General features: G+C 71.5%; 205 protein-coding genes, 13 pseudogenes and 1 riboswitch (1 of these 219 running past the window's edge). Of the genes and pseudogenes, 106 read left to right on the top strand and 112 right to left on the bottom strand.

From position 1 onward, the window contains the following. The 3 genes in view from KSF81_RS03155 to KSF81_RS03145 are tightly spaced (at most 20 nt apart) and all read left to right on the top strand, a layout consistent with a single transcriptional unit that may run on beyond the window. On the top strand, positions 1-1,209 hold the 3' portion of the coding sequence (locus KSF81_RS03155; RefSeq protein WP_217377701.1) for a thiamine pyrophosphate-dependent enzyme. 471 nt of this gene lie to the left of the window's left edge; only the last 1,209 of its 1,680 coding nucleotides appear in the window; the start codon falls outside the window, past its left edge; its stop codon occupies positions 1,207-1,209. A 20-nt stretch (positions 1,210-1,229) separates the two neighbouring features. Next, positions 1,230-2,318: an Ldh family oxidoreductase gene (locus tag KSF81_RS03150; protein WP_217377700.1), complete on the top strand. Its 1,089-nt coding sequence runs from the start codon at positions 1,230-1,232 to the stop codon at positions 2,316-2,318. Positions 2,319-2,329: 11 nt separating this feature from the next. Then, positions 2,330-3,298: a tripartite tricarboxylate transporter substrate binding protein gene (locus tag KSF81_RS03145; protein WP_217377699.1), complete on the top strand. Its 969-nt coding sequence runs from the start codon at positions 2,330-2,332 to the stop codon at positions 3,296-3,298. Between the two features lie 6 nt (positions 3,299-3,304). Here KSF81_RS03145 and KSF81_RS03140 read toward each other — a convergent pair whose 3' ends face one another. The 6 genes from KSF81_RS03140 to KSF81_RS03115 form a co-directional block, all read right to left on the bottom strand. Beyond that, positions 3,305-4,513 (bottom strand): NAD(P)/FAD-dependent oxidoreductase, encoded by a 1,209-nt coding sequence (locus KSF81_RS03140; RefSeq protein WP_217377698.1) that lies wholly within the window; start codon positions 4,511-4,513, stop codon positions 3,305-3,307. 6 nt (positions 4,514-4,519) lie between these two features. Beyond that, entirely contained in the window at positions 4,520-4,831 is a 312-nt protein-coding gene (locus KSF81_RS03135) for a non-heme iron oxygenase ferredoxin subunit (protein ID WP_217377697.1), read from the bottom strand. Positions 4,832-4,837: 6 nt separating this feature from the next. Beyond that, entirely contained in the window at positions 4,838-5,251 is a 414-nt protein-coding gene (locus KSF81_RS03130) for a Rieske 2Fe-2S domain-containing protein (protein ID WP_217377696.1), read from the bottom strand. 28 nt (positions 5,252-5,279) lie between these two features. Next, complete coding sequence (locus KSF81_RS03125; protein ID WP_217377695.1) at positions 5,280-6,251, bottom strand: tripartite tricarboxylate transporter substrate binding protein; 972 nt, start codon at positions 6,249-6,251, stop codon at positions 5,280-5,282. After that, a complete protein-coding gene (locus KSF81_RS03120; RefSeq protein WP_217377694.1) occupies positions 6,248-7,162 on the bottom strand; it encodes a TauD/TfdA family dioxygenase in 915 nt (304 codons plus the stop codon). Before KSF81_RS03120 ends, KSF81_RS03125 begins: the two co-directional genes overlap by 4 nt. Before the next feature lie 76 nt (positions 7,163-7,238). Next, on the bottom strand, positions 7,239-8,135 hold the full coding sequence (locus tag KSF81_RS03115; protein WP_217377693.1) for an MBL fold metallo-hydrolase: 897 nt from the start codon (positions 8,133-8,135) through the stop codon (positions 7,239-7,241). Between the two features lie 122 nt (positions 8,136-8,257). Between KSF81_RS03115 and KSF81_RS03110 the strand changes: the two genes are divergently transcribed. Then, the gene (locus KSF81_RS03110; RefSeq protein ID WP_217377692.1) at positions 8,258-8,797 is read left to right on the top strand and encodes a hypothetical protein; all 540 of its coding nucleotides are present in this window, start codon (positions 8,258-8,260) and stop codon (positions 8,795-8,797) included. 105 nt (positions 8,798-8,902) lie between these two features. On the opposite strand, the gene KSF81_RS03105 is transcribed toward KSF81_RS03110, so the two are convergent. The 3 genes from KSF81_RS03105 to groES form a co-directional block, all read right to left on the bottom strand. After that, positions 8,903-9,106, bottom strand: coding sequence for a cold-shock protein (locus KSF81_RS03105; protein WP_132285923.1), 204 nt, complete (start codon positions 9,104-9,106; stop codon positions 8,903-8,905). Positions 9,107-9,407: 301 nt separating this feature from the next. Beyond that, positions 9,408-11,054: a chaperonin GroEL gene (gene groL, locus KSF81_RS03100; protein WP_217377691.1), complete on the bottom strand. Its 1,647-nt coding sequence runs from the start codon at positions 11,052-11,054 to the stop codon at positions 9,408-9,410. 41 nt (positions 11,055-11,095) lie between these two features. Continuing rightward, positions 11,096-11,410: a co-chaperone GroES gene (gene groES / locus KSF81_RS03095; protein WP_217377690.1), complete on the bottom strand. Its 315-nt coding sequence runs from the start codon at positions 11,408-11,410 to the stop codon at positions 11,096-11,098. A 304-nt stretch (positions 11,411-11,714) separates the two neighbouring features. On the opposite strand from groES, the gene KSF81_RS28950 reads away from it, so the two are divergent. Then, positions 11,715-11,987 (top strand): usg protein, encoded by a 273-nt coding sequence (locus KSF81_RS28950; RefSeq protein WP_309139459.1) that lies wholly within the window; start codon positions 11,715-11,717, stop codon positions 11,985-11,987. A 75-nt stretch (positions 11,988-12,062) separates the two neighbouring features. Here KSF81_RS28950 and KSF81_RS03085 read toward each other — a convergent pair whose 3' ends face one another. Both KSF81_RS03085 and KSF81_RS03080 read right to left on the bottom strand, forming a co-directional pair. Continuing rightward, positions 12,063-12,635, bottom strand: coding sequence for a VTT domain-containing protein (locus KSF81_RS03085; protein WP_254453339.1), 573 nt, complete (start codon positions 12,633-12,635; stop codon positions 12,063-12,065). A 114-nt stretch (positions 12,636-12,749) separates the two neighbouring features. After that, a pseudogene (locus tag KSF81_RS03080) lies at positions 12,750-13,506 on the bottom strand (glycosyltransferase family 2 protein). 164 nt (positions 13,507-13,670) lie between these two features. On the opposite strand from KSF81_RS03080, the gene KSF81_RS03075 reads away from it, so the two are divergent. The 8 genes from KSF81_RS03075 (at position 13,671) to KSF81_RS03040 (ending at position 29,891) form a co-directional block, all read left to right on the top strand. Next, positions 13,671-14,795, top strand: coding sequence for a COX15/CtaA family protein (locus tag KSF81_RS03075; RefSeq protein ID WP_217377688.1), 1,125 nt, complete (start codon positions 13,671-13,673; stop codon positions 14,793-14,795). Then, entirely contained in the window at positions 14,792-19,354 is a 4,563-nt protein-coding gene (locus KSF81_RS03070; protein ID WP_217377687.1) for a PAS-domain containing protein, read from the top strand. The genes KSF81_RS03075 and KSF81_RS03070 overlap by 4 nt, the downstream gene beginning before the upstream one ends. A 23-nt stretch (positions 19,355-19,377) precedes the next feature. Then, a complete protein-coding gene (gene tldD, locus KSF81_RS03065) occupies positions 19,378-20,814 on the top strand; it encodes a metalloprotease TldD (protein WP_217377686.1) in 1,437 nt (478 codons plus the stop codon). A 173-nt stretch (positions 20,815-20,987) separates the two neighbouring features. After that, entirely contained in the window at positions 20,988-24,509 is a 3,522-nt protein-coding gene (locus KSF81_RS03060) for a S8 family serine peptidase (RefSeq protein WP_217377685.1), read from the top strand. A gap of 45 nt (positions 24,510-24,554) precedes the next feature. Beyond that, a complete protein-coding gene (locus tag KSF81_RS03055) occupies positions 24,555-26,117 on the top strand; it encodes an MBL fold metallo-hydrolase (protein WP_217377684.1) in 1,563 nt (520 codons plus the stop codon). A 176-nt stretch (positions 26,118-26,293) separates the two neighbouring features. Next, on the top strand, positions 26,294-26,746 hold the full coding sequence (locus KSF81_RS03050) for a hypothetical protein (protein ID WP_217377683.1): 453 nt from the start codon (positions 26,294-26,296) through the stop codon (positions 26,744-26,746). Positions 26,747-26,760: 14 nt separating this feature from the next. Then, the gene (locus tag KSF81_RS03045) at positions 26,761-28,173 is read left to right on the top strand and encodes a hypothetical protein (protein ID WP_217377682.1); all 1,413 of its coding nucleotides are present in this window, start codon (positions 26,761-26,763) and stop codon (positions 28,171-28,173) included. Beyond that, a complete protein-coding gene (locus KSF81_RS03040; protein ID WP_217377681.1) occupies positions 28,170-29,891 on the top strand; it encodes a di-heme-cytochrome C peroxidase in 1,722 nt (573 codons plus the stop codon). Before KSF81_RS03045 ends, KSF81_RS03040 begins: the two co-directional genes overlap by 4 nt. 70 nt (positions 29,892-29,961) lie before the next feature. Here the strand turns inward: KSF81_RS03040 and KSF81_RS03035 are convergent, their stop codons facing one another. Together KSF81_RS03035 and KSF81_RS03030 are read right to left on the bottom strand one after the other, a co-directional pair. Then, on the bottom strand, positions 29,962-30,930 hold the full coding sequence (locus KSF81_RS03035; RefSeq protein WP_217377680.1) for a tripartite tricarboxylate transporter substrate binding protein: 969 nt from the start codon (positions 30,928-30,930) through the stop codon (positions 29,962-29,964). A 5-nt stretch (positions 30,931-30,935) separates the two neighbouring features. Further along, the gene (locus KSF81_RS03030; RefSeq protein WP_217377679.1) at positions 30,936-31,691 is read right to left on the bottom strand and encodes a class II aldolase/adducin family protein; all 756 of its coding nucleotides are present in this window, start codon (positions 31,689-31,691) and stop codon (positions 30,936-30,938) included. Between the two features lie 27 nt (positions 31,692-31,718). Here KSF81_RS03030 and KSF81_RS03025 point away from each other — a divergent pair, with 27 nt between their 5' ends. Together KSF81_RS03025 and KSF81_RS03020 are read left to right on the top strand one after the other, a co-directional pair. Beyond that, complete coding sequence (locus KSF81_RS03025) at positions 31,719-32,144, top strand: HU family DNA-binding protein (protein WP_217377678.1); 426 nt, start codon at positions 31,719-31,721, stop codon at positions 32,142-32,144. A gap of 105 nt (positions 32,145-32,249) precedes the next feature. Then, complete coding sequence (locus KSF81_RS03020) at positions 32,250-32,654, top strand: hypothetical protein (RefSeq protein WP_217377677.1); 405 nt, start codon at positions 32,250-32,252, stop codon at positions 32,652-32,654. 60 nt (positions 32,655-32,714) lie between these two features. Here the strand turns inward: KSF81_RS03020 and KSF81_RS03015 are convergent, their stop codons facing one another. The 4 genes from KSF81_RS03015 to KSF81_RS03000 all read right to left on the bottom strand — a co-directional run bounded on the left by KSF81_RS03015 (position 32,715) and on the right by KSF81_RS03000 (position 37,625). Next, complete coding sequence (locus KSF81_RS03015; protein ID WP_217377676.1) at positions 32,715-35,327, bottom strand: glycosyltransferase; 2,613 nt, start codon at positions 35,325-35,327, stop codon at positions 32,715-32,717. Beyond that, complete coding sequence (locus KSF81_RS03010; RefSeq protein ID WP_217377675.1) at positions 35,324-36,052, bottom strand: ABC transporter ATP-binding protein; 729 nt, start codon at positions 36,050-36,052, stop codon at positions 35,324-35,326. Before KSF81_RS03010 ends, KSF81_RS03015 begins: the two co-directional genes overlap by 4 nt. Continuing rightward, the gene (locus tag KSF81_RS03005; protein ID WP_254453338.1) at positions 36,043-36,909 is read right to left on the bottom strand and encodes an ABC transporter permease; all 867 of its coding nucleotides are present in this window, start codon (positions 36,907-36,909) and stop codon (positions 36,043-36,045) included. The genes KSF81_RS03010 and KSF81_RS03005 overlap by 10 nt, the downstream gene beginning before the upstream one ends. A gap of 155 nt (positions 36,910-37,064) precedes the next feature. Then, entirely contained in the window at positions 37,065-37,625 is a 561-nt protein-coding gene (locus KSF81_RS03000) for a glycine zipper 2TM domain-containing protein (protein ID WP_217377674.1), read from the bottom strand. Between the two features lie 368 nt (positions 37,626-37,993). Here KSF81_RS03000 and KSF81_RS02995 point away from each other — a divergent pair, with 368 nt between their 5' ends. The 12 genes from KSF81_RS02995 to KSF81_RS02940 all read left to right on the top strand — a co-directional run bounded on the left by KSF81_RS02995 (position 37,994) and on the right by KSF81_RS02940 (position 50,371). Further along, the gene (locus KSF81_RS02995; RefSeq protein WP_254453337.1) at positions 37,994-39,445 is read left to right on the top strand and encodes a transglycosylase SLT domain-containing protein; all 1,452 of its coding nucleotides are present in this window, start codon (positions 37,994-37,996) and stop codon (positions 39,443-39,445) included. 368 nt (positions 39,446-39,813) lie between these two features. Next, positions 39,814-40,197: a Zn-ribbon domain-containing OB-fold protein gene (locus KSF81_RS02990; protein WP_254453336.1), complete on the top strand. Its 384-nt coding sequence runs from the start codon at positions 39,814-39,816 to the stop codon at positions 40,195-40,197. 10 nt (positions 40,198-40,207) lie between these two features. Further along, entirely contained in the window at positions 40,208-41,362 is a 1,155-nt protein-coding gene (locus KSF81_RS02985; RefSeq protein WP_217377672.1) for a thiolase, read from the top strand. Between the two features lie 24 nt (positions 41,363-41,386). Next, complete coding sequence (locus KSF81_RS02980) at positions 41,387-41,620, top strand: hypothetical protein (protein WP_217377671.1); 234 nt, start codon at positions 41,387-41,389, stop codon at positions 41,618-41,620. A 308-nt stretch (positions 41,621-41,928) separates the two neighbouring features. Beyond that, on the top strand, positions 41,929-44,049 hold the full coding sequence (locus KSF81_RS02975) for an acetate--CoA ligase family protein (RefSeq protein WP_217377670.1): 2,121 nt from the start codon (positions 41,929-41,931) through the stop codon (positions 44,047-44,049). Positions 44,050-44,171: 122 nt separating this feature from the next. Further along, positions 44,172-45,029 (top strand): MaoC family dehydratase, encoded by an 858-nt coding sequence (locus tag KSF81_RS02970; RefSeq protein ID WP_217377669.1) that lies wholly within the window; start codon positions 44,172-44,174, stop codon positions 45,027-45,029. Positions 45,030-45,035: 6 nt separating this feature from the next. Then, complete coding sequence (locus tag KSF81_RS02965; protein ID WP_217377668.1) at positions 45,036-45,602, top strand: hypothetical protein; 567 nt, start codon at positions 45,036-45,038, stop codon at positions 45,600-45,602. A 337-nt stretch (positions 45,603-45,939) separates the two neighbouring features. Further along, a complete protein-coding gene (locus KSF81_RS02960) occupies positions 45,940-46,623 on the top strand; it encodes a 3-oxoacid CoA-transferase subunit A (protein ID WP_217377667.1) in 684 nt (227 codons plus the stop codon). A gap of 41 nt (positions 46,624-46,664) precedes the next feature. After that, on the top strand, positions 46,665-47,309 hold the full coding sequence (locus KSF81_RS02955; RefSeq protein ID WP_217377666.1) for a 3-oxoacid CoA-transferase subunit B: 645 nt from the start codon (positions 46,665-46,667) through the stop codon (positions 47,307-47,309). Between the two features lie 38 nt (positions 47,310-47,347). Next, positions 47,348-48,424: an acyl-CoA dehydrogenase family protein gene (locus tag KSF81_RS02950; RefSeq protein ID WP_217377665.1), complete on the top strand. Its 1,077-nt coding sequence runs from the start codon at positions 47,348-47,350 to the stop codon at positions 48,422-48,424. Further along, positions 48,421-49,197, top strand: a complete 777-nt coding sequence (locus tag KSF81_RS02945; protein WP_217377664.1) for an enoyl-CoA hydratase/isomerase family protein — start codon at positions 48,421-48,423, stop codon at positions 49,195-49,197. The genes KSF81_RS02950 and KSF81_RS02945 overlap by 4 nt, the downstream gene beginning before the upstream one ends. 4 nt (positions 49,198-49,201) lie before the next feature. Next, positions 49,202-50,371, top strand: coding sequence for an acyl-CoA dehydrogenase family protein (locus tag KSF81_RS02940; protein WP_217377663.1), 1,170 nt, complete (start codon positions 49,202-49,204; stop codon positions 50,369-50,371). Positions 50,372-50,393: 22 nt separating this feature from the next. Here KSF81_RS02940 and KSF81_RS02935 read toward each other — a convergent pair whose 3' ends face one another. After that, a complete protein-coding gene (locus KSF81_RS02935) occupies positions 50,394-52,034 on the bottom strand; it encodes a heme peroxidase family protein (RefSeq protein ID WP_217377662.1) in 1,641 nt (546 codons plus the stop codon). 220 nt (positions 52,035-52,254) lie between these two features. On the opposite strand from KSF81_RS02935, the gene KSF81_RS02930 reads away from it, so the two are divergent. Together KSF81_RS02930 and KSF81_RS02925 are read left to right on the top strand one after the other, a co-directional pair. After that, positions 52,255-53,658 (top strand): amidase family protein, encoded by a 1,404-nt coding sequence (locus KSF81_RS02930; RefSeq protein WP_217377661.1) that lies wholly within the window; start codon positions 52,255-52,257, stop codon positions 53,656-53,658. Between the two features lie 29 nt (positions 53,659-53,687). Continuing rightward, on the top strand, positions 53,688-54,029 hold the full coding sequence (locus KSF81_RS02925; RefSeq protein ID WP_217377660.1) for a hypothetical protein: 342 nt from the start codon (positions 53,688-53,690) through the stop codon (positions 54,027-54,029). Positions 54,030-54,140: 111 nt separating this feature from the next. Here the strand turns inward: KSF81_RS02925 and hemA are convergent, their stop codons facing one another. Together hemA and KSF81_RS02915 are read right to left on the bottom strand one after the other, a co-directional pair. Beyond that, positions 54,141-55,367 (bottom strand): 5-aminolevulinate synthase, encoded by a 1,227-nt coding sequence (hemA, locus tag KSF81_RS02920; RefSeq protein ID WP_217377659.1) that lies wholly within the window; start codon positions 55,365-55,367, stop codon positions 54,141-54,143. 158 nt (positions 55,368-55,525) lie between these two features. Further along, positions 55,526-56,434 carry a 3-hydroxyacyl-CoA dehydrogenase NAD-binding domain-containing protein gene (locus KSF81_RS02915; RefSeq protein ID WP_217377658.1) on the bottom strand — a complete coding sequence of 303 codons (909 nt, stop codon included), beginning with the start codon at positions 56,432-56,434 and terminating at the stop codon, positions 55,526-55,528. Between the two features lie 60 nt (positions 56,435-56,494). Here KSF81_RS02915 and KSF81_RS02910 point away from each other — a divergent pair, with 60 nt between their 5' ends. Beyond that, positions 56,495-56,956 (top strand): L-2-amino-thiazoline-4-carboxylic acid hydrolase, encoded by a 462-nt coding sequence (locus tag KSF81_RS02910; RefSeq protein WP_217377657.1) that lies wholly within the window; start codon positions 56,495-56,497, stop codon positions 56,954-56,956. Further along, a complete protein-coding gene (locus tag KSF81_RS02905) occupies positions 56,953-57,771 on the top strand; it encodes a phosphodiesterase (protein ID WP_217377656.1) in 819 nt (272 codons plus the stop codon). Before KSF81_RS02910 ends, KSF81_RS02905 begins: the two co-directional genes overlap by 4 nt. 22 nt (positions 57,772-57,793) lie before the next feature. Here the strand turns inward: KSF81_RS02905 and KSF81_RS02900 are convergent, their stop codons facing one another. Both KSF81_RS02900 and KSF81_RS28945 read right to left on the bottom strand, forming a co-directional pair. Beyond that, positions 57,794-58,747: a hypothetical protein gene (locus tag KSF81_RS02900; RefSeq protein WP_217377655.1), complete on the bottom strand. Its 954-nt coding sequence runs from the start codon at positions 58,745-58,747 to the stop codon at positions 57,794-57,796. A 99-nt stretch (positions 58,748-58,846) separates the two neighbouring features. After that, a complete protein-coding gene (locus KSF81_RS28945) occupies positions 58,847-59,257 on the bottom strand; it encodes a hypothetical protein (protein WP_254453335.1) in 411 nt (136 codons plus the stop codon). Between KSF81_RS28945 and KSF81_RS31825 the strand changes: the two are divergent. The 3 genes and pseudogenes from KSF81_RS31825 to KSF81_RS02890 form a co-directional block, all read left to right on the top strand. Next, a pseudogene (locus KSF81_RS31825) lies at positions 59,139-59,450 on the top strand (Bug family tripartite tricarboxylate transporter substrate binding protein); the annotation flags it as partial. The gene KSF81_RS28945 and the pseudogene KSF81_RS31825 sit on opposite strands and share 119 nt — an antisense overlap. Positions 59,451-59,511: 61 nt before the next feature. Further along, positions 59,512-60,018 carry a tripartite tricarboxylate transporter substrate-binding protein gene (locus tag KSF81_RS28940; protein ID WP_309139458.1) on the top strand — a complete coding sequence of 169 codons (507 nt, stop codon included), beginning with the start codon at positions 59,512-59,514 and terminating at the stop codon, positions 60,016-60,018. A 26-nt stretch (positions 60,019-60,044) separates the two neighbouring features. Next, positions 60,045-61,010, top strand: a complete 966-nt coding sequence (locus KSF81_RS02890) for a tripartite tricarboxylate transporter substrate binding protein (protein WP_217377654.1) — start codon at positions 60,045-60,047, stop codon at positions 61,008-61,010. 59 nt (positions 61,011-61,069) lie between these two features. On the opposite strand, the gene KSF81_RS28935 is transcribed toward KSF81_RS02890, so the two are convergent. Next, positions 61,070-61,510, bottom strand: coding sequence for a hypothetical protein (locus tag KSF81_RS28935; protein WP_254453334.1), 441 nt, complete (start codon positions 61,508-61,510; stop codon positions 61,070-61,072). Between the two features lie 91 nt (positions 61,511-61,601). On the opposite strand from KSF81_RS28935, the gene KSF81_RS28930 reads away from it, so the two are divergent. Next, positions 61,602-62,057 carry an EamA family transporter gene (locus KSF81_RS28930; protein WP_254453333.1) on the top strand — a complete coding sequence of 152 codons (456 nt, stop codon included), beginning with the start codon at positions 61,602-61,604 and terminating at the stop codon, positions 62,055-62,057. Here the strand turns inward: KSF81_RS28930 and KSF81_RS02880 are convergent. The 5 genes from KSF81_RS02880 to KSF81_RS02865 all read right to left on the bottom strand — a co-directional run bounded on the left by KSF81_RS02880 (position 62,054) and on the right by KSF81_RS02865 (position 64,447). After that, the gene (locus KSF81_RS02880) at positions 62,054-62,440 is read right to left on the bottom strand and encodes an acyl-CoA thioesterase (RefSeq protein ID WP_217377653.1); all 387 of its coding nucleotides are present in this window, start codon (positions 62,438-62,440) and stop codon (positions 62,054-62,056) included. The genes KSF81_RS28930 and KSF81_RS02880 overlap by 4 nt on opposite strands. 11 nt (positions 62,441-62,451) lie before the next feature. Continuing rightward, a complete protein-coding gene (locus tag KSF81_RS02875; protein WP_309139457.1) occupies positions 62,452-63,186 on the bottom strand; it encodes an enoyl-CoA hydratase/isomerase family protein in 735 nt (244 codons plus the stop codon). After that, positions 63,183-63,470, bottom strand: coding sequence for an enoyl-CoA hydratase/isomerase family protein (locus tag KSF81_RS31255; protein ID WP_309139456.1), 288 nt, complete (start codon positions 63,468-63,470; stop codon positions 63,183-63,185). The genes KSF81_RS02875 and KSF81_RS31255 overlap by 4 nt, the downstream gene beginning before the upstream one ends. Before the next feature lie 58 nt (positions 63,471-63,528). Next, a complete protein-coding gene (locus tag KSF81_RS02870) occupies positions 63,529-63,855 on the bottom strand; it encodes a hypothetical protein (protein ID WP_217377652.1) in 327 nt (108 codons plus the stop codon). A 241-nt stretch (positions 63,856-64,096) separates the two neighbouring features. Then, the gene (locus tag KSF81_RS02865) at positions 64,097-64,447 is read right to left on the bottom strand and encodes a YqjD family protein (protein WP_217377651.1); all 351 of its coding nucleotides are present in this window, start codon (positions 64,445-64,447) and stop codon (positions 64,097-64,099) included. A gap of 208 nt (positions 64,448-64,655) precedes the next feature. On the opposite strand from KSF81_RS02865, the gene KSF81_RS02860 reads away from it, so the two are divergent. Beyond that, complete coding sequence (locus KSF81_RS02860; RefSeq protein WP_217377650.1) at positions 64,656-65,390, top strand: superoxide dismutase; 735 nt, start codon at positions 64,656-64,658, stop codon at positions 65,388-65,390. Positions 65,391-65,507: 117 nt separating this feature from the next. Beyond that, complete coding sequence (locus KSF81_RS02855) at positions 65,508-66,638, top strand: SDR family oxidoreductase (RefSeq protein WP_217377649.1); 1,131 nt, start codon at positions 65,508-65,510, stop codon at positions 66,636-66,638. Positions 66,639-66,679: 41 nt separating this feature from the next. Here KSF81_RS02855 and KSF81_RS02850 read toward each other — a convergent pair whose 3' ends face one another. The 8 genes from KSF81_RS02850 to KSF81_RS02820 form a co-directional block, all read right to left on the bottom strand. Next, positions 66,680-66,931, bottom strand: a complete 252-nt coding sequence (locus KSF81_RS02850; RefSeq protein ID WP_217377648.1) for a hypothetical protein — start codon at positions 66,929-66,931, stop codon at positions 66,680-66,682. 206 nt (positions 66,932-67,137) lie between these two features. Then, on the bottom strand, positions 67,138-67,335 hold the full coding sequence (locus KSF81_RS02845) for a hypothetical protein (RefSeq protein ID WP_217377647.1): 198 nt from the start codon (positions 67,333-67,335) through the stop codon (positions 67,138-67,140). A gap of 37 nt (positions 67,336-67,372) precedes the next feature. Beyond that, positions 67,373-68,968: an ABC transporter substrate-binding protein gene (locus tag KSF81_RS02840; RefSeq protein WP_217377646.1), complete on the bottom strand. Its 1,596-nt coding sequence runs from the start codon at positions 68,966-68,968 to the stop codon at positions 67,373-67,375. 14 nt (positions 68,969-68,982) lie between these two features. Further along, positions 68,983-69,579: an AMP-binding enzyme gene (locus KSF81_RS31250; protein ID WP_309139455.1), complete on the bottom strand. Its 597-nt coding sequence runs from the start codon at positions 69,577-69,579 to the stop codon at positions 68,983-68,985. After that, positions 69,545-70,705 (bottom strand): AMP-binding protein, encoded by a 1,161-nt coding sequence (locus KSF81_RS02835; protein ID WP_309139454.1) that lies wholly within the window; start codon positions 70,703-70,705, stop codon positions 69,545-69,547. The genes KSF81_RS31250 and KSF81_RS02835 overlap by 35 nt, the downstream gene beginning before the upstream one ends. A gap of 262 nt (positions 70,706-70,967) precedes the next feature. Next, positions 70,968-71,780 carry a universal stress protein gene (locus tag KSF81_RS02830; protein WP_217377645.1) on the bottom strand — a complete coding sequence of 271 codons (813 nt, stop codon included), beginning with the start codon at positions 71,778-71,780 and terminating at the stop codon, positions 70,968-70,970. Positions 71,781-71,785: 5 nt separating this feature from the next. Further along, complete coding sequence (crcB, locus tag KSF81_RS02825) at positions 71,786-72,193, bottom strand: fluoride efflux transporter CrcB (protein WP_217377644.1); 408 nt, start codon at positions 72,191-72,193, stop codon at positions 71,786-71,788. Between the two features lie 119 nt (positions 72,194-72,312). Continuing rightward, positions 72,313-72,375: riboswitch (Fluoride riboswitch) on the bottom strand. Positions 72,376-72,513: 138 nt separating this feature from the next. Then, entirely contained in the window at positions 72,514-73,092 is a 579-nt protein-coding gene (locus KSF81_RS02820) for a hypothetical protein (RefSeq protein WP_217377643.1), read from the bottom strand. 192 nt (positions 73,093-73,284) lie between these two features. Between KSF81_RS02820 and ilvD the strand changes: the two genes are divergently transcribed. Further along, on the top strand, positions 73,285-75,141 hold the full coding sequence (ilvD, locus tag KSF81_RS02815; RefSeq protein WP_217377642.1) for a dihydroxy-acid dehydratase: 1,857 nt from the start codon (positions 73,285-73,287) through the stop codon (positions 75,139-75,141). Here the strand turns inward: ilvD and KSF81_RS02810 are convergent. From KSF81_RS02810 to KSF81_RS02795, 4 genes are all read right to left on the bottom strand, one after another. Further along, positions 75,138-77,135 (bottom strand): acyl CoA:acetate/3-ketoacid CoA transferase, encoded by a 1,998-nt coding sequence (locus KSF81_RS02810; RefSeq protein ID WP_217377641.1) that lies wholly within the window; start codon positions 77,133-77,135, stop codon positions 75,138-75,140. The two genes, ilvD and KSF81_RS02810, sit on opposite strands and share 4 nt — an antisense overlap. 21 nt (positions 77,136-77,156) lie before the next feature. Further along, positions 77,157-77,987: an ABC transporter substrate-binding protein gene (locus KSF81_RS02805; protein ID WP_217377640.1), complete on the bottom strand. Its 831-nt coding sequence runs from the start codon at positions 77,985-77,987 to the stop codon at positions 77,157-77,159. Positions 77,988-78,000: 13 nt separating this feature from the next. After that, positions 78,001-79,485, bottom strand: a complete 1,485-nt coding sequence (locus KSF81_RS02800; RefSeq protein ID WP_217377639.1) for a GntP family permease — start codon at positions 79,483-79,485, stop codon at positions 78,001-78,003. 190 nt (positions 79,486-79,675) lie between these two features. After that, the gene (locus tag KSF81_RS02795; protein WP_254453332.1) at positions 79,676-80,680 is read right to left on the bottom strand and encodes a tripartite tricarboxylate transporter substrate binding protein; all 1,005 of its coding nucleotides are present in this window, start codon (positions 80,678-80,680) and stop codon (positions 79,676-79,678) included. A gap of 124 nt (positions 80,681-80,804) precedes the next feature. On the opposite strand from KSF81_RS02795, the gene phnC (KSF81_RS02790) reads away from it, so the two are divergent. The 13 genes and pseudogenes from phnC (KSF81_RS02790) (at position 80,805) to KSF81_RS02730 (ending at position 93,393) form a co-directional block, all read left to right on the top strand. Further along, the gene (gene phnC / locus KSF81_RS02790; protein WP_217377638.1) at positions 80,805-81,617 is read left to right on the top strand and encodes a phosphonate ABC transporter ATP-binding protein; all 813 of its coding nucleotides are present in this window, start codon (positions 80,805-80,807) and stop codon (positions 81,615-81,617) included. A 22-nt stretch (positions 81,618-81,639) separates the two neighbouring features. Next, positions 81,640-82,626 (top strand): phosphate/phosphite/phosphonate ABC transporter substrate-binding protein, encoded by a 987-nt coding sequence (gene phnD, locus KSF81_RS02785; RefSeq protein WP_217377637.1) that lies wholly within the window; start codon positions 81,640-81,642, stop codon positions 82,624-82,626. A gap of 83 nt (positions 82,627-82,709) precedes the next feature. Continuing rightward, a complete protein-coding gene (phnC, locus tag KSF81_RS02780; protein ID WP_217377636.1) occupies positions 82,710-83,516 on the top strand; it encodes a phosphonate ABC transporter ATP-binding protein in 807 nt (268 codons plus the stop codon). Further along, positions 83,513-84,540 (top strand): annotated as a pseudogene (gene phnD / locus KSF81_RS31820) (phosphate/phosphite/phosphonate ABC transporter substrate-binding protein). Before phnC (KSF81_RS02780) ends, phnD (KSF81_RS31820) begins: the two are co-directional and overlap by 4 nt. Beyond that, a complete protein-coding gene (phnE, locus tag KSF81_RS02770; RefSeq protein WP_217381536.1) occupies positions 84,537-85,421 on the top strand; it encodes a phosphonate ABC transporter, permease protein PhnE in 885 nt (294 codons plus the stop codon). Before phnD (KSF81_RS31820) ends, phnE (KSF81_RS02770) begins: the two are co-directional and overlap by 4 nt. Then, on the top strand, positions 85,418-86,248 hold the full coding sequence (phnE, locus tag KSF81_RS02765) for a phosphonate ABC transporter, permease protein PhnE (protein WP_217377635.1): 831 nt from the start codon (positions 85,418-85,420) through the stop codon (positions 86,246-86,248). The genes phnE (KSF81_RS02770) and phnE (KSF81_RS02765) overlap by 4 nt, the downstream gene beginning before the upstream one ends. A 69-nt stretch (positions 86,249-86,317) precedes the next feature. Further along, positions 86,318-87,307, top strand: coding sequence for a tripartite tricarboxylate transporter substrate binding protein (locus tag KSF81_RS02760; protein WP_217377634.1), 990 nt, complete (start codon positions 86,318-86,320; stop codon positions 87,305-87,307). Between the two features lie 193 nt (positions 87,308-87,500). Further along, complete coding sequence (locus KSF81_RS02755; RefSeq protein WP_217377633.1) at positions 87,501-87,785, top strand: twin-arginine translocase TatA/TatE family subunit; 285 nt, start codon at positions 87,501-87,503, stop codon at positions 87,783-87,785. A 266-nt stretch (positions 87,786-88,051) separates the two neighbouring features. Beyond that, positions 88,052-89,545: a glycerol kinase GlpK gene (glpK, locus tag KSF81_RS02750; protein ID WP_217381535.1), complete on the top strand. Its 1,494-nt coding sequence runs from the start codon at positions 88,052-88,054 to the stop codon at positions 89,543-89,545. After that, entirely contained in the window at positions 89,542-90,939 is a 1,398-nt protein-coding gene (locus KSF81_RS02745) for an acyclic terpene utilization AtuA family protein (RefSeq protein ID WP_217377632.1), read from the top strand. The genes glpK and KSF81_RS02745 overlap by 4 nt, the downstream gene beginning before the upstream one ends. A 4-nt stretch (positions 90,940-90,943) precedes the next feature. Then, a complete protein-coding gene (locus tag KSF81_RS02740; protein WP_217377631.1) occupies positions 90,944-91,297 on the top strand; it encodes a hypothetical protein in 354 nt (117 codons plus the stop codon). Between the two features lie 36 nt (positions 91,298-91,333). Further along, positions 91,334-92,653 (top strand): family 1 glycosylhydrolase, encoded by a 1,320-nt coding sequence (locus tag KSF81_RS02735; RefSeq protein WP_217377630.1) that lies wholly within the window; start codon positions 91,334-91,336, stop codon positions 92,651-92,653. Then, entirely contained in the window at positions 92,650-93,393 is a 744-nt protein-coding gene (locus KSF81_RS02730; RefSeq protein WP_217377629.1) for an SDR family NAD(P)-dependent oxidoreductase, read from the top strand. The genes KSF81_RS02735 and KSF81_RS02730 overlap by 4 nt, the downstream gene beginning before the upstream one ends. Here the strand turns inward: KSF81_RS02730 and KSF81_RS02725 are convergent. Both KSF81_RS02725 and KSF81_RS02720 read right to left on the bottom strand, forming a co-directional pair. Continuing rightward, complete coding sequence (locus KSF81_RS02725; RefSeq protein ID WP_217377628.1) at positions 93,390-94,334, bottom strand: SMP-30/gluconolactonase/LRE family protein; 945 nt, start codon at positions 94,332-94,334, stop codon at positions 93,390-93,392. The two genes, KSF81_RS02730 and KSF81_RS02725, sit on opposite strands and share 4 nt — an antisense overlap. A gap of 22 nt (positions 94,335-94,356) precedes the next feature. After that, entirely contained in the window at positions 94,357-95,361 is a 1,005-nt protein-coding gene (locus KSF81_RS02720) for an SMP-30/gluconolactonase/LRE family protein (RefSeq protein WP_217377627.1), read from the bottom strand. Between the two features lie 111 nt (positions 95,362-95,472). Here KSF81_RS02720 and KSF81_RS02715 point away from each other — a divergent pair, with 111 nt between their 5' ends. The 8 genes from KSF81_RS02715 to KSF81_RS02680 all read left to right on the top strand — a co-directional run bounded on the left by KSF81_RS02715 (position 95,473) and on the right by KSF81_RS02680 (position 103,182). After that, on the top strand, positions 95,473-97,158 hold the full coding sequence (locus KSF81_RS02715; RefSeq protein ID WP_217377626.1) for an acyl-CoA dehydrogenase family protein: 1,686 nt from the start codon (positions 95,473-95,475) through the stop codon (positions 97,156-97,158). Beyond that, positions 97,155-97,943: a 2-keto-4-pentenoate hydratase gene (locus tag KSF81_RS02710; protein WP_217377625.1), complete on the top strand. Its 789-nt coding sequence runs from the start codon at positions 97,155-97,157 to the stop codon at positions 97,941-97,943. The genes KSF81_RS02715 and KSF81_RS02710 overlap by 4 nt, the downstream gene beginning before the upstream one ends. After that, on the top strand, positions 97,940-98,572 hold the full coding sequence (locus KSF81_RS02705) for a TetR/AcrR family transcriptional regulator (RefSeq protein ID WP_217377624.1): 633 nt from the start codon (positions 97,940-97,942) through the stop codon (positions 98,570-98,572). Before KSF81_RS02710 ends, KSF81_RS02705 begins: the two co-directional genes overlap by 4 nt. Before the next feature lie 54 nt (positions 98,573-98,626). After that, positions 98,627-99,781 carry a Gfo/Idh/MocA family protein gene (locus tag KSF81_RS02700; RefSeq protein ID WP_217377623.1) on the top strand — a complete coding sequence of 385 codons (1,155 nt, stop codon included), beginning with the start codon at positions 98,627-98,629 and terminating at the stop codon, positions 99,779-99,781. Positions 99,782-99,784: 3 nt separating this feature from the next. Then, positions 99,785-100,945, top strand: a complete 1,161-nt coding sequence (locus KSF81_RS02695; RefSeq protein WP_217377622.1) for a dihydrodipicolinate synthase family protein — start codon at positions 99,785-99,787, stop codon at positions 100,943-100,945. Beyond that, positions 100,945-101,763 (top strand): sugar phosphate isomerase/epimerase, encoded by an 819-nt coding sequence (locus tag KSF81_RS02690; protein ID WP_217377621.1) that lies wholly within the window; start codon positions 100,945-100,947, stop codon positions 101,761-101,763. Before KSF81_RS02695 ends, KSF81_RS02690 begins: the two co-directional genes overlap by 1 nt. Continuing rightward, positions 101,757-102,722, top strand: coding sequence for a tripartite tricarboxylate transporter substrate binding protein (locus KSF81_RS02685; RefSeq protein ID WP_217377620.1), 966 nt, complete (start codon positions 101,757-101,759; stop codon positions 102,720-102,722). Before KSF81_RS02690 ends, KSF81_RS02685 begins: the two co-directional genes overlap by 7 nt. A gap of 94 nt (positions 102,723-102,816) precedes the next feature. Further along, positions 102,817-103,182 carry a DUF6481 family protein gene (locus KSF81_RS02680; protein ID WP_217377619.1) on the top strand — a complete coding sequence of 122 codons (366 nt, stop codon included), beginning with the start codon at positions 102,817-102,819 and terminating at the stop codon, positions 103,180-103,182. 6 nt (positions 103,183-103,188) lie between these two features. Here KSF81_RS02680 and KSF81_RS02675 read toward each other — a convergent pair whose 3' ends face one another. Genes KSF81_RS02675 through KSF81_RS02665 form a run of 3 tightly spaced genes read right to left on the bottom strand, consistent with a single transcriptional unit; the run spans position 103,189 to position 104,851 of the window. Then, positions 103,189-103,641, bottom strand: coding sequence for a GNAT family N-acetyltransferase (locus KSF81_RS02675; RefSeq protein WP_217377618.1), 453 nt, complete (start codon positions 103,639-103,641; stop codon positions 103,189-103,191). After that, entirely contained in the window at positions 103,638-104,480 is an 843-nt protein-coding gene (locus tag KSF81_RS02670; protein ID WP_217377617.1) for an alpha/beta fold hydrolase, read from the bottom strand. The genes KSF81_RS02675 and KSF81_RS02670 overlap by 4 nt, the downstream gene beginning before the upstream one ends. Then, positions 104,477-104,851, bottom strand: coding sequence for a hypothetical protein (locus KSF81_RS02665; protein WP_217377616.1), 375 nt, complete (start codon positions 104,849-104,851; stop codon positions 104,477-104,479). The genes KSF81_RS02670 and KSF81_RS02665 overlap by 4 nt, the downstream gene beginning before the upstream one ends. 115 nt (positions 104,852-104,966) lie before the next feature. Here KSF81_RS02665 and KSF81_RS02660 point away from each other — a divergent pair, with 115 nt between their 5' ends. The 5 genes and pseudogenes from KSF81_RS02660 (at position 104,967) to KSF81_RS02645 (ending at position 108,151) form a co-directional block, all read left to right on the top strand. Continuing rightward, positions 104,967-106,397 (top strand): lactate utilization protein B, encoded by a 1,431-nt coding sequence (locus KSF81_RS02660; RefSeq protein WP_217377615.1) that lies wholly within the window; start codon positions 104,967-104,969, stop codon positions 106,395-106,397. A 42-nt stretch (positions 106,398-106,439) separates the two neighbouring features. After that, positions 106,440-107,204 carry an LUD domain-containing protein gene (locus tag KSF81_RS02655; protein WP_217377614.1) on the top strand — a complete coding sequence of 255 codons (765 nt, stop codon included), beginning with the start codon at positions 106,440-106,442 and terminating at the stop codon, positions 107,202-107,204. A 7-nt stretch (positions 107,205-107,211) separates the two neighbouring features. Further along, positions 107,212-107,538: a hypothetical protein gene (locus KSF81_RS28915; protein WP_254454290.1), complete on the top strand. Its 327-nt coding sequence runs from the start codon at positions 107,212-107,214 to the stop codon at positions 107,536-107,538. Positions 107,539-107,551: 13 nt separating this feature from the next. Then, positions 107,552-107,788 (top strand): Smr/MutS family protein, encoded by a 237-nt coding sequence (locus KSF81_RS28910; protein WP_309139453.1) that lies wholly within the window; start codon positions 107,552-107,554, stop codon positions 107,786-107,788. Then, a pseudogene (locus KSF81_RS02645) lies at positions 107,785-108,151 on the top strand (helix-turn-helix domain-containing protein). The gene KSF81_RS28910 and the pseudogene KSF81_RS02645 overlap by 4 nt, the downstream one beginning before the upstream one ends. A gap of 139 nt (positions 108,152-108,290) precedes the next feature. On the opposite strand, the gene KSF81_RS02640 reads toward KSF81_RS02645, so the two are convergent. The 3 genes and pseudogenes from KSF81_RS02640 to KSF81_RS02630 form a co-directional block, all read right to left on the bottom strand. Further along, a complete protein-coding gene (locus KSF81_RS02640; RefSeq protein WP_217377612.1) occupies positions 108,291-108,908 on the bottom strand; it encodes a hypothetical protein in 618 nt (205 codons plus the stop codon). Positions 108,909-109,067: 159 nt separating this feature from the next. Beyond that, a pseudogene (locus tag KSF81_RS02635) lies at positions 109,068-109,677 on the bottom strand (Maf family protein). Beyond that, positions 109,674-110,585 carry a pyruvate, water dikinase regulatory protein gene (locus tag KSF81_RS02630; RefSeq protein ID WP_217381534.1) on the bottom strand — a complete coding sequence of 304 codons (912 nt, stop codon included), beginning with the start codon at positions 110,583-110,585 and terminating at the stop codon, positions 109,674-109,676. The pseudogene KSF81_RS02635 and the gene KSF81_RS02630 overlap by 4 nt, the downstream one beginning before the upstream one ends. Positions 110,586-110,884: 299 nt before the next feature. On the opposite strand from KSF81_RS02630, the gene hemE reads away from it, so the two are divergent. The 6 genes and pseudogenes from hemE to KSF81_RS02600 all read left to right on the top strand — a co-directional run bounded on the left by hemE (position 110,885) and on the right by KSF81_RS02600 (position 116,460). Further along, positions 110,885-111,964 carry a uroporphyrinogen decarboxylase gene (gene hemE / locus KSF81_RS02625; RefSeq protein ID WP_217377611.1) on the top strand — a complete coding sequence of 360 codons (1,080 nt, stop codon included), beginning with the start codon at positions 110,885-110,887 and terminating at the stop codon, positions 111,962-111,964. Between the two features lie 70 nt (positions 111,965-112,034). Then, on the top strand, positions 112,035-113,117 hold the full coding sequence (hemH, locus tag KSF81_RS02620; protein ID WP_254453330.1) for a ferrochelatase: 1,083 nt from the start codon (positions 112,035-112,037) through the stop codon (positions 113,115-113,117). Then, a complete protein-coding gene (locus KSF81_RS02615) occupies positions 113,117-113,779 on the top strand; it encodes an HAD family phosphatase (RefSeq protein WP_217377610.1) in 663 nt (220 codons plus the stop codon). Before hemH ends, KSF81_RS02615 begins: the two co-directional genes overlap by 1 nt. After that, the gene (gene hemJ, locus KSF81_RS02610; protein WP_217377609.1) at positions 113,776-114,228 is read left to right on the top strand and encodes a protoporphyrinogen oxidase HemJ; all 453 of its coding nucleotides are present in this window, start codon (positions 113,776-113,778) and stop codon (positions 114,226-114,228) included. Before KSF81_RS02615 ends, hemJ begins: the two co-directional genes overlap by 4 nt. 305 nt (positions 114,229-114,533) lie before the next feature. Further along, positions 114,534-115,809: pseudogene (gene rho, locus KSF81_RS02605) on the top strand (transcription termination factor Rho). A 78-nt stretch (positions 115,810-115,887) separates the two neighbouring features. Then, a complete protein-coding gene (locus KSF81_RS02600) occupies positions 115,888-116,460 on the top strand; it encodes an HD domain-containing protein (RefSeq protein ID WP_217377608.1) in 573 nt (190 codons plus the stop codon). A 45-nt stretch (positions 116,461-116,505) separates the two neighbouring features. Here the strand turns inward: KSF81_RS02600 and KSF81_RS02595 are convergent, their stop codons facing one another. The 3 genes from KSF81_RS02595 to KSF81_RS02585 are packed head-to-tail and all read right to left on the bottom strand — an operon-like array spanning position 116,506 to position 120,054. Further along, complete coding sequence (locus tag KSF81_RS02595) at positions 116,506-117,477, bottom strand: quinone oxidoreductase (protein WP_217377607.1); 972 nt, start codon at positions 117,475-117,477, stop codon at positions 116,506-116,508. Next, the gene (locus KSF81_RS02590) at positions 117,474-117,977 is read right to left on the bottom strand and encodes a methylated-DNA--[protein]-cysteine S-methyltransferase (RefSeq protein ID WP_217377606.1); all 504 of its coding nucleotides are present in this window, start codon (positions 117,975-117,977) and stop codon (positions 117,474-117,476) included. Before KSF81_RS02590 ends, KSF81_RS02595 begins: the two co-directional genes overlap by 4 nt. Before the next feature lie 37 nt (positions 117,978-118,014). Then, positions 118,015-120,054, bottom strand: coding sequence for a thioredoxin domain-containing protein (locus tag KSF81_RS02585; RefSeq protein ID WP_217377605.1), 2,040 nt, complete (start codon positions 120,052-120,054; stop codon positions 118,015-118,017). Between the two features lie 102 nt (positions 120,055-120,156). On the opposite strand from KSF81_RS02585, the gene KSF81_RS02580 reads away from it, so the two are divergent. The 6 genes and pseudogenes from KSF81_RS02580 to KSF81_RS02555 all read left to right on the top strand — a co-directional run bounded on the left by KSF81_RS02580 (position 120,157) and on the right by KSF81_RS02555 (position 126,064). Further along, positions 120,157-120,534: a (2Fe-2S) ferredoxin domain-containing protein gene (locus KSF81_RS02580; RefSeq protein WP_309139452.1), complete on the top strand. Its 378-nt coding sequence runs from the start codon at positions 120,157-120,159 to the stop codon at positions 120,532-120,534. A gap of 16 nt (positions 120,535-120,550) precedes the next feature. Then, entirely contained in the window at positions 120,551-121,867 is a 1,317-nt protein-coding gene (gene mnmE, locus KSF81_RS02575; RefSeq protein WP_217377604.1) for a tRNA uridine-5-carboxymethylaminomethyl(34) synthesis GTPase MnmE, read from the top strand. 45 nt (positions 121,868-121,912) lie between these two features. Then, entirely contained in the window at positions 121,913-123,784 is a 1,872-nt protein-coding gene (gene mnmG / locus KSF81_RS02570) for a tRNA uridine-5-carboxymethylaminomethyl(34) synthesis enzyme MnmG (RefSeq protein ID WP_217377603.1), read from the top strand. Then, positions 123,781-124,398, top strand: a complete 618-nt coding sequence (gene rsmG / locus KSF81_RS02565; protein ID WP_217377602.1) for a 16S rRNA (guanine(527)-N(7))-methyltransferase RsmG — start codon at positions 123,781-123,783, stop codon at positions 124,396-124,398. Before mnmG ends, rsmG begins: the two co-directional genes overlap by 4 nt. Before the next feature lie 7 nt (positions 124,399-124,405). Continuing rightward, positions 124,406-125,204, top strand: a pseudogene (locus KSF81_RS02560) (ParA family protein). Then, positions 125,201-126,064: a ParB/RepB/Spo0J family partition protein gene (locus tag KSF81_RS02555; protein ID WP_217377601.1), complete on the top strand. Its 864-nt coding sequence runs from the start codon at positions 125,201-125,203 to the stop codon at positions 126,062-126,064. The pseudogene KSF81_RS02560 and the gene KSF81_RS02555 overlap by 4 nt, the downstream one beginning before the upstream one ends. A gap of 7 nt (positions 126,065-126,071) precedes the next feature. Here KSF81_RS02555 and holA read toward each other — a convergent pair whose 3' ends face one another. From holA to leuS, 3 genes are read right to left on the bottom strand one after another with little or no spacing between them, the layout of a single operon-like run. Continuing rightward, on the bottom strand, positions 126,072-127,085 hold the full coding sequence (gene holA / locus KSF81_RS02550; RefSeq protein WP_217377600.1) for a DNA polymerase III subunit delta: 1,014 nt from the start codon (positions 127,083-127,085) through the stop codon (positions 126,072-126,074). 3 nt (positions 127,086-127,088) lie between these two features. Beyond that, positions 127,089-127,655, bottom strand: a complete 567-nt coding sequence (gene lptE / locus KSF81_RS02545) for an LPS assembly lipoprotein LptE (RefSeq protein ID WP_217377599.1) — start codon at positions 127,653-127,655, stop codon at positions 127,089-127,091. Positions 127,656-127,687: 32 nt separating this feature from the next. Further along, on the bottom strand, positions 127,688-130,351 hold the full coding sequence (leuS, locus tag KSF81_RS02540) for a leucine--tRNA ligase (RefSeq protein ID WP_217377598.1): 2,664 nt from the start codon (positions 130,349-130,351) through the stop codon (positions 127,688-127,690). A 209-nt stretch (positions 130,352-130,560) separates the two neighbouring features. Between leuS and KSF81_RS02535 the strand changes: the two genes are divergently transcribed. Continuing rightward, the gene (locus KSF81_RS02535; RefSeq protein ID WP_309139451.1) at positions 130,561-130,983 is read left to right on the top strand and encodes a DUF1489 domain-containing protein; all 423 of its coding nucleotides are present in this window, start codon (positions 130,561-130,563) and stop codon (positions 130,981-130,983) included. 130 nt (positions 130,984-131,113) lie between these two features. Here KSF81_RS02535 and KSF81_RS02530 read toward each other — a convergent pair whose 3' ends face one another. From KSF81_RS02530 to KSF81_RS02505, 6 genes are all read right to left on the bottom strand, one after another. Continuing rightward, positions 131,114-131,440: a hypothetical protein gene (locus tag KSF81_RS02530; protein ID WP_217377596.1), complete on the bottom strand. Its 327-nt coding sequence runs from the start codon at positions 131,438-131,440 to the stop codon at positions 131,114-131,116. After that, on the bottom strand, positions 131,427-132,164 hold the full coding sequence (locus tag KSF81_RS02525) for an AzlC family ABC transporter permease (RefSeq protein WP_217377595.1): 738 nt from the start codon (positions 132,162-132,164) through the stop codon (positions 131,427-131,429). Before KSF81_RS02525 ends, KSF81_RS02530 begins: the two co-directional genes overlap by 14 nt. A 362-nt stretch (positions 132,165-132,526) precedes the next feature. Beyond that, positions 132,527-132,712 carry a hypothetical protein gene (locus KSF81_RS02520; protein WP_217377594.1) on the bottom strand — a complete coding sequence of 62 codons (186 nt, stop codon included), beginning with the start codon at positions 132,710-132,712 and terminating at the stop codon, positions 132,527-132,529. A gap of 130 nt (positions 132,713-132,842) precedes the next feature. Next, positions 132,843-133,382: a DUF3576 domain-containing protein gene (locus tag KSF81_RS02515; protein ID WP_217377593.1), complete on the bottom strand. Its 540-nt coding sequence runs from the start codon at positions 133,380-133,382 to the stop codon at positions 132,843-132,845. A 125-nt stretch (positions 133,383-133,507) separates the two neighbouring features. Then, entirely contained in the window at positions 133,508-134,896 is a 1,389-nt protein-coding gene (locus tag KSF81_RS02510; RefSeq protein ID WP_217377592.1) for a porin, read from the bottom strand. A gap of 185 nt (positions 134,897-135,081) precedes the next feature. Continuing rightward, on the bottom strand, positions 135,082-135,786 hold the full coding sequence (locus KSF81_RS02505) for a thiamine phosphate synthase (protein ID WP_217377591.1): 705 nt from the start codon (positions 135,784-135,786) through the stop codon (positions 135,082-135,084). Positions 135,787-135,905: 119 nt separating this feature from the next. Here KSF81_RS02505 and KSF81_RS02500 point away from each other — a divergent pair, with 119 nt between their 5' ends. After that, positions 135,906-136,586, top strand: coding sequence for a YggS family pyridoxal phosphate-dependent enzyme (locus tag KSF81_RS02500; protein WP_217377590.1), 681 nt, complete (start codon positions 135,906-135,908; stop codon positions 136,584-136,586). A 65-nt stretch (positions 136,587-136,651) separates the two neighbouring features. Here KSF81_RS02500 and KSF81_RS02495 read toward each other — a convergent pair whose 3' ends face one another. Continuing rightward, complete coding sequence (locus KSF81_RS02495; protein ID WP_217377589.1) at positions 136,652-137,161, bottom strand: L,D-transpeptidase; 510 nt, start codon at positions 137,159-137,161, stop codon at positions 136,652-136,654. 10 nt (positions 137,162-137,171) lie between these two features. Then, a complete protein-coding gene (locus KSF81_RS02490; RefSeq protein WP_309139450.1) occupies positions 137,172-138,245 on the bottom strand; it encodes a GTP cyclohydrolase II in 1,074 nt (357 codons plus the stop codon). Between the two features lie 384 nt (positions 138,246-138,629). On the opposite strand from KSF81_RS02490, the gene KSF81_RS02485 reads away from it, so the two are divergent. Then, positions 138,630-139,346, top strand: a complete 717-nt coding sequence (locus tag KSF81_RS02485; RefSeq protein WP_217377588.1) for a response regulator transcription factor — start codon at positions 138,630-138,632, stop codon at positions 139,344-139,346. A 26-nt stretch (positions 139,347-139,372) separates the two neighbouring features. Here the strand turns inward: KSF81_RS02485 and KSF81_RS02480 are convergent, their stop codons facing one another. The 5 genes from KSF81_RS02480 to KSF81_RS02460 form a co-directional block, all read right to left on the bottom strand. Beyond that, positions 139,373-139,969, bottom strand: coding sequence for a malonic semialdehyde reductase (locus KSF81_RS02480; protein WP_217377587.1), 597 nt, complete (start codon positions 139,967-139,969; stop codon positions 139,373-139,375). 197 nt (positions 139,970-140,166) lie between these two features. Further along, positions 140,167-140,739, bottom strand: coding sequence for a NifU family protein (locus tag KSF81_RS02475; protein WP_217377586.1), 573 nt, complete (start codon positions 140,737-140,739; stop codon positions 140,167-140,169). A gap of 110 nt (positions 140,740-140,849) precedes the next feature. Next, positions 140,850-141,365: a universal stress protein gene (locus KSF81_RS02470; protein ID WP_217377585.1), complete on the bottom strand. Its 516-nt coding sequence runs from the start codon at positions 141,363-141,365 to the stop codon at positions 140,850-140,852. After that, positions 141,365-142,093: a TIGR02186 family protein gene (locus KSF81_RS02465; protein WP_217377584.1), complete on the bottom strand. Its 729-nt coding sequence runs from the start codon at positions 142,091-142,093 to the stop codon at positions 141,365-141,367. The genes KSF81_RS02470 and KSF81_RS02465 overlap by 1 nt, the downstream gene beginning before the upstream one ends. A 125-nt stretch (positions 142,094-142,218) precedes the next feature. Next, entirely contained in the window at positions 142,219-143,127 is a 909-nt protein-coding gene (locus KSF81_RS02460; protein ID WP_217377583.1) for a sulfite exporter TauE/SafE family protein, read from the bottom strand. A gap of 309 nt (positions 143,128-143,436) precedes the next feature. Here KSF81_RS02460 and KSF81_RS02455 point away from each other — a divergent pair, with 309 nt between their 5' ends. Beyond that, positions 143,437-144,291 (top strand): hypothetical protein, encoded by an 855-nt coding sequence (locus KSF81_RS02455; protein ID WP_309139449.1) that lies wholly within the window; start codon positions 143,437-143,439, stop codon positions 144,289-144,291. A 30-nt stretch (positions 144,292-144,321) separates the two neighbouring features. On the opposite strand, the gene KSF81_RS02450 is transcribed toward KSF81_RS02455, so the two are convergent. From KSF81_RS02450 to KSF81_RS02410, 9 genes and pseudogenes are all read right to left on the bottom strand, one after another. Next, positions 144,322-145,005 (bottom strand): methyltransferase domain-containing protein, encoded by a 684-nt coding sequence (locus KSF81_RS02450; protein ID WP_309139691.1) that lies wholly within the window; start codon positions 145,003-145,005, stop codon positions 144,322-144,324. Positions 145,006-145,224: 219 nt separating this feature from the next. Beyond that, positions 145,225-146,172 carry an IS481 family transposase gene (locus KSF81_RS02445; RefSeq protein ID WP_217377582.1) on the bottom strand — a complete coding sequence of 316 codons (948 nt, stop codon included), beginning with the start codon at positions 146,170-146,172 and terminating at the stop codon, positions 145,225-145,227. Between the two features lie 189 nt (positions 146,173-146,361). Continuing rightward, the gene (locus tag KSF81_RS02440) at positions 146,362-147,219 is read right to left on the bottom strand and encodes a lipid-binding SYLF domain-containing protein (protein WP_217377581.1); all 858 of its coding nucleotides are present in this window, start codon (positions 147,217-147,219) and stop codon (positions 146,362-146,364) included. A gap of 20 nt (positions 147,220-147,239) precedes the next feature. Beyond that, on the bottom strand, positions 147,240-148,043 hold the full coding sequence (locus tag KSF81_RS02435; RefSeq protein ID WP_217377580.1) for a lipid-binding SYLF domain-containing protein: 804 nt from the start codon (positions 148,041-148,043) through the stop codon (positions 147,240-147,242). Between the two features lie 195 nt (positions 148,044-148,238). Next, positions 148,239-148,877 carry a histidine phosphatase family protein gene (locus tag KSF81_RS02430; protein ID WP_217377579.1) on the bottom strand — a complete coding sequence of 213 codons (639 nt, stop codon included), beginning with the start codon at positions 148,875-148,877 and terminating at the stop codon, positions 148,239-148,241. Positions 148,878-148,978: 101 nt separating this feature from the next. Continuing rightward, the gene (locus KSF81_RS02425; RefSeq protein ID WP_217377578.1) at positions 148,979-149,782 is read right to left on the bottom strand and encodes an ABC transporter permease; all 804 of its coding nucleotides are present in this window, start codon (positions 149,780-149,782) and stop codon (positions 148,979-148,981) included. Further along, positions 149,779-150,547: pseudogene (locus tag KSF81_RS02420) on the bottom strand (ABC transporter ATP-binding protein). The gene KSF81_RS02425 and the pseudogene KSF81_RS02420 overlap by 4 nt, the downstream one beginning before the upstream one ends. A 69-nt stretch (positions 150,548-150,616) precedes the next feature. Next, positions 150,617-151,552: a hypothetical protein gene (locus KSF81_RS02415; protein WP_217377577.1), complete on the bottom strand. Its 936-nt coding sequence runs from the start codon at positions 151,550-151,552 to the stop codon at positions 150,617-150,619. A gap of 297 nt (positions 151,553-151,849) precedes the next feature. Then, on the bottom strand, positions 151,850-153,043 hold the full coding sequence (locus tag KSF81_RS02410) for a hypothetical protein (RefSeq protein ID WP_217377576.1): 1,194 nt from the start codon (positions 153,041-153,043) through the stop codon (positions 151,850-151,852). A gap of 59 nt (positions 153,044-153,102) precedes the next feature. Between KSF81_RS02410 and KSF81_RS02405 the strand changes: the two genes are divergently transcribed. The 3 genes from KSF81_RS02405 to KSF81_RS02390 all read left to right on the top strand — a co-directional run bounded on the left by KSF81_RS02405 (position 153,103) and on the right by KSF81_RS02390 (position 156,529). Continuing rightward, positions 153,103-153,816 (top strand): metallophosphoesterase, encoded by a 714-nt coding sequence (locus tag KSF81_RS02405; RefSeq protein ID WP_217377575.1) that lies wholly within the window; start codon positions 153,103-153,105, stop codon positions 153,814-153,816. Between the two features lie 103 nt (positions 153,817-153,919). Further along, on the top strand, positions 153,920-156,088 hold the full coding sequence (locus KSF81_RS02400) for a PfkB family carbohydrate kinase (RefSeq protein ID WP_254453328.1): 2,169 nt from the start codon (positions 153,920-153,922) through the stop codon (positions 156,086-156,088). Positions 156,089-156,160: 72 nt separating this feature from the next. After that, complete coding sequence (locus KSF81_RS02390) at positions 156,161-156,529, top strand: VOC family protein (RefSeq protein WP_217377573.1); 369 nt, start codon at positions 156,161-156,163, stop codon at positions 156,527-156,529. 10 nt (positions 156,530-156,539) lie between these two features. Here the strand turns inward: KSF81_RS02390 and KSF81_RS02385 are convergent, their stop codons facing one another. Beyond that, positions 156,540-157,649: an enolase C-terminal domain-like protein gene (locus KSF81_RS02385; RefSeq protein ID WP_217377572.1), complete on the bottom strand. Its 1,110-nt coding sequence runs from the start codon at positions 157,647-157,649 to the stop codon at positions 156,540-156,542. A gap of 91 nt (positions 157,650-157,740) precedes the next feature. Here KSF81_RS02385 and glk point away from each other — a divergent pair, with 91 nt between their 5' ends. The 7 genes from glk (at position 157,741) to KSF81_RS02355 (ending at position 164,088) form a co-directional block, all read left to right on the top strand. Next, positions 157,741-158,682 carry a glucokinase gene (glk, locus tag KSF81_RS02380; protein ID WP_217377571.1) on the top strand — a complete coding sequence of 314 codons (942 nt, stop codon included), beginning with the start codon at positions 157,741-157,743 and terminating at the stop codon, positions 158,680-158,682. A gap of 2 nt (positions 158,683-158,684) precedes the next feature. Beyond that, a complete protein-coding gene (locus KSF81_RS02375; protein ID WP_217377570.1) occupies positions 158,685-159,842 on the top strand; it encodes an alpha-hydroxy acid oxidase in 1,158 nt (385 codons plus the stop codon). Positions 159,843-159,915: 73 nt separating this feature from the next. Beyond that, on the top strand, positions 159,916-160,407 hold the full coding sequence (locus tag KSF81_RS02370) for a helix-turn-helix domain-containing protein (protein WP_217377569.1): 492 nt from the start codon (positions 159,916-159,918) through the stop codon (positions 160,405-160,407). Beyond that, the gene (locus KSF81_RS28905) at positions 160,400-161,173 is read left to right on the top strand and encodes an MATE family efflux transporter (RefSeq protein ID WP_254453327.1); all 774 of its coding nucleotides are present in this window, start codon (positions 160,400-160,402) and stop codon (positions 161,171-161,173) included. The genes KSF81_RS02370 and KSF81_RS28905 overlap by 8 nt, the downstream gene beginning before the upstream one ends. Then, a complete protein-coding gene (locus tag KSF81_RS28900; RefSeq protein ID WP_254453326.1) occupies positions 161,143-161,775 on the top strand; it encodes an MATE family efflux transporter in 633 nt (210 codons plus the stop codon). The genes KSF81_RS28905 and KSF81_RS28900 overlap by 31 nt, the downstream gene beginning before the upstream one ends. Positions 161,776-161,892: 117 nt before the next feature. Continuing rightward, positions 161,893-163,005 carry a 2OG-Fe(II) oxygenase gene (locus KSF81_RS02360; RefSeq protein ID WP_217377568.1) on the top strand — a complete coding sequence of 371 codons (1,113 nt, stop codon included), beginning with the start codon at positions 161,893-161,895 and terminating at the stop codon, positions 163,003-163,005. Positions 163,006-163,140: 135 nt separating this feature from the next. Then, the gene (locus KSF81_RS02355) at positions 163,141-164,088 is read left to right on the top strand and encodes a 3-hydroxyacyl-CoA dehydrogenase family protein (protein WP_217377567.1); all 948 of its coding nucleotides are present in this window, start codon (positions 163,141-163,143) and stop codon (positions 164,086-164,088) included. Positions 164,089-164,192: 104 nt separating this feature from the next. Here KSF81_RS02355 and KSF81_RS02350 read toward each other — a convergent pair whose 3' ends face one another. Both KSF81_RS02350 and KSF81_RS31815 read right to left on the bottom strand, forming a co-directional pair. Continuing rightward, positions 164,193-165,119 carry a tetratricopeptide repeat protein gene (locus tag KSF81_RS02350; protein ID WP_217377566.1) on the bottom strand — a complete coding sequence of 309 codons (927 nt, stop codon included), beginning with the start codon at positions 165,117-165,119 and terminating at the stop codon, positions 164,193-164,195. Positions 165,120-165,207: 88 nt separating this feature from the next. Next, positions 165,208-165,723: pseudogene (locus KSF81_RS31815) on the bottom strand (tetratricopeptide repeat protein); the annotation flags it as partial. 1,328 nt (positions 165,724-167,051) lie between these two features. On the opposite strand from KSF81_RS31815, the pseudogene KSF81_RS28895 reads away from it, so the two are divergent. Then, positions 167,052-167,360 (top strand): annotated as a pseudogene (locus KSF81_RS28895) (magnesium transporter); the annotation flags it as partial. A gap of 94 nt (positions 167,361-167,454) precedes the next feature. Further along, positions 167,455-168,039 carry a CorA family divalent cation transporter gene (locus KSF81_RS28890; RefSeq protein ID WP_254453325.1) on the top strand — a complete coding sequence of 195 codons (585 nt, stop codon included), beginning with the start codon at positions 167,455-167,457 and terminating at the stop codon, positions 168,037-168,039. Here the strand turns inward: KSF81_RS28890 and KSF81_RS28885 are convergent. After that, the gene (locus KSF81_RS28885; protein WP_254453324.1) at positions 167,961-168,734 is read right to left on the bottom strand and encodes a hypothetical protein; all 774 of its coding nucleotides are present in this window, start codon (positions 168,732-168,734) and stop codon (positions 167,961-167,963) included. The genes KSF81_RS28890 and KSF81_RS28885 overlap by 79 nt on opposite strands. Positions 168,735-169,122: 388 nt before the next feature. Here KSF81_RS28885 and KSF81_RS28880 point away from each other — a divergent pair, with 388 nt between their 5' ends. The 3 genes from KSF81_RS28880 (at position 169,123) to KSF81_RS02315 (ending at position 171,441) form a co-directional block, all read left to right on the top strand. Beyond that, the gene (locus KSF81_RS28880) at positions 169,123-169,812 is read left to right on the top strand and encodes an acetamidase/formamidase family protein (RefSeq protein WP_309139448.1); all 690 of its coding nucleotides are present in this window, start codon (positions 169,123-169,125) and stop codon (positions 169,810-169,812) included. A gap of 181 nt (positions 169,813-169,993) precedes the next feature. Next, the gene (locus KSF81_RS02320; protein ID WP_217377564.1) at positions 169,994-170,494 is read left to right on the top strand and encodes a GcrA family cell cycle regulator; all 501 of its coding nucleotides are present in this window, start codon (positions 169,994-169,996) and stop codon (positions 170,492-170,494) included. A gap of 80 nt (positions 170,495-170,574) precedes the next feature. Beyond that, positions 170,575-171,441 (top strand): DMT family transporter, encoded by an 867-nt coding sequence (locus KSF81_RS02315; RefSeq protein ID WP_217377563.1) that lies wholly within the window; start codon positions 170,575-170,577, stop codon positions 171,439-171,441. Here the strand turns inward: KSF81_RS02315 and KSF81_RS02310 are convergent, their stop codons facing one another. The 3 genes from KSF81_RS02310 to KSF81_RS02300 all read right to left on the bottom strand — a co-directional run bounded on the left by KSF81_RS02310 (position 171,442) and on the right by KSF81_RS02300 (position 177,427). Continuing rightward, positions 171,442-174,261, bottom strand: a complete 2,820-nt coding sequence (locus KSF81_RS02310; protein ID WP_217377562.1) for a [protein-PII] uridylyltransferase — start codon at positions 174,259-174,261, stop codon at positions 171,442-171,444. Continuing rightward, a complete protein-coding gene (gene mutS / locus KSF81_RS02305) occupies positions 174,258-177,038 on the bottom strand; it encodes a DNA mismatch repair protein MutS (protein ID WP_217377561.1) in 2,781 nt (926 codons plus the stop codon). The genes KSF81_RS02310 and mutS overlap by 4 nt, the downstream gene beginning before the upstream one ends. Before the next feature lie 203 nt (positions 177,039-177,241). Then, positions 177,242-177,427, bottom strand: a complete 186-nt coding sequence (locus KSF81_RS02300) for a hypothetical protein (RefSeq protein WP_217377560.1) — start codon at positions 177,425-177,427, stop codon at positions 177,242-177,244. A 213-nt stretch (positions 177,428-177,640) separates the two neighbouring features. Here KSF81_RS02300 and KSF81_RS02295 point away from each other — a divergent pair, with 213 nt between their 5' ends. From KSF81_RS02295 to KSF81_RS02280, 4 genes are all read left to right on the top strand, one after another. Beyond that, on the top strand, positions 177,641-177,898 hold the full coding sequence (locus KSF81_RS02295) for a hypothetical protein (RefSeq protein WP_217377559.1): 258 nt from the start codon (positions 177,641-177,643) through the stop codon (positions 177,896-177,898). A 269-nt stretch (positions 177,899-178,167) separates the two neighbouring features. After that, positions 178,168-180,468 (top strand): NADP-dependent malic enzyme, encoded by a 2,301-nt coding sequence (locus KSF81_RS02290; RefSeq protein WP_217377558.1) that lies wholly within the window; start codon positions 178,168-178,170, stop codon positions 180,466-180,468. Next, entirely contained in the window at positions 180,465-180,977 is a 513-nt protein-coding gene (locus KSF81_RS02285) for a DUF488 family protein (RefSeq protein WP_217377557.1), read from the top strand. Before KSF81_RS02290 ends, KSF81_RS02285 begins: the two co-directional genes overlap by 4 nt. Next, positions 180,952-181,242, top strand: a complete 291-nt coding sequence (locus KSF81_RS02280; protein ID WP_217377556.1) for a hypothetical protein — start codon at positions 180,952-180,954, stop codon at positions 181,240-181,242. The genes KSF81_RS02285 and KSF81_RS02280 overlap by 26 nt, the downstream gene beginning before the upstream one ends. A 231-nt stretch (positions 181,243-181,473) precedes the next feature. Here the strand turns inward: KSF81_RS02280 and KSF81_RS02275 are convergent, their stop codons facing one another. Further along, on the bottom strand, positions 181,474-182,121 hold the full coding sequence (locus KSF81_RS02275; RefSeq protein WP_309139447.1) for a class I SAM-dependent methyltransferase: 648 nt from the start codon (positions 182,119-182,121) through the stop codon (positions 181,474-181,476). A 139-nt stretch (positions 182,122-182,260) separates the two neighbouring features. On the opposite strand from KSF81_RS02275, the gene KSF81_RS28875 reads away from it, so the two are divergent. Next, positions 182,261-182,527, top strand: coding sequence for a hypothetical protein (locus tag KSF81_RS28875; protein ID WP_254453322.1), 267 nt, complete (start codon positions 182,261-182,263; stop codon positions 182,525-182,527). On the opposite strand, the gene KSF81_RS02270 is transcribed toward KSF81_RS28875, so the two are convergent. The 5 genes from KSF81_RS02270 to KSF81_RS02250 all read right to left on the bottom strand — a co-directional run bounded on the left by KSF81_RS02270 (position 182,524) and on the right by KSF81_RS02250 (position 186,410). After that, positions 182,524-183,504, bottom strand: coding sequence for a tripartite tricarboxylate transporter substrate binding protein (locus KSF81_RS02270; RefSeq protein ID WP_217377555.1), 981 nt, complete (start codon positions 183,502-183,504; stop codon positions 182,524-182,526). The genes KSF81_RS28875 and KSF81_RS02270 overlap by 4 nt on opposite strands. Before the next feature lie 58 nt (positions 183,505-183,562). Then, a complete protein-coding gene (locus KSF81_RS02265) occupies positions 183,563-184,486 on the bottom strand; it encodes an AEC family transporter (protein ID WP_309139446.1) in 924 nt (307 codons plus the stop codon). Between the two features lie 25 nt (positions 184,487-184,511). Then, complete coding sequence (locus KSF81_RS02260) at positions 184,512-185,042, bottom strand: hypothetical protein (protein WP_217377553.1); 531 nt, start codon at positions 185,040-185,042, stop codon at positions 184,512-184,514. Positions 185,043-185,128: 86 nt separating this feature from the next. Beyond that, positions 185,129-185,605: a polymer-forming cytoskeletal protein gene (locus tag KSF81_RS02255; RefSeq protein ID WP_254453321.1), complete on the bottom strand. Its 477-nt coding sequence runs from the start codon at positions 185,603-185,605 to the stop codon at positions 185,129-185,131. Between the two features lie 250 nt (positions 185,606-185,855). Continuing rightward, positions 185,856-186,410, bottom strand: a complete 555-nt coding sequence (locus tag KSF81_RS02250; RefSeq protein WP_309139445.1) for an EI24 domain-containing protein — start codon at positions 186,408-186,410, stop codon at positions 185,856-185,858. A gap of 256 nt (positions 186,411-186,666) precedes the next feature. Here KSF81_RS02250 and KSF81_RS02245 point away from each other — a divergent pair, with 256 nt between their 5' ends. The 3 genes from KSF81_RS02245 (at position 186,667) to typA (ending at position 191,145) form a co-directional block, all read left to right on the top strand. Beyond that, the gene (locus KSF81_RS02245; RefSeq protein WP_217377551.1) at positions 186,667-187,677 is read left to right on the top strand and encodes an adenosine kinase; all 1,011 of its coding nucleotides are present in this window, start codon (positions 186,667-186,669) and stop codon (positions 187,675-187,677) included. A 321-nt stretch (positions 187,678-187,998) separates the two neighbouring features. Beyond that, complete coding sequence (locus KSF81_RS02240; RefSeq protein WP_217377550.1) at positions 187,999-188,913, top strand: hypothetical protein; 915 nt, start codon at positions 187,999-188,001, stop codon at positions 188,911-188,913. Between the two features lie 402 nt (positions 188,914-189,315). After that, entirely contained in the window at positions 189,316-191,145 is a 1,830-nt protein-coding gene (gene typA, locus KSF81_RS02235; protein ID WP_217377549.1) for a translational GTPase TypA, read from the top strand. Positions 191,146-191,224: 79 nt separating this feature from the next. Here the strand turns inward: typA and KSF81_RS02230 are convergent, their stop codons facing one another. Together KSF81_RS02230 and KSF81_RS02225 are read right to left on the bottom strand one after the other, a co-directional pair. Then, positions 191,225-191,806: a transposase gene (locus KSF81_RS02230; protein ID WP_217377548.1), complete on the bottom strand. Its 582-nt coding sequence runs from the start codon at positions 191,804-191,806 to the stop codon at positions 191,225-191,227. Between the two features lie 107 nt (positions 191,807-191,913). Further along, positions 191,914-192,537: a hypothetical protein gene (locus tag KSF81_RS02225; protein ID WP_217377547.1), complete on the bottom strand. Its 624-nt coding sequence runs from the start codon at positions 192,535-192,537 to the stop codon at positions 191,914-191,916. A 307-nt stretch (positions 192,538-192,844) separates the two neighbouring features. On the opposite strand from KSF81_RS02225, the gene KSF81_RS02220 reads away from it, so the two are divergent. Then, positions 192,845-195,286 carry a hypothetical protein gene (locus KSF81_RS02220; RefSeq protein ID WP_217377546.1) on the top strand — a complete coding sequence of 814 codons (2,442 nt, stop codon included), beginning with the start codon at positions 192,845-192,847 and terminating at the stop codon, positions 195,284-195,286. Here KSF81_RS02220 and KSF81_RS02215 read toward each other — a convergent pair. The 13 genes and pseudogenes from KSF81_RS02215 to KSF81_RS02160 all read right to left on the bottom strand — a co-directional run bounded on the left by KSF81_RS02215 (position 195,243) and on the right by KSF81_RS02160 (position 211,297). Next, positions 195,243-196,643, bottom strand: coding sequence for a nitronate monooxygenase family protein (locus KSF81_RS02215; protein WP_217377545.1), 1,401 nt, complete (start codon positions 196,641-196,643; stop codon positions 195,243-195,245). The genes KSF81_RS02220 and KSF81_RS02215 overlap by 44 nt on opposite strands. Positions 196,644-196,771: 128 nt before the next feature. After that, entirely contained in the window at positions 196,772-199,006 is a 2,235-nt protein-coding gene (gene pnp, locus KSF81_RS02210) for a polyribonucleotide nucleotidyltransferase (protein WP_217377544.1), read from the bottom strand. A 437-nt stretch (positions 199,007-199,443) separates the two neighbouring features. Further along, positions 199,444-199,713, bottom strand: a complete 270-nt coding sequence (gene rpsO / locus KSF81_RS02205; protein WP_217377543.1) for a 30S ribosomal protein S15 — start codon at positions 199,711-199,713, stop codon at positions 199,444-199,446. Positions 199,714-199,759: 46 nt separating this feature from the next. Then, positions 199,760-200,725, bottom strand: a complete 966-nt coding sequence (truB, locus tag KSF81_RS02200) for a tRNA pseudouridine(55) synthase TruB (protein ID WP_309139444.1) — start codon at positions 200,723-200,725, stop codon at positions 199,760-199,762. After that, on the bottom strand, positions 200,722-201,141 hold the full coding sequence (gene rbfA, locus KSF81_RS02195; RefSeq protein WP_217377542.1) for a 30S ribosome-binding factor RbfA: 420 nt from the start codon (positions 201,139-201,141) through the stop codon (positions 200,722-200,724). The genes truB and rbfA overlap by 4 nt, the downstream gene beginning before the upstream one ends. 182 nt (positions 201,142-201,323) lie before the next feature. Continuing rightward, positions 201,324-204,068, bottom strand: a complete 2,745-nt coding sequence (infB, locus tag KSF81_RS02190; RefSeq protein ID WP_217377541.1) for a translation initiation factor IF-2 — start codon at positions 204,066-204,068, stop codon at positions 201,324-201,326. A gap of 107 nt (positions 204,069-204,175) precedes the next feature. After that, positions 204,176-204,481, bottom strand: a complete 306-nt coding sequence (locus tag KSF81_RS31245) for a hypothetical protein (protein ID WP_309139757.1) — start codon at positions 204,479-204,481, stop codon at positions 204,176-204,178. Positions 204,482-204,594: 113 nt separating this feature from the next. Further along, positions 204,595-204,687 (bottom strand): annotated as a pseudogene (locus KSF81_RS31240) (DUF448 domain-containing protein); the annotation flags it as partial. A 118-nt stretch (positions 204,688-204,805) separates the two neighbouring features. Beyond that, complete coding sequence (gene nusA / locus KSF81_RS02180) at positions 204,806-206,371, bottom strand: transcription termination factor NusA (RefSeq protein WP_217377540.1); 1,566 nt, start codon at positions 206,369-206,371, stop codon at positions 204,806-204,808. A 4-nt stretch (positions 206,372-206,375) separates the two neighbouring features. Next, complete coding sequence (gene rimP, locus KSF81_RS02175; RefSeq protein ID WP_375293296.1) at positions 206,376-206,927, bottom strand: ribosome maturation factor RimP; 552 nt, start codon at positions 206,925-206,927, stop codon at positions 206,376-206,378. Between the two features lie 389 nt (positions 206,928-207,316). After that, complete coding sequence (locus KSF81_RS02170; RefSeq protein ID WP_217377538.1) at positions 207,317-208,729, bottom strand: hypothetical protein; 1,413 nt, start codon at positions 208,727-208,729, stop codon at positions 207,317-207,319. A gap of 593 nt (positions 208,730-209,322) precedes the next feature. Beyond that, positions 209,323-210,438 (bottom strand): NADH:flavin oxidoreductase/NADH oxidase, encoded by a 1,116-nt coding sequence (locus KSF81_RS02165; protein ID WP_217381527.1) that lies wholly within the window; start codon positions 210,436-210,438, stop codon positions 209,323-209,325. Further along, positions 210,344-211,297, bottom strand: coding sequence for a DUF2272 domain-containing protein (locus tag KSF81_RS02160; RefSeq protein ID WP_254453320.1), 954 nt, complete (start codon positions 211,295-211,297; stop codon positions 210,344-210,346). Before KSF81_RS02160 ends, KSF81_RS02165 begins: the two co-directional genes overlap by 95 nt. Here KSF81_RS02160 and KSF81_RS28870 point away from each other — a divergent pair. Next, a pseudogene (locus tag KSF81_RS28870) lies at positions 211,277-211,849 on the top strand (FAD-dependent oxidoreductase); the annotation flags it as partial. The gene KSF81_RS02160 and the pseudogene KSF81_RS28870 overlap by 21 nt on opposite strands. A gap of 67 nt (positions 211,850-211,916) precedes the next feature. Then, positions 211,917-212,789 carry an FAD-dependent oxidoreductase gene (locus KSF81_RS02145; RefSeq protein WP_217377537.1) on the top strand — a complete coding sequence of 291 codons (873 nt, stop codon included), beginning with the start codon at positions 211,917-211,919 and terminating at the stop codon, positions 212,787-212,789. A 195-nt stretch (positions 212,790-212,984) separates the two neighbouring features. Here the strand turns inward: KSF81_RS02145 and KSF81_RS02140 are convergent, their stop codons facing one another. From KSF81_RS02140 to gorA, 8 genes and pseudogenes are all read right to left on the bottom strand, one after another. Next, the gene (locus KSF81_RS02140) at positions 212,985-213,803 is read right to left on the bottom strand and encodes an RNA methyltransferase (protein WP_375293364.1); all 819 of its coding nucleotides are present in this window, start codon (positions 213,801-213,803) and stop codon (positions 212,985-212,987) included. A gap of 293 nt (positions 213,804-214,096) precedes the next feature. Further along, complete coding sequence (gene cysS / locus KSF81_RS02135) at positions 214,097-215,521, bottom strand: cysteine--tRNA ligase (protein ID WP_217377536.1); 1,425 nt, start codon at positions 215,519-215,521, stop codon at positions 214,097-214,099. A gap of 1 nt (position 215,522) precedes the next feature. Then, entirely contained in the window at positions 215,523-216,857 is a 1,335-nt protein-coding gene (gene gltX / locus KSF81_RS02130) for a glutamate--tRNA ligase (RefSeq protein WP_217377535.1), read from the bottom strand. A gap of 25 nt (positions 216,858-216,882) precedes the next feature. Then, positions 216,883-217,275 (bottom strand): hypothetical protein, encoded by a 393-nt coding sequence (locus KSF81_RS02125; RefSeq protein ID WP_217377534.1) that lies wholly within the window; start codon positions 217,273-217,275, stop codon positions 216,883-216,885. Continuing rightward, positions 217,272-218,933 (bottom strand): NAD+ synthase, encoded by a 1,662-nt coding sequence (locus KSF81_RS02120; protein ID WP_217377533.1) that lies wholly within the window; start codon positions 218,931-218,933, stop codon positions 217,272-217,274. The genes KSF81_RS02125 and KSF81_RS02120 overlap by 4 nt, the downstream gene beginning before the upstream one ends. Positions 218,934-219,028: 95 nt before the next feature. Beyond that, entirely contained in the window at positions 219,029-220,213 is a 1,185-nt protein-coding gene (locus tag KSF81_RS02115) for a nicotinate phosphoribosyltransferase (protein WP_217377532.1), read from the bottom strand. 11 nt (positions 220,214-220,224) lie between these two features. Further along, positions 220,225-221,602, bottom strand: a pseudogene (locus tag KSF81_RS02110) (class II 3-deoxy-7-phosphoheptulonate synthase). A gap of 243 nt (positions 221,603-221,845) precedes the next feature. Beyond that, a complete protein-coding gene (gene gorA, locus KSF81_RS02105; protein WP_217381525.1) occupies positions 221,846-223,222 on the bottom strand; it encodes a glutathione-disulfide reductase in 1,377 nt (458 codons plus the stop codon). Positions 223,223-223,257 lie beyond the last annotated feature (35 nt).

Genomic DNA, 223,257 nt, shown 5'->3' with positions numbered 1-223,257 from the left:
GCGGTGGTGCTGCCGGAGGATATCTTCGACGAACCCACCGATGCGCCCATGTCCAAGCCCCGCCCGCGCGTGCATGGCGGTGCCCGGCCCGAGGACCTCGACCGGCTGGCGGAGATGCTGGCCCGCGCGGAACGCCCGCTGCTCTGGGTGGGCGGCGCGCTCGCCAACGCGGATATGGACACCCTGGCGGCTTTGCAGAAGCTGGCGGAGGACTGGATGCTGCCGGTCTCGCCGACGCATCGCCGGCCGCAATTGTTCAATGCCCTCCACCCGAATTACGGCGGCTACATGGGCATCCGGGTGCCGAAGGACCTGATCTCGGAGATGAAGCGGGCCGACCTGCTGGTCAGCCTCGGCGAGCGCCTGACGGATTCGGTCAGCCAGAGCTACAGCTTCCCCACCGCGCCCGACCCGCAATTGCCGCTGGTGCATGTCTGGCCGGATGCGAATGAGATCGGCCGGGTCTTCAACCCGGAACTCGGCATCGCCGCGGAACCCGCTTCGGTGATCCGGGCGCTGCTGGCGCGCGGCGCGCCGGCCGGGGCGGCGCGGCGGCGGCCTTGGGTGGATAGGCTGCACGCCATCCACCGCCGCCTGATGGAGCCGGTCTGGGAGACGATGCCGGATGGCGTGAACTTCGCCGCGGTCTGCGTCGAGATCGGCAAGCATCTGGCGCCGGATGCGGCCGTGACCTCGGATGCCGGGAATTTCTCCAGCTTCATCCACCGCTATATCGATTTCCGGCCGGGCCAGAATTTCCTCTCCTCCGTGGTGGGCGCCATGGGGTCTGGCGTGCCGATGGCGGTGGCGGCCTCCATCCGGCGGCCAGGGAAACAGGCGGTGGGATTCGTCGGCGATGGCGGCGCGCTGATGAGCGGCAATGAGATCGCCACCGCCATGCAATACGGCACGGCGCCGATCATCATCATTTCCGACAACAAGCGCTACGGCACGATCGGCATGCATCACGAGGTGCGCTACCCGAACCGGCCCTATGAAAGCGCGGTGCGCCTCACCAACCCCGATTTCGCCGCCTGGGCCCGCGTCTTCGGCGCCGAGGGCATCACCATCAATACCGAGGCCGAAATCGAGGAGGGCATCGCCCGCGCCTTCGCAGTGAAGACCCGGCCGGTGGTGGTGCATGTCCATACCTCCGCCGAGCAGATGAGCGCCTGGCGCCGCCGCGGCGCACCACGGGTGCATGGCTGATGCCAGCGGATATACCCTCCATGGCGCGCGTGCCGGCGGAGCTGGTCCGCCGGCAGACCGAGGAAGTGCTGCGCGCCTGGGGCATGCCGGAGGATATGCTGCGCACCACCGCCGAGGTGATGACGGAAACCGACCTGATCGGCGTGGACAGCCACGGCATCTCCATGCTGCCGGGCTATGACGAAAGGCGCCGCGGCGGCCGCATCGACCTCCGCGCCGTGCCTAAGGTGGTGAAGGAAAGCCCGGTCTCGGCGCTGATCGATGCCGGGGCGGGGCTTGGGCATCCGGCCTCGGTCATGGCGATGGAGATGGCCATCGCCAAGTGCCGGGCCTGCGGCATCGCCTCGGTCGGGGTGCGGAACTCGCATCATTTCGGCGCCGCCGGCTATTACGCGAAGCTGGCGGCGGATGCGGGTGTGGTGGGTTTCGTCACCTCCTCCTCCCGCTTCGTCAGCCTGGTGCCGACGCGGGGCGCGGAGCCGGTGCTGGGCACCAACCCCATTGCCATCGCCGCGCCGGCTGCCCGGAATCCGCCGGTGGTGCTGGACATGGCGACCAGCCTCGTCGCCATCAACAAGGTGAAGGTCTATGCGCTGCGCGGCGAGCCCATTCCCGCCGGCTGGGTGGTGGATGGCGAGGGCCGGCCCATGACCGATGCGGCCGAGGCGCTGAAGCAGCTCACGCAACGGCCGGAAGGCGGGCTGGCGCCGGTGGGCGGCGCGGACCAGGTGCTGGGCGGGCACAAGGGCTACGGGTTGTCGCTCTTTGCGCAGATCCTCGGCGGCACGCTGACCGGCGGCAGCTTTTCGCCGGTGCGCAATGCCACGGTTGGGCCGGATGCGCCGGACAATATCGGGCATCTCTTCCTCGCACTGGATCCCGCCTGGTTCCGCGAGAGTGGCGCCTTCGAGACGGATATGGACGCCATCGTCGATACGCTGCACGCCGCGCGCCCGGCCGATCCGGCCAAGCCGGTGCTGGTGGCCGGCGACCCGGAGCGGATCACCCGCAAGGAACGGCTCCGCCTCGGCATTCCCCTGCCGGAGACGCTGCGCGCACAGATCCGCAAGCTGGCCGAGGCGGCCGGCGCCCCCTACCTGCTGGGCTGAGGAGCACGAGGATGAATGCATCGCGCAGGGCGCTGCTGGCCGGCGCCGGGCTGCTGGCCATGCCGGGGCTAACCTGGGCGCAGGCCTGGCCCGAACGCCCGGTGCGCCTCATCGTGCCCTTCGCGCCGGGCGGGCCCACCGACATCCTGGCGCGCGCGCTCGCGGAGCGGCTGTTCGATGCCTGGCATCAGCCGGTAGTGGTGGAGAACCGACCCGGCGCGGGCAGCAGCATCGGCACCGAATATGTCGCGCGGCAGCCGCCGGATGGCTACACCCTGCTGTTCGGCGCGACGGCGCATGTGATGAACCCGCCGCTGCTGCCGCGCCTGCCCTATGACCCCGTGCGGGACTTCACCGCCATCATCAACGCCGCCTTCCACCCCATGGTGCTGGTGGTGCATCCTTCCGTGCCGGTGCGGACAGTGCCGGAATTCCTGGCCCTGGCGAAATCCCGGCCGGGCGGCGTGACCATGGGCTCGGCCGGCATCGGCAATGCCAGCCATCTGGCGACCGCGCTGTTCAGTCAGGTGGCGGGGGTGGAACTGACGCATGTGCCCTTCAATGGCGCGGCGCCGGCGCAGACCGCGATCCTCTCGGGCCAGGTGCAGGCGGGCTTCCTGAACTCGACCGTGGCGGTGCAGCAGATCCGTGCCGGCACCCTGCGCGGCCTGGCGGTGGCGGATGCGCGGCGCTGGCGCGAATTGCCCGATTTGCCGACCCTGCCGGAACTGGGCTTCACGGGCGTGGAGGCGGTGTCCTGGTATGGCATCCTGGCCCCGGCGGGGCTACCAGCGCCGCTGACCGAGCGCCTCTATCGCGACATCCTGGCGGTGCTGCACCAGCCGGCGATGCGGGAGCGGATCATCCGCGCGGGGCTCGACCCGATCGAGGTCGGGCCGGCGGAATTCCAGGCGCAACTCGGCACCGAATTGGCGAAATGGACACGGGTGATCCGCGAAGCCGGCATCAAGCCGGACTGAACGGCGTTACAGGAACTGCCTGAGCGGCACCGTGGGGTCACGCAGCAGGGCGAGGTCCAGCGCCTTGCCAGCGGCGATCAGGCGGCGCAGCGGCGTCGCCTCGCGGCCATTGTTGAGCACCAGGGCGCCGCGCGCGCGGCCCGCCGCATCCACCGATAGGGCGGTGAGGCGCCCACCCTCGGCCGGGCGCTGGACCAGCTCCATCTCCGGCTCCGGCGTGCCGAAGACCTGGAGGTTCCAGTCGAACTGATCGGTCCAGTGCCAGGGAATCTCGTCATAGGGCCGCGCCTCGCCGCAGATGGCGCGGGCCACGGCGGCGGGCTGGTTCTGCGCCACCTGCCAGGCTTCCAGCCGCACGGTGCGGCCGAAGAAGGGATGCGGAAAACGCGCGACCTCGCCGGCCGCATAGACATCCGGCTGCGAGGTGCGGCCGCAGCCATCCGTCAGGATGCCGTCCTGCACCGCCAGCCCGGCCGCCTCGGCCAGCGCGATATTGGCGATGCCGCCGATGCCGATCACGGCGAGATCGGCCTCCACTTCCAGATCGCCCGCCTCCAGCAGCAATCCCTCCGCGCGCGGCGTGATGCGCCGCAGCGCGCAGCCGAGATGCAGCTCCACGCCATGGCCACGATGCAGCGCCGCCGACATCTCGCTGATCGCCGGCGGCACGCAGCGCGCCATCAGCCGGTCCGCGGCTTCCAGCACGACCACCGCGCAGCCGAGTTGGCGTGCCGAGGCCGCGACCTCCAGGCCGATCAGCCCGCCGCCAATGACGGCGAGCCTCGGCTTCGCCACCAGCGCCGCCCGCAACGCCTGGGCATCCTCCAGGGTGCGGAGCAGATGCACGCGCGGGTCATCGGCGCCCGGCACGGGCAGCGGCCGGGCGCGGGCGCCGGTGGCGAGCACCAGGCTGTCATAGCCGATGCGCTCCCCCACCGTTGTCACCACCTGCTTCGCGGCAAGGTCCAATGCCTCGACGCAGGTGCCGGTGCGGAGCGTGATGCGCTTTTCGGCATAGAATTGCGGGCTGCGGACAAACAGGCCATTGCCGGGATCGGTGCCGAGCAGCACCGCCTTGGACAGCGGCGGCCGGTCATAGGGCGGATGCGCCTCTTCGCCCAGCAGCAGGATCTCCGCTTCCGGGTCGAGGTCGCGCAGCGCCTCGGCGCAGCGCCGCCCGGCCTGTCCCGCGCCGACGATCAGGGTGCGCGCCATGCGCCGCTACGGCACCTGCACGAAGACCGCGCCGTTCTCGACCTTCACCGGATAGGTCGCCACATCCACCTCCGCCGGCTCGTTCAGCACCTTGCCGGTGCGGACGTCGAAACAAGCCTGGTGCAGCGGGCATTCCAGCTTGCCCTCCTCGCAGAACCCTTCCGAGAGCAGCGCGAATTCATGGGTGCAGACATCGTTGATCGCGTAGATGCCGTCCTCCAGCTTGACCACGGCGATCTGCACATCACCGACACGGACGCCGAGCGGCGCCTCCAGCGAGAGATCGGCCTCGGACGCGACGCGGTGCCATTCGGACATGGATGTTCAGACCTCGACAAGGATGTAGTCGTTCTCGACCGAGACCGGGAAGATCTCGGCCACGAAGGGCCCCTTGGCCAGCGCCTCGCCGGGCGCCACCGTCACCTGGTAGGTGCGGGCACGGATGCTGTCCGGGTCGCAATAGGACTGGCCGGTACGGATGTCGAATTCCCAGCCATGCCAGGAACACTGCAGCATCTCATGCGGGCGGGAATACTCGTAGGTGCCGGGCTCGCGTGAGCGCACCAGCCCGGTCAGGCGGCCGGCGCAGAGGCTGCCGCCCTCATGCGGGCAGCGGTCGGTGAGGGCGAAGTATTCGCCCTTCACATGGAACAGCGCGATCTGGCGGCCCTTCACCTCCACCAGCTTGCTGCCATTCTCCGGTATCTCGCCCACGGTGGCGACGATGTGGCGGCTCATCCCTGCGGCGTCTCCCTGAAATGCGTTGCTATTCGGGGCGGATATTGGCTTCCCGGATCACCTTGCCCCAGCGCTCGCGCTCGGTGCGGATGACGGTGGCGAGGTCCGCCGGCCCACCGCCCAGCACCCGGGCACCGAGCCCCGCCAGCCGCTGCGCCGTCGCCGGCTGGCGCAGCCAGTCGTTCAGCGCCGCGCCGAGCGCGGTCACCGCCTCCGGCGGCATGCGGGCCGGGCCGAGCAGGCCGAACCAGCCCTCGATCTCCATCCCGCCCAGCCCCACCTCCTTCAGGGTCGGCAGGTCGGGCGCCAGGGCGCTGCGCTGCGGGCTGGTCACCGCCAGGCCGCGCACCTCGCCGCTGCGCGTCATGGGCAGCGTCAGCGCCAGGTTCTCGAACATCAGGTTGATGCGGCCGGTGACGAGGTCGGCCCGCACCGCGCCGCTGCCGCGATAGGGCACATGCACCATGTCGATGCCGGCCAGCCGCTTCAGCAACTCGCCCGAGAGGTGCTGCGCCGTGCCCATGCCGGTGGAGGCGAAATTCAACCGGCCCGGATTGGCCCGTGCATAGGCCAGCAGTTCCGGCACCGTCGTCACCGGCAGGCTCGGATGCACCACCAGCATGTAGGGCGTGGCCGCCACCGGGGCGACCGGTGTGAAATCCGCCAGCGGGTCCCAGGCCAGGTTGGGATAGAGCGCCGGCAGCAACGCATGGGCGCTGGCGCAGAGCAGCAGGGTATGGCCGTCCGGCGCGGCGCGCAGCACGCTTTCGGTGCCGACCACGCCGCCGCCGCCGGCCCGGTTCTCCACCACCACCGGCCGCGGCAGGCGCTCGGCCAGCGCCTCCGCCACCATGCGGGCGACGATATCGGTGGTGCCGCCCGGCACATAGGCGACGACGAGGCGGATGGTCTGGCTGGGCCAGGCCTGCGCCCGGGCGCGGCCGGTGGCGCCGAGCGCCAGCGCGCCGCCCAGCAGGGCGGCGCGGCGCGGCAGGCTCATGACAGCGCCGCCACGGCCTGGATCATCGCCTCGCGGTTCGCCGCCGGCGCGGCTTCCGCCAGCCGCCCTTCCGCCTCGCCCTTGAGGGAGCAGCGCAGCATCAGCCGCGGCTGGGTCTGGTCGAAATCCGGCAGCGCCACATGGCAGGTGCAGCGATTGTCCCAGAGCACGATGTCGCCGACCCGCCAGCGATGGCGGTAGACGAATTCCGGGCTGGTGGCATGTGTGTTCAGGAAGTCCAGCAGCGCCTGGCTCTCCTCCTCGGAGAAGCCGAGGATGGAACTGATGCGCTCCCCCGCCAGCAGCGATTTCCGCCCGGTATCGGGATGGGTGCGCACCATGGGATGCACCACCGGCGGGTTGCGCGCCTTCATGGTGGCGACGATGGTCGGGTCGCGCTGGCCAATGCCCTTCACCAGGGTCACGTCATGCACCGCCTCCAGCCCGTCCACGATGCCGCGCATCTTCGGGCTCAGCGTCTCATAGGCGAGGCTGAGGTTGGCCCACATGGTATCGCCGCCCACCGGCGGCTTCTCCTGGCAGAGCAGCAGCGCGCCCTTGGCCGGGCGCACCGTATAGGAGAGGTCGGTATGCCAGTTGCGCCCGGTATTGCGGGTGCCGGAAGGCTTGCCCAGCCGGTGCTTGTTGGTCACCACCAGGATTTCCGGGTGCCCATCCAGCAGGGTTTCCGGCGCCTGCGAGGCGTGGTCGTCCAGCTCGCCGAAATTGGCGGAGAAGGCGATATGCTGCTCCGGCGTCAGGTTCTGGTCCGGGAAGACCAGCACGACATGCCGCAGCCAGGCCTCATACAGGGCGCGGCGCGTCGCCGCATCCAGCGGCCGGCGCAGGTCGAGGCCGGTGACTTCCGCGCCCATGGCATAGCCGAGCGGGGTGATGGTCGGGGCGGCCATGGGGTTTCCTCCGGGTATTTTCCCGAAGGCTAGTCCCCACCGGCCGGTCCGACAAGAATTGGGCCCGACAAGAATCTCAGGCGGCGTCCGTCGCCATGGCCGTGGCGGGCTCATCGGCCGCCTGCGGCACGTCGCGGCCGCTCCAGATGGACATGGCGACGAATTCCACGGGGTCATGGGTGCAGAACACCGCGACCGGCGCCTCCGGGTCCCGCACCAAGGCCCGCAGCCTGGCCTGGTTGGCGCGGCCGAGCGGCGCGTTCCAGGCCATCATGTATTCATAGGCGGCAGCGCCGGGCGGGCAGGAGGCGCCTTCCCCGGCATGGACCTCGGCACGGTTGAAATAGGTATCGCCGGCATGCAGCACCCAGCCGCGCGGGGTCTCGATCGCCACCCCGGCATGGCCGGCGGTATGGCCGGGCAGCGGCACCAGCAGGATTTCCGGCGGCAGGTTGTCGAGCTGGACCACCGCATCGAAGCCGAACCAGCGGCCGCCGGTGCGTTCGGAATAGGGGTGCCAGCGATGGGTATCGCCCCATTGCACGGGCCGGTAGCGCATGCGATCGAGCAGGCCGCGGCGGCGCCTGGCCGCCACCGTCTCGGGCTCCATCAGGTGCACGCGCGCGGCGGGGAAATCGACCAAGCCGCCGGCATGGTCGAAATCGAGATGCGTCATCACGATGTGCCGCACATCGCGCGGCGAGTGCCCAAGGTGTTTCAATCGCCGCAGCATGGTCCGGTCGGGGTCGAAGCGGAAGCGCAGCAGGCCGGCGTTCAGCGCGGGCAGGCGCGGCCAGGGCCGCAGCATGTCGCGCAGGCCGAGGCCGGTATCCACCAGCACCAGGCCGTCCCGGTCCGTCTCGATCACCAGGCAGTGGCAGGTGAGCCGACCGAAGAGGCCTGGGCTGACGCCATCCATCAGCGCGCCACCGGGCGGGCGCATGGGACCGCAATCGAGATGATGGATGCGCATGGCCGGACCCTCCTGCTGCCGGTGGCAACGGAAAGCCGGCGATGGGGTTGCCGGGGCCGGCTTTCGGAACGGTGGCGGCGGGCAGGCGTTGCCAAGAGCCGAGAGCAGCGGAGCAAGCCGCCATGGCCATCGAAGTCAACAGTGCCGGCTGGACCGGCAACGAACCCGGCACCGCCGCACCGCAGGTCTGCGGCGAGTTCCATGACAAGGCACGCCTGGACGAGGCGATGTCCCGGCTGGAAGGATCATTGTTCCAGCGCGCCGATCTTTCCCTGCGCGTCCCCGGCCAGGAAGACTCGCGCGCCGATTCCACCAGGGAGGAGCCGCAGCGCGAGGATGACGTGCGCAACCTCCGGCAACTCGGCGTCGGCCTCGGCAGCTATGCGGCGGGGGCGGCGGCGGCCGGCGTGGTGATCGCGACCGGCGGCGCGGCGCTGCCCGCGGTGGCCGCGGCCGCGGCAGCGGCCGGCGGCGCTGCGGTGGTGGGCGAGGGTATCGGCCAGGCGGCCGCGCCCGAGAGCGAAGACGCGGCGCACCAAGCCGCGGAGGCCGGCGGTGCGGTGCTGATGGTGCATGCCGATACGCCGGAGAAGCAGGCCAAGGCCGAGGAATTGCTCCGGGCCTGCGGCGCAACCCGGGTCTGGAGGCAGGGCGGGGCATAGCAGGCGGCGCCGGCAGCGAAACCTGCCGGCACTGCGACGGCCAATGCCCATGATCGGATCACGTCAGGCCAGGATCCCGGCCGGGCAGGGCGCCGGCTGCAAGCCTCAGAGCGGCTTGAGGTTGGCGGCGGCGGCCTTGCCGCGTTCCATCACCACGTCGTAGCTGACCTTCTGGTTCTCGTTCAGGCCCTGGAGCCCGGCCTTCTGCACGGCGGTGATATGGACGAAGACGTCCTTGCCGCCATCCTGGGGAACGATGAAGCCGAAGCCCTTCGTCGCGTTGAACCACTTCACGGTGCCGGTCGCCATGCGATGCACCCTCCTCTTGCTTTCGAGGCGCGGGCGCCGATCGCCCGTGCGGAACAACCGGGCTGTGGAACGGCTTGAAGGCGCCCGGGCGATCCGGAGGATGGTCCAGGGAGGCACGGCAAGGCGAGCCAAGACGGTTGGCCCGGAAAGTGGGCGCAGATCGCCCAGGCGAAGTCAATGATTGCGATCCCGCGCCACCCTGCGGCGCGGCGCAACGAGAAAGGGGCGGCCCTTGCAGGCCGCCCCTCCCTTGTTCCGGTCCTTCGGGGAAGGACCGGAAGTCGTCTCGCCGAAGGCGAGCTTAGAAGTCCATGTCGCCCATGCCGCCCATGCCGCCGCCCGGAGGGCCGCCGGCCGGAGCCTTGCGCTCCGGACGCTCGGCCACCATGGCTTCGGTGGTGATCAGCAGGGAGGCCACCGAGGCGGCATCCTGCAGGGCGGTGCGCACGACCTTGGTCGGGTCGATGATGCCGGCCGCCACCAAGTCCTTGAACTCGCCGGTCTGCGCGTCGTAGCCGAACTCGTAGGTGGAGTTCCGCAGCACGTCGCCGGCCACGACCGCACCGTCCTGGCCCGCATTCTCGGCGATCTGCCGCAGCGGCATCTGAATCGCGCGCTTCACGATGTCGATGCCGACCTGCTGGTCGGGGTTGTCGGCCTTGACCTTGCTCAGGTTCTGCGAGGCGCGCACGAGCGCCACGCCGCCACCCGGCACGATGCCTTCCTCGACCGCGGCGCGGGTCGCATGGAGGGCGTCATCGACGCGGTCCTTGCGCTCCTTCACCTCGACCTCGGTGGAGCCGCCGACCCGGATCACCGCCACGCCGCCGGCCAGCTTCGCCAGGCGCTCCTGCAGCTTCTCGCGGTCGTAGTCCGAGGTGGTCTCCTCGATCTGCGCCTTGATCTGCTCGCAACGGCCGGTGATGTCGGACTTCTCGCCCGCACCATCGACGATCGTGGTGTTCTCCTTCTCGATCTTCACCAGCTTGGCGCGACCGAGCATCGCCAGCGTCACGGACTCGAGCTTGATGCCGAGATCCTCGCTGATCACCTGGCCGCCGGTCAGGATCGCGATGTCCTCGAGCATCGCCTTGCGGCGATCGCCGAAGCCCGGCGCCTTCACGGCCGCGACCTTCAGGCCGCCGCGCAGCTTGTTGACGACCAGGGTGGCCAGCGCCTCGCCCTCGACGTCCTCGGCCACGATCACCAGCGGACGGCCGCTCTGCACCACCGCTTCGAGCAGGGGAAGCATGGGCTGGAGGCCCGACAGCTTCTTCTCGAAGATGAGGATGTAGGGGTTCTCCATCTCGACCGTCATCTTCTCCGCATTCGTGATGAAATACGGGGAGACGTAGCCGCGATCGAACTGCATGCCCTCGACGACGTCGAGCTCGGTCTGGATGCTCTTGGCTTCCTCGACCGTGATGACGCCCTCGTTGCCGACCTTCTCCATCGCCTGCGCGATCATCTCGCCGATCTCGGTCTCGCCATTGGCGGAGATCGAGCCGACCTGCGCGACTTCGGCGGAGGTGGAGATCTTGCGGGTCTTGGCCTGCAGCTCGGCGACGACCGAGGCCACGGCCTTGTCGATGCCGCGCTTCAGGTCCATCGGGTTCATGCCGGCGGCCACCGACTTGGAACCCTCACGGACGATCGCCTGCGCCAGCACGGTCGCCGTGGTGGTGCCGTCGCCAGCCGTGTCGTTGGTCTTCGAGGCCACTTCGCGCACCATCTGCGCGCCCATGTTCTCGAACTTGTCGGCCAGCTCGATCTCCTTGGCGACGGTCACGCCGTCCTTGGTGATCCGCGGCGCGCCGAAGCTCTTGTCGAGCACGACGTTGCGACCCTTGGGGCCGAGGGTGACCTTCACCGCATCGGCCAGGATGTCCACGCCGCGCAGCATGCGCTCGCGGGCATTGGCGCCGAATTTGACGTCCTTCGCTGCCATGTCTTGTTACCTCGTTCTGTGTGCTGTTGGGCGGAGCGGTCTCAGGCGGCCTTCTTCGCGGCGGCGCTGCCTTCGAGGATGCCCATGATGTCGGACTCCTTCATGATCAGGAGCTCCTCGCCATCGAGCTTCACCTCGGTGCCCGACCACTTGCCGAACAGGATGCGGTCGCCGGTCTTGACGTCGAGCGCGCGGAGCTCGCCCTTGTCGTTCAGCGTGCCGGAGCCGACGGCGATGACTTCGCCTTCCTGCGGCTTCTCCTTGGCGGTGTCGGGGATGATGATGCCGCCCGCAGTCTTTTCTTCCGCGGTGACGCGGCGAACCAGAACGCGGTCATGCAGGGGACGAAACTTCATGCGGTCCTCTCCTGACTCTTTCCATTGGGTTGACCCGCCCCGGGACGAAGCGCCGCCCGGACCGCCCAGCGGTCCGTTAGCACTCCCCCCGAAGGAGTGCCAGCGATCTAGGCCGCCCGGCCCCGCGCGTCAAGAGAAAGGCAGCACTCGCCGAGTGCGAGTGCCAACGCCCTGTTCTCAAAGGTTTTTCTTGGCAGGCCCCCCTCTCCGTCATGTCATGCTGCCGAAACAGAACCAGGAGATCGGCGGCGCGTCGAGGACAGCAGGGCAGACCAGACAGGCCAAAGGGAAAGGGGCAAACCGCGTGCTTCAGGACATCGAGACCATCGTCCGCATTCCCGACTGGCGGCTCACCACCGCCGAGATCCTCTACCACATGCCGGACCATCCGGGCGTGCTGCAGACCTTCGTGTGGCAGAAGCTCGATTGCGCGCCGGTCTTCCCGGAATTGTCGCGCTTCCTGGAGTTCTGGCGCCGCGAGATCGAGGGGCCGCTGCATTCCGTGCGCGTCGCCTCCTCCGCGCTGATCCGCCCGGCGGAGCTGCGCTACGCCAACGGCCAGTTCACCTTGCATTAGAGCGGATCGCCGCAGGGCGGAACCGCCCGGAGGCGTGAATCCGCTCTGCAAACAACAGGGCGCAGCGGAGGGCGATCAGCCCTCGCCATCCGCTCCCTCCTCCAGCGCCCCTGCCGCGCGGTCCCGCCGCAGCAGCCAGAAGCCGATGCCGACCGAGGCCGCAAACAGCACCGCCGCCAGGCCGAGTTGCCAGGCGCCATCCACCCGCACCCCCTTGCCGAGCAGCGCGAAGACCACCGTCTGCGGCAGATAGCCGAGCGCCGAACCGGCCAGGAAGGGCAGTGCCGCGATGCCGGCCAGCCCCGCCAGCAGGTTCAGCGCCAGGTTGTTGCCCACCGGCAGCAGCCGCAGCGCCAGGGTGGCGCCGAAGGGGCTCTCCGCCAGCACGTCCCGCAACCGCCGCAGCCGGGCGCCGAAGCGCCCCGCCAGCCGCCGCTCCGCCCAGGCGCGGCCGACCAGCCGGGCCCAGAAGAAGGACAGCGCGCAGCCCAGCAATTGTGCCAGCAGCGCCAGCCCGGTGCCGGCCGCCGCGCCGAAGGCATAGCCGCCGAGGAAGGCCACCCCCTGCCGCGGCGCCCCCGCCGCCGTGGCCAAGCCGCCGAGGCCGAGGAACACCGCCTCCCCCCAGCAGTCCCTGGCCGCGCACATGCCGGTCCACCCATTCGGTGCCCGGCGCGGCGCCGAGGCTGCGCAGCAGCACCCCCGCGGCTGCCAGCCCCGCCGCCAGGAGCAGCAGCTTGCCGACCGCCCGCAGGCGCCCGCTCACGCCTCCGGTTCCGCCGCCGGTTCCACGATGGGCCGGCGCCAACGGCGCTGCAGCCAGACCATGCCCACGAGGTCAAACAGGCTCACCGCCAGCCGGTCCAGCGTGCCGTAATTGGAGGTGCCGCGCAGGCGCGGCCGGTGGTTCACCGGCTCGCTCACCACCCGCCCGCCCTGCCGCAGCACCAGGGCCGGCAGGAAGCGGTGCATATGGTCGAAATGCGGCAGGTCGAGGAAGAGCGCGCGCGGGAAGACCTTCAGCCCGCAGCCGGTATCGGGCGTCGCGTCGCCGAGGAGGCGCGCCCGCACCCGGTTGGCGATGCGGCTGGAGCGGCGCTTCACCCAACTGTCGCGCCGGTTCACCCGATGGCCGGCGACCAGGATCGGGCCATCCTCGGCCTCCGCCCGCGCCAGCAGCCGGGGGGATGTCGGCGGGGTCGTTCTGGCCGTCCCCGTCCAGGGTGGCGATCCAGGTGCCGCGCGCCGCCTTCACGCCGGTGACGATGGCGGCGGACTGGCCGCAACTGGCGCGGTGGCGGAAATGCCGCAGCGGCGCGCCCGCCGCCGCAACCTCGCGCAGCACCGCCGGCGTGGCATCGGTTGAGCCATCGTCCACATAGATGATTTCGTGCGGCAGACCGGCCAGCGCCGCCTCAATCTCGGCGATCAGGGGCGCGACATTGGGCGCCTCGTTCCGCACCGGGACGACGACGGAGAGCAGGGGAGAGGCGGCAGGTCCGGCGGCCCGGCCCGCCATGGCGCCGCTGGCCGCAGGCGCCGCATCGGAACGGTCGGGCATTGCGGCGCTGCGGTAGCAGCCCGGCCCGCCTGCCGCAAGCCGGGCGGGGTGGGGCATCGGGCCGGGGCTGGCATGGGCTGCATAAGCGGCGGCGCGGCCCTATACTCGGCGGATGCCCCTCGATGCCCGGCCCGCCACGCCCGCCAGCCGCAATCCCCCCCGATGCAACGCGCAGCCGCCGCGACGCCCGCGCCGTCGCCGCCTGGCTGCTGGCGATCGCCGGGCTGATCTGGGCCATGGTGGTGATCGGCGGCGCCACCCGGCTGACCGGCTCCGGCCTCTCGATTATGGAATGGGCACCGCTGGCCGGCACCCTGCCACCGCTCTCGGAGGCGGAGTGGCGGCGGCTCTACGAACTCTACCAGACCATTCCGCAATATGAGCTGGTCAACCAGGGCTTCGGGCTGGAAGGGTTCAAGGAGATCTTCTGGCTGGAATGGATCCACCGCTTCTGGGGCAGGCTGATCGGGCTGGCCTATGCCGGCGGCCTGGCCTGGTTCTGGCTGCGCGGGCGCATCCCGGCGGGGTTCAAGCCGCGGCTGCTGCTGCTGCTGGCCCTGGGCGGGCTGCAGGGAGCGGTGGGCTGGTTCATGGTCGCCTCCGGCTTCGAGGCGGACCGCACCGCGGTGTCCCCCTATCGGCTGGTGGTGCATCTCGGCCTGGCGCTCGGCCTCTATGCCGCCGTGCTCTGGACCGCGCTGTCGCTGCTGCGGCCGGTGCCGGCGACGCAGCCCGGCCCCGCCCCCGTCATCGCCAGCCTCCGGCGGCAGGTGAAGGCGACCGCCTGGCTGCTGGTGGCGGCCATGCTGGCCGGCGGCTTCGTGGCCGGCATCCGCGCCGGTCTCGCCTACAACAGCTTTCCGCTGATGGAGGGGCGGCTGGTGCCGGAGGGCTATTGGCGGCTCGACCCCTGGTGGCAAAATCTCACCCTCAATATCCCGGCGGTGCAGTTCAACCACCGCCTGCTGGCGACCCTGGCTGGGCTCGCCGCCATCGGCGCCGGGCTGGCCGCCTGGCGCCGCCTGCCGGCGGGGCCGGCGCGACGCGCCTGCCTCGGCCTCGCTGCCGCCTTCGGGCTGCAATATGCGCTGGGGGTGGCGACCTTGCTGCTGGTGGTGCCGGCCTGGCTCGGCACCCTGCATCAGGGCTGCGCCGTGCTGGCGCTGACTGCGGCGCTGCTGGCGCTGCACCGGCTGCGCGACCCGGGAAGGGCGGCGGCCTGGCGCACCGCGCCGGGGGCCGCATGACCGGGATCGCCGATGCCGCCGCGGATCATGGCCCGACCGATCACGGCCCGGGGGGCCGCAGCCCGGCCCTGGCCACCGCGGCCCTGGCGGCGCTGCCCTTCGGTGTCCTGATCTACGACCCGGAGCACCGGCTGGCCTATGCCAATGATGCGGCTTGGCGCCACACCGGGATCGACCCGGCGCAGGTGCCGATCGGCACGCCGTTGGCCGAGGTGGTCCGCCTCTTCGCCTTCCGCGGGGTCTATGGGCCCGGCGACCCGGAGGCGCAGGCGGCGCGGCACCTCCGGCTGGACCGCAGCAAGCCGTTCATGCGCCTGCTGCGCCATGCCGATGGCACCTGCCATGAGTTGCACAGCATGCCCCTGTCGGGCGGCGGCTTCTTCAGCATCGCCACCGAGGTCACCGGCCACCTCACCGCCACCGAGGAAGCAACGGCCCTGGCGCGGCGGCTGGAGACGGTGCTGGCGCATCTGCATGGCGGCCTGGCGCTCTATGACACGCAGCAGCGCCTGGTGCTGAACAACCCCGCCTATGAGGACCTGATCGGCCTGCCGCGCGGCACGGTACGGCCGGGCATGGCGCAGGAGGAGGTGCTGCGGGCCCTGGTCCGCCGCGGCGACTTCGCCAATGCCGACCCGGATGAGAGTCTCGAGAACCGCCGTGGCATCGACCGCAGCCGTCCCGCATCCTATCAGCGGGAGCGGCCGAACGGCCAGGTGCTGCGTTTCGAGAGCCAGCCGGTCCCGGAAGGCGGCTACCTGCTGGAAGTGACCGACATCACCGCGGCGAAGCGGGCCGAGGACGAGGCCCGGCGCCGGGCCGCGCTGCTCGATGGCGTGCTGGCCTCGCTGCCGCATGGGGTGGTGGTCTTCGGCCCCGACCAGCGTGTCGCCATGGTCAATGCCGCCTACCACGCCATCATGGCGGGCTCGACCGTGGCGGTGGGCGAGCACCGCGAGGAGATCGCCCGCCGCCGCGCGCTCGCCGGCGAATACGGGCCGGGCGAGCCCGAGGCGCTGATGCGCGAGAACCTGGCGGCGCGCGAAAGCCGGGATGCCGCGCGGCAGCGGGTGCGGCCGGACGGCACGGTGCTCGACATCCGCTACGCGGCGCTGCCGGATGGCGGCAGGGTGCAGGTCACCACCGACATCACCGCGCTGCACCAGGCGCGCGCCCAGGCGACGGCGCGGGCCACGTTGCTGCAGCTGATGCTCGACAACATGCGGCACGGCATCGCGCTGTTCGATGCGGAGCACCGGCTGGTCACCTCGAACGCGCTGGCGGCGCGGCTGATGGGGCTGCCGCAGGACCGCCTGTGGCCCGGCCGCGCCCTCGATGACCTGATCGGCGAGCAATACGCCGCCGGCGAGCTCGGCGGCCCCTCCATCGAGGCCGTGCTGGCACGGACCGCCAATCGCGACCGCAGCAAGCCGATGCACTATACCCGGACCCGGCCGGACGGGACCGTGGTGGAGGTGATCTCCGACCCCACGCCCGACGGCGGCTTCGTCTGCACCTACAGCGACATCACCGCCCGCGCCCGCGCCGAGGCGGAGGCGCGCGAGCAGGCGGGGACCTTGCAGGCGACCATCGACAACCTCCGCCACGGCATCGCCGTCTATGGGCCGGACCGGCGGGTGCGCGTCGCCAATGTGCTGGCCAGCGAATTGGCGGGCCATGCGCCCGGCACCGTCCGGCCGGGCCGCAGCCTGGACGAGATGGTGCTCGGCATGATCCCGGAGGGCGTGCTGGAGCCCGGCCCCGATGCCGAGGCGCTGGTCGGGCGCATCCTCGCCGCCGACCGGTCGCGGCATCAGCGCAATGTCCGCAGGGCCCGTGGCGGCCGCGTGCTGGAGATCCATTCCGATCCGATGCCGGATGGCGGCTTCATCGTCTCCCATATCGACATCACGCCGCTGGCGCTGGCGGAGGCCGAGGCGCAGGCCCGCGCGGCGACGCTGCAGGTGATGCTCGACAACATGCGGCACGGCATCGCGCTCTATGGGCCGGACCGCCGGCTGATCGCCGCGAACCAGCTGTCCGTGGCGCTGAGCGGCGGGCCGGAGCTCGCCGTCAGCCTCGGCACCACCCTCGAGGAGATCGTCGCGACGCAGCTCCGCAGCGGAGTCTTCGGCCAGGGGCCGGAGGCCGAGCGGATAGCGGCGGGGATTCTCGCCTATGACCGCTCCCGGCCCATCCGCTACCAGCGCGTCATGCCGGATGGGCGGATCGTCGAGATCCAGTCCGACCCGACGCCGGATGGTGGCTTCGTCGTCACCTGGAGCGACATCACCGCGCGCGCCGAGGCCGAGCAGGCGGCGCGCTCGCGCGCCACGCTGCTGCAATCCATGCTGGACAATACCCGGCATGGCATCGCACTGCACGGCCCGGACCGGCGGCTGCTGGTGGCCAATACGCTCGCCGCCGAACTCCGCAACCTGCCGCCCGAGGCCATGGCGCCGGGCAGCAGCCTGGATGAGCTGGTGCAGCGGCAATTGGAACTCGGCACCCTCGGCGAGGGGCCCGAGGCGGTGGCCGCGGCGGCCGAGATGATCGGCTTCGACCGCAGCCTTCCCTATCGCGCCCAGCGGACCATGCCGGATGGGCGGATCATGGAGATCGCCTCCGATCCGACGCCGGATGGCGGCTTCGTCATCACCCACAGCGATGTCACCGAGCTGGTGGCGGCGAAGGCGGAAGCCTCGGCACGCGCCGCGCTGCTGGAAGTGATGCTCGACAACATGCGCCACGGCATCGCGCTGTTCGACCACCGCGGCCGCCTGGTCGCGGCGAACGAGTTGGCGGCGCGCTTCACCAATCTTGGCAGCACCGCGCTCATGGCCGGCCAGAGCATGGACGACATGGTGGCGCGGCAACTGGCGGAAGGCGAGATCGATGCCGCCGCGGTGGCGGCGGCGGCGGTGGCCGATCGCTCGAAGCCCTTCCGCTATGTCCGCACCCGGCCGGATGGCACGGTGCTCGAGGTGATCTCGGACCCGACGCCGGATGGCGGTTACGTCGTCACCTTCAGCGACGTGACGGCGCTGACCCGGCTGGAGGCGGAGGCGCGCTCGCGCGCCGCCATCCTGCAGGTGATGCTGGACAATATCCGCCACGGCCTCTGCTATTACGGCCCGGACCGCCGGGTGATCGCGGCGAACGCGCTGGCCGCGGAGCTTGGCGGCCACGATCCGGCCGCCCTGGTGCCCGGCCGGCTGCTGGACGACCTGATCGCGGAGCAACTGCGGAACGGCGCGGTGGCCGGCGACGCGGAGGCGGTGGCGGACGCGGCGCTGCGGATGGACCGCAGCAGGCCCGCCCGCTACACCCGCCCGAGCGCCGATGGCAGGATCGTGGAGGTCAGTTCCGACCCCACGCCGGATGGCGGCTTCGTCGTCACCATGGCCGACATCACCCCACTCGCCCGGGCGGAGGCGGAGGCGCAGCGCCGCGCCGGCATCCAGCAGGCGATGCTGGACAATATCCGCCACGGCATCGCGCTGTTCGATGCGGAGGGGCGGGTGGTGGCGGCGAACCCGGTCTTCCGCCAGCTTCTCGACCTGCCGGCGGAAGTGCTGGCGCCGGGCCATCCCTATACGGACTTCGTGGACCTGCTGGCGGTGCGCGGCGAATACGGGCCAGGCGAGGAAGGGCTGGCCGTCGCGGCCGCCATCAAGGGGCGCGACCGCAACCTCACCGTGCGGTCGGTGCGCCGCCGGCCCAATGGCCGCGTGCTGGAGGTGGTCTCCGACCCCACCCCCGATGGCGGCTGGGTGCTGACCTATACCGATGTCACCGAGGACCGCCGCGTCCGCGCCGAGCTGGAGCGCGCCAAGGAGGCGGCGGAGGCGGCGAATCGCGCCAAGTCGCGCTTCCTCGCCACCATGAGCCATGAATTGCGGACGCCGCTGAATGCGGTGATCGGCTTCTCCGAAGCCTTCCTGGCCGACCCCGATCCGGTCCGCGGGCTGGACTATGTGCGCTCCATCCATGAGGCCGGGCGGCATCTGCTGGCGCTGATCGACGACATCCTGGACGTGACGCGCGCGGAGACCACCGGCTTCCAGATCTCGGAGGGCGAGGTGGACATGGTGGCGCTGGCGGAAGGCGCCGTGCGGGTGATGCGCGCTACCGCGGCCATGGCGCAGGTAGCGGTCTCGGCGCGGCTGCCACCGGCGCTGCCGCTGGTGCGGGCGGATGCTGTGCGGCTGCGCCAGGTGCTGCTGAACCTGCTGGCCAATGCGGTGAAATTCACCCCGGCCGGCGGCGCCGTGACGCTTTCCGCCGAAGTCGAGCCGCCGGGCGACCTGGTGCTGCGGGTCGCCGATACCGGCATCGGCATGCCGCCGGAGGATATTCCGCGCGCCTTCGAGCCTTTCACCCAGCTCGACAACTCCCTATCTCGTCGCTTCCAGGGATCGGGGCTCGGCCTCTATCTGTCGCGGGCGCTGGCCGAGGCGCAGGGGGCGGAGCTGACGCTGGAGAGCGCCCCCGGGGCCGGAACCACCGCGGTGCTGCGGATTCCGAAATCCCGCCTGATCCTGCCTGCCACCGCCTGACCCCTTCGCCGGAGAGCCCCCCGATGCCGCTCGACACCCCGCTTTCCGTCACCGACCGCCTGTTCTTCGCGGAATTGGACCAGGCCGCCGCCGAGGCCCGCCTGCGCCAGGCGCTGGCGGGCGCCGAGGACGGCGAGCTGTTCCTGGAATACCGCGAAAGCGAGGGCATCTCACTGGATGACGGTCGCATCCGCAGCGCCAGCTTCGATGCCACCCGCGGCTTCGGCCTGCGCGCCGTGGCCGGAGAGGCGGCGGGCTATGCCCATTCCGGCGAACTCTCCGAAGCCGCGCTCGAGCGCGCGGCAGCCACCGTGGGGGCGGTGCGGCAGGGCCGTTCCGGCACGCTGGACGTGGCGCCGCAGGCCACCAATGCGCGGCTCTATGCCGAGGCGAATCCGCTGGCGCTGATGGATTTCGCCGCCAAGACCAGCCTGCTCGCGGAGATCGACGCCTTCGCCCGCGGCCGCGACCCGCGGGTGCGGCAGGTGATGGCCTCGCTCTCCGGGGAATGGCAGGCGGTGCAGATCCTGCGGGCGGATGGCACGCGGGTGGCCGACCTCCGGCCGCTGGTGCGGCTGAACGTCTCGGTGGTGGTCGAGCAGAACGGGCGGCGGGAGACCGGCAGCCATGGCATGGGCGGGCGCTTCGCCTATGGCCGCATCGTCGCGGCGGAGAGCTGGCAGGCGGCGGTGGAGGAGGCGCTGCGCCAGGCGCTGGTGAACCTCGACAGCGTGCCGGCGCCGGCCGGCGAGATGGAGGTGGTGCTCGGCCCCGGCTGGCCCGGCATCCTGCTGCATGAGGCGATCGGGCATGGGCTGGAGGGCGACTTCAACCGCAAGAAGACCAGCGCCTTCGCCGGGCTGCTGGGCCAGCGGATCGCCGCGCCCGGGGTGACGGTGGTGGATGACGGCACCATGCCGGACCGGCGCGGCTCCCTCACCGTGGATGACGAGGGCACGCCCTCCAACCGCACCGTGCTGATCGAGGATGGCGTGCTGGTGGGCTTCCTGCAGGACCGGCAGAATGCCCGGCTGATGGGCGTGCGGCCCACCGGCAATGGCCGCCGGCAGAGCTTCGCCCATAGCCCGATGCCGCGCATGACCAACACCGTGATGCTGGCCGGGCAGCATGCCCCGGAGGAGGTGCTGCGCAGCGTGAAGCGCGGCCTCTACGCGGTGAATTTCGGTGGCGGGCAGGTGGACATCACCTCGGGCAAATTCGTGTTCAGCGCCAGCGAGGCCTATCTGATCGAGGATGGGAAGCTCGGCGCCCCGGTGAAGGGCGCGACCCTGATCGGTAACGGGCCTGATGCGCTGACCAAGGTGACGATGGTCGGCAACGACATGGCGCTCGACCCCGGCATCGGCACCTGCGGCAAGCAGGGCCAGGGCGTGCCGGTGGGGGTGGGGCAGCCGACCCTGAAGCTGGCAGGGCTGACGGTGGGCGGGACGGCGGTATAGGGCGCGCCCCGACCGGCAGCACCCCGGCGTTCCGTCGCCGCCGTTGAAGAAACCCCGGCGCGAGGCATAGGATCGCCCCGGCGAAGCGGCCCACCGCGGCTCGCGGCGTCGCCCTTCGCGCGAAGGCAGGGGGGTCGCATGCCGGCTCCCGCGCAGCGGCACGGGAGGATCGCTTGGCCAAGCAGCCCATCCTGCTCAAGCTGGCCCAATCCGGGGGCGCTGCCGGCCAGCAGATCGCCGCCGCGCCGGGCACCGGCTTCCGCAAGCTCTTCGATGTGCCGGCCTCGCCCGGCCCTGGCCGGGGCGCCGCGCCGGCGGTGCCGCAGGCCTGGTACCGGGCGGAGCTGGACCCCGGCGGGATGGACCTGGCGGCACGGGACCCGCTGCCCTGGGACATCGCGCACCAAATGGTCCGGGTCGGCATGCCCGGCATGGCCGCCGCCGTCCTGGCCGCCGAGCCGGACTTCCTGCAGGCCGCCTATCCCGGGCCGCCGGAAGGGGCGCGGCTGGGCCTGGCGGCCGCCCCTCCCGACGAGCCGGCGGAACAGAAGGGAAAGCCCTATGTGCCGGGGACGGGCTTCGCCTGGCACCTCGACGATGCCCATTCCGGGCTCCGGGCCGCCCGGGACTCCCTCAAGGTCACCGAGAGCCCCATCACCATCGTCCATCTCGACACCGGCTGGGACCCTGACCACAAGGCCCGCCCGGCCAATGTCCCCTCCCAGGCCAATTTCGTCGAGGGCGGCAGCGATGCGCGGGACCGGACGCCGGAGCATGGCCTGCTGACCAACCGTGGCCATGGCACCGGGACCATCGGCATCCTGGCCGGCCAGGCGCTGGCCGGCATGCGGCCGGAGGAGGCCACCGGCGTGCTGGGCGGCGCGGCGCCGATGCGCATCGTGCCGGTGCGGATCGCCGATTCGGTCGTGCATTTCTGGACCAGCGCCGTGGCCGAGGGCATCAACCACGCCCGCGCCATCGGCGCCGACGTGGTCTCCATGAGCATGGGGGGGCTGCCCTCCGCCGCCTGGGCGGATGCGGTGAACGCGGCCTATGAGGCCGGCATCGTGGTGGTCTGCGCGGCCGGCAATAATTTCGGCGGCGCGCCCACCGAGCTCATCGTCTATCCCGCCCGCTTCGACCGGGTGATCGCCGCCTGCGGCGCCATGGCGGATGGGCGGCCGTATTTCGACCTGCCGGCGACGGCCATGGCGGGCAATGCCGGGCCGCCGGGCAAGATGCGGACGGCAATGGCGGCCTATACGCCCAACATTCCCTGGGCCCGGCTCGGCGTGCCGGACCTGATCGACCGCGACGGCGGCGGCACCTCCGCCGCGACCCCGCAGATCGCCGCCGCCGCCGCGCTGTGGCTGCACCGGAACGGCGGCCGGATGCCGCGGGACTGGCGCCGTGCCGAGGCGGCGCGCCAGGCCCTGTTCCGCAGCGCCGCCACCAGCCCGGGCGATGCGGCGCAGCTTGGCCAGGGGCTGCTGCGGGCCCGCGCGGCGCTCGACCTGAAGCCGGCCGATCTCGTGCAGGTGCCGCCCGACACGGCGCATTTCGCCTTCCTGCACCTGCTGACCAGCGTCTTCGGCCTGGGGCCGCAGACGGCGCCCGCGGATATGCTGGCGCTGGAGACCACGCAGCTCGCGCTGTTCTCGAAAGCCGCCCAGGCCGCCCTGCCCGACCCCGACCGGCCCGCCGCCGATATCACGCCGGCCGAGCGCGAGCGGTTCTTCGAAGCCCTCCTGGCCGATGGCCATGCATCGGCCACCCTGCGGGCCGCCCTCGGCCAGGCGCTCGGCCGCGCCGGCGCGCCGAAGCGCGGCACCCCGCCACGGGCCGGCGGCGACGCCGTGCCGCCAGTGCCGCCCGGGCCGGCGCCGCTCTCCCGCCCCTCCCAGGGCCGCCGCCTGCTGCCCAAGCCGCCGCCCGCCCGGCGCCTGCGGATCTTCGCCACGGACCCGGGCGACAGCCAGCGGCTGCGGACCGCCTTCGTCAATACCGCGACCGTCAGCATTCCCTGGGAGCAGACCCAGGCCGAGCCCAACCTGCTCAAGCCCGGCCCGGTCGGCGAATACGTCGAGGTGGTGGACATCGACCCCGCCAGCGGCGTCGCCTATGAGCCGGTGGATCTGAACGACACATTCCTGCTGGCCCAGGACGGCCTCTCGCCCGCCGAGGGCAATCCGCAATTCCACCAGCAGATGACCTATGCCGTGGCGATGCGGACCATCAGGCATTTCGAGGTCGCGCTCGGCCGGCGGGTGCTCTGGGCGGACCGGAAATACCGCCCGGGCCTGGAGGAGGACCAGCGCTTCGTCCGCCGGCTGCGGATCTACCCGCATGCGCTGCGGCAGGCGAATGCCTATTACAGCCCGGACCGGGTGGCGCTGCTCTTCGGCTATTTCCCGGCCGCCGGCAGCCGCCGGATCGTCTTCACCTGCCTGTCGCACGACATCGTCGCGCATGAGACCACCCATGCGCTGCTGGATGGCCTGCACCGCCGCTACCAGGAGGCCACCAACCCGGATGTGCTGGCCTTCCACGAGGGCTTCGCCGACCTGGTCGCGATCTTCCAGCACTTCACCTTCCCCGAGCTGCTGCGCTTCGCCATCGCCGAGGCGGGCGGCGACCTGCGCCGCGGCGACCTGCTGGCCGAGCTGGCGCGGGAATTCGGCCATGCCCTCGGGCGCGACAAATCCCTGCGCAGCGCCATCGGCACCAAGCCCGACCCCGCCGACTACGCCACCGCCACCGAGCCGCATGACCGCGGCGCCGTGCTGGTCGCCGCGGTCTTCGACGCCTTCCTGGCGATCCATGCCCGCCGCACCGCCGACCTGCTGCGCATCGCCACCGGCGGCAGCGGCATCCTGGGCGCGGGCGCCATCAGCCCCGACATCGTCAACCGCCTGGCGGAGGAGGCGGCGAAGGCCGCCGGCCACACGCTCACCATCCTGATCCGGGCGCTGGACTACATGCCGCCGGTGGACCCCACCTTCGCCGAATTCCTGCGCGCCCTGATCACCGCCGACAGCGACCTGGTGGCCGATGACCGTTACGGCTACCGCGTCGCCTTCCTGGAAGCCTTCGCCAGCCGCGGCATCCAGCCGAGCTCCATCCGCACGCTCTCGGTCGAGAGCCTGCGCTGGCAGACGCTGGACGACCGGCTGCAGCCGGAGGGCCTGGGCGATTTCCTGCGGGCAGAGATCAGCCTGTCCTGGGACCTGCGCGGCGACCGGCGCGAATCGCACGAGGCGGCGCGGGGCAATGCCAAGCTGCTGCATGCATGGCTGCTGCAACACCTGACCGTCGAGACCGCCTGCGCCCTCGGCCTGGAGTTCCGGCGCACGCCGCCGCCAGGGATCGACCCCTATGACGGCCGGCGCGACAAGGCGGGCCGCCCGGAAATTCGAGGTCCATTCGGTGCGCCCGGCCCGCCGCGCCACGCCCGACGGCGATGTGCGCACCGATGTCATCGCGGTGCTCACCCAGAGCCGCAACCTGCCCGGCGGCGGCAGCATCCGCGGCGGCTGCACCCTGGTGCTGGACCGCCGCGCGGGCATGCCGCCGATCCGCTACGCCGTGGTGAAGCCCGTGCTGCGGCAGTCCGAGGCGGAGGCCATGGCGGCGAACCGTGCCGCCACCGCCGAGCACGGCCTGCGCGCCCAGTATTTCGGGGGTGCCGGCCGTGAGCCCTTCGCCGCGCTGCACAGCCAGTTCTGACGGAGCAGGCCAGCATGCCCAGGAAAGCCGCCCGGAAGACCGACCCTCCCCGGAAGACCAGCCCCGCCCGGAAGACCGGCCCCGCCGCGCCCGAGGTTTTCATCCGGATGTACCGCGTGGGCTTCGGCGACTGCTTCCTGCTGAGCCTGCCACGCCAGGACGCCGCCCCCTTCCGCATGCTGATCGATTGCGGCGTGGCGCAGCGCACCGCGAACGAGGCTGCGCTGATGCAGGAGATCCTGCGGGACGTCATCGCCGAGACCGCGGGCGAGCTCGATGTGCTGGTCGTGACGCATGAGCACTACGACCATGTCTCAGGGCTGCTCGCGGCCGCCGACCTCTTCCTCAGGCCCGGCGAGGCCGCCGATCCGAAGCGGCTCCGCGTGCGCGAGACCTGGTTCGCCTGGACCGAGGACCCGAACGACCCCGATGCCCGGCGGATCGGCCTGACCCGGCGCGAGAAGGTGCAGCGCCTGTCCCGGCTGGCAGCCAGCCTGGGCCGGGACCAGGGCGCCCATGCGCAATCCATCGCCACGCAGGTCGGCGGGCTGATCGGCTTCTTCGGGGCCGCGCCGGGCGAGGACGGCAAGACCCATCTGGCGCTGGAGAATGCCCGCGGCTTCGGCGAGCGCGTCTCCTACCACCGCCCCGGCGAGCCGCCGATCACCCCCGAGGGTGTTCCGGGCGTGCGGATCTGGGTGCTCGGCCCGCCCATTGACGAGGCGGCGCTGCGGGTGCGGGACAACCCGCGCGAGACCTACCGCCTGGCGGCCGAGGCCGACCCGGGCCATGCCTTCTTCCTGGCCGGCGCGCTGGGCAAGGGTGCCCGGCTCGACGGCGACCCGCAGGACGACCCCTATGCGCCCTTCGACCCGGCCTATGCCGCGGCGCTCGACCCGGGCCCGGAGGGGCTGGCCGCCGGCGCCCACGCCATGACCGCCGGCATGAAGGAATTCCTCGAACGGCACTACAGCGGCGCCGCCTACGACGAGACCTCGCCGGACCAGTCCTGGCGCAGGATCGACACCGACTGGCTCGGGGCGGCCGCGGAACTCGCCCTCGATCTCGACAACCGCACCAACAACACCAGCCTGGTGCTGGCGATCGAGCTCGGCCATGGCGGCCCGGTGCTGCTGTTTGCCGCCGACGCGCAGGTGGGCAATTGGCAGTCCTGGAAGGACGCCCTCTGGACCTTGGCGGATGGCGAGACGATGCGCGGCCCCGACCTGCTCCGCCGCACCGTCTTCTACAAGGTCGGCCACCACGGCAGCCAGAACGCGACCCTGAAGGCGGAGGGGCTGGAAGTGATGCCGGACGACCTCGTCGCCTTCATCCCGGTGGATCACGACGCGGCGGTGAGCCACGCCTGGGGCGACAAATTCCCCCTGCCCGGGCTGGAGCAGGCGCTGGCCGGGAAGACCGCGGGGCGGGTGGTCCGCAACGACCGGCCCTTCCCGGAGGCGCTGGGCGGCGAGGCGGCAGCCGGCGCGTTCCGCCGCCGCAAAACGCCGCTGAAGGACCCCAAGGCCGATGCGGGCGCGCTCTACTACGAATGGCGCATGCCGATGCCGCGCTGACCATCCGGGACGCGGCCGCGGCGACGTCCTGCATGCCCCATAATATGTTTGCGCCGCGACTCCATTCCGGCGCAACCTTCCCGGAGAAGGTTGGGCCCGCGCCGCAGGAATTGGCCGTTCTGTCCGCCACGCTCCTGCCTGCCCCGTCGGGACCATGACCCGGAGCGGAGGATGCCATGGGTGTCTTGAGGACCATGGGCAAGATCAATGCCCTGACGGCGATCACGAAGATCATCCCCGGCCATGCGCCGCAACTGCGCCAGAACCTCGAGGCGCTGACGAATGCCAGCGGCGGCAAGATCGCCTCGCTCGGCACCATCCATATCGTCCGCTGGGTGATCTTCGACAACGACACGCGGCTGCTCTTCGCCACCAACTTCAACGGCGATGTCGAGGACTACATGCGCGACTTCGCCGAGCGGGCGCCCGAGGGCATCGACGCCATCTGGGGCCATTGCGAAGGCTATCCGGGCGCGCGCGACTACCCGAAGCTGCGCGACTACATCCTGGGCAGCGCCATCGAGACCACCGGCTACTACTGCGCCTATCCGGAGGCCACGGTGCAGGACATCCTGAAGGCGCTCGACTGGAAGCGGAAATTCGACGGCTTCCTGGATCAGATCGGCTGAGCGGCTTGGCCGGGTTGTCGCCGGCACCCATCGCCGCCCTCGAACTTGACGATATCCAGGGCATGGCGCTGCGGGCCTATCGCTTCCCCTTCGGCCGGCACCACCTGTTTCGCCTGGCCGAGGCCGGCGCGGCACGGGCTTGGCTCGGGCGGATCGCAGGGCAGGTTGCCACGGTCGCCGCCGTGGACCGGGAGCCGGACCATACCCTGAACCTGGCGCTGTCCTGGCAGGGCCTGATGGCGCTCGGCCTGCCGGAGCAAAGCCTCCAGAGCTTCCCGGAGGCGTTCCGGCAAGGCATGGCGGCGCGCGCGGCCCGGCTGGGCGATACCGGCGGGAATGCGCCGGAGCACTGGGACGCGCCCTTCGGCAGCGGCGATGCGCATCTGCTGGCCACCATCTCCGCCGCAACCGCGGAGGCGCGCTCCGGCGCGGCCGAGGCGCTGCTTGCGAGCCTGCCGCCGGCCGGCCTGGACCTGATCGATAGCCTGGACGTCGCCCTGCTGCCCGGGCCGGATGGCCGGCCGGTGCCGGTCGAGCATTTCGGCTATCGCGACGGCATCGGGCAGCCCTCGATCGAGGGCAGCGGCATCGACGCCATCCGCGGCCAGGGCACCGCCGGGGCCGGCGGCGCCTGGCGCCCGCTGAAGCCCGGCGAGTTCGTGCTGGGCCAGCCGGACGAGACGGGGGAGATCGCGGCGGGGCCGCAGCCCGAGGCGCTGGGGCGCAACGGCACCTACCTCGTGCTGCGCAAGCTGCACCAGCATGTCGCCCGCTTCCGCGCCTTCCTGCGGACCTCAGCGGCCGATGCAGCGGAGGAGGAACTGCTCGCGGCGCGGCTGATGGGGCGCTGGCGCAGCGGCACGCCGCTGGCCGTCTCGCCCGGCGGGGATGACCCGGCCGCCGCGGCGGATGCGGCGCGCAACAACGACTTCAGCTATGCGGAGGATCTCAAGGGTGTCGCCTGCCCGCTCGGCGCCCATATCCGGCGGATGAACCCGCGCGCCGGGCTCTCCGGCCCCGCCGGCGCCTCGGTCAACCGGCACCGCGTGCTGCGCCAGGGCCTGCCCTACGGCACCGCCCTGCCGGCCGGCGCCATTGCCGATGACGGTGCCGGGCGGGGCGCCGTCATCATCCTCATCAACGCCGATATCGCCCGGCAATTCGAGTTCGTGCAGAAGGTCTGGACCAATGACGGCGACTTCGCCGGGCTCGGCGGCGAGAAGGACCCGATCATCGGCGCCAATGACGGGACGGGCAGCTTCACTATCCCGCGCAGCGGCCAGCCGCGGCGGCGCATTCCGTCGCTGCCAGCCTTCGTGAGCACCCGGGGCGGGGAATACTTCTTCCTGCCCGGCATCCGCGCCCTGCACCACCTGGCCTCGGCCGGACCGCCGATGCCGCACCCGACACCGGAGGCACCACCGTGAGGAAACCGACAAGGAAAGCGGCCGCGGCGCTGCTCCTGGCTGGCGCGGCATTCGGCTGCGCCCAATTGCCGGACTACCGGCCGGTCGAGAGCGTCACCACCCTCAACCAGAACTGGACCGAGGCCCAGCGGCAGTGGTTCTACCACACCTCGCAGGGCACCAAGCTGATGCCGCATCGCTGGTTCCTGGCGCTGGAGCAGCCCGAACTCAGCCTCTTCGGCGCCGGCCGCTTCGCCGCCCCGGAATACCTGGCCCGCTTCGGCTTCATCCCCGACCCGGTTTCGGCGGAGAATCCGGACGGCTTGCCCGTCGGCTTCGCACGGGATGATTTCGGCCAGAAGGAGGGCACCACCGAGCGCGAGACGGTCGTCGGCCTGAGCTGCGCCGCCTGCCACACGGGTCAGGTCGAGTATGGCCGGCGCGGCATCCGCATCGATGGCGGACCGGCCATGATCGATACCGCCGCCTTCCAGGATCAGCTCGGGCGGGCCCTGTTCCTGACCTTCGAATCCGAGCCGCGCTTCGCGCGCTTCGCCGGGCGCGTGCTTGGCACCCCCGAGGCCCCCGATACGCCGGAGGCGCGGGCCCAGCTTCGCCAGCGGCTCGGGGTCGCGCTCGATGCGGGCCTCTCCGAGGCATCGCAGGCGCGGAGCCGGGCGCTCTATCCTGTGGCCGAGGGGGCCGGGCGGCTCGATGCGCTTGGCCGGGGCGGCAATTTCGTCTTCGGCACGCTGCTCCAGGACCCGCGGAATTTCGCCGTGGCGGATGGGCCGGTGAGCTTCCCGGCGCTCTGGGACGCACCCTGGTTCGACTGGGTGCAGTACAACGGCGCCATTCGCCAGCCCATGGGGCGCAATGTCGCCGAGGCGATGGGGGTGCGGTCGATCGCCAAGCTGTCCGGCCCGCCGGAGGCGCTCTACCGGTCTTCCGTGCGACTCCAGAACATCCATGCGATGGAGCAGCAACTGGCAGGCCCGGCGCCCGGCGCCGGGCTGCGCTCGCCGGCCTGGCCGGAGGAGATCCTGGGGGCGATCGACCGCGCCGCGGCCGAGCGCGGCAGGGCGCATTACCAGCGCCTCTGCGCCGGCTGCCATCAGGGGAGCTGGACACCCACCACCGCCGGCGCAGGGCCCGTGGCCGAGCCACCGCGCAGCTACCTGCGCCTCGCCATGATCCCGCTCGCGGAGATCGGGACCGATCCCAAGGCGGCCGCGAATTTCGCCGCGCGCAGGGCCTATCTCAGCCGGACCGACACCACCCAGGTTTCGGCAGCCGAGGGACTGCAACGGGTGACCACCAACGTGATCCAGCGCTGGTACGAGGACAACGACATACCGCCCGAGAAGCGGCGCGAGATGGATGGCTACCGCGCCAATGACTGGCGCGCCCCGATCGCCTATCGCGCCCGCCCACTCAACGGGATCTGGGCGACGGCGCCATACCTGCACAACGGCTCGGTGCCCAGCCTCTATCAGATGCTGCTGCCCGCCGAGCGCCGCGACGCGGTCTTCTTCACCGGCAGCCGTCAATTCGACCCGAAGGCCGTCGGCTTCGCCACCGCGCCCTTCACGGGCGGCTTCCGCTTCGACACCGCGATCCCCGGGAATTCCAACCGCGGCCATGAATTCCGCAACGCGCCGCGCGGCGGCGGCGTCATCGGCCCGGAACTGACGGACCAGGAGCGCTGGGATCTGATCGAATACCTGAAGACGCTCTGAGCCGCCCAGTGGACCGATCCTGGCGCCCGGGAACCAGGCGCCAGGTGAATCGGCCCACCAGCCCGCGAAGCTACTCGGGCTGGATTCCGAGCCTGAGCGCCAGGCTGCGCCAGCGCGCCGTGTCCTCGGCGATGGTGCGCGCAAAAGCATCGGCCGTGCCGGCGATGGGCGTGACATCCTTGGCGGCAAGCTCGGCGCGGCCCTCCGGCGTGCCGGTGAAGTGCCGCGCCACCGCCTGCTGGATGCGGTCGACCACCACGCGCGGCGTGCCGGCCGGCGCCACCAGCCCGTACCAGAAGGGCGCATCGAAGCCGTCGATGCCAAGCTGCGCGAAGGTCGGCACCTCGGGCAGGATGGCCGATGGCGTGGTGACGCCGAAGGCGCGCAACTGCCCGTCCCGCACCAGCCCGGCCGAGCCTGTCGGGTTGTCCAGCAGCACGGCGACCGTGCCGTTCAGCAGATCCGGATAGACCTGGGCCGAACCACGATAGGGCACGTGGTTCATGCGCGTATTGGTCAGCAGCTCGAACTGGCGCGTCAGCAGATAGCCGAGCGTCGTGGACCCGACCGAGGCATAGTCGATCTGCCCGGGATGGGCGCGGACATGGTCCAGGAATTCGGCGAGCGTCGCACCCTGGGCCTTGGGCCCTCCCACCAGGATATACGGGGTGACGCCGATCTGCGTGATGGGCGCGAAGGAGATGACGGGGTCGTAGGGCACGTTGCGCAGCAGCACCACGGCGGCGGGATGCGTGCTGCTGGTCGCGATGCCGATGGTGGTGCCGTCCGGCGCCGCCTTCGCCACGGCGTCGGTGCCGATGGTGCCGCCGGCCCCGGGGCGGTTCTCCGCCACCACGGGTTGGCCGAGCGCCTCCTGCAGGCGGGTGGCGACGATGCGCGCCACCACATCCGTCCCGCCGCCGGGCGGGAAGGGCACGACCATGCGGATCGGGCGCGTGGGCGACCAGCCGCCGGCCGGGGCCTGCGCGGCGGCCGGCAGCGCGGCGAGCAGGCCAAGGGCGAGAAGCAACCTCCGCATGATCTTCAGCCCCGCCGCTTCAGCAGGGTCGGGTAGACCACGGCATCGCCGCGCGCCATCATCCAGGCCATGTCCTCCGGCGACAGGTATTCGGGCGTGGTGCCGCGCCCGGCCGCGAGGGTTTCGGCGATGATGTTCCGCTTCACCTCGCTCACCAGGACATTGGTGCGGTGATACGCCTCGCTGACGCTGCGGCCGAGCACCGTGAAGCCGTGGCGGCGCATGATGATGCAGTTGGTGTCCTGGATGAAGTCCTTGATCGGCCCGACATCCTCCTCGACATTCAGGCTGGCCGGCAGGTAGGCGGCCGGCTTCTGCATCAGGTAGCTGAAGGTGAGCGAGGTGCTGCGGATCTCCTGGAACCCGGCGGCGAGGAAGGCGATCGTCTCGTCGTGGTGCAGGTGGATGACGCAGTTCACATCCGGGCGCAGCCGCAGGATCTCGCGGTTCATCTGATGGCCGACCGTCGTCGCGCGCTCGCCATGCAGGATGCGGCCATAGGGGATGTCGGTGATCACCAGGTCCGCGGCCTCCACCTCCTCGAGGCTGACCCCCTGCGGCTTGGCGTAGCAGATGCCGTGCTCGTATCCGGGATGCGCCACGCGGATCGCCATGCCCCCCAGGGTGGACTGCACATAGCCGCGCGCCGTCATCATGCGGGCATACTTCACATAGGTTTCGCCCATGCTGCGGTCGAAGGCGATGCCGGGATCGGGGGTGTACTCGTTCACGCGGTACCGGGGTTCGGAATTGCCGTCCATGGCGCTGCTCTCCGCGATGAGGGCGGGATGCTGCACCGCACCTGTGCCGCGCGCAATCCGCTTCCGACGACGGATGCCGAGGCGCCGAGGGCGGAAACGCGGTCCACAATCCGCTTGCCCAGGCCCTTGTCCGGTTGTAGCCAATCCGCCGCTTCAACCAGGGAGAGCAAGGCTGTGAACCAAAGCGACCTCATCGATCATGTGGCCAGGGCAACCGGAATGACGAAGGCCGATGCGGGCAGGGCGGTCGAAGCCGTGCTTGGCGGGATTGCCGACGAGGTTGCCGCGGGCAAGGAGGTGCGCCTGAACGGCTTCGGCATTTTCAGTGTCGCCGAGCGCGCCGCGCGCGAAGGCCGCAACCCGCAGACCGGCCAGACGATTCAGATCGCGGCCTCCAAGGCGGCCAAATTCTCTCCCGCCAAGGCTCTCAAGGACCGCCTCAACCCTGGCTGACCACCGCGACGCGCAGCGCAGCCCTGCGAAGGGAGAACGGTGACCAGCATGTCCCAGTCGGAAGCGGCGCGCAGCGAGGCGGCACCGGAAGCAGGGGGCCGCTTCGTGGTGACCCTGCAGGGTTCGCCATCCATGGCCGGCGTCGTCGAAGGGATAGAGGGGATCAAGGAGTTCCTGCTCCGGATCCTGTGGAGGAATCCTGGCGGCGCCCTCCTCGACGAGGTCGCGGCCGTCCTCAGCTCGCTCGAGGACCCGCGGGCCTGGGCGGTCCACGGCCCCGGTGACGGCCGGCCGTATTGGCACTGGTGGATGGGCTACGAGGGTGGCTCGATCACGGTGCAGCGGCTCACCGAGGAACTGCCGCCGCACCCCGAGGCGCCTGGCCTTCGCGCCGCCCTCTCCGAAGCCGTCGCCGCCCTGGCCGATTGCGTCCAGGATCTGCAAAACCTGGCTGGAACAGGCCAGGAGGACTATGTCTTCACAAGGCGCCAGGCCGAGCCCCGGGACTGACGCCAGCGGACCGGCCGATACGCCAGAGGCGTGCCTGCGGCACCTTGCGGACTTCAGCCGTCAGGCCAGCGAGGGCTGCCGCTCCAGGCTGCCGCCGGCCAGCCGGGGCCGGGGCTCCGGCCAGGACTGCGGCGGGACGGCCGCGAGCAGGTCCCGCGCCAGATCGGTCCGGCCGATGGCGATTGCCCGCTGCGCCAGTTCCACCAGGGCCTCCGCCTCCCGTCGCCGCCGTCCCGCCGCCATCGCCGCGCTCTCCGCCGCCAGATCGGCCGGTGGCAGGCCGAGCAGCGGCCGGTAGGCGGCGAAGATGTGGCGGTGGTCGTAGTCCTCCGCCAGCCGCCGCCCCGCGGCGCCGAGCGCCGCGCGCCGCGCCGGATCGGCCAGCAGCGCTCGCAGCACCGCCGGGTAGCGGGCCGGGTCGTCCTCCACCAGGCAATCCTCGCCGGGCGTCACCGCCAGGCCCCGGAAGGCGATGCTGGTGCCGAGCACCGGCTTGCCCGCCCCCAGCGCCTCCACGGTCTTGAGCGAACTGCCCGTGCCCGAGGGCACCGGGATCAGCACCAGCCCCGCCAATTGGTACAATAGCCCGAGCACCGCCTGGTCCACCTTGCCCAGCGCCAGGAGGTTGCCCAGGCGGCCCGGCGGGGCGCAGCCGCCGGCGATGACGAAGCCGGCCTCCGGCACCGCCCGGGCGAGGTCGCGGATCCGCTCCACCGCCTCCAGGTTCGGCCGGAAATGGCTGCCCACGAAAAGCGCGAAGGGCCCCGCCGGCAGCCGGATGCCATAGAGCTCCCGCAGCAGCGCCGCCGCATCGCCCGGCAGCACCAGCCCGGCCCGGGCCAGGTCCACCGGGTTGGCGATCACGCTGGTGGCCACCCCCTGCGCCCGGAAATGCGCCGCGTCGCCCGGGGCGACGCAGACCGCGTGGTCCGCCCGCCGCATCGCTGCCGTCTCCAGCGCCGCCGTGGCCCACCGCAGCAGGGCGGAGGCAGTGACCTGCTCGGCCAGGACATCATGGTCGGTGAGGATGCAGGGCTTGCCCTGGGCGCGGCAGGCGGCCTGCACGATGCGGCCCCAGAAGCTGTATTCCAGCAGCACCACATCGGCCCAGCGCACCATCTCCCGCACCCGGCGGCGGAAGCCTCGGTCGGCCAGCCGTTCCAGATGATACCAGAGCAGCAGTTCCTGGCCCCAGCCGGCGCGCCCGACCAGCGGCCGCAGGGCCAGGCGGAAGGCCCGGCGCTGCAGTTCCTGCCGCACCCGCAGCGGCGCCGATTCCACCAGGACATTGCCGCGCTGCCGCGGCGGCTCCCGGCCGGATTGCAGCACCCTGACCGCCGCCACCTCGGGCGCGATCGCATCCAGCACCAGGTTGCAGCGCAGGCTGGCCCCGCCCCGGCCTTCCAGGAAATCCGGCCAGGGATAGAACATGGCGATGCGGCGCGGCGGGGTGGCGTGTGCCGCGGGGCCTGGCGCCGGCGGCGCCATGGCCTGGCGGATCAGCGCCGCGCCGCTGTGTCGCGCCAGGCATTCCGCCCGCCCCGCCGCCGCGGCCGCCGCCAGCCGCGGATAGTCCCGCGCCGCGAGGCGGATGGCGGCGGCCAGCAGCGCCGGGTCGCGATCCTCGACCAGCACGCCGGCGCCATGCCGTGCCAGCTCGTCGCTCATCCAGGTATCGGCGGTGGCGATCACCGGCTTGCCGGCGGCCACCGCCTCCAGGAAGACGCCGGAGGTGCGCGCCTCGTAGATGCTGCGCCAATAGGGCACCAGCACCACATCGGCGGCCAGGAGTTGCGCCTCGTAGTCCGCCGCGTCCAGCGCCTGGTGCAGCAGCGTGACGCCGGGCGGGGCGGTGGCGGCGAAGGTCTCGATGGCGCGCGCCACATCGGGCGCGGCGTCATTCGCCTGGAGCACGAATTCCAGCCCGGCGGGTGCCGGTTCCGCCTGCAACAGCCCGATCGCCTCCAGGATCTCCAGGAAGCCCTTCTCGTCCCGCGCATTGCCGAGGCTGGCGAAGCGCAGCGGCGCGGCGCTGTCCGGCGGCCGTGCCGTGGCGGGGCCCGGCGGATGCGGGATGGGGAAGACCTCGACCGGCAGGCTGGTCAGCCGGCCGAGCTGCGCCGCCAGCCGGGCGCTGTCCGTCGCCAGCCGCAGCCGCCGCCCCGCCGCCACTTCGCCCTCCAGCCTCCGAAAGGCGCGGGCGGCCAGGCGGTTCTCGTAGAATTCCGCCTGGTAGCGCAGCAGCAGGATGACGCTGAGGTCGCTGCCGGCCGGCAGGCCGCGCAGGAAGCCGGCCCAGCCCAGCAGGTGCTTGGCGGTGATCATGTGGCCGAAGAGGATGGAGCCCGGCGGCAGCCCTTGCGGCCCGATCCCGGCTTCCAGGTCCTGCCGGAAGTCGCGGTTGCAGGCCAGCAGGTCGAGGATGCGGCCAGGCAGGCCGGGCAGCCGCGCCGCGAGCGGGTGGCGGCCCCAGATGTCGCGCCGGAAGCAGCGCCGCACGGGGATGGCGCCGGCCACCGCCTCCGTCACCGCTTGGTGCGCCAGCACCCTGGCCCGGAAGCCGGCCGCCTCCGCCGCCTCGGCCACCGCCTGGTCATAGGCGAAGTGGTGGCCGACGAAATCCTTCAGCGAGGGATCGACGATGCAGAATTCCGGCCGCGGGCGCTCGCTCAACCGCCGAGCACCTCCGCCACCGGCCCGTCGGCCACGATCCGCCCGGCATCGAGCCGGATGGCGCGGGTGCACCACTGGCGCACGATCTCCATGCTGTGGGTGGCCAGCACCAGGATGTCGGCATCCGAGACCAGCCGCTCCAGCCGCTCCGTGGCGCGGGTCATGAATTCGGCGTCGCCGGCCAGGAACCACTCGTCCATCAGCAGCACCTCCGGCGCGATGACGGTGGCCATGGCGAAGGAGAGCCGCACCTGCATGCCGGCCGAATAGGTGCGCACCGGCACGTCCAGGAACTCGCCGAGGCCGCTGAACTGCCCGACCTCCTCGGCCATGACGAGGCCCTCCTCCTCCGTCATGCCGCGGAACAGGGCGCGCAGCATGATGTTCTCGCGCCCCGTGGATTCCTGGTCCATGCCGGCCGAGGGATCGATCAGGGAGCCGATGCTGCCCTGCACCTCCAGCCGCCCGGCCACCGGCTCATAGACCCCGGCCAGGGTGCGCAGCAGCGTGGTCTTGCCGGCGCCGTTATGCCCGACCAGCGCCACCCGCTCGCCGCGGCCGATGCTGAAATCGAGGTCGCGCAGCGCCGCCACCACCACGCGGTTGCTGTCGTCCTGCTTGAGGCGCAGCGGCGTCTTGGCCAGCAGCCGCTTCTTCAGGGAGCGTGCGCCGACATGATAGAGCGGGAATTCGATGGCCAGCCCCTCGGCCCGGATCAGCGGCATCGGCTCAGACCCAAAAGGCGATGCGGCCGCGGAAGCGGACGAAGAAGGCGAAGGCCGCGGCGCAGGTGAACAGGGTGAAGACGATGGCCGAGAGCCAGACCAGCGGCGACGCGCCGCCCTCGATCAGCGGCCCGCGGATGGTCTCCATGATGGTGTAGAAGGGATTGAGCGGCAGCCATCGCGCCCGCGCGCCCAGCAATTCCCGGCTTCCAGATCACCGGCGACATGAAGAAGGCGAGCTGCACCACATTGGCGACGATCGGCGGGATGTCGCGGAACCGGGCGCAGAGCATGCCGAGGAACAGCGCGATCGCGAAGGCATTCACCGCGAGCAGCGCGAGGCCGGGCAGCGCCAGCAGCGCCTCCGGCCCCGGCATATGGCCGAAGATGAGAAAGATCACCAGGATCAGCGGCAGGCTGTGCGCGGCGATGACGGCGTTGCGGAAGACGCAGCGCAGCGCATGCACCGTATAGGGCAGCGGCACCTGGCGGATGATGCCCTCCGACGAGATCAGGCTGGTGCAGGCATCGCTCACGATCTGCGAGATCATGCCCCAGATGATGAGGCTGACCGCCAGGAAGGGCAGGTAATCGGCCAGCGGCAGCTTGAACAGCGCGGAATAGAGCAGGCCGAGCGCCACCACCATGATGGCGGTGGAGAGCGACAGCCAGAAGGGGCCTAGCACCGAGCCGCGGTAGCGGTTGCGGATATCGAGCCGGGCGAGCGCCGCGGGCAGGCGCCAGCGGCTGAAGCCGGTGGCGAGATCCTCCAGCGCCCGCTCCCGCCGGCGCGGGTTGGCGGCATCGACGAGATATCGGGCGGTGGCCGCCGGCGGCATGATGGGTGGCACGAGCATGGCGGCGCCTATACCGCGCCACCCCAGCCGCCGCCAGCGGGGCGGGCCGCGGCTACGGCGGATGGCGTTCAGGAATGAACGCCACCCGCCGTAGCGGTTTGTTCTTGTAGAGCAGATTCACGCTCCCGGACGTTCACGTCCGTCCGCGATCTGCTCTATTTCTTGCCGGCCGCCGGCATCCCGTAGCCGGGCGCATAGCCCTGGGGCCCCGGGCCCGGCTCCCGGGTGGCGCGGGCGAGGCGGACGCGGTCGCCGAAGGAGACCGCCACCGGCTCGCCCACCTGCAGGGCGAGCTCGTTGCTCTGCACCACGCTGAAATCCGGCCCGCCGCCATCCGGGCGGATGGTGAACTCGACCGCCTGGCCCGAGGTGGCGCTGTTCTCGATCAGCGCGCCGGCGCCGGCGCCGACCAGGCCGCCCACTACGGTCATGGCCGTCCGGGCCCGCCAGTCGCCGCCGACGGTGCTGCCCAGCACGGCGCCGGAAACCCCGCCCACCCCCGCACCGAGCCCGCTCTGGCTGCCGGAGATCGCCACCGGGCGCATGCCGATGATGGTGCCGTAGCGCACCTGCGTGGCGACGCCGATACCGCCCGCGGTGTAGGTGGTGTTGGTATTGGTCGGCGCGCAGCCGGCCAGCCCGGCCCCAAGGGCCAGCGCCAGGGCCGCGATACCGGCCAGGCGAGGCGATCTATGCGCGAAAGACAAAGGCGGCATGGGTGGTCCCCGGTTAAAAAACGACGGGGCGAGCCATAGCAGGAACGGTCCTGGTCTGTCCTCTCGTGGCGGTGTTGCAACAGGCAAGGATCGATTGTCGCAAAATATTGCGACCGCAAGTCGGTCTTGCCTTGCCCCATGACCAGCGTGTAGGGCTATCTGCCTCAGGACGTAACGCGTCCGCCAGGTCTTCGGGGCAAGCCTGGGGTGTCTACCGTGGGGACGGCAGGCATCCACAAGGGGGGGCAGGCTTCGGGAACCCGGTAGTCCCAGACCCGGAGCGATTGGGGATGCCCAAGGGGACACCAGACTCTGCGCAGGCCATGCGTGATCGCCGCCGTTTGCCTCGCGGCATGGCGGCACCAGGGATGCAGCCGGTCACTGCGCTCGCGCTGCTCGCGCTGCTCGCGGCTTGCGGCCAGGGCAACCGGCAGCCATCGACCCATGCCTCAGGCTCGGCCTCCGGTGGCTATGCGCGGCCGGCCAGCTACGATCCGCCCGGTCCCTCCCACGACCCCTGGGGCCCCTGGATCCGCGAGGCCAGCCGCCGATTCGACGTGCCGGAGCGCTGGATCCGCGAGGTGATGCGCCAGGAATCCGGCGGCCGCGCCGGCGCCACCAGCCCGGTCGGTGCCATGGGGCTGATGCAGGTGATGCCCGGCACCTATGCCGAGCTGCGCTCGCGCCACGGGCTCGGCGACGACCCCTACCACCCCTATGACAGCATCATGGCCGGCACCGCCTATCTCCGGCAGATGTACGACCTCTATGGCTCGCCGGCCTTCCTCGCCGCCTATAATGCGGGGCCGCGGCGGCTGGAGGACTATCTCTGGAACAACCGCGGCCTGCCGACCGAAACGCGGAATTACGTCGCCCGCATCGGGCCGCAGGTGATCGCCCACCATCCGAATCGCCGCGTGGCGCCGGAGATCTACGCCGCGGCGGAGATTCCCGTGCGAATCCCGGCCGGGCCCCGGCGCATGGACAGCGCCACCATGCTGGCGCTCAGGGAGCAGCGGGACGCGCAGCAGCCCGGCATCCAACTGGCCCAATTGCCGGCCGGTCCGGTGGTCCGGATGGACCCGATCCCGGATGGCAGCACCTCGCCGGCCTACCAGGCCTCGGCCGCACCGGTGCAGCTCGCCTCGCTGGGCGGTGGCGGCTACGGCGGCGTGGTGCGGATGGACCCGATCCCGGACGGCTCGACCCCGGAAGGCGCCGCCCGGATCGCCGAGGCCGATGGCCACGCAGCGGCCGAAACCTTCTCGCCGGCCCCCATGCCGGCCCCGGTCGCGATGGCCGCGCCCATGCCTTCGCATGCGCCTACCCTGGCGCCGCCGGTGCGCGCCGCCAGCGCCGCGCCGGTTGCGGTGCGCCCGCCGGTGCCGACGCGCCTCGCCTTCACGGCGCCGCCGCCGGCCCGCCCACAGCCGATGCTGGTCGCCAACCTGTCGCCGCCGGTCTCGCGCCAAGTGGTGCCCGCTGCCCGGCCCGGCAGCCTCGGTCTGATCAGCGCGGCCCAGGCCAACCCGCTGCCGGCGGCGCTGCGCCCGGCCCTGGCCAGCACCGGCGCCAGCACCTCCTGGGGTGTGCAGGTCGGCGCCTTCTCCAGCGAGAACCTGGCCCGCAGCGCCGCCAATCCCGCCCGCGGCACGACCGGGGCGGGCAGCCGCGCGGTGGTGCTGCCGCTGCCGCAGGGCCGCAACACGCTCTATCGGGCACGGGTCACCGGGCTTTCGCAAGCCGCCGCCCAGGCGGCCTGCGAGCGGCTGCGCGCCCGCGGCGGCTGCATGCTGCTCTCACCCGACGCACCGGGCTGAGATCGGGCGAGCGCCGGCTCGCGGGAAAGAGGGAAGGCTGGCGCTTACGGTATTGCAGCCAGCCCCGCGGGAATGACGGCCCGTGCTGCGGAGGGCGATGCACCACCCTCTCCGCAGCATTGCGCCGCATCGTCCGCGAGGAAGTCCGGCGGGAGCTGGAGGGCAGGAACCCCGGTGGCCCGGCTATGGCCGAGGCCGAAATCCTGTTCGGCTGCGGGCGGAAATAACCTCCCGACCGGGCCTCGCCGCCCCACAGGACCAGCCTTCCCGCCGCCCCACGCGCAGCCTTGAGGCGGACCGGGCTTGCCCCCGCCCGCCGCCACCGGCAGGCTTCCCCGGACGAGAGCCGACGGGGAAGGAGACGCCGCATGGCCGACACCACGCCGGACCCGATGCCATCGGGCGGGCCGGAGGCGCAGTTCCGCGCCTTCCTGAAGCAGGGGCGGTTCATGCTGCAACGCAGCCGCTCCACCGGCCGGCACGTCTTCTATCCCCGGGTCGCCCTGCCCGGCACCGGCGAAACCGACCTCGACTGGGTCGAGGCCAGCGGCGCCGGCACCGTCCATGCCACCACGGTGAACCGGGGGCGGGAGGGCAACAGCAACATCGCCATCGTCGAATTGGCGGAGGGCCCGCGGATGATGAGCCGGGTGGAGGGCCTGCCGCCCGAGGCGGTGACCATCGGCCTCGCGGTGCGCGCCCGCATCGCCATGGAGGATGGGGCCGAGATCATCCTGTTCGATCCGGCGTAAGGGAGCGACCATGACCCACCCCCTGCGCGGCCGCACCGCCATCATCGGCATCGGCAGTTCCGGTTGCGGCGAGGCGCCGGGCTGGAGCGCCACGGAGCTGATGGCGCAATCCGCCATCCTGGCGCTGGAGGATGCCGGCCTGCCGCTTTCGGTGGTGGATGGCGTCTTCGCCGCCACCGCCAACCACGCCTTTCCCACCATGACGGTGTCCGAGCATCTCGGCCTCAGGCCGCGCTATTTCGATGGCACCAATATCGGCGGCAGCAGCTTCCAGCATCATCTGCTGAGCGCCGCCCTGGCGCTGGAGGCCAATCTCTGCGACGTGGCGCTGATCTGCTACGGCAGCAACCAGCGCAGCGCCGGCGGCCGCCTGGCGCCGATCAGCGAGCCGCAGCCCTTCGAGGCGCCCTACCGCGCGCGCATGCCGGTTTCCGCCTATGCGCTGGCCGCCTCCCGCCACATGCATGAATTCGGCACCACGCGGGAGATGCTGGCGGAGGTGGCGGTGGCGGCGCGGGCCTGGGCCAATCTCAACCCCGCCGCCTTCCTGCATGGCCAGCCGCTGACGGTGCAGGATGTGCTGGCCTCCCGCATGGTCAGCGATCCGCTCTCGGTGCTGGATTGCTGCCTGGTGACGGATGGCGGCGGCGCCTGCGTGATGGTGCGGGCCGACCGGGCGCGGGATGCGCGCAACCCGCCCGCCTGGCTGCTGGGCGCGGCGGCGGCGAATTGGCACCGGACCATCAGCATGATGCCGGACCTCACCGTGACCGCGGCGGCGGAAAGCGGCCCGCGCGCCTTCGCCATGGCCGGGCTCACGCCCTCCGACATGGACCTGGTGATGCTCTACGACGCCTTCACCATCAACCCGATCCTGTTCCTGGAGGATCTCGGCTTCTGCCCGAAGGGGGAGGGTGGGCGTTTCGTGCAGGGCGGCCGCATCGCCCCGGGCGGCGAACTTGCCGTGAACACCAATGGCGGCGGCCTCTCCTGCGTGCATCCCGGCATGTACGGCATGTTCCTGATCCTGGAAGCGGTGACGCAATTGCGCCGCCAGGCGGGCGCGCGGCAGGTCGAGGACTGCCAGGTGGCGCTGCTGCACGGCAATGGCGGCACCCTGTCGAGCCAAGTCACCGCGCTGCTTGGCACCGACGCGGCGCTATAGGCCACTCCAAAGGAGAGATCTCCGATGCTGATCCCGAAGCCCGAGACAGCCCAGGCAATCGCCGGCCCGCTGCCGGAATCCCCGCCCCTCGCCTGGCCCATGGCGGCGGGCGGGGATGCGGAGGAGGGCGATCAGGAAGACGAGGAGGATGAGGACGACGACGAAGAGGAGGACGAAGGCGAAGAAGACGACGAGGACGACGACGACGAAGATGATGAGGAAGACGACGAGGACGAGGACGACGAAGAGGAGGATTGAAAGGCCCGCCCGTCCCGCGGCATGCCGCCGCGACCCGGTCCCTGGCCATGGCGGCCCATGAACTCGCCGCGAATGCGGTAGAAGGCGGCGCGCGCCGGGTGGGCGGGTGGTGCTGTCCCCGACGCTGCGGGAAGCACCGGCGATGCCGCATCCGCGCTGGGCGGGGGCAGGCGAGCCGCCGGCCGGGGCGCTGGCCCGGAGGGCTGGATCGGTCAGCGCAACGGACCAGGCCAGGGCGGGCGCCCCCCTTGCCCGCCCCCCGCGCCTCCCGCAGGGTGCGGCGCACAAGACCTGAAGGAGACCCGTCCATGCCCGCCGCGTCGCCGGCCCTGGCCAGCTTTGCCTCGCTCGATCCCCTGGTGCGGCCCCGCTCCGTCGCCCTGATCGGCGCCTCCGACGAACCGGCCCGCATCGGAGGCCGACCCATCGCCTATATGAAAAGCCAGGGCTTCCAGGGCACCATCTATCCGGTGAACCCGAAGCGGCCGAGCGTGCAGGGGATCCCCGCCTTCGCCTCGGTCAATGCGCTGCCGGAAGCACCCGATGTCGGCATCATCGCGGTCCCCGGCGAGCTGGCGATCCAGGCGCTGGAGGATCTCGGCGCCAAGGGCTGCCGTGCCGTCATCGTCTTCACCGCCGGCTTCGCGGAAATGGACGAGGCCGGCGCCGCCGCGCAGGACCGCATGACGGCGGTGGCGCGGAAATGGGGCATCCGCATGCTGGGGCCGAATTGCCTCGGCGTCTTCAATGCCTCCATCGCCTATTACGCCACCTTCTCGGCGAGTTTCGAGAAGGGCTGGCCGATCGCCGGGCGGATTGGCATCGCCTCGCAGTCCGGCGCCTATGGCACGCATATCTTCGCGGCGGCGCTGGACCGGCATCTCGGCACCCAGGTCTGCATCACCACCGGCAACGAGGCCGAGGTGGCGCTCGGCGATGTGCTGGGCTGGATGGCGCAGGCGCCGGAAGTGGATGTGATCTGCGCTTACGCTGAAGGAATACGCGAGAGCGAGCGCTTCCTGGCGGCGCTGGACCTGGCGCGGCGCAACCGCAAGCCGATCGTGATGATGAAGGTGGGGCGCAGCCAATTGGGCGGCGCCGCGGCGAAGTCCCACACCGCCTCCATCGCCGGCGACGACACGGTGACGCAGGCGGTGCTCGACGAATTCGGCGTGGTGCGGGCACGCACGACGGAGGAGATGCTGGATATCGCCTATGCCGCCGCCAAGCGCATCTACCCGGCGCGCAATACCCTGGGTGTGCTGACGGTCTCCGGCGGCGCCGGCGTGCTGATCTCGGATGCGGCGGAGGCCGCGGGCGTGGCGATGCCGCCGATGCCGGAGGAAGCGCAGGAGAAGCTGAAGGCCCTGGTGCCCTTCTGCGCGCCGCGCAACCCGGTGGACTGCACCGCGCAGGTGACGAACGACCTGTCGCTGATCGGGAAATTCGCCGACAGCGTGGCGCAGGACGGCGGCTATACCTCCATCCTCGCCTTCTGGTCGCAGACCGCCGCCGGCCGCAGCGTCGGGCCGCGCCTGCAGGAGCAGATGCGGGCGGTGCGTGCCGCCTATCCTGACCGGCTCTGGGTGATGTCCATGCTGGCGCCGAAGAAGGTGCAGGACTACGAGGCGGATGGCTGGCTGGTCTTCGAGGACCCCTCGCGCGCCGTGGTGGCGATCGAGGCCATGGGCCGCTTCGGCGCCGCCTTCGCCAAGGCGGAGGCGCCGCAGAAGAAGGTGCCGCTCCCCAAGGTGACCCTGCCCGCCGCCACCCCCTCCGAGGCGGTGGCCAAGGCGCTGCTGGCCGATGCGGGCGTGCCCGCCGTGCCGGAACATGCGGCCAGCGACAGCGAGGCGGCGGTCGCGGCAGCGGAGCAGATCGGTTATCCGGTCGTGCTGAAGATCCTCTCGCCCGATATCCTGCACAAGAGCGAGATCGGCGGCGTGCTGCTGGACGTGGCGGATGCCGATGCGGTGCGGCACGGCTTCGCCACGCTGCTGGACCGCGCCCGCCACCACGCGCCGGCGGCGCGGATCGAGGGCGTCCTCGTCGCCAAGCAGATCAAGGGCGCGGTGGAGATGGCGCTCGGCGTCTTCCGCGACCCGGTCTTCGGACCGGTGGCGATGGTGGGACTGGGTGGCATCTTCATCGAGGTCCTGAAGGACGTGTCCTTCCGCCGCTGCCCCTTCGGGGAGGCGGAGGCGGAGCGGATGATCCGCTCGCTGAAGGGCTTTCCGTTGCTGGACGGCGCGCGCGGCCGGCCCAAGGCGGACGTGCCGGCGCTGGCGCGCGCGCTCTCGGCGCTCTCCGCCTTCGCGGCCGCCGCCGGGCCGCGCCTGGAGAGCGTGGATGTGAACCCGCTGCTGGTCCTGCCCGAAGGCCAGGGCTGCTACGCGGCCGATGCGGTGGTGGAATTGGCGGCCCGATGACCGAAGGGCCGGATGGCCCGGAGGTCTGAATCGGCCCGCAAGACACAAGGCGGCCCGATGACCGCAGGGCCGCTTGGCCCGGAGGTCTGAATCGGTCCGTTGAAACAGGGGGGGGCGCTGAGATGCCGATCGTCACCGAGAAACTGCTGAATTACCCGATCCCGGAGGTCCGCCAGACGCTGCGCTGGCAGGACACCGCGCTGTATAATTTCTCCATCGGCCTCGGCCAGGACCCGATGGACGAGCGCCAGCTCGATTTCGTCTATGAGCCGCGGCTGAAGGCGATGCCCTCGATGCCGGTGGTGCTCGGCTCACCCGGCTTCTGGTCGCGCAACCCGGATACCGGCATCGACTGGGTGAAGATCGTGCATGGCGAGCAGGGGCTCACGCTGCACAAGCCCCTGCCCGTGGAGGGCGAGATCATCGGCCGCTCCCGCGTCACCGGCCTGGTGGACCGCGGCGAGGGCAAGGGCGCGCTGATGTATTCGGAGCGCGAGGTGGTGGATGCCCGCACCGGCGAAAAGCTGGCGACGCTCTCCAGCACCTCCTTCCTGCGCGGCGATGGCGGTTTCGGCGGCCCCACCGGCCCGGTGAAGCAGCCCCACCCCGAGCCGGAACGGGCGCCGGACCTGACGCTCGACCTCGCGACACGGCCGGAACAGGCGCTGGTCTATCGGTTGAACAGCGACCTCAACCCGCTGCATATCGACCCGGCTGTGGCCAAGGCGGCGGGCTTCCCGCGGCCGATCCTGCACGGGCTCTGCACCTTCGGCACGGTCTGCCACGCCCTGCTGCGCTCGCTGTGTGACTACGACACGGCGCGTTTCGGGCGGATGGACCTGCGCTTCTCCTCGCCGGTCTTCCCGGGCGAGACGATCCGCACCGAGATCTGGAAGGAAGCCGGCGGCGCCGCCTTCCGCGCCCGGGTGGTGGAGCGGGACAAGCTGGTGGTCAGCAACGGGCTGTTCCGCTTCGCCTGAGCGCCCGTGGCGGTGCCGATCGCCTGGCCGATGCTGGAGGCGTCGCGCATCACGCGCGACGCCGCCGAATTCGTCCTGGCCCAGGCCGAGGCCATGCTGAAGGCGCAGCTCGAAGGCGCCGACAAGCTCCAGTCCAGGCTGCTGACCCTCTTGACCCTCGCGGTCACCTTGGGATCGGCCGCGTTATCGGCGGGCGCGGCGGCGCTTGGCCTCTTCGGCAAGTCCGAGGGGCTGGTCCAGCAATGGCCCTGGTTCTTCGCGCCACCCCTGCTGGTGGCAGGCGGGGTCTGGCTGCTCGCCGCCTATACCGCGGCGGTGGCGATCCAGGGCGTGGTCCTGGCCTCGCCCGGCAAGGATCCGAGAAGCCTCTACAACGCCACTTTTCTGGAAGCTGAGCGCACCGAACTCGTACTCTACATGACCCGGGTGGTGGGCGAGGCGATCGAGGAGAACCAGAAGCCCGTGGACGACTTGGCGCGGGCGCTGCGCCTAGCCTCGGCGCGCCTCAGATTCGCACCGCTCTGGGGCGCGGCGATCGCCCTGGCCGCAGCCTTCCCAGCTAATTTCCGCTGAGCGTCAGCCGGCGCGCCGAGCCGACAGGACCTGCCTTGCCTCGTCCCGCGTCATGTTGCGGATCACATGGTCCGGCCGGGCCGGGAGGCTGCCGAGCGAAGGCCGTTGCGGCGCAGGCACCACCGGTTTCGCCGGTGCCGGCTTGGGCGGGGCTGGTGGCGGATTGGGCTTGGCCATCGGAATCTCGACCTCCTGCGGAGGCATATTGTCGTGCCGGGCCGGAATTTCCAACCTGATCCTCGCCGCTGCCCGGGTTGGCCGCAGCCGAATTGCCACCCCCCCTGGACCGCGGCCGCCCCGGAGGGTAGTTCCAAGCTCCCTCGCGGGAGGAGTTGGAATGATCAACAAGATCGTGCAGTCGCTCGCCGATGCCCTGGCCGGCATCAAGGACGGCTCCACCGTTCTCATCGGCGGCTTTGGCTCCGTCGGCCAGCCGGATGTGCTGATCGAGGCGCTGATCGAGCAGGGCGCCAAGGACCTCACCTGCGTTGCCAACAATGCCGGCAGCGGCCATATCGGCCTGGCGCGGCTGATGGAACTCGGGCGGGTGCGGAAGATGATCTGCTCCTTCCCCCGCTCCGCCGGTTCGGTGGTCTTCGAGCAGCTCTACCGTGAGGGGAAGATCGAGCTGGAGATCGTGCCCCAGGGCACCCTGGCGGAACGCATGCGCGCCGCCGGCGCCGGCATCCCCGCCTTCTACACCGCGACCGCCGCCGGCACCCTGCTGGCCCGCGGCAAGGACACGCGGGAATCCGACGGCCGGGAATACGTCATGGAGCGCGCGCTGCGTGGCGATGTGGCGCTGGTGGAAGCCTGGGAGGCCGATCGCTGGGGTAACCTGGTCTATCGGGGCTCGGGGGCCAATTTCAATCCGGTCATGGCCATGGCGGCGGACCTCACCATCGCCCAGGTGCAGCATGTCCGGGAGTTGGGCAGCCTTGATCCGCACCAGATCATGACGCCGGGCGTCTATGTGAACCGGGTGGTCCAGGTGGACCGCGGCGCACCCTGGACGGACTGACGGGTCAGCCTTAGGAATCCTGCGGGAGAAGGAAGCGAAGCATGCCGCAATTCAGCCGCGACCAGATGGCCGCGCGTCTTGCCCAGGATGTGCCGGAGGGTTGGTGCGTCAATCTCGGCATCGGCATCCCGACCATGGTGGCGAACCATGTGCCGCCGGAGCGGGAAGTGATCTTCCAGAGCGAGAACGGCATCATCGGCATGGGCCCAGCGCCCGCGCCGGACAGGGTCGATCCCTGGCTCATCAATGCCGGCAAGCAGGCCATCACCCTGGCGCCCGGCGCCTCCTTCGTTGGCCATGCCGATAGTTTCGCCATGATCCGCGGCGGGCATATCGATCTCTGCGTGCTCGGCGGCTTCGAGGTGGCGGAGAATGGCGACCTCGCCAATTGGGCGACCAGCGAGAACGACACGGCGCCCGCGGTGGGCGGCGCCATGGACCTCGCGGCCGGAGCCAAGCGGCTCTGGGTCATCATGGAGCATACCACCAAGGATGGCCGGCCGAAGCTGGTGGAACGCTGCGGCTATCCGCTGACCGGCCTCGCCTGCGTCAGCCGCGTCTATACCAATCTCGGCGTGATGGATGTGGTGCCCGGCCAGGGCTTCGTGGTGCGCGACCTGGCGCCCGGCGTGAGCTTCGAGGAATTGCAGGCGAAAAGCGGCGCCACCTTGCACCGCCCGAGCTGACCGAAGGGCTGCGACAGCCCCGCCTGGAGGATACGAGAATGAGCGCCGCGCTGGACGAAACCGAACGCGCCGAATCCATCCGCATGATCCGCGACAGCGCCGCCGCCGTGGCGCCGCCCGGCGGCGACCTCAAGCGGGTGCGGTCCTTGCGCTTCCAGGACCCTGGCTTCGATCCCGGCCTGGTCCGCCAGATGGGCGAGATGGGCTGGATCGGCCTCCGGGTGCCGGAGGCGCAGGGCGGCGCCGGGCTCGGCATGGGCGAGATGTGCGCGCTGGCCGAGGAAATGGGCGCGGCGCTGGTGCCGGAGCCGCTGATCCCCTGCGCGCTCTCGGCCGGGTTGCTGGCGGCGCTGGGCGGCGCCGGGCCTTTGGCGCATCTGCTGGCCGGCGAGATGGTGGTGCTGACCGCCTGGCAGGAGCGGGCCGATACGCTGGAGGTGCCCGGCAACCCGGATGCGCCGCGCAAATTCCTGCCCATGGCGGCCGGCGCCGACATGTTCCTGCTGCCGGTGCGGGAGGGCGGGCGGATCGCGCTTTACGAACAGCTTGCCGCCCGCGCCGATGTGACGATCGAACGCACCCAGGATGGCGGCAACCTCGGCACCCTGCGGCCCAATCCCGGCGACGCGAAGCGGCTGGCGGATGACGTGGGCGAGGCGCTGGCGCAGGCGCTGGACGAGGCGGCGCTGGTGACGGGCGCCTATCTGCTCGGCGGCATGGAACGCGCCTTCGCCATGACGCTCGACTACCTGCGGACGCGCAGCCAGTTCGGGAAGATCATCGGCACCTTCCAGGCGCTGCAGCACCGCGCCGCCGACCTGAAGATGCAGATCGCGCTGACCCGCGCGAGCATCGAGGCGGCCGCCGCCACGCTGGATGCCGGTGCCACCGGCGATGCGCGCCGCGCCGCCGTCTCGCGCGCCAAGGCACGGGCGGCGGAGGCCTCCATGCTGGTGACGCGGCAATGCATCCAGTTGCATGGCGGCATCGGCTATACCGACGATTATGATGTCGGCCTCTATCTGCGGAAGGCCATGGTGCTGGCCAACCAATATGGCAGCGCCACGCTGCATCGCCGGCGGTTCATGGCTGTTGCTCCGGAGACCGAGGAATGAGTGAAGCACCCGTGATGCGGCTCATCGAGGAGCGGGACGGCGCCGTGCTGGTGCTGACGCTCGACTATCCGGCGCGGCGCAATGCCTTCGCCATGCCGATCCGGATCGGGCTGATCGCGGCGCTGGAACGGGCGCAGAGCGACAAATCCATCCGCGCCATCGTCATCACCGGCTCGGGCGGGCATTTCTGCTCCGGCGGCGACATCTCCGGCATGGACGTGAAGACGCCGCTGGATGGGCGGGAGCGGATGCGGCTCTCGCACCAGCTCGTCCGCCTGATGGTGATGGGCAGCGTGCCCGTGGTGGCGGCGGTGGAGGGCTTCTGCGTCGGCGCGGGCCTCTCGCTCGCCTGCGCCTGCGACACCATCGTGGCGGCGGAGGATGCGCGGCTGGCCGCCGGCTTCGGCCGGATCGGGCTGATGGCCGATCTCGGCCTGCCGCATACCCTGCCGGTCCGCGTCGGCCAGGGCCGGGCGCGGCAGATCCTGTTCTACCACCAGCAGATGACGGCGACCGAGGCCGAGCGCATCGGGCTGGTGGACCAGGTGGTGCCGAAGGGCCATGCGCTGGCCACCGCCATGGAGAAGGCGCGCTTCCTGGCCGAACAGGCGCCGGCGCCGATGGCGCTGACCAAGCAGATGCTGGGCGAGGGGCTGGACCGCGCGCTGGAGCAGGAGCGGCATTTCCAGGCCACGCTGTTCCTGACGGAGGATTTCGCCGAGGGCCGCGCCGCCTTCCTCGGCAAGCGGCAACCGGAATTCAAAGGGAGCTGATGCGATGAGTGCCGTGACCATTCCCGCGCCGGCCGAACTCGACAGCCTCGACGACGAGGATTTCCGCCTGGTGGTGCGCCGCTTCCTCGCGGAGAACTACCCGGAGGAACTCCGCAACCCGCCGAAGCGCCTGCATTGGAGCGAGAACCAGGGCTGGTATTTCAAGCTCGCCGAGAAGGGCTGGCTCTGCCCGGGCTGGCCGAAGGAGCATGGCGGGCTCGGCCTCTCGCCCACCAAGCAGATCATCCTCACCGAGGAATACGAACGCCACGGCGTGGCCCGCACCAATGACCACGGCATCGTCATGCTCGGGCCGCTGGTGATCAAATACGGCACCGAGGAGCAGAAGCAGCGCTTCCTGCCGAAGATCCTGACGGGCGAGCATATCTGGTGCCAGGGCTATTCCGAGCCCAATGCCGGCAGCGACCTGGCGGCGCTCAGGACCGAAGCGGTGCTGGATGGCGACCATTACGTGGTCAATGGCCAGAAGACCTGGACGACGCTCGCCACCGACGCCAACTGGATCTTCCTGCTCGTCCGCACCGACAAGAATGCGAAGAAGCAGGAGGGCATCTCCTTCCTGCTGGTGGACATGCAGACACCAGGCATCACCGTGCGGCCGATCATCAACCTCGAGATGCATGACGAGTTCTGCGAGGTCTTCTTCGACAATGTCCGCGTGCCGAAGGAAAATCTCGTCGGCCAGCTCAACAAGGGCTGGGACATGGCGAAGGCGCTGCTCGGCTTCGAGCGCATCTTCATCGGCTCCCCCCGCCAATCCGCCTATGCGCTGTCCCGCCTGAAGATCCTGGCCGAGCGCATGGGGGTCTGGGAGGATCTGGAATTCCAGGACCGCTACGCCCGCCTCCGGCTGGAACTTGAGGATCTGAAGGCGCTCTACGGCGTCTATGTGAGCAAGCTGAAGCGCGGCGAGAGCCTCGGCCCGGATGTCTCCATGCTGAAGATCATCCAGACCGAACTCTTCCAGAGCATCACCGACACGATGCTGGAAGTGGGCGGCGAGAATGCCGGACTGCTGGAGCCGATGGAGGGCAACCGCGACCTGAATATCGGTGGGCTGTACATCCAGGCGCGGCCGGCGACGATCTATGGCGGCAGCAACGAGATCCAGCGGAACATCCTGAGCAAGAACGTGCTTGGGTTGCCGGGATAGGGCGCCGCGCCCTCGCCCGGGTTCAGCCGAGGGCGAAGGCCACCAGCCGGTCGAGCGTGAAGCGTTTCGCGCCCTGCGCGATGCCGGGTAGCGGCGCGAAGCCGCGGGCACTGTGCAGGAAGGAGGATTTGTCGCACCAGAGCATCCCGATCAGGGTCTCGGCGACAATCCGGCTGCCGACCGGCCCGAGATGCTGGCCACCGCAGCCGACGGCCGGCTCGTTCGGGTCGTGGGTAACGCCGTAATACTCGGCCTCCCGCAGGATGTAGTACCAGAGCGGCGTGTTGCCGCGGAGCGCGCCATCAGGCCGGTCCAGCCATTCCGCCTTGACCTTGGCCCGCGCGGCGCGCGTCTCGGCGATGGCCTGCTTCACCTCCTCGCCCGCCTTCGTGGCATCGAACAGGCGCGAGCCCGCGTCCCACAGGATATCGTCCGGCAGTGGCGCGATGCCGAGATGCATCGCGACCGCCTGGCCCGAGGGAAGGCGCAGCATCTGGCCGCGTTGCAGGTTGCGGAAGGCCAGGTTGCGCACCCAATCCGGCTTGGCCCCGCGAAACTCCGGCAGGTCCGCCAGCGGGCCGGCCAGCAATGCGTCGATCCGGTAGGAGGGCTGCGGCACCTTGAAGCCCGGCCCTGTTTTCGTGCCAAGCTCGCCATCCAGGAAGTAGCCCCAGTCGATGCCCCAGTGATCGGGCAGGGTGCCGGGGAAGCCGTTCATGTTCTTGCGGGGGTCGGGGTCGCCCGAGAAGGTCGGGATGCGCGGCTGGTCAGCGGCATTGGGATCGGTGGTGAAGACAACCGAGTTCAGCGCATAGCTCGGCCGCACCATGGAATGCCCGAAGCGGAAGGCAGCGCCGGAGAATTCGACCGGCATATAGGCGTAGTGCGCCTTGGCCTGGAGATAGTTGGTCAGGCGCGGCGTGCCGCCCGGGTTCAGCACCTCCGTCACCATGCCGGGTTCGCAGATGCGCTCCAGATAGTCATGCAGCACCACCCATTGGTAGTGCCAGCGGAGGATGGCGGCCGCGGCCTGGAACCGGTCGGGGTCGCGGGTCGGGTCGGCGCCGAAGCTGCGGATCAGCGCATCGTCGCCCACGACCTTGTTGTGGAAGGCGATGAGCGCGCCATGGATCTGCGAGACGATCTTGTTTTCGTCGTTGCGCTTATCGCCGAGCACCGGGATGCCGCTGGGGTCGAGCCGGAACAGGTCATGCCGCGTGCCGGTCCCGGCTCCGCCCGAATCCATCGCGCGGCCGACCCGCAGCCGGAGTCCGTCGTAGAGATAGGGCTGGTCGTCGGGACCGCGTCCATAGACGTTGTCGAGATCGAGCGCCGGTGAGCGGAAATCGACCAGGGCGCTGACATCCACCTCGGAGGCGTTCAGCGGCGTGGGGTCGAAGGTGATGTCGTGGTCCACGAACTGGCCGAAATAGGTGTAGCCGGCGGGGAGCGTGGGATTCTCGTCCACCGGTTCGAGTTCCGTGATCGGCGCCCCGACATCCTCCTTGATCATCGCCTCGGCGATGGCGCGCAGCGCGGCCTCCGGCAGCTTCAGTGCCGGCCTGACCTGCTGCGGATCGAACATCTGGCCAAATCGGCCGAAGGCGACGCCGGGCAGGGCGCCAGCCGCCAGGCCGCGATTGTCACTGCCATGTCCTGCCATGATCCTGTCCTTTCACCCGCCAAGCCAGGCCGAGCGACGCCTGGCCGGGGACGCGACAACCGGCGCGGGTGAGGCTAGTCCTTTGCTCCGGTGCGACTGTGCCTCTCTCGGGAATTTCAACTTTGCCGTGGCCTGAATCCGGCCTCGCGCCAGACGCGGATTGACCCCTCTTCGGCGGCGCGGGACCATGCAGCCGATGCAGCAGGGGAACGCCGCCGACATGACCACGACCGATCTCTGGCGCCTCTCCGCCACCGCCCTCGCCACCCGCATCCGTGCGCGCGATGTCTCCGCCACCGAAGCCGCGCGCGATGCCCTCGCCCGGCTCGATGCGGTGAATCCGCGCATCAATGCCGTGATCGCGCACAACCCCGAGGAAACCCTCGCCGAGGCCGCCGCCGTGGATGCGGCCCTGGCCCGTGGCGAGGACCCCGGGCCGATGGCCGGCGTCCCCGTCACCATCAAGGTGAATGCGGACCAGAAGGGCTGGGCCACCACCAATGGGCTGCGCCTCCAACGCGACCTGATCGCCGAGCAGGACAATCCGGTGGTGGCGAATTTCCGCCGCGCCGGCGCCGTGATCCTCGGCCGCACCAATACGCCCGCCTTCTCGCTGCGTTGGTTCACCAACAACCAGGTGCATGGGCATACGAAGAACCCGCGCGATCCCGGCATAACCCCGGGCGGCTCCTCGGGCGGGGCGGCGGCGGCCACGGCGGCGGGCATCGGCACCATTGGGCATGGCACGGATATCGGCGGTTCCATCCGCTATCCCGCCTATGCCTGCGGCATCCACGGCCTGCGCCCGACCATCGGCCGCATCGCCGCCTTCAACGCCTCCGGCGCGGAACGGGCGATCGGCGCGCAGTTGATGGCGGTCTCCGGCCCCATCGCCCGGACCATGGCGGATATCCGCCTGGGGCTCGCGGCGCTGAGCCAGCCCGATCCGCGCGATCCCTGGTATGTGCCGGCGCCGCTGGAAGGCCCGCCCGCGCCGCAGCGCGCCGCACTCTGCATCGCGCCCGAGGGCATGAAGGTGCAGCCCGAGGTGGAAGCCGCGCTGCGCGACGCCGCCCGCCGCCTGGAGGCCGCCGGCTGGACGGTGGAGGAGGTGTCGGAGACGCCGCCCTTGCAGGAGCCCGCCCATCTCCAGGCCATGCTCTGGCTGGCCGAGACGCGCCGCAACCTCGGCACCGTCATCGCCCGCGAGGCCGACCCGGAGGCCACCGTCATCTATGGCTATATGGAACGGCTCTGCCCCAGCCCGGATCTCGGCGCCTTCCAGGACGCCTTGCAGCGCCGCGCCGGGCTGCTGCGGCAATGGCTGCTGTTCTTCGAGCGCTACCCGGTGCTGCTGATGCCGACCTCCGGCGAATTGCCTTTCCGCGACCAGTCCGACGTGGCGAGCTTCGAGGATTTCCAGCGTATCCTGGCGGCGCAACTGCCGCAGGTGGGCCTGCCGCTGCTGAGCCTGCCGGGCCTGGCCGTCGCCACCGGCCTGGTCGGCCGCGTGCCGGTGGGCGTGCAGCTCGTCGCCGGCCGCTACCGGGAGGACCTGCTGCTGAAGGCCGGCGAGGCGATCGAGGCCGGCGGCGTGCCGCCCGCGCCGATCGACCCGGCCTGAACGGCAGCGGAGCCCGGGGAAGCCGCCACATGCGCCCCTGCCTGCTACTTGCCGCCGCCCTCCTGGCGGGCTGCACCGGCTCCGGTACCCGCGAGTCCTGCGGGCCGCGCGGCGTGCCGCTGGTCAATGCCTCCGGCCTGGTGGTGGAGCAGCTCTATCTCGGCACCGGCACGCCGCCGGCCTGGGGCACGGAGTTGCTCGGCCGGGCCGGGCTGCCGGCCGGCGCCGGCATGACGCTGCCGCTGCCGGGCACCGGCAGCCATGCGCTGCGCGCCGTCTGGGCCAATGGGCGGGCGGTGGAATTGCAGGGGATGGATGGCTGCGCCACCGGGCGCATCACCATCCTGGATGGCGGCCTTCGCGCCGAATAGGTTGCCCGCCTACAGCGGCGTGCCGAATTGATGGTTCGGCACGCCGCTGTAACCTATTGTTTGTAGAGCGGATTCACGCCTCCGGGCGGTTCCGTCCTGCGGCGATCCGCTCTATTCCGCGGCGAACCGCACCCTGGCCGGCAGCACCGCCCGCAGCGCCGCGACCAGCTCGGCGATCATCGCATCCGTATGGAAGGGCGTGGCGCAGAGCCGCAGCCGTTCCGTGCCGCGCGGTACGGTGGGGTAGTTGATCGGCGTGGCATAGAGCCCATGCTCCTGTAGCAGGCGGCGCGCCACCTGCCGGCAGAGTTCGGCCTCGCCCACCGCGACCGGCACGATATGGCTCGGCCCGGGGATGCGCGGCAGGCCGGCCGCGTCCAGCGCCGATTTCAGCGCCGCCGCGCGTTCCGCCAGCCGCTCCCGCCGGGCGGGGTCGCGGCGCAGCAGCCGCACGCTCTCCAGCGCCGCGCCGGCCACCGCGGGGGGTAGGGCGGTGGTGAAGATCAGCCCGCCGGCCACGCTGCGGATATAGTCCACCATATCGGCATCGCCGGCGATGTAGCCGCCCAGCACGCCAAACCCCTTGGCCAGCGTGCCCTCGATCAGGTCCACCTGCTGCGCCACGCCGTCACGCTCGGAAATGCCGCCGCCGGTCGGGCCATAGAGGCCCACGGCATGCACCTCATCGAGATAGGTCAGTGCGCCGTAACGCTCGGCCAGGTCGCAGATGGCGCCGATCGGGGCGATGTCGCCATCCATGGAATAGACGCTCTCGAAGGCGATCAGCTTGGGCGCCTCGGCCGGTGCGGCGGCCAGTTGCGCCTCCAGGTCGTCGAGGTCGTTGTGCCGCCAGATATGCCGCACCGCGCCCTTGGCGCCGCGCATGCCGGCGATCATCGAGGCGTGGTTCTTGGCGTCGCTGAAGACATGGAAGCCCGGCAGCGCCTCCAGCACCGCGGCGATGCCGGCCTCATTGGAGATGTAGCCGCTGCCGAAGAGCAGCGCCGCGCCCTTGCCATGCAGTGCTGCCAGTTCCTCCTCCAGCGCCGCATGCAGGGGCGAGGTGCCGGAGATGTTGCGGGTGCCGCCGGCGCCGGCGCCATGCGCCGCGATGGCCCGGGTCGCCGCCGCCAGCACCGCCGGGTGGGTGCCCATGCCGAGATAGTCGTTGGAGGACCAGACGGTGACCTCGCGCGGCCCCTCCGCCCCATGCCAGCGATAGACCGGGAAGCGGTCCGCCAGCCGTTCCAGCCGGGCGAATTCCCTGTAGCGGCCCTCCTGGCGGAGGCTGGCCAGGCTGTCGCGGCAATGGGCAAGGAAGGCGGCGCGCGTGCTCATCGTCCGGAGGTATAATGGCATGGTCGGCGAAATGCCCCATGAATCAGCCGCAACCCTGTGCCGCGGCGGGGAGATCATGGGCGGAGAATGCCGTAGCGGCATAACCCCGGACATGACCTGGATCAAGAAGGCCCGGCTTTTGCGACCCGGCCTCGACCCTAGCCGGGATGCCGCCGCGGCTGGGGCGCCACCGCCGGTCGTGCCGCCTCCACCTCCGCCTGCAAGGCCAGGAAACGCGCAAAGAAATGCGTCGCGAAGGCGCGGTAGGCGGCGGGGTCGGCCGCGCGCCAGTCATAGAAGCCGAGGCCCGCATCGGCCCCCGTCTCGCCCCGCTGCGGCAGGTCCAGCACGAAGGATGCCGCCTCGCCTCCCTGGTGCAGCAACGGCACCAGCCCGGCCTGGGAGGCGGCATGGGTGCCGAGGCCGGAAAGATCCTTCTGCTCGATCAGCCCGGTCACCGCCATGCGCGGCCCGAGCATCCGCCGCACCACCAGGTCCACCGTGGCGGCATCCACCACGCCCTCCTGGATGAGGTGATAGGCCTCGTTCGCCATGGCGTGCTGCAACCGGTTGATGAGGGCGCCGGGCACCGGCCGGTTGAGCCGCAGCGCCTGCTTGCCGGTGCGGGCCAGCGCGGCCTCCACCGCCCCCAGCATCGCCGGATCGGATTGGCGCACCGCGATCAGCTCGGCATAGGCGAAGGTCTCGGCGGGCTGCATGTAGTGCAGGCCGCAGAAGCGCGCCGGATGCGCCAGTGCATCCGCCAGCTCCTGCAAGGGCAGGACCGAGGTATTGGAGGCGATGATGCAGCGCCCGCCCCAGGCGGCCTCGATGCCGGCCAGGAAATCGCGCTTCAGCGCCAGGTCTTCCGGGATGCTCTCGATCAGCAGGTCGGGCGGCGGCCCCTCCGCCCGGCCGATCCGCCGCACGCCCGCCGGCAGGCCGGGCTTGGGGGCGGCCGGGTCGCGGCTCAGCAACCGGCAGTCGAAGCCGGCGGCGGCGAAGCTGCGCAGGATGCCCATGCCCATCACGCCGCCGCCGGCGACGCAGACGCTGCTGATCTCCATGCGCTTCCCCTCGGTCTGCCTGAGCCGCTACTCTGCCCGTTCCGGGCACGGGAACAAGGCATGACCGACAGCATCCTCGAACAGCGCCGCATCGAGGCCGCCTTTGCCAAGGGCCTGTATGAGGAGATGGCCGCCAGCATCGGCGCCGAGCAGGCCAAGGCGATTCTCACCCGCGCCATCGTGAAGCTGGCGCAATCGGCGGCGGCGGAGATGGCGCAGGAGTCGCCGGAAGGCCCCAGCCTCGCGCATTTCATCTCCCTGCAACCGCGCTGGACGAAGGGCGAGGCGCTGGAGATCGAGGTGGTGCGGGCGGATGCGCGGAATTACGACTTCAACGTCACGCGCTGCCGATATGCCGAGATGTACCGCGGGATGGGGCTGGCGGAGCTCGGCGCCGTGCTGTCCTGCAACCGCGACGGCGCCTTCTGCGAGGGCTACGACCCCAGGCTCAGGCTCACCCGCAGCCAGACCATCATGGGCGGCGCCACGCATTGTGATTTCCGCTACCGTTACGAGGAATGACCCGGGAACCAAGCCTGGCCGCCATGCCGCCCTTCCACTTCCTGCACCTCACCGACCCGCATCTGCCGCCGCCCGGCGGGACGCTGCGCGGGCTGGACCCGGCGCTCGGCCTTGCGGCCGCCATCGCCGACATCGCCCGCCGCCATGGCCCGGAGAGCGCCGCCCCCGCCGGCTTCGCGGTGGTGACCGGCGACCTGGTGCGGGAGGGAGAGCCGGCGGGCTATGCGCGGCTGCGGGAGATGCTGGCCGGCCTGCCCTGCCCCGCGCATCTCCTGCTCGGCAACCACGACAACCGTGCCGCCTTCCGCGCCGCCTTCCCGGAAGCGCCGCTCGACCCGGGCGGCTTCGTGCAGCAGGCGCTGGACAGCCCCGCCGGCCGCTGCCTCATGCTGGACACGCACGCGCCGGGGCGGCCGGAGGGCCGGCTCTGCGCCGCGCGCCTCGACTGGCTGGCGGCGCGGCTGGCGGAGGATGCGGGGCCGGTGCTGCTGTTCCTGCACCACCCGCCGCTGCCCGTCGGCATGCCCGGCATGGACCGGGCGGCGTTGCAGGACACCGCGGCATTCTGGGACGTGCTGGCGCCGCATCGCGCCCGTATCCGGCACCTGTTCCATGGCCATCTGCACCGGCCCATCGCCGGGTCCTGGCGCGGCATCCCGGTTTCCTCGCTGCGCGGCACGGCCTTCGAGGTGGCGCTGGATGCCGCCTCCGACGCCATCGAGGTCACGGCGCAGGAGCCGCCCTGCTACAGCCTGGTCCGGGCGCTGGGGCAGGATCTCGTCGTCCATACCCGGGCGCTGCCGGACGCGACCTGAGGGTGGCGGTGGAACCAGTGGATCAGTTATCGGCTTCCGGCCGGGATGCCATGCCCTCGCGCCTGCTGCCCACGACATAGGCATTCACCGGGTCGATTTGCGCCTGATGCCAGGTCCAGTCCCGGGCGCTCCGCTCTTGCAGGCCCTGGAAATAGGCAGCGTTGTCCACACCCTCGAAATGCTTCTGGTAGGCCAGCAAAGCGGCGACCGACCGGCCATCGTGGAGAAACATCTCGATTTCGGCGCGAAGATCGAGCGGCATCTCGCTAAGGGCCCAGGTCGACATGAGCGCGGAGCCGGGCTGCATGAACTCGGCCACCTCAGCCAAGCTGCGGCAGAGCACGATCGACCCTTCGGTCGCGTAGTCCGCCCGGAGGCCATGCAGCCCGAGATAGTAGCGCTGCAGGGCCAGGATCGGGGGCTGGTCGAAAATCACGTAGCGCCCGGTGAAGCCGAGCCGATTCATCAATCGGCACATGGACCCATAGCCGCCACCGAACTCCACGACGCAATCATGGCTCAGCAGGCTGCGGCCCGTTACGCTTTCATAGTGCCTCAGATTTGTCGCGTGCTGAACCGTGATTGCGTCGGTGCGTGGATCGACCAGAAATGGTGGTGCGCGCCCGTGCTGAGGAACAGCGATCGCCTCGGCCCAGACATTCTTCCAGTCGGGCGACCGCCGCAACTGCCGGTAATTCCTGATCGCATAAGGTGTTGTCCGCGCCACCATGGTGGAACCGATTGGCTGCCAGCGCTTGAAATATCGAGGATCACTGCTCTCGGCGAGAGCCATCAATGCTTCGCATGTCGCCTTCCAGAATGGGAGTTGGTTGCTGGAAGCATCGGCCAAGTGCCGCAGATCCCCCCGCAATTGTTCAGCCAGATCGGCTTCGCGCTGTGTCGGAGGGCGGACGAAAAAATCGCTCAGAGTCGCGGTGACGTCCTCAAGCTTGTGCAGAACCGATTTGTTCAACATGTCAGTCCTTGCCACTCCGGCCAGCCAATCAGGAAACGATCGAACCTCCGTCAGATGCCGCTTGCCTCGCAGGGAGCGCCACCTCGAATCGTTGCAAACCTACTTCAACTCCCCTGGAGCAGCCAAACCGGCAGCCTGGCCTTGGAAGAGCAACCTGCTGCAATCGACCAGCGGCACGCCTTCCGGGATTCGGACAGGCCCCGCCCCGCCCGCCGGACCGAGCTTTCCCTCGCCCCATCCCGGCGGCATGGTGCGCCGCAGGCCATATCTGGAGGAAACCGTGCCCATCGTCACCCGCCGCGCCGCGCTGGCCCTTCCCTTGGCCACCCCCCTCATCACCCGGACCGCCCTCGGCCAGACCTGGCGCCCTACCCAGACCCTGCGGATCGTGGTGCCCGCCGCGCCGGGCGGCACCGCCGATATCAGCGCCCGGCTGCTGGCGCCCTGGCTGCAACAAGTCTTCGGCCAGAATTGCGTGGTGGAGAACCGCTCCGGCGCCGGCGGCACCATCGGCACAGCCGAGGTGGTGCGCACCGCGCCGGACGGGCACACGATGCTGCTCGGCAATATCGGGCCGCAGGCGATCGCGCACTCGCTGTTCCGCAACCTGCCCTACCGGCAGGACAGCCTGCTGCCGGTCTCGGGCACGGTGCGTGGGCCGAATGTGCTGGTGGTGCATCCCTCGGTGCCCGCGAATACGGTGCCGGAGCTGGTGGCCTACCTGAAGGCGAACCCCGGCAAGATCAGCTACGGCTCCCCCCGGCGTGGGCCAGAGCCCGCATCTCACCGGCGTCTGGTTCAACCAGGCGACGGGCACCGAGGCGATCCATGTGCCCTATCGCGGTGCCGGCCCGGCGGCGATCGAGCTGGTGGCGGGCAATATCCAGTACATGTGGGACAACCTCACCAGCGGCATCCAGCAGATCCGCGCCGGCCGGGTGCGCGCCCTGGCGGTCAGCAGCGCCGACCGCAACCCGCAACTGCCCGATGTACCGGCGGCGCGGGAGACGATGCCGGAACTGGCAGGTTTCGACGTGAATACCTGGTTCGGCATCTTCCTGCCCGCCGCCACGCCGCGGCCGGTCGCCGAGGCCATCAACAAGGCCATGCTCGACTGGCAGCAGACCGAGGATGTGAAGCGCCGCTGGGCGGAGATGGGCGGCTTTGCGCTCGGCGGCACGATGGAGGAATTCGCCGCCTTCGTTAACAACGAGGTCGCCAAATGGGGCGCCGTCATCCGCAAGGAGGGGCTGCAGCTCGAAATCGGCTGAACCACGCCAACAGGGAGGAAACAACAATGAAGAACCACTCACGCCGGGCCGCACTGGCCCTGCCGGCGGCGCTCATGGCTGCCCGGGCGCAAGCCCAGCAGGCTCAGCAGGCCGGGGCCTGGCGGCCGGGCCAGCAGGCGCGGATCATCGTGCCGGCGGCACCCGGCGGCACCACCGACATCATGGCCCGGCTCTGCGCCCAGCACCTCCAGGCCCGCTGGGGCACGCCGGTGGTGGTGGAGAATCGCGCCGGCGCCGGCGGCACCATCGGCACGCTGGAGATGGTGCGGGCGCGGCCGGATGGGTTGACCCTGCTTTCCGGCAATATCGGGCCGCAGGCCATCGCCTATTCGCTGTTCCGCAACCTGCCCTACCAGGAGGACCAGATCACGCCGGTGGCGGGCCAGATCCGCGGGCCGAACGTGCTGGTGGTGAATGCCAATACGCCGGTGCGCAACATGGCGGAATTCGCGGCCTGGCTGCGCGCCGACCCCGGCAAGGTCAGCTATGCCTCCACCGGGGTCGGGCAATCGACGCATCTCTCGCCGGTCTGGCTGCTGCAATTGCTGCATGCCGAGGCGATCCACGTGCCCTTCCGCGGCTCCGCCCCGGCGCAGACCGAGCTGCTGGCCGGCAATGTCGGCTTCCTGGTCGACAACCTCACCGGGGTGATCGAGCATATCCGCGGCGGCCGGGTGCGGGCGCTCGCCGTCACCAGCGCCGAGCGGAACAGCCAATTGCCCGAAGTGCCGGCGATGCGCGAAACCCTGCCCGAACTCGCCAGCTATGAGGTGAATACCTGGTTCGGCCTGTTCGGCCAGGGCGCCCTGCCGGCGGAGATCACCCTCGCCTACAATGCCGAGATCAATGCCTGGCTCGACCTGCCCGAGACGAAGCACCGCTTCGAGCAATTGGGCGGCCTGCCACTGCGCGCGACACCCGCCGAATCGCCCGGTTCGTGCAGGCGGAAACCGCGAAGTGGCGCGCCGTGATCCGGAAGGAGGGGTTGCAGCTCGACGCGAGCTGAACCGCGGCGGGCGCCAAGGCCGGGTCAGGCGCATGGCGCCCCTTGGCGCGGCACGGGTGTTGACGCGGCATCGGCGCCACCGCAGCCTCCGCCGCAATGATCCTCTCCCCGATCTGGCTGCCCATCACCCTGGCGGCGGCCCTGTTCCAGTGCTGGCGCACCGCCTTGCAGCAGAAGCTGCGCGGCCAGCTTTCGGTGAATGGCGCGGCGGTGGTGCGCTATCTCTACGGCGTGCCGGTAGGGATGCTGCTGCTCGGCGCCTATCTGCTGGCCTGGGGCGGCGGGCTTCCGGCGCCGAACCTGCCCTTCCTGCTGCTTTGCGCGGCCGGCGGGCTGGGCCAGATCCTCGGCACCAACCTGCTCATCATGGCCTTCGGCCATCGCGGCTTCGCGGTGGGCACGGCCTATGCCAAGACTGAGGCCGTGCAGGGCGCGATCCTGGCACTGGTGCTGCTGGGCGAGCATATCTCGGCGCTGGCCTGGGGCGGCATCGCGCTCGGCGTCTCCGGCGTGTTGTGGCTGTCGCTGGCCGGGCGCGCGCTGACGGCGCGGGGAATTGCTGCGCGCCACGGTGCAGCCGGCGGCGCTCTGCGGCCTGACGGCGGGCTTCTTCTTCGCGCTGACCAGCGTGCTGGTGAAGGCGGCGAACCTGGAATTGCCGGGCGACGACCCGATCCTGCGGGCCTTGGCGACCTTGGTCGCCACCAATATCCTGCAGACCATCATGCAGGGCGGCTGGCTGCTGGCCCGGGAGCCGGAGCAGGTGGGCGCCGTACTGGCGAGTTGGCGGACCTCGGCCCAGGTGGGGGCGCTCTCCGCCTGCGGCTCGGCCTGCTGGTTCACCGGCTTCGCCCTGGCCCCGGTGGCGCTAGTGCGCGCGGTGGGCCAGGTGGAGATCCTCTTCACCCTGCTGTTCAGCCGCTTCTATCTGCGGGAGACGCCCTCGCGCGCCGAGGTCGCGGGCGCGCTGGTGGTGGTGCTCGGCGTGGTGCTGGTGCTGGCGGGGCGTTAGGCGGCCGCGACGGGGCGCGGCCGTCCCGCCTCGTCCAGCGCCACATAGGTGAAGTCGGCGGAGGTCACCTTGATCCGCTCGCCATAGCCCTGGCGCAGCACCCAGGCCTCGATATGCAGGGTGAGGGAGGTGCGGCCGATGCGCGCCAGGTCGGTGTAGCAGCAGACCACGTCGCCCACCTTCACCGGCCGCAGGAAGGCCATGTCCGTTGCGGCGACCGTCACTACGCGCCCACCGGCATGGGTGACGGCGGAGATGCCGCCAGCCACGTCCATCAGCGACATGATCCAGCCGCCGAAGATATCCCCGGCGGGGTTGGTATCGGCCGGCATGGCCAGGGTGCGGACCGCCAGCTCGCCCCGTGGTGCCCCGCCCTTGTCCATGGCGCCCGCTCCTATGCCGCGAACATCGCCCGGATCGCCGCCGGGTCCACATCCTCGAGCCGCGCCGGCGACCAGTTCGGCGCGCCGTCCTTGTCCACCAGCACGCTGCGGACGCCCTCGCGGAAATCCGGGTGGCGGTTCACCACCACGCGGGTGAGCGCCAATTCCATCTCCAGGCATTCATCCAGCGTCGCGCCGGCGCCGCGCCGCAGCAGTTCGAGGGAGACGCAGAGGCTGGTCGGCGACATGCGCCGCAGGATCGCCACCTGTTCGGCGGCCCATGCGGTGCCCTCCGCCTCCAGCGCCTGGATGATGCCGAGCACACTGTCCCGGCTGAAGCAGCGGTCGATGGCAGCGCGGTGCAGTGCGAAACCCGCTTCCGGCAGGGGTTCGGCGAAGCGCGTCACCACCCCCGCATCGCCCGCCAGCAGCGCCTGGCGCAGCGCCGGCAGCCGCTCCCGCAGGACGTAATGGGTGGCGAGGCCGGCATGCACCGCATCGGCGCCGCGCAGCCGCGCCCCGGTCAGCGCCAGCCAGTTGCCGATGGCGCCCGGCAGGCGCGGCAGGTTCCAGGAGGTGCCGACATCCGGAAACAGCGCGATCGCCGTCTCCGGCATGGCCAGCATGGCGTGTTCCGTCACCACCCGCGGCGCGCCGTGGATGGAGACGCCGATGCCGCCGCCCATGCAGACGCCATCGATCAATGAGATCCAGGGCTTGCCGAAATGCGCGATGCCCCGGTTCACCGCATATTCCTCGGCGAAGAAGGCCTCGATCGCGCCGGTGTCGCCGGCGATCGCGATCCCCGGATGCGCCGGACATCGCCGCCGGCGCAGAAGGCCCGGCCGCCGGCGCCTTCCAGCCGCACCAGCCGCACCGCCGCATCCCCGGTCCAGGCATCGAGCGCCGACTGGAAGCCGCGGATCATCTCGATATCGAGGGCGTTCAGGGTCTTCGGCCGGTTCATCAACAGGGTCCCGGCCGCGCCTTCGCGGCGGGCCAGCATGGTCGGCTCTGCGGTGTCGCTCACGCGGCGCTCCTCGGTCGTGTGCTGGGGACAGTTGTCCCGGGAGGGCCGCGTTAGCCCCTCAGCGCCTGGCGATCAACCCAACCACCGCCGCGGTCAGCGCCGCGCCGATCAGCCCCTTCTTGGCGGAGGAACTGCGCAGCAGCGGCGCCATCATGGCGACCCGCGCGGTCTGGTCGCCCACCTGGCGCAGCGCGTCGTCGCGCACCCGCTCCGCCTCCTCCGCGATGGGGTCCACGGCATGGCGCGCCGCCAGCCAGCCCAGCAGCCCGGCCAGCACCAAGTCGACCGCGCCGAGGATCAGCGCCGCCACCACGCCGCCCTGACCCCGGCTCAGCCAGACCAGCGCCGCGACATGCAGCATGATGATCAGCATGAGGCCGAACAAGGGCGGCCCCGGCCGCGAGCCCTGCCTGGATGGCGTAGCCGCGGCCCATCCGCTTCCAGCGCAGCGCTTCCGCCTGTGCGGCGAGTTTCAGCAGGCGGATCAACCGCATGGCGCCTTGGCCTCCGGACTGGAACGCCATCGCTGCCGGCACGGCCGCCTGGCGACCGTGCCGCGATGGAACGCTTGGGAAGGACGATCTCGCGCGGGCCGGCCGAAGCCGGCCGCGTCCCGGTGTTCCGCCCTAGTGGCGGTCGCGTGGATAAACGTAGGTATTGCCGCCCATCAGCCGGCCGATCAGGTAGCCGGCGGCGGCGGCGATGCCGAGGGCGACCAGCGGCCGCTCCCGCACCGTCTCGCTGATGGCATCGGCTTGGTCCTCGATGGTGTCGCGGGCGCGGGTGGCATAGTCCTGCACCGTGTCGGCGGCGCCGGCCAGGGCGGGTGTCACGCGTTCCTGCATCAGACGCTCGACCTGCGCGCGCAGCTTGGCGAGTTCCTCCTTGGCATCGTCGCCGACCCGGTTGGCCGAAGCCTCGGCCTGGTCGCGCAGCTTGCGGGCGTCGTTGGAAAAGTCATTGGCAGCCCCACTCATCATCTCGCTCCTTGCTGGCGGGAAACGTTAGCGGAGGAACGCAGACTGGCCGGCACGGTTCCGCCTTCGCCATGACAGCCGACCGGCGGCCCGAAGGGGAACCGGCTGGGTCCATGCCGGGCATTTGAAGGAGTCCGACATGGACCCGGCCACCGCCTGCCTCATCTGGGCATATAACGACGGAAGAACAGACCAGGCAGGATTCACCATGACACTTGCTCTCCATCGTCGTGCATTGTTGCTGGGCAGTGCGGGCCTCGCCGCCGCCAGCCTGTCGGCCGCGCCCCGCAAGGCCCTGGCCCAGAATGCGCCATCCGGCCCCTTCACCCTGCCGCCGCTGCCCTATGCGGCCGCGGCGAACGAGCCGCATATCGACGCCCGGACCATGGAGATCCACCATGACCGGCACCACGCGGCCTATGTGAACAACCTCAACACCGCCCTGAAGGACCATGCCCAGCTCGCGCAGCAGCCGCTGGAGCAGATCCTGGCGAAGCTCGGCGAGGTGCCGGAGGCGGTGCGGACCGCGGTGCGCAACAATGGCGGCGGCCACGCCAACCATTCCATGTTCTGGGAGGTGATGGGGGGGCGCGGCGGCACGCCCAGCGGCGAATTGGCGCAGGCGATCGACCGTGACCTCGGCGGCATGGACAAGCTGAAGGCCGACTTCAATGCCATAGGTGGCCGGGTCTTCGGCTCCGGCTGGGTCTTCGTCACCGTGGACCGCAGCGGCAAGCTGGCGCTGGCCAGCCGGCCCAACCAGGACACACCCCTGATGGAAGGCGGCCGGGTGCTGCTGGGCAACGATGTCTGGGAGCACGCCTATTACCTGAAATACCAGAATCGCCGCCCCGACTACCTCGCCGCCTGGTGGAATGTGGTGAACTGGGACAAGGTGGCGCAGCGCCATGCGGCCGCCAAAACCGGCACGCTGACGATCTGAGCGGCGGAATCCGGGCAGGGCTCCGGCCCGGCCGGAACGGCGGCTCCGGCCCCACGGCCGGGAACCGTGGCGGTGGGAGGGGGTTCAACTGCAACCCCTCCCCGGCAGGACCGCCCCATGTCGAAGCTCCGGCTGAAGCCGCTCTCGCAACAGGTCGTCGTCATCACCGGCGCCACCTCGGGCATCGGTCTCGCCACCGCCCGGCTGGCCCAGGAACGCGGCGCCAGGACCGTGCTGGTCGCCCGCAACGAAGCCGCGCTGCGGGGAATCGCCGAGGAACTCCGCCGCCGCGGTGGTCAGGCCGAATACGTGGTAGCCGATGTCGCCGACCGCGCGGCGCTGGAAGCCGCCGCCAACCGCGCCGAGGAAGCCTTCGGCGGCTTTGATTCCTGGGTGAACGACGCCGGCACTTCGATCTATGGCGAGATCGAGCGGACCCCCATCGAGGACCAGCGCCGGCTTTTCGAGACGAATTACTGGGGCGTGGTCAACGGCTCCCTGATCGCGGCACGGGCGCTGCGTGGGCGGGGTGGCGCCATCGTCAATCTCGGCAGCATGCTGTCGGACCGCGCCATGATCCTGCAGGGCACCTATTCCGCCACCAAGCACGCCGTGAAAGCCTTCACCGACGCGCTGCGGATGGAGCTGGCGCGGGATGGAGTGCCGATCAGCGTGACGCTCATCAAGCCCTCCAGCATAGAGACGGCCTTCCAGGAACATGGGCGCAACCTGCTGGACAGCCCCGGAATCCGCGTGCCGCCGCCGGCCTATGACCCGCGCCTGGTCGCCCGGGCGATCCTGCATGCCTGCGAGCACCACAAGCGGGAAATCGTGGTGGGCTTCGGCGGCCATGCCATCTCGCTGTTCGGCAACCTCTTCCCGCACACCACCGACCTGCTGATGCAGGGCATCGGCTATGCGGCCCAGACCACGGGAAAGGCACCGCGGCCGGGCCGCGCCGACAACCTGGAGGCCCCGCGCGAGGACGGCACCGAGCACAGCCTGACCCGCCCGGTCGCGCCGCTCCGCAAGACCAGCCTGTTCCTGGAGGCGCAGTTGCATCCCGTGGCGACGGCGGCGGCGCTGGTGGGGCTGGGCGCACTGGCAATGGGCGCCATGGCGGCGCGACGGCTGGGAAGCGGGCGGATCAGCCTCCCCGATCCGCGCCGGACGAGCATCCATCGGCTGGGCTCGGAGGTACGGCGCCTCGGCCACACCGCCCGGCGCCGGGCCGGCGGCTGGCTATAGGGGCCGGGCGGCCTCTGTCCCTGATACCGGGACTTGGTCGGTCAGTCCTCGTCCTCCCTTGCGCCGGCGCCGCGCGGGGCGCGCTCGGCCTGGCCGGCGAAGGCGATCGGCTGCCAGACCAGATGGTTGTCATCCAGCGCCAGCGCCCAGCTCCGCCCCAGGGCGACATCCACCAGGACCACGTTCTCGCCATGCGCCACGACGCTGAAGCGGGAGGATGAACCGCCCGTGCCGCCCTCGGCCCGGCCAAGCCGGGCAGCCCGGCGGGCTTCCCTGTTGTCGCTGTCGCTCATGGGCTCCAATGCCTCCGGTTGCATCCGCCTGGCAGCGCACAACCGGCGCCGCAGGGGCGCGGAGAATGCCCCGGCCGTCCCGGCCGGTCCACCTCTCTCGGGGCTAGAGCATGATACGTTCACCTTCGTTCACGCATCATGCTCCAGGCCTTTGTTTGATCGCGTGATTCATGCTTGTCGGTGCGAGCACCTCAAGCGATCACGCTCTAAAGCCGCGGTGGCATCTCCCGGTTCAGCCGGATGGTGCCGCCGGTCGAGAGCGTGCCCTGCGGCTGCCGCCAGTCGCCCACCGTGCTGTCGGGCACGCCGGAATACTGCCCCCCGGCGCGGAACAGCGGCGCCCCGCCCGAACCCGTGCAGGCGGGCAGCAGAATCAGCAGCAGCAAGGCCAAGGCGCGGTGCATGGGCAGGTCTCCCCCTGCCCATGCAGATGGGGTGCGGCTACTGCATGTCCAGCCGCGTCAGGTCCATGAACCAGGATTGCGGGCTTTGGAAGCCGCGCACTCGCCGTGTCATGGCACGGGGATTGAGGTCGTGCACCACCCAGAGCCAGGGCGGATTGTCCACCAGCCGCTCATGCGCGGTGCGCAGCAACTGCGCGATCTTCACTGGGTCCCGCTCCGTCTCCAGCGCCGCGAAGGCCGCATCGAACTGCTCATCCCGCCAGTGCCCGGTATTGGAGCCGCGCGGGGTGAAATTGGCCGAGAGGAACCAGCGCGCCACGGCGGATGGATCGGAGGAATAGAGGCTGATGTTCAGCGCATCCGCCCCCAGCCATTGCGGCTGGGTCGGCTCGAAGCGAAGGCCGGCGAGCAGGGTGTTCCACTCCACCACCTCGAAACCGACCTCGACGCCGCAATTCTCCTTCAGGCTCTGCTGCAGATACTCGTTCATCGGCAGCGGCTGCATCTGGCCGGAGCCGCTGGTCGAGATGCCGACCTTGATGCGGAGCGGCCGCTGCGCAGTGTAGCCCGCCTCGGCCAGCAGCGCCCGGCCGCGCGCAGGATCCAGCCGATAACGGTTCTGCGGGTTGCCGAAATTCGGGTCGTTCGGCTTGAAGAAGCCGACAGAGGGCTCGGCCGTGCCGCTCAGCAGCGCCACCATGCCCTCGCGGTCGATGCAGTAGTTCAGCGCCTGGCGCACCTTCACGTCCTGCACCGGGCTGCCCTCCTTGCCGGTGGCGAAGACCCAGGGCCAGACATGCGGATAGCTGCCGGTGGTGATCTGGAAGCCGGCGGCGCGCAGCGACGGCACCGCATCCGGCGGCGGCACCTCGATCCAGTCCACCTGGCCGGAGCGCAGCGCGGCGAGGCGGGTATTCGCCTCCGGCATCGGCAGCAGCACCACGCGGTCCAGCTTCGCGCGGCTGGCCGTGTCCCAGTAATTGTCGTTGCGCGAGAGCTCCACCTGCTGCCGCGGCACGAAGCGGGTGATGCGGAAGGGCCCGGTCCCGGCCGCCGGCAGGGTGGCGACGCGGCCCCAGTCCCGCCCCGCCTGTTCCCAGGAATTCGGCGATGCGTAGAGGATATAGAGCGAGAGATAGGGCCAGTAGCTGACCGGCCGCGTGGTCTCCATCTCGATGGTGCGGTCGTCGATCTTGCGGTAGCTGCCCATCACCGGGATGCGGCCGCGCACCAGGGCGCTGCCGGCCGCATCGAATTGCGGGCTGTCGTTCTTGAAGAAGCGGTCGAGGTTCCAGATCACCGCATCGGCATTGAAGGGCGTGCCGTCATGGAACTGCACCCCCTGGCGCAGGTGGAAGCGCCATTTGCGCGGGTCGGCGGCATCCTGCTCCCAGCGTTCGGCAAGCGCCGGGCGCAGCCCCGCCAAGCGATCGTTGTTGGCGAGGTCCCAGCCCAAGAGCGATTCGAAGACCGGATAGCCGAGGAAGCGCATGCCCTCGAAGCCGTTGTTCGGCATGCCGGTGGTGGTCGGCACATCCGCCGCCGTCATGGCGATGCGGAGGACCTTGGGCTGCTGCGCCCCGGCCGGCGCCGTGCCGAAGCCCAAGGCCAACAGGGCTGCGGCGGCAGCCATTCTGCGGAAATGGATCATTCTCGTTCTACCCCCAGACCTGGGAAGCCTAGCGGAACATCGCGGCCAGGCAATGGCCAAGCGAGGGTTTCGCCCGCTACTCCGCCGGCCGGTCCCGGTAGCGGGCCTTCAGCTCCGCCTTCCACAGCTTGCCGGTGGCGGTATGCGGCAGGTTCTCCACGAATTCCCACGGCATCGGGGATCCACCATTTCGCCACCTTGCCCTCGTAATAGCCCAGGATGTCCTCGGCGGTCGGCGTGGTGCCGGGTTTCGGCACCACCAGCAGCAGCGGCCGCTCGTCCCATTTCGCATGCGGCGTGGCGATCACCGCCGCCTCCTGCACCGCGGGGTGGCCCATCACCAGGTTCTCCAGCGTGATGGAGGAGATCCACTCGCCGCCGGATTTGATCACGTCCTTGGCGCGGTCCACGATCTCGATGCAGCCGAGCTCATCCACCGTCACCACGTCGCCGGTGCGGAACCAGCCATCCCCGGTGAAGGCGGGGTCGCCCTTGCGGTTGAAATAGGCGCTGGCGATCCAGGGGCCGCGCACCTCCAGCTCGCCGAAGGCCAGGCCGTCATGCGGGATGGGCTGCTCCGCATTGTCCAGCACCCGGATCTCCACGCCGAACAAGGGGGCGGCCCTGCTTGCGGGCATAGTCGAGGAAGCGGTCGGTGTCCCAATCCGCATTCTCGGGCTTGCGGGCATTGGTGGTGCCGAGCGGGCTGGTCTCCGTCATGCCCCAGGCGTGCAGGATGTCGACGCCGTATTCCTTGCGGAAGCCGGCATTGATCGCCGCCGGCAGCGCCGTGCCACCGACCACCAGCCGCGGCGGGTTGCTGAAGCGCCGGGAGGGGTCGGCCCGCAGCCATTGCAGCAATGCGGTCCAGATGGTGGGCACCCCGGCCGAGAAGGTGACATGCTCCTCCTCGAAGAGGCGGTGCAGGCTGGTGGGGTCGAGCTTCGGGCCGGGCAGCACCAAGCTGGCCCCGGCCATGGCGGCGGCATAGGGGATGCCCCAGGCATTCACATGGAACATCGGCACGACCGGCAGCACCACATCCGCGGCGCCGATGTTGAACACGTCCTTCTGCAGGATCGCCAAGGTGTGGATCACCGTCGAGCGATGGCTGTAGAGCACGCCCTTCGGCTGCCCCGTGGTGCCGGAGGTGTAGCAGAGCGAGGAGGCGGTCCGCTCGTCGAAGACCGGCCAGTCGAATTGCCCGGGCTGGCCGGCGAGCAGCGCCTCCTGCGCCAGGACCTCGACCTTCCCGTGCAGCTTCGACCCTTCCGGCAGCGCCGCCGCCTCGCCCATCAGGATCACGGCGCGGAGACTGGGCGGCAGCCGCTCCGCAATGCCTTCCAGCACCGGCAGCAGGGTCGGGTCGATGAGCAGGTGGGTATCCCCGGCATCGGCCAGGATGAAGGCGATCTGGTCCGGAAAGAGCCGCGGATTCACCGTATGCAGCACCGCGCCCATGCCGGAGACGCCGTAATAGGCCTCCAGGTGCCGGTGCTCGTTCCAGGCCAGGGTGGCGATGCGCTCGCCGGGCTGGACGCCGCGTTGCGTCAGGGCATGCGCGAGTTGCGCGGCACGGGTGGCGATCTCCGGCCAGGTATGGCGCGCCAGCGTGCCATCCGCCCGGGCACTGACGATCCGCGCGCCGCCATGGTTGCGCGCCGCATGCTCCAGGATGGAGGAGATGAGCAGCGGTCGGTCCTGCATCAGGCCCAGCATGGACATGTCTCCCTTCGGGCCGCCTTGGTGGATGGCGGCCCTGTTCTCCGCCCGACTATGAAGCGCGCCGCGCACCACCCGCAAGGACCGCACGGGCCGCGCGGCGCCACCGCCATCAGGGCCACGCGATCAGGGCGCGTGCCGGCGCCGACGGAGCCGTGGCGGGGCGTGGGCGCCCCGATCGCGACGCGGTGGAACAGGGCCCGCATGGCCGCGGCGCCCCACCCAAGCTGGCCGGGCAGGCCGGCCGCATCGCCTTCGTTCAGTGCCGCATCAGCACCGGGATGCCGGTCTCCGCCAGGACATGCCGCGTCACGCCGCCGAGGATGAGTTCGCTGAGCGGGCTATGGGCATAGGCGCCCATCACCAGCAGATCCGCCCCGAGGCCGCGCGCCGCCGCCAGCAGCGCCGCCCCGAAGGTGCCACGCGGGCCGAGGGCCAGGGGATGGATCTCCGCGGATACGCCATGCTCGGCCAGCACCGGCGGCAGCGCCGGCGGGGGCGCGCCCTCCCTCACCCCGGCCAGCACGAAGACCCGCTCCGCGCGCTCCAGCACCGGCATCGCGGCCAACACGGCCTTGACCGCGCGCCGGTCATCCTTCCAGGCGATGGCGACGCGGCGGCCAAGGGTATCCAGGGAATCGGCGGGAACCAGCAGGACCGGGCGGCTGGTCGCGAAGAGGGCGGCGTGCAGCGCCTCCCGGCCGGGCGGCCGGTTCCGGCGCGCCGGCCGCTCCAGCACGAGGAGGTCGGAACGCCGGCCGCGTTCGGCGACGATCCCGCCCGCATCGCCCGCGGTTTCGGCCCAGGCCGCCGCGGGGCCGCCGGCCCGCGCCGCCCAGGCATCGAAGAGGCCGCGGAGGCTGGCAATGCGCTGCCGCTCCCCGACCTCCAGCGCCGCCCTTTCGGCCTCCGTCAGGATCTCCTCGGTCGGCAGGATTGTCGCCTCGGGCGGGCAGCGGACCACCAGCGCCTCGACCGCCGCGCCGAGCAGCAACGCGAGATCGCCGGCGGCACCGAGCACGGCGGCCGCCGCCCGGGGCTGGCCGAGCACGGCCAGGACGTGGCGGGGCATGTCGCTCATCCCTCCTGCCCCGCGGCCTGGGCCAGGTTCAGCGCCGTGGCGGCATAGTGGCCCGCGGCCACGGCCACCAGGCAGAGCAGCACCGAGAGGCCGATATTCCCCAACGCCTGGGCGACCCGGCCGTCGCGCAGCAGGTCCAGCGTTTGCAGGCTGAAGGAGGAGAAGGTGGTGAAGCCGCCGCAGATCCCGACCATGACGAAGACCCGGATATCCGGCGGCACCACCAGGCGCCCGCCGGACGCCGTCAGCACGCCGAAGAAGCCGATGAGCAGGGAACCCAGGATATTGATGAGGATGGTCCCCCAGGGGAAATCCGGCCCGGTGGCGCGGGCCATGGCGAGCGCGAGCCAGTAGCGGCCAACGCCGCCGAGCGCACTGCCGAAGGCGATCCAGGCATAGGTCATGGGCACGGCGTCTCCTCCGGCGCGGTCTCGTCCAGCGCGCGGGACCAGCCGTGGGAAGAAGGAGCGGGGTCGCGACCGGCTCCGTGCCGGTCATGCTCCCGCCCGCCCGGCCCTGGCCGCGCGCAGCAGGAGTCATCAGCCTCTTCGGCGGTTGAAGGGGGGACCCCATCCCCTGCGGGGGGGAGTCTAGAGCAGATCGCCGCAGGGCGGAACCGCCCGGAGGCGTGAAGCTGCTCTGCAAGCAACAGGCTACAGCGGCGTGCCGAACCATCAATTCGGCACGCCGTTGTAGGCAGGCTTTCGCGGACTGCAACGCGCCCTCATCGGGCGTGGAACTCGCCCCTGGCCATGGCGAGGTGGTGCCGCTGGTGATGGGCGCCGGTGGCCAGCACGCCGATGAAGCCGAGGCCCTGGATCACCTGCGCCTCCCGCGGTTCCGCCGCGGTGACGGTCAGCGCCACGCCATCCGGCAGGGCCTCGGTGCGGGCCTGCCAGCCGTCCTGGCCGTCGATCTCCCGCGCATGCGCCGGGACCATGCGGCGGATCGCCTGAAGCGTGCGCCCCTCGCCGGTCACCGCCGCCCGGATGCCGCCCTCCACCCGCTGCACCGCCACGGCGGCGCGCAGCGTCACCTCGTGCATGTCGATGAGGTGCTCGCGCAACGCGTCCAGATTCACCCGGGACCAGTCGGTCCGCGGATCGGCCCGGAGGATGCGGACGATCTCCTGCACCGCGCCGAAGGCATCCTGGCCGGGCATCGAGGGGATCGGCGTGGCCTCGGCCGGGGCCTGCGGCTGGTGGCGGTGGCCGGGGTCATCCACCGGCTGGGCCAGCGCCGTCCCGGCGGCCAGCAGCAGGGTGCCGGAAAGGGCGAGGGCCAGCGTGAGGGGATGTCGCATTGGCGGTCTCCTGTCGCGACCATCCTAATCCCCGGGACGGCCGCCTGCGTGATCGCAATCGTGCCGGCCCGCAGGCACCAAGGGTGGCGGAGGCGGGGCGGAGCCGCTAGACCACCGGAATTGCCCGGCCGGGCCTCCTGCGGGAGGCGCATCCGGGTTCGGACCGAACCGCCCGCACAGGACCCCCCCGGCATGCCCAGCTACCGTTCGCGCACCACCACCCATGGCCGCAACATGGCGGGCGCCCGCGGCCTCTGGCGCGCCACCGGCATGAAGGACGGCGATTTCGGCAAGCCGATCATCGCCGTGGTGAATTCCTTCACCCAATTCGTCCCCGGCCATGTCCACCTGAAGGACCTCGGCCAGCTCGTCGCGCGGGAGATCGAGGCGGCGGGCGGCGTGGCCAAGGAGTTCAACACCATCGCGGTGGATGACGGCATCGCCATGGGCCATGACGGCATGCTCTACAGCCTGCCGTCGCGCGAGCTGATCGCCGACAGCGTGGAATACATGGTCAATGCGCATTGCGCCGATGCCATGGTCTGCATCTCCAATTGCGACAAGATCACGCCGGGCATGCTGATGGCCGCCATGCGGCTGAACATCCCCACCATCTTCGTCTCCGGCGGGCCGATGGAGGCGGGCAAGGTGGTGCATCGCGGCCAGAAGCGCTCGGTCGACCTGATCGACGCCATGGTGGCCGCCGCCGATGCCAGCGTGACGGATGCCGAGGTGCAGGTGATCGAGCGTTCGGCCTGCCCGACCTGCGGCTCCTGCTCCGGCATGTTCACCGCCAATTCCATGAACTGCCTGACCGAGGCGCTGGGCCTGGCGCTGCCGGGCAACGGCACCGTGGTGGCCACCCATGCCGACCGCCGGCGGCTGTTCCTGGAGGCCGGGCGGCGGATCGTCGAGATCACCCGCGCGCATTACGAGACGGAGGACTTTTCCGTGCTGCCGCGCAGCATCGCCACCCCCGCCGCCTTCGGCAATGCCATGACGCTCGACATCGCCATGGGCGGCTCGACCAATACCGTGCTGCACCTGCTGGCCGCGGCGCATGAGGGCGAGGTGCCCTTCACCATGCAGGACATCGACCGGCTGTCGCGCCGCGTGCCGGTGCTCTGCAAGGTGGCGCCCTCGGTCGCCGATGTGCATGTGGAGGATGTGCACCGCGCCGGCGGCATCATGGGCATCCTGGGCGAACTGGACCGCGCCGGGCTGCTGGACACCGCCGTCAGCCGGGTGGATGCGCCGAGCCTCGCCGAGGCGCTGGCCCGCTGGGACGTGCGGCGCACGGTGGACGAGGCGGTGCTGACCTTCTTCCGCGCCGCGCCGGGCGGCGTGCCGAGCATCGAAGCCTTCAGCCAGGACCAGCGCTGGGATGCGCTGGACCTGGACCGCGCCGGGGGCGTGATCCGCGACCGGGAACATGCCTTCTCCGCCGATGGTGGCCTCGCCGTGCTCTATGGCAACCTGGCCGAGGAGGGCTGCATCGTGAAGACCGCCGGGGTCGATGCCTCGATCCTCGCCTTCAGCGGCCCGGCGCGCATCTTCGAGAGCCAGGACGCGGCGGTGGAGGGCATCCTCGGCGGGGCCGTGCAGGCCGGCGACGTGGTGCTGGTGCGCTATGAGGGGCCGCGCGGCGGCCCGGGGATGCAGGAGATGCTCTACCCGACCAGCTACCTGAAGTCGAAGGGCCTTGGGAAGCTCTGCGCCCTGGTGACGGATGGCCGCTTCTCCGGCGGCTCCTCCGGTCTTTCCATCGGGCATCTCTCGCCGGAGGCGGCGGAGGGCGGGTTGATCGGGCTGGCCGAGGATGGCGACCGGGTGGAGATCGACATCCCCGGCCGCAGCATCCGCCTGGCGGTGCCGGAGGCGGAGCTGGCACGCCGCCGCGCCGCCATGGAGGCGCGGGGCGATGCCGCCTGGCAGCCGGCCGCACCCCGCAAGCGGCAGGTCTCGACGGCGCTCAGGGCCTATGGCGCGATGGCGACGAGCGCCGCCCGCGGGGCGGTGCGCGACGTGGCCGCCCTGCGGCGGCGCTAAACCCCTATCGCCCCGGGTGTATCGCCCGGAGCGGTCGCCGGCCGAGCCGGGCGACTCACGCTGGGTCCGGCTGCGCCTGGTGGAAGGCCCGCGCCTCCGCCTGGGTCTCGAAGAGATGCGGCGCGACGGAGCGGGTCAGGGTGCGCGCCAGCTTGTGGCGCAGGAAGGCGCTGGTGGTGTAGCGGCTGACCTGCGTGTAGTGCGCCTCCGATATCTCGGCCACCATGGCGGCATAGGCGCCGGCGACCTCCTCCTCCAGCCGGAAGCCGTCGTAATTCACCACCACGCCGACGCGGCGGCCGATGGCGGTGCAGCGCTCCCCGACCGTGGCGCGGATCGCCGCGATATCGGCGAGGTCGCGCACATGCATCCGCTCGGAAATTCAGGAACAGCAGGTTGCGCCCGGCATCATAGGCGATGCGGTCGGGCAGGCGCAGGTCGAGCAGCCCGGCGCGCAGGTCCATCGCCTCCGGGCGGAAGATGCGGGCATCCATCGGCCGCGGCGCGCGCACCAGCGGCCGGAAGCCCATCTGCGCCAGGATGTCGCGTTCGATATCCACACCGGGCGCGACCTCGGCCAGTTCCAGCCCCTCCGGCACCAGGCGCAGCACGCAACGCTCGGTGACATAGAGCACCTCCCGGCCGCGCTCGGCGGCGAAGGGGCCGCTGAAGGTCACCTGCTGCACCGAGGCGTGGAATTTCTGCGCCCTTCCCTCCTGCAGGATGCGCAATTGCCCGTCCCGCACCTCCACCCGCAGCCCGCCGGCCGTGAAGGTGCCCATGAACACCACCCGCCGGGCATTCTGGCTGATGTTGATGAAGCCGCCGGCGCCCGCCAGCCGGCTGCCGAAGCGGCTGACATTGACATTCCCCGCGGCGCTCGCCTCGGCCATGCCGAGGCAGGCGAGGTCGAGCCCGCCGCCGTCATAGAAGTCGAATTGCTGGTTCTGGTGGATCACCGCCTGGGTATTCACCGCCGCGCCGAAATCGAGGCCGGAGGCGGGCAGGCCGCCGATCACGCCAGGCTCCGCCGTCAGGGTGATGAGGTCGAGGACGCGCTCCTCATTCGCCACCGCGGCCACGCCTTCCGGCATGCCGATGCCGAGATTGACCACGCCGTTCACCGGCAGCTCCATCGCCGCGCGGCGGGCGATGATCTTCCGCTCATCGAGCGGCAGCGCCGCCAGCCCCTCCAGCGGCACGCGCAGCTCGCCCGAGAAGGCCGGCGAGTATTGCGTCCCGTAGGTCTGCGCGTGGTTGGCGGGATCGGCAACCACCACGCAATCCACCAGCACGCCGGGCACCACCACCTGCCGCGGATGCAGCGAGCCCGCGGTCGCGATGCGCTCCACCTGCGCCACGACGATGCCGCCCGAGTTATGCGCGGCCATGGCCATGGCGAGGTTATCGAGCGTCAGCGCCTCGCGCTCCATGGTCAGGTTGCCGTCCGGGTCGGCGGTGGTGGCGCGGAGCAGCGCCACATTGGCGCGCAGCGCGCGGTAGAACAGGAACTCCTCGCCGCCGATCTCGATCAGCCGGACCAGATCCTCCTGCGTGATGGTGTTGATCCGCCCGCCCTCCAGGCGCGGATCCACGAAGGTCCGCAACCCGACACGGGTGATCGTGCCGGGCTTCCCCGCGGCAATGTCGCGGTACATCTGGCTGATGACGCCCTGGGGCAGGTTGTAGCCCTCGATCCGGTTCTCCAGCGCCAGGCGCCCGAGTTTCGGGATCAGCCCCCAATGGCCGCCGACCACGCGCCGCAGCAACCCGTCGGCGGCCAGCCGGTTCAGCCCGCGCTCCCTGCCGTCCCCCTGGCCTGCGGCGAAGAGCAGGGTCAGGCCGCGCGGTGCGCCCTCCGCCGCATGGCGCGCCTGCAAGGCCGCGAGCAGGTCGTCGGGCACGCCGATGCCGACGAAGCCCGAGGTCGCGACCGTGTCGCCATCCTGCACCAGGGCCGCGGCCTCGGCCGCGGAGACGATCTTGTTGCGCATCGCCCGTTCCTCCCGCCCGCCTCAATTCACCCAGGGGATCGCCTCCCGCCGCGCCTGCTCCGGCACCGGGTCCGGGCGCAGGCGGGTATAGCGGGCGAGCAGGCGGTCATAGGTGCCATCCGCCCGAACCTCGTCGAAGCCGCGGCGCCAGCGCGTGATCTCCGCCTCCGGCAGGTCGCGGGATGAGGCGAACCAGATCTCGCTCCGCCGCACCACCTGGCCGATGTTCAGCGTGCCGACATCGCCGCCCACCTCGCGCCAGGCATGCAGCACCATCAGCCGCGGCGCGAGCCAGGCATCGAGCAGCCGGTCCTTCAGGCGCTGGGCATTCATCCATTCCTCGTAGGCCGGCTGGATGCGCGTAAAGCCCCGCTCCCGCAGGAGCTGCTCGGCACCCGAGCGCAGCAGCACGCCCGTCGGGCGCTCCCGCACCCGGTCGAGCGAGGTGGCATCCACGCCGGCGCCGCCCACCAGCACCAGGTCGTCGGTCACGACGTTGAAGACCCAGGCATAGTGCTCCTCGCGTTCGGGTGAGCGCGTAAGTGCCAGGATGCCCATGCCTGGGCGGTTCATCGTCAGTTCCTGGGCCAGCGGCCAGGGCATGAACTCCACCCCGGTCGGGTGGCCGATGCGTCGCGCCACCTCGCGCACGACCTCATAGACCAGGCCCTGCGGCTCGCCGATTTCGGCCACCGTGGGCGGCGGCACGTGGAAGGCATAGGGTGGCAGCTCGCCGGTCACGAGCCGCAGCCGCTGCGGCGGAGCCAAGGGTTGGGATTGCGGCTGCGCCGCCGCAGGCTGGGCCAGGAGGGCGATCAGCGCGGCGACCGCGGCCGCCAGGATGCTGCGCATGGCCCGCCCCCCCTCAGAAGGTGCCAAACAGGCTGAACAGCACCAGCACCGCGACCAGCGCCAGCAGCGGGATCACCACCGAGACCATGCCGATATCGGCATAGCTGTCCCGATGCGTCAGCCCGGTGATGGTCAGCAGGGTGATGACCGCGCCGTTATGCGGCAGCGAGTCGAAGCCGCCGGAGGCCAGCGCCGCGACCCGGTGCAGGATCTGCGGGTTGATGCCCGCCGCCTGCGCCAGCTCCGCATAGGTCGGGCCCAGGGTCTGCAGCGCGATGCTCATGCCGCCCGAGGCCGAGCCGGTGATGCCCGCCAGCACGTTCACCGCGACCGCGAGCGAGATCACCGGATTGCCGCCGCCGACATTCAGCACCGCGTCCTTGATGATGGCGAAGGCCGGCAGCGAGGCAATGGTGGCGCCGTAGCCGACCTCGGAAGCGGTATTGAAGATGGGCAGCAGCGAACCCATCGTGCCCTCGTTCACCGAGCGCTTCACGTCACCGATCGAGCGCCAGGTTGCGGCGAGCAGGAAGGCGATGGCCACCAGCAGCGCCACGATGATGGACCAGATGCCGCGCACCGCGCCGATATTCGTGGAGCCGTATTTCGGCTCGGCCAGGTAGGCGGTGTCCATCAGCGGCACGCCGTAATTCAGGAACAGCCAGTTCACCGCGATCACGATCACCACCGGGGCGAAGGCGACGGCCATGCTCGGCATCGGCCCGGCCTGGCCTTCGGAGACCGGCACGCCGCTCGGTTGCTCCGCGCCGGGCGGCGGCGGAGCCTCGCGCGGCACATCGCCAAGCTGCGCGGCGCCGGCGGTGCCCGGGCGCAGGCCGCCGGGGGCGGCCACGGCCAGATAGCCCTCGCCGGCGCGCTGGGCGGCGCTCGCCCGCCAGTTCAGCCAGGCCATGCCGACGCCGAACATGACGAGCGCCGCGATGCTGCCGAGCCCCGGCGCGGCGAAGGCGTCGGTGCCGAAGAAGGGCGAGGGGATCGCGTTCTGGATCGCCGGCGTGCCCGGCAGCGCCGTCATGGTGAAGGTGAAGCTGCCGAGCGCGATGGCGCCCGGGATCAGCCGCTTGGGCGTGCCGCTCTCGCGGAACAGCGAAGCCGCGATGGGGAAGACGGCGAAGGCCACGACGAAGAGCGACACGCCGCCATAGGTCAGGATGCCGCAGGCCAGCACCACGGCGAGGATCGCCCGCTGCGCGCCGACGCGGCCGACGATCCAATGCGCGATCGCGCGGGCCGAGCCGCTGTCGTCCATCAGCTTGCCGAAGATGGCGCCGAGCAGGAACAGCGGGAAGAACTGGATGAGGTAGCGCCCGAGCGCCCCCATGAAAAGCTGGGTATAGGTGCCGAGCAGCGGCAGGTCGCCCTGCGCCAGCACCGCGAGCAGCGCCAGCAGCGGCGCCAGCACCAGGACATTGATGCCGCGATAGGCAAGATACATCAGCAAAATCAAGGACAGGACGACGCCGGCGAGGCCGATCATGGGCGGACTCCTCCTTTCCGCGGTGCTGGCAGCTCGCGCATGGCCCGCCGGCCCGCGCGCGAGCCGCCGGCTGCACCCGGCCGGCAAAACACGGCCTGGAGCACAAGGCTGCACTGGTCCGCCGGTGCAGCGCAAGCATCCCGCCGAGTCTCCGCCTGTGCCGCGAATCCGCGGGCAGCGGCGGGGCCGGTCAGTCGGGCTTGATCCCCGCGTCGCGGATCAGCTTGCCCCACATCGCGGTCTCCTCCGCCAGGGTGCGGGCGAGGGCCGCCGCGTCGCCGGTTTCCAGCACCACCCCATGCGGCGCCAGGCGGGCGCGCAGCTCCGGGTCCTCGGTGGTCGCGTGGAGCGCGGCGCCGAGCCGCGCCAGCACCGGCGCCGGCGTGCCGGGCGGCGCAAACAGCCCCTGCCAGAACACCGTGTTGAAGCCCGGCAGCGCCTCCGCCACCGGCGGCAGATCGGGCAGCAATGGCAGCCGCTCGGCGGAGGAGATGGCGAGGCCGCGCGTCGCCCCGTCCTGCATTGCCGGCAGCGCCTCCAGCACCGCCGCGAACATCGCCTGGATGCGGCCGGCGCGGAGATCCAGCAGAGCCGGGGCGCCGCCACGATAGGGCACATGCACCACCTCGATCCCGGCACGCTCGACGAACATCGCCTGCGACAGGTGGTTCACCGCGCCGGTGCCGGAACTGCCGAAATTGAGCTTGCCCGGATTGGCCTTCGCCCAGGCGATCAGCTCCGCCGTGCTGCGCACCGGCAGGCTGGGATGCACATGCAGCACGAAGGCGGTGCGGAACACCATGCCGATGGGCACCAGCTCCCGCATCGGCTCCTTCGGCGTCAGGTTGGGTTGCAGCGCCGGGTTGATGGCGAGGGTCGAGGTGCCCATCAGCAGCGTGTAGCCATCCGGCCTCGCCTGGGCCACGGCGGTATTGGCCACCGCGGTCGCCGCCCCGGCGCGGTTCTCCACCACCACGGTCTGGCCCAGCTCGCGCGACATGCGCTCCGCCACCGCGCGGGTGGTGGTGTCGGTCACGCCGCCCGGCGGATAGCCCAGCAGCACCGAGACGGCGCGGCTCGGATAGCCCTCCGCCGTCTGGGCCTGGGCGGCAAGGCCGGGCAGGCCGAGCAGGGGGGGGCATGCAGCAGGATGCGGCGGCGGATCATGGGGTTCCTCCCGGAGTCTTGGCCGCAAACTGGACGCCGGCCGGCGCGGGATCAACCCCGCTGCCAGGCCCAGGCGCAACACGAATGTCGCCAGCCTGTCATCGCCGCGTCATGCCCCGCCGCTATAGCCCGGCCAGCAGCAGGGGAAGGCGATGCTCGAGCTTCAGGGCCTGACGCGCCGGTTCGGTGCCGTGGTGGCGGTGGATGCGGTCAGCCTGGCCATCCCGGCCGGGCAGATGGTGGGGATCATCGGCCGGTCCGGGGCCGGCAAATCCACGCTGCTGCGCATGGTCAACCGCCTGGCCGAGCCCGATGCCGGCCGCATCCTGGCGGATGGCCGCGACGTGACCTCGCTGCGCGGCCGGGCGCTCTGCGACTGGCGCAGCGAATGCGCCATGGTCTTCCAGCAATTCAACCTGGTGCAGCGGCTGGATGTGCTGACCAATGTGCTGCTGGGGCGGCTGAACCGCCGGCCCGGGCATTGGCGGACGCTCACCTCCCTGCTGAAGCTCTTCACCGCCGCGGAGCGCGCCATGGCGCTGGCGGCGCTGGACCGTTTCGGCCTGGTGGAAACGGCCTTGCAGCGCGCCGGCACGCTCTCCGGCGGGCAGCAGCAGCGGGTGGCGATCTGCCGCGCCCTGTTGCAGCAGCCGCGCATCATCCTGGCCGACGAGCCGATCGCCAGCCTCGACCCGCAGAACGCCCGCCTGGTGATGGACGCGCTGCGGCAGGTGCATCGCGAGGAGGCCATGACGGTGCTGGTCAACCTGCACCACCTCGACACTGCCCGCGAATACTGCACCCGCATCATCGCCATGCAGCAGGGCCGCGTGGTCTTCGACGGCGCGCCGTCCGGCCTCACCGCCGCCCGGCTGCGCGACATCTACGGCGTCTCCGAGGCGGGATTCGAGGCTGCTGCCACGCAGCAGCCCGCCACGCGCCGCGCCCTGGCCGCCGCAGCCTGACACCGAACCGGGAGAACCCGCCATGCCGACCCGCCGCCAATTCGCCGGCCTGATCGCCGGCGCCGCCCTCGCGCCCCTCGCCGCCGCCGCGCAGCGCCGCAGCCAGGATGCCGGCATTGCCATGCCCGCCGCCGGCGAGCGTGCCTGGAAAGCACAGGTGCCGCAGCTTCGCATCGGATTGATAGGCGGCGAGAACGAGGCCGACCGGCTGGCGCGCCACGACGACTACAAGCGGCTGCTCGAGGAAACCTTCCGGGTGCCGGTCCGGCTCTTCCCGGCCAGCGACTATGCCGGCGTGCTGCAGGCCTTCAGCGCGAGGCAGATCGAGATGGCGGGGCTCGGCGCCTCCGGCTATGCCGGCGCCTGGTTGGACACCAATGGCGGCATCGAGCCGCTGGTGGTGCCGGAGGAGGCGGATGGCTCCATCGCCTATGTGAGCGTCATGGTCACGCGCGCCGATTCCGGCATCACCGGCATCGAGGGGATGCGCGGCAAGTCGCTGGCCTGGGCCGACCCGAATTCCACCAGCGGCTACCTGATCCCGCGCTTCGCGCTGCGCCGCGCCGGCATCAACCCGGAATCCGGCCAGTATTTCAGCCGCACCGGCTTCGCCGGCGGGCATGAGCAGGGCGTCATCGCGGTGCTGCAACGCCAATACGATGCCGCCGTCACCTGGGCCTCCGGCCAGGGCAGCGCGGAGCAGGGCTTCACCCGCGGCAATCTCAGGGCCATGGTGGAGAAGGGCATGCTGGCCATGCGCGACCTCCGCATCCTCTGGACCAGCGATCCCATCCCGAACGGCCCCACCGCGGTGCGTTCCGAACTGCCGGCGGTCTTCAAGGAGGACATGAAGCTCTTCCACCTGGCCCTGCCGAAAACCCACCCCCAGGTCTATGAGCAGATCGAGCGCGGCGGCGGGACCGGCTACCGCGAGGCGGACCACGGCATGTACCGGATGATCGTCGATCTCAGGCGCGAGGAGGCGGCCGGGCGCCGCCGCCGCTCGTAACCGCCGCGGCCGGGCGGAAGGAATGCATTTGACCTGCCCGGCGCCCGCGTCTGTCATGCCGCCCCGATGGATCAGGGGCTGGAATGCTGGAGATTCAGGGGCTGACGCGCCGGTTCGGCGCCGTGGTGGCGGTGGATGCCGTCAGCCTCGCCGTGCCGGCCGGGCAGATGCTGGGGATCATCGGCCGTTCGGGCGCCGGCAAGTCCACCCTGCTGCGGCTGGTCAACCGCCTGGCCGAACCCTCTGCCGGCCGGGTGCTGTTCGAGGGGCGGGAGATCACCCGGCTGCGCGGCCGGGCGCTGCGGGAATGGCGGCGCGACTGCGCCATGATCTTCCAGCAATTCAACCTGGTGCAGCGGCTGGATGTGCTGACCAATGTGCTGCTGGGGCGGCTTGGCCACCACCGCGGGATCGGCGCCGCCCTCGCGGTGCTGTTCGGCCATTTCACCGCCGCGGAACGGGCCATGGCACTGGCGGCGCTGGACCGTTTTGGCCTGGTGGAAACGGCGCTGCAACGCGCCGGCACGCTCTCCGGCGGGCAGCAGCAGCGTGTCGCGATCTGCCGCGCCCTGTTGCAGCAGCCGCGGCTGATCCTGGCCGACGAGCCGATCGCCAGCCTCGACCCGCGCAATGCCCAACTGGTCATGGAGGCGCTGCGGCAGGTGAACCGGCAGGAGGGCATCACCGTGCTGGTCAACCTGCACCACCTCGACACCGCCCGCGAATACTGCACCCGCATCGTCGCCATGCAGGCGGGACGCGTGGTCTTCGACGGCCTGCCTGCCGAACTGACCGCGGAACGGGTGCGCCGCATCTACGGCATCACCGAGGAGGAATTCGAGGCCGAGGCCCGCGCCCGCGCTGCCCCGTGCGCCGCGGCGATGGCATGATCCCGGCAGGACCCCGGACGGATACCAGCCCCATGCCCCGCCGCCGCAGCCTTCCTGCCCTGCTTGCCGCCGCCCTCGCTTCCCCGGCTTTCGCCCAGCAGGAGGGCCGCCGCCCGCGGCGCAGCCAGGACCCGGATGTTGTCTTCCCCGAAGCCGGGCCACGCGGCTGGGCACGGCAGGTGCCGCAGCTCCGCATCGGCCTTTTGGGCGGCGAGAACGAGGCCGACAGGCTGGGCCGCTTCGACGGCTACCGGAAGCTGCTGGAGGAGACCTTCAGGGTGCCAGCCCGGCTCTATCCCGCCAGCGACTATGCCGGCGTCATCCAGGCTTTCGGCGCGAAGCAGATCGACCTCTCCACCATGAGCCCCTCCGCCTATGCCGGCGCCTGGCTGGACACCCATGGCGGGGTCGAGCCCATCGTCACCACCGAGGAAGCCGACGGCTCCATCAGCTATGTCTCGGTCATGCTGGTGCGGACGGATTCCGGCATCACCGACCTCGCGGGCATGCGCGGCCGCAGCATCGCCTGGTCCGACCCGAATCGGCCTCCGGCTACCTGATCCCGCGCTTCGCGCTGCGCCGCCAGGGTATCAACCCGGAGCAATTCTTCAGCCGCACCGGCTTCGGCGGCGGCAGCGAACAGGCCGTCGTGGCGGTGCTGCAACGGCAATACGATGCCGCCGTCACCTGGGCTTCCGGCCAGGGCGAGGAGGCCCAGGGGTTCAGCCGCGGCGCGCTGCGCGCCATGGTGGAGAAGGGCATGCTGAACATGGCCGATCTCCGCGTCATCTGGCGCAGCGAGCCGATCATCAACGGCCCGCAGGTGCTGCGCACCGAGATGCCGGCGGAGTTCAAGGAAGACATGCGGCTGTTCCACCTGGCCCTGCCCAAATCCTACCCGGAGATCTACCGCCAGATCGAACGTGGCGGCGGCGCCGGCTACCGCGAAGTCACCCATGCCGACTACCAGTTCATGGTGGAGATGCGGCGCGAGGAGGCGGCCGAGCGCCGCCGCCGCCGCTGAGCACGGCCGCCATCGCAGCGGGCGAGGCCGCCTTCCGGGCCGCGCGGGCGCAGCGCCGCCGCGCCACCCTGTTCGGCCTGGCGCTACTGGCGGCCTGCCTGCTGCTCGCCGCCTGGGTGAGCGAGGCCCATCCGGCGACGCTGCTCGCCGGCCTGCCGCGCATCGGCGAATATTTCCACCGCATCCTGCCGACGCTCCGCTGGGAGGCGCTGTTCGCCGGCAGCGAGACCGAGGGCAGCCTGGCCTTCTGGTTCTACCGCCTGGATGCCTGGGCCTGGCTGCTCTTCGAAACCGCCAACATGGCGGCGCTGGCCACCCTGATGGGCGCCGCCGCGGCGCTGCTGCTGGCCTTCCCGGCGGCGCACAACCTCGGCGCCGGCACTCTGGCCTACCAGCTCTCGCGCCGCAGCCTGGAGGCGGCGCGGACGGTGCCGGAGATCGTCTTCGCGCTGATCCTGGTCTGGGCCTTCGGCGTCGGCGCGCTGGCGGGGATCCTGGCGATCGCGCTGCATACCGCCGGCGCGCTCGGCAAGCTCTTTGCCGAGGCCATCGAGAATACCGAGATGGGCGCCTGGGACGGGGTGCGCGCCACCGGCGGCAACTGGGCCGAGGCCTGCCGCTTCGCCATCCTGCCGCAGGCGCTGCCGAACCTGCTGAGCTATGCGCTGCTGCGCTTCGAGGTGAATCTGCGCTCCGCCAGCGTGATCGGCTTCGTCGGCGCCGGCGGCATCGGCGAGGAGCTCTACAAGGTGATCTCCTTCAACTACTACGAGGAGATCAGCGCCATCATCCTGCTGGTGATCCTCGCCGTCGCCGCCATCGACCTGTTTTCCGAAAACCTGCGCCACCGGGTGATCGGCGCGCTCGGAGGCGCGGCGTGACGCCGGCCGAGATCGCCACCTGGCAGGCGCGGCTGCCCGCGGCCTTCGGCGCCGATGCCCGCACCCGCGCCCGGCGGCTCGCGGCCTGGCTGGCTTTCGCGGCCTGGCTCGGGGCCGCGCTCTGGTGGTTCGGCTTCTCGCCGGCGCGGCTCTGGAACGGGCTCTCCGGCCTCGCCACCATCATCCGGCTGATGATCCCGCCCTCGCCGGGCGAGTTCTGGCTCGATATCCTGCGCGGCCTGGCGGAGAGCGTCGCCATGGCCTTCCTCGGCACGACAGTCGCGGCGGTGCTGGCGATCCCGCTCGGCTTCCTCGGTGCCGGGAATGTGGTGACGAACACGCTGGCGCGCTTCTCGCTGCGGCGGGTGCTGGATGGCTTCCGCGGCGTCGACCAGCTGATCTGGGCGCTGGCCTATGTGCGGGCGGTGGGGCTCGGCCCGCTGGCCGGGGTGCTGGCCATCGCCACCGCCGATATCGCGGTGCTGGCCAAGCTCTATGCGGAAGCCATCGAGAATGCGGAACGCCGGCAGATGGAGGGCGTAACCGCGGCCGGCGGCGGCTGGCTGGCCCGGCTGCGCTTCGGCGTGCTGCCGCAGGTGCTGCCCGTCATGCTGGCCCAGGCGCTGTATTTCTTCGAGAGCAACACGCGCTCCGCCGCCATCCTCGGCGTGGTGGGCGCGGGCGGGATCGGCTTGCAGATCGCCGAGCGCATCCGGGTGCGGCACTGGGACGAGGTGGCCTTCATCATCCTGCTGATGATCGTCATGGTCGCCGCCATCGACTGGCTTTCAGGGCGGCTGCGGCGGCGGTTGATCGGCGGGTATTGAACCGGCTGGACGCAGCGCCGGGGGCGTGCTGCAACCAGCCTGTTCCATCGCCTGCCGGAGAACCGCCCGATGTCCCCGCTGAAGCGCCGCGCCCTGCTCGCCCTGCCCGCCCTCGCCGCCCCGGCTGCCTTGCGGGCGCAAGGGTCCGGTGCCGGGGCCGCCTGGCCGGAGCGGCCGGTGCGCGTGGTCATCCCCTTCCCGCCGGGCTCCACCCCCGACATCGCCGGCCGCGCCGTGGCGACGCATTTCGCCCAGGCTTTCGGCCAGCCCTTCCTGCCGGAGAACCGGCCCGGCGCCGGCGGCAATATCGGCACCGATGCGGTGGCCAAGGCGACGGATGGCCATACCATCGGCATCTCGATCAACGGGCCGCTCTCCACCGCCCCTGCGCTCTATCCGAACCTGCCATTCGACCCGAAGCGGGACCTGGCGCCGGTCTCGCTGCTGCTGCGGGGCGCGCAGATGCTGGTGGTGCATCCTTCGGTGCCGGCGCGGGACCTGGCCGGTTTCATCGCGCATGCCAGGGCCAATCCGGGCAAGCTCTCCTTCGGCTCGGTCGGCTCCGGCTCGGGCAGCCATCTGGCCATGGCGGATCTCATGTCCCGCGCCGGGCTCGAGATGCTGCATGTCCCTTATCGCGGCTTCCCGCCGGCGGTGCTGGACCTGGTGGCGGGGCGGATCGATGCGATGTTCATCATCGCCGCCGGCATCCTGCCGCAGCTTCGCGACGACCGGGCGCGGGCCCTGGCGGTGACGGCGGAGGCCCGCATCCCGCAGGCGCCCGCCGTACCGACCCTGGCCGAGGCCGGCGTGCCGGATGCGGCGAGCTATGCCTGGATCGGCCTGGTGGCGCCCGCCGCCACGCCTGCACCGCGGGTGGCGCGGCTGGCGGAGGAGGCGCGGCGGGGCCTCTCGGAGCCGCAGACCCGCGGCGCGCTGGAGGCGGCGGGATTCGAGGTGGTGGCGAGCAGCCCGGCGGAGTTCACGCGGCTGATCGCCGCCGAGACCGAACGCTGGGGCGGGCTGATCGCCCGGCTCGGAATCAAGGCGGAAGCGTAGCGACGCGGCGGAAGACCGGATCGATCCGCCAATGGCCCCGGTATTTCCCGGCCCGGCCCGGTTGTTCCGGCGCCCCTGCCGGGCCATCTGCGGGTTTGCGCCGCCGCGGGCAGGGCACTAGTGTCCGCGCCTGACGAGGCAATCTGGCGGAGTGTCCGCCGGGGCAACAGAACAAGGTTCATCGGGGCGTCACATGGGTTCCTTCAGCATCTGGCATTGGCTCATCGTGCTGCTGGTCGTGCTGCTGCTGTTCGGCAGCGGCAAGATCAGCGGGCTGATGGGCGACCTGGCCAAGGGCATCAAATCCTTCAAGCAGAACATGAAGGAGGACGAGCCGGACGCCTCCATGGCGGAGAGCGTGCCGCCGGCCGCCGGCACCAAGCCGGGCGGCAGCCTCGCCGGCCCCGCCGCCGGGCAGCAGACGCATGCCACCACGGGTGCCACCAGCGGCACCACCACCAGCCGCCCGGCCGCCTGAGCGGCAAGGCGGGGCCACAGGGCGCGCCTCCCTCCGGGATGGCGCGGCCTCGATCATGCCGGTGGAGAGCCGCAGGCCCGGAATCGTGAACCGGCCTGCGGGGTGATCCGGTTGATGCTCCGCCGATACGCATTCCGCGGCAGCAGCATGGCAGGGCAGAACGGGTAGTCCGGGATGCCGTGGCTGGGGACCCGCAGCAGGGCGGCGCCCTGGCGGGGTGGACTGTCGCTTGCCCGCACCCCATCACCCATGGCCTGATCCCCGCCATGCCCCCTTTGCTGCTCGCCCTGGACCAGGGCACCACCTCCACCCGCGCCATCCTCTACGGCCCGGACCTCACCCCGCGCGCCAGCGCCAGCCAGGCATTGCCGCAGCATTTCCCCGGGCCCGGCTTGGTGGAGCACGAGCCGGAGGACATCTGGCAGGGCGCGCTTGCCTGCCTGCGCGGGGCGCTGGCACAGGCCGGCGCCGGGCCGCGCGAGATCGCCGGCCTCGGCATCACCAACCAGCGGGAGACGGTGGTGCTGTGGGACCGCGCCACCGGCCAGGCACTGCACCGCGCCATCGTCTGGCAGGACCGCCGCACCGCCGATGCCTGCGCGGCGCTGCGCGAGGGCGGCCATGAGGCGCTGCTCAGCGCCCGCACCGGGCTGCTGGCGGACCCCTATTTCTCCGCCACCAAGCTCGCCTGGCTGCTGGACCATGTGCCGGGCGCACGGCGACGGGCGGAGCGGGGCGAACTCGCCTTCGGCACGGTGGACAGCTTCCTGCTCTGGCGCCTCACCGGCGGCCGCGTGCATGCGACGGATGCAACCAACGCGGCGCGCACCCTGCTCTTCGATATCCGCCGCGGCGCCTGGGACCCCGACCTGCTGCGGCTGTTCAAGATCCCCGCCGCCCTCCTGCCGGAGGTGCGGGACTGCGCCGCCGAATTCGGCGAAACCGCGCCGGAGCTTCTGGGCGCGCCGGTGCCGATCCGCGGCATGGCCGGGGACCAGCAGGCGGCCAGCATGGGCCAGGCCTGCTTCGCGCCGGGGATGCTGAAATCGACCTATGGCACCGGCTGCTTCGCGCTGCTGAACACCGGCACGGTGCCGGTGGCCTCGCGGAACCGGCTGCTCACCACCATCGCCTGGCAATTGGGCGGGCAGCGCGCCTATGCGCTGGAGGGCGCGATCTTCGTGGCCGGCGCGGCGGTGCAATGGCTGCGCGACGGGCTCGGCCTCATCACGGATGCGGCGGAGACCGGGACGCTGGCGGCGGCGGCCGATCCGGCGCAGGCGGTCTATCTGGTGCCGGGCTTCGTCGGGCTCGGCGCGCCCTGGTGGGATGCCGAGGCGCGCGGCGCCCTGTTTGGCCTGACCCGCGCCACCGGCCGCGCGGAACTGGCGCGGGCGGCGCTGGAATGCGTCGCCTACCAGACCAAGGACCTGCTGGACGCGATGCGCGCCGATTGCCCTGACATGGGCGAGACGGTGCTGCGCGTCGATGGCGGCATGGTCGCCAGCGACTGGACCATGCAATTCCTGGCCGACCTGCTTGGCGCGCCGGTGGACCGGCCGACGGTGCTGGAAACCACGGCGCTCGGCGCCGCCTGGCTGGCGGGGCTGCAATCCGGCCTGTTCCCGCCGCCGGGCGCGGGGGGCGAGGCGCATTGGCGCCTGGAACGCCGCTTCCTGCCCGCCATGGCGCGCGAGGAGGCGGCGCGGCGCCATGCCGGCTGGCTGGAGGCGGTGGCGCGGACAAGGAGCAGGGCATGAGCGACACCTTCCTGGTCGGCAATGGCGCCGGCTTCTCCGGCGACCGGGTGGACGCGCCCATCCCCGTGGTGCGCAGCCTGGTGCGACGCGGCCTGCCCGCGGCGCTGTTCTTCGAGGTGCTGGGGGAACGCACCGTGGCGCTGGCGCAGCTTGAGCGGCGGCGTGACCCGGAGCTGGGCTATGAGCCCATGCTGGAACGCCTGCTGGAACCGGTGCTGGCGGATTGCTTTCGCCACCACATCCCCATCCTCGGTAATTTCGGCGCCGCCAACCCGCCGGCCGCGGCGCGGTTGATCGCTCGCCTGGCGCTGCGCCTCGGCCTGCCGGAGCTGCGCATCGCGGTGGTGGCCGGGGATGACGTGCAGGGCAGCATCGCGCTGGACCAGCTTCCGGTGCATGAGGCGGATGGCAGCATCGACACGCGCGCCGCGCGGCTGGTCGCTGCCAATGCCTATATCGGCGCCGGGCCGCTGGTGGAGGCGCTGCGGGCCGGGGCGGATGTGGTGGTGGCCGGGCGCACCTCGGACCCGGCGCTGGCCATCGCGCCGCTGGTGCATCATTTCGGCTGGAGCTTCACCGATTGGGAAAGGCTCGCGGTCGGCGCCGCCTGCGGGCACCTGCTGGAATGCGGCAGCCAGGTGACGGGCGGGGTGTTCTGGGACCCGGGCTTCAAGGACATCCCGGACCCCGCGAATATCGGCTTCCCGATCGCCGAAGTGACGGCGACGGGCGGCCTCGTCATCACCAAGCCGGAGGATACCGGCGGCATCGTCGACCTGCGCACGGTGAAGGAGCAGTTGCTGTATGAACTGCACGACCCCGCGCATTACATCACGCCCGATGTGGTGCTCGACATCACCGGCTGCACGCTGGAGCAGGTGGGGTCGGACCGCGTGGCGGTGCATGGGCTGCGCGGCAAGCCGGCGCCGGAGACGCTGAAGGTGACGGCCTGCTTCGAGGGAAGCTGGCTCGGCGAGGGCGAGGTTTCGGTAGCCGGACCGAATGCCCTGGCGCGGGCGCGGGCCACGGCGGATGTGCTGCTGCAACGGCTGAAGCGGCGGGGCCTTGGGGTGCGGGCGCGCGTCGACCTGATCGGCGTCGCCAGCGTGCATGACAGCGACGACGGCGCGCTGTGGCGGGCCTATGACGGGCCGGAGCCGCAGGATATCCGCATCCGCCTGGCGGCCGAGGGCGCGGATCGCGACGCGGTGGACCAGGCGGCGCGGGAGGTGCTGGCATTGCTCTGCTGCGGCACCGCCGGCACCGGCGGCGCCCGCTGGCGCCTGACGCCACGCATCCTGACGCGGAGCTACCTGGTGCTGCGGGAACGGGTGCCCACCAGCGTGAGCGTGCGGACCGCAAGGGAGATGTCGTGCGAAGCGCGCGGGAGATGATGGCATGAGCGACGACCTGGTGGAGGTGCCGCTGCATGCGGTGGCGCATGGCCGCGCCGGCGACAAAGGCAATCGCGGCAACATCTCGCTGATCCCCTACCGGCCGGAACTCTATCCCCTGCTGGCGGAGCAGGTGACGGAGGCGCGGGTGCTGGCGCTGTTCCGCCACCGCGGCGCCACCGCCTGCCGCCGCTACGACCTGCCGCTGCTGCAGGCCTTCAACTTCGTGGTGGACGATGTGCTGGAGGGCGGCGTGAATGCCAGCCTCAACCTGGACGGGCATGGCAAGAGCCATTCCTTCCGGTTGCTGGGGCTGACCGTGCGAGTGCCGCGGGCGCTGCTGACGCCGCCGGAATAGCCGCAACGAAACCACGCCTTCCGCGTTGACGCCGGCGTGACCTATTTCATGTTCGCCACCGGCATCGAGAACAGCAACCCGACCATCGAGGGCGGGCGGGTCCGGCGTGATGAGCTGGAGGAATGCGGCCATTATCAGCGCTGGCGCGAGGACTTCGCGCTGGTGCAGGAGATCGGCTGCGGCTTCCTCCGCTATGGCCCGCCGCTGCACCGGACGCTGCTCGGGCCGGGGCGGCATGACTGGGCCTTCGCGGACGAGACCTTTGCGGAATTGCTGCGGCTGCGGATCGTGCCGATCGTCGATCTCTGCCATTTTGGCGTGCCGGACTGGATCGGCAACTTCCAGAACCCGGATTTCCCGGCGCTTTTCGCGGACTACGCCCACGCCTTCGCGCAGCGCTTCCCCTGGCTGCAGCTCTATACCCCGGTGAACGAGATGTACATCACCGCGCTGTTTTCCGCCCGCTATGGCTGGTGGAATGAGCAGCTCTCGTCAGACCAGGGCTTCGTCACCGCGCTGAAGCACGTCGTCAAGGCGAATGTCCTGGCGATGCAGGCCATCCTGGAGGTCCGGCCGGATGCGATCTTCATCCAGAGCGAGTCCACCGAGTATTTTCACGCCAACAGCCCCGCCGCCATCGGCCCGGCGGAGATCCGCAATGCCGAGCGCTTCCTCTCGCTCGACCTGAATTACGGCCAGCGGATCGAGTCCGAGATGTACGACTACCTGCTCGACAACGGCATGACCCGCGACGAATACCGGTTCTTCCTGCAGCACCGGATGAAGCGCTGGTGCGTCATGGGCAATGACTACTACGTGACGAACGAGCACCTGGTCTCGCGGGATGGGCAGACCCGCCCCTCGGGCGAGGTCTTCGGCTATGCCACCATCACCCGCCAATATTACGACCGCTACCGCCTGCCGGTCATGCACACCGAAACCAACCTGCGCGAAGGGCCGAACGGCGACGAGGCCGCGACCTGGCTCTGGAAGCAATGGGCGAATGTGCTGCGGGTGCGCAATGACGGCGTGCCGGTGGTGGGCTTCACCTGGTATTCCCTGACCGATCAGGTGGATTGGGTCCATGCGCTGCGCTTTTGCCACGGCGATGTCGATCCGGTTGGCCTCTACGACATGGACCGCAGGATCAGGCATGTCGGCCGTGCCTACCAGAAACTGATCGCCGATTGGCGGGACGTGCTGCCCGCGCAGAGCCTCTGCCTGCAGGTTCCCGTGCACATGCTGCGCGAGCGCGACGGCTGGCCCCCGGGCGAGGGCCGCGATCCGCCCGACTCCGGTGCCGCCGACCGGCCGCGCGCCGAACCATCCATGCCCGAGGGAGGGTCCACGGTATGACCGCGCGCTTCACGGACCAGGTCGCCATCGTGACCGGCGGCGGCAGCGGCATCGGCCTCGCCACGGTGCTGCGCCTGGCCTCGGAGGGCGCGCGGGTGGTGGCGATCGGCCTCGATCCCGGCCGCACCGAAAGGGCGGCGCAGCAGGCGCGCGGGGCCGGCGCGCCGGAGGCCTGGGGCGCGGTCTGCGACGTGGCCGACGAGGCGACGGTGGAGCGGACGGTGGCGGAGGCGCTGCGCCGCTTCGGGCGGCTGGATGTGGTGGTGAACAATGCCGGCATGATGCTGTTCAAGCCGTTGCAGGACTATACCAGCGCGGACTGGCAGCGCGTGCTGGGCGTCGACCTGATGGGCGCGGTGCATTTCACCCGCCTCGCCTTCCTGCACATGGCGAAGGGCGGCGCCATCGTGAACGTGGCCAGCGTGCATGCGGCAATGACGACGCCGCTGGTCGCGCCCTATGCCGCGGCCAAGGCGGCGGTGCTCTCCCTCACCCGCTCCGCCTCGATCGAGGGGCGCGACAAGGGCATCCGCGCCAATGCGGTGCTGCCGGGCGCGGTGGACACGCCGATGCTGTGGGAGAATCCCAACGTGAAATCCGGCGTGGAGAAGATCGACCCGAAGGATGTCGGCAAGCCGGAGGACATCGCCGCGGCGATCGCCTTCCTCGCCTCGGACGACGCCCGCTTCGTCACGGGCGCCGCCCTCGCCGTGGATGGCGGCAGGCTGGCGAAGCTCTAACCGCCGGGTGCTCCCTGCGTATTGACGTAGAGCGCAAACAGCGATTGCGCCGCCGACATGAACAGCCGGTTCCGGTTGCGGCCGCCGAAGCAGAGATTGGCGCAACGTTCCGGCAGGTGGATATGGCCGATCGGCACGCCGGTGCTGTTGAAGACGCGCACGCCGTCATATTCCGCGGTCATGCCCCAGCCGCACCAGAGGTTGCCGTCCACATCCACGCGGAAGCCGTCCGGCGTCTCCTGCGGCTTGCAGGCGATGAAGACGCGCCGCCTGGAAAGGCGCGCACCGTCCACGTCATAGGCCAGGATGTTGCGCGGCTCGCTGCGGCTCTCGATGACATAGAGGATGCGCTCGTCCGGGCTGAAGGCCAGGCCGTTCGGGTGGTTCACGTCATCCGCCACCAGGGTGATCTCGCCGCTCCCGCCGTCGATGCGGTAGATGTTGGTATGCGGCAATTCCGGGTCGGTCTTGATGCCCTCATAGAAGGCATAGAGGCCGAAGGGCGGGTCGGTGAACCAAATCGAGCCGTCGGACTTCACCACCACGTCGTTCGGGCTGTTCAGCCGCTTGCCCTGGAAGCTCTCGGCCAGCACGGTGATGGCGCCATCCGGTTCGAAGCGCACCACGCGCCGCCCGGCATGTTCGCAGGCGATGATGCGGCCCCGGCGGTCCCGGGTATGCCCGTTGGCGTTGTTCGAGGGCTTGCGCCAGACCGAGACGGCGCCCGTCTCCTCCTCCCACTTGAGAACGCGGTTGTTCGGGATGTCGCTCCAGAGCAGGCAGCGCAGGTCGCCGATCCAGACCGGCCCTTCGCCCCAGCGCGAGCCATGCCAGAGCCGCTCCACCGCCGAGAGCGGCAGGTGGTATTTCCTGAAGCTCGGGTCCAGCGCGACGATGGCGGGATCAGGATAGCGTTCGCTTGGTTTCCAGCCTTCGGCCATGATGTCTTCCCCCCTCTGTCGTTCAGCCGCCAGGCGCGCCCTGGGTGTTCACGTAAAGCGCGTAGAGCGACTTGCTCGCCGCCATGAACAGCCGGTTGCGGAATCGGCCGCCAAAGGCGACATTGGCGCAGCGTTCCGGCAGGCCGATATGGCCGATCGGCGTGCCCGCCGGATTGAGCACGCGCACCCCATCCAGCTCCGCCGTGCCCATGCCCCAGCCGCACCAGAGATTGCCATCCACATCGATGCGGAACCCGTCCGGCGTCTCGCCCTCGCGGCACTGGTGGAAGATGCGGTTGTTGGAAAGCTTCCCGTCCTCGGCCACGTCGAAGACGCGGATGACGCGTGGCGTGGCGGCGGCCTCCACCACGTAAAGCCGCCGCTCATCCGGCGAGAAGGCCAGGCCATTGGGACGGCCGATCTCGCCGGTGGCCACGGTGACCTGGCCGGTGCGACCATCGACGCGGTAGAGGTTGGTGGGCAATTCCGGCTGCGCCATCTCGCCCTCATAGAAGCCGAGGATGCCGAAGGGCGGGTCGGTGAACCAGATGCTGTCATCCGATTTCACCACCACGTCGTTCGGCGCATTGAGCCGCTTGCCGTCGAAGCGGTCGGCGATGACGGTGATGCTGCCGTCGTATTCGGTGCGCGTTACCCGGCGCGTCAGATGCTCGCAACTGATGAGCCGGCCCTGGCGGTCGCGGGTATTGCCGTTGCTGTTGTTGGAGGGCTGGCGGAAGACCGAGACGCGGTTCGTGGCCTCGTCATAGCGCATCTGCCGGTTGTTCGGGATGTCGCTCCAGATCAGGCAGCGCTGGTCGCCGAACCAGGCGGGGCCCTCGCTCCAGCGGCAGCCGGTGCCGAGCCGCTCCACCGCCGCCAGCAATAACCGGTAGCGATTGAAACTCGGGTCCAGAACTTTCACTGCTGGGTCGGGATAGCGTTCGACCGCCGGCGCCTGTCCGAAGGCCGGCGTCGCGGCAAGCACCGCGGCGGCGCCCAGCAGGCCCCTTCTGGTATGGTGCATTGGTGTTCCTCCCATGGCGTTCTGCCTGGTCCGGGGAGGCTAGCACGAAGCGCGGCGCTTGGAGCCAGCCCCTGGCGGCGCCATGCTGTGGCAAACGCGAGGAGGCCCGCCATGCATATCTCCCCCCTTGGCCCGCCCACGGGCGCCGATGCCGTGCCGGACAGCCACGGCCTCAATCTCTGGCGCGCCGATCCTTGGGCGCGGCCGCTGCTCGGCCTCTATCTGGCGCCGGAATTGCTGGCGCATCTGGAGCCGCATCTGGACCGCATGGGCGCGCTGGCCGGCGGCAGGCTGGATGAGCTGGCCGGGCTCGCGGACCGCAATCCGCCGGTGCTGCACCAGCGCACGCGGCGCGGCGAGGATGCGCAGCGCATCGCCTACCACCCGGCCTACCAGGAGATGGAACGCGTCGCCTTCGGCGAATACGGGCTGGCGGCGATGTCGCATCGCGCCGGCGTGCTGGGCTGGCCGGAACCGCTACCGCCGGCCGCGAAATACGCCCTGACCTATCTTTTCGTGCAGGCGGAATTCGGCCTCTGCTGCCCGCTCTCGATGACCGATGCGCTGGCCCGGACGCTCCGCAAATTCGGTGATCCCGCGCTGGTGGCGCGCTACCTGCCGGCGCTGACCGCGACCGATCTGGACGCGCTGCGCCAGGGCGCGATGTTCATGACCGAGCAGGGCGCGGGCTCCGACATCGCCGCCACCGCGGTGCGGGCGGCGCCGCTGCCGGACGGAAGCTGGGCGCTCACCGGCGACAAGTGGTTCTGCAGCAATCCCGATGCCGGCATGGCGCTGGTGCTGGCGCGGCGCGAGGGCGGGGCGCCGGGGCTGCGTGGCGTGTCGCTCTTCCTGCTGCCCCGCGAATTGCCCGATGGCACCAGGAACCGCTACCGCATCGTGCGGCTCAAGGAAAAACTCGGCACCCGCTCCATGGCCTCCGGCGAGATCGCGCTGGAGGGGGCGGTGGCTTGGCTGGTGGGCGACCCGGAGGCCGGGTTCCGGCAGATGGCGGATATGGTGAATGCCTCGCGCCTCTCGAACGGCATGCGCGCGGCCGGGCTGATGCGCCGGGCGGTGACGGAAGCGGTCTTCGTGGCACGCAACCGCATCGCCTTCGGCAAGCACATCGTGGAGATGCCGCTGATGCGGCGGCAACTCGTGAAACTCATGCTGCCGATGGAGCAGGCGCGCAGCATGATGTTCCAGACCGCCGAGGCGCTGCGCCGCAGCGATGCGGGGGAGGCGGGCGCCTATCCCTTGCTCCGCATCCTGACGCCGCTGCTGAAATTCCGCGCCTGCCGCGATGCCCGCAAGGTCACCGGCGATGCGATGGAGGTGCGTGGCGGCTGCGGCTATATCGAGGAATGGGCCGATCCCAGGTTGCTGCGCGATGCGCATCTCGGCAGCATCTGGGAAGGCACCAGCAATATCGTGGCGCTGGACGTGCTGCGCGCCGCATCGCGGGAGGGCTCGCTGCTGGTGCTGCGGGCGCATCTGCACGGGCTGCTCGGCAATGGCGCGGAACTGCCGGAAGCCCTGCCGGCGCTGGACCGCGCCATGGCGCTGGCGGAAGCCGCGCAACGGGACCAGGCGCTGGCACGGCAGGCGGCGAGCGCGCTCTATCATCTCACCTCCGCCTGCGCGATGGCCTGGGAGGCCGGGCGGCTCGGCGATGCGGAGCGGCTGGCCCTGGCGCGGCTGGTGCTGCGGCACCGCGTGCTGCCGCGCGACCCGCTGGAAGCGGCGGCGGCGGAGGTTCCGGATGCGCTGCTGGCCAAGGCGTTGGCGGCATGATGCCGGCCGAGCGGGAGGCGCTAGCCTCCCTGCTGGCCGCGGCGCGGCGGGAAGGCAGGCAGATCGTCGCGCTGCCGGAGGCGCTGGTGCCGGCGGATGCGGAGGAAGCCTATGCCGCCGCGGCGCTGGTCGCGGCGCAACTGGGCTGGGCGCCGCTCGGCTGGAAGGTCGCCGGCACGACGGAGGAGATGCGCCGGCGGCTGCGCATGCCGGAGCCCATCTTCGGCCGCAGCTTCGCGCAATTCCTGCACCGGGCCCCCGCCAGGCTGCGCCACGCCACGCTGCTGGACCCGATCGTGGAGGCGGAATTCTTCTTCCTGCTGGCCCGCGACCTGCCGCCGCGTGACACGCCCTGGACGGCAGAGGAGGTGGCGGCGGCGGTGGCCGCCGTGCATGCCGGCATCGAGGTCGCGGAATGCCGCTTTCCCGGCACGGCGCTGCCACCCTTCAGCGCCATCCTGGCCGATGGCAGCGGCGCCGGCCACTACGTGCTGGGGCCGGAGATCGCGGATTGGCGCGGCGCCACGCTGCCCGCCATGCCTGTTGTGGTGGAGGTGGATGGCGTGGTGCGGCGGCGCGGCAGCGGCGCCGAGGTGATGGGTGACCCGCTGCTCTCGCTCACCTGGCTGGCGAACCGGCTGCCGCGGGCTGGGGCGCATCTCCGTGCGGGTGAGTGGATCAGCACCGGCACGGCCAGCGGCATGCTGGCACCGCGGGCCGGCGCGCAGGTGGTGGCGCGGTTCGGCGACCTGCCGGGCTTCGGGATCAGCTTCGAGGCGGCATGAACGAGGACGCGCCGCTTTCCGCCCGTGCCGCGGCGACGCGGCAGCGCATCCTGGATGCGGCTTGCGTCGAATTCGCGGCCAAGGGCCTGGCGGGCGCGCGGGTGGACGAGATCGCCGCCCGGGCCGGGGCCAACAAGCGCATGCTCTACGCGTATTTCGGCAGCAAGGAGGATCTCTGGCTGGTGGTGCTGGAGGATGCCTATGCCGCGAAGCGGGCGGAGGAACGCGCACTCGACGTGGAAGCGCTGCCGCCCGTGGAGGCGATGCGGCGCCTGGTGGAGTTCAACCTGCGCTACACGGCCGCGCATCCGGAATTCGTGGCGCTGCTGAACCAGGAGAATATCCACCGTGCCGCCTATCTGCAGCGCTCCGCCCAAGTGCCGGCGATGTATTCGCCTTTGCTGGACTCCTTGCGCGCGGTGCTGGCACGGGGCGGGGCCGCAGGGGTGTTCCGGCGGGATGTGGACCCCTTGCAGCTCTATGTCACCATCGTGGCGCTCGGGCATTTCTACCTGGCGAATATCCACACCCTCTCCACCATCTTCGGCGCCGGGCTGGAGCGGGAGGCGGCGCTCAGGGAGCGGGAGGCGCATTGCGTGGCGGTGGTACTCGGCTACCTCCGGCCTTGACTCGGGGCGGCGGCGCGGCAGAGTAACCAGGCAGTTACCCCGGGGAGGAAGCCCATGGCGGAACGCCGCATCGGCATCATCATGAACGGCGTCACCGGCCGCATGGGCACCAACCAGCATCTGGTCCGCTCCATTGCCGCCATCCGTGCCGATGGCGGCGTGGCGCTGGCCAATGGCGACCGGCTGATGCCGGACCCGGTGCTGGTCGGCCGCAACCGCGCGAAGCTGGAGGCGCTGGCGCGGGCCCATGGCGTGGAGCGCATTTCCACCGACCTCGATGCCTGCCTCCGTGATCCGCGGGACGAATTGTTCTTCGATGCCGCCACCACGCAGTTGCGCGCCGGGCTGATCGCGCGCGCCATCGCCGCCGGCAAGCACATCTATACCGAGAAGCCCTCGGCCGGCAGCCTGGCGGAAGCGCTGGAGATTGCGCGGCAGGCGCGGCGCGCGGGCGTCAAGCATGGCGTGGTGCAGGACAAGCTGTTCCTGCCGGGGCTGCGCAAGCTGAAGCTGGTGATCGACAGCGGTTTCCTCGGCCGTATCTGCGCGGTCCGCGGCGAGTTCGGCTACTGGGTCTTCGAGGGCGACCTGCAACCGGCGCAGCGCCCCTCCTGGAACTACAAATCAGCCGAGGGCGGCGGCATCATCCTCGATATGCTCTGCCACTGGCGCTACGTGCTGGACAACCTCTTCGGAGAGGTGAAGGCGGTCTCCTGCCTCGGCGCCACCCATATCCCGCAGCGCATCGGCGAGGATGGCCGGCCCTATGCCGCGGATGTGGACGATGCCGCCTATGCCACCTTCCAACTGCGGGGCGGCGTGGTGGCGCATATCAATTCCTCCTGGGTCACGCGCGTCCGGCGCGACGATCTCGCCACCTTCCAGGTGGATGGCACGCATGGCAGCGCGGTGGCCGGCCTGCAGAAATGCTGGACGCAGTCGCGCGTGAACACGCCGAAGCCGGTCTGGAACCCGGACGTGCCGCAGAGCATCGACTTCTTCGCCGGCTGGCAGGAGGTGCCGGACACCGAGCCCTACCCCAATGGCTTCCGCGTGCAGTGGGAACTCTTCCTGCGTCACCTGGCCGGCGAGGTGGCGACCTTCCCCTGGGACCTGATGGCCGGCGCCCGCGGCGTGCAACTCGCCGAGGCCGGGCTGCGAAGCTGGCGCGAGCGCCGCTGGATCGACCTGCCGCTGCTGGAGGCGTGAGCCATGCCGAGCATCGCACTTCCCGGGGCTGACGGCCGCATCACCGCCTTCGCCACCAGCCCGCCGCGCGAGTTCCCGCGCGCCACGCCACCCTTTCCACGCGTCGCACTCGCCGCCGCGCATGTGGTGGCGGACCCGCTGGCGGAGCAGGACCCCTGGCTGGACACCCGCATCGACTGGGACCGCACCATCGCCTTCCGCCGGCATCTCTGGTCGCTCGGCCTCGGCGTGGCGGAGGCGATGGATACGGCGCAGCGCGGCATGGGGCTGGACTGGGCCGCCGCGCAGGACCTCATCCGCCGTTCGCTCGACGCCATGCGCGACATTCCCGGCGCGGTGATGGCGAGCGGCGCCGGCACCGACCACCTGCCGCCCGGCCCCGACGTGACCCTGGACGACGTGATCCGCGCCTATGAGGAACAATGCGAAGCCATCGAGGCGATGGGTGGCCGCATCATCCTGATGGCCTCCCGTGCGCTGGCCCATGCGGCGCGCGGCCCGGCGGATTACGAAAGGGTCTATGGCCGCATCCTGGCGCAGGTCCGGCAGCCCGTCATCATCCATTGGCTCGGCGAGATGTTCGACCCGGCGCTGGCCGGCTATTGGGGCCATGACGACCATATGGCGGCGATGCAGACGGCGCTGGCCGTGATCCGCGACAATGCCGCCAAGGTGGATGGGGTGAAGATCTCGCTGCTGGATGACGGCAAGGAGATCGCCATGCGCCGCCGCCTGCCCGCCGGCCTGCGGATGTACACCGGCGACGACTTCAACTACCCCGCCCTGATCGCCGGCGACGAAGACGGGTATTCGGATGCGCTGCTCGGCATCTTCGATCCCATCGCGCCGGCGGTGGGCGGCGCGCTGGCGGCGCTGGCGCGGAACGACCTCGGCGAATTCCATGCCATCCTGGCGCCGACGGTGCCGCTCAGCCGCCACATCTTCCGGGCACCGACGCGCTTCTACAAGACGGGCGTGGTCTTCCTGGCCTGGCTCAATGGCCATCAGGGGCATTTCACCATGCTCGGCGGGCAGCAATCGGCGCGCAGCATCCTGCATTTTTCGGAGTTGTTCCGGCTGGCGGACCGGGCCGGGTTGCTCGGCGATCCCGACTTGGCGGTGGCGCGGATGCGGCACCTCCTGGCCCTGCACGGGGTGGCGTGATGGCTGCGCCCGGCCCGCTCTCGCTCAATACCGTGACGGTGCGCGATGCCTGGAACCTCGCGCAATGCATCGAGGGCTGCGCCCGGCACGGCATCCCCGGCATCTCCCCCTGGCGCGACCGGCTGGCGGAGATGGGTCTTGCCGCCGCGGCGCGGCGCATCCGCGAGGCGGGCTTGCGCGTCACCGGCCTCTGCCGCGGCGGCATGTTCCCGGCGGCGGATGCGGCCGGGCGGCGGGCGGCGATCGAGGACAACCGCCGCGCCATCGCGGAAGCCCAGGCGCTTGGCGCCGAATGCCTGGTGGTGCTGGGCGGCGGCTTGCCGCCGGGCTCCAAGGACCTGCCCGGCGCCCGGGCGATGTTCCGGGATGGCCTCGCCGCCGTGCTGCCGGAAGCCCGCGCCGCCGGCGTCACCCTGGCGCTGGAGCCGCTGCACCCCATGACCTGCGCCGACCGCAGCGTGCTCTCGACGTTGGCCCAGGCGCTCGACCTCTGCGACGAGATGGGCGAGGGTCTCGGCGTCGCCGTCGATGCCTATCATGTCTGGTGGGACCCAGACCTCGCGCGGCAGGTGGCGCGGGCTGGCCGCCGCATCGCCGCCTTCCATGCCTGCGACTGGCTGGTGCCGACCACCGACCTCGTCTTCGACCGCGGCATGCCGGGCGATGGGGTGATCGACCTGCCCGGCCTCCGCGCCATGGTCGAGGCCTCGGGCTACCGCGGCGCGGTGGAGGTGGAGATCCTCTCCCGCCGCTGGTGGGCGGAGGACCCGGAAACCGTGCTGCGCATCGTCAAGCAACGGCACGCCACAGCATGCTAGGCACCCGCCGCGCCCTGCTGCTCGCCGCCCTCGCCGCGCCCGCGCTTGGCCGGGCCCAGGACTTCCCCATCCGGCCGCTGCGGATCGTGGTGCCCTTCGCGCCCGGCGGCGCCTCGGACCTGGTGGCGCGGGTGCTGGCGGAGCCGCTGGGCGCCGCGCTCGGCCAGCCGGTGATCGTGGACAATCGCCCCGGCGCCGGCGGCAATCTCGGCGCCGAGGTGGTGGTGCGGGCCGCGCCGGATGGCCATACCCTCCTGATGGGCGCGCCCGGCGCGCTCACCGTGAACCCGCATCTCTACGCGAACATGCCCTTCGACCCGGCGCGGGACCTGGCGCCGGTCAGCCTGGTCTTCACCACCGACCACCTGGTGGTGGTGAACCCCGGCGTGCCGGCGCGGAACCTCGCGGAGTTCATCGCCCTGGCCCGGGCGCGGCCGGGCGCGATCTCCTATGCCTCGGCCGGCATCGGCGCGACCACGCATCTGTTCGGCGAGTTGTTTCGGCTGCGGGCGAGGGTGGAGCTGACCCATATCCCCTATCGCGGCAGCGGCCCGGCGGTGGCGGATCTGGTGGGCGGCACGGTGCAGGCGATGTTCGACCAGTTGCCCTCCTGCATCGGCCATGTCCAGGCCGGCCGGCTGCGCGCCCTGGCGGTGACGGGGCCCGCCCGCAACGCCCTGCTGCCGGCGGTGCCCACCGCGGCCGAGGCCGGGCTGGCGGATTACGTCGTCACCTCCTGGAACGCGCTGCTGGTGCCGGCGGGAACGCCCGCGCCCATCGTCCAGCGCCTCGCCGGGCTGGTGGCGGAGGCGCTGGCGCTGCCCGCAGTGCGGGAGAGGCTGGCGCCGCTCGGCGCCGACCCTGCCGCCTCCTCGCCGGCTGCCCTGGGCGCGCTGCTGCGGGAGGAGCGCGCGCGCTGGGGCCAGGTGGTGCGCGAGGCCGGGATCACGGTGGGTTGACCCGGGGCTTGACCGGACGGTGCCGCCGCCACCACTTGGTCCCAGCGCCGGGTTCGGCTATTCCGCGCCTGCACCGCATCAGGAGAGCGCTATTTTGAGGGCCTACAAGGGCGATGGCCATACCGACCGATTGAAGGCAGCCGCGGAGGCCAAGCGGAACCTGCTGGACCGGTTCCGCGCGCAGCCAGGCCCCGATGATCCGGCCGTCCAGCAGCGGCAGGCCGAGCGCAAGGCGATCGCCGAGGCCCGTGAGGCCCGCATCGCCGAACGCAAGGCTGCGCGCGAGGCCGAGGCGGCCCGCAAGGCCGAGGAAGAGGCCGCCCGCAAGGCCGAGGAAGCCGCGCGCGAGGCGGCCGCAGCCGCCGAGAAGATCGCCGAGGCGGCCCGCGCCCGCGCCCTGCTGGCCGAACAGAAGGCCGCCCGCGACGCCCGCTACGCCGCCCGCAAGGCGCGCCGCTAGCAGCGATCAGCCCGGCGGCAGCCGGCGGATGAAGCGCTGCTCGCCCGGCGGGGCCAGGCCCCGCCGGTGCCAGCCCAGGCGGCGGTAGAAGCCCGGCGCGCGCAGCCCCGGCCCGGTGCCGGTGAGCAGCCAGGCCTCTCGCCAGCCCTGCCGCGCCAGCCAAGCCTCGGCCTCCCGCAGCAGGGCCCGGCCGAGGCCGTGCCCCTCATGCCCGGGCAGGACGAAAAGGGCGAAGACGCTGCCCTGGCCCGCATCGGCGATGGAGAAGCCGGCGTCCCGGCCATGGTCCCGGGCGATCCAGCCGGCGCCCTCGGTGGCCAGCAGCGCCGCGACATTCCGCGGCGTAACCCCGGCGGCGGCCAGCGCCGCGCGGCGCATGGCGTTCTGCCGCACCGCGGTGCGGATGCGGAACAGGGTCGGGATATCGGCGGCGGTGGCGGGGCGGATGGCGATGCTCATCCCCGCGCCGCGAATTCCTCCAGCACCGGCAGCAGCCAGCGGCGCAACGCGGCAAAATCCTCGCTCATCGGGAAATGGCCGAGGCCGGGCATGATGCTGGCCCGCGCACCGGGGATGGCCTCGGCGGTGGCCAGCGTGTCCTCCGGCCGGCAGGAATAGTCGTAATCGCCGGTCAGCAGCACCACCGGGCAGCGGGTGGTGTCGATGCGGGCGAGTTTCGGCCGCAGGTCGCCCTCGCCCTTGTAGAAATGCAGGTCGCCTTTGAACACGCCGGGCCCGCCCTGCATGTAGTGCCACAGCGTCTCCCAGCGCCCGGCATCGGGGGATTTCGGGCTGACCAGGCCGGAGACCACGGCGGCGCAGACCTCGCCGCCATGGATATGCGGGTGGTGCAGCACCGCGGTGTCGTAATAGGGGTCCACGAAGGCGCTGCCCTGCAGGCCGATGACGCCGCGCAGCCGCTCCGGGTGTTCCGCCGCCAGATCCAGCACGATGCGGCCGCCGATGGAGCAGCCCATGACCAGCGGCTGCTCCAGCCCCAGCGCCCCGGCCACTGCCAGGACCATGCCGGTATAGCCGGCGGTGGTGAGGCGGTATTCCTCGCCCTGCCAGCCCTCCGGCGGCGAGGATTTGCCATGCCAGGGCATGTCGAAGGCGATGCAGCGGAAGCGGCGGGTGATCTCCGCGTCGTTCAGCAGCTCGCGCCACTGCCGGCCATCGCTGCCGGCGGTGTGCAGCAGCAGCAGGGGAATGCCTTCTCCGGCCTCCTCGAAATAGAGGCGGTGCGGCCGGCCTTCGAGTTCGAGGCGGAGGTAGCGGCCGGTGATGGGCTCGATCATGTCCCGGCCCCTTCCCGCAGCAGGGCCAGCGCCCCCTTGAACCAGAAGAGATGCGCGAAGAAGGGCACCAGGTCGCCCTCCAGCCGCAGCGCGCCATGGCGGCGGAGCGCCATCAGGTCGTGCCAGCCGGGCGGCGGCTCGGGCGCCAGGAAGCGGGCGAAGCCAGCGGGGTCCAGCCTGAGTGCCAAGGTGAAGGAGGGCAGCACGAAGGGGCCGGGCCGCAAGCCCAGCACCTGGCCATCGCGCACCGTGAGCAGCCAGGATTCGGCGCCGACCTCCAGCAGCACATCGGCATCGAGGCAGCGGCCCCAGCGGCGGAGCGCCGGGGTGGCGGCGATGCGGGCGGGCAGCCCCTCCATCGGCAGCGGCATCGGTGGTTCCTTCTCCCGGGCCGAAGCTAGGGCGGCGGCGCGGGCCGGTCCATAACCCCCCTGGCTCCGGCGCCCTGCCGCGCTACATTCCAGGGCCTTCAGGAGTGTCCCGCCCGTGCATGTCACCTCCCCCGCCTTCAAGGAGAATGCGGCCCGCGCCCTGGCGAATCCCGGCCTGCAGAAGGCGCTGGGCACCGCCAAGGGCGCCTTCCTGGCCCGCCGCGCCGCCGCCGTCGCGGCCCTGCCGGAATTCGAGCGGCTGCGGGAGATCGGCCGCGACATCAAGAACCACACCCTGGCCAACCTCGACTTCTACCTCGAAGCCTATGAGGCCAAGGTGAAGGCCGCTGGCGGCCAGGTCCATTGGTGCTCCACGGCCGATGACGCGCGCGCCACGGTGCTGGCGATCTGCCGCCGGGCCGGCGCCCGAACCGTGACCAAGGGCAAGTCGATGATCTCCGAGGAACTCGGGATCAACCAGCACCTGGAGGCGCATGGCATCCGGCCGGTGGAGACCGACCTCGGCGAATACATCCTGCAACTGCGCCAGGAAGCGCCCAGCCATATCATCGCCCCCGCCTTCCACCTGAACCGCGAGGATTGGGAGGCGGATTTCCGCCGCCTGCACACCGACCTGCCGGCCGACCGCGTCTTCGCCGAACGCCGCGACATCATGACCGAGGCGCGCGGCAAGCTGCGCGGCAGCTTCCTCGCCGCCGATGTCGGCATCACCGGCGCCAATTTCCTGATCGCCGAGACCGGCAGCAGCGTCATCGTCACCAACGAGGGCAATGGCGACCTAACCCAGACCCTGCCGCGCGTGCATATCGCGCTGGCCAGCATCGAGAAGGTGGTGCCGACGCTGGAGGACGCGACCAGCCTGCTCAGGCTGCTGGCGCGTTCCGCCACCGGCCAGGATTTCTCGGTCTATACCACCTTCTCCACCGGGGCGCGGCGCGAGGCCGATCTGGACGGGCCGGAGGAATACCATGTGGTGCTGATCGACAACGGTCGCTCCAACATGATCGGCACCGACTTCCAGGAGATGCTGCGCTGCATCCGCTGCGCCGCCTGCATGAACCACTGCCCGGTCTATGGCGTGGTCGGCGGGCATGCCTATGGCTGGGTCTATCCGGGGCCGATGGGCAGCGTGCTGACGCCCTCCCTCGTCGGCATCGAGAAGACCGCGCTGCTGCCGAACGCCTCCACCTTCTGCGGCCGCTGCGAAAGCGTCTGCCCGATGAAGATCCCGCTGCCCAAGATGATGCGGCACTGGCGGGAGCGGGAATTCGAGCGCCACCTGACGCCGGCCGGCATCCGCGGCAATCTCGGCGCCTGGGCCTTCCTGGCGCGGCGGCCCGGCCTCTACCGGCTGGCGACGCGGGCGGCGATCGGGGCGCTCGGGCTGCTCGGCCGCGGCAAGGGGGCCTTCCGCTCGCTGCCGCTGGCCGGGGGCTGGACCGGGGGGCGGGACCTGCCGGTGCCGGAGCCGGGCGGCACCTTCATGGCGCGCCATGCGAAAACCCGGCGGCAGAGGCATGCGTGAGACCCCTGGGCATGCACCGGACCAGGGGCTAGGACCGAAGCGATGAGCAAGGACGCTATCCTCGGCGCCATCCGGCGCGGCCTGAAGCGTGGCCCCCTACCTGCGGACCAGGCGGCGATGCTGCAGGGGCGGCTGGCCACGCATCCGCGCCACCTGATCCCGGCGCGCTCCCGCCTGCCGCGGCCGCAGCAGGTGGCGCTGTTTGTGCGGAATGTCGAGAAGGAATTCGGCACGGTGGAGCGGGTGCCGGATCTCGCCGCGGTCCCCGCCGCCGTGGCGGACTACCTGGCGGCGCAGAACCTGCCCTCGCGCTTCGTCATGGCGCCGCATGCGGAACTCGCCGGCATCCCCTGGAAGGACCGGCCGCTGCTGGAATTCGAGGCGCGGCGGGCGGAGGGGTCCGACCAGGTGAGCCTCCAGCACGGCTATGCCGGCATCGCCGAGACCGGCACCCTGATGTTCCCCTCCGAGGCCGGCCGGCCTGTCACGCTCAACCTCCTGCCGGAGACGGAGATCGTGGTGCTGCGCGCCAGCCGCATCCGCGGCGCCTATGAGGAGGCCTGGGACCTGCTGCGGGCGGAAAGCCAGGATACCCGCAGCGGCGGCTTCATGCCGCGCAATGTCATGCTGGTGACCGGCCCCTCGCGCAGCGCCGATATCGAGCAGACCCTGGAACTCGGCGCGCATGGGCCGCGGCGGCTGCATGTGGTTCTGGTGGATGACGACCCGGCGGCGCTGCCGATGGCCGATGCGGACGTGGCGCCGCCGGTCTCGGTGCCCGGCGGCCCGGCCGCGCCCGGGGACTAGGCATGCGATGGCGGCGCGACGAACCAGCGGACTGACCGAGCACGACCGCGCGCTGTGGCGCGCCTATACCATGCAGGCGCGGGTGGCGCCGCTGCCGGGCCATGCGCTGGAGGCGGCGACCCCTGCGGTGGTCTCCACCCCCGCCGCGGCCCCGCCGCCCCCCAGGATCGCGCCCGCAGCGGCACCCTCCCGCGCCGCCGGCCCGGCGCGCGCCGCCGAGTTGCATATCGGCGCGCCCCCCGGGCGGCCTCGACGGCAAGCGCTGGCGCGACCTGCGGCGCGGCCGCACCCGGCCGGAACGCACGCTCGACCTGCACGGCAGCCGCGCCCATGACGCGCATCTGGCGGTGCGCCGCTTCCTGGCCGAGGCGCAGGCGGATGGGCTGCGCTGCATCGCCATCGTCACCGGCAAGGGCTCCTCGCTGGAGGGCGGCGTGCTGCGGCGGGAGCTGCCGCATTGGCTGAATGCGCCGGAGCTGCGTGGCCTGCTGCTCGGCGCCGCGCATCCGCATCAGGCGAATCCCGGCGCGGTGCACCTGCTGCTGCGCCGCGCCGCCAGCCACCGGGGGCCTAGCCGCGCATGACCCCCTTCGGCGCCCGGCTGCGCGCGCTGCGCCAGGCGCGGGGCCTTGGCCTGAAGGAGCTGGCGGCGGCGCTGCATGTCTCTATCCGCCTATCTCTCGGCGCTGGAGCACGGGCACCGGGGCCGGCCCTCGCCGGGGCTGATCCATCAGGTGAACGAGTATTTCGGCCTGATCTGGGACGATGCCGAGGAAATGGCGCGGCTGGCGCGGCTCTCGCATCCACGGGTGGTGCTGGACACCGCCGGCCTCAGCCCCGAAGCGACCGAATTGGCGAACCGCCTGGCACGGGAGATCCGGCACCTGCCGCCGGCCGCGGTCGCGGCGCTCGCCGCCGTGCTGGATGCGCTGCCGCCGGAGGGCTAGCGCAGGCGTTGCTTGGGCGGAAGACCGGGAGGGCGCTGCCCTCCCGGACCCTCCCGGCAGGCCGGAACCCGGCCTGCACCGGTTGCAGTTTTAGCCTGCCTCCTGCCGGTCCAGGGGGCGAAGCCCCCTCCTATGCCGTTCAGGGGCGCTCCGCCTCGACCAGCGGCCCGCCCAGCAGCCGCGCCGCATGCGTCACCTTGCGGCGGCCATGGGTGCGGGCGGTGAGCAGGGTCGCGGTGTGGCGGTTGTCGTGCAGTTGCGCCAGGCCGAAGCCATGGCTCCGCAGCAGCAGGAAGTGGTCGGTGACGCGCAGCAGGTACCAGCCGGGATCGAGCCCGTCGCGGACCAGGCGCAGCAGGCTCGGCCGTGGTGCCTCCGGTAGCACGAGCGGCGCGTGCGGAATCCCGTCCGCCGCCAGCGCGGCCAGCAGGTCGCGCCAATAGGCGGTGACGATCGGGCCGCTTTCCGGGTACCAGGCCGGCGCCGCGGCGCGCAGCAGGGCGCTGGCCTCGGCATAGTCCCGGCCCGTCGCCAGGGCGAGGGCGGCGGGGCCGCACCAGGGGGCAAACCCGTCATTCTCGGCCGCCAGGTCGTCATGGCTGCGTAGCCCGGCGGGCAGCAGCAGCCCCGCCTCGTCGCCAAGGGTGGCGACAAGGCTGCGGCGGCCGGAATCGGCCCGGTTTGCCTCGCTGCGATCGGTCTCGGCCCGCAGACCGGCAGGCCCGGCAGCGGTGCCGGGCTGGTCCTGGAATTCCATGGGCCTGGTCCCTTGTGCGCTGCGGCACCCCCAATGCTGCGCCGCACCACACAAGATCGTGACCCCATGGCCCGCCGTCAACAGTGATCTCGCGCGGCCGCGAGATTTCGCCCTAATGTGGCGGATTCCGGTTGTTCCGGCCAGAGCCGCGACGCCGCCCTATCCCAGCAGCACCCCATGGCCGCGCAGGAAATCCAGCAGCGGCAGCAGCGGCAGGCCAAGGATGGCGCTGTGCTCGCCCCGGATGTCGCGGAAGAGGTGCGGCCCCAGCCCCTCCAGCCGATAGGCGCCAACCGAGGCCAGCAGCTGCTCCCCTCCGCCGCCAGATAGGCGTCGAGGAAAGCGTCGGAGAAGTCGCGCATGGTGAGGCGCGGCCCGGCCAGATGCTGCCAGACCCGGCCGCCATGCCGCCAAGCGACCATGGCCGTCACCAGCTCATGCGGCCGGCCGCGCAGCGCCAGCAACTGGGCCCGGGCAGCCGCCAGATCGGGCGGCTTGTCGAACCAGGTGCCGTCGCAGACCAGCAACTGGTCGCAGCCGATCACCAGCGCCTCCGGATCCCGCCGGGCAATGCGCTGGGCCTTGGCCTCGGCCAGCAGCAGGGCGGCCTCGCCGGGGGGAGCCCCGCCGCCCCGGCGCTTGCCTTGATCGCCGCCTCGTCCACCGCGGCGGCTTGCGCGGTGAAGCCGATCCCGGCGGCCTCCAGCACCGCCCGCCGGGCCGCGGAGGCGGAGGCGAGGACCAGCCGTGGTTCCGGCTGCTGGATCATTCGCGCGGCTCCAGCCGCGGCTGGCTGACGCCGAGCACCGCGGCGGCCGGGTCCTCCGGCGCGGCGCCAGGGGCGCGGCCGCGGCGGACATGCCAGGCCTCCATCAGTTGCAGCACGGTGGCGGCGGTTTCCTCGATGCTGCGGCGCGTCACATCGATCACCGGCCAGCCATGCTGGCTGCAGAGCCGGCGCGCCGCCAGGATCTCCGCCTTCACGCTGTCATGGTCGACATAGTCGTTGGTGTCCTGCCGCACCCCGGAAGCGCCGATCAGCCGCAGCCGGTGGCGGCGGATTTCGATCAGCGCATTGGTCTCGATGGTGAGGCCCACCACCGGGCAGGGTGGTTCGTCGAGTTCCTGCGGCAGGGTGGCATTGGGCACGATCGGCACATTGGCGGCCTTGATGCCGCGATTGGCCAGGTAGAAGCAGGTCGGCGTCTTGCTGCTGCGGGAGACGCCGACCAGGCAGACATCGGCCTCCGCGATCCCCGCGGTGCCCTGGCCGTCGTCATGCGACAGCACGTAGTGCATGGCGTCGATGCGGCGGAAATAATCCGCATCCATCACGTGCTGCGCCGCCCGCTTCTCCCGCGCCCGGGCGCCGAGCTGGCCTTGCAGCAGGTCCACCACCTGGTCGAGCACCGAGAGGCAGGGCACGCCGAGCCTTTCGCAGCTTTCCTCCAGCCCGTGCCGCAGGCTGCGGTCCACCAGGGTGAAGAGCACCGGGCCGGGCTCATGCTGCAACCCCTCCAGCACCCGGTCGAGTTGCAGGCGGGAGCGGATCAGGCTCCAGCGGTGATGGATCACGTGATGGTCCTCGAACCGCGCGAGGGTGGCGCGGGCCATCGAGTTCAGGGTCTCGCCGGTGCTGTCGGAGACCAGGTGCAGGTTGATGACTCGGTGGGACATCATGGGAGAATAGCGTGGGTTTCTGGGGATATCGGGGAAAACTCCGTCCCCTCCGGCGGGTTCGGTGGAAAACCAGGGAGAGGGCGGCACCTCGCCGACTCACGGGAGGATTTCGCGACCCTCCCGCCCATGAGTCGGGGCGGATCGGATTCCGCCAGGGGCTTCAGCGACTTGGCGGCCTGCCCTCACGTGGATGGGGCTGTGGATGGATGCGCCGGGACTTGCCTCCCCGTGATCCACAGGCCCAACAGCTCTCCACCCCCTTCTAGAAAACCTGTTTTCTTGCGAGAGAGAGGCCGATGGAAAGCGATCCGACGGCTTCGACGAGTGCGGCGGCCCCTGGCGGGGGCAAGCCGCTGCTGCGTGCCCTGGGGGGCGAGGCGGTCTGGCCGCCGCCGCTCTGGCTGATGCGCCAGGCCGGCCGCTACCTGCCGGAATACCGTGCGGTGCGGGCGGAGGCCGGGGATTTCATCGCGCTCTGCACCAGGCCGGAGCTGGCGGCGGAGGTGACGCTGCAGCCGATCCGCCGCTATGGCTTCGATGCGGCGATCCTGTTCTCCGACATCCTGATGGTGCCCTGGGCGATGGGCCAGCCGCTCCGCTTCGCCGAGGGCGAGGGGCCGCTGCTCGAACCCGTGCGGGACGCCGCGGCGATCGGCGGGCTGGCGGTGGAGGGGGTGGCGGAGCGCGCGGCGCCGATCCTGGAGACGCTGCGGCGGGTGCGCGCCACGCTCGATGCGGAGGCGCGGCGGGTGGCGCTGATCGGCTTCGCCGGCAGCCCCTTCACCGTCGCCTGCTACATGGTGGAGGGACGCGGCGGCCGGGATTTCGCCGCGGCGCGGGGCCTCGCCTATGCCGACCCGCTGCTCTTCGGCCGGCTGATCCGGATGCTGGTGGAGGCGAGCACGGAGTATCTCTGCGCCCAGGCCGAGGCCGGGGCGGAGGTGCTGATGCTCTTCGACAGCTGGGCCGGGCTGCTGCCGCCGGCGCAATTCCGCCGCTGGGTGATCGAGCCGACGGCGCAGCTGGTGCGGGCGGTGCGGAAGCGCCATCCGGCGATCCCGATCATCGGCTTCCCGCGCCTGGCCGGGCCGATGCTGGCGGAATACGCGCAGCGCAGCGGCGTGCAGGCGCTGGGCCTCGATACCACCATGGATCTCCGCTGGGCGGCCGGCGCGGTGCCGGCGGGGATGGCGTTGCAGGGCAACCTCGACCCGCTGGCCCTGGTGGCCGGCGGCGCGGCGCTGGAGGCGGAGGCGCGGGCCAATCTGGCCGCCATGCGCGGCCGGCCCTTCGTCTTCAACCTCGGCCACGGCATCGTGCCGCAGACCCCGCCCGAGCATGTGGCGGCGCTGGTGCGGCTGGTGCGGGCGGGGTGAGGCCTTCGGTGGCTCTTGACCGGCTGGCACCCGGGCGCATCTGGTGCGCGCGATGATGGAAAGGCCAGGCATGCGGCGGGTGGCGGTGGTGCTGTTCAATCTCGGCGGGCCGGATGCGCCGGAGAGCGTGCGGCCCTTCCTGGAAAATCTCTTCACCGACCCGGCCATCCTGCGGGTGCCGGGCTTCATCCGCCCCTGGCTCGGCCGGCTGATCGCGGCGCGGCGGACCAAGGCTGCCTGCGAGAATTACGCCATCCTCGGCGGCGGCTCGCCGCTGCGGGAGCTGACCGAGGCGCAGGGCCTCGCGCTGGAAGCCCTGCTGAACGCGGAGGCAGGACCCGCGGCGGAATACCGCTGCTTCGTCGCCATGCGCTACTGGCACCCCTTCAGCGATGCGGCGGCGCGCGCGGTGCGGGACTGGGGGGCGGAGGAGGTGCTGCTGCTGCCGCTCTATCCGCAATTCTCCACCACCACGACCGGCTCCTCCATGCGGGCCTGGGGAGAGGCCGCGGCGGCGATCGGCCTCGACCTGCCCACCACCACGCTCTGCTGCTGGCATTCCGATGCCGGCTTCACCACGGCCACCGCCGCGCTGGTGCGGGCGGCGCATGACCGGGCGCGGGCGGAACTGCCGGCATCGGTGCCCCTGCGGCTGCTGTTTTCCGCGCATGGCCTGCCGGAGCGGATCGTCAAGGCGGGCGATCCCTACCAGTGGCAGGTGGAACGCAGCGTCGCCGCGGTGGTGGAGCGGCTTGGCATCGAGAGCCCGGATCATGTGGTCTGCTACCAGTCCCGCGTGACGCCGCAGAAATGGCTCGGCCCCAGCACGGAGGCCGAGCTGCAACGGGCGGCGCAGGACCGCGTGGCGGTGCTGGTCTGCCCCATCGCCTTCGTCTCGGAACATTCGGAGACGCTGGTGGAGCTTGACGTGGAATACCGCGAGGCGGCGCATCGGCTCGGCGTGCCCGGCTATTTCCGGGTGCCGGCGCAGAACAGCGACCCCGGCTTCATCGCCGCCCTGGCGGGGCTGGTGCAGCGCGCGCGTGGCAGCGGCCGCATGCTGTGCAGCTACGCGGGCGGCCGGCAATGCCCGAAGCAGCATACCGGCTGCCCCCATACGAGGGCCGCGCTGCGCGTGAAGGACGCCGCGTGATGCCGCCTCTCCCGCCGGCGGCGGTGCTCTTCGACTGCGACGGGGTGCTGGCCGATAGCGAGGGGCTGGTGAACCGCCTGGTCGCGGCCGAGCTCACCGCGCGCGGCTGGCGGCTTTCCGCGGAGCAGGCGCGCGAGACCTTCCTCGGCATGGCGCTGCCCGACATGCTGCCGGTGATCGAGGCGCGGGTCGGCTGCCTGCCGGCGGATTGGGCGCTGGTGCTCTCCGACCGCATCGGCCAAGCCTTGCTGGCCGAGGTGCAGCCGGTGCCCGGCGCGATGGCGGCGGTGCGGGCGGTGGTGGCGGCGGGCATCCCGGTAGCGGTGGCCTCCAATTCGGCGCGGGCGGAACTGGCGGCCAAGCTGGCGCGGCTTGGCTTGGCGGAGCCTTTCGCCGGCCGCGCCTTCAGCTTCGAGGATGTGCGGCGGCCGAAGCCGGCGCCCGACCTCTATCTGGCGGCGGCGCGGGCCTGCGGCGCCGACCCGGCGCAATGCGTGGTGGTGGAGGACAGCCTGCTTGGCGCCGAGGCGGGGATGGCCGCCGGCTGCCGGGTGCTCGGCCTGACGCTGGAGACGGATGCCAGGGTCTTCGAGGCGATCGGCGCCCTGCCCTTCGCCGCCATGGCGGCGCTGCCGGGCCTGCTGGGGCTTGCCGCGGCATGACGGTGGATGCGCTGGCGCCCTTCTATCTCTGGACCAAGGCTTTCCACCTGATTTCGGTCTTCGCCTGGATGGCGGGGCTGTTCTACCTGCCGCGGCTTTTCGTCTACCACACGCAGGTGGCTCCCGGCGGCGCCGAGAGCGAGCGGTTCAAGACCATGGAGCGCCTGCTGCTGCGGGCCATCATGAACCCGGCCATGGTCGCCGCCTGGCTGCTGGGGATCACGCTGGTGCTGACGCCTGGCGTGGTGGATTGGCGTGCCGGCTGGTGGCACGGGAAGATGCTGGGCTTCCTCGGCATGACGGTGTTCCACCATCATCTCGGCTATGCGCGGAAGGATTTCCTGGCGGACCAGCGGCGCCATTCCGAATGCTATTGGCGAATCGTGAACGAGGTTCCGACCCTGCTTCTGGTGCTGATTGTCGTAATGGTGATCGTGAAGCCCTTCTGAAACTTAGAGAAATACTTGACTTCCCGGCAGCTACCGCCACCTGCTGGGTTGACGGATCATGGTGCAATCCCTATGGTTGTGCCGTTACCCCGCCGGCAGCGGGCCGCCTCCAAGGGCTGGCTGCCATCTGCTTTCCCTCCTCTCCTCCTCCTCGGGACATCGCCGGCCGGCGGCCCCGACCCCTTCCGGGTCGTGTTCGCGGCACAGGCGGAAAGGCCGGGGCCACGCGCGGAATTCCGCCGCGCTGCTGCCACCGGCGTCATTGGGAAGGGTCCCGTTCCCCTCGCATCCGGACGCGCCGCGCCATGCATCTTTCCGAACTCAAGGCCAAAAGCCCCGCTGACCTGCTGTCCTTCGCCGAGGAATTGCAGATCGAGAACGCATCCTCCCTGCGGAAGCAGGACATGATGTTCGCGATCCTGAAACAACTCGCCGAGAACGAGCAGGCGATCTATGGCGAGGGCACGCTGGAGATCCTGCCGGACGGCTTCGGCTTCCTGCGCAGCCCCCAGGCGAATTTCCTGCCCGGGCCGGACGACATCTACATCTCCCCGGCCCAGGTGCGGCGCTTCGCGCTGCGCACCGGCGACACGGTGGAGGGGCAGATCCGGGCGCCCAAGGACGGCGAGCGCTACTTCGCGCTGCTCAAGGTCAATGCCATCAATTTCCGAGCCGCCGGAGGCGCTGCGCCACCGGATCAATTTCGACAACCTGACGCCTCTCTACCCCAACCGGCGCCTCAAGATGGAAAACCCGGAGGCCGAGAGCGCGGCGAAGGGGCCGAGCAAGGACTATACCCATCGCGTCATCGACCTGATCGCGCCGATCGGCATGGGGCAGCGCGCGCTGGTGGTGGCGCCGCCACGCACCGGCAAGACGGTGATGCTGCAGAACATCGCCAAGTCCATCACCGCCAACCACCCCGATGTCTTCCTGATGGTGCTGCTGATCGACGAGCGGCCGGAGGAAGTCACCGACATGGCCCGCACCGTGCGCGGCGAGGTGGTGGCCTCCACCTTCGACGAGCCGGCCACGCGCCACGTGCAGGTGACGGAGATGGTGCTGGAGAAGGCCAAGCGCCTGGTCGAGCACAAGCGCGACGTGGTGATCCTGCTGGACAGCATCACCCGCCTCGGCCGCGCCTATAACAGCGTGGTGCCGAGCAGCGGCAAGGTGCTGACCGGCGGCGTGGATGCCAATGCGCTGCAACGCCCGAAGCGCTTCTTCGGCGCGGCGCGCAATATCGAGGAAGGCGGTTCGCTGACCATCATCGCCACCGCGCTGATCGATACCGGCAGCCGCATGGACGAGGTGATCTTCGAGGAGTTCAAGGGCACGGGTAACTCCGAGTTGATCCTCGACCGCAAGCTCTCGGACAAGCGCACCTTCCCGGCGATCGATATCACCAAGTCCGGCACCCGCAAGGAGGAACTGCTGGTGGACCGCGCCACGCTGGCCAAGATGTGGGTGCTGCGGCGCATCCTGAACCCGATGGGCGTGCAGGATGCGATGGAGTTCCTGCTGGACAAGCTGAAATACAGCAAGACCAACCAGGACTTCTTCGACGCGATGAATACCTGAGGGCCGCCGCGCCTGCCGGGCCATTACCAAGGGGGGCGCGAGCCCCCCCTTTTTCGTCTGCCGACCAGGGGAGAGGGCATGGAGCAGAAATCCGACACGAGCCTTGCCGATATCCTCCGCGCCGCGGTCTTCGCCGGCCGCGTCCACGCCACCCACCGCCGCAAGGGCATGGCCTCCGAGCCCTATGTGAACCATGTGCTGGAGGTGGCGGAGATCCTCGCCACCCATGCCGCGCCATCGCAGGCGATCATCGCCGGCCTGCTGCATGACGTGGTCGAGGACAGCGACCAGGACCCGGAACCCACCACCCTCGAACACATCGCCGCGCAATTCGGTGCGGCGGTGGCCGGCATCGTCGCCGAGGTCTCGGATGACAAGTCGCTGCCGAAGGAGGTGCGGAAGGCCTTGCAGGTGCGCCAGGCGCCCAAGGCCTCGGAGGTGGCGAAGCTGGTGAAGCTCGCCGACAAGATCTCCAATCTTCGCGCCATCACCTTGAGCCCGCCGGCGAATTGGGACCATGCGCGGCGGCTGGAATATGTCGGCTGGGCCGGGCGCGTCGCGGCCGGGCTCCGCGGGGTGAACCCGGCGCTGGATGCGCTGTTCGACGCCACCTACCGGGATGCGGTGGCGCGGCTGGCTGTCGAGACCTGACCGGAAAAATTTCTGGCCGGAATCAATCCGGCCAGAACGCTGGTTTTACGGAATGAACACCGTGCTTCCGGTTGTTTTCCGGCTTTCCAGCGCCCGATGGCCCTCCGCCGCATCCTTCAGCGGAAAGCGCTGGTTGATCTCGATCTTCACCGCGCCGCTCTTCACCACCTCGAAGAGGTCCTTGGCCGTGGCCACGAGATCCTCGCGCTTCGCCGTATAGGTGTTCAGCGTCGGCCGCGTCACATAGAGCGAGCCCTTGGCTGCCAGGATGCCGAGATCGGGCACCGCGACGGGGCCGGAGGCATTGCCGAAGCTGACCATCAGCCCGAGGGGCGCCAGGCAGTCGAGCGAGGTGGTGAAGGTGTCGCGGCCGACGCTGTCATAGACCACCGGCACCATGGCGCCGCCGGTGATCTCCTTTACCCGGGCCGGGATATCCTCATTGGTCAGCAGCGCATGCGCCGCGCCATGCCCTTTGATGAGTTCCGCCTTCTCCGGCGTGGAGACCACACCGATCACCGTCGCGCCCAGATGCTTCGCCCATTGGCAGAGAATGAGGCCGACGCCGCCCGCCGCCGCATGCAGCAGGATCGTCTCGCCAGCCTTCACGGCATGGGTGCGGCGGATCAGGAATTGCGCGGTCATGCCCTGCAGCATCATCGCGGCCGCCTGGGTGAAGTCGATCCCCTCCGGGATCTTCACCAGCCGGTCGGCATTGACGCAGCGCGCCTCGGCATAGGCGCCGAGCGCGCCGGCATAGGCCACCCGGTCGCCCGGCTTGATATCGGTGACGCCATCGCCCACCGCCTCCACCACGCCGGCGCCTTCCATGCCGATGGTGGCCGGCATGGAGGGGGCCTTGTAGAGGCCGGTGCGGAAATAGACGTCGATATAGTTCAGCCCGACCGCCTTTTGCCGCACCAGAGCCTCGCCCGGCTTGGGATCGGGCAGCGGCACCTCCTCCCACACCATCTTCTCGGGGCCGCCGTGCTCATGGACGCGAATGGCGTGGTTCATCGGAATGGTTCCTTGGCATCAGGCCCGGGCATGCGGGTATGCCACAGGCTGCGGTGCTCTAGATCAAGCAGGTAGCGTTTGGTAGCCGGGCCGTCGCCGCCGGAATAGCCGCCGAGCGCCCCGCCCGCCGCCACCACGCGGTGGCAGGGGATCAGGATCGGGATCGGGTTGGCGCCATTGGCGCCTCCGATGGCGCGGGCGGAACGGCAGCCGATCTCGCGGGCGATCGCGATATAGGACCGCGTCTCGCCCGTGGGGATGCGCCGCAGCGCCGCCCAGACCGTCTGGCGGAAGGGCGTGCCGTGGGGTGCCAGCGGCAGGTCGAAGACCACCGGCCGCCCGTCGAAATAGTCGTGCAGCAGGCTCGCCGCCCGGCGGAGCAGCGGTGTCTCGGTGCGGTCGCGGCCGCGGCCCCAGTCCAGGGCGACGATCGCCCCCTCCTCTTCCGAAAGGGTGATATCGCCGAGGGGGGGTGATGAGTGAGAGTTGCGGCATGGCAATCAGCGGGGCGGATGCGACACCGCCCCGCGCCTCCCGTCAAGCATTCCGCATCCGATCAAGCGCAATGGTGAGCGCCGCGGGGTCGGTCACCGGCAGGGAGCAGGTGCCGCCGCGGCAGACATAGGCGGCGGCCCTGCCCGCCACGGGCCCCTTGCCTTGGGCGGGGTGGCCGGCGGGCAGGCTGGCGGGGTCGGGCGCGCGCAGCAGGGCCATGGCGGGGTCAGGATGCGCCAATGCCACCTGCGCCAGGGCCTGGGCCTCCGGGGAGGCCGGGTCGCCGGCGATCACCAGGCTGGCGCCCTCGGTCAGCAGGTCCGCGGCGGTGAGCAGCAGGGGCATGGCAGCCAGGCCCTGCTCCTGCCCGGCGAAGGCGCCGATGGTGGCCTCGGCGGCGATCCGCCAGCGGTCCTCGCCGGTCAGCAGGAAAAGCCGCGCCTGCACCTCAGCCAGCATGCCATTGCCGGAGGGGGTGGCATTGTCGCCGGCGGTGCGGCCACGCACCAGCACATCCCCGGCATCGTCGGCGGAGGTGAAATAGCCGCCATCGGGGGCCGCGAAGTGCCGCTCCACCGCCTCCGCCCAGGCGATGGCCTGGCGCAGATAGGCGGCCTCGCCCGTGGCTTCGTGGAGGGCAAGGGCGGCGCGGGCCATGGCGGCATGGTCCTCCAGCAGGCCGGCGGCGCTGGAACGACCCTGGCGCCAGGCATGCAGCAGACGGCCATCCGGGGCCGCCATGCCGGTCGCGACGAAGTCGAAGGCACGGCGGGCGGGAGCCAGCCAGTCCGGCCGGCCGAAGACGGCGGCGGCGCGGGCCAGGGCGCCGATCATCAGCCCGTTCCAGTCGGCCAGCACCTTGTCGTCGCGGCCGGGCCAGATGCGGCGGGACCGGGCCTCGAACAGGACGGCGCGGGAGCGGGCCAGGACGGCCTCCTCCGCCTCGCCCAGGGGATCGGGATGGGCACGGCGGTTCAGGATGCTGTGGCCTTCCCAATTGCCTGATTCGGTCACGTCATAGACACGGCGGAACAGGGCGGCATCGGGGCCGAGCAGGGCATCCACCTCCGCCGCGGTCCAGACGTAGAATTTGCCCTCCTCGCCCTCGCTGTCGGCATCCTGAGTGGCAGCGAAGGCGCCGCCCTCGGCCAGCATCTCGCGCAGCAGCCAGCCGACGGTTTCCTCCGCCCGCTCCGCATAAAGGCGGTCGGGCCGGCCGGCATGGGCCAGGGCCAGAAGCTCCAGGATCTGGGCGTTGTCGTAGAGCATCTTCTCGAAATGCGGCACGAGCCAGATGGCATCCACGCTGTAGCGGGCATAGCCGCCGCCGAGATGGTCGTAGATCCCGCCCTGGCTCATGCGCCGCAGCAGCAGATGCGTGACCTCGACGCAGGCCGGCTGGTCCAGGCGGAAACGCATCTGCCAGAGGAAGCGGAAGACCGGCGGGTTGGGGAATTTCGGCGCCCCGGAGAGGCCGCCTTCCTCCTGGTCCGTGGCCTTCACAAGGGCCAGGGCGATACGGTTGAGCTGCGCTTTCCCCGGCACCGGCCCGGGGGTGGTGGCGGCCATGCGGGTCAGGGCGCCCTTCAGCGCCGAGACATTCTGCAGGACCTTGCCGTCCTCCTCGCGGTAAGCGCCGGCGACGCCCTGGAGCACCTGCCGGAAGCTCGGGCGGCCGTAGCGGGGCTCCGGCGGGAAATAGGTGCCGCCCCAGAAGGGCTCGGCCCTGGGGGTCAGGAACATCGTCAGCGGCCAGCCACCATGCTCGCCCAGCAGGTGCAGCGCGTTCATGTAGAGTGCGTCGATATCCGGCCGCTCCTCCCGGTCCACCTTGATATTGACGAAGAGCGCGTTCATCAGCGCCGCCGTCTCCGGGTCCTCGAAGGATTCATGGGCCATGACATGGCACCAGTGGCAGGCGGCATAGCCGACCGAGAGCAGGATCGGCTTGTCCAGGGATTGGGCCTCGGCCAGCGCCTCCGGGCCCCAGCTTCGCCAATGCACCGGGTTCCCGGCATGTTGCAGCAGATAGGGGCTGCTGGCATGGCGCAGCTGGTTCTCGGGCGGGGGGGAGCGTGGCATGGCTGGACATCGGGAGCCCTGGTCGCAAGGGGATGTGGTCGCTACATGGGTCGCGGGAGGCGACTTCACACCCGCCTCCCGCCCATCCTGCGGAGAGACGCCGTGACCGATGCGCCCGTTCCTGACGCCTTGCAGCAGGATCCGCCGCCCTATTTCAGTGCCCATGTCTTCGTCTGCTGCAACCGGCGGCCGGAGGGGCATCGGCGCGGCAGTTGCGCGGCCAAGGGCAGCGAGAAGCTGCGCGACTACATGAAGGCGCGGGCCAAGGAACTTGGCCTGAAAGGGGTGCGGGTGAACATGGCGGGCTGCCTCGACCGCTGCGAATTCGGCCCGACCATGGTGATCTACCCCGAAGGGGTCTGGTACCGGCCGGCGAGCCCGGCGGATATCGACGAGATCCTGGAAACCCACCTCCAGGGCGGCGGCAGGGTGCGGCGGTTGCTGCTGACGGAACGGGACGTGCTGCCACCCAAGGGGTGAATTGGCCCAGGCTTACATGAATTCGGATGTTATCTTCGCCCTGGCCTCCGGTGCCGGGCGGGCGGCGGTGGCGGTGCTGCGGCTCTCCGGCGCTGGCACTGGTGGAGTTGTGGTGGCGCTGGCTGGGGCCTTGCCGCCGCCACGCCTGGCCAGCCTCCGCCGCCTGCGCCACCCGTCAAGCGGCGAGGTGCTGGACCGGGCGCTGCTGCTCTGGTTCCCAGGGCCACGCAGCTATACCGGCGAGGATGCGGCGGAACTGCACCTGCATGGCGGCCCGGCGGTGATCGCCGGGGTCGCGGAGGCGCTGGTAGCCGCCGGCGCCCGCCCGGCCGAGCCCGGTGAGTTCAGCCGCCGTGCCTTCCTGCACGGCAAACTCGACCTGACCGCAGCCGAGGGCATCGCCGACCTGGTGGCGGCGGAAACCGCGGCGCAGCGGCGCCAGGCGCTTCGCCAGGCGGAGGGGGCGCTGGCCGCGCTCTATGGCGGCTGGGCAACACGGCTGACCCGTCTGCTGGCGCAGCAGGAAGCCTTCATCGAGTTCGAGGATGAGGACCTGCCGGCCGGGCTGGATGACGCGGTGGGCCGGGCGGCGGCGGCGCTGCGGGCGGAGATGGCGGCGCATCTGGCCGACGGCGGAAGGGGCGAGCGGCTGCGGGATGGCCTGCTGGTGGCGATCCTCGGCGCGCCCAATGCCGGCAAGTCCTCGCTGCTGAACGCGCTGGTTGGGCGGGAGGCGGCGATCGTCTCCGCCCGGGCCGGGACGACGCGGGATGTGGTGGAGGCGCGGCTCGACCTTGGCGGCGTGCCGGTGACCCTGGCGGATACCGCCGGGCTGCGCGAGGCGGCGGACGAGATCGAGGCCGAGGGCGTGCGCCGCGCCCGGCGTCGGGCCAAGGAGGCTGACCTGGTTCTCGCACTCTTCGCCGCGGACCAGGCACCGGATGCGGAGACGCTGGCCCTGGTACGGCCGGGCGTGCTGGCCGTGGTGAACAAGGCGGATTTGGCGACGGTCCCGGCCTTGCTCGGCGGGGTGCCGGTGATCGGCCTTTCGGCCAGGACCGGGGATGGCCTGCCGGAACTGCGGGCGCGGCTGACGCAGGAGGCGGCGGCCCGGGCCGGGTTGGCAGCCGAAGCACCGCTGACCCGGCCGCGGCACCGCGCGGCCTTGCAGGACGCGGCGGGCTGGCTGGCGGAGCTGGACTCGGCGGTCCTGCCGGGATTGCGGGCCGAGGCGCTGCGGGCGGCGCTTCGGGCACTGGGCCGCATCACCGGCCAGGTCGGGGTGGAAGCGGTGCTGGATGCGGTCTTCGCGGAGTTCTGCATCGGCAAATAGGCCGGGGCCCTTCGGTGCCGGGACGGCCTCCGCTATAGAGCCGCCATGCATGACGAAATCTGGGATGTGGTGGTGGTGGGCGGCGGCCATGCCGGTTGCGAGGCGGCGGCCGCGGCGGCGCGCTGCGGCGCCCGCACCCTGCTGCTGACGCACCGCATCGGCACCCTCGGCGAGATGTCCTGCAACCCTGCCATTGGCGGGATCGGCAAGGGGCATCTGGTGCGCGAGATCGATGCCCTGGACGGCCTCATGGCCCGCGCCGCCGATGCCGCCGGCATCCATTACAAGCTGCTGAACCGGAGCAAGGGGCCGGCCGTGCGCGGACCGCGCGCCCAGGCAGACCGCAAGCTCTACCGCGAAGCAGTCCAGGCGCTGTTGCGGGCGACACCAGGCCTGACGCTCGCGGCCGAGGCGGCTGAGGACCTGATCCTCGGCACGGATGGCCGTGCCGCCGGGGTGGTGACGGCTTCGGGCCGCAGGATCGCCGCCGGGGCGGTGGTGATCACTACCGGCACCTTCCTTCGCGGCGAAATCCATATCGGCGAGCGGCGCATCCCGGCCGGCAGGGTCGGAGAGGCGCCGGCCATCGGCCTGGCGGAAACCCTGCGCCGGCTGGGGCTGCCGCTGGCCCGGCTCAAGACCGGAACGCCGCCGCGGCTGGATGGCAGGACCATCGACTGGGCAGCGCTGGAGCCGCAGCCGGGCGATGACCCGCCCGAACCGCTCTCCTGGATGACGGAGCGGATCGGGAACCGGCAGGTCGCTTGCGCCATCACCACGACCACCCCGGCCACCCATGACCTGATCCGCGCCAACCTGCACCGCAGCGCCGTTTATGGCGGGCGGATCGAGGGGGTGGGGCCGCGCTACTGCCCCTCCATCGAGGACAAGGTGGTGCGCTTCGCCGACCGCAGCCGGCACCAGATCTTCCTGGAGCCGGAGGGACTAGACGACGACACGGTCTATCCGAACGGCATCTCCACCAGCCTGCCGGAGGAAGTGCAGGCGGCGCTGGTCGCCTCCATTCCCGGGCTGGAGCGAGCGCGCATCCTGCGCCCCGGCTATGCCATCGAATACGACCATGTCGACCCGCGCGCCCTGGCACCGAGCCTGGAACTCCGCGCAGTGCCGGGGCTGTTCCTCGCCGGCCAGATCAATGGCACCACCGGCTATGAGGAAGCGGCGGCGCAGGGCCTGCTGGCCGGGCTGAACGCTGCCTGCCGGGCTGCCGGGCAGGTGCCGGACCGGGTGCTGCATCGGGGCGAGGCCTATGCCGGGGTGCTGGTGGATGACCTGGTGCTGCAAGGAGTGACGGAGCCCTATCGGATGCTGACCGCCCGCTCGGAATTCCGCCTGGCGCTGCGGGCGGACAATGCCGGCTTGCGGTTGACGGAGAAGGGCATCGCCTGGGGTTGCGTCGGGCCAAGCCGAGCCGCGGCGCATCGGACCTTCAGTGCCGCCGTGCAGGAGGCGCTGGCGCGGGGCCGGCAGGATGGCGCCAGCCCGGCGCGCTATGTCGCCGCAGGGGTGCCGGTGAACCAGGACGGGCGCTGGCGGAGCGCGCTGGAGGCGCTCGCTCTTCCCGCCATGACGGCGGAAGCGGCGCTGCGGCTTTTCCCCTGGCTGCGGGACCTGCCGCCGCGGGTGCGGGCGGAATTGGACGCGCAGGCGCTCTATGCCCCCTATCTGGAGCGGCAAGCCGCGGAGTTGCGGGTGCTGGAGCGGGAGGAGCGCCTGGCCATCCCGCCGGTGCTGGATTTCGCCGAGGTGCCCGGGCTTTCCGCGGAAATGCGCCAACGCTTGGCCAAGGCTCGCCCGGCGACACTCGGTAGTGCCGGGCGGATTCCAGGCGTCACGCCGGCTGCGCTTGCGGCCCTCTGTGTCCATCTGCGCCGGTCCGAGGCGCGTTTCACGTGAAACCGGAGACGCTGTCGGACTTCGGCGTTTCACGTGAAACAGAGGCCAAGCTGCACGACTTCCTGGCGCTGCTGCAACGCTGGAACGCGCGTATCAACCTGGTTGCTGAAGCCGATATGGCCGTGCTCTGGCGGCGGCACATGCTGGACTCGCTCCAGCTTGCCCCGCTGCTGCCCCGTGGCGATGGCACCATCACAGACCTCGGCTCCGGCGCCGGCTTCCCGGGCCTGGTCCTCGCCCTGGCGACAGGCAGGCCAACCCATCTGGTCGAATCGGACCGCCGCAAAGCCGCCTTCTTGATCGAGGCGGCCAGCACCCTTGGCCTGCACCGGGTTTCCGTGCATCCCCTCCGAATCGAGGCGGCCGCCCTTCCACCATCCGCGGTTCTTACCGCCCGTGCGCTCGCGCCATTGCCGGATCTGCTGCGCTACGCGCACCGCCTGCTGGCCCCGGACGGCATTGCGCTCTTTCCGAAAGGGCGTTCCGTCGCTCAGGAATTGACGGCAGCCGCCCGGGGCTGGAATATGCGGATCGAACGGTTCCCGAGCCGGACCGACGCCTCTTCCACCATCCTCCGCATCAGCGAGATCCGTCCTGTCGGCGCAAAAGCCTGATCGCGCGATGCCTCGTGTCATCGCCCTCGCCAACCAGAAGGGCGGAGTCGGCAAGACCACGACAGCCATCAACCTGGCGACCGTCCTGGCGGCGGAGCATCGCGTGCTGCTGATCGACCTCGATCCGCAGGGCAATGCCTCGACCGGCCTCGGCATCTCCCGCGCGGATCGCGGCATCGGCAGTTATGCGCTGCTGATCGAGGAGCGCCCTTTGGCCGAGGTGATCCGCCCGACCGCCATCCCCAAGCTCTCCATCGTGCCCGCCGATCCGGACCTGGCCGGCGCCGAGGTGGAATTGGTGGGCATCCAGGACCGCGAGCACCGTTTGCAGGACATCCTCTGGGCAGTGCCGGATGTGTTGCGGCGCTACGACTACATCTTCCTGGACTGCCCCCCCCTCGCTCGGGCTGCTGACCCTGAATGCCTTGGTGGTGGCGGAAAGCGTGCTGGTGCCGCTGCAATGCGAATTCTTCGCGCTGGAAGGCGTCACCCAGATCACCCAGACCATCGAGCGGGTGCGCCATGCCCTCAACCCGAGATTGGCGCTGGAGGGCATCGTGCTGACCATGTTCGATCGACGCAACAACCTGTCGGAGGCGGTGGCCTCCGATGTCCGCGGTTATTTCAAGGACCAGGTCTTCGAGACGATGATTCCCCGGAGCGTCCGGATCAGCGAGGCGCCATCGCATGGCCTGCCCGTCACCCTCTATGATTTCCGCTCACCGGGCGCCCAGGCCTATGTGAAGCTGGCAACCGAGTTGCGTCGGCGGGAACGGGAACGGGCGCGAACGAGGAAGAAGGCATGACGACGACGGTGAGGAAGGCGCCGCGGCTTGGACGCGGCCTCTCCGCCCTGCTGGGCGAGGCACCCGCCGCCTCTGCCCCGGGCGGTGCCGAGGCGCTGCGCAGCCTGCCGATCGAGAAGCTGGAGCCCGGCCCCTTCCAGCCGCGCGGCCCGATCGACCCCACACCGCTCCAGGAATTGGCGGATTCGATCCGGGAGCATGGCGTGCTGCAACCCATCCTCGTGCGCCCGAAGCCGGACCAGGAGGGCCACTACCAGATCATCGGCGGCGAGCGCCGCTGGCGGGCCGCCCAGCTCGTGCCGCTGCACGAGGTGCCGGTGGTGGTCCACAACCTCACCGACCGCGAGGCCATGGCGGCCGCGCTGGTCGAGAATCTCCAGCGCCAGGACCTGAACGCGCTGGAGGAGGCCGAGGGCTACCGCCGCCTGCTCGACGAATTCGGCCTGACCCAGGATGCGCTGGGCCAGTCCGTTGGGAAAAGCCGCAGCCATGTGGCCAATACCCTCCGCCTGCTCGGCCTGCCGGACCGGGTGCGGGAATTGCTGCGGGAGGGCGCGCTCACTGCCGGCCATGCCCGCGCCCTGCTCACCACGCCCAATGCCGAGGTGCTGGCCCTGCAGGTGGTGGATCGCGGCCTGAATGTCCGCCAGACCGAGGCGCTGGCCGCCAGCAAGCCGCGCGACCCCGCCGCCCGCCCAACCACCCAGCCCGATCCCGAAACTGCGGCGCTGGAGCGGGAATTGTCAGGCCGCCTCGGCCTCAAGGTGGCGATCCGGCATGGCGGGCGCGGCGGGCAGGTCACCATCCATTACCGCGATCTCGACCAGTTGGATGGGGTGATCCGGCTGCTGCAGGGCTGACCGGCGCTCAGCGCCGCGCGGCGGCCTGCCGTGCCAGGCCGAGCACCGCGTTCCGCGCCACCGTCACACTGGGCAGGCCGGTGGTCTTGGTCCGCCGCTCCGCCTCCAGCAGCGCCGCTCCGGCCGTCTCCAGCGCCTCCGGCCGCCAGAGGCGCAGCGCGCGTTCGAAGCCTGGCTTGTGGCGGAAGAAGACCGGCGGGCGGAGCCCTTCCAGCGCCGCGCTGGCCGCCGCGCCGCCGGCCACTGCCAGGGCCGCAAGATGCAGCCGCTGCACATGGCGGAGCGCCGCCCGCACCACCTGCACCGCATTGGCGCCCTCGGCAAAGGCGGTATCGAGCGCCCGGTCGGCGGTGCCGACCTCGCCCGACATGGCCGCCATCAGCGCTTCCTCCAGGTCGAGGGCGGAGCCCTCCGCCACGCAGGCCACCGCATCCTCCGGCGTCACCCTGCCGCCGGCACCGACATAGAGCGCCAGCTTCTCCAACTCCCGCCGCAGCAGCATGCGATCCTCGCCGAGGCGCTGCGCCAGCCAGTCCAGCGCCGCCGGCTCGGCCGAGACGCCAAGCTCCCCCAGGATGCGGCCGATCGAGCCCGCCAGTTCCGGCCCGCGTTCGCGGTAGCAGGCAATCACCGCGGCATTGGGTGCCGGCTCCAGCAGGGCGCGCAGCTTGGAACGGGAGGCGAGTTCCGGCGCCTCCAGCACCACCAGCCCGGGGCCGGGGCCGGCCAGGGCCGCCTTGGCCGAAACGGTGAAGCCATCCCCGGTATCCCGCACCCGCACCAGGCAGCGGCCGCCGGTGAGCGGCGGGCTGGCCGCCTCAGCCGCCAGCAGCCCGGCGTCGCGCCAGGCATCACGGGGCACCTCCACCAGGCGCAAGGCATCGCCCGCGGTGACGGTGCGCACCAAGGCCTCCGCCCTTTCGCGGATCAGCCCGGGGTCGTCGCCATGCAGCAACACCACGCGGGTCTGGCCGGGATCGGTGAGGAAGGCGCCGACCCGCCGGGCATCCAGCTTCGCCATGGCTCAGGCCGGGCGGCTTTCCTTCCGCCGCCGCAGCTCCAAGGCTACGCGGCGGTAGATTTCCTCGGAAAGCTGTTCCACCAAGCGGGCTTCCATCGCATCCCGCGCGGAATCGGCCGCAAAGAATTGCAGGTCGGGGATATTGAAGGAATCGATGACCCGGGTGGGAATGCTGGAGGCGGCCACGGGCTGCGGCGGCACGGACAGGGTGGTCAGGGTCCAATTGCCGCTTGCGGTGTAGCGAAGCCGGGTGATGGCACCGTCGCGCCGATAGCCCAGCGCCTCCGCCCCATAGCTGATCCCGACCACCAAGTTGTAGCGCGCTGCCGTGCCGGGCGCGCTGCCCTCGAAGCGACGTTGCAGCTCGCGCCGCAGCAACTGGCCCGAGCGTTCGCCGATATTGGCGACGCGCACCGCCGCGAGCTCCTCGCGGAGATCGGATGCGCTGCCATCCGCCTCCGTTACCGGCGCATAGAGAGGCCGGAAGCCGCAGCCCGAAAACCCCAGCAGCCCGGCCAGGCCAAGCAGCCGGCGGCGCGAGGAAATTCCGGTGAAACCTGGATTATCCACCAAATATTTCCTGTTCATGCTCGGGGCCCGAACTAGACCACGAAATTGACGACACGGCCCGGGACATGGATGCGCTTCCGGATGGGGCGGCCGGCAATGGCGCGCTGCACATTCTCCTCCGCCTCCGCCTGGGCGAAGATGGTCGCTGCATCCGCATCCACCGGCACCTCGATCGTGCCGCGCAGCTTGCCCAGCACCTGCACGGCAAGCGTCAGCGTCTCGGCCCGCAGCAGCGCCGGGTTGGCCTCCAGCCAGGGCAGTTCCGCCACCAGCGCCGTCTCGCCGGGGCGAAGCAGCGACCACAGCTCCTCCGCCAGATGCGGCATCATCGGGCTGGCGAGGCGGGCAATGGCCTCCAGCGCCTCGCGCCGGGCGGCGCCGATGCCAGGGTCCGTCGCGCCCTCGGCCTCGGCGATGGCATTGGCGAATTCATGGATGCGGGCGACGCCGACATTGAAGGCGAAGCTCTCCAGCGCCTCGGTGATCGCGGCGATGGTGTGGTGCGTCGCCTGGCGCAGCTTGCGGGCGGCGCCCTCGGCGGCCCCGGCATCGGCGCCGGGCGGCGGCAGGCCGGGTAGCGCCGCGGCGGTCAGGCGGAACAGCCGCTGGGTGAAGCGATAGGCGCCGGCGACGCCGCTTTCCGTCCACTCCATGTCCCGCTCCGGCGGATTGTCGGAGAGGATGAACCAGCGCGCCGTATCCGCGCCGTAGCGGTCGATGATGGAGCCGGGATCGACCGTGTTGCGCTTCGACTTCGACATCGCCTCGACACGGCCGACCGTCACGGGCTGGCTGGTGCCACGCAGCACCGCACCGCCATCGGGCTGCCGCTCGATCTCTTCCGGATAGAGCCAGGTGCCGTCCGGGGCCTTGTAGCTCTCATGCGTGACCATGCCCTGGGTGAAGAGCCCGGCGAAGGGCTCGCCCGCCGAGACATGGCCGGTATCGCGCATCGCGCGGGTGAAGAAGCGGCTGTAGAGCAGGTGCAGGATCGCATGCTCAATGCCGCCGATATACTGGTCCACCGGCAGCCAGGCATCGACCGCGGCGCGCGTCACCGGCTCCTCCGCATGCGGGCTGCAGAAGCGGGCGAAATACCAGGAACTGTCGACGAAGGTGTCGAAGGTGTCGGTCTCGCGGCGCGCGGGCTTGCCACAGGCCGGGCAGTCCACATGCTTCCAGGTCGGGTGGTGGTCGAGCGGATTGCCGGGGCGGGAGAAATCCACATCCTCCGGCAGCTTCACCGGCAACTGCCCGGCCGGCACCGGCTGCACGCCGCAGGCTTCGCAATGGATCACCGGAATCGGGCAGCCCCAGTAGCGCTGGCGGGAGACGCCCCAGTCGCGCAGCCGCCAATTCACCACGCCGGTGCCGATGCCCCGCGCCTCCAGCGCCTCGATCGCGGCGCGCTTGGCCGGGCCGGTCGGCAGCCCGTTCAGGAAGCCGGAATTGATGATGGTGCCGTCATCCGTATAGGCGGTGTCGCCGATCGCGAAGCTGGCCGCATCGGCGCCCGGCGGCAGCACCACGGGCACCACGCCGAGCCCGTATTGACGGGCGAATTCCAGGTCGCGCTCGTCATGGCCGGGGCAGCCGAAGATGGCGCCGGTGCCGTATTCCATGAGCACGAAATTGGCGATCCAGACCGGGAAGCTCGCGCCCTCGATGAAGGGATGCGCGACGCGGAAGCCGGTGTCGTAGCCGCGCTTCTCCGCCTGCTCGATGGTGGCCTCGCTGGTGCCCATGCGGCGGCATTCCGCGACGAAACCCGCCGCCTTCGCATCGCGCGCCGCGGCGGCGGCAGCCAGCGGATGCTCGGCGGCCACCGCCAGGAAGCTCATGCCGAACAGGGTGTCGGGCCGGGTGGTGAAGACCTCCACCTCATGGATGCCCGGCGCCGGTGCCTCGGCCAGGTCGCCCACCGGCTCGGTCAGCTTGAAGCGCACCCGCGCGCCCTCGCTGCGGCCGATCCAATTGGCCTGCATGGTCTTCACGCGGTCCGGCCAGCGGTCCAGCGAGCCCAGCGCCTCCAGCAGGTCGGGTGCGTATTTCGTGATGGCGAAGAACCACTGGCTGAGCTGCTTCTTCTCCACCAGCGCGCCGCTGCGCCAGCCGCGGCCATCGATCACCTGCTCATTGGCGAGCACCGTGCCATCCACCGGGTCCCAGTTGACCCAGCTTTCCTTCCGCTCGACCAGCCCGGCCTTGAGGAAGTCGAGGAAGAGCTTCTGCTGCCTTCCGTAATACTCGACATCGCAGGTGGCGAATTCCCGCGCCCAGTCGAGCGAGAGGCCCATGCGCTTCAGCTCGGCGCGCATGGCGGCGATATTGTCGTAGGTCCATTTCCCCGGATGGATGCCGCGCTCCCGCGCCGCATTCTCCGCCGGCAGGCCGAAGGCGTCCCAGCCCATCGGGTGCATCACCAGATGCCCGCGCGCCCGCTTGTAGCGGGCCACCACATCGCCGAGCGTGTAGTTGCGGACATGCCCCATATGGATCTTGCCCGAGGGGTAGGGAAACATTTCCAGCACGTAGTATTTGGGCTGGCTGCCATCCGGCACGTCCGGCACGGCGAAGCAGCCGCGCCGCTCCCATTCCGCCTGCCAGCGCGGCTCGGCCTGCTTGAAGTCGTGGCGGATGTCCTGACGCGCGTCGGGATGCGTCTCGGGGCGGGCGTTGGTATTGGCGTCGTTCATGGCTGCCGGTGATTTGCCTGAGGTCAAGGGAATAGGCCGCCCTCGTCCCCGAGGGAAGGGCGGCCATGCGCGTCAGCGATCCCGCTCCGGCCCATGCCCGGGCGTGCCGCTGCATTGTGCCGCAGCCTGTCGGCCGGCGGCCGCCACGGTCAAGCAACGGCGCCGGAATGGGCCTTGCGGCGCGGCGCCATGGGGATACATCCCGGGGCGTGCTGCATCTCATCAAGCTCTCGGTCGGCCCCAAGGATGTCGGGCAGTTGCAGGCCATTCAGGCGCGCCGCGCGGTGGCCGACCCACCGCTGCGCCACCAGACCCGCAGCTTTCCGCGCCGGGCGGCGGAGATCCTGGCCGGCGGCTCCATCTACTGGGTGGTGGCGGGTTTCGTGCAGGTGCGTCAGCGTATCCTCGACATCCGCGAGGAAGCCTGGAACGACGGCACCTCATGCGCCGGGCTGGTGCTGGACCCGGCGCTGGTGCCGGTGGCGGCGCGGCAGATGAAGCCCTTCCAGGGCTGGCGCTACCTGGCCGCCGAGGCGGCGCCGCCGGATGTGGCGGAGGGTGCCGAGGCACGCGGGGCGGAGGCGCTGCCGGAAGCGCTGCGGCGGGAGTTGCGGAACCTCGGCCTGCTGTAGAGCGCCGGCGGGGCTTTGCCGCGACAGGCTACAGCGGCGTGCCGAACCATCAATTCGGCACGCCGCTGTAGCCTGTTGCTTGTAGAGCAGATTCACGCCTCCGGGCGGTTCCGCCCTGCGGCGATCTGCTCTATCCCCCAAGCACCGCCCGCACCCCGAGCAGCGCCGCCAACCCCGCCCCCAGCGCCGGCAGCAGCCGCCCGCGCAACGCCGCGAAGGCCAGCAGCCCGGCCGCCAGCCCGGCCAGCCGCGCCGGCAGCGGCACCGTCGCCGCGAGCCCGCCCGGCACCGCGATGGCCAATGCCACGAACCCCGCCAGCACCGCCTGGGACACCGCGCTGGCCCAGAGGATGAAGGGGTGATCCGGCCGCAGCGCGCCGGCCACCAGCAGCCCCGCCGCCCGCAACGCCAGCATCGCCAGCGCCGTCAGCAGCAGCGCGAGGTCAGCCTCGGCCACGCTGCCTGGCGCCCATCTGGCCGATCAGGAAGGCCGCGGTGCCGCCCAGCACCCCCGTGGCCAGCAGCCCCCAGGCCGGTGGCAGCAGCAGGGCCAGCGGAGCGGCCAGGATGCCGGCCAGGATGGCGCGGCGCGGCGCCACCGCGCGCAGTTCGGCGGCCAGCAGCAGGGCGAAGTAGAGCGGGTTGGCGAAGAGCAGCGCCGCCAGCAGCCCCCGGTCCAGCAGCGGCGCCAGCAGGTGCCCGGCCACCGTGGCCAGCCCCGCCCCGCCCCAGGACACCAGCGCGAAGCCAAGGAACCAGGGCAGCCGCGCCGGCGGCGCCAGGGCGGGCAGCACCCGCATGGCCGCCGCCCAGGGGGTGATGGCGATGAAGGGCAGCGCCAGCCAGCGGCGCCACCCCTCCGGCCGGCCGTCGAGCCAGGGCGCCAGCGCCACCGCCATTGGCAGGAAGCGGGCATTGGCGGCAGTGGCCCCCAGCACCGCCGGGGCGATGCCGCCAGCCGCAACGCCAGGGGCGGCAAAGGCCAGCAGCACAAGCTGCCCCGCCATGCCATAGACCAGCAGCGAGGCGCCGAGCGCCCAGCCGAGGCCGAGCCCGGCCTCCCGCACCGCCGCGCCGAAGGCGAGGAAGGTGGCGCCCATGGCGATGGCCGGGGCGCCGAAGGCGACGGCGGCACCCGGGCGGAGCGCGGTAAGGAAAGGCGGTGGGGCAGGCGGGGACATGCGGATGCCGCATCCTGGCACGGCGGGGCCGCCGCGGCACCGCCCTGTTCCGGGGCCGGCCGGCGGCGTGGTGCCTGGGCGTGGCGGGTGCGCCGTGCCGGTCCCTCGGCGCCTTCCGCGCGAGCGGGGATGGCCTGGCGGCCCAGGAACCAGCCCTGTTCCGCCTGGATGGGCCTGGAGCAGACGGCACTCCCCTGGACTCAGGCAGGCGCCGCAATGGGCTCGCGAGGGCAAGGAGCCAGGGCGGGCGACGCGTTCCCTGGAGCATGATGCGTTCACCTTCGTTCACGCATCATGCTCCAGGCCTTTGTTTGATCGCGTGATTCACGCTTTTCGGTGCGAGCACCTCAAGCGATCACGCTCTAATAGCCCATGCCGGAGGAGGCCGGGGCGGCGCCGGTATCCAGCGGGTCGAAGGCCGCCACCGGGGCATTGGCCTGACTACAGCCCGCACTGCCCGGGACGCAGGCAGCGGCCCGCGGCGACGGAGTTGGGGCGCAGCCGGCCGCCAGCAGCAACAGGGCGAGGAACGGAATTGGCCTGGACATCAGCAACCCTCCCTCCCGGCTTGAGTCCGCTCTTGCGGGTCTTGGCGCCGAAGTGCCTGCCCTTTGTCCGCACTCAATAACGCGCGGCGAAACGGATCGCCACCAAGGACCGGGCTGCAGCCCGCAGCCGTCAGCGGGAGGCCGACTGGCTCCGCAATTCCCGGGCGCGGGCGAGGACCTTGTCCTCCATCTCGGAGTTGGTGGCGGCGGAGACCGGGCTGTCCACCCATTGGCCGGTCCGGTCCTGGGTCTGGCGGAAGACCTGCACCCGGACGCCGTCGGAGCGGAGCTGGCGGCCCATCACATAGGCCTGGGCGCGGAAGCGCTCCCCCTGCGCGCCGGGCGGGGCGTACCAGTCGGTGATGATGGTGCCGCCGAAGGGGTCGGCCGAGGCGAGCGGCATGAAGGAGAGCGTGTCCAGCGTGGCGCGCCAGAGATAGGCATTGACGCTGAGGCCGGCACCGCCGCCGGTGGCCGCGGCCTCCCGCGCCTCGCGTTCCTTGTCCACGCCGAAGATGACGATGCCGGCGCTGGTGCCGAGCGGCCGCTGGCGCACCGCGCCACGGCGGTAGTCGCCATATTCGTCGTTCTGGACCATGCGCTGGTTGTCGCCGCCACAGGCGGCAAGGACCGGCAGGAGAAGGCCGAGGGTCAAGAGGATGGGCTTCATGGTGGCCGCACGATTGGGGCAAGTGCAGCCCCGGATCAAGCGGGAAATGGCCCGATCGGGGCGCGGCATGAAAAAGGGCGGCGGGTTGCCCCGCCGCCCCCCTTCAGGCTGCCGATCCCAAGGGATCAGAAGGCCAGCCGGGTGCCCACCAGGAACACATTGGCCCGCAGCTTGTCCTGCACGCCGTTGTTGGCCTGGCCATCGAGATCCACGCCATTCTCGTGGATCACGTGGCGGACATATTCGGCCACCAGGTCGAGGCCGGGCGCCAGGCGGTAGTTGGCGCCGATGCCGTAGCCGTAGCGGCGCTGGCCACGCGGAGTGGAGTTGGTGTTCTGCGAGAGGACACCGGTCGTGGTGTTGAAGGCGCTGCCCGCGGTGCCGGCAACGGTCTGGAAGAAGCCGTTCGCACCGATGCTGAACGGACCCGCGGTATAGGAGCCGCCCAGGAAGATCTGGGACATGTCCTGCTCGCCGCGGATGGTGGGGATGTAGAAGTAGCTGGTATTGCCCCACTTGTAGTTGGCGCCCAGGGTGAACCCATAGGCGGTGGCCTGCAGGCCCGCTTCCCAGATCTGCGGGTTGCGGAGCGTCTGGAACTGGGTGCCGGTCACGGTGATGTCGCGCACCGCGGAGGCGCCCATGTAGCCGAAGCTGGCTGCCAGGCCGACGCCGGCCAGGTTGCCGCGCCAGCGGGCCATCAGCTGGTACTCGTTGCGGCGGCCGGGCAGGTTGGTCGTCGCGCGGCCGAAGCTGGTCACGCCTTGGGAGGCATAGGCGCGGTCGCAGAAGGGACCGGCGAGGCTGCTCACGCAACCCGTATCGGCGCCCTCGCCCTCGTTCAGCGCGAAGGAGCCGCCGAAGTCGAAGCCGAAGAACTGTGGCGACAGGTAGATGATCTTGGTGTTGTCACCCATCTCGCCGGGCGAGGTCGTGGTGCGGTTCGGCCGGATCACGAAATCCTGCCAGTCGCCGTAGATGCCGCCGGTGCCGAAGTTGGTCACGTAACCGGCGTTCATCAGGCCGCCGACCGGGCCATCCTCGTCGCCGAAGCGGATCTGGCCGAAGGTCGGCGAGGCGATGAAGGCATAGGCCTCATCGATGTCCGCGCCGGTCTTGGACGGATAGGACCGGCGGGCGGTCCGGGCGGTGGCCTCGTTGTTGTCGAACTGGATCTCGACCACGGCGCCATAGGTGAGGCCGTTCGCCGTCTTGCCGTTCACGAAGACGTGAATCTCGGCATCGGTCGAGAAGTCGTGCTGGCTGTTCCGGGCGGACTGGGCCGTCGAGGTGCCGGTGGCACCGATGCCGGCATCGCCGACCTGGGCCGGCTGGACCACGGTGCCCTGCGGCGTCAAGCCGGTGACGTTCTGGCCGGTCTGCTGCGTGTAGCCGTAGTAGGCGCGGAAATAACCGCCAACGCGGACAGTCGGGGCTTCCTGTGCCGCGGCCATGGTCGGGGCCAGCAGCGCAGCGCCGACCACCGCGGTGGTGCCCAGCAGAATCTTGCGCATTGATATCCTCCTCACGCGCCGGGCGAGCCCGGCTGTTCCCTCGACCCGCCTGCACCCCCCGTGCGGAACACCGTTCCGCCAGGAGGCTGCCCCCCAAACACCGACAAATGCCGATGCACAGGCGCACCCGGGCCTGGGCGGACTATGGGGCAGCGGAACAATCCACGGCAACCGGCCTCTTGGCCCTACCGCGACATCCCTGAAACACTGTGGCTGGTCTGCCACAGCCGCCGTGGCGCGCCGGCCAGGGCCCCGATTGCCGCGAAGCCCGCCGCCCAGCGTGGCAGCCGCCCGGCATTCGCCCCCGTCACCCCGCCCAGCGCCACCACCGGCCGCCCCGCCCGCCGCGCCAGCGCCGCCCAGGCCAGCAGGCCGAGCGCCGGCGCGCCGGGATGGCTGGCGGTGGGGAAGACCGGCGACAGGATCACCGCATCGGCGCCGAGCCGCCGGGCGCGCGCCAGCCCGGCCCGGCCATGCGCCGCCACGGTGAGCAGCAGCCCACCCGGCCGCGCCCGGCGGGCCAGCAGGAAGGGCGCCAGCCCCGCCGTGCCGTGCCGGTCCGGCACATGCAGCCCGGCCCGCAAGCCTCGGCCCAGCCGCAGCGCCGCCCGCCCGTCGCCGGCCACCAGCAGGACCAGGCGCCGCCGCCGCGCCAGCGCCGCCAGCCCGGCCAGCACCGCCGGCGCCAGCCCGCGCGCCACCACCGCCGCGCCGGGCGGCAGCCGGGCCGCCGCGGCGCGCGGATCGGGCAGCCGCAGCCTGTCGCTGAACAGGAACAGCCGCGGCAGCACCCGCCCCTGGGTTTGTCCTTGGGCCTGGCTCCCGGCGGGGCCGGGCCGGAGGCGCCGGGACGCCGCCGCAAGCCCGGCCTGCCCCGGCTCACCGGCCATGCGGGCTGCCGCTGGCATGGCCATCCGGTCGCTCCAGGTGATTCCGCAGGGCGCGATACTGCCCTAGTGTCCTGCCCGCTTCCTTCGCTGGATCACCAGGCCACCAGGCTCCGCATCGCATGTCGAACCAGGACACCATCGCCACGAATCTCGCCCGCATCCGGGACAGGATCGCCGAGGCCGCCGCCCGCGCCAACCGGCCGGCCGGGTCGGTCACGCTCGTCGCCGTCTCCAAGACGCATGGGCCGGAGGCGGTGGCGGCCGCGCTGGCCGCCGGGCAGGCGGTCTTCGGGGAGAACCGGGTGCAGGAGGCGGCGGGGAAATTCCCCGCCTTGCAGGCCGCCCACCCGGCGCTCCGCCTGCGCCTGATCGGCGCCTTGCAGACCAACAAGGCGCGGGAGGCGGTGCGCCTCGCCGATGTCATCGAAAGCCTGGACCGCCCCCGCCTGGCCCTGGCCCTGGCCGCGGCGATGGCGCAGGAGGGCCGCCGGCCCGGCCTGCTGGTGCAGGTGAATACCGGGGAGGAGCCGCAGAAATCCGGCATCCCCCGCGCCGCCGCGGCGGATTTCCTGCGCGCCTGCCGGGAGGAGCACGGGTTGCCCGTGCAGGGGCTGATGTGCATCCCGCCGGTGGACCAGGACCCGGTGCCGCATTTCCGCTTCCTGGCGGAGCTTGCGGCGCGGCAGGGGCTGGCCGTGCTCAGCATGGGCATGAGCGCGGATTTCGAGGCGGCCATCGCCTGCGGCGCCACCCATGTCCGGGTGGGCTCCGCGATCTTCGGCGCGCGCGGGCAGGGCTGATCGGCCCGGTCGTCTGGAGGCGAAGCCGGAGGGCGTGAACCGGCCCGCAGGATACAAGCGGCCGTTCACCCGGCCGGGAGCACCTCGATGGCGGTCAGGCCAGCGGCCAGCAACGCGCGGAGGTCGCGCTCCGGCAGCGCGATGCAGCCCTCGGTGGGGGCGTAGTCCGGCCGGGCGAGGTGCAGGAAGATGGCGCTGCCGCGGCTCCGCACCACCGGCCGGTCGTTCCAGCCCAGCACTCCGACCAGGTCATAGAGCGCATCCTCCCGCCACAGCACCTCATGCCGGGCCGGGTGGGGCAGGCGGATCTGGCGGTTGTAGTCGGGATGGGCCGGGTCGTCGCACCAGCCATCGCCGGGGGCGATCGGCTCCGCCGGCATCAGGCAGGCGGGGGCCGCCACTCGGTCGGCGCGGTAGAGCAGGCGGCGGAGCGGCAGCCGCCCGGCGGGCGTGGCGCCGTCGCCCTCCTGCTTCTCCACCCGCACCCCGCCGCGGCCGAGGGCGCAGCGCCAAGTCTGGCCGGCGAAGCGGAGCAGCCCGTCCGGCGTCACCAGGGCCAGGCCGGGTTCGGTCATCGCCGCTGCCTCATGCCAGCAGGTGCCCGAAGCGCCTGGCCTTAGTCTCCAGATAATGGTCGTTAACACCGTTCGGCGCGAAGGCATGCGCTTCCCGCCCCTCCACCTCGATGCCGCAGGCGGCCAGCGCCGCCAGCTTGTCCGGGTTGTTGGTCAGCAGCCGGACCCGGCGGATGCCGAGCTGGTCGAGCATGGTGGCGGCGACCAGGAAGTTGCGCTCATCGGCGCCCCAGCCCAGCGCCCGGTTGGCGTCCAGCGTATCGAGCCCGATATCCTGCAGGGCATAGGCGCGCAGCTTGTTCACCAGGCCGATGCCGCGCCCCTCCTGCGCCAGGTAGAGCAGCACGCCGCCCTCCTCGGCCGCCATGCGCCGGATGGCGCCGCGCAATTGCGGCCCGCAATCGCAGCGGAGCGAGCCGAGCAGGTCGCCGGTGAAGCATTCCGAATGCATCCGGACGAGCGGCGCGCCGCCCCGCGCCGCCAGCGCCTCCGGCTGGCCGACCAGGATCGCCAGGTGCTCGATCCCGCCATCGGCGGCGCGGAAGGCCTGGATGCGGGCATCCGGCGCATCCTCCAGCGGCACCGCGGCCTCCGCCACGCGGCGGAGCGAGGTCGCGGCGGCGGCGGGATAGGCCAGCACATCCGCCGCTTCCACCACCAGCAGGCTTGGCATTGGCAGGCCTGGCCGCGGCGCTTCCCTCGCGGGGGCGGCGACCAGGGCGGGGAGCAGCCGGCCGAGCTTGGCCAGAGCCACCGCCGCGGCGGCAAGCGGCGGCGCCGGCAGCCGTTCGATCTTTCCGGGCTCGGGCAGCAGGCGTTCGGCGGTGGGATCGGCCAGGCTGCGCAGCACGGCGGGGTCAAGCAGCGCCGGCGGCAGGCGGAGCGCCACCGCCTCCGCCTCCTCCGTGCCGGGCGGCGTCAGGGCCCGGAGGGCCGGGGGCAGGGCCAGCGCGGCGGCTCGGGCGCGGGCCAGCAGCAGCAGGGGCGGTGCCTTGGCGATGGCGGCCAGCTCCGCCAGGCCACGCGCCCCGACCGCCTCGGCGGCCGCCAACACGAGAAGGTGATCGCCGCCCCGGAGCAGCACGGGCGTTCCGCGCCGGAGATCCGCCGCCGCGCGATGCACGGCACGCAGCGCCAGCGTGGCGGCATCGGGCAGGGGTGAAGGCGGGAGCGGCTGCGGGGCAAGGGGGGGCGGGCATGCTCATTTTAATTCTGGGTTCCTCGGGGCTGCATGGCGCACCGTGAATGTGGCGCCGCAAGGGCGCGTGACAGCAGGGCCGCCAGCATAAACCCGGTATTATGTCGCACTTGCGATGACTCGTCGCGAAATGGCATCAATAGCATGGCACCCTGCCTTAGCTTCGCCATCGAATGTGGCTAGGCAACCTGCCGGTAGCGTTCTGTGGCCCTTGCATCTATGGGGGCCATATATCTTTGGCTTGAGCATCCTTGCAGACTGGGAGATGGCATGGCCGGGCCGCGCCCCTTGCTGATCGTCGACGATGACGCCGCCCTGCGGCAGACCCTTGCCGAGCAGCTTTCGCTCGATGGGGAGTTCGCGCCCGCCGAGGCGGAGAACGCCACCGAGGCGGAGCAACTGCTGACCGCGGCGGAGGCGCGCTTCGACGCGGTCCTGCTCGATATCGGCCTGCCCGATGGCGACGGGCGGGAGCTCTGCGCGCGGCTGCGCAAGCAGGGCCTCAAGATTCCCATCATCATGCTGACCGGCGCCGATGCCGAGCAGGACGTGGTGCGCGGCCTCGATGCCGGCGCCAACGACTACATCGCCAAGCCCTTCCGGCTGAACGAGCTGCTGGCGCGGCTGCGCGCCCAGCTCCGGGTCTTCGACAACTCCGAGGACGCGGTCTTCACCATCGGGCCCTACATGTTCCGCCCCTCCGCCAAGCTGCTGCTGGAGCCGGCCCGCAACCGCAAGATCCGGCTGACCGAGAAGGAAAGCGCGATCCTGAAATACCTCTACCGGGCCGGCGGCAAACCGGTGCCGCGGCAGGTGCTGCTGAACGAGGTCTGGGGCTACAACAGCGCCGTCACCACCCACACGCTGGAAACCCATATCTACCGGCTCCGGCAGAAGATCGAGCCGGACCCGTCCAATGCCCGGCTGCTGCTGACCGAGGGCGGCGGCTACCGCCTCGACCCGAGCGCAGGGCAGGCGGCGGCGTAACCGCCGCCGCCGGGTGGCGGGCCGCGCTATTCCAGCCGGCAGGCCTCGTCGAAGCTGAGGCGCGGGCTGCGGTCGAACAGGCCGGCCGGGTCGCCATAACCGAGATTGACCAGGAAATTGCTGCGCCAACTGGTCCCGGCGAAAAAGGCCGCATCCACCTTGGCATTGTCGAAGCCGCTCATCGGCCCGGTATCGAGGCCGATCGCGCGGGCCGCCAGGATCAGGTAGGCGCCCTGCAGGGTGCCGTTGCGGAAGGCGGTGACCTCGGCCAGCGTCTCGCTGCCGGCGAACCAGGACCGCGCATCGGCATGCGGGAAGAGCCGGGGCAACTGGTCGTAGAAGCGCAGGTCATGGGCGACGATGACCGTCACCGGCGCGATCATGGTCTTTTCCAGGTTGCCGGCCGAAAGCGCCGGCTTCAGCCGCGCCTTGCCCTCCGCCGTGCGGACGAAGACGAAGCGCGCGGGGGAGCCGTTGGCGCTGGTCGGCGCCCATTTCAGCAGGTCGTAGAGCTCCTGCAACTGGGTGTCCGGCACCGGCCGGTCCAGCCACTTGTTCTGGGTGCGGGCGGTGCGGAAGATCTGGTCGAGCGCGCGGTCGTCGAGGGGCTGGTCGCTGGACATGGATGCGGATTCCTCCATCGGGGCCGCACCGATAGCGCGGGCAGGGCGGGTCTGGCCAATGCCGGGGGCGGGATCGCCGCCATCACCTGGGGTGATGGCGGCGCGCGACGCCCGGGGCCGCTGGATCCCGCGGGCCGATTCAGACCTTCGGGCCTTGCGGCCCTCCGGTCATCGGGCCGCTTGGCTCCCGCCGGCCGTCAGGCCTCCACCTGCTCCACCGCCACCACTTCCGGCACGTAATGCCGCAGCATGTTCTCCACCCCATGCTTCAGGGTGGCACGGGAGGAGGGGCAGCCGGAACAGGCGCCCTGGAGGTGCAGCCGCACCACGCCGTCGCGGAAGCCGCGGAAGACGATGTCGCCGCCATCGCCGGCAACGGCCGGGCGGACCCGGGTATCGAGCAGTTCCTTGATCTGCTCGACGATCTCGGCATCGGCGGGGTCGAAATCATCCTCGCCGTCCAGGGCCTCGGCATCCTCCTGGCCTTCCAGGACCGGCAGGCCGGCCATGAAATGCTCCATGATCGCGCCCAGCACCTGCGGCCGCAGGCCCTGCCAATCGGCCTCCTCCGTCTGGGTCACGGTGATGAAATCAGCGCCGAGGAAGACCCGGGCGACGCCGCCAAGGGCGAAGATGCGGGCGGCCAGCGGGCTGCGGGCGGCCAGTTCGGGGCTGGCGAAATCGGCGGTGCCGCTGGCGCCCATCACCTCCCGGCCGGGGAGGAATTTCAGGGTGGCGGGGTTGGGGGTGCCTTCGGTTTCGATGAACATGCGCGGGGTCCCGGAGATGGGGGCGATTACCGGACTGATGTGGTCGGTTTTCCGCCCGCTTGCAAGCCGAGGGGCCCATCCCTGCCGGCCGTTTCGGCGCCGGCCGCGGTTCAGGTCACCCGCTCCAGCTCCTTGTCGTCCAGCGTCCCCGGCACGATCGTCACCGGCACCGTGACGCGCGAGGCATAGCGCCCGGTCAGCGCCGCGATCAGCGGCCCCGGCCCGCCGCCGCCCGAGGCCGCGGAGGCCAGCACCAGGATGGAGATGCGCGGGTCCTCCTCCAGCAACGCCAGCAACTCGTCCCGCCCCTCGCCCTCGCGGATCAGCAGGATGGGGAGGCCGCCGGTGATCTCGTTCACCTGCGCGGCCAGGCCGGAGAGCAGCTTCTCCGCCTCCTCCCGCCGTTCCTCCTGCATCATGACGCCGATCCCGGCCCATTCGGTGATGCCCGTGGGCTCGATCACCCGCAGCAACGCCACCCGGCCGCCACCCTTGCGGGCGCGCAGGCAGGCGTATTTCAGCGCCACCTCGCGCTCCGGGCTGTCATCCACCACCACCAGGAAGACCCGGTCGCGCTTGGCAGGTGCGGCGGCGGCTTCCTCGGTTCGTCCCTCGCCCTCTGGCATCAGCTCCTCCGGAACAGGATGCTGCCGACCCAGCCGGCCAGTGCCGCCAGCAGCACGCAGAGCACACCGTAGACCAGGGGCCGGGTATCCGCGATGGTCGCGATGCGGTCGGCGGTGCCGACCCGGTCCACCCGGAAGCCCATCTCCTCCCGCGCCACGATCCGGCGGGAGCGGACCAGCAGCACCTCCACCCGGTACTCGCCGGTGGGGACGGCGGCCGGCAGCGGCAATTGCACATGGAACAGCCGGCTGCCGCCGATCTCGACCGGCGCGGCATCCTCGAGCCAGAGGCCGGAGGCGGTCTCCAGTTCCAGCACCGCCGCCCGGAAGCCGGGGGCGCGGGCGCCGGTGCTGACCAGCGGCAGGGCGTCCAGCCCCAGCCCATTCTGCTGCCGCACCTCCTCCGGCAGCAATTGCCAGGCGGGGCGGGTGCCGGCGATGGCGTAGAAGCCCGGCACCTGGGCGAAGCGGGCGGCCGGGCCATTCACCCAGATCAGGCCGAGCGCCTTCACCTTGCGCCGGACCACCAGCGGCCGGGTCGGGCCGCGCACCACCACCAGGATCTCGTCGCCGCCCGGGCCGATCGGCGCCTCGGTGGAGCCGAAGACCATCAGCGCGGCGCCGGTGAAGCCGGTGCTGACCTCGACGGCGGTCTGCGACAGGGCAGCGACCAGCGGCACCTCCTGCGCCAGGGCGCGCGGCGCCGCCAGCACCAGCAACGCGAGCAAGGCGAGCAGCCCCGCCGCGGAGCGGCATGAGAGGCCCGCCGCGGAGCGGCATGAGAGCCCCACCGCGGAGCGGCATGACGACCCCGCCGCGGAGCGGCAGGGTAGCCCCGCCGGCCGGCGCAGGCTCACAGCGCCGGCCCGCTGCTGTAGAGATTGGCCGGGGTCCGCAGGAGGCCCCATAGCAGGCTGATCGCCACCGCCAGCACCATCAGGCCAAGCAGCGCCCGGGTTTCCTCGCCACGCAGCCTGGTGCCCATGGCGGCGCCGAATTGCGCGCCCGCCACGCCGCCCAGCAGCAGCAGCATGGTCAGCAGCAGATCGACGCTGCCCAATTGCACCGCCTGCAGCAGGGTCACGTTGGCGGCGACGAAGACCACCTGGAACAGCGAGGTGCCGATCACCACCCCGGTCGGCATGCCGAGCAGGTAGATCATCGCCGGCACCAGCATGAAGCCGCCGCCCACGCCCATCACGGCCGAAAGCACGCCGATGCCGAAGCCGATCAGGGCCGGCGGGATGACCGAGATGTAGAGCCTGGACTTCCTGAACCGGATCTTCAGCGGCAGGCCGTGCATCCAGAAATGCTCGTGCAGCTTGCGCCTCGTGGCGGTGCGGCGGCGCAGGATGGCGCGCACGCTCTCCATCACCATCAGCGCGCCGACGGTGCCGAGCACCACCACATAGAACAGCGACACCGCCAGATCGACCTGGCCGATCCGCCGCAGCAGCGCGAACAACTGCACCCCGGCGACCGAGCCGGCGAAGCCGCCCGCCAGCAGCACCGTGCCCATCCGGGCATCGACATTGCCCCGCCGCCACTGCGCGATCAGGCCGGAGACGCTGGCGCCGAGCGTCTGGTTGGCGCCCGAGGCGACGGCGACCGGGGAGGGGATGCCGATCAGGATCAGCACCGGCGTCAGCAGGAAGCCGCCGCCCACGCCGAACAGGCCCGAGAGCCAGCCCACGGCGAAGCCGATGCCCACCAGCAGCAGGGCATCGACCGACATCTCGGCGATGGGCAGGTAGACCTGCATCGCGGTTTCCAGATCCAGCAGGCCGCAAGGCCAAGGAGAGGCGGGGGACGGAAAGCGGTTTGGACCGGGGGCGATGCGGAAGCAAGCGGCAATCCGCAGTTCCTGGCCGGCGGGGGCCGGGCGCCCGTGTCCCCCGCGCATCCCTGGCGTGGCCCCGGCGCTTTTCGCCCCCTGCGTGCAGGCCCCGGGCGAACTGTCCCTTGCAGCGCGCGTTGCCGGGGCGAGCCAACTGCGGTTCATCAGGAGAGACCACCATGCAGACCCGCGTCACCACGGCCGACACCGTCGTCGGCACTGCCGTGCCGGAAGGTGCGCCCGCCCTTCCCCCACGCGTCTCCTGGGGGGGCCGTCTTCGCCGGCGGCATCGTCGCCATCGCGGTGGGTGTCATGCTGAACGTCCTCGGCGTCGCGATCGGCGTCAGCACGGTGGATGCCACCACCGGGGATACACCCTCCGCCAGCAGCTTCGGCATCGGCGGCGGCATCTGGCTGCTGGTGGCGAACCTGATCGGGCTGGGGGTCGGCGGCTATGTCGCGGCCAGGCTCTCGGGCACCTCGGACGGGACCGACAGTTCGCTGCATGGGCTCGCGGTCTGGGGCATTGCCTTCCTGATCTCGGCCGTGCTGCTCGGGAATGTGATCTCCGGCGCGGCCAGCACGGTGGTGCAGGGTGCCTCCTCCATCCTCGGCGGCGTGGCGCAGGGCGCCGGGCAGGCGGTTTCGGCCGCGGCCGGGCCGGTGGCGCAGCGGCTCGACCCGCAACAACTGGTGGACCGGGCGCAAGCGGCGCTGCGGGCCGGCGGCGACCCCGCGGCGATGACCAGCGACCAGCGCAATGCCGAGATCGCCTCGCTGCTCACCCGGCGGGTGACCAGCGGCAACCTGCCGGCCGGTGACCGGGAGCGGCTGAATGCGCTGGTGGCCGCCGAATACAACCTCTCCCCGCAGGAAGCGCAGACCCGCCTCCAGCAGGTGGAGCAGCAGGCGACCCAGACGGCGCAGCAGGCTGAGCAGGCCGCCCGCCAGGCTGCCGATGCGGCGGCGACGGCGGCGGCGACGGCGGCCTATTGGGCCTTCGCGGCGATGCTGCTAGGCGCGGTGGCGGCGGTGCTCGGCGCCCGCTTCGGCACCCGCACCATGGTGGCGGTCCGCCGCTACGCGTGAGGCACCTCCCCGGGGGCGGCAGGCCCCCGGCTAGCGCGGGGGGAAGGGCCGGTTCGGCACCCGCACCAGGGTGAACAGGCCGAAAGGGGCGCAGGCGGTGATCTCCGCCGCGCTCCGGGGGTCGTGCAGCAGGTCGCCCAGGGCGAAGTCGGGGTGCCAGCCCAGCACGCGCGAGAGCGGCGCCAGGGTGCGTTCCGCCCACCAGCGCAGCCCGCCCTCGGCGGCGAAGTGGTTCACGAAGAGCAGGTCGCCCCCCGGCCGCACCACCCGGCACATCTCCCGCAGCAGGCGGCGGGCATCCGGCACCACGGTGGCTGTGAACATCGCCACCGCGATGTCGAAGCTGCCGTCGCGGAAGGCCATGGCCTCCGCGTCCATCTCCACCAGGCCGGCCACGTTGCGCAGCCGTTGCGACACCACCCGGTCCTGCGCCCGGCGCAGCATGTCGCGCGAGAGGTCGATGCCGACCACCCGCTTCTCCCGCGCATAGCGCGGCAGGGCGAGGCCGGTGCCGACGCCCACCTCCAGCACCCGCGTGCCGGGCAGGGCATTCACCGCCGCGACCGCGCGGTTGCGGCCGGCGGCCGAGACGGCGCCGAATACCCCATCATAGACGCCGGCCCAGCGGCGATAGGCGTCCCGCACCGCTTCGGCATCCAGTGCCGCGCGCGGGTGGCCTTGCCGGACCTCGTGATGCAGCCTGGCCTGACGAATGGGGGTCCCCTCCTGTCCCGGGGTGGATGCGCTAAACCAGCCGGACCGGCAAAGCAAGGCGGCGCGCGCGCCGATCGTGACAAGGCTGCCATGCTCCGGGCGGTTCCCAAGGCCGGGCCCTGGCAGCAGGGATTTCCGTTCACCCCTGAACGCCAATCCGCCGTAGCTCCTTGTCTGCGGATGGCGTAACGGGCCGGCCACCTCCGTCCGCGATCCGCTCTAGCTGTCATTGCCAAGGAGGTTGTCCTTGGGGATCCGGCTGAGGGGCGGTTTGCCCTTGATGGCGGCGTGCGGCCTGGCGGTGTTGTAGCCGTGCAGCCAGGGGTGCATGGCCTTGGTTCGATCGGCTGAGGTCTGGAAGGGCGTGGCGTAGGCCCATTCGCGGATGCTGGTCTGGATGAAGCGCTCGGCCTTGCCGTTGGTCTTGGGCGTATAGGGCCGGGTGCGCTTGTGCTTCAGGGCGTGGCTGGCGATAGCCTTGGCGAAAGCGTGGCTTTTGTAGGCGGAGCCGTTGTCGGTCATGACCCGCTGGACGGTGACGCCATGGGCGGTGAACCAGCCCAGGGCGGCATCGAGGAAGGCCACGGCGCTGTCCTTGCGCTCATCGGGCATCATGGCGGTGAAGGCGAGGCGAGAGGCGTCGTCGATGGCGACGTGGAGGTATTCCCAGCCCTTGCCGCGACCATTGCTCTGGCCGGTGCGGTCGCCGGTGATGCGGTGGCCAATGCCATCGATGCGGCCGAGCTTCTTGATATCGATGTGGATCAGTTCGCCGGGGTGCGCGCGCTCGTAGCGGATGACCTCGGGCTTGAGGTCGAGCGCGGCCAGGCGGTTGAGGCCGAGGCGGCGGAGCGCGAGCCCGACCGTGGAACCAGGCAGGCCAAGCTGACGGGCGATGGCCGGGCCGGAGCGGCGCTGGCGGCGCAGCGCCTCGATCTGGGCGGTGCGCTCGGCGCTCAGGCGGGGCGGGCTGGTGCTGGGGCGGGAGGAGCGGTCCCGCAGGCCAGCCTCGCCCTCGGCGGCATGCCGATCGCGCCATTTGCGGACGGTGCGCGGAGTAATGCCGAAACTGGCGGCCACCTGTGCCACGCTTTGGCCACCGCGCAGCCGGGCCACGATGAGCATTCGACTATGCGGCGTCGCCCGGGCATTCTCATGCGCGTCCATCCGGGGCTCCGGGCTGGGGGTTGCTGGCTTCGCAACCGCAGCTTCCCAGCCCAGCCCCGGAGGGACAACCTCCATAGCAACGACAGCTAGAGCGTGATCGCTTGAGGTGCTCGCACCGAAAAGCGTGAATCACGCGATCAAACAAAGGCCTGGAGCATGATGCGTGAACGAAGGTGAACGCATCATGCTCTAGCGGCGGCCCCCGGCGATCGGCGGCAGCGGCGTGCTCTCCACCCCGGCAGCGGGCAGGGCCGCCGCGGGGTAGGTGGCCGCGGGCTGCGGGTCAAGGGTCGGGCCAGGGGATGGGCCGCCCGGCGCGACAGCCATGGGCGGCTGGGCCGGCGCCCCCGCGCCGAAGCGCATCAGCACAGCCCGCAGCGGATCGGCGCCGGGATTATGCGCCTCCATCCGCAGCACGATCTGCCGGGGCGAGGCCTCGCGCCCGTAATAGTCGCGGTTCCACTCGCTCCGGCTGGAGAGCAGCGAGCCTTCCAGCGCCAGGCCGGCGAAGAGCCCGCGCGCCCGCGCCACCGCCACGATATCCGCGCCGGCGGCGGAGGTGGTCGAGCCCTCGATCCCGGCGCCGATGGTGGCGATCGCGATGGAGGCGTCGGCGCCGATCTTGAACTGGCTGTCCATGATGGCGCCGAGGCCGCGCTCCGTCATGATGAGCATCAGCACCTGCATGTCCTGCACGCCGATCTGGAAGCCGATGCTGCCCGAGGCCATGCCGTAGAAGGCGGGCGAGGACCAGGAGCCGGCGGCGTCGCGCGCCAGCAGCACGCAGCCGCCGCCCTCGCCGCCCAGGATGAAGCCGGCGCGGAAGATGCGCGGGCAGACCATGGCGGCGCGGGCCCGGCGCAGCATGCGGATGCCATCCGCCCGCGCCCCGGAATCGCCCACGCCCAGCATCTCCTGCACCGCCAGGGTGGCGCGGTCCACCAGCGCCTGCGCTTCCCCCGAGGCGGCCGCATCCTGGGCGCGCGCCGGGGCGGCAGGGAGGAGCGCGGCCAGCAGCAGCAGCAGGACCGGTAGCAGGCGCGGCATGGGCGGCTTCCCCTTCCTGCTCAGCGCATCGGCGGCAGGGTCGAGCGCTGCACGGCGCCGCTCGGCGCCGCCTGCATCGGCATGATGGGCCCGGGCCCCGGTGCGGCCGCCGCCGGCGCAAAGGCGGGGGCGGTGGCGGCGCCGCCACGGCTGCCGAAGCGCATCAGCACGGCGCGCAGCGGATCGGCGCCGGGATTGTGCACGGCCATCGCCACCACGATCTGCCGCGGCGAGACATCCTGGCCGTAATAGGCGCGATTCCACTCGCTGCGGGCCGAAAGCAGCGAGCCCTCCAGGGTCAGCCCGGCATAGAGGCCGCGCGCCCGGGCGAAGACCAGGATATCGGCGCCCACCGCGGCGGTGGTCGCCGCCTCGACCGAGCCGCCGACGGTGGCGACGGCGATCGAGGCATCGGCGCCGAACTTGAACTGGCTGTCCAGCACCGCATTCAGCGCCTTGTCGTTCATGATGAGCATCAGGACCTGCATGTCCTGGATGCCCGCCTGCAACCCGAAGCTGCCGGAGCCCAGCGAGTAGAAGGCCGGCGAGGACCAGGAGCCGGCGGCATCGCGGCCCAGCAGCACGCAGCCGCCGCCCTCGCCGCCGAAGAAGAAGCCGGCACGGAAGATGCGCGGGCAGACCATGGCGGCGCGGGCCCGGCGCAGCATGGCCGTGGCGTTCAACTGGTCGTTGCCGCCGCCCAGGATTTCCTGGACGGAGAGCGTGGCGCGGTCCACCAGCGTCTGTTCCTCGCCGCCGCTGGGCGTGCCGGCGCAGCCGCCGAGCGCGGCCAGGATGATCCCCAGAAATGTAAGACGGCGCATGAAGTCCCCCGGCCAAGCCCCCGATTTGACGGGAGGCTATCGGCTCCGGCCCGGGCTGTCCAAGGCTTATGGCGGGTTACGTTCAGGTCCGAATGCAGCCCGCCATGGATCGGATTCGCGCGGGCGCCTGAACGCTGGCGCGTTCAGGCCAACCCGCGATCCGATCCGGCCGAACAATCCTGCACAAATCGCGGATCAATCCGGGTTGGGCGGGGTCCAGGGTTCCTCGTTCACCCCGGCCACGCGCCAGTCCGCGCCGTGCTTCTCCAGCCGTGTCAGGCCGAGATTCTTCACCGAGAAGACCAACGCCTGATGCGCGGTCAGCCCCAGCGCATGCGCCAGCGCCGCGCGGATGGAGCCGCCATGCGCCACCACCACCACATCCCCGCCGGCATGCCGCGCCGCCAGCCCTTCCATCACCGGCGCCACGCGGGCCTGCAACTCGGCGAAGCTTTCGCCGCCCGGAGGTTTCTCCTCGGCACCATGCGGCCAGAAGGGGTGGGGCGGGTGGCGCAGCCGCTCGGTCAGCGCCTCGTGCGGGATGCCCTGCCATTCGCCGAGATGCTGCTCGGCGAGATCCGGCTCCTCGGCCAGCGGCGCTTCCGGGTAGCCGGCCGCGAAGATGGCGGCGGCGGTGGCCCGGGTGCGGGAGAGGGAGGAGACCACCCAATGCGCCGGCTTCGGCAGTCGGAAGGCCAGCCAGCGATAGAGCGCCGCCTCCTGCCGCAAGGCGAGGTCGCAGAGCGCGACATCCATGGCGCCATAGAGGACGGCGCGGGCCGAGGGCTCGACCAGCGCGTGGCGGATGAGGAAGAGGCGGGTGGGGTCGGTCACGGCGCCGGTTTACGCCCCTTCGGGCCGCGCCGGGAGGGGGGGGGTGGGGCGCAATCCTGCCGCCGCTTGTTTCCTGCGGGCCGGTTCACGGCTCCGGGCGCCTACTCCCCGATGTTCAGCAGCGCACCGCGCACCCGCGCCGCCTGGAATTGCCGCAGGAACACCCAGCCCATCAGCACCAGCCAGGCGGCGTCCAGCGCGAAGGCGGCCGCCAGATGGCCCCAGGCGATGCGGCCTTCCAGCAGGGCCGTGCGCATCCCCTCGAAGACATGCGCCGCCGGCAGGGCCAGCGCCACCGGTTGCAGCCAGGCCGGCAGCACGGCCACGGGGTAGAACACCGCCGAGAAGGGGGTCAGGCCGAACAGCACGCTCCAGGCCAGCGCCTCCGCCCCCGCGCCATAGCGCAGGATCAGGCTGGTGACGCCGAGCGCCACCGCCCAGCCCATCAGCAGCAGCGCGGCGAAGAAGGCCACCACCACCGGCCCCATGGCGAAAAGCCCGAAGTGATAGAGCAGCCAAGCCAGCCCCACCGCCGGCAGCACGCCGACCACCACCCGGATCACGCTCATGCAGGCCAGCCCCGCCACCAGCTCGCGCGGCCGGAGCGGGCTGACGAAGACATGGCCGAGGTTGCGGCTCCAGATCTCCTCCAGGAAGGAGATGGAGAAGCCCATCTGGCTGCGCAGCGCCACCTCCCAGAGCAGCACGCCGCCGAGCAGCAGCCCGGCGGCGACGCCGGCGGGATTGCCCTGCATCCCCGCCAGCCAGCTCGTGACGAAGCCCCAGACCAGCATCTGCAAAATCGGCCAGTACATCAGCTCCAGCACCCGCGGCCAGGAGCGGCGGTAGAGCGCCAGGTGCCGGTAGACCAGGCCCCAGACGCGGCGGAGGGCAGCGCGCGTCATGCGGGCACCCTGTCGCGCGGGCGGCCGCGGGCGATGTCGAGGAAGACCTGCTCCAGGTCGTCGCGGCCGTATTTCGCCAGCAGCGCGGCCGGGCTGCCCTGGTCCACCGCGCGGCCCTGCTTCAGCATGAGGATGTGGCCGCAGAGCCGCTCCACCTCGGCCATGTTGTGGCTGGCGAGCAGGATGGAGCAGCCGGTCTCCGCCCGGTAGCGTTCCAGCCAGCCGCGCACCCAGTCGCCGGTATCGGGGTCGAGGCTGGCGGTGGGCTCGTCCAGCAGCAGCAATTCGGGCCGGTTGATCAGCGCCTTGGCCAGGGCGACGCGGGTCTTCTGCCCGGCCGAGAGTTCCCCCGCCGGCCGGTCCAGCAGCTCGGTGAGCTGCAATTGCTCCGCCAGCTCGGCGATCCGCCGCTCCGCCTGCCTGACATCGTAGAGATGCGCATAGACCCGCAGGTTCTCCGCCACCGAAAGCCGCGCCGGCAGGGAGAGGTAGGGGGGAGGAGAAATTCATCCGCGCCAGCGCCGCGAAGCGGTCCCGCGCCATGTCGTGGCCGAGCACCACCACCCGCCCGCCGCTCGGCACCAGCAGGCCGAGCAGCATGGCGATGGTGGTGGTCTTGCCCGCCCCATTGCCGCCGAGCAGCCCCCAGGTGGCGCCGCGCGGCATGCGGAAGGAGAGGTGCTCCACCGCGGCCGGCGCGTCGGGGCGGTAGCGCTTGGTCAGCGCCTCGGCGAGGATGGCAGGGGGGTTCCATGCCCCAGGCATAGGCGGCGGGCGGGCCGGGTGCCAAGCGGTCTTCCGGCACGGCCCATCCGCGCTTGCCCCTCCCCTGGCCTATCCGCGCGGCCGCAGCAGGCTGCCCTGGAACAGGGTGATCCCCTCCTCCCAGCCCCAGCCGATGGCGGCCGCGCCTTCCGCGCCGGTCACCACCACCCGGTCGCGCTCCGCCGGCAGGGCGGCGCGCAGCCAGCCCCCTTGGGCCGGCAGGTCCGGCGACCAGCGCAGCCGCAGCAGGTCGAGGCCGAGCCGGTCCAGGCCCGGCTGGTCCGGCGCCAGCAGGGGCAGCGCGGCGGCCGCCACCCCCTCCAGCGCCAGGCGGTAGCCACGGGCGCGGCAGAAATCGCGGGCGAAGGCGAAGCCCTCGGGGTCCGCCAGCATATCCTCGGGCAGCAGGCCAAGCACCACCCGCGCCCGCCCGGCCGCCCCCAGCACATCGTCGAAGCGCAGGAATCCGGGCGTGGTCAGGCTGGCCAGGGCCAGGCAGAGGCCGATCGGGCCGCGCCGCCGCGCCTCCTCCGGCCGGGCCAGTTCCAGCAGCAGGCGGCGGTCCAGCAGGCGGCGGAGGCGCCGCCCGAGCCAGGGCGCGGCGGCGGGATCGGCCATGGGCAGCAGCACGGCGCGGAGTTCCGGCAGGGCGAGGTGCCAATCCTCCCATTCCGTCTCCGGCCCCGCGCCGCCCGGCCGCAGCCGGCAGACCGGGCGGCGGCGGAGGAAGGTCTCCAGGCTGGCGGAACCCAGCACCCGCTCCAGCGCGGCGAGATGCGCGGCGGTGAACCCCGCCTCCCCGGCGGGGTCCTCCGGTTCGCCAAGGGGAGGGGAACGGGAAGGGCCGGGGGCCAGCGCCGCCTCCACCGCCGCCAGCAGCGCCGCGGCCTCCTCCGGCAGGCGCAGGATGGCGAAGGCGGGGCCGACCGGCTCCGCGGCCAGCAGGGTGTGCAGCGCGTCCCGGGCGGCCTGGAGATGCGCCCCCCCGGCCGGCGCCACCGCCACCAGGTCGCCATTCGGCAGCTCGAAGAGCCGGGCGCGGGTCGGCCGCAGCAGGGGTTCCAGCGATTCCCGCAGCAGCCGGTGGTGATGGCCCCGCTTCAGCCGGGGGGGCGAGATGCGCCATCCGCAGATGCAGCGCCTGCCGCGGCACGCCCGCCGCCACCGCCTCCCGCAGCATCTGGGTCAGGGCCAGCGCATCGCCCTGGCGCGGTCCACCCAAGGCGCCGGCCGATAGCCCGGGCAATGCCGGCAGGCGCCCGGCGGCGCCGGGCGGGGCGGGCCTGGGCGGAGGCAGGGCGCTCATGGCAGCAGTGCCGCCAGCAGCCGGGGATTGCGGCAGAAGCCGCGGCCGGCGGCCTCGGTCGCCGTGGCCCGCTCGCCGCATTGGCGCTGGCTGCAACCGGCGGCTTCCGGGCAGGCGCGCAGCCGGGCGGCGGCCAGCAGCGTCTCCACATGCGGCCCGGCGAAGTGGCTGAGGCCCTGCGCCCGGCCCCAATCCAGCGCCTCCGGCCCGTCGCAGCCGGTGAGCACCAGCCGCACCGGGTTCACCCCCGCCAGCGCCGCCGCCTGGCCGGCGAGGCCCGGCGACCAGCGCAGCAGCAGCAGATCCGCGGCCAGGGCGCCAGGCGAGAGCAGGCGCAGCGCCGCCGCATCCAGCCCGCCGAGGGCCAGGCCCCAGCCGGCGGCGGCCAGGTCCCGCCGGGTATCGGCCAGCGCCGCAGGATCGGCGGCGGCGGCCAGCGGCAGCACGCCGATCAGCCCCGCCCGCGGCGCCGCGCCCGGCCGCATCCCGGCCGGCAGCGGCAGCAGCAGCGGGCTGTTCGGCGGGTCCTGCACCAATTCCTCCCCCGGTGCCTGGCCGGGCAGCAGCCGGGCCAGGCGCGCCGCCAGCCGGTCCTCGGCATGGCGCAGCAGGTCGGGGTCGCGGCCGGGCGGCCCGAGTTCCGCCATCAGCGCGGCGCGGGAAAAGACCAGGCGCCGGGCGGCGAGCAGCGGCGGCCTGCCCGGGGCATGCAGCAGGATGCCGCGGCGGCGCAGCACCCGGGCCGGCGGCAGCGCCTCCAGGGCCGCATCCAGCCCGGCCAGGCCCGGCACCGGGTCCGGCAGGGCAGGGGCAGGCGGCGGGAGGCTGGCGGTTTCCGCCCAGGCCAGCAACGGCGCGGCATCGCCAGGCAGGTGCCAGGTCTCGGGCGGCCCGGCATCGCCGGCCAGGCGGGCCAGGGCCGCGGCGGCGCGGGCGGCGGCGGGGCGGGCGGCGCCGAGCAGCAGCAGGTCGCCCGCCGCGGTCTCGAAGACCTGGCCGCCGCCGGAGAGGGCGGCATCCTGCAGCAGCACCTTCGCCACCCGGCGGCGATGCGGCGTGCCGGTGAGCGGCCCGGCCGGCGCCAGCCGCAGCGCCACCCGCCCCGGCGCCTCCGCCAGGCTGCGGCGCACCGCCGGCAGCAGCGGCAGGGTGGGGGGGGGCCGGGCGGCGGTAGCATGTTCGTTTGTCACGGTGATGCGCGGTCCTGGCGCGGTGCATGGCGGCCATTCCTCCGCTAGGGTCGCGCCGGATGTTGAACGAAGTCTTAGCGCCGGGCTCGCTGCCCCATGGGATGCGGGTCTATGCCGTGGGGGATGTGCATGGCTGCGCCGAAAGGCTGGCGGCCCTGCACGCCCTGATCGCCGCCGATGCGCGGGCCCGCCCGGCCGCGCGCGTCACCCTGCTGCACCTCGGCGACTACGTGGACCGCGGCCCGGACAGCGCCGGGGTGCTGGACCTGCTGCTCGGCCCGCCGCCGGTGCCGGGGGCGGCGATGGTGCACCTGGTCGGCAATCACGAGGTCATGATGCTGGATGCCGCCGACCCGCGCGGCCATGCCGGCGCCCTGCCCTTCTGGGTCGAGAATGGCGGCGCCGAGACCCTCGCCAGCTACGGCGCCCGCCCGGAGGACCGCAACCCCTGGGCCCTGGTGCCGGAGGCGCATCTCGGCTTCCTCCGCCGCTGCCCGCTGCGCTGGCAGGCCGGGGACTACCTCTTCGTGCATGCCGGGATCAGGCCGGGTGTGGCGCTGGACCGGCAGGACCCCTTCGACCTCATCTGGATCCGCGAGCCCTTCCTCTCCTTCGAGGGCGACCTGCCCCTGGTGGTCGTGCATGGCCATTCCCCGGCCGCGGCGCCGGAGATCCGGCCGCACCGGATCGGCATCGATACCGGCGCCTGCTTCGGCGGCGACCTCACCTGCCTGGTGCTGGAGGGGCAGCGGCTGGGCTTCCTGGTGGCCTGATCCCGCCCGCCCGGCCGGCCACGGCGGTGAAACCTGCCCGCCGCCGCAGGAATCAAGGTGGCGTGCCTTGCGCCGCAACCCTGGCTTGGGCTACCGCATTGCGATGCACGGCCCAGCGCCCGTTACCCGGCCCATCCCCAGCGGGACCCCCGCCGACCTGACCGATGCCGTCCGGCAGTTGAAGCGCGGCACCGTGCTCGTGGTCGGCGACGCGATGCTCGACCGCTATGTCTATGGCACCGTCTCCCGCATCAGCCCGGAAGGGCCGGTGCCGGTGCTGGCCGTGGAGCGGGAACTGGCGCTGCCCGGCGGCGCCGGCAACGTGGTGCGGGACCTCACGGCGCTCGGCGCCGCCGTCGCCTTCGTCTCGGTGGTGGGGGACGATCAGGCCGGCAGCGACCTCACCGGGCTGATCGGCGGCCAGCCCAATGTCGAGCCCTGGCTGCTGGTCCAGGGCGGCCGCGCCACCACCACCAAGACCCGCTTCGTCGCCGCCGGCCAGCACATGCTGCGCGTCGACCACGAGCAGGTGGCGCCGATCCATGCGCGCCTGGCCGACCGGCTGGTGCGCATCGCCGCCGATGCGGTGGCCGCCACCACGGTGATGGTGCTGTCCGACTATCGGAAAGGTGTCCTGGCCGGGGACACGCCCGCCCGGCTGATCGCCGCTGCCCAGGCCGCCGGCCGCCGCGTGGTGGTGGACCCGAAGGGCGGCGACACCAACAAGGGGCAGGGCTGGGCCCGCTATGCCGGCGCCGACCTCATCATGCCCGATTGCGCCGAACTGGCGGAGGCCACCGGCCTGCCCACCGGCACGGCGGAGGAGGTCGCCGCCGCCGCCACGGCGCTCCGCACCGCGCATGACTTCGGCGCCGTGATGGTGTTCCGCGGCGAGGCCGGCGTCACCCTGGTGGAGGCCGATAGCGCGGCGCCCGGCGACGGCACCCGGCATCTGCCGAGCGACATGGCCGAACTCATCGACCCCGCCGGCGCCGGCGACGCGATGGTGGCGGTGGCCGCCGCCGGCCTCGCCGCCGGGCTGGCGCTGCCCGTGGTGGCGCGGCTGGGCGCGCTGGCGGCCGGCATCGCCATGGGCAAGACCGGCATCGCGGTGGTGCGCGAGGACGAATTCCTGGAGGCGCTGACGCCGGGGCGGCTGGCGGCGCGCAAGCTGGTCAGCCGCTCCGACGCGGCGGAGCGGGTGGAGCGCTGGCGGCGCGGCGGCTTCCGGGTCGGCCTCCTGGCCGGCGCCGCCGCGGCGGCGGACCCGCAGGTGCTGGCCCAGGCGCGGTCCTGGTGCGACCGGCTGGCGGTGGCCGTGGCCGATGCCGACCCGAATGCCGAGGCGCTGGCGGAACTGCCGGCAGTCGATCTCGTCACCCGCTATTGCGCCGATACGGTGCTCGACCTCATCCGCCTGCTGCGGCCGGATGTGCTGGTGCAGGATCCGAACCAGGCGCCGGACACGGTGGCGGGGGGGGGGCGAATTGCTGCAGGAATGGGGAGGCACGCTCCGCCGCGCCACGACGACGGAGCCGGAACCGGCGCCGGAGCCCAGCGAGGCAGGCTGACGCGGGGGCGCCGGGCGGCGCCTCGCCGTTGTGTGCCGCCGGGGGCCGCGCTACAGCCATGGCAGGAATGGCCGTGCGAGGTTGCGATGGACGGAAAACGCAAGCCGTTGCTGATGGCGGGGATCGCGCTGCTGGCCCTGGCCGCGCCGGGGATCCTGCGGCCTGGTCCCGCCATGGCCCAGCCGGCGCCCGCGCCGCGGACCACGCCGGAGGCGCCGGACCGCACCCAGGCGGTCTTCGCCGATTGGACCCTCCGCTGCGAAACCCGGCCCACCGCCCCCAATGCCCCGCCGGGCTCCGCCGCGCCGGCCCGCACCTGCGAGATCGCGCAGACCGCGCATGACCAGCGGCAGCACCCGGTCGCGGCGGTGGCGCTCGGCCGGCTGACGCGGAACGAGCCGTACAAGCTGACCGCGCACCTGCCCTTGAACGTGCAGGTCTCCACGCCGGTCCAGCTTATGCTGGAGGTCCCTGGCCGGCGGGAGGCACCGCTCACCCTGCCCTTCCGCACCTGCACCCAGCGCGGCTGCTTCGCCCAGATCGAGCTGCGCGACGAGGCGATGCTGCGCCGCCTCCGCAGCCACCCGGCCGAGGCGCCGGCCCGGCTGGAATGGCACGACCCGGCGGGCGCGGTGCAGACCGCCGCCATCTCCTTCCGCGGCTTCGGCGCCGCCTTCGAGGCGCTGGGCCGGGAGGAATAGAGCGTAATCGCTTGAGGTGCCCGCACCGAAAAGCGTGAATCACGCGATCAAACAAGGGCCGGGAGGCTCCGCATGCGCATCCTCCGCCTCGACCACATCCAGCTTGCCATGCCGCCGGGCCGCGAGGCGGAGGCGCGGCGCTTCTATGCCGGGCTGCTCGGCCTGCGGGAGGTGGCGAAGCCGGCCGCACTGGCCGGGCGCGGCGGCGCCTGGTTCGAAGGCGAGGCCGGGCTGCGGCTGCATCTCGGCGTCGAGCGGGGATTCCGCCCGGCGCGCAAGGCGCATCCGGCCTTCCTCGTGGAGGATCTGGCGGGCCTCCTGGCCGCGCTCGCCGCCGCGGGCTGCGAGGTGCTGGAGGACGCGCCGCTCGAGGGGTTCGAGCGGCGCTTCACCAGCGACCCCTTCGGCAACCGCATCGAGTTGCTGGAGCCCCGGCCCTGACCCCGCGGCGCTATTCCAGCACGGCCACCTTCTTCCGCTCGATGAGGTCGAAATCGATCGGGTAGCCGAGGCCGGGTTCCGTCGGCGCATGCACCAGCCCCTGCGCATCCGGTCTGATGTCCTGCACCAGCCCGTATTTATGCGCGCCATCGGGCAGCAGCACCTCGAAATAGGTGGTGTTGCGGATGGCCATGGCGACATGCAGGTTGGCCACGTTGTTCAGCGAATTGCCGCCGTGGTGGATCTCGTAATTCATGCGGAAGGCTTCGGCGAGATGCGCCGTCTTCACCAGCGTGGTGATGCCGCCCTTCACCGCCACGTCGCCGCGCAGGTAGTCGGTGGCCTGCAGCATGATCCAGGGCGCGTAGCTCTCCAGCCCGGTCGCCGGGTATTCGGTGGCGACGATCGGGATGTCGAGCTTCTGCCGCAGCTTCACGTAGCTGGTGATGTCCTGGTCATGCAGCGGGTCCTCGTACCAGAGGAAGCCGAGTTCCTCGATGGCGCGGCCGACGCGCAGCGCCGCCGGGAAGTCGTAGCACCAGGTGCTGTCCAGCATGAGCGTATAGTCCTCGCCCACCGCCTCCCGCACCGCCTGGCAGACCTTGATGTCGGTCTTCCATTGCTGCGGCGGGTGGATCTTGTAGGCGGCCCAGCCATTCGCCTTGAACTGCTGCGCCTCCTCGGCATAGGCCTCGATGTCGGGCAGCAGGGCGGAACTGGCATAGGCGGGGATGGATTGGCGGAAGGTACCGAGCAGCCGGTGGATCGGCAGCCCCGCCGCCTTCCCGGCGATATCCCACAAGGCCACGTCCACCGCGCCGATGGAGCGCACGCTCACCACGCGGGACCAGGGCCAGAGCGCGGCGTTGATCCTCTCGCGGTCCAGCGGATTCTGGCCCATGAGCAGCGGCTTGAGGAAGCGGATCAGTCCCGGCCCGTCATTCACCGCGGTATGGGTGGCGGAGCCGAGGAAGGCATGGCCGGTGATGCCGGCATCGGTGCCGATGCTGAGCAGGCCGAGCGCGCTGGAGCCGGAGTCCAGCCGGGAGGCGGCGTGGTAACGGGTGGGCGGGATGTCGTCCCAGGCGAACAGGGTCAGCGAGACATGGGTGATCTGCATCTGAGGCGTTTCCTTCCCGGGAATTCCGGCCAGCTTCCGGACCGGCCGCCCGGCCTGTCAAGCCGGCGCCGGAGCCTGATGGGACCCGGGCATGGTTGATCCCGTGCTGATCGCGGATATCGGCGGCACCAATGCCCGCTTCGCCCTGGTTGAGGGCGCGGCGCGCGGCCCGCTGCACCGGGTGAAGCTGGACAGCGTCGCCAGCGTCGCCGAGGCCATCGCCGGCTTCCTCGCGCGGGAGGCGCCGGGCCATCCGCCGCGCGCCGCGGTGCTGGCGGTGGCCGGGCCGGTGGCGGGGAACCGGGCGTGGCTGACCAATCGCCGCTGGCTGGTGGATGGGGCGGAGATCGCCGCGATGCTCGGCATCGGCCGGGTCCAGGTGGTGAACGACTTCGCGGCGCTGGCCTGGTCGCTGCCGGAACTCGCCGGGCCGGACCTGCTGGCGCTAGGCGGCGGCGCGCCGGAGCCGGGGGCGCCGATGGCGGTGCTCGGCCCCGGCACCGGGCTCGGCATCGGCGGCTTCCTGCCGCCGGAGCGGGCGCTGGTGAGCGAGGGCGGCCATGCCAGCCTGGCGGCGCATGACGCCCGCGAGGCGGCGGTGATCGAGCGGCTGCGCACCCGCTTCGGCCATGTCTCGGCGGAGCGCGTGCTGTCCGGCCAGGGGATCGAGAACCTCCACGCCGCGCTGGCGGAGATCGGCGGCCTGGTGGTGCCGCAGCGGAGCGCGGCGGAGATCACCGCCGCCGGCCTCTCCGGCGAATGCCCGCTCTGCCGGGAGGTGCTGGATCTGTTCTGCACAATCCTCGGCGGCGTGGCCGGCGATCTGGCGCTGCTCTATGGCGCGCGGGGCGGGGTTTTCGTGGCGGGCGGCATCTGCCCGCGCTTCCCCGAATTCCTGGCGGCCTCGGCCTTCCGCGCGCGGTTCGAGGCGAAGGGGCGGTTCGGGGAATGGCTGGCGCCGGTGCCCGCCTGGCTGGTGCTGCGGCTGGACGCGGCCATGCTCGGCCTCGCCGCCCTGGCACGGCGGCTATAGCCATGCGGCCGACCCGGCGCGGCGTGCTGGCCGGCGCGGCGATCGGCGCGGCGGCGCCCGGCGCCCAGGCGCAGGTCCAGACGCCCGCCCAAGGCCCGGACCAGCCGCTCCGCTTCGCCAGCCCGGAGGCGCTGGAGGCGGCGGCGCGCGCCGCGCTGCCCGCGCCGGTCTATGACTGGATCGCCGGCGGGGCGGGCGAGGAGCTCACCCAGCGCCGCAATCACACGACCTTCGCCGAGGCCATCGTCACCCCGCGCCTGCTGACCGGCGCCGGGCCGCCGGAGCTGGGGCTTGCGCTGTTCGGCCAGCGCCTGCCGCATCCGGTGCTGGTGGCGCCCATGGGGGTGCAGGGCATCGCGCATCCGCGCGGCGAATTGGCCAGCGCCGCGGGCGCCGCGGCAGCCGGAGCGCTGTTCATGGCGGCGATGGTCGCCACCCATGGCCTGGAGGCCATCGCCGCCGCCATGGAGGCCGCCAGGCCGGGCGCGCCGCGCTGGTTCCAGCTCTATGTCCCGCGCGACCGCGGCATCCTGCTCGACCTGGCGCGGCGGGCGGAGGCGGCGGGCTATGGCGCGCTGGTGCTGACGGTGGATGCGCCGGTCGGCGCCTTCCGCGAGCGCGACCTGGGGCATGGCTTCACCACGCCGGCGGCGCTCGGCGCCGGCAACGACCGGCCGGACTACCCGCACCCGCTGATGGGCGGCACCGATGCCGGCCTCACCTGGGCGGATGTGGCATGGCTGCGGGCCCGCACCGCCCTGCCGCTGGTGCTGAAGGGCATCCTCTCGGCCGGGGATGCGACGGCGGCGCTGCGCGCGGGGGCCGGCGGGATCATCGTCTCCAGCCATGGCGGGCGGCAATTCGATGGCGCCCCGGCCAGCCTGGCGGCGCTGCCGCGGATCGCCGCGGTGGTGGAGCGACGGGTGCCGGTGCTGCTCGACAGCGGGCCGCGCCGGGGCCTTGACGTGTTGAAGGCGCTGGCGGCCGGGGCCGATGCGGTGGCGATCGGCCGGCCGGTCTGGTGGGGGCTGACGCTCGGGGGCGCGCAGGGCGTGCAATCCGTGCTGGAGCGGCTGGTGGCGGAACTCGCCAGCGCCATGCGGCTGGCGGGCTGCGGCAGCCTGGCGGAGCTCACGCCGGACCTGCTCGGGGCGGGATAGGGGTTTCCCGGAAAAGACTTGCAAGATGCAAGCTGGAATGCTTGCATCTTGCAAGTCTTTTGGAACCCCACCCATGGGCCTCACCGATTTCAGCCACAGGCTCTGCCCCGTCGCCCGCTCCATGGCGGTGCTGGGCGAGCGCTGGGCCATCCTGGTGCTGCGGGAAGCCTTCTACGGCACCACCCGCTTCGACGAATTCCAGCGCAACCTCGGCATCGCCCCCAATATCCTGAGCGCCCGGCTGCGGGCGCTGGTGGAGCATGAGGTGCTGGAACGGGTGCCCGGCCCCGGCGCCCGGCACGAATACCGGCTCACCGCCAAGGGCCGCGACTTCTTCCCCGCCTATGTCGCCCTCAAGCGCTGGGCGGATTGCTGGATGACCGGCCCCGAGGGCCCGCCGGTGGTCCTGCAGGAAGCCGCGACGGGGCGGGAGGTGGTGGCGCCGCCGCTGCTCGGCGGCGATGGGCGGGAATTGGGGCCGGAAGCGGTGCGCGCCCTGCCCGGCCCCGGCGCCTCCGATGCCATGCGGGCAAGGCTGGCCAGGCAGGAGGCGGATCATGCCTGAGGGCCTTTCCAGCCTCACCGCCGCCAGCGGCCCGGCAAGCCCGGCGCCCTCCGCCACGCCCTGGCCGGTGCTGCTGCGCCGCGTGCTGGCCCTGGCCGCGCCCACCACCCTGCTCGCCGCCGTGCAATCCGCCTGCCAATTGGTGGAGCCCTGGCTCGCCGCGCGGCAGGGGACGGCGGCGCTGGCCGGCTGGGCGGTGATGCTGCCCTTCGTGCTGCTGTTGCAGCAGATGTCCGCCGGCGCCATGGGCGGCGGCGTGGTCTCCGCCATCGCCCGGGCGCTGGGCGCCGGGCGGCGGGAGGAAGCCTCGGCCCTGGTGCTGCATGCGGTGGTGATCGCGCTGGGCTTCGGCCTGGCCTTCGCGGTGCTGCTGGCGGGCTTCCCGCACGCTTTGCTCGGGCTGATCGGCGGTGCCGAGGCGGCCGAGGCCGCGGCCTCCTATGCCGTCTGGATGTTCGGCGTCGGCGCAATCCCGGCCTGGCTGGCCAATACGCTCGCCTCCGTGCTGCGCGGCGGCGGCCGGCATGCGCTGGCCTCCCGCGTGCTGCTGCTGGCCTGGCTGGCCTATCCGCCGCTCGCCTGGGCGCTGATGGAGCCGGGGGGGGCAGGGGCTGGCCGGCTCGGGCATGGCCTTCGCCGCGGTGATGGCGGGGGCGACGCTCGGCATGGCGGCGGTGGTGCTGGGGGGGCGGCGCGGGCTTCCGGCCGACGCTGCGGGTGCGGCTGCAATTGCCGTTGTTCGGGCGCATCCTCTCGGTCGGGTTGATCGCCTGCGCCATGGCGGCGTTGTCCAACCTCGCCACCATCCTGGTCACGGCGCGGATCGCGGTGCATGGGGCGGCGGCCGTCGCGGCCTATGGCATCTCGGCGCGGCTGGAATTCCTGATCGTGCCGCTGGCCTTCGGCGTCGGCTCGGCCCTGACCGCGCTGGTCGGCCGCGCGGCCGGCGCCGGCGACTGGCAGACCGCCCGGCGCACCGCCTGGGCGGGCGGGCTGCTGGCGCTGGCGCTGACGGGCCCCTTCGGGCTGCTGGTCAGCCTGTATCCCGGCGCGACCGCCAGGCTCTTCGCCAGCGACCCGGAGGTGGTATTGATCGCCACCAGCGCGCTCGGCTATGTCGGCCCCGCCATGCCGGCCTTCGGGGTGGGCATGGCGCTCTATTTCGCCGCCATGGGCGCGGGGCGGATGCGCTGGCCGGTGGCGGCGGCGCTGTCGCGGCTCGTCCTGGCGGTGGGCGGCGGCTGGCTGCTCGGCGATGCGCTGGGCTGGGGGCTGGAGGGCCAGTTCCTGGCGGTGGCGCTCGGCATCACCTCGTATGGCGCGATCAACGCGGCGGCGGTGCGGCGGGGGGTCTGGGGGTCGCGATAGGGCATTCGCGGATTCTTCGCGGAAAGTAGAATGTCATATAGGTGATTTTGCCGATATGGTTGTGGCGTGGCCGGACCCATTCTGGGACCGGCCCCGTCCTCCTGCACGAGTCCCGCCATGGCCCCGCCGGATACCATCGCCTTCCGCCCGACGCCCGGCGACCCGGCGCCCTGGTTCTTCGCCCCGACCGCGGCCAATCCGCGCTTTAACTTCGCCTCCGTCGCCGGGCGCTACGTGCTGCTGGCCTTCCTCGGCCCCGCCACGAACCCGGCCTCCGCCCAGGCGGTGCGGGCGCTGCGCGAGGCCCGGGCGGAGGGGGTCTTCAACGACCTCAATGCCAGCGCCTTCGCCATCAGCATGGACCCCGCCGATGCGGCCGAAGGCGGGCCGCGCGACCAGATCCCGGGGCTCCGCGTCTTCCTCGACCGCGACGGCGCGGTGAGCGAGCGCTACGGGGTGTTGCAGCGCGAGGCGAAGCCGCTGCTCTACCGCCCGGCCGCCTTCCTGCTCGACCCGCTGCTGCGGGTGATCGCCTCCGCGCCGCTGGCGCAATTGCCTGAGCTGATCGGCCTGCTACGCCGCCTGCCGCCGGCCGGCGAACATGCGGGGCAGGAGGTGCCGGCGCCGGTGCTGGTGCTGCCGCGGGTGCTGGAGCCCGCGCTCTGCCAGGCGCTGATCGATGGGTACGAAGCCAATGGCGGGGCCGAGAGCGGCTTCATGGTGGAGCGGGACGGCAGGACCATCGGCGCCCTCAACCCCGCCCATAAGCGCCGCCGCGACGCGGATATCGAGGACCCGGAATTGCAGGCGGCGCTGCGCGCCCGCATCGCCCGGCGGATCGCACCCGAGATGCGCAAGGCCTTCCAGTTCGACCCGACCCGGATCGAGCGCTACATCGTCGCCTGCTACGACAGCGCCGAGGGCGGGCATTTCCGCGCCCATCGCGACAATACCACGCCCGGCACCGCGCATCGCCGCTTCGCCGTCACCATCAACCTGAACGACGGCTTCGAGGGCGGCGAGCTGTGGTTCCCGGAATTCGGCCCGCGCCGCTACCGGCCGCCGCCCGGCGGCGCGGTGGTCTTCTCCTGCTCATTGCTGCATGAGGCGACGCCGGTGCGCGCGGGGCGGCGCTACGCGACGCTGCCCTTCCTCTATGACGATGCGGCGGCCCGGCTGCGGGAGGCCAACCAGGGCAGCTTGGTGGAAGCGGCGGCGGCGGAGGTCTAGACCAACGCCGTCCTGGCCGGAAACGTGCGCTTCCGGCCAGGACGGCAAAGTTGGCCGCTCCTGCAAAGACTGGATCACAGTCCGGAGGACTGTGGTCTAGTCTCCGGCCCGCCAACCAGACGGGACCGAGACACCATGACCGAGCCTGCCGCCGATCCGACGCCCGCGCCGGGCCATGCCGCCATCATCGGCTTCGGCCTGATGGGCTGCGACATCGCCGCCATCTTCCTGGCCGGCGGCTGGCGGGTGACGGCGGTGGAGCCGGACCGCGCCGCCTGGCCCGCGCGGCTCGACCGCGTCAGCGCCTCGATCGCGCAGCTCGGGGGCCAGCCGGCGCGGGTGGAGGCGCTGGATCTGGTGGCGAGCCTGGCCGATGTCGGCTTCGGCGATGCGGATGTGGTGGTGGAGGCGGTGCCGGAACGCCTCGACCTCAAGCGCGCCGTCTTCGCGGAACTCGACCGGCTGGTGCCGCCCGCGGTGCCGATCGCCAGCAATGCCTCCGGCTTCCGCATCACCGACATCACCGAGGGCTGCGCGACGCGGGAGCGCATGGCGAACCTGCACTTCTTCCTGCCGGCGCATCTGGTGCCGGGGGTCGAGGTGGTGCAGGGCGAATACACCGACCGCGCCGCCTGCGACCGGCTGGCGGAGATCATGGCGGGGCTCGGCCGCAAGGTGATCCGCGTGGCGCGCGATGTGCCGGGGTTCCTGGCGAACCGCATCCAGCACGCGCTGATGCGGGAAGCCTTCGCGGTGATCGATTCCGGCCTGGCCAGCGCCGAGGACGTGGACAACGCGGTGCGCTACGCCTTCGGCTTCCGCTACCTCGCCGCCGGGCCGATCATGCAGAAGGAACTCGCCGGGCTGGAGACGCAATTGGCGGCGGCGCGCACGATCTACCCCTCGCTGGCCACGAATGCGGAGCCGAGCCCGACCCTGGCGCGGCTGGTGGAGGAAGGGAAGCTCGGGCCGAAGACCGGGCAGGGGTTCTGGACCTGGACCGAGGAGAGCGCGGCGAAGGAGCGGGCGCGGTATGAGCGGGCGCTGCTGGCGGCGGCCAAGGTGCTCAGGGAGGAGGGCTGAAAGCTAAAACCGGCTAAAAACCGGGAGCGGGAGGTCGGCGGCAGGCGTTTAATTCTGCTGCCGAATTCGGCTGCCGGGATTTTGGATTTTTAGAATTCGGCGCTTTATTCGGAGGGCTTGGAGGGCAGGACCCAGGCTGGATCGTCAGGTTTATTTTCCTGTAGTTCAGAAGATGGTGCGGAGGCAAGCCTTTCCTGCAAGCGCTTGTGCAGGCGGGTGGCCTTCTCGATGTAGAAGGCCGCGCCGGCACGGCGATATTCCTCCAGCGCCGCCTCGCAGGCGGTAAGTGCCGCCTGAAGCTGGGCGCGGCCAGTGGTCCTGTCGCCAAGCGTCTCTTCGGCAAGGGCAAGGTTTTCCATTGTCTGTGCCCAGAGGAAGGGCACCCGCTCGCGCGTCCGCTCTGCCAGCGCCGCTCGGTAGGCTTCGACAGCCTCCTCCAGCCACGCCGTGCCGCTCTCGTGCGAGCCGAGACTCCACAGCGCAGTGCCGAGGTTGTTCTGCGTCGTCGCCCAGTCCAGCGGCACCCGCTCGCGCATCCTCTCCTCCAGCGCCGCCCGATAGGCCGCTACCGCCTCCTCCAGCCGCGCCGTGCCGCCTTCGCGCGAGCCGAGCGTCTGGAGGGCGTTGCCGAGGTTGTTCTGCGTCATGGCCCAGTGGAGCGGCACCCGCTCGCGGGTGTATTCCTCCAGCGCCGCTTGGTAGGCAGCGACCGCTTGCTCCAGCCCTGCCGTGTCGCTCTCCCGTTCGCCGAGCGTCAACAGCGCGTTGCCGAGATTGTTCTGCGTCGCTGCCCAGTCGAGCGGCACAAGCTCGCGCCTCCGCTCCTCCAGCGCTGCCCGATAGGCCGCCACCGCCCCCTCCAGCCGCACCGTGCCGCTCTCCCGCTCGCCGAGGGTTTCCAGTGCATTGCCAAGGTTGTTCTGCGTCACCGCCCAAAGGAGCGGGACCCGCTCGTGGGTGTATTCCTCCAGCGCCGCCCGGTAGGCCACGACCGCCGCCTCCAGCCGCGCCGTGTCGCTCCCCCCGCTCACCGAGCGTTGTCAGCGCGGTGCCGAGGTTGTTCTGCGTCGCCGCCCAGTCGAGCGGCACCCGCTCGCGCGTCCGCTCCTCCAGCGCCGCCCGATAAGCCGCCACCGCCTCCTCCAGCCGCGCCGTGCCGCTCTCCCGCTTCCCGAGTCCCGACAGCGCGCTTCCGAGATTGTTCTGCGCCGTTGCCCAGAGCAGCGGCACACGCTGCCGCGTCCACTCGTCCAGAGCCGCCCGGTAGGCTTCGACAGCCTCCTCCAGCCGCGCCGTGCCGCTCTCCCGCTCGCCAAGCGCCCAGAGCGCATTGCCGAGGTTGTTCTGCGTCATCGCCCAGTCGAGCGGCACCCGCTCGCGCGTGTACTCCTCCAGAGCCGCCAGATAGGCCGATACCGCCTGCTCCAGCCGCGCCGTGCCGCCCTCGCGCTCCCCGAGCCTCCAGAGGGCATTGCCGAGGTTGTTCTGCGTCGCCGCCCAGTCGAGCGGCACCCGCTCGCGCGTCCGTTCCTCCAGCGCCACCCGATAGGCCGCCACAGCCTCCTCCAGCCGGGCCGTCCCGCTCTCCCGTCCTCCGAGCGTCTCCAGTGCGAAGCCGAGGTTGTGCTGCGCCATTGCCCAATCGAGCGGCACATGCTCGCGGGGACGGTCGAGCAACCCCTGGCGACGCAGCGCAACTGCTTCCCGCAAGGCGGCATTGTCGCCTGCCTGATCGCCATAGGTCACCAGACCGAAGGCCAGGCTCCGGCGCAGCGAAGCCTGTTCCTCGGCCGAGAGCGCGGCGGGCGGGTTCGCCAGCAGGCTGCGCAGCCGTGGCAGGCGCGGCCGCAGGAGGTCGGCAATTGCCCGCCCCCGGGTCTCGTCGCCCTGCGGCACCGAGGCCAGTGCCACCGCCTGCAGCGCCAGGGCGAATTCCCGCCTGGAATTCGCCGCGCAGGCTGCCCTGCTCGATCTTCCAGGGCTCGCGCGTCATGCGCGGCCGGACCGAAGGCGCCGAGAACCACAGCCGCACCGCCCCGGCGCCGGCATCGGCCACCTGGCCCCAGACGATCAGATCCGCTCCGCGCCCGGCCCGCAGCGCCTCGGCCAGCCGCTCGGCCTCGGTTTCCGCCTCGAACCGGTCCTCGCCATCGAGGCTGATGCTGCGGCAGGTGGTGACGACGCGGAAGCCACGCTCGCCGGTGAAGGCCGCGGCAACCTGCTGGCTGAGCCTGCCGTCGTCATGGTGCAGGCGGGAGACCAGGATGCGGAAGCGGCCCGGGTCCGGCGCCGGGACGCTGCCGGAAATTGCGCGCCCACCATTCGCGGACCGCGCAAGCCTCCTGCGAGGTGCCGGAGAGGGCGCTGCCGAACAGTCCCTTCGCCTGGTCTTTCACCGTGTCCGACACCGCGGCGCCAACCAGGGCAAGGCCGCCCAGCACGACGCCGCTCCAGAGGAAACCACGTAGCCGCCCGCGCCAGCCTTTCGGCCCCGGCGGGGGGAGCCACCGGCTTCGGTGTCCCTCTCGCCAGGAAACGGCCACCCGCATCGCGGGCGGCGGATTCGGGCGGCGGCATGCGCTCCTCCGCAGCTTGGCTCCGGCAGTATCGCCAAGCCGGGGAGGGGCCGCAATCAACCCTTGCGGCACCACGGGCTGGCCGAGGTCGTGCGCCAGCCGCTCACCGATGGCGCGGCCCACAAGTCGGTGCCGCCGCCGGCGCCATGGGGACGACCAGCCGGATCGGCCCGGCCGCCCGCCCGGCATCGCCGCCGCCAGCGCTGCGCGGCGCGACACCCCGTTCCGCATCCCGGCCTCCTCCCCGTTGCCGCATTCCGGGTAGCCGCCGTGGCGCCTGCCCAAGCACCGGGCCAGGCCACCCGCGCCGCCGGGGGTGACTTGCGGCCGGGCGCCGGGTAGAAGCCCGGGACCCGGGATTGAGCCCCGACTGGCCGGGAGCCCGCCATGCTCACCACCTATACCGTCGAGAACGGCCAGCTCGCGGTGCGGGAGGGCGCGCAGGACGAAGCCGCGCTGCGGCGTGCCGTCTGGATCGACCTGCTGAGCCCCTCGCCCGAGGAGGAGAGGCGGGTGCAGGACGCGCTCAGGCTGGAGATCCCGACCCGCGAGGAGATGCAGGAGATCGAAAGCTCATCCCGCCTCTACAAGGAGGACGAGACGCTCTTCCTGACGGCCAATTTCCTCTATGGCGTGGAGAATGGCGAATACGGCTCCACCGCCATCTCCTTCGTGCTGAACAATGCCAGCCTCGTCACCGTGCGCTATGCCACGCCCCGCGCCTTCAGCGTCTTCAGCGCCCGCTGCCAGCGCAACCCGGCCACGCTGCTCGCGACCCCCCGATGCGGTGATGCTGCACCTCTTCGAGCAGGTGGTGGACCGGCTGGCCGATATCCTGGAACGCATCGGCTCGGACATGGACCGCGCCTCCCAGACCGCCTTCCGCAGCGCCCGTGCCAAGACGAAGGCAACCGCGCGGGATGCCGACCTCAAGGACACGCTGATCACCCTTGGCCAGGTCGGGGAGGTGACGACCCGTGCCTCGGAGACCCTGCTCGGCCTCTCGCGCATCCTCACCTTCGTCGGCGCCGAGAAGGCGACCACGGTGAGGAAGGAGAACCAGGCGGTCATCAAGACCCTGGTGCGCGACGTGCGCTCCCTGGTGGAACACGCCACCTTCCTGAACAGCAAGGCGCAGTTCCTGCTGGATGCGGTGCTCGGCATCATCAATGTCGAGCAGACCAATATCATCAAGACCTTCACCGTGGCCTCGGTCGCGCTGATGCCGCCGACCCTGATCGCCAGCATCTACGGCATGAATTTCGACATCATGCCGGAATTGCACTGGCCACTCGGCTATCCGTTGGCTCTGGCGCTGATGGTGGTCTCGGCGGTGCTGCCGATCCTGTATTTCAAGCGCAAGGGATGGCTCTGAGGCGCGCCGGCGCCGCGGCGGGCTTCGGCCTGGCCTTGGGGCTGGCCGGCGCGCCCGCCCTGGCGCAGGCGCCCCAGGCGCCGGCCGCCGCGTCCCAGGTCCCCGCAGCCCAGTCTGCCACAGCCATGCCCGGGCCTGCCTGCCCGCCACGGCAGCCGCGCATCCGGCTCTCGGTGGTGGACCCGGAGCCGGTGCTGGACACCAGCCTCGGCATCGACGCGCTGCATGCGGAAACCGGGCGGCCGCGCAGCGCCACCCTGCACCACCTGGCGCTCACCATCTCCCGCGTCGAGTGGCACAGCGAGATCAATGCCCGCACGCTCAGCACCCATCGCGGCGTCTGCGCCACGCCGGACCAGGTGACGCTGACCCTGGTGCAGGCCGAGCACCTGATCCGCATCGCCGAGGAGATCCCGCCCGGCACCTGCCTGTTCCGCGAGGTGGAGGCGCATGAGCGCCGGCATGTCGCGGTGAACCGCCGCACGCTGCGCGCCGCCGCCGGCCGCGCCCGCGCCGCCGCCGAAAGCTGGGCCGCCGGCGCGGCGGGCCGCGGCGGCACCGAGCAGGAGGCGATGGCGGCGCTGCAGGCCAGCCTCCGCCGCGCCATCGAGCCCGCCCTGGCGGCGATGCGGGCGAAGCGGGAGGCGGCGCATCGCGAGATCGACGCGCCCGCCGAATACCGCCGCCTCGCCCACATCTGCCCGGAGGACCAGCGGGTGCTGCGGGAGAGGCTGCCGGGCGGGGCGGTGGATTGACCGCGGCGCGTCCCTTGCCTTCCATGCCTCGCCCGTCCCGCAGAGGAACCCCGCATGCCCGCCACCCACCACATCGCGCCCACTCTCGACAATGTCCGCTGGGGTGCCTTCGATGCCGGCTTCGCGCCAGTCGCCACGGTCGATCCCGGCGACCTGGTGGTGCTGGAATGCGTCTCCGGCGGCCTGGACCAGATGCCGCCCGCCGGCAGCCCCTTCGCCATCCCGGAGCGGCTGCGCGCCATCCAGGGCGGCGCGCCGCGGCTCGGCCCGCATATCCTCACCGGCCCCGTGGCGGTGCGCGGCGCCGAGCCGGGGGGATGCGCTGCGGGTGCAGGTGGAGAAGATCGAATTCGGCTGCGACTGGGGCTTCTGCGGCTTCCGCCCGCTCGGCGGCACCCTGCCGGAGGACTTCCCCTACAAGCGCGTGCTGCACATCCCGGTGGACCGCGCCGCGCGCACCTGCAAGGTGCCGGTGGGGCCCGGCATCACCCTGCCGCTGGCCCCCTTCTTCGGCGTCATGGGCGTGGCGCCGCCCGAGGAATGGGGCCAGATCTCCACCAAGGAGCCGCGCGCGCATGGCGGCAACCTCGACAACAAGGAACTCGGCGAGGGCGCCACGCTCTACCTCCCGGTCTTCGTCCCGGGCGCCAATTTCTCGGCCGGCGACGGGCATGGCGTGCAGGGCGATGGCGAGGTCTGCATCAATGCGCTGGAGATCTGCCTCACCGGGCATTTCCGCCTGGACCTGGAGAAGGGCGGCGGCGCCACGGACCCGGTGCTGCGCTATCCCAGGGCCGAGACAGCCACGCATTTCATCAGCATGGGGATGCACGAGGATCTCGACATCGCCATGAAGACCGCGCTGCGCGAGATGATCGGCTTCATCACCTCCCGCGCCAATCTCTCGCCGGCCGATGCCTACCAGCTTTGCAGCCTGGCCGTGGACTTCCGGGTGACCCAGACGGTGAATGGCGAGAAGGGCGTGCATGGCATGCTGCGCAAGGGCCTGCTGTTCTGAACCGGGCCGGAGCCGTGCAGCGGCCTACAGGATACCAATTGCCCGGAAAAACCGGGCGCGAAGGGCTTTTCCACAGCTTTTCGCGTCCACGTTGCGTCCAGAACTTGTGGTCCTCCACCGCGTTGCCCTACCGTATCTAGAGGGCGACAAGATCTAGCGGGTCTTGGTCAGGGAGAGCCACATGGACTGGACGGCCGAAGCAATCGACCAGCTGCGCGGGTTCTGGGCGGAGGGCCATTCCACGGCGGAGATCGGCCGCCGCATGGGCATCTCCAAAAATGCCGTGGTCGGCAAGGCGCACCGGCTGGACCTGCCGGCCCGGCCGAGCCCGATCCGGCGCGAGGCCGAGGGCGCGGCCGGGGCGCCCTCCGTACCGCAGTCCCGCCGCCTGCCGGCGCCGCGCGAGGCTGCCCCGCGGCGGCCGGAACCCGCGCTGGCCTCCGCCCCGGCGGCGGCCCGCATGCCGGCCGCCGCGCCGACCCAGAACGCCCCGGCCGCCAGCGCCGTGGTGCGGCCCTTCCCGCGGCTCTCCACCCGCAGTTGCTGCTGGCCGCTGGGCGAGCCCGGCACGCCGGAATCCCGCTTCTGCGAAGCCGCGGCGCTGACCGGCAAGCCCTACTGCACCGACCATGCCGCGGTGGCCTATGTGAAGGCGCGCGACCGGCGCGAGGACGCCGCCTGACCTGAACCGCGCGGCGCCCCCCTTGGCGCGCCGCGCGGGGGCGGCGATGCTGGTGGCATGACTGAAATCCTCGCCGGCTGATGAACAGCCGGCTTGCCGGGATCGCGCTGCATCTTTCGGCGCTCGCCCTCTTCGTTGCCATGGACACGCTGGTGAAGCTGCTGACCGCGCGCTACGCGGTGCCGCAGCTCATGTGGGCGCGCTTCCTGTTCAGCCTGCTGGCGATGGCGCTGGCGATGCGGCTCATCACCGGGCAATTGCCCTGGCGCTCGCGGGCGCCGGGGTTGCAGGCGGTACGCAGCCTGCTGCTGGCCGCCTGCAACCTGCTCTTCTCCACCGCGCTCGCGCATATCCCGCTGGCGGATGCCACGGCGGTCGGCTTCGCCTCGCCGGTGCTGACCGTGGCGCTGGCGGCGGCCTGGCTGCGGGAGAGGGTGGGCTGGCGGCGCTGGCTCGGCGTCGGCATCGGCCTGGCCGGGGTGGTGATCGCCCTGCAACCGCCCTTCCTCACCGGCGGCGCGCCGATGCACTGGGCGACGGTGCTGCCGCTCGGCACCGCATTGCTGTTTGCGATCTACCAGATCCTGACCCGGCGGCTGGCCGCGGTGGACGATCCGCGCACCACCATCCTGCATACCGGCCTCGCCGCCACCCTCGCCACCAGCCTGGTGCAGCCCCTGGTCTGGACCTGGCCCTCGGGCGGGGACTGGGCGCTGCTGGTTCTGCTCGGCGTGCTGGGGGGCGCCGGGCATGGGCTGCTGGTGCTGGCCTATGCCCGGGCGCCGGCCAGCCTGCTGGCGCCGCTCTCCTATACCCAGCTGGTCTGGGCCACCCTGGCCGGGCTGCTGGTCTTCAACGACTGGCCGGACGCGGCCGCGCTGCTCGGCGCGCTGGTGATCGCGGCGGGCGGCATCCTGGTTGCGCTGCCGGAAAGGCGGCGTGGCTAGCTAGGTCTGCTCCGACACCACGCGGGTCGCCGCGCCGCCCCCGCCCTCGCCGCCGGGCGGGTCGAGCGCCGCCTCCATCGCCCGGCGCAGGCTGGCCAGCTTGCGCTCGTTCTCGACCTTCAGGCCGAACACGTCCTTCACGTAGAACACGTCCACCGCCCGCACCCCATAGGTGGTGATATGGGCGGAGGCGATCTGGAGGCCCTGCTCGCTGATCGCCGCCGTCACGTCATGCAGCAGGCCCGGCCGGTCGCGGCCATTCACCTCGATGACGGTATGGGTATTGGAGGCATGGTTGTCGAAGACCACGCGCGGCGGCACCGTGACGGCGCGCAGCCTGGCCGGCTCCCGCCGCACCTTGGCGATCTCCTCCGCCAGGCGCAGCCGGCCGGAGAGCGACTGCTCGATCAGCACGGAAAGCCTGGCCAGGCGGTGCGGCTGGTCGAAGGCGCCGCCGGCCGCGTCCTGCACCCAGAAGGTATCGAGCGCCATGCCGTTGGTCAGCGTATGGATGCGCGCATCCACGATGCTAGCGCCGGCGACGGCCAGCGCGCCCGCGATGCGGCTGAACAGGCCGGGATGGTCGGCGGCATAGACCGTGATCTCGGTGACGGCGCGGGCTTCCAGCACGCGGGTGCGGACCGTCAGCGGCGCGCCGGTGGCCTCCGCCTCGCGGATCAGGGCGGCGTGGCGGGCATGCGTCTCGGCATCGAAGGAGAGCCAGTAGCCGGGATAGCCGCGCGCCAGGAACTGCTCCCGGTCCGCCGCCGGCCAGCCCGCCAGCATGGCGGCGGCGGCCTCGCGGGCGCGGGCCACGCGCACGTCGCGTTCCGGCACCGAGAGGCCGCCGGCCAGCACTTCCGCCACGCGCCAATAGACCTCCCGCAGCAGGGTGGCCTTCCAGCCGTTCCAGACCTTGGGGCCTACCGCGCGCATGTCGGCCACCGTCAGCACCAGCAGCAGCCGCAGGCGTTCGGGGGACTGCACGAGGTCGGCGATGTCGAGGATGGTCTTGGGGTCCTCGATGTCGCGCTTGAAGGCGGTCTGGCTGATGAGCAGGTGGTGCAGCACCAGCCAGGAGACGGTCTCCGTCTCCTCCTGGGTGAGGCCGAGCTTCGGGCCGATCTCCTGCGCGATGCGGGCGCCGAGTTCGGAATGGTCGCCGCCGCGGCCCTTGGCGATGTCGTGCAGCAGCGCCGCGACATAGAGGGCGCGGCGCGACTGCAACTGGTCCACCAGCTCGCTCGCCACCGGCGTGGCCTCGCCCAGCCTGCCGGCCTCCAGCTGCTGCAGCACGCTGATCGCCTCGATCGTGTGCTCGTCGACGGTGAAGACATGGTAGGTGTCGAACTGCATCAGCCCGACGATCCGCGCCCAGTCCGGGATGAAGCGTGAGAGGAACCCGGTCTTGTTCATCAGCCTGAGCCAGACCGCCGCGTCGCGGCCGGTGAGCAGGTCGAGGAACAGGGCATTGGCTTCCGGCTGGCCGCGCAGCGCGGCGGCGTGGAAGGCATTGCGGATCAGCGCCCGCACCGCCAGCGGGTGGATGTCGAGCTTGCGGTCCCGCGCCGCCTTCAGGATGCGGAGCATCAGCACCGGCTCGCGCGAGAAGTCCCGGTTGGGCGGCGCCGCCACCAGCTTGCCATCGGCGAGCGCCAGCCCCGCCTCGGCCAGCCCGGCATCGCCCTGCCGCCGCACCGCGGGTGGGCCGAGCGCGGCGCGCTCGATCGCCGGTTCCAGCACGCGCGTCAGGCGCAGCACGTCGCGCACCGTCAGGAACAGGTGCTTCATGAAGCGCTCGACGCCGTCCTGCCGGCCGCGCGGGGTATAGCCCATGCGGGCGCCCACCACCGGCTGGAAGTCGAAGGTCAGGCGCTCCTCCGCCCTTCCGGCGACGTAGTGCAGGTGGAAGCGGACGGTCCAGAGGAAGTTCCAGGCGCGGCGGATGGCGCGCGCCTCATGCTCGGTCAGCAGCCCGCCGCCGGGGCTGTCCTCCCCCACCAGGTCCGGCATCCGCTGGGCGCCGAAGGCATAGCGGGCGAGCCAGTAGAGGGTCTGCAGGTCGCGCAGGCCCCCCTGGCCTTCCTTGACATGCGGCTCCACCAGATAGGGGCTGTCGCCGTAGCGGGCGTGGCGGGCGGCGCGCTCGGCCCGCTTGGCGGCCAGGAAGGGGCCGAGGCCGCGTTCCTGCCGGGTGCGGGTGAAGACCTCCTCGAACCGCTCGAAGACCGGGCGTTCGCCGGCCAGGAAGCGGGCATCCACCAGCGCGGTGAGCACCGTGCTGTCGCGTGCCGCCTCCTCCATGCAGTCCTCGATGCTGCGGGTGGCGTGGCCGACCTTCAGGCCGAGGTCCCAGAGCATGTAGAGGACGAATTCCACCGCCCGCTGGATGCGCGGGCCGGCGGCCTCCTCGGTCAGGAAGAGCAGGTCGATATCGGAATAGGGCGCCAGCACGCCGCGGCCATAGCCGCCGGTGGCGACCAGGGCGAAGGGGGCCTCGGCGGCCTCGGCCGGGTTGCGCGGCGGCACCATGGCCAGGGCATAGGCATGGATGGCCACCATCACCCCGTCGGTCAGCGCCGCCAGCCAGCGGGCGGCGGCGAGGCCGGAAAGCTGATGCGCCTCGAAGGCTTCCTGCACCGTGCCCTGGATGCGGCCGAGATGCCGCCGCAGCAGGTCGAGCGCCACATCCCGGCGGGCCGGGGGGCCGGTGCGGCCGGTGAGTTCGGCGATGAGGTCGGGAATTACGGTAGGCGCCTCGGCCAGCGCGGGGACACGCTGCGCCGACGGCCTGGCGGGGAGGGCGGCCGTGCTGCTCATTCAGGACAGCCTAGTCCCTGTGGCGCGCGGGGGACAGCACCATCCTCAAATGCTGGTGTCCCACCTTGCGCCGCCGCTCCGCCGGCCACGGTATCGGCCTCCAGCAGGGTGCGGAGCCGGTAGAGCGCCGCCTGCGCCTCCCGTGGCGACAGCGCATCGGGGTCGAGCGCGGCCAGCGCCGCCAGGACGGGGTGTGGGTCAGGCAGCGGGGCGGCCCCGGCCAGGGGCGTGCCCAGGGGCGTGGCGGGCCTGGCGAAGAGCGGCAGCTCATCGGAAAGCGGGTCGAGGCCGCGGGCCCGCGCCTCCAGCGCCGCCAGCACCGCCGCGCCGCGGGTGAGCACGGCGCGCGGCACGCCGGCGAGCCGGGCCACATGCAGCCCCCAGCTCCGCTCGGCCACCCCCGGCGCGACACTGTGCAGGAACACCACCTCTCCCTTCCATTCCCGGACCCGCATGGTGGCGGGCGCCAATTCCGGCAGCTTGCCCGCGAGCGCCGTCAATTCGTGGAAATGCGTGGCAAAGATGGTGCGGGCGCGGATGCGGTCGTGCAGCGCCTCCAGCACCGCCCAGGCGATCGCCAGACCGTCCCAGGTGGCGGTGCCGCGCCCGACCTCATCCAGCACCACCAGGCTGCGCGGGCCAGCCCGGTTCAGGATCGCCGCCGTCTCGGCCATCTCCACCATGAATGTGGAGCGTCCGCCGGCAATGTCATCGGCGGCCCCGACACGAGAGAACAATCTGTCCACCAGGCCGAGCCGCGCCGCCTCGGCGGGGACGAAGAACCCGGCCTGGGCCAGCACCACGAAAAGCGCGTTCTGCCGCAGGAAGGTGGATTTGCCGGCCATGTTCGGGCCGGTGAGCAGGCAGAGCCGCCGCCCCGGCGAGAGGTCGCAGTCGTTCGGCACGAAGGCCGGGCCGCGGTTGCGGGCCAGCGCCGCCATCACCACCGGGTGGCGGCCGGCGGTGACGGCGAAATCCGACCGCTCCGTGATCTCCGGCCGGCACCAGCCGCCCTCGGCGGCCAGCTCGGCGGCGGCGGCATGCACATCGAGCGCCGCCAGTGCCGCCGCCGCCCGGGTGATGCCGGGCGCGGCGGCGAGGCAAAGCTCGCGCAGGTGGCGGGCGATCAGCCTCTCCCGCTTCGCCGCCCCCTCCGCCGCCTCGGCCAGGCGGCGGTCGAGCCCGGCCAGCGCCGCGCAGGTGAAGCGGTGGCCATTCGCCATGGTCTGGCGGTGCACCGGGGCGAATTCGCCCGTGGCCTTGGCCGGGGCGTCGCGCAGCAGCTTCTCCCCCGCCGCGGCGGGCAGTTCCGCCAGATAGCCGAATTGCTGGTGGTGGCGGATCTTCAGGCTCGCGACGCCCCAGGCCTGCGCCAGGTCGAGCTGCAAGGCGGCGATGGCGCCGCGCGCATCGTCCCGCAGCCGCCGCAGCGCATCGAGCTGGCCGTCATAGCCCGGCGCGACCAGGCCCGGCTCCTCCAGCCGCGCCGGTAGGGTCTCAGCGAGCGCGCGGGCGAGTTCGGGCGCCGGGTCCCTGGCCGGCCGGAGCGCCCGCCCCGCCTCCTGCAACAGCGGCGGTACGGCGGCGAGGCCGCCGGGTTCCACCAGCGCCTCCGCGATGGCGGCGGCGCGGGCCAGCCCGTCCCGGACCGCCGCCAGATCGCGCGGCGCGAAACGGTCGAGCGAGAGCCGGGCCAGGGCGCGGGCCATGTCCGGGGCGCCGCGCAGCGCCGCGCGGATGGCGGCGCGGAGCGGCGCCGCGGCCAGCAGGGCGGAGACCGCATCGTGCCGGGAGGCGATCGGTTCGGCCTCGGCCAGCGGGCCGGCCAGGCGGGCGGCCAGCTCGCGGGCGCCGGCGGCGGTGATGGTGCGGTCCACGGCGCCGAGCAGGCAGTCCTTCGCCCCGCCCCTTTCGGCCCGCAGGATCTCCAGGCTGCGGCGGGTGGCGGCGTCCATCTCCAGCACACCCTCGGCGCCGCGTGGCACGGGAGGGGACAGGTGCGGCAAGGCGCCGCGCTGGGTGGTGCGGACATAGTCGAGCGCCATGGCCGCCGCCGCGACCTCGGCCGGGCCGAATTGCCCGAAGCCTTCCAGGGTGGCGACGCCGAAGGCCTCCGCCACCAGCCGGGCGCCGTCGCGTGGCAATGCGGCCTCCGAGACGCGGGCGCCGGCCAGCGCCGGGTCGCCGGCGAGCGGCGGCGGCGCCAGCACCTCGGCCGGCTCCAGCCGGGCCAGCAGGGCGCCGAGATCGGCGCGCGCCAGGCTCTCCGTCTCGAAGCCACCGGTCGAGACATCGAGCCAGGCGGCGCCAAGCTCCCCCTCCCCGCCCGGCGCCAGGGCCAGCAGCCAGGCAGGGCGGGCGGCCTCCAGCAGGGTCTCCTCGGTGATGGTGCCGGGCGTCACCAGCCGCACCACCTCCCGACGCAGGGTCGGGGCCTTGCGGCGCCTGGCTTCCTCCGGCGTCTCCATCTGCTCGCAGATCGCCACCCGGAAGCCGCGGCGGATCAGGCGGGCGAGGTAGCTTTCATGGCTATGGGCGGGGACGCCGCACATCGCGACACGCTGGCCCTGATGCTCCCCGCGATAGGTCAGCGCGATATCCAGCGCCGCCGCCGCCGCTTCCGCATCGGCAAAGAACAATTCGAAGAAATCGCCCATGCGGAAGAAGAGCAGCGCATCCGGGTGCTGCGCCTTGGCAGCGAACCACTGGGCGATGGCGGGCGAGGCGCCCTCGGCGGAAAGCGGCCGCCTGCCATCGGGCGGGGAGGAATGATCCATCCCGGCCTTCCTAGAGCAGCATCGCCGCGGGTGGAAACACCCGAAGCAGCAGGGCTGCCCGCGAAAACGATGGCCCGGCGCCTGCGCCGGCCCGGATGATCCCTGCCATGGCGGCACGCCGCGGTCGCGCAGCATGTGGTCCAGGAAGGCGCGGACGACGGGGGTGAGCAGCCGGTTGGTGGGATGGACCGCATGGATGCCGCTCACCGGCGTCTCGTGCTGGCCGAGCACGCGCACCAGGCGCCCGGCGGCGAGCGCATCCGCCACCACCCGGTCGGCACCGGCACCGGCCCGATGCCGGCGATGGCGGCCGCGCGCAGGCTCTCCGCGGTATTGACCAGCAGCACCGGGCGGATGGCCACGACCTCGCTGCCGATGCGCCACGGCATTTCCACCGCGCGGGCCGGACCGCGGGCGCGCCGAGGCCGCCGGAGATCGCGGCGCAATCTAGGGTGCGCTTCGTCTGAGGGCGAACCCATCCGCACCCGTGGCGCCGCATCATGCGGCCTGCGGGGCGAATGGGGGCACGACCACCGCACCGAGGCCCGATCGAGCGCCCCATCGGCGAGTGCCGGCGAACAGCACGGCGGAGGACACCGGACATGACGATCCATCACCCTGGCCCGACCATGCGCCAGCAGACCCCATGGAAGGCGGGCGGCAATTCCGCCCTGCGGAGCCCCGAACTGCACGACTTCAGCGACCTGCGCGGGGCGGATGGGCAACCCCGCCATCCCCTGCGCTGGGCGCTGGCACTCCTTGCCCTGCTGGTCATCGGGCAGGTCGTCGCCTCGCAGCGTAGTGAGCTTCCCGTGGCGCAGGCCAATCCCGAGTTGCTTCTCAGCGCCGCAAGCCATTAGGCCGGGCTTCGCCAGGCCACGGCGGCGAGGCCGGTCCACGGTATTTCCCCCGGACTTCCCCCTGGCGCATCCCCCGGGCGACCGGCCGGAGGATGCGCCAAACCCAGGCCGGCGGCACGCAACGGCCCGCCCTGAACCGGCGCCCGGCCCCGCTTCGCCGCCGCGCGACGGCGGCCTTCCCCTGAGCCCCCCCGGCTGCAACACTGGCACCCCGGAGAGCCGTGCCGCAGCGGCCATGCCGGGCAATTCGGGAGCCAGGAACAACGACCATGGATGACGCCAAGACGGCCCACCTGAGCGATACCCGAACCGCGCGCGTGACGCCCGAGGAAGCCCTGGCGATGCATGCCGAGGGCCGGCCGGGCAAGCTGGAGACCCGGCTGACCAAGCCGCTGGTCACCGCCCGCGACCTGTCGCTGGCCTATTCGCCCGGTGTCGCGGAACCCTGCCTGCACATCCACCGCGATCCCTCGCTGGCCTACGACTACACCAGCAAGGGCAATTTCGTGGCGGTGGTGTCGAACGGCACGGCGGTGCTGGGCCTCGGCAATCTCGGCGCGCTGGCCTCGAAGCCTGTCATGGAGGGCAAGGTCGCGCTGTTCAAGCGCTTCGCCGATGTGGACGGCATGGACCTCTGCATCGATACGGAGGATGCGGATGCCTTCGTCAATGCCGTGCGCTTCCTCGGCCCCTCCTTCGGCGGCATCAACCTCGAGGACATCAAGGCGCCGGAATGCTTCGTCATCGAGCAGCGCCTGCGCGAGCTGATGGACATCCCGGTTTTCCATGACGACCAGCACGGCACCGCCATCGTCGCCGCCGCCGGGCTCATCAATGCGGCGCACCTGACGGGGCGCGACCTGAAGGACACGCGCCTGGTCATCAACGGCGCCGGCTCCGCGGCGATCGCCTGCGCCGAGCTGCTGCGCGCCATGGGCATGCGGCCCGAGAACATCATCATGTGCGACACCAAGGGCGTGCTCTACCGCGGCCGCACCGAGGGCATGAACCAGTGGAAATCCGCCCATGCGGTGGAGACCAAGGCGCGCAGCCTGACCCAGGCGCTGGAGGGCGCCGATGTCTTCTTCGGCCTCTCGGTGAAGGGCGCGGTGACGCAGGACATGGTGCGCGCCATGGCCGACAGGCCGATCATCTTCGCCATGGCCAATCCCGACCCCGAGATCACCCCGGAGGAGGCGCGGGCGGCGCGGCCGGACTGCATCGTCGCCACCGGGCGGAGCGACTACCCGAACCAGGTGAACAATGTGCTCGGCTTCCCCTTCATCTTCCGGGGTGCGCTGGACGTGCGGGCCAGCACCATCAACGACCCGATGAAGATCGCGGCGGCCCGCGCCCTGGCCCTGCTGGCGCGGGAGGACGTGCCGGAGGAGGTGAATACCGCCGGCGCCGGCAAGTCGCTGCGCTACGGCCCGGAATACATCATCCCCAATGCCTTCGACCCCCGGCTGATCTCCCGCGTGCCGGTGGCCGTCGCCAAGGCGGCGATCGACAGCGGCGTGGCCCGCAAGCCCATCACCGACCTGCCGCGCTATGCCCGCGCCCTGACCGGGCGGCTGGACGCCACGGCGAATGCGCTGGAACTCATCAATGAGCGCGTCCGCGCCAATCCGCGCACCGTGGTCTTCGCCGAGGGCGAGGAGGAGAAGGTGATCCGCGCCGCCATCGCCTTCCGCAACGCCGGTTACGGCACGCCGGTGCTGGTCGGCCGGGAGGACCGCATCCAGGCGACGGTGGCCGCCCTCGGCATCCCCTTCCCCGATGGCATCCAGATCCGCAATGCGCGGCTCTCCGACAGCAACCGGCGCTATGCCGAATTCCTCTATGCCAAGCGCCAGCGCGAGGGCTTCCTGTTCCGCGACTGCCAGCGCCTGGTCAATACCGACCGCAACGTCTTCGCCGCCTGCATGGTCGGCACCGGCGACGCCGATGCGCTGGTGACCGGCGTGACCCGCAGCTATTCCGTGGCGCTGGAGGGGGTGCGCACCGCAATCGACCCGGCGCCGGGCGAGATCCTGTTCGGCCTGACCCTGGTGCTGGCCCGCATCTCGGGCACCGTCTTCGTGGCCGATACCGCCATCCATGAGCGGCCGGATGCGGCGACGCTCGCCGAGATCGCGGTGCAGTCCGCCGCGGCCGCGCGGCGGCTCGGGCATGAGCCGCGCGTCGCCTTCCTCTCCTTCTCCACCTTCGGCGACCCCAAGGGCTCCATCCCCGGCAGCCTGCGCGAGGCGGTGAAGCTGCTGGACGAGCGGCAGACCGATTTCGAGTATGATGGCGAGATGTCGGCGGATGTGGCGCTGGACCCGGCGCTCCGCGCCAGCCTCTATCCCTTCTCCCGCCTTACCGGCGCGGCCAATGTGCTGGTCATGCCGGGGCTGCATGCCGCACATATCCTGACCAAGTCGGTGCCGCGGCTGACCAGCGCCACCACCATCGGGCCGCTGCTGATGGGCATGGGCCGCCCGGTGCAGATCGTGCCGGTGGATGCCGGGGTGAACCAGTTGCTGGACATGGCCTGCCTCGCCGCGCATGCCGCCATCGCGCGATGACGCGGCCGCTGCTGACGATCGGCTACGAGGATGCGACGCCCGCCTCCTTGATCGAGGCCCTGCGCGCGGCGGGGGTGCAGCGGCTGGTGGATGTGCGGGCGCTGGCCAATAGTCGCCGCCCGGGCTTCGCCAAGCGCGCGCTCTCGGCCGCGCTGGAGGAGGCGGGGATCGGCTATGAGCACCTGCGCGCGCTCGGCACCCCTGCCGAGGGCCGCGCCGCGGTGCGCGCCGGCCGGCCGGAGGCGATGCACCGCATCTTCGCCGCCCATCTGGCCGGCACCGAGGCGCAGGCCGCGCTGGCCGGCCTCGCCGACCTGGCGCGGCGGGAACGGGTCTGCCTGCTCTGCCTGGAAGCCGACCCGGCGCATTGCCATCGTACGCTGGTGGCCGAAGCCGTCGCCGCGGTCGCCGCGGTCGCCGCGGTCGCCGTGGGCGCCGTAGGCGGCGGCATTGCGGTCACGCATCTGCATCCTGGAGTTCGCGATGTCGCTCTGCCTGGTCCTGCATGATCTGAACGGCCTGCCCGCCGAGGCGGAGAAAGCCTTCTTCGAGGCGATCTTCGAGATCGCGCCCGACCACTGGCCGCTCGCCTCCGGCGCGGTGCTGGTCGGCACCGAGGTCTCCCCTGCCTATCTCCGCGACCACCTCAGGCGCAGCCTGGTGCGGGCGGGGGTGCGGCCTTCCATGCTGCTGGTGACGCGCGTGCCGGGCGACCTCGCCACGCATGGCCTGCCGGCGGAGGGCGAGGCCTGGCTGCGGGAGGTGCTGGGGTAGCGGCCGCTTGTATCTTGCGGACCGATTCACGCCCTCCGGCTTCGCCTGCGGACGACCGGGCCGCTCAGCTTCGGCGCCGCATGTAGCGGCGTTCCGGCCGGTAGCGCATCCAGTGGCGAAGGCGGTGCAGCAGGTGATGGATCATGGCGGGCTCTGTCGGATGCTTCCGCAACGGCGCCGCGCCGGCCGGGTTCCGGCGGGACGTTGCGGCATGATCCTGCCGCAATTCGCTTAACGAAAGCTTCCGGCATCTCCGGCCCGCACCAGAATCCCGGCCGAGGTGACGGGATAGCCACGCACCGAAAGCCGGAGATGCGGCGGGAAGACCACGCCGAGCGGCGAGGCGGCCTCGGCATAGGGCGGCAGGTCCACGAAGCGGTCCATCATGCCGGCCCCCTGCGCTGCGTCGAGCGGCAGCATGGCATGGCCTGCCGCCGCCAGCCGCGCCGCCAGCGCCTCCAGGTGGTGCCGCTGATACAGCACCGTGGTGCCGCGGCGCAGCGTGCCGCCCGCCGCATCCATGTTGTATTCCGTGGTATGCACCGCGATGCCGCCCGGCTTCAGGCAGCGCATCGCCGCCAGCACGAATGCCAACCCCCGCTCCAGCGTGCCGAGATGCTCCATGGCGCAGACCGACCAGACCAGGTCGAAGCCGCCCTGCTGCAGATCCTCCGGGATGCGCGTCATGTCCACGGCGCGGAAGCTCACCAGCCGGTCGAACGCCGCGCGGTCCAGCAGCTCCGGCTGGAACAGCCGCTCCTGGGCATGCTGGCCGGTGCGGATCCAGTCGCGCGCCCGGGCATCGCCGGGGTCGAGGTCGGTGGCCAGCACCTCCACCCCCTCGGCGGCCAGGAAGGCGGGCAGCGCCTCCCGCCCCACCGCGAAGCCGAGCGCGCGGCGGCCGGGGGGCGAGCATCCCCGCCTCCCACAACGCCTGGAGGACGTAGCAATCCTCCCAGAGCTTGCGGTGATAGACCGGCGCCGCCCGCTGCCTGGCGCACCAGTGGCGCAGCCAGTCATGCTCGATATCCGCCTGCCGGCAGACCCGGCTGCCGAGGCCGATCGCCACCGGCCCTGCCGGCACCGGCGCCGCCGGCCCGGCGAGGCCCGCGGCGTAGTGCTGCCGCGCCATCTCGCTGCCCAGCACCTTCACGCTCCAGCGCAGCAGGTCCGCCTCGCGCTCGGCGCGCAGCCGCGTGTCGCCGAGGAAGGGCAGCACGCGATGGCGCTGCCGCCATTGCGCGAGGCGACGGAGGGGGGCGAACACGCCGGGGATGCGACCTAGCTGTCCAGCCGGATGCCCAATTCGCGGATCAGCGGCCGCCATTCGGCATTCTCGCGCCGGACGAATTCCTGGAATTCCGCCGGGCTCATGGGCACCCTCTCGATGCCGAGGTCGCGGAACCGCGCCTGCACGTCCTCGGCATCGACCCCCGCGCGCAGCGCCTCCGCCAGCCGCGCCAGCACCGGGGCGGCGGCGCCGGCGGGCAGGCTGATGCCCTGCCAGCCATAGGCGACGGCATCGCCGAAGCCCAATTCGCGGAGCGTCGGCACCTCCGGCGCGCGCGGGCTGCGCGCCTCGCTGAAGGCGCAGAGCGTGCGGACGCGGCCGGAGGTGATGAAGGGGATGCCGGTGGCGCAATCGATCACCACCACATCCACCAGCCCGGCCAGGAGGTCCTGCATCGCCGCGGGGCCGCCGCGATAGGGCACATGCGTCGCCTCCAGCCCGGTGCGGCGCTTCACCATCTCCATCGCCAGGTGGTGTGGCGAGGCGACGGCGGGGCTGCCATAGGTGGGCGCGCGAAGTTTGGAGGCCGCCACCAGCCCGGCGAAATCCCGCACCGGGCTGTCCGGCCGCACCACGATGAAGAGCGGGAAGCGGCCGATGAAGCCGATCCCCTGGAAGTCGCGGTCCGGGTCATAGGGCAGGCGGGCATAGAGCGCCGGGTTGTAGACCAGGATGCCGTTATCGACATGCAGCAGGGTATAGCCATCCGGCGCGCTGCGGGCGACGGCCTCGCTCGCCACCACGGCGCCGCCGCCGGGGCGGTTCTCCACCACCACCGGCTGGCCGAGGCGGCCGGCCATATGCGCGCTGACCAGCCGGGCGAAGACATCGCTGGCGCCGCCCGGCGGATAGCCGACGACCCAGCGCAGCGGGCGTTCGGGCCAGGTCCCGGCCGCGCCGCCCTGCGCCCCGGCGGGCCCCGCCGCGGCCAGCGCCGCCAGCCCCAGGCCAATCCCGCGTCGTCCCAGCATCGGCATCATTCCCAAAGGCCCCTTCCCGGCCGCATCATGCGGAAAAGCCCCGCTCCCGTCACGGGCCGCCGAGGCCGAGCAGGGCGATCCAGAGCGGCAGGGTGAGCACCGACAGCAGGTGTTCGGTGGTGATGAGCGCCGCCATCAGCGGCGCGTCGCCGCCCATGGCGCGGGCCATGACATAGCTGGTGGTGGCGGTCGGCAGCGCCATGAAGACCAGCGCCACCGCCAGCGACAGCGGATCGAGGCCGAGCGCCCGGCCGAACCACAGGGTCAGCAGCGGCATCAGGCCGAGCTTGATGAGGCAGGTGGCCGCCTGCACCACCGGCCGCCCGCGCAGCGCTCCCGGCGACAGCGCCGCGCCGACGCAGAGCAGCCCGAGCGCCACCGCCGCCTGGCCGAGCGTCCGCATCAACGGATTGAGTCCCGCCGGCAGCCCGCCCAGCGCCGCCATGGCGAAGCCGGCGACAACCCCCAGCATCAGCGGGTTCAGCGCCAATTGCCGCAGCACCCGGCCCGGCGCGATCCGGCGCCCGGTATTCGGCGCCAGCGCGAAGGCCAGGATGGTTATCGTCTGCACCACGGGCACGATCAGCCCGGTCGCCACCGCGCCCAGCGCCGTCCCGGCCGCGCCGAAGAGCCCGCCGGTCACGGCGAAGCCCATCAGGTTGTTGAAACGGATGCCGCCCTGCAGCACCGAGGTCATCGAGGCGTGGTCCAGCCCGGCGGCGCGGGCCAGCGCCACGCTCACCGCCGTGCCGGCCAGCAGCGCCAGCCAGATCGCCAGCGCCATCCGCCCGAGCGGCAGCGCCGCCAGGTCCACCGAGGCGATGGCGGAGGTGAGCAGCGCGGGCATCAGCACCCAGAAGACCAGCCGTTCGATCCCGGCCCAGACCGCATCCTCCCGCAGCAGGCTCCGCCTGAGCACGGCGCCGACCGCCAGCAGGCCAAAGGCGGGGACGAAGACATCGAGGTGGTTCACGGCCAGCGGCCGGGACGGGGCGCCCTCATGCCCCGGCGGCGCCTGAGCCGCCTGCGCCCGGGGCAGCGCCGATCTCACCCAGGCAGGCGGCCTCGGTGCGGTTCCCGGTGCCATTGGCCCGGGCGGCGGCATGGGCGGCGCGCAGCCGGCCGGCTTCCGGGTAGAGCACCAGGTCGAGGGCGCAGGCATCGCTGGCATAAAGCCAGATCTCGGCGCTGCCCTCGGCGCGGCGCAAGGCGGGCTCGCCCAGCCAGCGGCGCAGCGCCTCCGGCCCGGCGCCGAGCAATTGGGCGACGGCGGTGGGGCGCGCCGGATCGGCGGGAGACGGCATGGGCAGGGTGCGGGGCGGGGCGGGCGGCGCCTGGAAGCCCACCGGCAGCCGCGCGGCCGGGGCGCTGCCGCCGGGCGCCGCCGCCTCCGGCGCCAGGGCGGCGAGGCTGGCGCGGCTGCTGGCAACGGCGAGGCGCAGCGCGGCGGCCTCCTGCTCGCCCGGATTGGCACAGGCGGCGGGAAGGGCCGCCAGCAGGGCCAGCAGCGGTCGCGGACGGGGCGCCATGCCGCGGGCGGGCTCCGGGCCGGCCCGGGATTCCGGGCGTGGGACGAAGGACCCCGCCGCCGGTCCGGCGGCGGGGGCGTTGCGGATCAGGCCTCGGCCGGCGCCGGCATGCGGGCCGGGGCGGGGGACGTGCCCTCGGTCAGCATCTCCATGCGGCCGGAGAGCTGCCCGCCCTCCTCGACCGAGAGCTTGCGGCAGCGGGCGACGCCGGTGATCTTGCCGGTGGCGCGGATGGTCAGGCTGCCGCGGGCGGTGATGGTGCCGTCGAAGGCGCCGGCGATCTCCGCATCCTCGACCTCGACCTCGCCCTTGAAGACGCCGGTGCCGGCGACGAAGAGCTCGGCCGCCTGGATCATCTGGGATTCCACGGTGCCTTCCACGACCAGCCGCTCGGCATCCGCGACGGTGCCCTGCAGGCTGATGCCGCGGCCCACCACCAGGGTGCGGCGCTCGGCCGGGTCGGTGCGGCCCGGCGGGCGGGCGGGCACGCCGAGGCTGGCGGGGCGGGGGCCGACGCTGGGCACGGCGGGGGCGGCGGAGGGCTTGGGCGGGGCCATCGTCATGGCGGGAGCATCCTTGGGAGCGGGGCGGAAGGGCGGCACGCCGATTTCGGCATCGCGCGCAGCGCTGGGCGGGCCCGGCTCGGCGGGCGACCCGTCGTCTTTTTTCCGGTTGAAGATGCCCATGGCCATAGCTGCTGCTTCCCCTTCCACAGCGGTGCGGCTCCGGGGCGCCGCGCGTCCCCACGCGACACGCCCCGAATGCCCCCCGGCTAACACGCGGGCTCCCGCCCGCACAACTGGCCGTGATCGCTTATTCCCGGGATTGCGCGGATATTCCGCCAGCGCCGCGATGCAGCAGATGCGTCATGGCGGCGGTGCCGAGCACCGGGACCAGGAGGTTGAGCCCCGGCACCAGCGAGAGCGCCGCCAGCACCCCGCCCAGCACCAGCACCGGGACCTGGCGCCGCCGCCGCAGCGCCCGCGCCGCGGCCACCGGCATCCGCCGCTGCGCCACCCCCTCGAAGAGCCCATGGCCGAGCGCGAAGGTCGAGATCAGCCAGAGCAGCACCGCGCCGGCCGGCGGCAGCAGCAGCGCCACCGGCAGCGCCAGCAGGCTCAGCCCCGCGACATTCAGCCCGAGCATCAGGTTGAACCGCGCCTGCGCCGCCAGGCTCGCGCCGGAGGGCGGCGGCAGGGCCGGGTAGAAGCGCCGCTCCACCGCCGCCGCCACGGGGTCGAGGAAGAGGCCGGAGAGCGCCAGCATCACCGGCACGAACAACCAGACCGCGAGGCCGAGGGTCAGCAGCCCGCCCAGCGCCGCGGCGATGCCGGCCAGCCAGCCGCTGCCGCCGGCCAGCGCCCCCACCCCCCCAGGCGGCCAGCCCCGCCAGGCCGAGGAAGACCACGAGGGCGCCGAGGAAGCCCTTGACCAGCGGCCCCAGGAAGGCCGGGTCGCCCAATTGCCGGAGCGTGAGGAGAAGCGGGGCGAGCATTCCCGGACCTGCTGGTTGAAAGGGGATGAGCTGGTGGCCGAGGGGACGGACGGTTGCGGCGGGCCGGGCCGGGGGTTATCCGGTCGCGGTTCCTTCCGCAACGCCGCGCGCATCCCTGAGGTCCCCCCCATGAGCGAGCCCACCCTCGACATCCTCGGCATCGGCAACGCCATCGTCGATGTGCAGGCCCGGGCCGAGGAGAGCTTCCTCGCGGCCGAGGGCCTGGCCAAGGGCGGCATGCAACTGGTCGGCGCCGAGGCGGCGGAGGCGCTCTATGGCCGGATGGGGCCGGGGGTGGAAAGCTCCGGCGGCTCGGCCGCCAATACCTGTGCCGTCGCGGCGGCGCTCGGCGCGCGGGTCGGCTTCCTCGGCAAGGTGGCGGCGGATGCGCTGGGCGGGGTCTTCGCGCATGACATCCGCGCCGCCGGGGTGCATTTCCCGACCCGCCCGCTGGACTCCGGGGCCCCCACCGCGCGCTGCCTCATCCTGGTGACGCCGGACGGGCAGCGCACCATGAACACCTTCCTCGGCGCCTGCGTGCATTTCGCCGGGGCGGATGTGGATGCGGCCGAGGTGGCGCGCGCCAGGGTGGTCTATCTGGAGGGCTACCTCTTCGACCCGCCGGCGGCGCAGGCCGCCTTCCACGCCGCCTCCCGCGCCGCGCATGCGGCCGGGCGGCAGGTGGCGCTGACCCTCTCGGACCCCTTCTGCGTGGAGCGGCACCGCCAGGCCTTCCGCCGCTTCGTCCGGGAGGAGGCCGATATCCTCTTCGCCAATGAATCCGAGATCCTCTCCCTCTATGAGACCGACGATTTCGAGGCGGCGGCGTCCCTGCTGCGCCAGGAGGTCTCGCTGGCGGCGCTGACCCGCAGCGAGCGGGGCAGCGTGATCCTCTCCGGCGAGGCCCGGCACGAGGTGGCGGCGGTGCCGACCCGGGTGGTGGATACCACCGGCGCCGGCGATGCCTATGCCGCCGGCTTCCTGGCGGCGCTGACCCGCGGCCTGCCCTTGCCGGAATGCGGCCGCTGGGGCGCGGTGGCGGCGGCGGAGGTGATCTCGCATTTCGGCGCCCGGCCGCAGGCGGACCTCAAGGCGCTGGTCGCGGCCGGCGAGCGCGGCGTCGCGGCCCTGCTGGGATAGGGCGGCCCGGTCGGTGCCGGGCCCGCAGGGCGCGGCACCGTGAATCGGCCCGCGGGACATGCCGGTCGGTGCCGGGCCCGCAGGGTGCGGCACCGTGAATCGGCCCGCCGCAAATCGCCGGCAAGGCCGCGGAATGTTCCGGCGCCCCAGGGCCGGAACCGATCCATCGGCCGGGCGGCGTTCCGCCCGGCGCGGCGGCATGTGATCCGCTTTCCGGGAAACCTCCATACCCCCTTCGTGTTGCCTGCGGGTCGGTTGCGGTCTCCGGCGCTGCCGGGGTTGCCTTTGCCGTTCGACTCCACAGAAAAAGCGGAGATGGAAATGCGGAAAACCTTGCTTCTCTCGACAGCCCTGGGCGCGGGCCTGCTGCTGGGTGCCCCCGCCTTCGCCCAGTCCGGCATGTCGTCATCCGGCATGTCCTCGTCCGGCATGTCCTCCCATGCGTCGCAGCCATCGGTGGCGCCGCTGCCGGCGCAGCAGCGGGCGGCGGGCCATGCCGGGGCCATGTCGCATCAGCGCGATTCCGTGTCCCTGCTGCGGCAGTCCGAGCAGGCCGTCAACGCGGGCAACTGGGCCCGCGCCAATGAACTTCTGGAACGCGCCCAGACCTCGGCCCTGAACAGCCAGGCGACGGCCGGTGGCGCCCCCATGGGCGGCTCGGCCGGCATTCGCGGCTTCGATGATGCGCATCGGGCGCTGATGAGCCGCAACCGCTCCGAGGCGCAGCGCGCCCTGCGGATGGCGATGTCCGATGCCGAGCGCGCCGATATGAATACCGGCGCCGGGACCGGGGCCATGCCGATGCAGGGTGGTGGTTATGGCGGCATGGGGTCTTCCATGGGGTCGGGCATGGGCACCGACTCCATGGGCACCGGCACCATGCGTGACCAGGGCATGGGCGACCGCAGCATGAGCCGCGCCGACCTGATCATCCTCGCCCAGGGCGGCGGTGGCGGTGGCTCCAGCGGCGGCACCGGCGGCCTGTCCGGCAGCACGCCGGGTTCGCCCGGCGCCGGCACCGGCAGCGGCAGCTCGCCGAACCCGTCGGTGACGGCGCCGCCGACCAGCGGCAGCAATCCGCCGGTCGGCTCGGCGATGCCGCCTGCCGCCCGCAGTGGCGCGAATGTCGGCGCCCCGGCGCCGGGCGCCACTTCGGTGACGCCGACCCCGGGCGTCGGAACCCCGCGCGCCACCACGCCCGGCGCGGGCGGCACGACGGGCGGCCAGAACCGCTAGGGCGATCCCTGCCTGCCGAGCGGCCAGGCAGCAGCCGCACGGCACCGGGGAAGGACAGGCCGGAGCGCATTCGTCGGAGCCGGGCGCGCTCCGGCCTTCGTATCCGGGCCAGGGGGCGTGGCCCCCGGCCAGGGCGCCGGCGGGCATGCCCGGCAGAACCACCCGCCGGACCGGTTCAACCGGGTCTCGCGGTTTTTGCCGCCCCACGGCGCCTAAATCCGCAATCGGGATGCATGTGGCGCTCGCTTTTTGGCCGCCGAGCCCCTATGTGTGCGCTGCAACACGCCGCCTGCCGCTGCGACCGACCCCTGACCGCCCTCCGGCGGTCGGAAGGCCGGCCGTTGCCTATCGGGCCGCGCAGGGAAGCGTCGCCAGGCGGCGCGCAACGGAAGCAAAGCCCCGATGGAACTCCGCAACATCGCGATCATCGCGCATGTCGATCATGGCAAGACCACACTCGTTGACAACCTGCTGAAGCAGGCCGGCGCCTTCCGCGCCAACCAGCACGTGGCCGAACGCGCCATGGACCGCAACGACCTGGAGCGCGAGCGGGGGATCACCATCCTCGCCAAATCCACCGCGGTCGAGTGGAAGGGCGTCAAGATCAACATCGTGGACACGCCCGGCCACGCCGATTTCGGCGGCGAGGTGGAGCGCATCCTCTCCATGGTGGATGGCGCCATCGTGCTCTGCGACGCGGCGGAAGGCCCGCTGCCGCAGACCAAGTTCGTGCTGACCAAGGCGCTGGCACGGGGCCTCAAGCCCATCGTGGTTATCAACAAGGTGGACCGCCAGGACGCCCGCCCGGACGAGGTCCACAACGAGGTCTTCGACCTTTTCGCGGCCCTCGGCGCCTCGGACGAGCAGCTCGACTTCCACACCATGTTCGCCTCGGGCCGCCAGGGCTGGGCCGACCTGACGCTGGACGGGCCGCGCAAGGATCTGGCGCCGATGTTCGACCTGATCCTGTCGCATGTGCCGGCGCCGACGGTGGACCGCGACGCGCCCTTCGCGATGAACGCCTCCATCCTGGAGAGCGACAATTTCCTCGGCCGCATCCTTACCGGCCGGGTGGAGCAGGGCACCGCGCGGCTGAACATGCCGGTGCGCGTGCTGCGCCAGGACGGCTCGGTGGTGGAGAGCGGGCGGCTGACCAAGCTGATGACCTTCTCCGGCCTCGACCGCGTGCCGGTCGAGGAGGTGCAGGCGGGCGACATCATCGCCATCGCCGGCCTCTCGGACGCCACCATCCCCGATACCATCGCCGCGCCCGAGGTGACGGCGCCGCTGCCGGCGATCCCGATCGACCCGCCGACGCTGGCCATGACCTTCCGCATCAATGACGGCCCGCTCGGCGGCCGCGAGGGCAAGAAGGTCACGTCCCGCCAGATCCGCGAGCGGCTGTTCAAGGAGACGGAGGGCAATGTCGCCATCCGCGTGAAGGACAGCGAGGAAAGCGACGCCTTCGAGGTGGCCGGCCGCGGCGAGCTCCAGCTCGGCGTGCTGATCGAGCAGATGCGGCGCGAGGGCTTCGAGCTCACCATCGGCCGCCCGCGCGTGCTGACCCGCGAGAACCCGGAGACGGGCGAGCGCGAGGAGCCGTATGAGGAAGTGCTGGTCGATGTCGACGAGGCCTATACCGGCGTCGTCGTCGAGAAGATGTCGCTCCGCCGCGGCGTCATGCAGGACATGCGGCCCTCGGGCGGCGGCAAGCAGCGCCTGACCTTCCTCATCCCCTCGCGCGGGCTGATCGGCTACCACGGCGAGTTCCTGACCGACACGCGCGGCACCGGCCTGATGAACCGGATCTTCGCCGGCTATCAGCCCTGGGCGGGCGTGATCGAGGGGCGGCGGAACGGCAGCCTGATCTCCAACTCGGATGGCGAGGCCATTCAATACGCGCTGTTCTATTTGCAGGAGCGCGGCACGCTTTTCGTGGACCCCGGGCAGAAGGTCTATGTCGGGATGATCCTGGGCGAGCATTCCCGGGACAACGACCTCGACGTGAACCCGATCAAGGAGAAGAAGCTCACCAATATCCGCGCCGCCGGCAAGGATGAGGCGCTGCTGCTGACCCCGCCGCGGCGGATGAGCCTGGAACAGGCGATCGCCTATATCGAGGAGGATGAGCTGGTGGAGGTGACGCCCTCCGCCGTCCGCATCCGCAAGCGCTACCTCGACCCGCATGAGCGCAAGAAGCACGCCCGCCGCGCGGAGAGCGAGGCGGCATAGGCGGGGCTGCCGAGGACAGGCCAGGCTTCCGCCAGGGATCGGGGGACGCCAGGGCCTCTGCACACCCTAGGTTCGGCCCTCATGGTGGGGCCAGCCGCTTCGACCAGACCCTGCGGCCGCCGGCATAGGCGAGCAGGCGGCCGAGCCGGGTGAGGGTGCCGGGCGATGGCGGGTCGGAAAACAGCCGATCCAGCAGCCTGGCCTGGAAGCGATGCAGCGCTTCGGACAAATCCCGGTTCGGCATGTAGCAGGGCAGCATCGGCAGCGCGCTGAACAGGCCGAGGCGGCGGGCCAGCATCAGCCCGCCCATGCGCAAGAGCCGCATGGCCCGCCGCGCGGCCCGGCAGAGCCAGTATTCGATGCCGCGCAGCGCCGGCGGGCACTGCGGCAGGGTGAGCGCCACCAGCAGGCGGGACCAGAGCCCGGCATGGGCGAGGCGGCGGAAGTGGCGGCTGACGGTATCGGGCTTGCCGAACTGCTCCGGCAGGGCATGCCAGGGCTGGCCGGAGACGGCGATCCACAGCATGCCGTCGAGGCGGCTCCGCCCTGCATCCCCGAGCGGCCGTCCGGCGCTGCCCTCCTGCCGCAGGAAGGGCGCCAGCACCGCCCATTCCGCATCGCCGAGCGGGGCCCAGGCGCGGCGGGGAGTGAAGTGCGGCATGGCAGGATTCCCCTCTCCTGGATGGCAGGAGATTGGAACATACCATGAACTATAGCAATCGCAACAAATGCGCGGGGCCGGGTTGCTCCGGCCCCGCCGCCGCCGCCTCACTCGCCGCCGATGCGGCAGATCACGCTCGGGCCCTGGACGACGCGGGTGACCGTGACCATGGGCAGGCCCTCCTGCAGCAGCTCCACCGCCCTGGCGTGGCAGGCTTCGGCCTGCTGCCGGCCCTCGAAAAGCGTGACAACCGCGGCCTGGCCTTCCTCCCGGTCGCTCCGCACCATGTAGACGCCCCGGAAGCCCGGTGCCCGGGTAATCATGGGCAGGCTCCGCTGCTGCACGAAGGCCCGCGTGTCCTGCGTGCCCGGAACATGCCCGAGGTAGCGGACCAGCACATGGAGCGGCGGGTGGTCCTCGCCCGCCTTCCGCCCCAGGCCGGGCGATGCCTCATGGGCGATGCATTCGCCCGAGAATTCCTCGCCCCTTTCGAGGAAGAAGTCCTGATGCCGCATCACCCACCGGCGCGCGGCATCGGTGGAATCATGCGCCGCTTCCTGATCCGCGAAGAGGCTGAAGCTGATCCCCGCGCCCGCTTCGTCCCAGCAGGCGCAATAGCCCTCGAAGCCCGCCTGCTTCTGCAATTCGGGCAGAAGCTCGCCCCGCACCGATTGCTCGATGGTGTCCCTGCCGGTTCCGATCCTGGGGTAGCGACGCAGGTTCACGTACATGGCTTGACCTCCCCTTCGGAAACGCATCGCAGGCAGGACGACCGCCACAGGGATATGGGTGCCCGATCCTTGCTGCCGCATCGCAAGCGCGCGACGGGAGTTTCCGCACGGGCGCCACGCCGCGCAAACCCCCGCCGGTCCAGGGGGGCGCCCGCCCCCTGGTGGGGATCGCCAAGGGGCAAGGCCCCTTGGCCGGGGCTCCGGGGCAGCGCCCCGCTTTCCATGCCACGGCAGGCTTGCGGCACGCCCGCCGGGCGGCTCAGGATGGCGAAGTCCAACCTTTGGGCGAGGGGGGGGTGCCATGGCGATGCCGGGCTTCATCCAATGGGTCCTCGGGCGCCTGCGCGCCGGCTGGGCTTGGCTTCGCCCGCTGCTCTGGCACACGCGCGTAGCGCTGGCCCTCGGGCTGGTGGCGGTGCTGGCCGCGGCGCTGTGGCATGCCTCGATCGGCTGGCTTTTCGCCAGCCTGGCGCTCATCGCGCTGCTGATCGTCTCGCCCGGGATGCGGCTGGCGATCTGGCACGCGCGGGTGCCAAGCACCTTCGCCCTGGTCGGCGTGTTGGCGCTCACCGTGCCGGAGCAGATCCGGCAATTGATCGCCGGGACCGAGGGCCTGCTGCAATTCGCGGCCCTGCCGCTGGCGGTGCTGGCGACGGGTGCGGGGTGCTGGTTCTGGGGCCGCTGGTCGCTGAACCTGGCCCGGGCCGGCCAGGTGCTGGGCCGGCCGGTGCCGGAGGCGGCCTGGAGCGCCCTGCCCCGCATCCTGGCCCTGGCGCCCGCCCTGGCGGCGCTGATCGCGGTCTGGCAGAGCGGGGATCTGCTGCCGCTCTGGAAGAGCCTGCTGCTCACGCTGCTGGTCCTGCTGGCGGCGGCGGCGCTGGTGGCGCTGGCCTGGAAGCGCCGCGCCTATGTCGGCGGCCGGCGCGCGATGGCGGCCCCGCCCCATCGCGCCGCCAGGCTGTTCCTGCATGACGAGGCGCCCCGCCAGCCGCCGCGGCCGCCCGGCACGCTGCGGGACTGGCTCCGCCTGGCGCTGCGCTGCCTACCCTTCCACCCCGCCCTGGTGGTCATGGTCGTGGCCATCTTCCTGGTGCTGGCGCTGCTGACGATGACCGGCAGTGGCCCGCTGATCGCGGTGTCGCAGGCGCTTGGCGCGGCGCCGACGGCGCTGTTCGGCCTGGCCGGGCTGCTGACCCTGCTGGCGCCCCCGGTCGGCTTCCTGGCGGCGGCCCGGCGCTGGCCGGTGCTGCTGATCCTGCTGCTCTGGGTGGTCGGCGCCGCCGGGGTCAACCTGAACACCGCGGTCCGCACCGCCAACCCCGCCCCCGCCGCGCGCCCGACCCTGCCGGAGGCGGCGACGCGCTGGCTGGAGGCCTGCGCCGAGCGGCAGGGCGATACGGTGCGGGTGGCGCTGGTCGCCGCCGCGGGCGGGGCCTCGCGCGCCGCGCTCTGGGCGGCGGCGGTGATGCGGGCGCTGGAGACCGCCGATGGCGGCCCCCGGCTGGACCCGGCGCGGCATGTCTTTGCCGTCAGCGGCGTCTCGGGCGGGGCGCTGGGGCTTTCCGCCTATGTCGCCGGCCTGGACGCCGCCGGGGCGGGCTGCGGCGGCACGCTGGCCGAGCCCCCCGCGGCGCGGCTGGACGGGTTGCAGCGGGGCCTGGGGCAGGACTTCCTCTCGCCCGCCCTGGCGGGGCTGTTCTTCGGCGATGGCTGGTGGCGGGTGCTCGGCCCCGTCTCGGCGGCGGCGCGGCTGCTCGGCTGGACCTCGGTGGAGCGGACCATCTGGCTGGAACGGAGCTGGGAGGCAGCCGCCGGCCCGCTCGCGCGGCCGCTGGTGGCCAGCAGCTTCCCGCGCCCCGATGGCCCGCCGCGGCTGCCGCTGCTCTTCACCTCGGGCACGCATCTGGAGACCGGGCGGCTGGTCATCACCGCGCCGGTGGTCGGGGCGGCGCCGGAGGACCAAGGCGGGGCTGCCGCGCCTGATGCCGTCACCCCCGCCGCCGTGCCGGAGGCGATCGACGCGGTGCAGGTGCTGCGGAGCGACCCGCCCTTCTCGGTGGCGGCCAGCAACAGCGCCCGCTTCCCCTATGTGACCGCGCCCGGCCTGCTGCAGCAGCGGGGCAGTGGGGCTGAATACGGCCAGGTGGTGGATGGCGGCTATTTCGACAATCTCGGCAGCACCGCGATGCTGGCCGCGGCCCGCGCGCTGGAGGAGGCGCACCGGGCGCTGGCCGGACGGGCCGGCAGCCGCCTCGCCGGCACCCGGCTGCATGTCTTCCTGGTGCAGGTCTGGAGCGACCCCGACCGGGTGCAGGCGCTGGGCCCGAAGGGCCCCTTCGCGGCGATGGTGCCGCGCTGCGGGCCGCAGCCGCCGCCCGGCATGAAGCTCGCCTCGCCCTCGCCGCTGGATTTCCTGCTCTCGCCCTTCGGCGCGCTCATCAGCGTCCGCGGCGAGCGGGCGAATGCCGGGGCCGCGCCGATCGTGGAGGCCTATTGCGGCACCGCGCCCGGCGTGCAGGCAGAGCGGCACTTCCACGTCTTCACCATGGGCCCGGCGGCGGGTGGGGTCAGGGCGCCGCTCAACTGGGTGCTGCCGCCGCATGTGCGGGAGGCGATCGCCGCGGAAGGGCTCAGCGGCTTCCCGGGCATGGCGAACGAGGCCAACCTCGCCGCGCTCGGCGAGGCCTGGCGCGCGGCCGCCGCACCTACCGCCCCGTCAGGATCCGCTCCACCAGCTCCTTCGCGCTAGGGATGAAGCCGTTCGAGTAGAAGGGGTCCTGCGCGAAGCGGAAGGCGTTATGGCCGGCGAACATCAGGTTGCGTTCCAACGCGCCGTCATGCGCCACGTCCTGCAGGGTCTTCTGGATGCAGAAGCTGCGCGGATCGGCCTTCTTGCCGGTGCTGAAATCCGGGTCGTGCTGCGACCAGTTGGAGAAGCGGCAGGTGGAGAGGCAGCCCATGCAGTCGATCTGGTCCTGCACGATCTCCCGCTGCTTCGCCGGCGTCACGAAGACCAGCGTGTTGTCCGGGGTGCGCATGGCCTCGGTGAAGCCTTCCAGCTCGAACTGGTGCACCCGGGCGCGGTCATGCGCCGTCACCCAGACCCGGCGCTTGCGCGGGCCCACGGCATATTCGGTGACATGGTCGCCCACCGGCTCGGCGGTATAGGCGACCTGGTGCTCGTTCCGCTCCTCCAGCTCGTGCAGGAACTCGTTGCGGATGGCGCTGCTGTAGAAGCCGGTGGGTGAGAAGCGCTGCAGCACCACGTCGCCGGGCTTCAGGGTCAGCAGCCGCCGCTTCCAGGCATCCGAGATCGGGCTTTCCTTGGTCAGCAGCGGGCGGGTGCCGAATTGGAAGGCGATGGGGCCGAGATCGGGGTTGTCGATCCAGTCCTGCCATTCCTCCAGCCACCAGACGCCGCCGGCCATGATGATGGGCGTGTCGGCCAGGCCGAAATCGCGCAGTTGCTTCCGCAGCGCCAGCACCCGGGGGAAGGGGTCTTCCGGCTTCTCGGGATCCTCGCTGTTGGAGAGGCCGTTATGGCCGCCGGCCAGCCAGGGGTCTTCGTAGACCACGCCGCCCAGCCATTCCCGCGCCTTGCTGTAGCTGCGCTTCCACAGCGCGCTGAAGGCCCGGGCGGAGGAGACGATGGGATAGTAGTGGACGCGGTATTCGCGGGCGATGTCGGCCAGCCGATAGGGCATGCCGGCGCCGCAGGTGATGCCGTGCACGAGGCCCGGCGCGCCGTCCAGCACGCCGCGGATGACGCGCTCGGCGCCGCCCATCTCCCAGAGGATATTGGCGTGGATGCGGCCCTTGCCGCAGGCCCGCTCATGCGCCTCGCGCGCCTGGGCGATGCCGCCGGCGATGCCATAAGCCACCAGCTCCTCGTGCCGCTCGCGCCGGGTCTTGCCGTAATAGACCTGCCGGATGATCCGACCTTGCTCGTCGTAATTGTCGGCATTGACCGAGGAGAAGGTGCCCACCCCGCCGGCCGAGGCCCAGGCGCCGGAGGAAGCGCCGTTCGAGATGGCGACACCCTTGCCGCCCTCGACCAGCGGCAGGACCTCGATACCCCCCATGCGGATTGCGTTGATCGCCTTCACAGCCGATTCCTCAAACCCCGGTCGTCCCGGCCGATTGTTCCTGGCCGCATCCCGCGCGGGGATGCTCCACAGCGCGCAATATGGCGTGGCCGGGGCCCCTGTGGAGGCCCCGGCCACGATTTGCCCGATTATTCAGCGGCTTCGGTGCGGTCGCGGCGCGGACCCCGGTCGCCGCGATCGCGGTCGCCACGATCGCGGCGCGGGCCGCGATCCTCGCCACCCTCGCCGCCCTCGCGCGGCCGGCGGGCGCCGACCTGCTCGGAGATGTCGGCGCCGGTGGCCTGGTCCACCACCCGCATCGACAGCTTGACCTTGCCGCGGTCGTCGAAGCCGATGACCTTGACCTTCACCATGTCGCCCTGGTTGACGACATCGGTGGTCTTGTTGACCCGCTCGGCCGCCAGCTCGCTGATGTGCACGAGCCCGTCCTTGGCGCCGAGGAAGTTCACGAAGGCGCCGAAATCGGCGGTCTTCACCACCTTGCCGGTATAGATCACGCCGATCTCCGGCTCCGCCACGATGCCGCGGATCTTGTCGATCGCCGCCTGCGCCGCCTCGGTGCTGGTGGCGGCGACCTTGATGGTGCCGTCATCCTCGATGTCGATCTTGCAGCCGGTCTGCTCGGTGATCTCGCGGATCACCTTGCCGCCGGAGCCGATCACGTCGCGGATTTTCTCCTTCGGCACGTTGATGACGGTGATGCGGGGCGCCGTCGCCGCCACGTCGCCGCGGGCGCCGGAGATGCCCTTGGCCATCTCGCCCAGGATGTGCAGCCGCCCGTCCCGCGCCTGGCCGAGCGCGATGCGCATGATGTCCGGCGTGATGGAGGTGATCTTGATGTCCATCTGCAGCGCGGTGATGCCCTGCTCGGTCCCGGCCACCTTGAAGTCCATGTCGCCGAGATGGTCCTCGTCGCCCAGGATGTCGGAGAGCACCGCGAAGCCGCGATCCTCCTTGATGAGGCCCATGGCGATGCCGGCGCAGGGGCGCTTCAGGGGCACGCCCGCATCCATCAGCGCGAGCGAGCTGCCGCAGACGGTGGCCATGGAGGAGGAGCCGTTGCTCTCGGTGATCTCGCTGACCACGCGGAGCGTGTAGGGGAACTTCTCCTTCTCCGGCAGCAGCGGCCGGATCGCCCGCCAAGCCAGCTTGCCATGGCCGATCTCGCGCCGGCCCGGGCTGCCCATGCGGCCGGTCTCGCCGACGCTATAGGGGGGGAAGTTGTAGTGGAGCATGAAGTGCTCCCGGTACTCGCCCGGCAGCGCGTCGATGATCTGCTCGTCCTGGCCGGTGCCGAGGGTGGCGACGCAGAAGGCCTGCGTCTCGCCACGGGTGAACAGCGCCGAGCCATGGGCGCGCGGCAGCACGCCGACCTCGGAGACGATCGGGCGCACGGTCTTGGTGTCGCGGCCGTCGATCCGCATGCCGGTGTCGAGGATGGCGTTGCGCACCACATCGGCTTCCAGCGACTTCAGCAGGCCCTTGGCCTTGTCGGCCTCAAGGCCCTCGGCGGCGAGGTTCTCCACCACCGCCTTCTTGGCGGCGGAGACCTTCTCCTGGCGGGCCTGCTTCTGCGTCTCGCGATAGGCTTCCGTCATGGCCGCGGTGCCGATCTCGGCGATGCGGGTCTTCAGGGTCTTCTCGGCCTCGGAGGGCTCGGGCAGCGGCCAGGGCTCCTTCGCGGCACGCTCGGCGAGTTCGATGATGCCCTGGATCACCGGCTGGAAGCCGGTATGGCCGAAGACCACGGCGCCCAGCATGACCTCCTCCGAGAGCTCCTTCGCCTCGGATTCGACCATCAGCACGCCCTCGGCGGTGCCGGCCACCATCAGCTCAAGCTGGCTCTGCTGGCGCTGCGCCGTGGTGGGGTTCAGCACGTACTGGCCATCGATATAGCCGACGCGGGCGGCAGCGACCGGGCCGAAGAAGGGGATGCCGGACAGGGTCAGCGCGGCGGAGCAGCCGACCAGCGCGACCACATCCGGGTCGTTCTCCAGGTCGTGGCTCAGCACGGTGGCGATGACCTGCACCTCGTTGCGGAACCCCTCCGGGAAGAGCGGGCGCAGTGGCCGGTCGATGAGGCGGGAGACCAGCGTCTCGTTCTCGGAGGGCCGGCCCTCGCGCTTGAAGAAGCCGCCCGGGATCTTGCCCGCGGCGAAGGCCTTCTCCTGGTAGTTCACGGTCAGCGGGAAGAAGTCCTGGCCCGGCTTCACGTTGCGGGCGCCGACCACGGTGCAGAGCACGATGGTGTCGCCGAGCCGGGCCAGCACCGCGCCATCCGCCTGGCGGGCGATCTTGCCGGTCTCCAGGGTGAGGAGCTGGCCGCCCCAGGCGATATCCTTGCGGAAGTAATTCTCGAACATGCGTCTTTCCTTTTCCGGGATCCCCGCGCCCGGGTGCTTCCCTGCGCGGATGATCCGGGCCTGGCCCGCGGGAGCGGACCGGGCGGTGTCAGGGTGCGACGCGGAGGGTTGCCAGGCTTCGGCCGTCTGCCCGGAACGGGCGTGGCTCGGCGCTTCGGGCTGCATGGAGTGCGATCCGTCCGCCGCGCCACCTGACGAGGAAAACAGCCGCCTCCCTTGCGGGAGATCCATGTGGCCGGAAACGCCGTCGCCGTCCCGGTTGGGGGTGCGCGGCCTGTGCTGTCAGCCCGCCACGTGCGCGGCGGTGGTCCGGGCGCCCCCATCCTCTGGCGGGCGCCCTGGCTCCGGGCCGGAGATATGGCCCGGCCGGGCGCGGAATCCCATGGAATTCTGCGGCAAAACGCCGGGCGGGGACCGGGGCCCCCGCCGGTTGCGCCCTAGCGGCGCAGGTTCAGGCGCTGGATCAGTTGCGCGTAGCGGGACTGGTCCTTGCGCTTCAGGTAGTCCAGCAGGCCGCGCCGCTGGCCGACCAGCACCAGCAAGCCGCGGCGGCTGTGGAAGTCCTTGGCATGGGTCTTCAGGTGCTCGGTCAGGTTGGTGATCCGCTCCGAGAGCAGGGCCACCTGGACTTCCGGGCTGCCGGTATCGCCGGGCTTGGTCGCATAGTCACCGATGAGCGCCGTGCGGCGCTCCGCCGTGATCGACATCGGGTTGTTCTCCTGTTGGCCGGGCCGTGCACGGGCCTGCGGCGGTTCATCCACCGGCGCGCGGCGCCTCCTGGGCCATCAGGCGTTCCGGCCGCAGCAGGCCGGACTCCAGAAGGCAGAGCCCCACGAACCGCTCCCCCGCCATCGCGCGGACCAGCCCCCCATCGGGATTGGCCGCCGCCGGAACCCGGCCCATCAGCTCGACCAGGCTGAGTGCCTGGCCGAAATGGAGCCGCGCGGCCTCCGCCTCCGAAAGGGCCAGCGCCGGGATGTCGGCCAGCGCGGTCGTCACGGGAAGCAGGAGGTCCGGGGAAGGAGGCGGCGTATCGCCGGAACCGCAGAGCTTGTCCAGCGGAATCGCCTGATGCTCATGGAAAGGCCCGACCCGCATGCGCCGGAGCGCCGCGATATGCCCGACCGTGCCCAGCGCCACCGCCAGGTCCCGGGCCAGGGAGCGCATGTACACCCCCTTGCCGCTCTGGACCAGGAGGACGGCATGGTCCGCATCCGGGCGGGATTCCAGCGCGAAGCGGTCCACCCGCGCCGGGCGGGGCTGCATCTCCGGCACCTGGCCCTCGCGCGCCAGGTCATAGGCGCGCTCGCCGCCGAGCTTGATGGCGGAATAGATCGGCGGCACCTGCATGATCTCGCCGGTGAAGGCGGGCAGCGCGGCCTCGATCGCGGCATCGGTCGGGCGCGCCTCGCTGGTGGCGATCACCTGGCCATCGGCATCGTCGGTGTCGCGCGCCTCGCCGAAGCGGAGGGTGAAGCGGTAGGTCTTGGTGCCGTCCATGACATAGGGGACGGTCTTGGTGGCGGCGCCGAAGGCCACCGGCAGCAGCCCGGTGGCGAGCGGGTCGAGCGTGCCGCCATGGCCCGCCTTCTGCGCGTCGAAGGCGCGCTTCACCCGGTTCACCACCTCGGTGGAGCCGATGCCGGAGGGCTTGTCCACGATCAGCCAGCCATCGATGGCCTGGCCGCGCGGCTTGCGGTGACGGTGACGCTGGCTCACTCCGCCTCTCCCTCCTCATCCTTGCGCACCAGATCGCGCGCCACCTCGGGCTGGCGCATCACGCGGTCGATCCGCATGGCGTAGTCGAGCGCGGTGTCGAGCTCGAAATGCAGCTCCGGCGCGGCGCGCAGCCGCACCGCCTTCGCCACCTGGGTGCGCAGCCAGGGCGCGGCGCGCTTCAGCGCCCGCAACTGCGCCTCCGGCAAGTCGCGGCCGAGGCCGCTGACGAAGGCGGTCATGTGCTTGAGGTCGGGCGAGGCGCGCACCTCGGTCACGGTGATCCGGGCGGTGGCGAGGTCCGGGTCGCGGAATTCGCCGCGCGCCAGCACGGCCGCGAGGGCATGACGCACCTCCTCGGCCACGCGCAATTGCCGTTGGGATGGGCCGGCGGCCGGCCCGGCATGCCGCTTGGTCATGGGATTCGAACCCTTGAAGGAAAAGGGGCGCGGCGCCTCCCCGGCACCGCGCCCCGGAATGGTCCGGAGGCTAGAGCAAACTCCGTCCGGGTGGACACCCGAGCGGAGTAATTTGCTCAGGAAAACAAAAAGCTAGAGTGGTTTCCGTGAGCCAATGCGAACGGAAAACGCTCTAGCGCCGGTCAGGCCGCCGCCACCGTCTCCGTCTCGTAGCACTCGATCTGGTCGCCAACCTTGATGTCGTTGTAGTTGGCGAAGCTCATGCCGCAGTCGTAGCCATTGGCCACCTCGCGGACATCGTCCTTAAAGCGCCGGAGCGTCGAGAGCTCGCCCTGGTGGATCACCACGCCGTCGCGCAGCAGCCGGACGCCGGCGCCGCGCTTCACCACGCCCTCGGTCACGCGGCAGCCGGCGATGGTGCCGATGCGCTTGACCTCGAAGATCTGCAGGACCTGCGCGTAGCCCAGGAACTTCTCGCGCTGCACCGGGGCCAGGCGGCCCTTGTACAGCTTCTCGATATCGTCCGAGACCTCGTAGATGATCGAGTAGTAGCGGATATCCACGCCTTCCCGCTGCGCCAATTCCCGCGCCTGGGTGGTGGCGCGGACATTGAAGGCCACGACCACGGCATTGGAGGCCTTGGCGAGCTGGATGTCGCTCTCGGTGATCTGGCCCACCGCGCTGTGCAGCACGCGGACCCGCACCTCCTCGTTGCCGAGCTTGCCGAGCGTGACGCCGATCGCCTCGGCGCTGCCCTGCACATCGGCCTTGACGACGACGGCGACTTCCTTCTGCACGCCGGCCTGGATGCGGGCCAGCATCTCGTCCAGCGTGCCGCGCGCCGCGGTGGTGGCGGCGGAGGACTTCTCCCGCAGCTTGCGCTGGCGGAACTCGCTGATTTCGCGCGCCTGGTTCTCGTTCTCCACCGCCACGAAATTCTCGCCGGCGGTCGGCACGCCCGAAAGCCCCAGGATCTCGACCGGCAGGCTGGGATCGGCCTCCTTCGCCTGGCGGCCCTTGTCGTCGAGCATCGCGCGCACCCGGCCCCATTCGGCGCCGGCCACCACGATGTCGCCCTGCTGCAGCGTGCCCTTCTGCACCAGCACCGTCGCCACCGGACCGCGGCCGCGATCGAGCCGGGATTCGATGACCGTGCCCTCGGCGGCGCGGTCGGGATTGGCCTTCAGGTCGAGCACCTCGGCCTGCAGGCTGATCGCCTCCAGCAGCTTGTCGAGGTTGATCTTCTGGGTGGCGGAGACCTCGATCTCCTGGGTCTCGCCGCCGAGCGATTCCACCACGACCTCGTGTTGCAGCAGCTCCTGCCGCACGCGGTCCGGGTTCACGCCGGGCTTGTCGATCTTGTTGACCGCCACGATCAGCGGCACGTTCGCCGCCTTGGCGTGGTGGATCGCCTCAACCGTCTGCGGCATCACGCCGTCATCCGCCGCCACCACCAGCACCACCATGTCCGTCACGCTGGCGCCGCGGGAGCGCATGGCGGTGAAGGCAGCATGGCCCGGGGTGTCGATGAAGGTCACGCGGCTGCCATCCGCCACCTGCACCTGGTAGGCGCCGATGTGCTGGGTGATGCCGCCGGCCTCGCGCGCCGCCACGTCGGTCTTGCGCAGCGCGTCGAGCAGGCTGGTCTTGCCGTGATCGACATGGCCCATGATGGTGACGACCGGCGGCCGCGGCACGAGGTCGATGTCCTGGTCGGTCTCGCCCGCCAGGCCGATCTCGACATCGCTTTCCGCGACGCGCTTCGGGCGGTGGCCGAATTCCTGCACCACCAGCTCGGCGGTATCGGCATCGATGCTCTGCGGCAGGGTCGCCATGACGCCCATGCGGAACAGCGCCTTCACCACCTCGCCGCCACGCGCGGCCATGCGGTTGGCGAGTTCCTGCACGGTGATCGTCTCGGGGATGACCACGTCGCGCACCACGCGCTCGGTGCCGGAACGGAGCCGCGCCAGTTCCTGCTGCCGCCGCTCGCGCTCGCGGGCGCGGCGCAGCGAGGCGATGGAGCGGCTGCGGTCGTCCTCGCCCTCGATTGCGGCCTGCACGTCGATGCGGCCACCGCCACGGCGGTCGCCGGTCGCGGCCTTCTTGGCCGGCGCCAGCACCGGCTTCTTGACCGGTAGCACGGGCGAGCCGGGGCGGCGGACCGGACCACGCCGCTCCTCCTCCTCCTCGCCGGTGCGGGCGCGGAGGGTCAGCTTGGCGGCCGGGGTGCCGGGTGCGGCCGGGGCGGTGCCCGGCGTGGCTGCGGCCGGGCGGCGCGGGGCTGCCGGCTGGGCCGGGGCAGGGGCGGCCGGGGTGGGCGCCCGGGCGGCGGGCGCCGCAGTGGGGGCGGGTACCGACGCGGGGTTGAGCGCGGCGGCGATGGCCTCGGCGCGTTGCCGCGCCTCCTCCTCCGCCTTGAGGCGAGCCTCCTCGGCGGCGCGTTCGGCCTCCTCCTCGGCGCGCTTGCGGTCCTCCTCCTCGCGGCGGCGGGCCTCCTCGGCGGCGGAGCGGACCATGAGCGCCTGGCGCTCGCGCTCCTCCCGCTGGCGCTGGGCCTCAAGGCGGCGCTGCTCCTCCAGCACGCGCTGGCGGGTCGCCAGTTCGGCCTGGGTGAGCGGCCGCCCGGCAGCCGGCGCCGCACCGCGCGGGCCGCCGCCGGGGCGTGCGCCGCCGCCCGGCGGGCGGCCGGAACCCGGCGTGCCCGCGGGGGCCGGTGTGGCGGCGCCAGCCGCGGCGGCGGGCCGGTGGCCCGGCGTCACCACGCGCTTCTTCACCACCTCGACCTGCACGGTCTTGCTGCGGCCATGGCTGAAGCTCTGGCGCACGCTGCCCGCGTCCACCGTCTTGCCAAGCTCCAGGCGGCCGCCGGCCGGCCGAAGGCTCAGCCTGCTCTTGCCCGCATCCTGGTCGTTCTGGTCGCTCATTCGCCGATCCGAACCCGATCCGTCGTCCGTCATGCCTGTCATGCCCGGGGGCATGTCCTGATTGGTCTTCGGGCGCGGAAAGGCGCGCCCCACCTCAATCTCTTACCTCACGCCGCCCCGCCCATCCCGGCGAGGCGTGCGGCTTCCGTCGCGATGGCCTCCGCAAGACGCCCCGGCGCGATCGCCACATGCGCGGCATGATCGCGCCCGAACACGGAACCGAGCGTATCGGCCGGAAGCGGCGCCACGACAGGCAGCCCCCGCCTTCCGATCAACCGCGCCCGTTCCGCCGGGCTGCCGTCCGAAGCCTCGACCAGCAGGCCGGCCTTGCCGGCCTGCAGCCATTCGCGCACCGCCTCCCGCCCGCAGACCGCCTGGCCGCCGCGCCGGGCGAAACCAACGAGGTCCCGCAACCGGCGCCGCAGTCCGTCCTCGATCCGCGCGCGAAGGTCGGGGGGGGCAGATGCACGGTTCCGCGGGCCGCCTTGGCGAAGGCACCGCGCTTCACGGCGCGTTCTAACACATCGGCCCTGGCGCTCAACCACATTCCCCGCCCGGGCAGCCGGCCTTCGAGGTCCGGAACGAGGGTCCGGTCCGGGCCCAGCACGAAGCGGACCATGGATTCCTTGGGCAGGGACTCCCGCGTCACCACGCAGCGGCGCAGCGGTCCCCGCTCGGCATCCTCCGGCAGTTCCACCGCGGACCTGGCCGCAGTGGCGGGCTCTGGCCCGATGGGGTCAGGCCCGGTCGCCGTCGCCGGTCGCCGCCACGGTTTCCGTGGCAGCCTCCCCATCCGCATCGAACCAATGCTGGCGGGCGGCCATGATGACGGCATTGGCCGTATCCTCATCCATGGCATCCGCGCCCAGAATCTCGATCAATTCATCGGAAGCGAGGTCGGCCAGGTCGTCCAGCGTCTTCACACCCTTCTCGCCCAGCGCCACCAACTGCGCTGCCGTGAACCCGCCGATCTCGGCGACCGCATCCTCCACACCCATCTCCCGGCGCTTCTCGTCCATCTCGGCGTCGCGGCGGTCGAGGAATGCCTCGGCGCGGCGCTTCAGTTCGGCTGCGACGCTTTCGTCGAAACCCTCGATCTCGGCCAATTCCTCGTCCTCGACCGAGATGATGTCCTCGACGGAGGTGAAGCCTTCGGTCACCAGCAGGCCGGCGATGACATCGTCCACGTCCAGCGCCTCGACGAAGAGGCCGCTGCGCTTGCGGAATTCCTCCTGCCGGCGCTCGCTTTCCTCGGCTTCGGTCAGGATGTCGATGTCCCAGCGGGTGAGCTGGGAGGCGAGGCGGACATTCTGGCCGCGGCGCCCGATCGCAAGGGAGAGTTGGTCATCGGGGACCACCACTTCAACCCGCCGTGCCTCGTCGTCCAGCACCACCTTGGTGACTTCCGCCGGCGCCAGGGCATTCACCACGAAGGTGGCGTTGTCCGGCGACCAGGGGATGATGTCGATCTTCTCGCCCTGCAATTCCTGCACCACCGCCTGGACGCGGGAGCCGCGCATGCCGACGCAGGCGCCGACCGGGTCGATGCTGGAATCGCGGCTGATGACGGCCATTTTTGCCCGGCTGCCGGGGTCGCGGGCCACCGCCTTGATCTCGATGATGCCGTCATAGATTTCGGGGACTTCCTGGGCAAACAATTTGGCCAGGAACCCGGGATGGGTGCGGCTCAGGAAAATCTGCGGCCCGCGCGGCTCCTCCCGCACGTCGTAGATATAGGCGCGCACGCGGTCGCCGTTGCGGTAGGCCTCGCGCGGGATGGTCTCGTCGCGGCGCAGCAGCGCCTCGGCGCGGCCGAGATCCACCATCAGGTTGCCGTATTCGGTGCGCTTCACCACGCCGTTGATGACCTCGCCGATGCGGTCCTTGTATTCGTCGAACTGCTTGCGGCGCTCCACCTCCCGCACCCGCTGCACGATCACCTGCTTGGCGGTCTGCGCGGCGATGCGGCCGAAATCGATCGGCGGCAGCGGGTCGATGATGAACTGGCCGAGCGCGATGCCCGGCTTGATCTTGAGGGCGATGCGCAGCGGGATCTGCGTCGCCTCGTTCTCCACCGGCTCCTGCTCGACCACCTCGGTCCAGCGCTCCAGCTTCACCCGGCCGTCCTTGCGGTCGATGAAGGCGCGGATGTCCTTCTCATGGCCGTATTTGGCGCGGCCGGCCTTCTGGATGGCCTGCTCCATCGCCTCCAGCACCTCGTCGCGCTCAATCATCTTCTCGCGCGCGACGGCATCCGCGACCTGCAACAGCTCCGGACGCGCGATGGCGACATCGAGGGCCATGGTGTCAGTTCCTTTTGGCAGGCGCGGCGGTGGCCGCGATCAGGTCATCGGTCAGCACGAGCTTGGCCTTGCGGATATTGCTCCGCGGGAAGGCCATCTCGGTCCCGTCCTCCAGCCGGAGCCGCGCCACCTCGGCATCGGCGCCGAGCGCGATGCCGCGGAAGCGCTTCCGCCCCTCCTGCGGGATGGCCAGTTCCAGGCTGGCCAGGTGGCCGGCATAGCGCTCCCAGTCCTTGGTCCGGGTCAGCGGCCGGTCGATCCCGGCGGAGGAGACTTCCAGGGTCCATTCGCCGCGGATCGGGTCCGCCACGTCCAGCACGGCGCCGGCGGCATGGCTGATCGCCTCGCAATCCTCGACCGTGAAGGGGGCGTCATCGGCGCGGTCGGCCATGATCTGCACCACCGGCCGTTCCTTGCCGCTGACCTGCACGCGCACGAGTTCATAGCCCATGTGCTCGATGGCGGGGGCGATGGCCTCGGCGATGCGGGCTTCAAGCCCCTCGTGATGTGGACGTTCTATGGCCAAAAAACAAAAAAGGCGGCCCGTTAAGGCCACCCCCCGGACTGCCTGGATGGTGAAACTCGGGACAGATATAGGCCGTGGCCGGCGCTGCCGCAAGCAGGAACCGGCGCCGGCGGGCGGGCGAAATCGAGGAGGCACCCCCACCAGGGGTCGGGCGACTCCTGGACCGGCAGGAGTTTGGTTGGGGCCGGTGCCGGGGGGTGTTGCGCCGTTGCTTTGCCGCGGCGCCGGATCGCCTCTGTCCCGACCGTGGTGGCCGGGACACCCGGACCGCTCTCGCTCCAGCCGCGGCCGGTGCGGTCGCAGGCTTGTATCCTGCCGGCCGGTTCACGCCCTCCGGCTTCGCCTCCGGACGACCGGACGGCTTGTATCCTGCCGGCCGGTTCACGTCCTCCGGCTTCGCCTGCGGACGACCGGACCGCTCAGGCGAACCACTGCCCGGTGACGGAAAGGTTCGCCAGCACCTGCGCCGCCAGGGCGTCCCAGTCCGTGGCCGCGCTGTCGTGGGAAGGTGGCGGAGAGCTCGTGGCGCTGGCGACGAAGCTGTGCGTCGCTCCGTCGGCGACATAGATGCCGAGCACCGTGTCGTCGATGACGGTGTTCCCGCTGGTGAAGGTCACCGCCGCCCCTGGATAGGCGACCTCGGTCCAGTGCGCCCCGGCGAAGCTGTCGTCCGCCCGCCGCTCGACCTGGGCGAAGAACGCACCGGCGGTCGCGCCGCGGACGAAGTCGCCCGTGAGATTGTACCCGTCCGCGGTGCCGGTGATCCCGTCGAAATGGGAGATGAGCGCGGCGAGCGGCCGATTGTCGAACTGGAAGGTCGTGAAGTGGCTGAACGCATGCGTGCCGGAGTCGTAGTCGACCAGATACCCCGCATCCAGGCCGAGGCGGTTGAGGTCGCTGTATCCCCCGGCGATCGTATAGGAAGTGCTGGTGCTGCCGTCGTTCTGCCAGATGCCGTAGGCGGTGACGCTCAGCGAGCCCGCGGGGTTCAGGTCGGTCCACTGGCCGGTGGTCATGTCGAAGATGAAGGCGTGGCCGGTGCTGAGGCTGGTGTCGTAGTTGCCCACCACCAGGTCGCCCATGGTGCTGTGCGCGATCGTGTTCAGCAGAGTATCGCCCTTGCCTATCAGGCTGGTGGCGTCGATCTGGGTCCAGCTCCCGCCCACGCCGTTGACCGGCCCCTGGTAGATCATGCCGTGGTCGTCGTTCGGCCCCGACGGACCCTCGGCATACTTGTAGCTGCCGACGGCGCGGACCTCCCCGGCGCCGAGGCTGGGGTCGAAGCTGGGGGTGTTCGGGCCGTAGAAGGTGGAACTGGTCACCGTCTGGCCCGGAAAGACCGGCGTGAGCACGTTCCACTGGCTCGCGGGCGCCGACGCGAGGTCCTGCAGCGAGCCCTGGTACAGGGCGGCGCTGGTGATGCTGCCGGTCACGTCGCTGGCGGTGACGACAACAGCATCCGTCGTGGCGCTGTCGGACCGCACTCCGGTCACGACGATCCCCGGGACGGTGACGGTCTCGTAGGCGAAATCGGCCCGGCCGTGATGGTCACCGTCGCCGGGGTGATACGGCCTCCCGTGCCTCAGCCACTTATCGAGGAGGCCCCAGTCGCCGGTCTGGTCGTGGTATGCGGTGACCTTCGCGGCCAGGGCGTCCCAGTCGGCGTCGCGGGGCGCGCTGTGGAGGAATGCGGTCCCAGGCGCAAGGGGACCGCCGTGCGGGGGCGCGTTGTCGCCGGCGGTGGTGTCGTCCCCCGGCCCGGCGAGGATGGCGTCCGACCCTGCCGTCCCATGGCCATGACTGGCATACGGCAGCCGCCCAAAGCGTGCCATGGCGAGTCCCTCTCCATGTTGCCCTGCAAAGGGAAGGCCGCGGGCGGAACATTGCTCCGCGCCCAGCCGCACGATTTCGCGACGGACTGCGCCCGGCCTGGGCCGGGTCAGGCGAAGCGGAGCGAGCTGGGTTGCGACAGGTTCGGCTGGCTATGCCGGCGGCCATTGCCCCGTCAGGCGCCACGGCAAACAGCAAAGGGTTCCTGGAAGTGTCCGACTGCACAAAAACCGGTGCAGGCCGGCTTCCAGCCTGCTGGGAGGGTCCGGGAGGGATCCCTCGAACTGCCCCACCAGGGAGCGGGCGCCCCCCTGGACCGGCGGGAGTTGGAAGGCATGGATCATTTCGGCAAAGGGGACAGCCCATGCCAAGCTGGTTCCGGAACATGTCTCCGGCCCGGTCGCGGAGACCGGCGCCGCGATCGCAGAGCCGGTTCGCCGATCTCCCGGCCCGGCTGCCGGCGGCGCCGGGTGCTCTGGCCCAGAACACTCCACCGCAGCCTGGCCGCCGCACCGCGGCAGCGAAGACCCGCCTTCACCTGCCCCTCCAGGCAGGTAGCTTGGCTTGGCCTGCCCTCCCCTGGCGGGCCGGGGCGCTACAGCGCCCGCATCGGCCGCGCGATCGCCTCGTCCCGCGTCATCTTCCCGAGCGTGTTCCAGCCGCGCTCGTATTGCGGCGGCACCCGCAGCGCCTCGGTCCGGCCGAGGGCCGCGGCGGCGTGCAGCGGCCAATAGGGGTCGCGCAGCAGGGCGCGGGCCAGCAGGATCAGGTCGGCCTGGCCTTCATTGAGGATCGCCTGCGCCTGGTCCGGCTCGGTGATGAGGCCGACCGCGGCCACCGGCACCTTGGCGCCGCGCCGCACCGCCTCCGCCCCCGGCACCTGGTAGCTCGGTCCCATCGGGATCTTCTGCCGGGGGTCGTTGCCGCCGGAGGAGACATCGATGATGTCGGCGCCGAGCGCCTTGAGGCGGCGGGAGAGTTCCACCGTCTCCGGCGTGTCCCAGCCACCCTCCACCCAATCGGTATGGGAGAGACGCACCGCGAGCGGCACCTGGTCCGGCAGCGCGGCGCGGACGGCGCGGGCGGCTTCCAGCACCAGGCGGGTGCGGCCGTCGAAATCGCCGCCCCAGGCATCGTTGCGGTGGTTCGAGAGCGGCGAGTAGAATTCGTGCAGCAGGTAGCCATGCGCCGCGTGCAGCTCCACGAAGCGGTAGCCGGCCTGGATGGAGCGCCGCGCGGCGGCGGCGAAGGCGGCGATGGCGGCGGCGATCTCCGCCTCGCCCATCGCCTGCGGGGTGGCGAAGTTGTCGAAGGCGGCGGCGCTGGGGCCGACCACGGTCCAGCCCGGCGTGGCGGGGCCGGCCTCCTGCCAGGGCGTGCGGCGGCTGGCCTTGCGGCCGGCATGAGCGATCTGGATGCCGGGCACCGCGCCCATGGCGGCGATGCCGGCGGCCAGCCTGGCATGGCCGGGGAGCTGCGCATCCTCCCAGATGCCGAGATCGGCCGGGGTGATGCGACCTTCCGGCACCACCGCGCTCGCTTCCGCGATCACCAGCCCGGCGCCGCCGGCGGCGCGGGAGACCAGGTGGGCATAGTGCCACTCGGTCGGCTTGCCGTCATCGGTGCAGGAATACATGCACATGGGCGAGACGCCGATGCGGTTCGGCAGGGTGACGCCACGCAGCGTGAGGGGCGAGAAGAGATCGGTCACGAAATCGGGCTCCAGGCTCTGTTCCAGGGGGGGCAGGCGGCCCAGCCGGTTCTCGAAGATCCCGAACCAGCGGGGGGGCGCCAGGGGGCGAGGGCAATAGATGGCCCGCAGCATCGGCCGGAAAACGGGTGCGTGTCACGGTGTCCAGCACATTGCCGCCGATCGCCTCCACGGCGCCGGGGTCGGCGGCCACCACGATGTCGCAATGCATGGGCCGGAACCGCCCCGTCTCGGCCAGGCGCTGCCGCCAGTCGGTGATCGGCGCGCGGCTGCGGTCGGCGCAGAGCAGGTCGCCGGGCTGCGGCGCATAGGCATGCGGCGCATGCGGCAGGAAGGGCGCGGTGGCGGGAAAGCGCGCCGCATCGGCGATCAGCGCATCCACATAGGTGGCATGCGAGGCGGCGGGGGGAAATTCCCGGCTATCGACCCCGGCCGAGCGCATGACGTAGCTGATGAAGGCGGCGGACCAGTAGGGCTCCTGCCAGAGCGCGCCGCCCCCGGGCGCCTGGGCCAGGGCGGCGGCATAGAGCGGCCGGTTGCGCGCCACCGCCCCCTCGTCATCCGGCAGGGCGCGCCAATAGGCGAGAATCCGGGGGAAATTGGCGGGGTCGGATTCGGCGCCGGTGGAGGGCGGGCGGCGGCCGGGATCGAGCTCCACCCTGCCCCAGTCCTCCCATTCCGCCAGCACGATCCGCAGCATCCTGTCCCGCGCCGAGGGCGGATAGGAAAGGGGCGGCTCCGGCGGCGGCACCGGCGCGGCGCAGGCGGCGAGCAGGGCGAGCAGCGGCAGGACCAGGCCGCGGCGAAGGCCGGGGCGGCGCCGGGCGGGGCCCCTGGCATGGTGCGCTATATTGTTCATCCATTCCACAGAATGATGTGTTATCTGGATTTCATGACCCAGGGTAGCGATCAGGCCCCCGAAGGCGGCCGCCTGTTTTTTCAGACGGACCTCTTCGAGGTGGAGAGCTTCGGTGCCCGCCGCCAGCGTCATAACCGGATGGCGCAGCGCGCCAGCATCCCCGAACCGGCACGGGAGGTTCCCGTGCATGCGGAATGCGACGTGCTGGTGGTGGGCGGCGGCCCTGCCGGCACCGCCGCCGCGGTGGCCGCGGCCCGGCTCGGCGCCCGGACCATGCTGCTGGAACGGCACAACCACCTGGGCGGGCTCTCCACCGGCGGGCTGGTCATCTGGATCGACCGGATGACGGATTGGGAGGGCAGGCGCGTCATCCGCGGCTTCGCCGAGGAATTCCTCGACCGCCTGCCGAAGGGTGCCATGGCCGGGCCGCCGCCGGAAGCCTGGGGCTCCCGCGATGCCGCCACCGCCGCCTGGTGGGCGCTCAGGACCTCGGCCTTCCACGGCATCGTCACCCATGCCCCCACCTGCGACCCGGAATGGATGAAGCTGGCGGCGCAGGAGATGCTGCTGGAATCGGGCGCCGAGCCGCTGTTCCATGCCTGGGGGGGCGATGCCCGTCATGGAAGATGGTGCCGTGCGCGGCGCGGTCTTCGAGAGCAAGCAGGGCCGCCGTGCCGTGCTGGCGAAGGTGGTGGTGGATGCGACGGGCGATGGCGACCTCTTCCACCGCGCCGGCGCCGCTTCCTCCACCGAGATCGATACCCGCGACATCCACCACTGCATGAATACGCCCTGGCTCTTCGGCGGCGTGGACATGCCGGCGTTCCTGCACTGGCGGGTGGAGCAGCCGGCGGAATTCTCGGAATTCATGCGCCGCGGCAAGGCGGCGATCGGGCTCTTCGACCGCGCCTTCGTCTCCTGGCGGGACGATGTGGCGCTGTTCATGGGCCCGCGCATGGCAGGCTTCTCGGCGGTCGAGGTGGACGACCTGACCGAGGTGGAAATCCGCAGCCGCCGGCTGATGGCGCAGCATCTGGAATTCTACCGCGCCCATGCGCCGGGCTTCGAGGGCGCCTGGCTGATGCTCTCGGCGCCGCAGCTCGGCATCCGGCATGCGCGGCGGCTGGTGGGGATGGGCGCGGTGACGCGCGAGAGCTGGGACGGGCGGGTGCAACCGGACGAGATCGGCGTCTCGCCCCCACTCTCGCCGAGCTTCGCCAATGTCTCGGTCGGCTATGGGGCGCTGGTGCCGGCGCGGCTGGACGGGCTGCTGGCGCCCGGCCGGCACCTCTCCTGCGACCCGAGCAGCCACTCCTTCCTGCGGGAGATTCCGCAATGCTGGCTGACCGGTCAGGCGGCCGGGGTGGCCGCGGCACTGGCCGCCGACAGGGGAGTGGAGCCGCGGGCGGTGCCGGTGCGGGAGATCCAGCGGGCCCTGCTGCGGCAGGGGGCACATCTGACCGAGGCGGTGGCGGAACAGGCGGCGGCATAAATTCGCCTCGCATGGATGTGTCTTCACGTTTTCGCCATTGTCACGCGAAGGTGATCGAGGTAGATTGTATGCGTTCAGGCGATGCCTTGGACGTCTCCTCCCGACGACCTCCTGCCGCATCCTGGGGATGGGCACGGGGCTCGCACCTTGGGCCGGCCGGTCTCACGACCGCCGGCCCGTTTTTTTGGGGCGGGCCTATCCCGCGGTGCCATCGGCCTCCGGCCGCCCGCGCCGCATCCGGCCGCGCGAGAGCTCCGTCACCACCCCATGCAGGGTGCGCAGCTCCTGCTCCGTCACCTCGCCGCGCTGGAACCAGTGGCGGAGGTTGCGGACCATGTTCGGGCGCTTCGGCTGGTTCTCCAGGAAGCCGCTGGCATCGAGTTCCGCCATCAACCGGTCGAGGAAGCCCTCCAGCGCGCCCTTGCTGGCGATGCCGGTCTCGTTCGTCATCAACTGGCGGGGTGGCGTGGGCTCGGCGGCGGTCCACCACTCATAGGCCAGGATCATCACCGCCTGCGCCAGGTTGAGCGACATATGCGCGGGGTTCAGCGGGTAGCGCACCAGCGTGTCGGCGCAGGCGATGTCGTCATTGTCGAGCCCGGCGCGCTCCGGCCCGAAGAGCACGGCGGTCCGCAGGGACCGGCCGTTGATCTCCCTAAGGTCCTCGGCCGCGGCCCGGGCGGTGCGGAGCGGCTTCACGATGTGCCGCGGCCGCGGGCAGGTGGCGAGGACGCGGTGGCAATCGGCGACGGCGGCCGGCACATCCGGGAAGACCTGCGCCGCCTCCAGGATGCGGTCGGCGCCGGAAGCAGTGCGCCAGGCGCGGTCCTGCGGCCAGCCATCGCGCGGCGCCACCAGGCGCAGGTGGAACAGCCCGCCATTCGCCATGGCGCGGGCGGTGGTGCCGATATTCTCGGCGAGTTGCGGCCGCACCAGCACGACGATGGGGCTCTCCCCCGGCGCCGGTTCCAGATGCGCCGCCTCCTTGCCGCCGCGGGTCCAGGCTTCCGGCAGCACCCGATGCGCGCCGAGGGCGAAGGCGAGTTCGGGGCGGAGCGTCCAGCCCTCGCCCGCCGGCAGCGCCAGCAGCGCCAGTGGCTCCTCCGGCAGGTCCCGGTCCAGCGCCACCGCCAGTTCGGCGGCGAGCGCGCGGTAGTCGCCGATGGGCGCGCCGGTCGCCGCCTCCAGCGCCTCGGCCGTGGCGGTGCAGCCCGGCGCCGCGAGATGGGCGCGCAGCCAGGCACGCTTGGCATCCAGCAAGGCGACGCGCTTCAGCGCGTCCATCCAGTCCTCGGTGCCGGGCGGGCTCATGCCCGGCGCCAGGTGGTGCCCTGTGGCCCGTCCTCCAGGGTGATGCCGCGGGCGGTGAGGTCGGCGCGGATGCGGTCGGCCTCGGCCCAATCCCTGGCGCGGCGGGCGGCGAGGCGGGCGGCGATGGCGGCTTCGATCCAGCCGGTATCCTCGGCGCCCTGCAACCAGCGCCGCGGCTCGGAGGCGGCGAGGCCGAGCACCTCCGCCACCTCGCGGAAGGCGGCGGCCGCCAGCCCCGGCACCACCGGCCAGTTGCGGCCGGCCCGGTGCAGCACCGCGGTGGCGCTGCCGCCGACGCTGGCGACATTCTCCAGGGTGCGGAGGTCGCGCAGCCGGGTCAGGGCAAGGGGCGTATTGAGGTCGTCCCGCAGCGGCTCCAGCGCCCATTCCGCCATCTCGGCCTGCACCGCCGGCAGTTCCGGCGCGGCGGGGGCGCGGGCCAGCATGGCGTAGTCATCGTCCAGCTCTGCCTTCGCCTCGTCGAGGCCGGCGAAGGTGAAGTCGAGCGCCTGGCGGTAATGCGTCTTCAGCACCAGCAGGCGGAAAGCCTCGCCGGCCCAGGCGCCGCGGCCCAGGATATCGCGCACGGTGAGGAAATTGCCGAGGGATTTCGACATCTTCTCCCCCTCGACGCGCAGCATGCCGTTGTGCATCCAGAGATTCGCCATGACCGGCGTGCCGAAGGCGCAGCGGCTCTGCGCCACCTCGTTCTCGTGGTGCGGGAAGATCAGGTCGTGGCCGCCGCCATGGATGTCGAAGACCTCGCCCAGCGCCTGCCAGGACATGGCGGAGCATTCGATGTGCCAGCCCGGCCGGCCGCGGCCCCAGGGGCTGTCCCAGCCCGGCAGCTCCGGCGGGCTCGGCTTCCACAGCACGAAATCTCCCGGATCGCGCTTGTAGGGCGCGACATCGACGCGCGCCCCGGCCTGCAATTCCTCTGTGCTGCGGCCGGAGAGCGCGCCGTAATCCGGGAAGGAGGCCACGGCGAAGAGCACATGCCCCTCCGCCACATAGGCATGGCCGCGCGCGATCAGCCGCTCGATCAGCGCGATCATCGGCGCGATGGATTGGGTGGCGCGCGGCTCCGCATCCGGCGGCAGGTTGCCGAGCGCCGCCATGTCGCGGTGGAAATCCGCGGTGGTGCGGGCGGTGATGGCCTCGATCGTCTCGCCGCTTTCCAGCGCGCGGGCGTTGATCTTGTCGTCCACGTCGGTGATGTTGCGCACATAGGTCACGCGCGGAAACAGCCGCCGCAGCAGCCGGGCGAGCACGTCGAAGACGATGACCGGCCGCGCATTGCCGAGATGCGCCAGGTCATAGACCGTGGGGCCGCAGACATAGATCCGCACATGCGCCGGGTCGATCGGCGCGAAGCCTTCCTTGCCGCGGGTGAGGCTGTTGTGGAACTGCAATTCGGTCATCTTATTCTGTCATGGCCAAGCCGAGGCGCTGGGCGGCGCGGTCGCGCCCGATCAGCGGCAGCAGGGTTTTCAGGTCGGGGCCGTGTTCCTCGCCGGTCAAAGCGAGGCGGAGCGGCAGGAACAGCGATTTGCCCTTGCGGCCGGTGCTCTCCTTGATGGCGCCGGTCCAGACGGTCCAGGTCGTGTCGTCCCAGGGCTCTGGCGGCAGGGCGGCGAGGGCAGCGCGGAAGAATTCGCCCTGACCCGGCTGCACCGGCGGCACGACGGTGCCGCGCACCACCTCGAACCAGTCGCGCGCCTCCCGCAGCAGGTCGAGATTGCCGCGGATGGCGTGCCAGAAGGCTTCGTCGGCGCCTTCGGGCAGGCGGTCGCGCACGGACTCGAAGCTCGCGGCATGCAGGAGCCGGCGGTTCTGCGCCAGCAATTGCGCGGGATCGAAGCGCGCCGGCGAATGCGAGATGGCGGTGATGTCGAAGCCCGCCACCAGGTCGCGCGGCATGGCCGGCGCCGGATCGCGCGAGGTGCCAAGCGCCACGAGATAGCCCGTCAGCGCCGCCGGCTCCATGCCGTCCCGCCGCAATTGCCGGAGCGAGAGGCTGCCGAGGCGCTTCGACAGCGGCCCGCCATCCGCATCCGTCAGCAGCGGCAGATGCGCGAAGCCGAGCGACTCCGGCTTGCCGCCCAAGGCTTCCCAGAGATCGAGCTGCACGCCGGTATTCGTGACATGGTCCTCGCCCCGCACCACATGCGTGACGCCGGAGTCGAGATCATCCACCACCGAGGTGAAGGTATAGAGCGGCGTGCCATCGGCGCGGATCAGCACGGGGTCGGAGAGGCTCGGCAGCTTCACCTGGCGCCGGCCGAGCACGCCGTCCTGCCATTCCACCACCCGGCTGGTCAGCAGGAAGCGCCAATGCGGCGTCTTGCCATTGGCGATGGCGCGTTGAAGCTGCTCCGCCGTCATCTTCAGGGCGCCGCGGTCATAGATCGGCGGGCGGCCCTGCTTCAGCCGGTGCTCGCGCTTGGCGCGCAGCTCCTCCTCGGTCTCCAGGCAGGGATAGAGGCGGCCGGAAGCCTTCAGCCGCTCGGCGGCGGCGGCATAGCGGTCCATCCGGTCGGACTGGCGGAAGCTCTCATCCCAGTCGAGGCCGAGCCAGCGGAGGTCCTCCTCCAGCGCCTCGGCGTATTCGGCGCGGGAACGCTCGGTATCGGTATCGTCGAGGCGCAGCAGCACGGTGCCGCCGCGCTGACGCGCCAGCAGCCAGTTCACCAGCGCGACACGAGCATTGCCGACATGCAGCAAGCCGGTGGGGGAGGGCGCGAAGCGGAGCTTCATGGCCGGCTTCCCGGCACGGGCGCGGTCACTCCTCGTCCTCCCCGGCTTCATCCTCGTCGCGGCGCGGGTCAAGCGCGCGCCAATTGCGCTCCTCCGCGTCCTGCACCGGGCGGCCGGCGAAATCCGCGAGTTCGGCGGCGCTGCGCCAGGCATCCTCGCCACCGCCCAGCACCTCCGCATCCTCGCCGAAGGCGAACCAGGCGGCGATGAGGTCATCCGGCGCCATGCCGGCGATGCGGCAGCGCTCCATGCTGTCGCGCACGTAGCGGCGGGCGAAGGCATTGGCATGCTCGATGGTGCCGAAGCCGCGGATCGTCTCCACGGGGTCGGAGCCATTGCCGCCGGAGAGGTCCATGATGCGCACGGAAAACCCGCCGGGCGCGCCGAACAACCCGGTGTCGAAAGCGGAGCCGCTCATGCGATCAATCCGGTATAGCCATTGGTGATGGGGTAGCGCCGGTCGTGGCCAAAGGCGCGGGGACTGATCTTCACCCCCGGCGGCGCCTGGCGGCGCTTGTATTCGGCGCGATCCAGCATGCGCCAGATGCGCAGCACCAGGGCGCGCTCATGCCCCTCGGCCACCAGCGCATCCACGGATTTCTCGCCCTCCACCAGCCCTTCCAGGATGGCATCCAGCACCGGGTAGGGCGGCAGGCTGTCCTGGTCGGTCTGGTCGGGCTTGAGTTCGGCGGAGGGCGGCCTGGTGATGACGCGCTCCGGCATCACCGGACCGCGCGGCCCCCTGGCGCCCGACGGCAGATGCGCGTTGCGCCAGCGGCTGAGCGCGAAGACGGTGGTCTTGTAGACATCCTTCAGCACCGAATAGCCGCCGCACATGTCGCCATAGAGCGTGGCATAGCCCACCGACACCTCGCTCTTGTTGCCGGTGGTCAGCAGCATGTCGCCGAATTTGTTGGAGAGCGCCATCAGGGTCACGCCGCGGGCGCGGGACTGGATATTCTCCTCCGTGGTGTCCGGCGGGCGGTTGCCGAAGGCCGGCGCCAGCATGGCGGCGAAAGCCTGCATCGCCGGGCCGATCGGCACCGTCTCGTAGCGGATGCCGAGCAGGCGGGCGCATTCCGCCGCGTCCTCCAGGCTTGCCGCGCTGGTATAGGGGCTCGGCATCATCACCGCGCGCACGCGCTCCGGCCCCAGCGCATCCACCGCCACCGCCGTCGAGAGGGCGCTGTCGATGCCGCCGGAGAGGCCGAGCACGATCCCGGGGAAGCGGTTCTTCTCCACATAGTCGTGCAGGCCGAGCGTCATGGCGCGGTAGATCTGCTCCAGCCGCGGCACTTCGGGCGGCAGGGGATGCGGGGCGCAGACCAGCCGTTCCCCCTCATGCCGCCATTCGGTGAGCGTCACCGCCTCCTCGAAGAGCGGCATCCGCAGGGCGAGGCTGCGGTCGGCGTTGAGCACGAAGCCGCCGCCCTCGAAGACCAGCTCGTCCTGGCCGCCGACCAGGTTGAGGAAGACGAAGGGCAGCCCGGTCTCCACCACCCGGTGCACCGCGAGGTCGATGCGCGACGCCGCTTTCCCGGCCTCGAAGGGGCTGCCATTGATGGCGATGAGGATCTCGGCGCCGCTCTCGGCCAGGGTTTCGGAGACGGCGGGGGACCATCCGTCCTCGCAGATCATCAGGCCGAGGCGGCAGCCGCGGAAGGCAACGGGGCCCGGCGCCGGGCCGGAATCGAAGACGCCGCAGCCCGGCAGTTCATGCTTGGCGCGGCGGGCCAGGATGCGGCCGCCCTCCAGAACGAAGAGCGCGTTGTAGAGCTTCGGCCCATCCGGCCCGCCCGGCTCCTGCCAGGGCCCGCCCACCACCAGGCCGGGGCCGCCATCCGCCGTCTCGGCGGCGAGTTCGGCGATCAGCGCGGCGCAATCGGCCAGGAATGCGGGATTACGGACCAGGTCCTCCGGTGGATAGCCGGCGATCGAGAATTCCGGCGTGACCAGCAGGTCGGCGCCGAGCGAGGCCGCCTCGGCCCGGGCGCGGCGGATGCGGTCCGCATTGGCACGCAACTCGCCCATATGCGGGTTGATCTGGGCGAGGGCGATGCGGAGGGTCTGGGCCATGATGGGCGGAAGCTAGTGCATCTCGCGGCGGAATGTGAGCGGTCCGCCGCAGAAAATGCACCCCAGGCTGCGCCCAGGGGCAGGCGGCCCTGGGCTCAGCCCGCCGCCGGGCTGCCGCCCCGCTTCCGCTCGCCGTTCCGGCGCAGCAGGAATTCACGGCCGAGCTTCACCCGCGCCTCGCCGTCATAGGCGACGATATCGGCGGTGGCATAGGTTTCGCTCCAGATATCGGGCAGGAAGCTGCCGGTGCCGACCACGTCGATTGGCGCCCGCGCCTCCGCCATCACCCGGCATTTGCCAACCCCGAAGCCGGAGGAGGCGACGATCCGCACCTTCGGGAAGCCGGCCGCATCCAGCGCCTCCCGCACCCGCCAGATGGCGGCGGCGGAGACGCCGGTGCCGACCAGGTGGCGCAGTTCCGTCTCGCTGCGGTAGCGGCGGATGGCGCCGGGCACGTGGCGTTCCAGCACCGCGTAGCTCTCGGCCGGGTCGAGCCCTTCCAGGAAGCGGCCGCCATGGGTGTCGAGCCGGAAGGCGAGCCTTCCCGCCGCCGCCAGGTCCGGGAAGCGGCGGCAGACCGCGAGCCCATCCGTGATCTCCCGCCCGAAATAATCCACCAGCACGGTGAGGTCGAGCTCGGGGAAGCTTTCGTGGAACATCTCGGCGGCGCGCAGGGTGGACCCGGCATAGCCGATCAGCGCATGCGGCATGGTGCCGAAGCCGCGCGGGGCGCCGAACCAATGCGCGGTGGCGTCATTGGCATTGCCGGTGAAACCCTTGGCCCCCTCTTTCTGCGCGGCCGTGCTGCCGACGCTGGCGGCATAGGCCATCATCTCCTGCATCTCGAAGCCGGCGCAGTGCCGCGCCTCCATGGCCAGGAACCTCACCTGCGGCAGTTCCAGGCACATCTGGTAGGCGTTATGCGCGGCGACGCAGGGCGGCCCCAGCTTCTGCAGATAGAGCGTCTCCAGATCGGCCAATTGGGCCAGGGAGCCGGAGAGGTAGAGGATGGGATCGCCGGCGCCGACCCAGGTGCCCTCCGGGTGCATCAGCTCGATGTCGAAGCGGGTGGCCCGGGCCCGCGCCACCTCCTGCAGCCATTCCATCATCAGCCGCGGCGCGCTGACCACCGGGCGGCGCAGGAACACCGCATACGTGACGTGGCAATCGCCGAAGCGCTGGACGACGGCGCGGGTGCGGTTGAAATAGGTATCGGTGCGCGCCGCGATGGCGGCGTTCACGGCCTCGGGGCTTGCCGCCGGCATCGGCGTATCCGGCATCCCCGCCTCCGCTACTGCGCCGCCTGGGCGGGACGGTCCGGCCTGACGCGGCGGGACTTCAGCTCCTCGGCGATCAGGAAGGCCAGTTCCAGCGACTGTTCCGCGTTCAGCCGCGGGTCGCAATTGGTCTGGTAGCGCAGCCCCAGATCGGCCTCGGCCAGGCGATGCGCGCCGCCCAGGCATTCCGTGACCTCCTGCCCGGTCATCTCCACATGCACGCCGCCGGGCTGGGTGCCCTCGGTCGCATGCGCGTCGAAGAAGCGCCTGACCTCGCTCAGCACGGAATCGAAGAGGCGGGTCTTGTAGCCGCCGACCGTGGTGGTGTTGCCATGCATGGGGTCGCAGAGCCAGACCACGTTGCGGCCGGCGCGGGCGACCGCGCGGAGCAGCGGCGGCAGCTTGGCCTCCACCTTCTCGGCGCCCATGCGGGAGATCAGGGTCAGCCGCCCCTTCTCATTCGCCGGGTTCAGGATCTCGGTGAGCCGCACCAGCTCATCCGGCTCCATGCTCGGCCCGACCTTCATGCCGATCGGGTTCCTGACCCCGCGCAGGAATTCCACATGCGCGCCCTCCGGCTGGCGCGTGCGGTCGCCGATCCAGAGGAAATGCGCGGAACAGGCGTAGCTGTCGCCGGTGGTGGAATCCACCCGGGTCAGCGCCTGTTCATAGGGCAGCAGCAGGGATTCGTGGGAGGTGTAGAACTCCGTCTCCCGCACCTGCGGCAGGTCGGACATGCCGCAGGCCTGCATGAAGGAGAGCGTCTCGTCGATCCGGTGCGCCAGGTCGGCATAGCGGGAGGCCAGCGGGCTGCGCTCCACGAAGCCGAGGTTCCAGCGATGCACCTGGTGCAGGTCGGCATAGCCGCCGGTGGCGAAGGCGCGCAGCAGGTTGAGCGTGCCGGCCGACTGCATATAGGCGAATTCCATCCGCGCCGGGTCCGGGATGCGGGCCTCGGGCGTGAAATCCGGCCCGTTGATGATGTCCCCCCCGGTAGGAGGGCAGGGTGATGCCCTCCTTCGTCTCGGTATCGGAGGAGCGTGGCTTGGCGAATTGCCCCGCCATGCGGCCGAGCTTCACCACCGGCAGCCCGCCGCCGAAGGTCAGCACGACGGCCATCTGCAACAGCACCCGGAAGGTGTCGCGGATGATATTGGCGGTGAAGTCGGAGAAGCCCTCGGCGCAGTCGCCGCCCTGGAGGACGAAGCCCTGACCATCCCCGGCGGCCGCCAGGGCGTGCTGGAGGCGCCGCGCCTCCCCGGCGAAGACCAAAGGCGGCCATTTGGCCAGCCTGGCCTCCATCTCGGCCAGATCAGCCATATCGGGATAGTCGGGCACCTGCCGGATCGGCATCTCCCGCCAGCTTCCCGGGTGCCACCCGCGCGCAACCATACCAGGCATTCTCCCTAGAGCAGACTCCGTCCGGGTGGAATCACCCGAGCGGAGTAATTTGCTCGGCAAAACAAAAGGCTAGAGCGGATTCCGTGAGCCAAGGCGAACGGAAAACGCTCTAGTGCCCTGACCCGGCGGCCCGCCGCAAGGCGCGGCGGGCGGAGGGGGCAAGCAGGCCACCGAAAACCAATGGCCGGGGAGATTAGCCCCGCCCGGGGCGGCGCGCCAAGGGCAGGGCGGCGCCTATTCCGCCGCCGCCCGGACCCCTGCCTCCCGCGTCCGGGTCCGCAGCGTCACGAATTCCTCGGCCGCGGTCGGGTGGATGCCGATGGTGCGGTCGAAATCCTCCTTGGTGGCGCCCATCGCGACGGCGATGCCGATGCCCTGCATGATCTCCGCCGCATCCTCGCCCAGCATGTGGGCGCCCAGCACCTGCCGGCTCCGCTGGCAGACCACCAGCTTCATCAGGGCCTTCCGCCCCTGCCTCCCGCTGATGGTGTGGCGCATCGGCGTGAAGCGGGTGAGGTAGATATCCACCGGCCCCAGCGCCGCCGCATCGGCCTCGGTCATGCCCACCGTGCCGATGGGCGGCGAGGTGAAGACCGCGGTCGGCACGTTGCGGTAGCTGGCCTGGCGCGGGGTATTGCCGAACAGCGTATCGGCCAGCGCATGGCCGACCGCGGTCGCCATGGGGGTGAGGTTCAGCTTGTCGGTCACGTCGCCGATGGCGAAGATATGCGGCGCGGTGGTGCGGTGGTCCTCGTCCACCTCGATGGCGCCATCGGCGGTGCAGCAGATGCCGGCGGCCTCCAGGCCGAGGCCATGGGTATTCGGCTCCCGCCCGGTGGCGAAGAGCACCGCATCCGCCTCCACCGCCTCGCCGCCCTGGAGGTTCAGGAGCAGCCCATCCCCCATCCGGTCCAGCCGGCCGAGATGCCGGCCGGTATGCTGGCGGATGCCCTGCGCCGCCAGCGCTTCCTGCAAGGCGCCGCGGATGTCCTGGTCGAAGCCGCGCAGCGGCAGGTCGGCGCGGTAGACGAGATCGACCTCCGAGCCCAGGCTGCGGAAGATGCAGGCGAATTCCAGGGCGATATAGCCGCCGCCCACCACGGTCAGGCGGCGCGGCAGGGATTGCAGGGTGAAGACGTCATCCGAGAGCATGCCAAGCTCGGCCCCCGGCAGGTCCGGCCGCACCGCGCGGCCGCCAGTGGCGATGACGATGCGCTCCGCCGTGATGCGCCTGCCGCCGACATCGAGGGTATGGGCATCGAGGAAGGTGGCGCGGGCCTCGAAGCTGGTGCAGCCGGCATTGGCCAGCAGGCGGGCATAGATGCCGTTCAGCCGCGCCACCTCGGCATCCCGCGCCGCCGCCAGCTTCGCCAGGTCGAAGCCGCCCTTCGTCGCTTCCCAGCCGAAGGCCGGCGCATCCTCCAGCCATTGGCCGTATTCGGCGGCATTCACCATGATCTTCTTCGGCACGCAGCCGACATTGACGCAGGTGCCGCCCCAGAACCGCTCCTCCGCCACCGCCACGCGGGCGCCATGGGTGGCGGCGATCCGGGCACAGCGCACGCCGCCGGAGCCGCCACCAATGACGAAGAGGTCGTAGTCATAGGCCATGTGGCTGTCCATCCTCATCCCAGCCCTCTCCCGCA

This window comes from Siccirubricoccus sp. G192 (assembly GCF_019084075.1).
Taxonomy (GTDB): Bacteria; Pseudomonadota; Alphaproteobacteria; order Acetobacterales; family Acetobacteraceae; genus G192.
The sequence above is the reverse complement of the archived record's forward strand: the minus strand, read 5'-3'. Positions and strand labels throughout refer to the sequence as shown.

What these genes read in the sequence shown, in the direction of transcription:
- KSF81_RS03150 (WP_217377700.1), top strand. Translation starts at nt 1,230, where the DNA reads ATGGCGCGCGTGCCGGCGGAGCTGGTCCGCCGGCAGACCGAGGAAGTG.
- KSF81_RS03145 (WP_217377699.1), top strand. Translation starts at nt 2,330, where the DNA reads ATGAATGCATCGCGCAGGGCGCTGCTGGCCGGCGCCGGGCTGCTGGCC.
- KSF81_RS03140 (WP_217377698.1), bottom strand. Translation starts at nt 4,513, where the DNA reads ATGGCGCGCACCCTGATCGTCGGCGCGGGACAGGCCGGGCGGCGCTGC.
- KSF81_RS03135 (WP_217377697.1), bottom strand. Translation starts at nt 4,831, where the DNA reads ATGTCCGAATGGCACCGCGTCGCGTCCGAGGCCGATCTCTCGCTGGAG.
- KSF81_RS03130 (WP_217377696.1), bottom strand. Translation starts at nt 5,251, where the DNA reads ATGAGCCGCCACATCGTCGCCACCGTGGGCGAGATACCGGAGAATGGC.
- KSF81_RS03125 (WP_217377695.1), bottom strand. Translation starts at nt 6,251, where the DNA reads ATGAGCCTGCCGCGCCGCGCCGCCCTGCTGGGCGGCGCGCTGGCGCTC.
- KSF81_RS03120 (WP_217377694.1), bottom strand. Translation starts at nt 7,162, where the DNA reads ATGGCCGCCCCGACCATCACCCCGCTCGGCTATGCCATGGGCGCGGAA.
- KSF81_RS03115 (WP_217377693.1), bottom strand. Translation starts at nt 8,135, where the DNA reads ATGCGCATCCATCATCTCGATTGCGGTCCCATGCGCCCGCCCGGTGGC.
- KSF81_RS03110 (WP_217377692.1), top strand. Translation starts at nt 8,258, where the DNA reads ATGGCCATCGAAGTCAACAGTGCCGGCTGGACCGGCAACGAACCCGGC.
- KSF81_RS03105 (WP_132285923.1), bottom strand. Translation starts at nt 9,106, where the DNA reads ATGGCGACCGGCACCGTGAAGTGGTTCAACGCGACGAAGGGCTTCGGC.
- groL (WP_217377691.1), bottom strand. Translation starts at nt 11,054, where the DNA reads ATGGCAGCGAAGGACGTCAAATTCGGCGCCAATGCCCGCGAGCGCATG.
- groES (WP_217377690.1), bottom strand. Translation starts at nt 11,410, where the DNA reads ATGAAGTTTCGTCCCCTGCATGACCGCGTTCTGGTTCGCCGCGTCACC.
- KSF81_RS03085 (WP_254453339.1), bottom strand. Translation starts at nt 12,635, where the DNA reads ATGTGCGCGGCCAGGGACTGCTGGGGGGAGGCGGTGTTCCTCGGCCTC.
- KSF81_RS03075 (WP_217377688.1), top strand. Translation starts at nt 13,671, where the DNA reads ATGCCCGGCCCGCCACGCCCGCCAGCCGCAATCCCCCCCGATGCAACG.
- KSF81_RS03070 (WP_217377687.1), top strand. Translation starts at nt 14,792, where the DNA reads ATGACCGGGATCGCCGATGCCGCCGCGGATCATGGCCCGACCGATCAC.
- tldD (WP_217377686.1), top strand. Translation starts at nt 19,378, where the DNA reads ATGCCGCTCGACACCCCGCTTTCCGTCACCGACCGCCTGTTCTTCGCG.
- KSF81_RS03055 (WP_217377684.1), top strand. Translation starts at nt 24,555, where the DNA reads ATGCCCAGGAAAGCCGCCCGGAAGACCGACCCTCCCCGGAAGACCAGC.
- KSF81_RS03050 (WP_217377683.1), top strand. Translation starts at nt 26,294, where the DNA reads ATGGGTGTCTTGAGGACCATGGGCAAGATCAATGCCCTGACGGCGATC.
- KSF81_RS03035 (WP_217377680.1), bottom strand. Translation starts at nt 30,930, where the DNA reads ATGCGGAGGTTGCTTCTCGCCCTTGGCCTGCTCGCCGCGCTGCCGGCC.
- KSF81_RS03030 (WP_217377679.1), bottom strand. Translation starts at nt 31,691, where the DNA reads ATGGACGGCAATTCCGAACCCCGGTACCGCGTGAACGAGTACACCCCC.
- KSF81_RS03025 (WP_217377678.1), top strand. Translation starts at nt 31,719, where the DNA reads ATGCTGCACCGCACCTGTGCCGCGCGCAATCCGCTTCCGACGACGGAT.
- KSF81_RS03010 (WP_217377675.1), bottom strand. Translation starts at nt 36,052, where the DNA reads ATGCCGCTGATCCGGGCCGAGGGGCTGGCCATCGAATTCCCGCTCTAT.
- KSF81_RS03005 (WP_254453338.1), bottom strand. Translation starts at nt 36,909, where the DNA reads ATGCTCGTGCCACCCATCATGCCGCCGGCGGCCACCGCCCGATATCTC.
- KSF81_RS03000 (WP_217377674.1), bottom strand. Translation starts at nt 37,625, where the DNA reads ATGCCGCCTTTGTCTTTCGCGCATAGATCGCCTCGCCTGGCCGGTATC.
- KSF81_RS02995 (WP_254453337.1), top strand. Translation starts at nt 37,994, where the DNA reads ATGCAGCCGGTCACTGCGCTCGCGCTGCTCGCGCTGCTCGCGGCTTGC.
- KSF81_RS02990 (WP_254453336.1), top strand. Translation starts at nt 39,814, where the DNA reads ATGGCCGACACCACGCCGGACCCGATGCCATCGGGCGGGCCGGAGGCG.
- KSF81_RS02985 (WP_217377672.1), top strand. Translation starts at nt 40,208, where the DNA reads ATGACCCACCCCCTGCGCGGCCGCACCGCCATCATCGGCATCGGCAGT.
- KSF81_RS02980 (WP_217377671.1), top strand. Translation starts at nt 41,387, where the DNA reads ATGCTGATCCCGAAGCCCGAGACAGCCCAGGCAATCGCCGGCCCGCTG.
- KSF81_RS02975 (WP_217377670.1), top strand. Translation starts at nt 41,929, where the DNA reads ATGCCCGCCGCGTCGCCGGCCCTGGCCAGCTTTGCCTCGCTCGATCCC.
- KSF81_RS02970 (WP_217377669.1), top strand. Translation starts at nt 44,172, where the DNA reads ATGCCGATCGTCACCGAGAAACTGCTGAATTACCCGATCCCGGAGGTC.
- KSF81_RS02960 (WP_217377667.1), top strand. Translation starts at nt 45,940, where the DNA reads ATGATCAACAAGATCGTGCAGTCGCTCGCCGATGCCCTGGCCGGCATC.
- KSF81_RS02955 (WP_217377666.1), top strand. Translation starts at nt 46,665, where the DNA reads ATGCCGCAATTCAGCCGCGACCAGATGGCCGCGCGTCTTGCCCAGGAT.
- KSF81_RS02950 (WP_217377665.1), top strand. Translation starts at nt 47,348, where the DNA reads ATGAGCGCCGCGCTGGACGAAACCGAACGCGCCGAATCCATCCGCATG.
- KSF81_RS02945 (WP_217377664.1), top strand. Translation starts at nt 48,421, where the DNA reads ATGAGTGAAGCACCCGTGATGCGGCTCATCGAGGAGCGGGACGGCGCC.
- KSF81_RS02940 (WP_217377663.1), top strand. Translation starts at nt 49,202, where the DNA reads ATGAGTGCCGTGACCATTCCCGCGCCGGCCGAACTCGACAGCCTCGAC.
- KSF81_RS02935 (WP_217377662.1), bottom strand. Translation starts at nt 52,034, where the DNA reads ATGGCAGGACATGGCAGTGACAATCGCGGCCTGGCGGCTGGCGCCCTG.
- KSF81_RS02930 (WP_217377661.1), top strand. Translation starts at nt 52,255, where the DNA reads ATGACCACGACCGATCTCTGGCGCCTCTCCGCCACCGCCCTCGCCACC.
- KSF81_RS02925 (WP_217377660.1), top strand. Translation starts at nt 53,688, where the DNA reads ATGCGCCCCTGCCTGCTACTTGCCGCCGCCCTCCTGGCGGGCTGCACC.
- hemA (WP_217377659.1), bottom strand. Translation starts at nt 55,367, where the DNA reads ATGAGCACGCGCGCCGCCTTCCTTGCCCATTGCCGCGACAGCCTGGCC.
- KSF81_RS02915 (WP_217377658.1), bottom strand. Translation starts at nt 56,434, where the DNA reads ATGGAGATCAGCAGCGTCTGCGTCGCCGGCGGCGGCGTGATGGGCATG.
- KSF81_RS02910 (WP_217377657.1), top strand. Translation starts at nt 56,495, where the DNA reads ATGACCGACAGCATCCTCGAACAGCGCCGCATCGAGGCCGCCTTTGCC.
- KSF81_RS02905 (WP_217377656.1), top strand. Translation starts at nt 56,953, where the DNA reads ATGACCCGGGAACCAAGCCTGGCCGCCATGCCGCCCTTCCACTTCCTG.
- KSF81_RS02900 (WP_217377655.1), bottom strand. Translation starts at nt 58,747, where the DNA reads ATGTTGAACAAATCGGTTCTGCACAAGCTTGAGGACGTCACCGCGACT.
- KSF81_RS28945 (WP_254453335.1), bottom strand. Translation starts at nt 59,257, where the DNA reads ATGGTGCCGCCGGCGCCGGAGCGGTTCTCCACCACGCAATTCTGGCCG.
- KSF81_RS02890 (WP_217377654.1), top strand. Translation starts at nt 60,045, where the DNA reads ATGAAGAACCACTCACGCCGGGCCGCACTGGCCCTGCCGGCGGCGCTC.
- KSF81_RS28935 (WP_254453334.1), bottom strand. Translation starts at nt 61,510, where the DNA reads ATGCTCGCCCAGCAGCACCAGTGCCAGGATCGCGCCCTGCACGGCCTC.
- KSF81_RS02880 (WP_217377653.1), bottom strand. Translation starts at nt 62,440, where the DNA reads ATGGACAAGGGCGGGGCACCACGGGGCGAGCTGGCGGTCCGCACCCTG.
- KSF81_RS02865 (WP_217377651.1), bottom strand. Translation starts at nt 64,447, where the DNA reads ATGAGTGGGGCTGCCAATGACTTTTCCAACGACGCCCGCAAGCTGCGC.
- KSF81_RS02860 (WP_217377650.1), top strand. Translation starts at nt 64,656, where the DNA reads ATGACACTTGCTCTCCATCGTCGTGCATTGTTGCTGGGCAGTGCGGGC.
- KSF81_RS02855 (WP_217377649.1), top strand. Translation starts at nt 65,508, where the DNA reads ATGTCGAAGCTCCGGCTGAAGCCGCTCTCGCAACAGGTCGTCGTCATC.
- KSF81_RS02850 (WP_217377648.1), bottom strand. Translation starts at nt 66,931, where the DNA reads ATGAGCGACAGCGACAACAGGGAAGCCCGCCGGGCTGCCCGGCTTGGC.
- KSF81_RS02845 (WP_217377647.1), bottom strand. Translation starts at nt 67,335, where the DNA reads ATGCACCGCGCCTTGGCCTTGCTGCTGCTGATTCTGCTGCCCGCCTGC.
- KSF81_RS02840 (WP_217377646.1), bottom strand. Translation starts at nt 68,968, where the DNA reads ATGGCTGCCGCCGCAGCCCTGTTGGCCTTGGGCTTCGGCACGGCGCCG.
- KSF81_RS02835 (WP_309139454.1), bottom strand. Translation starts at nt 70,705, where the DNA reads ATGCTGGGCCTGATGCAGGACCGACCGCTGCTCATCTCCTCCATCCTG.
- KSF81_RS02830 (WP_217377645.1), bottom strand. Translation starts at nt 71,780, where the DNA reads ATGCCCCGCCACGTCCTGGCCGTGCTCGGCCAGCCCCGGGCGGCGGCC.
- crcB (WP_217377644.1), bottom strand. Translation starts at nt 72,193, where the DNA reads ATGACCTATGCCTGGATCGCCTTCGGCAGTGCGCTCGGCGGCGTTGGC.
- KSF81_RS02820 (WP_217377643.1), bottom strand. Translation starts at nt 73,092, where the DNA reads ATGCGACATCCCCTCACGCTGGCCCTCGCCCTTTCCGGCACCCTGCTG.
- ilvD (WP_217377642.1), top strand. Translation starts at nt 73,285, where the DNA reads ATGCCCAGCTACCGTTCGCGCACCACCACCCATGGCCGCAACATGGCG.
- KSF81_RS02810 (WP_217377641.1), bottom strand. Translation starts at nt 77,135, where the DNA reads ATGCGCAACAAGATCGTCTCCGCGGCCGAGGCCGCGGCCCTGGTGCAG.
- KSF81_RS02805 (WP_217377640.1), bottom strand. Translation starts at nt 77,987, where the DNA reads ATGCGCAGCATCCTGGCGGCCGCGGTCGCCGCGCTGATCGCCCTCCTG.
- KSF81_RS02800 (WP_217377639.1), bottom strand. Translation starts at nt 79,485, where the DNA reads ATGATCGGCCTCGCCGGCGTCGTCCTGTCCTTGATTTTGCTGATGTAT.
- phnC (WP_217377638.1), top strand. Translation starts at nt 80,805, where the DNA reads ATGCTCGAGCTTCAGGGCCTGACGCGCCGGTTCGGTGCCGTGGTGGCG.
- phnD (WP_217377637.1), top strand. Translation starts at nt 81,640, where the DNA reads ATGCCGACCCGCCGCCAATTCGCCGGCCTGATCGCCGGCGCCGCCCTC.
- phnC (WP_217377636.1), top strand. Translation starts at nt 82,710, where the DNA reads ATGCTGGAGATTCAGGGGCTGACGCGCCGGTTCGGCGCCGTGGTGGCG.
- KSF81_RS02760 (WP_217377634.1), top strand. Translation starts at nt 86,318, where the DNA reads ATGTCCCCGCTGAAGCGCCGCGCCCTGCTCGCCCTGCCCGCCCTCGCC.
- KSF81_RS02755 (WP_217377633.1), top strand. Translation starts at nt 87,501, where the DNA reads ATGGGTTCCTTCAGCATCTGGCATTGGCTCATCGTGCTGCTGGTCGTG.
- glpK (WP_217381535.1), top strand. Translation starts at nt 88,052, where the DNA reads ATGCCCCCTTTGCTGCTCGCCCTGGACCAGGGCACCACCTCCACCCGC.
- KSF81_RS02745 (WP_217377632.1), top strand. Translation starts at nt 89,542, where the DNA reads ATGAGCGACACCTTCCTGGTCGGCAATGGCGCCGGCTTCTCCGGCGAC.
- KSF81_RS02740 (WP_217377631.1), top strand. Translation starts at nt 90,944, where the DNA reads ATGAGCGACGACCTGGTGGAGGTGCCGCTGCATGCGGTGGCGCATGGC.
- KSF81_RS02730 (WP_217377629.1), top strand. Translation starts at nt 92,650, where the DNA reads ATGACCGCGCGCTTCACGGACCAGGTCGCCATCGTGACCGGCGGCGGC.
- KSF81_RS02725 (WP_217377628.1), bottom strand. Translation starts at nt 94,334, where the DNA reads ATGGCCGAAGGCTGGAAACCAAGCGAACGCTATCCTGATCCCGCCATC.
- KSF81_RS02720 (WP_217377627.1), bottom strand. Translation starts at nt 95,361, where the DNA reads ATGCACCATACCAGAAGGGGCCTGCTGGGCGCCGCCGCGGTGCTTGCC.
- KSF81_RS02715 (WP_217377626.1), top strand. Translation starts at nt 95,473, where the DNA reads ATGCATATCTCCCCCCTTGGCCCGCCCACGGGCGCCGATGCCGTGCCG.
- KSF81_RS02710 (WP_217377625.1), top strand. Translation starts at nt 97,155, where the DNA reads ATGATGCCGGCCGAGCGGGAGGCGCTAGCCTCCCTGCTGGCCGCGGCG.
- KSF81_RS02705 (WP_217377624.1), top strand. Translation starts at nt 97,940, where the DNA reads ATGAACGAGGACGCGCCGCTTTCCGCCCGTGCCGCGGCGACGCGGCAG.
- KSF81_RS02700 (WP_217377623.1), top strand. Translation starts at nt 98,627, where the DNA reads ATGGCGGAACGCCGCATCGGCATCATCATGAACGGCGTCACCGGCCGC.
- KSF81_RS02695 (WP_217377622.1), top strand. Translation starts at nt 99,785, where the DNA reads ATGCCGAGCATCGCACTTCCCGGGGCTGACGGCCGCATCACCGCCTTC.
- KSF81_RS02690 (WP_217377621.1), top strand. Translation starts at nt 100,945, where the DNA reads ATGGCTGCGCCCGGCCCGCTCTCGCTCAATACCGTGACGGTGCGCGAT.
- KSF81_RS02685 (WP_217377620.1), top strand. Translation starts at nt 101,757, where the DNA reads ATGCTAGGCACCCGCCGCGCCCTGCTGCTCGCCGCCCTCGCCGCGCCC.
- KSF81_RS02675 (WP_217377618.1), bottom strand. Translation starts at nt 103,641, where the DNA reads ATGAGCATCGCCATCCGCCCCGCCACCGCCGCCGATATCCCGACCCTG.
- KSF81_RS02670 (WP_217377617.1), bottom strand. Translation starts at nt 104,480, where the DNA reads ATGATCGAGCCCATCACCGGCCGCTACCTCCGCCTCGAACTCGAAGGC.
- KSF81_RS02665 (WP_217377616.1), bottom strand. Translation starts at nt 104,851, where the DNA reads ATGCCGCTGCCGATGGAGGGGCTGCCCGCCCGCATCGCCGCCACCCCG.
- KSF81_RS02655 (WP_217377614.1), top strand. Translation starts at nt 106,440, where the DNA reads ATGAGCAAGGACGCTATCCTCGGCGCCATCCGGCGCGGCCTGAAGCGT.
- KSF81_RS28915 (WP_254454290.1), top strand. Translation starts at nt 107,212, where the DNA reads ATGGCGGCGCGACGAACCAGCGGACTGACCGAGCACGACCGCGCGCTG.
- KSF81_RS02640 (WP_217377612.1), bottom strand. Translation starts at nt 108,908, where the DNA reads ATGGAATTCCAGGACCAGCCCGGCACCGCTGCCGGGCCTGCCGGTCTG.
- KSF81_RS02630 (WP_217381534.1), bottom strand. Translation starts at nt 110,585, where the DNA reads ATGTCCCACCGAGTCATCAACCTGCACCTGGTCTCCGACAGCACCGGC.
- hemE (WP_217377611.1), top strand. Translation starts at nt 110,885, where the DNA reads ATGGAAAGCGATCCGACGGCTTCGACGAGTGCGGCGGCCCCTGGCGGG.
- hemH (WP_254453330.1), top strand. Translation starts at nt 112,035, where the DNA reads ATGCGGCGGGTGGCGGTGGTGCTGTTCAATCTCGGCGGGCCGGATGCG.
- KSF81_RS02615 (WP_217377610.1), top strand. Translation starts at nt 113,117, where the DNA reads ATGCCGCCTCTCCCGCCGGCGGCGGTGCTCTTCGACTGCGACGGGGTG.
- hemJ (WP_217377609.1), top strand. Translation starts at nt 113,776, where the DNA reads ATGACGGTGGATGCGCTGGCGCCCTTCTATCTCTGGACCAAGGCTTTC.
- KSF81_RS02600 (WP_217377608.1), top strand. Translation starts at nt 115,888, where the DNA reads ATGGAGCAGAAATCCGACACGAGCCTTGCCGATATCCTCCGCGCCGCG.
- KSF81_RS02595 (WP_217377607.1), bottom strand. Translation starts at nt 117,477, where the DNA reads ATGAACCACGCCATTCGCGTCCATGAGCACGGCGGCCCCGAGAAGATG.
- KSF81_RS02585 (WP_217377605.1), bottom strand. Translation starts at nt 120,054, where the DNA reads ATGCCACGCTCCCCCCCGCCCGAGAACCAGCTGCGCCATGCCAGCAGC.
- mnmE (WP_217377604.1), top strand. Translation starts at nt 120,551, where the DNA reads ATGAATTCGGATGTTATCTTCGCCCTGGCCTCCGGTGCCGGGCGGGCG.
- mnmG (WP_217377603.1), top strand. Translation starts at nt 121,913, where the DNA reads ATGCATGACGAAATCTGGGATGTGGTGGTGGTGGGCGGCGGCCATGCC.
- KSF81_RS02555 (WP_217377601.1), top strand. Translation starts at nt 125,201, where the DNA reads ATGACGACGACGGTGAGGAAGGCGCCGCGGCTTGGACGCGGCCTCTCC.
- holA (WP_217377600.1), bottom strand. Translation starts at nt 127,085, where the DNA reads ATGGCGAAGCTGGATGCCCGGCGGGTCGGCGCCTTCCTCACCGATCCC.
- leuS (WP_217377598.1), bottom strand. Translation starts at nt 130,351, where the DNA reads ATGAACGACGCCAATACCAACGCCCGCCCCGAGACGCATCCCGACGCG.
- KSF81_RS02525 (WP_217377595.1), bottom strand. Translation starts at nt 132,164, where the DNA reads ATGTCCCCGCCTGCCCCACCGCCTTTCCTTACCGCGCTCCGCCCGGGT.
- KSF81_RS02520 (WP_217377594.1), bottom strand. Translation starts at nt 132,712, where the DNA reads ATGTCCAGGCCAATTCCGTTCCTCGCCCTGTTGCTGCTGGCGGCCGGC.
- KSF81_RS02515 (WP_217377593.1), bottom strand. Translation starts at nt 133,382, where the DNA reads ATGAAGCCCATCCTCTTGACCCTCGGCCTTCTCCTGCCGGTCCTTGCC.
- KSF81_RS02510 (WP_217377592.1), bottom strand. Translation starts at nt 134,896, where the DNA reads ATGCGCAAGATTCTGCTGGGCACCACCGCGGTGGTCGGCGCTGCGCTG.
- KSF81_RS02505 (WP_217377591.1), bottom strand. Translation starts at nt 135,786, where the DNA reads ATGGCCGGTGAGCCGGGGCAGGCCGGGCTTGCGGCGGCGTCCCGGCGC.
- KSF81_RS02500 (WP_217377590.1), top strand. Translation starts at nt 135,906, where the DNA reads ATGTCGAACCAGGACACCATCGCCACGAATCTCGCCCGCATCCGGGAC.
- KSF81_RS02495 (WP_217377589.1), bottom strand. Translation starts at nt 137,161, where the DNA reads ATGACCGAACCCGGCCTGGCCCTGGTGACGCCGGACGGGCTGCTCCGC.
- KSF81_RS02485 (WP_217377588.1), top strand. Translation starts at nt 138,630, where the DNA reads ATGGCCGGGCCGCGCCCCTTGCTGATCGTCGACGATGACGCCGCCCTG.
- KSF81_RS02480 (WP_217377587.1), bottom strand. Translation starts at nt 139,969, where the DNA reads ATGTCCAGCGACCAGCCCCTCGACGACCGCGCGCTCGACCAGATCTTC.
- KSF81_RS02475 (WP_217377586.1), bottom strand. Translation starts at nt 140,739, where the DNA reads ATGTTCATCGAAACCGAAGGCACCCCCAACCCCGCCACCCTGAAATTC.
- KSF81_RS02470 (WP_217377585.1), bottom strand. Translation starts at nt 141,365, where the DNA reads ATGCCAGAGGGCGAGGGACGAACCGAGGAAGCCGCCGCCGCACCTGCC.
- KSF81_RS02460 (WP_217377583.1), bottom strand. Translation starts at nt 143,127, where the DNA reads ATGCAGGTCTACCTGCCCATCGCCGAGATGTCGGTCGATGCCCTGCTG.
- KSF81_RS02445 (WP_217377582.1), bottom strand. Translation starts at nt 146,172, where the DNA reads ATGGACGCGCATGAGAATGCCCGGGCGACGCCGCATAGTCGAATGCTC.
- KSF81_RS02440 (WP_217377581.1), bottom strand. Translation starts at nt 147,219, where the DNA reads ATGCCGCGCCTGCTACCGGTCCTGCTGCTGCTGCTGGCCGCGCTCCTC.
- KSF81_RS02435 (WP_217377580.1), bottom strand. Translation starts at nt 148,043, where the DNA reads ATGCGCCGTCTTACATTTCTGGGGATCATCCTGGCCGCGCTCGGCGGC.
- KSF81_RS02425 (WP_217377578.1), bottom strand. Translation starts at nt 149,782, where the DNA reads ATGACGCGCGCTGCCCTCCGCCGCGTCTGGGGCCTGGTCTACCGGCAC.
- KSF81_RS02405 (WP_217377575.1), top strand. Translation starts at nt 153,103, where the DNA reads ATGTTGAACGAAGTCTTAGCGCCGGGCTCGCTGCCCCATGGGATGCGG.
- KSF81_RS02400 (WP_254453328.1), top strand. Translation starts at nt 153,920, where the DNA reads ATGCACGGCCCAGCGCCCGTTACCCGGCCCATCCCCAGCGGGACCCCC.
- KSF81_RS02390 (WP_217377573.1), top strand. Translation starts at nt 156,161, where the DNA reads ATGCGCATCCTCCGCCTCGACCACATCCAGCTTGCCATGCCGCCGGGC.
- KSF81_RS02385 (WP_217377572.1), bottom strand. Translation starts at nt 157,649, where the DNA reads ATGCAGATCACCCATGTCTCGCTGACCCTGTTCGCCTGGGACGACATC.
- glk (WP_217377571.1), top strand. Translation starts at nt 157,741, where the DNA reads ATGGTTGATCCCGTGCTGATCGCGGATATCGGCGGCACCAATGCCCGC.
- KSF81_RS02375 (WP_217377570.1), top strand. Translation starts at nt 158,685, where the DNA reads ATGCGGCCGACCCGGCGCGGCGTGCTGGCCGGCGCGGCGATCGGCGCG.
- KSF81_RS02370 (WP_217377569.1), top strand. Translation starts at nt 159,916, where the DNA reads ATGGGCCTCACCGATTTCAGCCACAGGCTCTGCCCCGTCGCCCGCTCC.
- KSF81_RS28905 (WP_254453327.1), top strand. Translation starts at nt 160,400, where the DNA reads ATGCCTGAGGGCCTTTCCAGCCTCACCGCCGCCAGCGGCCCGGCAAGC.
- KSF81_RS02360 (WP_217377568.1), top strand. Translation starts at nt 161,893, where the DNA reads ATGGCCCCGCCGGATACCATCGCCTTCCGCCCGACGCCCGGCGACCCG.
- KSF81_RS02355 (WP_217377567.1), top strand. Translation starts at nt 163,141, where the DNA reads ATGACCGAGCCTGCCGCCGATCCGACGCCCGCGCCGGGCCATGCCGCC.
- KSF81_RS28890 (WP_254453325.1), top strand. Translation starts at nt 167,455, where the DNA reads ATGCTGCACCTCTTCGAGCAGGTGGTGGACCGGCTGGCCGATATCCTG.
- KSF81_RS02320 (WP_217377564.1), top strand. Translation starts at nt 169,994, where the DNA reads ATGGACTGGACGGCCGAAGCAATCGACCAGCTGCGCGGGTTCTGGGCG.
- KSF81_RS02315 (WP_217377563.1), top strand. Translation starts at nt 170,575, where the DNA reads ATGAACAGCCGGCTTGCCGGGATCGCGCTGCATCTTTCGGCGCTCGCC.
- KSF81_RS02310 (WP_217377562.1), bottom strand. Translation starts at nt 174,261, where the DNA reads ATGAGCAGCACGGCCGCCCTCCCCGCCAGGCCGTCGGCGCAGCGTGTC.
- mutS (WP_217377561.1), bottom strand. Translation starts at nt 177,038, where the DNA reads ATGGATCATTCCTCCCCGCCCGATGGCAGGCGGCCGCTTTCCGCCGAG.
- KSF81_RS02300 (WP_217377560.1), bottom strand. Translation starts at nt 177,427, where the DNA reads ATGCCGTGGCGCATCGGCAGCGAGGTCGTGGCCATCCGCCCGGTGCTG.
- KSF81_RS02295 (WP_217377559.1), top strand. Translation starts at nt 177,641, where the DNA reads ATGACGATCCATCACCCTGGCCCGACCATGCGCCAGCAGACCCCATGG.
- KSF81_RS02290 (WP_217377558.1), top strand. Translation starts at nt 178,168, where the DNA reads ATGGATGACGCCAAGACGGCCCACCTGAGCGATACCCGAACCGCGCGC.
- KSF81_RS02285 (WP_217377557.1), top strand. Translation starts at nt 180,465, where the DNA reads ATGACGCGGCCGCTGCTGACGATCGGCTACGAGGATGCGACGCCCGCC.
- KSF81_RS02280 (WP_217377556.1), top strand. Translation starts at nt 180,952, where the DNA reads ATGTCGCTCTGCCTGGTCCTGCATGATCTGAACGGCCTGCCCGCCGAG.
- KSF81_RS28875 (WP_254453322.1), top strand. Translation starts at nt 182,261, where the DNA reads ATGCTCGATATCCGCCTGCCGGCAGACCCGGCTGCCGAGGCCGATCGC.
- KSF81_RS02270 (WP_217377555.1), bottom strand. Translation starts at nt 183,504, where the DNA reads ATGCTGGGACGACGCGGGATTGGCCTGGGGCTGGCGGCGCTGGCCGCG.
- KSF81_RS02260 (WP_217377553.1), bottom strand. Translation starts at nt 185,042, where the DNA reads ATGGCGCCCCGTCCGCGACCGCTGCTGGCCCTGCTGGCGGCCCTTCCC.
- KSF81_RS02255 (WP_254453321.1), bottom strand. Translation starts at nt 185,605, where the DNA reads ATGACGATGGCCCCGCCCAAGCCCTCCGCCGCCCCCGCCGTGCCCAGC.
- KSF81_RS02245 (WP_217377551.1), top strand. Translation starts at nt 186,667, where the DNA reads ATGAGCGAGCCCACCCTCGACATCCTCGGCATCGGCAACGCCATCGTC.
- KSF81_RS02240 (WP_217377550.1), top strand. Translation starts at nt 187,999, where the DNA reads ATGCGGAAAACCTTGCTTCTCTCGACAGCCCTGGGCGCGGGCCTGCTG.
- typA (WP_217377549.1), top strand. Translation starts at nt 189,316, where the DNA reads ATGGAACTCCGCAACATCGCGATCATCGCGCATGTCGATCATGGCAAG.
- KSF81_RS02230 (WP_217377548.1), bottom strand. Translation starts at nt 191,806, where the DNA reads ATGCCGCACTTCACTCCCCGCCGCGCCTGGGCCCCGCTCGGCGATGCG.
- KSF81_RS02225 (WP_217377547.1), bottom strand. Translation starts at nt 192,537, where the DNA reads ATGTACGTGAACCTGCGTCGCTACCCCAGGATCGGAACCGGCAGGGAC.
- KSF81_RS02220 (WP_217377546.1), top strand. Translation starts at nt 192,845, where the DNA reads ATGCCGGGCTTCATCCAATGGGTCCTCGGGCGCCTGCGCGCCGGCTGG.
- pnp (WP_217377544.1), bottom strand. Translation starts at nt 199,006, where the DNA reads ATGTTCGAGAATTACTTCCGCAAGGATATCGCCTGGGGCGGCCAGCTC.
- rpsO (WP_217377543.1), bottom strand. Translation starts at nt 199,713, where the DNA reads ATGTCGATCACGGCGGAGCGCCGCACGGCGCTCATCGGTGACTATGCG.
- rbfA (WP_217377542.1), bottom strand. Translation starts at nt 201,141, where the DNA reads ATGACCAAGCGGCATGCCGGGCCGGCCGCCGGCCCATCCCAACGGCAA.
- infB (WP_217377541.1), bottom strand. Translation starts at nt 204,068, where the DNA reads ATGAGCGACCAGAACGACCAGGATGCGGGCAAGAGCAGGCTGAGCCTT.
- nusA (WP_217377540.1), bottom strand. Translation starts at nt 206,371, where the DNA reads ATGGCCCTCGATGTCGCCATCGCGCGTCCGGAGCTGTTGCAGGTCGCG.
- KSF81_RS02170 (WP_217377538.1), bottom strand. Translation starts at nt 208,729, where the DNA reads ATGGCACGCTTTGGGCGGCTGCCGTATGCCAGTCATGGCCATGGGACG.
- KSF81_RS02160 (WP_254453320.1), bottom strand. Translation starts at nt 211,297, where the DNA reads ATGAACAATATAGCGCACCATGCCAGGGGCCCCGCCCGGCGCCGCCCC.
- KSF81_RS02145 (WP_217377537.1), top strand. Translation starts at nt 211,917, where the DNA reads ATGGAAGATGGTGCCGTGCGCGGCGCGGTCTTCGAGAGCAAGCAGGGC.
- cysS (WP_217377536.1), bottom strand. Translation starts at nt 215,521, where the DNA reads ATGACCGAATTGCAGTTCCACAACAGCCTCACCCGCGGCAAGGAAGGC.
- gltX (WP_217377535.1), bottom strand. Translation starts at nt 216,857, where the DNA reads ATGAAGCTCCGCTTCGCGCCCTCCCCCACCGGCTTGCTGCATGTCGGC.
- KSF81_RS02125 (WP_217377534.1), bottom strand. Translation starts at nt 217,275, where the DNA reads ATGAGCGGCTCCGCTTTCGACACCGGGTTGTTCGGCGCGCCCGGCGGG.
- KSF81_RS02120 (WP_217377533.1), bottom strand. Translation starts at nt 218,933, where the DNA reads ATGGCCCAGACCCTCCGCATCGCCCTCGCCCAGATCAACCCGCATATG.
- KSF81_RS02115 (WP_217377532.1), bottom strand. Translation starts at nt 220,213, where the DNA reads ATGCCGGATACGCCGATGCCGGCGGCAAGCCCCGAGGCCGTGAACGCC.
- gorA (WP_217381525.1), bottom strand. Translation starts at nt 223,222, where the DNA reads ATGGCCTATGACTACGACCTCTTCGTCATTGGTGGCGGCTCCGGCGGC.